The organism is Xenorhabdus anantnagensis (assembly GCF_028598555.1).
In the GTDB taxonomy this organism is placed as follows: domain Bacteria; phylum Pseudomonadota; class Gammaproteobacteria; order Enterobacterales; family Enterobacteriaceae; genus Xenorhabdus; species Xenorhabdus anantnagensis.
In genome coordinates, this window is record NZ_JAQRFN010000002.1 from 115,343 (window position 1) to 314,464 (window position 199,122).

Annotated in this window: 182 protein-coding genes, 1 tRNA gene, 1 other RNA gene, 8 pseudogenes and 1 riboswitch (1 of these 193 running past the window's edge); of the genes and pseudogenes, 94 read left to right on the plus strand and 98 right to left on the minus strand. The window is 42.8% G+C overall.

Annotated features, from left to right (window positions below; translation table 11 throughout):
• The 5 genes from PSI14_RS02140 to PSI14_RS02160 all read left to right on the plus strand — a co-directional run.
• Window positions 1-3,900: the 3' portion of an inverse autotransporter beta domain-containing protein gene (locus PSI14_RS02140; RefSeq protein ID WP_273574193.1), read on the plus strand. Its footprint begins 174 nt before the window's first position; the window shows 3,900 of its 4,074 coding nt (coding positions 175-4,074); the start codon falls outside the window, past its left edge; it ends in the stop codon at window positions 3,898-3,900.
• A gap of 593 nt (window positions 3,901-4,493) precedes the next feature.
• The gene (locus tag PSI14_RS02145; protein ID WP_273574194.1) at window positions 4,494-6,221 is read left to right on the plus strand and encodes a hypothetical protein; all 1,728 of its coding nucleotides are present in this window, start codon (window positions 4,494-4,496) and stop codon (window positions 6,219-6,221) included.
• Between the two features lie 323 nt (window positions 6,222-6,544).
• Window positions 6,545-8,227 (plus strand): hypothetical protein, encoded by a 1,683-nt coding sequence (locus PSI14_RS02150; RefSeq protein ID WP_273574195.1) that lies wholly within the window; start codon window positions 6,545-6,547, stop codon window positions 8,225-8,227.
• 128 nt (window positions 8,228-8,355) lie between these two features.
• The gene (locus PSI14_RS02155; protein WP_273574196.1) at window positions 8,356-9,618 is read left to right on the plus strand and encodes a hypothetical protein; all 1,263 of its coding nucleotides are present in this window, start codon (window positions 8,356-8,358) and stop codon (window positions 9,616-9,618) included.
• 96 nt (window positions 9,619-9,714) lie between these two features.
• Entirely contained in the window at window positions 9,715-11,334 is a 1,620-nt protein-coding gene (locus PSI14_RS02160; protein WP_273574197.1) for a hypothetical protein, read from the plus strand.
• 128 nt (window positions 11,335-11,462) lie between these two features.
• On the opposite strand, the gene ftsP is transcribed toward PSI14_RS02160, so the two are convergent.
• The 7 genes from ftsP to nudF form a co-directional block, all read right to left on the minus strand.
• The gene (ftsP, locus tag PSI14_RS02165) at window positions 11,463-12,884 is read right to left on the minus strand and encodes a cell division protein FtsP (protein WP_273574198.1); all 1,422 of its coding nucleotides are present in this window, start codon (window positions 12,882-12,884) and stop codon (window positions 11,463-11,465) included.
• 335 nt (window positions 12,885-13,219) lie between these two features.
• On the minus strand, window positions 13,220-13,951 hold the full coding sequence (locus PSI14_RS02170) for a 1-acylglycerol-3-phosphate O-acyltransferase (protein WP_273574199.1): 732 nt from the start codon (window positions 13,949-13,951) through the stop codon (window positions 13,220-13,222).
• 195 nt (window positions 13,952-14,146) lie between these two features.
• On the minus strand, window positions 14,147-16,399 hold the full coding sequence (parC, locus tag PSI14_RS02175; protein ID WP_273574200.1) for a DNA topoisomerase IV subunit A: 2,253 nt from the start codon (window positions 16,397-16,399) through the stop codon (window positions 14,147-14,149).
• Between the two features lie 105 nt (window positions 16,400-16,504).
• Window positions 16,505-18,400, minus strand: coding sequence for a DNA topoisomerase IV subunit B (gene parE / locus PSI14_RS02180; protein ID WP_273574201.1), 1,896 nt, complete (start codon window positions 18,398-18,400; stop codon window positions 16,505-16,507).
• A 73-nt stretch (window positions 18,401-18,473) separates the two neighbouring features.
• Entirely contained in the window at window positions 18,474-19,082 is a 609-nt protein-coding gene (gene yqiA, locus PSI14_RS02185; protein ID WP_273574202.1) for an esterase YqiA, read from the minus strand.
• Complete coding sequence (cpdA, locus tag PSI14_RS02190) at window positions 19,082-19,951, minus strand: 3',5'-cyclic-AMP phosphodiesterase (protein WP_273574203.1); 870 nt, start codon at window positions 19,949-19,951, stop codon at window positions 19,082-19,084. Before cpdA ends, yqiA begins: the two co-directional genes overlap by 1 nt.
• Before the next feature lie 97 nt (window positions 19,952-20,048).
• On the minus strand, window positions 20,049-20,690 hold the full coding sequence (nudF, locus tag PSI14_RS02195; RefSeq protein WP_273574204.1) for an ADP-ribose diphosphatase: 642 nt from the start codon (window positions 20,688-20,690) through the stop codon (window positions 20,049-20,051).
• Window positions 20,691-20,908: 218 nt separating this feature from the next.
• Here nudF and tolC point away from each other — a divergent pair, with 218 nt between their 5' ends.
• The 3 genes from tolC (at window position 20,909) to PSI14_RS02210 (ending at window position 24,353) form a co-directional block, all read left to right on the plus strand.
• Window positions 20,909-22,273 carry an outer membrane channel protein TolC gene (tolC, locus tag PSI14_RS02200; RefSeq protein ID WP_273574205.1) on the plus strand — a complete coding sequence of 455 codons (1,365 nt, stop codon included), beginning with the start codon at window positions 20,909-20,911 and terminating at the stop codon, window positions 22,271-22,273.
• Window positions 22,274-22,484: 211 nt separating this feature from the next.
• Window positions 22,485-23,186, plus strand: a complete 702-nt coding sequence (locus PSI14_RS02205) for a DUF1190 family protein (RefSeq protein ID WP_273574206.1) — start codon at window positions 22,485-22,487, stop codon at window positions 23,184-23,186.
• 6 nt (window positions 23,187-23,192) lie between these two features.
• Window positions 23,193-24,353 carry a glutathionylspermidine synthase family protein gene (locus PSI14_RS02210; RefSeq protein WP_273574207.1) on the plus strand — a complete coding sequence of 387 codons (1,161 nt, stop codon included), beginning with the start codon at window positions 23,193-23,195 and terminating at the stop codon, window positions 24,351-24,353.
• 5 nt (window positions 24,354-24,358) lie between these two features.
• On the opposite strand, the gene ygiD is transcribed toward PSI14_RS02210, so the two are convergent.
• Window positions 24,359-25,135 (minus strand): 4,5-DOPA-extradiol-dioxygenase, encoded by a 777-nt coding sequence (ygiD, locus tag PSI14_RS02215; RefSeq protein WP_273574208.1) that lies wholly within the window; start codon window positions 25,133-25,135, stop codon window positions 24,359-24,361.
• Window positions 25,136-25,573: 438 nt separating this feature from the next.
• Window positions 25,574-26,227 (minus strand): 3,4-dihydroxy-2-butanone-4-phosphate synthase, encoded by a 654-nt coding sequence (ribB, locus tag PSI14_RS02220; RefSeq protein ID WP_273574209.1) that lies wholly within the window; start codon window positions 26,225-26,227, stop codon window positions 25,574-25,576.
• A 118-nt stretch (window positions 26,228-26,345) separates the two neighbouring features.
• Window positions 26,346-26,559: riboswitch (FMN riboswitch) on the minus strand.
• Window positions 26,560-26,748: 189 nt separating this feature from the next.
• Here ribB and ubiK point away from each other — a divergent pair.
• Window positions 26,749-27,024, plus strand: coding sequence for a ubiquinone biosynthesis accessory factor UbiK (ubiK, locus tag PSI14_RS02225; RefSeq protein ID WP_273555334.1), 276 nt, complete (start codon window positions 26,749-26,751; stop codon window positions 27,022-27,024).
• A gap of 40 nt (window positions 27,025-27,064) precedes the next feature.
• Here ubiK and PSI14_RS02230 read toward each other — a convergent pair whose 3' ends face one another.
• From PSI14_RS02230 to PSI14_RS02245, 4 genes are all read right to left on the minus strand, one after another.
• Window positions 27,065-27,865 carry a M15 family metallopeptidase gene (locus tag PSI14_RS02230; protein WP_273574210.1) on the minus strand — a complete coding sequence of 267 codons (801 nt, stop codon included), beginning with the start codon at window positions 27,863-27,865 and terminating at the stop codon, window positions 27,065-27,067.
• A gap of 164 nt (window positions 27,866-28,029) precedes the next feature.
• Window positions 28,030-29,454 (minus strand): bifunctional D-glycero-beta-D-manno-heptose-7-phosphate kinase/D-glycero-beta-D-manno-heptose 1-phosphate adenylyltransferase HldE, encoded by a 1,425-nt coding sequence (hldE, locus tag PSI14_RS02235; protein ID WP_273574211.1) that lies wholly within the window; start codon window positions 29,452-29,454, stop codon window positions 28,030-28,032.
• A 138-nt stretch (window positions 29,455-29,592) separates the two neighbouring features.
• Window positions 29,593-32,457 carry a bifunctional [glutamate--ammonia ligase]-adenylyl-L-tyrosine phosphorylase/[glutamate--ammonia-ligase] adenylyltransferase gene (glnE, locus tag PSI14_RS02240; protein WP_273574212.1) on the minus strand — a complete coding sequence of 955 codons (2,865 nt, stop codon included), beginning with the start codon at window positions 32,455-32,457 and terminating at the stop codon, window positions 29,593-29,595.
• A 60-nt stretch (window positions 32,458-32,517) separates the two neighbouring features.
• Complete coding sequence (locus PSI14_RS02245) at window positions 32,518-33,525, minus strand: CYTH domain-containing protein (RefSeq protein WP_273574213.1); 1,008 nt, start codon at window positions 33,523-33,525, stop codon at window positions 32,518-32,520.
• Window positions 33,526-33,874: 349 nt separating this feature from the next.
• On the opposite strand from PSI14_RS02245, the gene PSI14_RS02250 reads away from it, so the two are divergent.
• Window positions 33,875-34,495: a TIGR04211 family SH3 domain-containing protein gene (locus tag PSI14_RS02250; RefSeq protein WP_273574214.1), complete on the plus strand. Its 621-nt coding sequence runs from the start codon at window positions 33,875-33,877 to the stop codon at window positions 34,493-34,495.
• Window positions 34,496-34,510: 15 nt separating this feature from the next.
• Window positions 34,511-35,728, plus strand: a complete 1,218-nt coding sequence (locus PSI14_RS02255; protein WP_273574215.1) for a multifunctional CCA addition/repair protein — start codon at window positions 34,511-34,513, stop codon at window positions 35,726-35,728.
• A 145-nt stretch (window positions 35,729-35,873) separates the two neighbouring features.
• Here the strand turns inward: PSI14_RS02255 and folB are convergent, their stop codons facing one another.
• Complete coding sequence (folB, locus tag PSI14_RS02260) at window positions 35,874-36,227, minus strand: bifunctional dihydroneopterin aldolase/7,8-dihydroneopterin epimerase (RefSeq protein ID WP_273574354.1); 354 nt, start codon at window positions 36,225-36,227, stop codon at window positions 35,874-35,876.
• 109 nt (window positions 36,228-36,336) lie between these two features.
• Here folB and plsY point away from each other — a divergent pair, with 109 nt between their 5' ends.
• Complete coding sequence (plsY, locus tag PSI14_RS02265; protein WP_273574216.1) at window positions 36,337-36,996, plus strand: glycerol-3-phosphate 1-O-acyltransferase PlsY; 660 nt, start codon at window positions 36,337-36,339, stop codon at window positions 36,994-36,996.
• 126 nt (window positions 36,997-37,122) lie between these two features.
• Window positions 37,123-38,163 carry a zinc-dependent alcohol dehydrogenase family protein gene (locus PSI14_RS02270; RefSeq protein ID WP_273574217.1) on the plus strand — a complete coding sequence of 347 codons (1,041 nt, stop codon included), beginning with the start codon at window positions 37,123-37,125 and terminating at the stop codon, window positions 38,161-38,163.
• Window positions 38,164-38,277: 114 nt separating this feature from the next.
• Here the strand turns inward: PSI14_RS02270 and tsaD are convergent, their stop codons facing one another.
• The gene (gene tsaD / locus PSI14_RS02275) at window positions 38,278-39,315 is read right to left on the minus strand and encodes a tRNA (adenosine(37)-N6)-threonylcarbamoyltransferase complex transferase subunit TsaD (protein ID WP_273574218.1); all 1,038 of its coding nucleotides are present in this window, start codon (window positions 39,313-39,315) and stop codon (window positions 38,278-38,280) included.
• A 500-nt stretch (window positions 39,316-39,815) separates the two neighbouring features.
• Here tsaD and rpsU point away from each other — a divergent pair, with 500 nt between their 5' ends.
• The 3 genes from rpsU (at window position 39,816) to rpoD (ending at window position 44,217) form a co-directional block, all read left to right on the plus strand.
• Window positions 39,816-40,031 (plus strand): 30S ribosomal protein S21, encoded by a 216-nt coding sequence (gene rpsU, locus PSI14_RS02280; RefSeq protein ID WP_001144069.1) that lies wholly within the window; start codon window positions 39,816-39,818, stop codon window positions 40,029-40,031.
• Between the two features lie 114 nt (window positions 40,032-40,145).
• Window positions 40,146-41,894 (plus strand): DNA primase, encoded by a 1,749-nt coding sequence (gene dnaG / locus PSI14_RS02285; protein WP_273574219.1) that lies wholly within the window; start codon window positions 40,146-40,148, stop codon window positions 41,892-41,894.
• A gap of 469 nt (window positions 41,895-42,363) precedes the next feature.
• Window positions 42,364-44,217 (plus strand): RNA polymerase sigma factor RpoD, encoded by a 1,854-nt coding sequence (gene rpoD / locus PSI14_RS02290; RefSeq protein ID WP_273574220.1) that lies wholly within the window; start codon window positions 42,364-42,366, stop codon window positions 44,215-44,217.
• Between the two features lie 55 nt (window positions 44,218-44,272).
• Here rpoD and PSI14_RS02295 read toward each other — a convergent pair whose 3' ends face one another.
• Window positions 44,273-45,055 (minus strand): GNAT family N-acetyltransferase, encoded by a 783-nt coding sequence (locus PSI14_RS02295; protein WP_273574221.1) that lies wholly within the window; start codon window positions 45,053-45,055, stop codon window positions 44,273-44,275.
• A gap of 289 nt (window positions 45,056-45,344) precedes the next feature.
• On the opposite strand from PSI14_RS02295, the gene PSI14_RS02300 reads away from it, so the two are divergent.
• Window positions 45,345-45,420: transfer RNA gene (locus PSI14_RS02300), tRNA-Ile, on the plus strand.
• A 513-nt stretch (window positions 45,421-45,933) separates the two neighbouring features.
• Here PSI14_RS02300 and PSI14_RS02305 read toward each other — a convergent pair.
• The 3 genes and pseudogenes from PSI14_RS02305 to PSI14_RS02315 form a co-directional block, all read right to left on the minus strand.
• Window positions 45,934-46,554, minus strand: coding sequence for a phage baseplate protein (locus PSI14_RS02305; protein WP_273574222.1), 621 nt, complete (start codon window positions 46,552-46,554; stop codon window positions 45,934-45,936).
• A gap of 386 nt (window positions 46,555-46,940) precedes the next feature.
• Window positions 46,941-47,825, minus strand: coding sequence for an IS982 family transposase (locus tag PSI14_RS02310; RefSeq protein ID WP_273574223.1), 885 nt, complete (start codon window positions 47,823-47,825; stop codon window positions 46,941-46,943).
• 94 nt (window positions 47,826-47,919) lie between these two features.
• A pseudogene (locus tag PSI14_RS02315) lies at window positions 47,920-48,157 on the minus strand (terminase TerL endonuclease subunit); the annotation flags it as partial.
• Between PSI14_RS02315 and PSI14_RS02320 the strand changes: the two are divergent.
• A pseudogene (locus PSI14_RS02320) lies at window positions 48,151-48,261 on the plus strand (IS1 family transposase); the annotation flags it as partial. The pseudogenes PSI14_RS02315 and PSI14_RS02320 overlap by 7 nt on opposite strands.
• Before the next feature lie 19 nt (window positions 48,262-48,280).
• On the opposite strand, the gene PSI14_RS02325 reads toward PSI14_RS02320, so the two are convergent.
• The 3 genes and pseudogenes from PSI14_RS02325 to PSI14_RS02335 form a co-directional block, all read right to left on the minus strand.
• Window positions 48,281-48,535, minus strand: a complete 255-nt coding sequence (locus PSI14_RS02325) for a hypothetical protein (RefSeq protein ID WP_273574224.1) — start codon at window positions 48,533-48,535, stop codon at window positions 48,281-48,283.
• 165 nt (window positions 48,536-48,700) lie between these two features.
• Window positions 48,701-49,670, minus strand: a pseudogene (locus tag PSI14_RS02330) (IS30 family transposase).
• Between the two features lie 28 nt (window positions 49,671-49,698).
• Complete coding sequence (locus PSI14_RS02335) at window positions 49,699-50,655, minus strand: IS110 family RNA-guided transposase (RefSeq protein ID WP_273574225.1); 957 nt, start codon at window positions 50,653-50,655, stop codon at window positions 49,699-49,701.
• A 248-nt stretch (window positions 50,656-50,903) separates the two neighbouring features.
• On the opposite strand from PSI14_RS02335, the pseudogene PSI14_RS02340 reads away from it, so the two are divergent.
• Window positions 50,904-51,908 (plus strand): annotated as a pseudogene (locus tag PSI14_RS02340) (IS110 family RNA-guided transposase).
• A gap of 300 nt (window positions 51,909-52,208) precedes the next feature.
• Window positions 52,209-53,162 carry an IS30 family transposase gene (locus tag PSI14_RS02345; RefSeq protein ID WP_273574355.1) on the plus strand — a complete coding sequence of 318 codons (954 nt, stop codon included), beginning with the start codon at window positions 52,209-52,211 and terminating at the stop codon, window positions 53,160-53,162.
• Between the two features lie 334 nt (window positions 53,163-53,496).
• Here the strand turns inward: PSI14_RS02345 and PSI14_RS02350 are convergent, their stop codons facing one another.
• The 8 genes from PSI14_RS02350 to PSI14_RS02385 form a co-directional block, all read right to left on the minus strand.
• Window positions 53,497-54,099 carry an FMN-dependent NADH-azoreductase gene (locus PSI14_RS02350; protein WP_273574226.1) on the minus strand — a complete coding sequence of 201 codons (603 nt, stop codon included), beginning with the start codon at window positions 54,097-54,099 and terminating at the stop codon, window positions 53,497-53,499.
• A 275-nt stretch (window positions 54,100-54,374) separates the two neighbouring features.
• The gene (locus PSI14_RS02355; RefSeq protein ID WP_273574227.1) at window positions 54,375-54,848 is read right to left on the minus strand and encodes a DMT family transporter; all 474 of its coding nucleotides are present in this window, start codon (window positions 54,846-54,848) and stop codon (window positions 54,375-54,377) included.
• A 433-nt stretch (window positions 54,849-55,281) separates the two neighbouring features.
• Window positions 55,282-56,370: a bifunctional diaminohydroxyphosphoribosylaminopyrimidine deaminase/5-amino-6-(5-phosphoribosylamino)uracil reductase RibD gene (ribD, locus tag PSI14_RS02360; RefSeq protein WP_273574228.1), complete on the minus strand. Its 1,089-nt coding sequence runs from the start codon at window positions 56,368-56,370 to the stop codon at window positions 55,282-55,284.
• Window positions 56,371-56,594: 224 nt separating this feature from the next.
• On the minus strand, window positions 56,595-58,280 hold the full coding sequence (locus tag PSI14_RS02365; RefSeq protein ID WP_273574229.1) for a WD40 repeat domain-containing protein: 1,686 nt from the start codon (window positions 58,278-58,280) through the stop codon (window positions 56,595-56,597).
• Window positions 58,281-58,297: 17 nt separating this feature from the next.
• The gene (gene ribA / locus PSI14_RS02370; protein WP_273574230.1) at window positions 58,298-58,903 is read right to left on the minus strand and encodes a GTP cyclohydrolase II; all 606 of its coding nucleotides are present in this window, start codon (window positions 58,901-58,903) and stop codon (window positions 58,298-58,300) included.
• Window positions 58,904-58,943: 40 nt separating this feature from the next.
• On the minus strand, window positions 58,944-59,882 hold the full coding sequence (locus tag PSI14_RS02375) for a formylglycine-generating enzyme family protein (protein ID WP_273574231.1): 939 nt from the start codon (window positions 59,880-59,882) through the stop codon (window positions 58,944-58,946).
• A gap of 125 nt (window positions 59,883-60,007) precedes the next feature.
• On the minus strand, window positions 60,008-60,745 hold the full coding sequence (locus tag PSI14_RS02380; protein WP_273574232.1) for a class I SAM-dependent DNA methyltransferase: 738 nt from the start codon (window positions 60,743-60,745) through the stop codon (window positions 60,008-60,010).
• Window positions 60,746-61,046: 301 nt separating this feature from the next.
• On the minus strand, window positions 61,047-61,967 hold the full coding sequence (locus tag PSI14_RS02385; RefSeq protein WP_273574233.1) for a LysR family transcriptional regulator: 921 nt from the start codon (window positions 61,965-61,967) through the stop codon (window positions 61,047-61,049).
• Between the two features lie 506 nt (window positions 61,968-62,473).
• Here PSI14_RS02385 and PSI14_RS02390 point away from each other — a divergent pair.
• From PSI14_RS02390 to PSI14_RS02485, 20 genes and pseudogenes are all read left to right on the plus strand, one after another.
• Window positions 62,474-63,186 (plus strand): IS1 family transposase gene (locus tag PSI14_RS02390; RefSeq protein WP_273574234.1). Its coding sequence is split into 2 segments (ribosomal slippage): window positions 62,474-62,726 and window positions 62,726-63,186, totalling 714 coding nucleotides; the frame shifts between segments, so codons are not numbered across the junction.
• Between the two features lie 210 nt (window positions 63,187-63,396).
• Window positions 63,397-63,690: pseudogene (locus PSI14_RS20110) on the plus strand (transposase); the annotation flags it as partial.
• Window positions 63,691-64,224: 534 nt separating this feature from the next.
• Window positions 64,225-64,614, plus strand: a complete 390-nt coding sequence (locus PSI14_RS02400; protein ID WP_273574235.1) for a hypothetical protein — start codon at window positions 64,225-64,227, stop codon at window positions 64,612-64,614.
• Between the two features lie 106 nt (window positions 64,615-64,720).
• Window positions 64,721-65,794 (plus strand): methyltransferase, encoded by a 1,074-nt coding sequence (locus PSI14_RS02405; protein ID WP_273574236.1) that lies wholly within the window; start codon window positions 64,721-64,723, stop codon window positions 65,792-65,794.
• Window positions 65,795-65,807: 13 nt separating this feature from the next.
• Window positions 65,808-66,536: a beta-ketoacyl synthase chain length factor gene (locus tag PSI14_RS02410; RefSeq protein WP_273574237.1), complete on the plus strand. Its 729-nt coding sequence runs from the start codon at window positions 65,808-65,810 to the stop codon at window positions 66,534-66,536.
• Window positions 66,529-67,320: a lysophospholipid acyltransferase family protein gene (locus PSI14_RS02415; protein ID WP_273574238.1), complete on the plus strand. Its 792-nt coding sequence runs from the start codon at window positions 66,529-66,531 to the stop codon at window positions 67,318-67,320. The genes PSI14_RS02410 and PSI14_RS02415 overlap by 8 nt, the downstream gene beginning before the upstream one ends.
• A gap of 18 nt (window positions 67,321-67,338) precedes the next feature.
• Window positions 67,339-67,596, plus strand: coding sequence for a phosphopantetheine-binding protein (locus tag PSI14_RS02420; RefSeq protein WP_273574239.1), 258 nt, complete (start codon window positions 67,339-67,341; stop codon window positions 67,594-67,596).
• 14 nt (window positions 67,597-67,610) lie between these two features.
• Entirely contained in the window at window positions 67,611-67,874 is a 264-nt protein-coding gene (locus PSI14_RS02425) for an acyl carrier protein (RefSeq protein ID WP_306309185.1), read from the plus strand.
• 48 nt (window positions 67,875-67,922) lie between these two features.
• Window positions 67,923-68,498 (plus strand): COG4648 family protein, encoded by a 576-nt coding sequence (locus PSI14_RS02430; RefSeq protein WP_273574240.1) that lies wholly within the window; start codon window positions 67,923-67,925, stop codon window positions 68,496-68,498.
• Entirely contained in the window at window positions 68,495-69,883 is a 1,389-nt protein-coding gene (locus PSI14_RS02435; protein WP_273574241.1) for a class I adenylate-forming enzyme family protein, read from the plus strand. Before PSI14_RS02430 ends, PSI14_RS02435 begins: the two co-directional genes overlap by 4 nt.
• Window positions 69,870-70,229, plus strand: a complete 360-nt coding sequence (locus PSI14_RS02440; protein ID WP_273574242.1) for an ApeI family dehydratase — start codon at window positions 69,870-69,872, stop codon at window positions 70,227-70,229. Before PSI14_RS02435 ends, PSI14_RS02440 begins: the two co-directional genes overlap by 14 nt.
• Window positions 70,220-72,028, plus strand: coding sequence for a glycosyltransferase family 2 protein (locus PSI14_RS02445; protein WP_273574243.1), 1,809 nt, complete (start codon window positions 70,220-70,222; stop codon window positions 72,026-72,028). Before PSI14_RS02440 ends, PSI14_RS02445 begins: the two co-directional genes overlap by 10 nt.
• 3 nt (window positions 72,029-72,031) lie before the next feature.
• Complete coding sequence (locus PSI14_RS02450) at window positions 72,032-72,454, plus strand: acyl-CoA thioesterase (RefSeq protein ID WP_273574244.1); 423 nt, start codon at window positions 72,032-72,034, stop codon at window positions 72,452-72,454.
• A complete protein-coding gene (locus tag PSI14_RS02455; RefSeq protein ID WP_273574245.1) occupies window positions 72,451-73,074 on the plus strand; it encodes a LolA family protein in 624 nt (207 codons plus the stop codon). Before PSI14_RS02450 ends, PSI14_RS02455 begins: the two co-directional genes overlap by 4 nt.
• Window positions 73,046-75,370 (plus strand): MMPL family transporter, encoded by a 2,325-nt coding sequence (locus tag PSI14_RS02460; RefSeq protein WP_273574246.1) that lies wholly within the window; start codon window positions 73,046-73,048, stop codon window positions 75,368-75,370. The genes PSI14_RS02455 and PSI14_RS02460 overlap by 29 nt, the downstream gene beginning before the upstream one ends.
• Window positions 75,367-75,930, plus strand: coding sequence for a DUF3261 domain-containing protein (locus PSI14_RS02465; protein WP_273574247.1), 564 nt, complete (start codon window positions 75,367-75,369; stop codon window positions 75,928-75,930). Before PSI14_RS02460 ends, PSI14_RS02465 begins: the two co-directional genes overlap by 4 nt.
• A 3-nt stretch (window positions 75,931-75,933) precedes the next feature.
• The gene (locus PSI14_RS02470) at window positions 75,934-77,160 is read left to right on the plus strand and encodes a beta-ketoacyl-[acyl-carrier-protein] synthase family protein (protein WP_273574248.1); all 1,227 of its coding nucleotides are present in this window, start codon (window positions 75,934-75,936) and stop codon (window positions 77,158-77,160) included.
• Window positions 77,160-77,657: a hotdog family protein gene (locus PSI14_RS02475; protein ID WP_273574249.1), complete on the plus strand. Its 498-nt coding sequence runs from the start codon at window positions 77,160-77,162 to the stop codon at window positions 77,655-77,657. Before PSI14_RS02470 ends, PSI14_RS02475 begins: the two co-directional genes overlap by 1 nt.
• Entirely contained in the window at window positions 77,654-78,385 is a 732-nt protein-coding gene (locus PSI14_RS02480) for a 3-ketoacyl-ACP reductase FabG2 (protein ID WP_273574357.1), read from the plus strand. Before PSI14_RS02475 ends, PSI14_RS02480 begins: the two co-directional genes overlap by 4 nt.
• A 38-nt stretch (window positions 78,386-78,423) precedes the next feature.
• Window positions 78,424-79,653: a beta-ketoacyl-ACP synthase gene (locus tag PSI14_RS02485; protein WP_273574358.1), complete on the plus strand. Its 1,230-nt coding sequence runs from the start codon at window positions 78,424-78,426 to the stop codon at window positions 79,651-79,653.
• A 313-nt stretch (window positions 79,654-79,966) separates the two neighbouring features.
• Here PSI14_RS02485 and PSI14_RS02490 read toward each other — a convergent pair whose 3' ends face one another.
• The 17 genes from PSI14_RS02490 to PSI14_RS02570 all read right to left on the minus strand — a co-directional run bounded on the left by PSI14_RS02490 (window position 79,967) and on the right by PSI14_RS02570 (window position 94,578).
• The gene (locus PSI14_RS02490; RefSeq protein ID WP_273574359.1) at window positions 79,967-81,604 is read right to left on the minus strand and encodes a hypothetical protein; all 1,638 of its coding nucleotides are present in this window, start codon (window positions 81,602-81,604) and stop codon (window positions 79,967-79,969) included.
• Window positions 81,604-82,140, minus strand: coding sequence for a baseplate complex protein (locus PSI14_RS02495; protein ID WP_273574250.1), 537 nt, complete (start codon window positions 82,138-82,140; stop codon window positions 81,604-81,606). The genes PSI14_RS02490 and PSI14_RS02495 overlap by 1 nt, the downstream gene beginning before the upstream one ends.
• Window positions 82,112-82,921 (minus strand): hypothetical protein, encoded by an 810-nt coding sequence (locus tag PSI14_RS02500; protein WP_370688805.1) that lies wholly within the window; start codon window positions 82,919-82,921, stop codon window positions 82,112-82,114. Before PSI14_RS02500 ends, PSI14_RS02495 begins: the two co-directional genes overlap by 29 nt.
• The gene (locus PSI14_RS02505; RefSeq protein WP_273574251.1) at window positions 82,840-83,292 is read right to left on the minus strand and encodes a tail fiber assembly protein; all 453 of its coding nucleotides are present in this window, start codon (window positions 83,290-83,292) and stop codon (window positions 82,840-82,842) included. Before PSI14_RS02505 ends, PSI14_RS02500 begins: the two co-directional genes overlap by 82 nt.
• 2 nt (window positions 83,293-83,294) lie before the next feature.
• The gene (locus PSI14_RS02510) at window positions 83,295-85,109 is read right to left on the minus strand and encodes a phage tail-collar fiber domain-containing protein (RefSeq protein WP_273574252.1); all 1,815 of its coding nucleotides are present in this window, start codon (window positions 85,107-85,109) and stop codon (window positions 83,295-83,297) included.
• Between the two features lie 11 nt (window positions 85,110-85,120).
• Entirely contained in the window at window positions 85,121-85,777 is a 657-nt protein-coding gene (locus PSI14_RS02515) for a phage tail protein (protein ID WP_273574253.1), read from the minus strand.
• Window positions 85,770-86,954 carry a baseplate J/gp47 family protein gene (locus PSI14_RS02520; RefSeq protein WP_273574254.1) on the minus strand — a complete coding sequence of 395 codons (1,185 nt, stop codon included), beginning with the start codon at window positions 86,952-86,954 and terminating at the stop codon, window positions 85,770-85,772. Before PSI14_RS02520 ends, PSI14_RS02515 begins: the two co-directional genes overlap by 8 nt.
• Entirely contained in the window at window positions 86,944-87,279 is a 336-nt protein-coding gene (locus PSI14_RS02525) for a DUF2590 family protein (protein ID WP_273574255.1), read from the minus strand. The genes PSI14_RS02520 and PSI14_RS02525 overlap by 11 nt, the downstream gene beginning before the upstream one ends.
• Window positions 87,272-89,371, minus strand: coding sequence for a phage tail tape measure protein (locus PSI14_RS02530; protein WP_273574256.1), 2,100 nt, complete (start codon window positions 89,369-89,371; stop codon window positions 87,272-87,274). Before PSI14_RS02530 ends, PSI14_RS02525 begins: the two co-directional genes overlap by 8 nt.
• Window positions 89,368-89,508: a DUF6890 family protein gene (locus tag PSI14_RS02535; RefSeq protein WP_273554506.1), complete on the minus strand. Its 141-nt coding sequence runs from the start codon at window positions 89,506-89,508 to the stop codon at window positions 89,368-89,370. The genes PSI14_RS02530 and PSI14_RS02535 overlap by 4 nt, the downstream gene beginning before the upstream one ends.
• A 50-nt stretch (window positions 89,509-89,558) precedes the next feature.
• Window positions 89,559-89,828 (minus strand): putative phage tail assembly chaperone, encoded by a 270-nt coding sequence (locus PSI14_RS02540; RefSeq protein WP_273574257.1) that lies wholly within the window; start codon window positions 89,826-89,828, stop codon window positions 89,559-89,561.
• Window positions 89,829-90,034: 206 nt separating this feature from the next.
• A complete protein-coding gene (locus tag PSI14_RS02545; RefSeq protein WP_273554508.1) occupies window positions 90,035-90,490 on the minus strand; it encodes a DUF2597 family protein in 456 nt (151 codons plus the stop codon).
• Window positions 90,491-91,606 carry a DUF2586 domain-containing protein gene (locus PSI14_RS02550; protein WP_273574361.1) on the minus strand — a complete coding sequence of 372 codons (1,116 nt, stop codon included), beginning with the start codon at window positions 91,604-91,606 and terminating at the stop codon, window positions 90,491-90,493.
• A 93-nt stretch (window positions 91,607-91,699) separates the two neighbouring features.
• Window positions 91,700-92,482: a phage tail protein gene (locus PSI14_RS02555; protein ID WP_273574258.1), complete on the minus strand. Its 783-nt coding sequence runs from the start codon at window positions 92,480-92,482 to the stop codon at window positions 91,700-91,702.
• A gap of 222 nt (window positions 92,483-92,704) precedes the next feature.
• Window positions 92,705-93,175 carry a VapA/VapB family virulence-associated protein gene (locus PSI14_RS02560; protein WP_273574259.1) on the minus strand — a complete coding sequence of 157 codons (471 nt, stop codon included), beginning with the start codon at window positions 93,173-93,175 and terminating at the stop codon, window positions 92,705-92,707.
• Window positions 93,176-93,448: 273 nt separating this feature from the next.
• Entirely contained in the window at window positions 93,449-93,922 is a 474-nt protein-coding gene (locus PSI14_RS02565; RefSeq protein WP_273574260.1) for a VapA/VapB family virulence-associated protein, read from the minus strand.
• A gap of 386 nt (window positions 93,923-94,308) precedes the next feature.
• Window positions 94,309-94,578, minus strand: a complete 270-nt coding sequence (locus PSI14_RS02570) for an Ogr/Delta-like zinc finger protein (RefSeq protein ID WP_273574261.1) — start codon at window positions 94,576-94,578, stop codon at window positions 94,309-94,311.
• Window positions 94,579-94,978: 400 nt separating this feature from the next.
• On the opposite strand from PSI14_RS02570, the gene PSI14_RS02575 reads away from it, so the two are divergent.
• The 3 genes from PSI14_RS02575 (at window position 94,979) to PSI14_RS02585 (ending at window position 98,222) form a co-directional block, all read left to right on the plus strand.
• Window positions 94,979-96,148 carry an MFS transporter gene (locus tag PSI14_RS02575; protein ID WP_273574262.1) on the plus strand — a complete coding sequence of 390 codons (1,170 nt, stop codon included), beginning with the start codon at window positions 94,979-94,981 and terminating at the stop codon, window positions 96,146-96,148.
• Window positions 96,149-96,377: 229 nt separating this feature from the next.
• Window positions 96,378-96,812 carry an acetyltransferase gene (locus tag PSI14_RS02580; protein WP_273574263.1) on the plus strand — a complete coding sequence of 145 codons (435 nt, stop codon included), beginning with the start codon at window positions 96,378-96,380 and terminating at the stop codon, window positions 96,810-96,812.
• Between the two features lie 471 nt (window positions 96,813-97,283).
• The gene (locus tag PSI14_RS02585; RefSeq protein ID WP_273574264.1) at window positions 97,284-98,222 is read left to right on the plus strand and encodes a VirK/YbjX family protein; all 939 of its coding nucleotides are present in this window, start codon (window positions 97,284-97,286) and stop codon (window positions 98,220-98,222) included.
• A gap of 32 nt (window positions 98,223-98,254) precedes the next feature.
• Here the strand turns inward: PSI14_RS02585 and PSI14_RS02590 are convergent, their stop codons facing one another.
• Window positions 98,255-98,851: a GNAT family N-acetyltransferase gene (locus tag PSI14_RS02590; RefSeq protein WP_273574265.1), complete on the minus strand. Its 597-nt coding sequence runs from the start codon at window positions 98,849-98,851 to the stop codon at window positions 98,255-98,257.
• 340 nt (window positions 98,852-99,191) lie between these two features.
• On the opposite strand from PSI14_RS02590, the gene PSI14_RS02595 reads away from it, so the two are divergent.
• Window positions 99,192-101,213 (plus strand): oxidoreductase, encoded by a 2,022-nt coding sequence (locus PSI14_RS02595; protein ID WP_273574266.1) that lies wholly within the window; start codon window positions 99,192-99,194, stop codon window positions 101,211-101,213.
• A gap of 81 nt (window positions 101,214-101,294) precedes the next feature.
• Here PSI14_RS02595 and sstT read toward each other — a convergent pair whose 3' ends face one another.
• Entirely contained in the window at window positions 101,295-102,539 is a 1,245-nt protein-coding gene (gene sstT / locus PSI14_RS02600; protein WP_273574267.1) for a serine/threonine transporter SstT, read from the minus strand.
• 681 nt (window positions 102,540-103,220) lie between these two features.
• Between sstT and PSI14_RS02605 the strand changes: the two genes are divergently transcribed.
• From PSI14_RS02605 to PSI14_RS02625, 5 genes are all read left to right on the plus strand, one after another.
• Window positions 103,221-103,889, plus strand: coding sequence for a DedA family protein (locus PSI14_RS02605; RefSeq protein ID WP_273574268.1), 669 nt, complete (start codon window positions 103,221-103,223; stop codon window positions 103,887-103,889).
• Between the two features lie 298 nt (window positions 103,890-104,187).
• Window positions 104,188-104,493 carry an ElaB/YgaM/YqjD family protein gene (locus PSI14_RS02610; RefSeq protein ID WP_273574269.1) on the plus strand — a complete coding sequence of 102 codons (306 nt, stop codon included), beginning with the start codon at window positions 104,188-104,190 and terminating at the stop codon, window positions 104,491-104,493.
• Window position 104,494: 1 nt separating this feature from the next.
• Window positions 104,495-104,896: a phage holin family protein gene (locus PSI14_RS02615; RefSeq protein WP_273574270.1), complete on the plus strand. Its 402-nt coding sequence runs from the start codon at window positions 104,495-104,497 to the stop codon at window positions 104,894-104,896.
• Window positions 104,889-105,200, plus strand: a complete 312-nt coding sequence (locus tag PSI14_RS02620; RefSeq protein ID WP_273574271.1) for a YqjK-like family protein — start codon at window positions 104,889-104,891, stop codon at window positions 105,198-105,200. The genes PSI14_RS02615 and PSI14_RS02620 overlap by 8 nt, the downstream gene beginning before the upstream one ends.
• 241 nt (window positions 105,201-105,441) lie before the next feature.
• Window positions 105,442-105,837 carry a DoxX family protein gene (locus tag PSI14_RS02625; protein WP_273554523.1) on the plus strand — a complete coding sequence of 132 codons (396 nt, stop codon included), beginning with the start codon at window positions 105,442-105,444 and terminating at the stop codon, window positions 105,835-105,837.
• An 80-nt stretch (window positions 105,838-105,917) separates the two neighbouring features.
• On the opposite strand, the gene PSI14_RS02630 is transcribed toward PSI14_RS02625, so the two are convergent.
• A complete protein-coding gene (locus PSI14_RS02630) occupies window positions 105,918-106,814 on the minus strand; it encodes a LysR family transcriptional regulator (RefSeq protein WP_273574272.1) in 897 nt (298 codons plus the stop codon).
• Between the two features lie 113 nt (window positions 106,815-106,927).
• Here PSI14_RS02630 and PSI14_RS02635 point away from each other — a divergent pair, with 113 nt between their 5' ends.
• Window positions 106,928-107,647 (plus strand): pirin family protein, encoded by a 720-nt coding sequence (locus PSI14_RS02635; protein ID WP_273574273.1) that lies wholly within the window; start codon window positions 106,928-106,930, stop codon window positions 107,645-107,647.
• A 118-nt stretch (window positions 107,648-107,765) separates the two neighbouring features.
• On the opposite strand, the gene rnpB is transcribed toward PSI14_RS02635, so the two are convergent.
• An RNA gene (rnpB, locus tag PSI14_RS02640) (RNase P RNA component class A) lies at window positions 107,766-108,146 on the minus strand.
• A gap of 43 nt (window positions 108,147-108,189) precedes the next feature.
• Window positions 108,190-109,080 (minus strand): 16S rRNA (cytidine(1402)-2'-O)-methyltransferase, encoded by an 891-nt coding sequence (gene rsmI, locus PSI14_RS02645; RefSeq protein WP_273574274.1) that lies wholly within the window; start codon window positions 109,078-109,080, stop codon window positions 108,190-108,192.
• Between the two features lie 64 nt (window positions 109,081-109,144).
• Between rsmI and PSI14_RS02650 the strand changes: the two genes are divergently transcribed.
• The 4 genes from PSI14_RS02650 to dolP all read left to right on the plus strand — a co-directional run bounded on the left by PSI14_RS02650 (window position 109,145) and on the right by dolP (window position 112,621).
• On the plus strand, window positions 109,145-110,932 hold the full coding sequence (locus PSI14_RS02650) for a penicillin-binding protein activator (protein ID WP_273574275.1): 1,788 nt from the start codon (window positions 109,145-109,147) through the stop codon (window positions 110,930-110,932).
• Between the two features lie 76 nt (window positions 110,933-111,008).
• Window positions 111,009-111,392: a YraN family protein gene (locus PSI14_RS02655; RefSeq protein ID WP_273574276.1), complete on the plus strand. Its 384-nt coding sequence runs from the start codon at window positions 111,009-111,011 to the stop codon at window positions 111,390-111,392.
• Window positions 111,393-111,443: 51 nt separating this feature from the next.
• The gene (gene diaA, locus PSI14_RS02660; RefSeq protein WP_273574277.1) at window positions 111,444-112,034 is read left to right on the plus strand and encodes a DnaA initiator-associating protein DiaA; all 591 of its coding nucleotides are present in this window, start codon (window positions 111,444-111,446) and stop codon (window positions 112,032-112,034) included.
• Window positions 112,035-112,045: 11 nt separating this feature from the next.
• Complete coding sequence (dolP, locus tag PSI14_RS02665) at window positions 112,046-112,621, plus strand: division/outer membrane stress-associated lipid-binding lipoprotein (RefSeq protein WP_273574278.1); 576 nt, start codon at window positions 112,046-112,048, stop codon at window positions 112,619-112,621.
• 131 nt (window positions 112,622-112,752) lie between these two features.
• Here the strand turns inward: dolP and mtgA are convergent, their stop codons facing one another.
• The 3 genes from mtgA to arcB all read right to left on the minus strand — a co-directional run bounded on the left by mtgA (window position 112,753) and on the right by arcB (window position 116,703).
• Entirely contained in the window at window positions 112,753-113,469 is a 717-nt protein-coding gene (gene mtgA, locus PSI14_RS02670) for a monofunctional biosynthetic peptidoglycan transglycosylase (RefSeq protein WP_273574279.1), read from the minus strand.
• Window positions 113,470-113,473: 4 nt separating this feature from the next.
• Entirely contained in the window at window positions 113,474-114,127 is a 654-nt protein-coding gene (gene elbB / locus PSI14_RS02675) for an isoprenoid biosynthesis glyoxalase ElbB (protein ID WP_273574280.1), read from the minus strand.
• A 236-nt stretch (window positions 114,128-114,363) separates the two neighbouring features.
• Window positions 114,364-116,703: an aerobic respiration two-component sensor histidine kinase ArcB gene (arcB, locus tag PSI14_RS02680; protein WP_273574281.1), complete on the minus strand. Its 2,340-nt coding sequence runs from the start codon at window positions 116,701-116,703 to the stop codon at window positions 114,364-114,366.
• 680 nt (window positions 116,704-117,383) lie between these two features.
• Between arcB and gltB the strand changes: the two genes are divergently transcribed.
• The 3 genes from gltB to PSI14_RS02695 all read left to right on the plus strand — a co-directional run bounded on the left by gltB (window position 117,384) and on the right by PSI14_RS02695 (window position 124,097).
• Window positions 117,384-121,841 carry a glutamate synthase large subunit gene (gene gltB, locus PSI14_RS02685; protein WP_273574282.1) on the plus strand — a complete coding sequence of 1,486 codons (4,458 nt, stop codon included), beginning with the start codon at window positions 117,384-117,386 and terminating at the stop codon, window positions 121,839-121,841.
• A 10-nt stretch (window positions 121,842-121,851) separates the two neighbouring features.
• Complete coding sequence (locus tag PSI14_RS02690; RefSeq protein ID WP_273574283.1) at window positions 121,852-123,270, plus strand: glutamate synthase small subunit; 1,419 nt, start codon at window positions 121,852-121,854, stop codon at window positions 123,268-123,270.
• A 317-nt stretch (window positions 123,271-123,587) separates the two neighbouring features.
• Window positions 123,588-124,097: a hypothetical protein gene (locus tag PSI14_RS02695; protein ID WP_273554536.1), complete on the plus strand. Its 510-nt coding sequence runs from the start codon at window positions 123,588-123,590 to the stop codon at window positions 124,095-124,097.
• A gap of 119 nt (window positions 124,098-124,216) precedes the next feature.
• On the opposite strand, the gene sspB is transcribed toward PSI14_RS02695, so the two are convergent.
• From sspB to zapE, 5 genes are all read right to left on the minus strand, one after another.
• Window positions 124,217-124,714 (minus strand): ClpXP protease specificity-enhancing factor, encoded by a 498-nt coding sequence (sspB, locus tag PSI14_RS02700; RefSeq protein WP_273574284.1) that lies wholly within the window; start codon window positions 124,712-124,714, stop codon window positions 124,217-124,219.
• 3 nt (window positions 124,715-124,717) lie between these two features.
• Window positions 124,718-125,368 (minus strand): stringent starvation protein SspA, encoded by a 651-nt coding sequence (gene sspA, locus PSI14_RS02705; RefSeq protein ID WP_273574285.1) that lies wholly within the window; start codon window positions 125,366-125,368, stop codon window positions 124,718-124,720.
• Window positions 125,369-125,799: 431 nt separating this feature from the next.
• Window positions 125,800-126,192 carry a 30S ribosomal protein S9 gene (gene rpsI / locus PSI14_RS02710; protein WP_092518258.1) on the minus strand — a complete coding sequence of 131 codons (393 nt, stop codon included), beginning with the start codon at window positions 126,190-126,192 and terminating at the stop codon, window positions 125,800-125,802.
• 15 nt (window positions 126,193-126,207) lie between these two features.
• Window positions 126,208-126,636 (minus strand): 50S ribosomal protein L13, encoded by a 429-nt coding sequence (gene rplM / locus PSI14_RS02715; RefSeq protein WP_092518260.1) that lies wholly within the window; start codon window positions 126,634-126,636, stop codon window positions 126,208-126,210.
• Window positions 126,637-126,905: 269 nt separating this feature from the next.
• Entirely contained in the window at window positions 126,906-128,033 is a 1,128-nt protein-coding gene (gene zapE, locus PSI14_RS02720; RefSeq protein ID WP_273574286.1) for a cell division protein ZapE, read from the minus strand.
• Between the two features lie 455 nt (window positions 128,034-128,488).
• Between zapE and zapG the strand changes: the two genes are divergently transcribed.
• The 3 genes from zapG to degS all read left to right on the plus strand — a co-directional run bounded on the left by zapG (window position 128,489) and on the right by degS (window position 131,804).
• Complete coding sequence (gene zapG, locus PSI14_RS02725; RefSeq protein WP_273574287.1) at window positions 128,489-128,890, plus strand: Z-ring associated protein ZapG; 402 nt, start codon at window positions 128,489-128,491, stop codon at window positions 128,888-128,890.
• A 295-nt stretch (window positions 128,891-129,185) separates the two neighbouring features.
• Window positions 129,186-130,565, plus strand: coding sequence for a Do family serine endopeptidase (locus tag PSI14_RS02730; protein WP_273574288.1), 1,380 nt, complete (start codon window positions 129,186-129,188; stop codon window positions 130,563-130,565).
• A 177-nt stretch (window positions 130,566-130,742) separates the two neighbouring features.
• Window positions 130,743-131,804 carry an outer membrane-stress sensor serine endopeptidase DegS gene (degS, locus tag PSI14_RS02735; RefSeq protein WP_273574289.1) on the plus strand — a complete coding sequence of 354 codons (1,062 nt, stop codon included), beginning with the start codon at window positions 130,743-130,745 and terminating at the stop codon, window positions 131,802-131,804.
• Between the two features lie 134 nt (window positions 131,805-131,938).
• Here degS and murA read toward each other — a convergent pair whose 3' ends face one another.
• The 7 genes from murA to mlaF form a co-directional block, all read right to left on the minus strand.
• Entirely contained in the window at window positions 131,939-133,201 is a 1,263-nt protein-coding gene (gene murA / locus PSI14_RS02740; protein ID WP_273574290.1) for a UDP-N-acetylglucosamine 1-carboxyvinyltransferase, read from the minus strand.
• Between the two features lie 57 nt (window positions 133,202-133,258).
• Window positions 133,259-133,513: a BolA family iron metabolism protein IbaG gene (gene ibaG, locus PSI14_RS02745; protein WP_092518284.1), complete on the minus strand. Its 255-nt coding sequence runs from the start codon at window positions 133,511-133,513 to the stop codon at window positions 133,259-133,261.
• 183 nt (window positions 133,514-133,696) lie between these two features.
• A complete protein-coding gene (gene mlaB / locus PSI14_RS02750) occupies window positions 133,697-134,023 on the minus strand; it encodes a lipid asymmetry maintenance protein MlaB (RefSeq protein WP_273574291.1) in 327 nt (108 codons plus the stop codon).
• 59 nt (window positions 134,024-134,082) lie between these two features.
• Entirely contained in the window at window positions 134,083-134,712 is a 630-nt protein-coding gene (mlaC, locus tag PSI14_RS02755; RefSeq protein WP_273574292.1) for a phospholipid-binding protein MlaC, read from the minus strand.
• A gap of 32 nt (window positions 134,713-134,744) precedes the next feature.
• Entirely contained in the window at window positions 134,745-135,257 is a 513-nt protein-coding gene (mlaD, locus tag PSI14_RS02760) for an outer membrane lipid asymmetry maintenance protein MlaD (RefSeq protein ID WP_273574293.1), read from the minus strand.
• Window positions 135,258-135,261: 4 nt separating this feature from the next.
• Window positions 135,262-136,044, minus strand: a complete 783-nt coding sequence (gene mlaE / locus PSI14_RS02765; protein ID WP_273574362.1) for a lipid asymmetry maintenance ABC transporter permease subunit MlaE — start codon at window positions 136,042-136,044, stop codon at window positions 135,262-135,264.
• Window positions 136,045-136,054: 10 nt separating this feature from the next.
• Window positions 136,055-136,858, minus strand: coding sequence for a phospholipid ABC transporter ATP-binding protein MlaF (gene mlaF, locus PSI14_RS02770; protein ID WP_273574294.1), 804 nt, complete (start codon window positions 136,856-136,858; stop codon window positions 136,055-136,057).
• 231 nt (window positions 136,859-137,089) lie between these two features.
• Between mlaF and PSI14_RS02775 the strand changes: the two genes are divergently transcribed.
• The 15 genes from PSI14_RS02775 (at window position 137,090) to rnk (ending at window position 148,771) form a co-directional block, all read left to right on the plus strand.
• Window positions 137,090-138,067: a calcium/sodium antiporter gene (locus PSI14_RS02775; RefSeq protein WP_273574295.1), complete on the plus strand. Its 978-nt coding sequence runs from the start codon at window positions 137,090-137,092 to the stop codon at window positions 138,065-138,067.
• A gap of 37 nt (window positions 138,068-138,104) precedes the next feature.
• Window positions 138,105-139,073, plus strand: a complete 969-nt coding sequence (gene kdsD / locus PSI14_RS02780) for an arabinose-5-phosphate isomerase KdsD (RefSeq protein ID WP_273574296.1) — start codon at window positions 138,105-138,107, stop codon at window positions 139,071-139,073.
• A gap of 38 nt (window positions 139,074-139,111) precedes the next feature.
• Window positions 139,112-139,675, plus strand: a complete 564-nt coding sequence (kdsC, locus tag PSI14_RS02785; RefSeq protein WP_273574297.1) for a 3-deoxy-manno-octulosonate-8-phosphatase KdsC — start codon at window positions 139,112-139,114, stop codon at window positions 139,673-139,675.
• Between the two features lie 18 nt (window positions 139,676-139,693).
• Window positions 139,694-140,287, plus strand: a complete 594-nt coding sequence (gene lptC / locus PSI14_RS02790; RefSeq protein ID WP_273574298.1) for an LPS export ABC transporter periplasmic protein LptC — start codon at window positions 139,694-139,696, stop codon at window positions 140,285-140,287.
• Window positions 140,268-140,816 (plus strand): lipopolysaccharide ABC transporter substrate-binding protein LptA, encoded by a 549-nt coding sequence (lptA, locus tag PSI14_RS02795; RefSeq protein ID WP_273574299.1) that lies wholly within the window; start codon window positions 140,268-140,270, stop codon window positions 140,814-140,816. The genes lptC and lptA overlap by 20 nt, the downstream gene beginning before the upstream one ends.
• Before the next feature lie 34 nt (window positions 140,817-140,850).
• Complete coding sequence (lptB, locus tag PSI14_RS02800; RefSeq protein WP_273574300.1) at window positions 140,851-141,576, plus strand: LPS export ABC transporter ATP-binding protein; 726 nt, start codon at window positions 140,851-140,853, stop codon at window positions 141,574-141,576.
• 69 nt (window positions 141,577-141,645) lie between these two features.
• Complete coding sequence (rpoN, locus tag PSI14_RS02805) at window positions 141,646-143,085, plus strand: RNA polymerase factor sigma-54 (protein WP_273574301.1); 1,440 nt, start codon at window positions 141,646-141,648, stop codon at window positions 143,083-143,085.
• Between the two features lie 23 nt (window positions 143,086-143,108).
• Window positions 143,109-143,396 carry a ribosome hibernation promoting factor gene (hpf, locus tag PSI14_RS02810; protein ID WP_273574302.1) on the plus strand — a complete coding sequence of 96 codons (288 nt, stop codon included), beginning with the start codon at window positions 143,109-143,111 and terminating at the stop codon, window positions 143,394-143,396.
• A gap of 192 nt (window positions 143,397-143,588) precedes the next feature.
• Window positions 143,589-144,056, plus strand: coding sequence for a PTS IIA-like nitrogen regulatory protein PtsN (gene ptsN / locus PSI14_RS02815; protein ID WP_273574303.1), 468 nt, complete (start codon window positions 143,589-143,591; stop codon window positions 144,054-144,056).
• A gap of 39 nt (window positions 144,057-144,095) precedes the next feature.
• Window positions 144,096-144,947 carry an RNase adapter RapZ gene (rapZ, locus tag PSI14_RS02820; RefSeq protein WP_273554557.1) on the plus strand — a complete coding sequence of 284 codons (852 nt, stop codon included), beginning with the start codon at window positions 144,096-144,098 and terminating at the stop codon, window positions 144,945-144,947.
• A gap of 71 nt (window positions 144,948-145,018) precedes the next feature.
• The gene (gene npr / locus PSI14_RS02825) at window positions 145,019-145,291 is read left to right on the plus strand and encodes a PTS phosphocarrier protein NPr (RefSeq protein ID WP_273574304.1); all 273 of its coding nucleotides are present in this window, start codon (window positions 145,019-145,021) and stop codon (window positions 145,289-145,291) included.
• 529 nt (window positions 145,292-145,820) lie between these two features.
• Window positions 145,821-146,099: an LLM class flavin-dependent oxidoreductase gene (locus PSI14_RS20115; protein ID WP_370688809.1), complete on the plus strand. Its 279-nt coding sequence runs from the start codon at window positions 145,821-145,823 to the stop codon at window positions 146,097-146,099.
• Window positions 146,100-146,167: 68 nt separating this feature from the next.
• Entirely contained in the window at window positions 146,168-146,746 is a 579-nt protein-coding gene (locus tag PSI14_RS02830; protein WP_273574305.1) for an LLM class oxidoreductase, read from the plus strand.
• Between the two features lie 176 nt (window positions 146,747-146,922).
• Window positions 146,923-148,155 (plus strand): alanine racemase, encoded by a 1,233-nt coding sequence (gene alr / locus PSI14_RS02835; RefSeq protein ID WP_273574306.1) that lies wholly within the window; start codon window positions 146,923-146,925, stop codon window positions 148,153-148,155.
• A 205-nt stretch (window positions 148,156-148,360) separates the two neighbouring features.
• Window positions 148,361-148,771 carry a nucleoside diphosphate kinase regulator gene (gene rnk / locus PSI14_RS02840; RefSeq protein ID WP_273574307.1) on the plus strand — a complete coding sequence of 137 codons (411 nt, stop codon included), beginning with the start codon at window positions 148,361-148,363 and terminating at the stop codon, window positions 148,769-148,771.
• Between the two features lie 48 nt (window positions 148,772-148,819).
• Here rnk and pmbA read toward each other — a convergent pair whose 3' ends face one another.
• Window positions 148,820-150,163 carry a metalloprotease PmbA gene (pmbA, locus tag PSI14_RS02845; protein WP_273574308.1) on the minus strand — a complete coding sequence of 448 codons (1,344 nt, stop codon included), beginning with the start codon at window positions 150,161-150,163 and terminating at the stop codon, window positions 148,820-148,822.
• Window positions 150,164-150,361: 198 nt separating this feature from the next.
• Between pmbA and yjgA the strand changes: the two genes are divergently transcribed.
• On the plus strand, window positions 150,362-150,898 hold the full coding sequence (yjgA, locus tag PSI14_RS02850; protein ID WP_273574309.1) for a ribosome biogenesis factor YjgA: 537 nt from the start codon (window positions 150,362-150,364) through the stop codon (window positions 150,896-150,898).
• A gap of 200 nt (window positions 150,899-151,098) precedes the next feature.
• A complete protein-coding gene (locus tag PSI14_RS02855) occupies window positions 151,099-152,052 on the plus strand; it encodes a D-2-hydroxyacid dehydrogenase family protein (RefSeq protein ID WP_273574310.1) in 954 nt (317 codons plus the stop codon).
• Window positions 152,053-152,268: 216 nt separating this feature from the next.
• Here the strand turns inward: PSI14_RS02855 and PSI14_RS02860 are convergent, their stop codons facing one another.
• The 10 genes from PSI14_RS02860 to mreB all read right to left on the minus strand — a co-directional run bounded on the left by PSI14_RS02860 (window position 152,269) and on the right by mreB (window position 164,535).
• Window positions 152,269-152,400 carry a hypothetical protein gene (locus tag PSI14_RS02860; protein ID WP_273574311.1) on the minus strand — a complete coding sequence of 44 codons (132 nt, stop codon included), beginning with the start codon at window positions 152,398-152,400 and terminating at the stop codon, window positions 152,269-152,271.
• A 26-nt stretch (window positions 152,401-152,426) separates the two neighbouring features.
• Entirely contained in the window at window positions 152,427-153,215 is a 789-nt protein-coding gene (locus PSI14_RS02865) for a ribonuclease domain-containing protein (protein ID WP_273574312.1), read from the minus strand.
• Between the two features lie 46 nt (window positions 153,216-153,261).
• Window positions 153,262-154,707 (minus strand): metalloprotease TldD, encoded by a 1,446-nt coding sequence (tldD, locus tag PSI14_RS02870; protein ID WP_273574313.1) that lies wholly within the window; start codon window positions 154,705-154,707, stop codon window positions 153,262-153,264.
• Between the two features lie 5 nt (window positions 154,708-154,712).
• Window positions 154,713-155,573 carry a deaminated glutathione amidase gene (gene nit1 / locus PSI14_RS02875; protein WP_273574314.1) on the minus strand — a complete coding sequence of 287 codons (861 nt, stop codon included), beginning with the start codon at window positions 155,571-155,573 and terminating at the stop codon, window positions 154,713-154,715.
• Entirely contained in the window at window positions 155,570-159,430 is a 3,861-nt protein-coding gene (gene yhdP / locus PSI14_RS02880; protein ID WP_273574315.1) for an AsmA2 domain-containing protein YhdP, read from the minus strand. Before yhdP ends, nit1 begins: the two co-directional genes overlap by 4 nt.
• 163 nt (window positions 159,431-159,593) lie before the next feature.
• Window positions 159,594-161,063 (minus strand): ribonuclease G, encoded by a 1,470-nt coding sequence (gene rng, locus PSI14_RS02885; protein WP_273574316.1) that lies wholly within the window; start codon window positions 161,061-161,063, stop codon window positions 159,594-159,596.
• The gene (locus PSI14_RS02890) at window positions 161,060-161,647 is read right to left on the minus strand and encodes a Maf family protein (RefSeq protein ID WP_273574317.1); all 588 of its coding nucleotides are present in this window, start codon (window positions 161,645-161,647) and stop codon (window positions 161,060-161,062) included. The genes rng and PSI14_RS02890 overlap by 4 nt, the downstream gene beginning before the upstream one ends.
• Before the next feature lie 166 nt (window positions 161,648-161,813).
• A complete protein-coding gene (gene mreD, locus PSI14_RS02895) occupies window positions 161,814-162,320 on the minus strand; it encodes a rod shape-determining protein MreD (RefSeq protein WP_273574318.1) in 507 nt (168 codons plus the stop codon).
• Window positions 162,317-163,384 (minus strand): rod shape-determining protein MreC, encoded by a 1,068-nt coding sequence (mreC, locus tag PSI14_RS02900; protein ID WP_273574363.1) that lies wholly within the window; start codon window positions 163,382-163,384, stop codon window positions 162,317-162,319. The genes mreD and mreC overlap by 4 nt, the downstream gene beginning before the upstream one ends.
• A gap of 107 nt (window positions 163,385-163,491) precedes the next feature.
• A complete protein-coding gene (mreB, locus tag PSI14_RS02905) occupies window positions 163,492-164,535 on the minus strand; it encodes a rod shape-determining protein MreB (protein WP_086113213.1) in 1,044 nt (347 codons plus the stop codon).
• A gap of 883 nt (window positions 164,536-165,418) precedes the next feature.
• Here mreB and acuI point away from each other — a divergent pair.
• From acuI to accC, 4 genes are all read left to right on the plus strand, one after another.
• Window positions 165,419-166,393, plus strand: coding sequence for an acrylyl-CoA reductase (NADPH) (acuI, locus tag PSI14_RS02910; protein WP_273574319.1), 975 nt, complete (start codon window positions 165,419-165,421; stop codon window positions 166,391-166,393).
• Window positions 166,394-166,548: 155 nt separating this feature from the next.
• Window positions 166,549-167,001, plus strand: coding sequence for a type II 3-dehydroquinate dehydratase (gene aroQ, locus PSI14_RS02915; RefSeq protein WP_273574320.1), 453 nt, complete (start codon window positions 166,549-166,551; stop codon window positions 166,999-167,001).
• Between the two features lie 27 nt (window positions 167,002-167,028).
• A complete protein-coding gene (accB, locus tag PSI14_RS02920) occupies window positions 167,029-167,484 on the plus strand; it encodes an acetyl-CoA carboxylase biotin carboxyl carrier protein (RefSeq protein ID WP_273574321.1) in 456 nt (151 codons plus the stop codon).
• A 12-nt stretch (window positions 167,485-167,496) separates the two neighbouring features.
• Window positions 167,497-168,846: an acetyl-CoA carboxylase biotin carboxylase subunit gene (gene accC, locus PSI14_RS02925; protein ID WP_273574322.1), complete on the plus strand. Its 1,350-nt coding sequence runs from the start codon at window positions 167,497-167,499 to the stop codon at window positions 168,844-168,846.
• A 112-nt stretch (window positions 168,847-168,958) separates the two neighbouring features.
• Here accC and PSI14_RS02930 read toward each other — a convergent pair whose 3' ends face one another.
• Window positions 168,959-169,126, minus strand: a complete 168-nt coding sequence (locus tag PSI14_RS02930; RefSeq protein WP_273574323.1) for a hypothetical protein — start codon at window positions 169,124-169,126, stop codon at window positions 168,959-168,961.
• 771 nt (window positions 169,127-169,897) lie between these two features.
• Between PSI14_RS02930 and PSI14_RS02935 the strand changes: the two genes are divergently transcribed.
• The 5 genes from PSI14_RS02935 to fis all read left to right on the plus strand — a co-directional run bounded on the left by PSI14_RS02935 (window position 169,898) and on the right by fis (window position 174,062).
• Window positions 169,898-170,140 carry a YhdT family protein gene (locus PSI14_RS02935; RefSeq protein WP_273574324.1) on the plus strand — a complete coding sequence of 81 codons (243 nt, stop codon included), beginning with the start codon at window positions 169,898-169,900 and terminating at the stop codon, window positions 170,138-170,140.
• Window positions 170,130-171,575 carry a sodium/pantothenate symporter gene (panF, locus tag PSI14_RS02940; protein ID WP_273574364.1) on the plus strand — a complete coding sequence of 482 codons (1,446 nt, stop codon included), beginning with the start codon at window positions 170,130-170,132 and terminating at the stop codon, window positions 171,573-171,575. Before PSI14_RS02935 ends, panF begins: the two co-directional genes overlap by 11 nt.
• Before the next feature lie 32 nt (window positions 171,576-171,607).
• A complete protein-coding gene (prmA, locus tag PSI14_RS02945; protein WP_273574325.1) occupies window positions 171,608-172,489 on the plus strand; it encodes a 50S ribosomal protein L11 methyltransferase in 882 nt (293 codons plus the stop codon).
• A 284-nt stretch (window positions 172,490-172,773) separates the two neighbouring features.
• Window positions 172,774-173,745, plus strand: coding sequence for a tRNA dihydrouridine synthase DusB (dusB, locus tag PSI14_RS02950; RefSeq protein ID WP_273574365.1), 972 nt, complete (start codon window positions 172,774-172,776; stop codon window positions 173,743-173,745).
• A 20-nt stretch (window positions 173,746-173,765) separates the two neighbouring features.
• Window positions 173,766-174,062, plus strand: a complete 297-nt coding sequence (fis, locus tag PSI14_RS02955; protein ID WP_010847912.1) for a DNA-binding transcriptional regulator Fis — start codon at window positions 173,766-173,768, stop codon at window positions 174,060-174,062.
• A gap of 314 nt (window positions 174,063-174,376) precedes the next feature.
• Here fis and PSI14_RS02960 read toward each other — a convergent pair whose 3' ends face one another.
• Window positions 174,377-174,634 (minus strand): helix-turn-helix domain-containing protein, encoded by a 258-nt coding sequence (locus tag PSI14_RS02960; protein ID WP_273559766.1) that lies wholly within the window; start codon window positions 174,632-174,634, stop codon window positions 174,377-174,379.
• 657 nt (window positions 174,635-175,291) lie between these two features.
• On the opposite strand from PSI14_RS02960, the gene PSI14_RS02965 reads away from it, so the two are divergent.
• Both PSI14_RS02965 and PSI14_RS02970 read left to right on the plus strand, forming a co-directional pair.
• Window positions 175,292-176,245: a retron St85 family effector protein gene (locus tag PSI14_RS02965; protein WP_273574326.1), complete on the plus strand. Its 954-nt coding sequence runs from the start codon at window positions 175,292-175,294 to the stop codon at window positions 176,243-176,245.
• On the plus strand, window positions 176,238-177,176 hold the full coding sequence (locus tag PSI14_RS02970; protein ID WP_273574327.1) for a retron St85 family RNA-directed DNA polymerase: 939 nt from the start codon (window positions 176,238-176,240) through the stop codon (window positions 177,174-177,176). The genes PSI14_RS02965 and PSI14_RS02970 overlap by 8 nt, the downstream gene beginning before the upstream one ends.
• A gap of 265 nt (window positions 177,177-177,441) precedes the next feature.
• Here the strand turns inward: PSI14_RS02970 and PSI14_RS02975 are convergent, their stop codons facing one another.
• From PSI14_RS02975 to PSI14_RS03010, 8 genes and pseudogenes are all read right to left on the minus strand, one after another.
• The gene (locus PSI14_RS02975) at window positions 177,442-179,103 is read right to left on the minus strand and encodes a terminase large subunit (protein ID WP_273574328.1); all 1,662 of its coding nucleotides are present in this window, start codon (window positions 179,101-179,103) and stop codon (window positions 177,442-177,444) included.
• On the minus strand, window positions 179,100-179,453 hold the full coding sequence (locus PSI14_RS02980) for a phage terminase small subunit P27 family (RefSeq protein WP_273574329.1): 354 nt from the start codon (window positions 179,451-179,453) through the stop codon (window positions 179,100-179,102). The genes PSI14_RS02975 and PSI14_RS02980 overlap by 4 nt, the downstream gene beginning before the upstream one ends.
• 118 nt (window positions 179,454-179,571) lie before the next feature.
• Window positions 179,572-179,997, minus strand: a complete 426-nt coding sequence (locus tag PSI14_RS02985) for an HNH endonuclease signature motif containing protein (protein ID WP_273574330.1) — start codon at window positions 179,995-179,997, stop codon at window positions 179,572-179,574.
• On the minus strand, window positions 179,997-180,299 hold the full coding sequence (locus PSI14_RS02990; protein ID WP_273574331.1) for a head-tail connector protein: 303 nt from the start codon (window positions 180,297-180,299) through the stop codon (window positions 179,997-179,999). Before PSI14_RS02990 ends, PSI14_RS02985 begins: the two co-directional genes overlap by 1 nt.
• Window positions 180,296-180,631 (minus strand): phage head closure protein, encoded by a 336-nt coding sequence (locus tag PSI14_RS02995; protein WP_099115757.1) that lies wholly within the window; start codon window positions 180,629-180,631, stop codon window positions 180,296-180,298. Before PSI14_RS02995 ends, PSI14_RS02990 begins: the two co-directional genes overlap by 4 nt.
• Window positions 180,628-181,849 (minus strand): annotated as a pseudogene (locus PSI14_RS03000) (phage portal protein). The gene PSI14_RS02995 and the pseudogene PSI14_RS03000 overlap by 4 nt, the downstream one beginning before the upstream one ends.
• Window positions 181,849-182,397 (minus strand): HK97 family phage prohead protease, encoded by a 549-nt coding sequence (locus PSI14_RS03005; protein WP_273574332.1) that lies wholly within the window; start codon window positions 182,395-182,397, stop codon window positions 181,849-181,851. Before PSI14_RS03005 ends, PSI14_RS03000 begins: the two are co-directional and overlap by 1 nt.
• A gap of 18 nt (window positions 182,398-182,415) precedes the next feature.
• Window positions 182,416-183,570 (minus strand): phage major capsid protein, encoded by a 1,155-nt coding sequence (locus tag PSI14_RS03010; RefSeq protein ID WP_273574333.1) that lies wholly within the window; start codon window positions 183,568-183,570, stop codon window positions 182,416-182,418.
• Window positions 183,571-184,102: 532 nt separating this feature from the next.
• On the opposite strand from PSI14_RS03010, the gene PSI14_RS03015 reads away from it, so the two are divergent.
• Together PSI14_RS03015 and PSI14_RS03020 are read left to right on the plus strand one after the other, a co-directional pair.
• On the plus strand, window positions 184,103-184,789 hold the full coding sequence (locus PSI14_RS03015) for a hypothetical protein (protein ID WP_273574334.1): 687 nt from the start codon (window positions 184,103-184,105) through the stop codon (window positions 184,787-184,789).
• The gene (locus tag PSI14_RS03020; protein WP_273574335.1) at window positions 184,782-185,198 is read left to right on the plus strand and encodes a hypothetical protein; all 417 of its coding nucleotides are present in this window, start codon (window positions 184,782-184,784) and stop codon (window positions 185,196-185,198) included. The genes PSI14_RS03015 and PSI14_RS03020 overlap by 8 nt, the downstream gene beginning before the upstream one ends.
• On the opposite strand, the gene PSI14_RS03025 is transcribed toward PSI14_RS03020, so the two are convergent.
• From PSI14_RS03025 to PSI14_RS03035, 3 genes are all read right to left on the minus strand, one after another.
• Window positions 185,195-185,674 (minus strand): Hcp family type VI secretion system effector, encoded by a 480-nt coding sequence (locus PSI14_RS03025; RefSeq protein ID WP_187653758.1) that lies wholly within the window; start codon window positions 185,672-185,674, stop codon window positions 185,195-185,197. The two genes, PSI14_RS03020 and PSI14_RS03025, sit on opposite strands and share 4 nt — an antisense overlap.
• Before the next feature lie 609 nt (window positions 185,675-186,283).
• Window positions 186,284-188,698 (minus strand): primase-like DNA-binding domain-containing protein, encoded by a 2,415-nt coding sequence (locus PSI14_RS03030; protein WP_273574336.1) that lies wholly within the window; start codon window positions 188,696-188,698, stop codon window positions 186,284-186,286.
• 2 nt (window positions 188,699-188,700) lie between these two features.
• Window positions 188,701-189,111: a hypothetical protein gene (locus tag PSI14_RS03035; protein ID WP_273574337.1), complete on the minus strand. Its 411-nt coding sequence runs from the start codon at window positions 189,109-189,111 to the stop codon at window positions 188,701-188,703.
• A gap of 242 nt (window positions 189,112-189,353) precedes the next feature.
• On the opposite strand from PSI14_RS03035, the gene PSI14_RS03040 reads away from it, so the two are divergent.
• On the plus strand, window positions 189,354-189,536 hold the full coding sequence (locus PSI14_RS03040) for a YlcI/YnfO family protein (protein ID WP_273574338.1): 183 nt from the start codon (window positions 189,354-189,356) through the stop codon (window positions 189,534-189,536).
• Window positions 189,537-189,731: 195 nt separating this feature from the next.
• Here the strand turns inward: PSI14_RS03040 and PSI14_RS03045 are convergent, their stop codons facing one another.
• The 7 genes and pseudogenes from PSI14_RS03045 to PSI14_RS03075 all read right to left on the minus strand — a co-directional run bounded on the left by PSI14_RS03045 (window position 189,732) and on the right by PSI14_RS03075 (window position 195,625).
• Window positions 189,732-190,010, minus strand: a complete 279-nt coding sequence (locus tag PSI14_RS03045; protein ID WP_273574339.1) for a helix-turn-helix transcriptional regulator — start codon at window positions 190,008-190,010, stop codon at window positions 189,732-189,734.
• A gap of 130 nt (window positions 190,011-190,140) precedes the next feature.
• Complete coding sequence (locus tag PSI14_RS03050; protein ID WP_273574340.1) at window positions 190,141-191,361, minus strand: tyrosine-type recombinase/integrase; 1,221 nt, start codon at window positions 191,359-191,361, stop codon at window positions 190,141-190,143.
• Window positions 191,362-191,757: 396 nt separating this feature from the next.
• Window positions 191,758-192,018 (minus strand): helix-turn-helix domain-containing protein, encoded by a 261-nt coding sequence (locus PSI14_RS03055; protein ID WP_273574341.1) that lies wholly within the window; start codon window positions 192,016-192,018, stop codon window positions 191,758-191,760.
• Between the two features lie 72 nt (window positions 192,019-192,090).
• Window positions 192,091-192,423, minus strand: a pseudogene (locus PSI14_RS03060) (phage integrase N-terminal domain-containing protein); the annotation flags it as partial.
• A gap of 524 nt (window positions 192,424-192,947) precedes the next feature.
• Window positions 192,948-193,832 (minus strand): IS982 family transposase, encoded by an 885-nt coding sequence (locus PSI14_RS03065; protein WP_273574342.1) that lies wholly within the window; start codon window positions 193,830-193,832, stop codon window positions 192,948-192,950.
• Between the two features lie 90 nt (window positions 193,833-193,922).
• On the minus strand, window positions 193,923-194,429 hold the full coding sequence (locus tag PSI14_RS03070) for an HK97 family phage prohead protease (RefSeq protein ID WP_273574343.1): 507 nt from the start codon (window positions 194,427-194,429) through the stop codon (window positions 193,923-193,925).
• A gap of 44 nt (window positions 194,430-194,473) precedes the next feature.
• A pseudogene (locus PSI14_RS03075) lies at window positions 194,474-195,625 on the minus strand (phage major capsid protein).
• Window positions 195,626-196,060: 435 nt separating this feature from the next.
• Between PSI14_RS03075 and PSI14_RS03080 the strand changes: the two are divergent.
• From PSI14_RS03080 to PSI14_RS03090, 3 genes are all read left to right on the plus strand, one after another.
• Window positions 196,061-196,522, plus strand: coding sequence for a YopJ family acetyltransferase (locus PSI14_RS03080; RefSeq protein ID WP_273574344.1), 462 nt, complete (start codon window positions 196,061-196,063; stop codon window positions 196,520-196,522).
• Window positions 196,519-196,935, plus strand: coding sequence for a YopJ family acetyltransferase (locus tag PSI14_RS03085; RefSeq protein WP_503016449.1), 417 nt, complete (start codon window positions 196,519-196,521; stop codon window positions 196,933-196,935). The genes PSI14_RS03080 and PSI14_RS03085 overlap by 4 nt, the downstream gene beginning before the upstream one ends.
• A gap of 445 nt (window positions 196,936-197,380) precedes the next feature.
• The gene (locus PSI14_RS03090; RefSeq protein ID WP_273574346.1) at window positions 197,381-198,265 is read left to right on the plus strand and encodes an IS982 family transposase; all 885 of its coding nucleotides are present in this window, start codon (window positions 197,381-197,383) and stop codon (window positions 198,263-198,265) included.
• Window positions 198,266-199,122: the final 857 nt, after the last annotated feature.

Genomic DNA, 199,122 nt, shown 5'->3' on the forward strand with positions numbered 1-199,122 from the left:
ATCGCCAAAAATATTCAAACCATAGGCAATATCTTATCATCTTCTCCTTCGGATCTAGCAGAACAAGCTAAATCCTATGCTTTAGGTAAATTCAACAGCACAGTCTCTTCTGAAACTCAAAAATGGTTATCACAGTTTGGTACTGCCAGAATTAACTTAGGTCTGGATAAAAAGGGAACGCTAGAAAATAACTCACTCGATCTATTACTGCCACTTTATGACAATAAAGCAGACTGGCTGCTCTTTTCCCAATTGGGTTATCGTAACAAAGACAGTCGCAATACCATTAACGTCGGTTTAGGTGGACGTTATTTTTATCAAAACTGGATGTATGGCCTGAATACTTTTTATGATCATGACCTGACAGGGAAAAACCAGCGCTTTGGACTGGGCGGAGAAATATGGGGAGACTACATTAAACTTTCTGCTAATACCTATTATCGTTTAAATAATTGGCAGAACTCCCGTAATTTTGCAGGTTATTATGAACGCCCTGCCAACGGTTATGACATTAATGGAGAGTTTTTCTTACCCGCTTACCCCAATCTGGGAGCTAAACTGACCTATGAGCAGTATTTTGGCGATAACGTTACCTTATTCAATCGTGACACGAAACAGAAAAACCCCAACTTGGCTAAATTGGGGCTGACTTACACCCCAGTCCCACTATTTACTCTGGGCGTGGATTATAAACAAGGGGGAAGCGGGCACAGCGAAACACAGTTTTTGGCGAATTTTAACTATAAACTGGGAGTTCCCTTGAGCGTGCAGTTATCGCCAGAAAATGTGGCGGCGGCGAGGACATTAACAGGTAGCCGTTATGATCTGGTAGAAAGAAATAATCATATTGTGCTTGAGCACCAGAAAAAACCGATTGCGCAATTGTCGTTACCGGAAACCATCATCGGGTACAGTCAGGAGCAGCACGATATTACAGTCAATTTATCTTCTAATAATTCAGTTAAACAGATTCATTGGGCAACGAACGAATACTTTGAAAAGCATTCTGGAAAACTCTCTTCTCATGTCGGTAATACAATAAAAATAACCCTGCCAAAATATTTATCTAGCGATAACCAAAATAACAATTACCCTATTTATGCTTTTGCTGAATTGGAAAATAACCAAAAATCAGCACCTGTTGAAATGCGCGTGATTGTCAGGCCGTTTATGTTGAAAAAACGGGAAGGGGCCAATTTTATTCCAATGGGGCCATTGCCTGCGACGGGGGATAAAGAGGATGGATACATTTTTAACCCTGTAATTACCTTTGATACGATTAATGGTACACCAATAAAAAACACTACCATTAATCACGTTCAGTGGATAACTGATCCCAAAACAGGTCCGGAGTCTGGATTGCAGTTTATTGATTGGGAAAAATCAGATTCTGTTGCAATTGATGAGAATGGGCATTTCAAACATAAACCCATCTTAATTAGTACTCAGTCACATAAAGATGTCAAAGTATACCTGAAACTGGACGGGCAACCTCCACATTTAGTGGGCGAAGTCAGTTTTGATGAAAAACCTGCCAGTTTTCATGTTGATAAAGTTAAGGTTTCACCGCAAGTACCGTCACTCGTAGCCGATGGTACTCAAACCTACACTTACACTGCGGTAGTTCTGGATAGTAATAATAAGCCAATGAAAAACCAGAAAATTACTAATGTGAATTGGAGTAAAGATAAGAGTGAAGACGGACTGATTTGGAACCCGAAAAATGGCGAAGTTACGACTGATGGCGAAGGAAAATTAACGGCAACATTGGCCAGTAAGGTGGAAATAAGAGATATCACAGTTTCACTCGCTATTGGCAATCAAAAAATTGTATCGGCAGAACAGCCAGTGTCCTTTACTGCGGATACCAAAGATTATCATATTAGTGGGGATATTCAGGTCAACCCACCAGAGACGTTAACTGCGGATGGTCAACAAAAATATACCTATACGGCCATTATTGTGGGAAGTGATGGAAAACCCGTTAAGAATAAAAATATGACTAATACGAAATGGAAGATAGATTATCCAAACAATACTGATGGACTTAATCTAAATCAATCAGATATGACAACAGATAGCGATGGTAAATTAAAAGCAACTTTAACCAGTACTAAGACACTCAATGGGATTATAGTTTCACTCACGGTTGGAAGCCACAAGTCCGTTCAAGCAAAGCGGGCAGTAGATTTCAACCCGGAACAGATGTCGGCAATAACAGTGACACCATCAAGCCCTATACTGGTGAATAAATCTTATACTCTGACAGTCAGCGTTAAGGATTCTACGGGTAAGAATCCAGAGCTTAATAAGGAAGTTAATTGGTCCATAAAAGATACAAGCCAAAAAGGTCTAACACTTAATCCAGCAAGCAGCAAAGTCAATGCTAGCGGAGAAGCGACCACAACATTGACCAGTACTCAGGCTCAAACGGTGACGGTGGAGGCTTCTGCAGAAGGAGTTGAAACACCGAAGTCTGTGGATGTGGAATTCAGATGGCCAAAAATCCAGAAACCAACAGTGGCCGAAAAAAATGGAACAGTTCCTGCGGATGGAGATAAAAATCCGCAACACGCTTATCACTATACTGCATATGTGTTTAGTGCTAATGGTACAACACCTTATAAAGAGCAAGATATTAAATTTAAGTGGCGATTAAAATCTCAGGCGGGTGGTGGTGATCCGAAAAATACCTGGCTATCAGAGTCAGGGGAAGTTACTACTAAACCTGATGGCACATTAACAGTTCAACTACTTAGCAGCCAGAAAAACCCTGTAGTGACAGGCGCAATCGTGTGTCTTGCTGCTGTTGATGAAAAGTCTGTTGAGATCCCTGAAACAGAACAATGTGCTGAACCTGTGGATTTTGAAGCGGAAACTTTAAAGATAGTAAGTCTTGATGTTGTGTTTGACCCTAACCATCCCATAAAGGGTGGCAGTAATGAACATTATACCTATACTGCAAAAATTGTTAAGGCTGACAGCCCTAATACAGCGCTACCTGACGGGTATAAGATAGATGCTAAATGGGTTCTAGATCCTGCCCCTGAAATCTATAAAGGTCAGGATGAATGGGAAATTAAAAGTGACAATATAGTAAGAAATGGTCAAATTACGGCTACACTAAGCAGTCAGGTTGGTATTGGTGATATTAATAATAGTCAAGTAACTGACGGTCTGACAGTAAAATTAGAAGTACCAGCTGGGAGGGGAAAAACGACTTCTAGTTCGGCAAATCAACAAGTTGCTTTTGTTCCCCCTACTTGGCAAGCCGGGCTTCATGTATTCAGTGATAAAAATAAAATAGGGAAAATATTCAAAGAGCAGAATAGGCCTTATAATGCATTTCAGAATCTGATGGGAGAGTTAGTGGATTTGTTTACAGAAAAACCGATTGTTCAGGGTAAAGATAAATTCTCTATAACAAAAGGTAATATTTCTATGATTGGTAAATTAGACCCTAAAGGCGTAATCGCTTTTTATAATACGGGAGAAGTAGATTTGGAAATGACGATTACAAAGTCTAATAAGGCCAAGTATAAATATAAATATAATTATAATATAAGAAAATTCTACTACATTGACTCTAATTTTCTTGATCCTATTAAAACGGATTCTAGTGCAGGCTGTACTATAGGTAATGTTAGCGAGAATTTGTTGAGGATTGTTAATACAGATGATTTAGAAAGCACACAAAATGGAAATATTCCATTAAAAGGGGAGTTTCCACATAGCTTCTTATGGGGAATATTAGATCCTAATAGTTATGGAATATCAGTAATTGTTCCAATTTATACTAATACTCAGACAAAATATTTGTATGATCTAAAGATTGATCAGCCTGTTAGTGATAATAATACATCAGGATATTTATTATGTGTTCAGGATAGCCCTCCCTAAAAAATGAAATTTTCATAAGTAGAACGTTCTCATAACCTTAACAGGGGCGAGATTCTACTTTGTAGAAAAATAATCATTACGCAGATATTGATAATTTTGCACATTTAATGCGATTTTATTGATAGGTTTGATAACCTTAATGAATCAGAGGAAGAATCAAATATTATTAAAAAATCAAATTTTACTGATCGTTGGAACTTCGCTATTTTGAAAAAATTTGAAGCAAAAATACTCTGTTCTTGAACTTTGTAGTGAGAATGGTATAAGTAGTGTTAATTTCTATAAATAGCGTGTCAAATATTGTTGTATAGATGATTTTTATGTCGAACAGCATTAAGTGGTTTGAATTATAGATTAAGCATCTTCAATAGGATATTTTTTTGAAATTAAATTATCTATGTCAATAACAATAATTTAATATATACAATAATTTTTCAATGTGATTACTTTTTTTCATTAGTTTTCATTCGAGAGTTATAAATATTATATTAACACTGATGCTGTGATAAATAGACATTAGTATAATGTATTAATAATACTTAAATTGCATATTTAGATGTGACATTTTTTAGATTATTTTATAAGGAAATGATATGAACATAAAAAAAGAAGTGCTGAAAAGCGGATCAACTATCCCTTCAACTAATTATCCTATTAAGATATCACTTGAGGATGGTTCTACTGTTCTCAATGGTCAGTCCATTTATTTAGAAATAACTATTAAAGCGGATCCATCAACCCTGCGTGATATATCTAAAATTAAAATAGAAGGTGCATCAAATTCTATTCATCACATTATATACACACCATTTTATAAGGTGATTACAGCTACAGAAAACTATGGTGTTTCTATACTGTTACTAACGGTGGAGAATAATAATTCTCTTACAGAAATTCCTTTTAAAGTCGTGGCTTATAAAGAAAATGGACAACAGGTAAATAATGTTGATCCTTTACCGGTTTCATATAAAGTGCATAAAAATCCTCCGCAAGAAATAATTACATTAAAAACTGAAAATGAATTCATAAAACTACCGGATACTAATAATCCAATAACTGGAAAAAAAAGTATCTACAATATATATGAAGGTGTGGTTAGTGATATCCATAATAATCCGATAAAGAAAGCTCAAGTTATTATCTCAACGCAACGAGATCAGTTATCTCCTGGATCTGAGATAATAAATATAACTCATGAGCCAGAAGTAAGTGGTGTTAACCCTATTACTCCTATCACTCCTATAGGAAAAGGTGATCACCGATATTTCATCACTTTAAATAGTGATGAAAATGGTAAGATAAAATTTCGTGCATATCCTCAAAAAGGTAAACCAGCAAGAATTGATTTTTTAGCATCAATACAAAATTTAACAAGAGATACATATACAACATCAATGTGTATTTTTCCTGATAACTCTCATGATCGCCAATTAGATAATCCTTTTATAAATGAAATGGAGGAAGGTGGAATACTCAAAAAACTATTTGGAAGAACTCATTTTAATGTAGAAATTAATCCATATGATGATGCTTACGGAACAGATGTTCTTGCATTTTTTACTGAATATGATGGAACAGACAAAAAAACATTACTGTCTCCTACATATAGAACTGGAGATATAGATAAAATAGAAGACATACCTTTTCCTTTCACATATGATCAATTAGAGCCTAATAAACTCGGTGGGTTATACTATATGGTGATATCCCAAGAAGGGGAGCCTAGATATTCCCAATCTTTGAATGTAAAGTATATTCAGGATGAAGATTCTCCAGATGGAAATAAAAACGAGGTTTATGATAAAGTTACTGTATATTCTACTTATGCGGACCTTCCAATCAAACCTAGTGATATAAATGGCACAGTTTCTAAATCATCTGCCGTAATTTTTGACCTAATAAGTCAAGGTCTTGTTTTCGGTGAGGATAAGAATAATAGCAATAGTGCAGGATTATATGTGTTGATAGAAGCTGCAGGTAATTCTACCATAGAAAACTTACCACAGCCTAATCAGAGTGGTAAAGTGAGGGTGAGTATAAAATCTTCCAAGGGTCTTGTATCTAAAGAGTATGATTTTGATTTAAAAAACCTAAAACAAGATGGGAAGGTTAAATACCAAGTGGTTACTATTCCATTCTGTTTCCTTAAAGGAATATTACCTATAGATGGTTATAATCCTTCAAGATTATATATTGATTACTATATAATAAAAGATGCAGAAACTGGAGAGAAAATATATAGTAAAATTTGGGAGGTTGATATTAACACTATGGATCCAAATGAATATGATGATGATGACTATTATGGATGCTCGTCTTAATTTATAGATAAATACGGATAGAAATTAATTATATATTAATATTTTCAGTGCCATATATTCCAAGTCAATATTATGGCTTGGAATATCATCAAGAATAAAAGTTAAACTAGTTTAAAGATGCAAGTTTTAATTCTTTAAAGTTGTTCTTAATACAATATCCACTTCGTACAGTATCATACATTAGTTAAATGGATTATTTTTTATTGATATCAGATGTATTTTCATATTGGTTAACATGTCTAATTTGAGTTATATATCAGGTGCCTTTAATGATGATGGGTATATATGTTTAACTAAACTATTATGGATTCAAAGGTGAAAAAATGAATATTAAAAATAATATAATAAAATTATCAGAATCCTGCTTGCCAGGAAAACTTTGTGTATCTATACCAGATAGTTCAGATATTATTATTGGACAATCTGTTTATCTGACAGTAACACTTGTAGCAAACCAAAATGTGATTGAAGATATTAAGGATATTTCAATAAAAAGTGATCCAACGGTAGTTGAAGTAATACGTCATGTGAAGTGGACGCCCACAAAAAATAAAACTGGAGGAAGTGCGATATTTTTGTTGAATGTTAATGGTAATATTTTACCAGGAAAATTAATAAACTATAATGTTCATGCGATTTCAAATTCAGGTTTAGATATTCAAGAGGTGACACCACTGAACATTACCTATACGGCAAAGCAATTTAGTTTTGATAAAACTATTTCGCTTGACTATGGTAAAAAAAACTATATGGTGACACCAATCAGTGATAATAATATTGATGATCCTAATAGTGAATATGCCTTGATTAGTTCAACAATTACTGGGGATGATGGTAACCCTTTGAAAAATGTTGCCGTGACTATTTCCTCTTCCCAACCCAAGAAATTAAATCTAGTTGTTTTTGCTACAGATGATAAATCACCTCAACCTATTGAGGTTCAATCCTATCACGAGATTGATGTTATTACTGTCTATTCTGATTCAGAAGGAAAAGTTAGATTTCGTATCTATCCAATAAAATATACACAAGTCAGACTTAATTTGACAACGGCAATACTTAATGTTACTGGATTTACTCAAGCTTATACTCTGTATGTCATTAATTCTCCTCATAATAGCCCATTTGAACTCGGTAGCCCAACGATACAAGAAATGGAAGAAAATAATATAATTAAACAAGATTCGACTTCTTCGAAATATTTTCATGTCCAAATACCTTCTTATCAACCTATTTATGCTACAGATGGAATTCTGTTTTTTATAAGAAGTAGCTTACATGATAAACCAAAGTTACTTGAACCTATATATAAGGTTAATAATGTTAATGAATTGCCAAGTAAAGCTTTTAGCTTGTCATACAGTGACTTACCTATTAACGAACGAGTTGAATTTTATTATCTTATTTCTTCAGTAGAAGGTGAAGTCAGGAAATCTTACCCAATTACAGTAAAATATGTTGGTAATGACTCATCTAACGACGAGGTTTACGATAAAGTTAAAATCTATACCAGCTATGCAACACTTCCCATTGATGTATATAGTGAAAAAAATGAAACTTTTGAGTGGCATGGCATCATCCTAAGCATGATAAATCGTAACAGAAAGCCTGGTCAAAGCGCTAAAGGAGTGACTGGGCTATATGTGGTGATTATGGGAACCAATGATCAAAATAATAAAAATTTACCACAACTCGGTAGCACGGGATATTTGAATATATATGTCAAAACACCGACATCCAGAAATACTCATAAAAATTATCAGTTCTCGTTACCATCCAGTGTCGATTCGGGAAAACAAACAGGTCATGTTGTCGTTAATATTCCATACTGTGACATTAACCGAGCCGGACCTTCATTCTCCAAAGGATTAGGAACACTTTCTTTCGATTATTATATTGAAAATAGTGATGGCTCTAAAACGTATAGTAAAAAATGGACTGCCAAAATTAATACTGTATTACCAAATCAGCCTCATGATGATAATGATGGGTGTGATCCTTTATAAAGGTACTGAAAATATTTTATATTCTTAAATGAAGTTCTCTTTCTATAGAAGTGGTCAGAAAAAATCACAAATCAATCGTTAATTATTATATTGTGAGATTATAATAATATAAAAAATAAGGCAACGATATGAAAAATAATTTTTCAATAGATGAAAATTCAATTTCAATATATTTTGAAAAAGACTTTTTCCAAATCTTAGAGCATGATGTCTTACCACCTGATGGTGACTGTATTAAGGCCATTGCTTTAGTCAGGGACAAAGAAGGAACACCCTTGCCAAATGTTTCAGTTGCTATTATTGAAAAAGAACACGCTTATTTTGACCATGTCAATATTTATCATTCTGATAAAGAAACCCCTGTCAGAATTCAAAAAATCGTTTCTAATCTGAATACTTTTATCATTACTTCAAATAATAATGGAGAATTAATATTCTACGTTTACCCTAAAAAATTAACACCACTAATATTTCAAGTTGACTCTATGGTGATAAATGTTACAGGACGTATATCATCAAAGAATAAGATATATATCATAGATAATAACAAAGAAGATTTAACTCTTCCTCCACCTGACATACTCGGAGATGACGGAAAATTATGGGTGAATCCCAGCTCAAATTTCTTTACGCTTTTGATTCAAGATTATCCTGATGCTAAAATAAATGACACTATACTATTTTTCATTGATAATAAATACGTGAATAAATTCTTTGTTGTTGAAGATATTAGTGCATTAGAAAATAGTTATATGACTTTTCCTTATAACCTTCTTACAAAAAATAAATCTGTTAATTTTTCTTATACTATTGTGAATAATATAGGCTTGACCCGTTCTTCAACTCCCAAAAGTATAACATATTCTGGCGGAGCATATAATCAACCAACCGCTAACTTAGAAAGAACATATGACAGTTGTATAGTTTATAGCAGTGATGGCGATAGTGATGATAAAAACATGGTCAATACTTCAATTGTTGAAAAAGATATAGCGCACAGATGTAAAAACTCTCACCACGAAGGATTATTTGTTAAAATAATAGGAACCAGTGATCATAAAGATAAAACAAAAGTTCCATTTGGTGCTGAAGTGATATTAAATTTATATGTTAATAATTATCCAAATACAGTTTATCAGTCTAAGCTTAAGTTAATGCCATCTCAACCTGATAGCCATGATAGTAATACAGCAACATTACTGTTTGGTATTCCTTTTAATTATGTTGGGCATATAGATAATGGCGAGATTTATTTTGACTTTCAGGTTAATTACTATGGGGATATTTCTTATGGTCAAATTTGGCAAGCCAGCCTTCATACAGTACGGCCAGGAGGAGAGCTTCCGGGGGATGCTTGCCCTGATGGTGTAACTTGGTCTGGTATATGGTGACCCAATTTTTCGATATTTAATCATAATATACTCATATGACACTAATTAGTTCTTTATAAAAACTATATAACTAATAAATTGTAAAAGAGGATGAATATGTTTAATAGCGATGAGGAAATTTATAGCTTGAATTTATCTGTTAATAATGACTCTGATGTTATCATTGGCCATAGGTTTTATCTTGATATAGAGATAATACCAAAAACAATAACAGAAAATCAATTTGATATAGAAATAAAGGATATCAGTGGGTTTAAACATATAGATGTCATTCACCCTATAAAATACCAACGGGATAAGAATTCATATAATATGAGTGTGCTATGTGTTGTCAATGATAATGATTCAATAAAAGCAGGTGAAAATATATATTTTACACTCACTGGCATTAATAAAGTAGTAAGGTTTTATGCAAAAGATTTAGTCAAAAGTACGATTCAGTTGAAGAAAAATAAAAGTGTCTGTATGACACCGAATGATGATGATATAGATAATAATAAAGAACACTATATCAGTTATTGTACTACATTATTTGATACAAACGGTCAATTACTGAAAAACATTCCTGTTCAAATTTTTTCTGAAAATAAAGAGGACATAGAAAGAAGTATCATCATCACGACTGATCCTGACAAGCCAGAACAAAAACCTGAAATCATTAAGCCCCATAATGATGGGGACAAAATTGAGGTGATCATTACTAGTGGTGAGGACGGAAAAGTGAAATTTCGTGTATATCCCATTATGAATACACCTGTTGTTATAGATTTGATCAGTAAAATAGAAGGGGTAGCTGAATATCATTCCGGTACTATACATATGGTTTCTATTTTTCCATCTGATAATAATACGTTACCTAATCCCCCATATATTCCCGAATTATCTGGAAATTTATTGAGTAGTGATGGCCGAAAATTTTTTGACATTCAGATTGATTCTTATCCAAATGTATCAATGACAGACTGTATTTTATTTTTCAATAAAAAAAATAATGACAGCTCTTTTGATCCAGAAGGGTTAATATTGCCCGTAAAAAAAATTTCCGATGTTGTGGAACCGAATGGTCAAGATAACTCATCTTATACATTTTTGATGCGAAGAGATATATTTCCACCTGAAGAAGATTCTATTTTTTATTATGTAATATCTCCAGAATTTGGTGACAGCATCTTTTCTGAATCTCAACAAATTAAATATACAGGAGGTCAACTAAACACACCTAATTACAATGTGAATAGAGTATTTAATATGCCTGATGTTTTCTCAAGCTTTGCCAACATAAAAAGTGATCCTAAACTTGAGAATTCTGATGATGATAAAAAAACATTTAACGAAATAATTACTCCAAGAGACATCTCCAATTATCCTATAAGTGGTTGTCAACTATATGTAAAACTTATTTCCACTAATGATGAAAGTGATCTGGCTCATCCACTTTGGGGGAAGGATATATATTTAAGGATGTATGTTAAATCAAAAAACAAGAACTTTAATAAGATATTTAAAATCACTTCACCTTATACTCCAGATGAATCAGGAGGAAAAATGGCAACAGCTATCATTAAAATTTATTCGCCAGAACTTAATGATATCAGGGAGAATATAAACGGTGGTCTAGGAATGATCTATTTTGAATATTATACAATTAATCCACTTAACCAAGAAAAAACATATAGCCATTATTGGAAAAGTGAAATTTTAACAAGTGATTTATGATAAGAATGATAATGATAAACGGCTGTCGGTCTGACAGCCAATCCCCCAAGATAAGCGAAGCTGGCTTCGCGTAACAACACAATATATTGGGGTTAATCTGCATTATTAAAACAGTAACAGCGCTTCACTTAGAAACCCGGAGGATTAACAATCAACTTCCCGGCAACTCCACTATCAGCCCTCTCCAATATCTGGCTGTAATACATAAAAGGAAAATTCTCATAAGATGGTTGCACCATATTAACCAACAATTCTGCCCGGCTATCAATCCAAACAGTATCTTTCCAGCCATAATCCTGTGGCTCTGGACGTTTGCCATTCAGATTGATGACTTTAAATCTTACCCCTTCAATATGCAAAGGCTGAGGTGTTGACGTTGTGACTATCCAACGCTCCCATGCTCCTTGCTGGCTTGTTATATCGATTCGATGCTTATTCGCTAGTGAACCATTGCTCCCTGGTGAATAATCTCCCAAATCAATCTGACGGCTTCGAATGGAGGCGTTAATATGTGGATTATCAGCTACAAGCTGAGTCGGTAATTGATCTGTCACCAAAGGAAGCAACCCACTGGCTTTCAGTGTTAATACTGTGGTTGACAAGAGCTTAGTTGAATATTCCAACAGGCCTTTCAAACGATCCATTATGCCTGCCGATTCCCCCGCAGTAATGGTAACACTCTCCCCTTTTGACATATCAATCAGGATCTCACGACGCTCTCCCGGAGCCAGTGACAATAACTGTACCGCTACGGGAGCAGGCAGCAATCCTTGATCAGTACCAATCATGTAGAACGGGCGTCCATCGCTGAGTTGCAATTCATATCGCCGAGCATTAGAAGCATTCAGCAAACGCAGTCTGACCCAACCTCTGGCAACTTCCACGAAAGGATTTTCGACACCATTAACAATCAAGCTATCACCAAGAAAGCCTTGATTATCCGTTGGGTTGTATTGTGGCACACCAAAATTATCAAACCGCTTATCTTGCAAAATAACAGGAAAATCATCGACACCATAATGTTTGGGCAACGGCAGGCTACGGCTGCTTTCGTCTTCCACCAGCCACATACCTGCAAGGCCGGCATAAACGTGCCGTGCCATTCGATTTGGGGTATTGGCATGATACCAACAGGTGGTTGCAGGCTGGTCTATCTGGATAATCGGCGACCAACTTTCCTTCGGTTTTATCAAACGGGTCGAGCCGCCTATTAAGGTTCCGGGGACCAATAACCCCCCTACGGTCATTGAAACCGGTTCAGATAGCCGATTGCTATATATTAATTTGACATAATCCCCTCGGCGCACCCGAATTGTTGGCCCTAAATAATGTCCGTTAATACCCCAAATGTTAGCATTCTTACGGCCATTAAACGCCCAGTTGGCTTTTTGTATAGTTAAAAACAGTGGTTGTCCTATTCGGGATTCCAGTAAGGGAGGGATCGGCAATTGTGTTTGTTGATTTTTCTTGGCTCTAATCACAAAAGGAAGCGCACCTAAACACATTGCCACACCTGAAGCCTGAATAAATTGGCGCCGACTCAGTGACATACTTTCTCCACAGAAGAAATGGTCTCTACAACAGAAATAATTTGCACAACGAGAATAGTAATCTCCAATGACTGCATATAGCCTTCTTCTTCCAAGCTGCGGCTTGAAACTCTTGGGCATACAATTCAAATAATTACTGGGATGAAGACTCCGATATTGTGGCTATCAAGAGTTATTATTCTATCGATTGCGTTTAATAAAAACGTTAATTTATTAAACGCAATCATATCGCGAATAGGAGAGAAATTCTAAAACTATCTTAAATTTGTGGCGATAATCCGGCCAAAATGCAGGAGATCATATTTGATAATTCCAGACAGTTTACTGTCATTCAATTATCCCCGCTTATTCAGCGCCTCGACTTCTTTATCCAGTTCTTCAATCTTAGTTTGCATCATTTGTCGACAGTGTTCTGCCAGTTCACGCACCTGTTCTTTGGTATATTTCTTGGTGTCAATCGGAGGCAACATTTCAACAATAACGGTGCCATTATTCCAACGATTGAGTTTTATTTTATTGTGTGTGGAAGAAACACAGACTGGCACGATAGATACTCCTGCTGCAATGGCTGCATGAAAAGCACCTGTTTTAAAGGGCAGTAAACCACGGCCACGACTGCGTGTTCCTTCTGGGAACATCCAGACCGATACCTGATTTTTTTTGATCTGATCGACAACCTGCGAAATTGTGCCATGCGCTTTTGTTCGGTTGTTCCTGTCGATCAGGATATTACCTGTCAACCAATAAATCTGGCCAAAAAAGGGAATAAAGACCAGGCTTTTTTTACCTACAGTGACTGTACGTGGCTGCACCGCATTCGACATAGTAATCATGTCGTAATTGTTTTGGTGATTGCCGATATAAATGCTAGGCCCATATTCCTGAGCTTCCGCTGGAATACGTTCCAGCAACTTAATGCCAAACACTTTATGCAACTTGCCAAACGCATGACCAAAAGTCATGACATGACGTGGATTACGCGGACTGAATAAACAGTAGATACAACCAAAAATAAAGACCAGTATCGTAAACAGAATAACAATTATTCCACGAATGATTGCCAGCATAGCTGCCCCTTGCTAAGCAGGCCAGTGTATTACACTGGCCTGAGATTATGATTGATACCTTTCATCCCGCAATTTGCAGCTCAATTGGTTGTGCCACAAATTGAAATCTGTTGGGTATAAATAGCTAATATAAAATAATAACGATAATTATATTAGAAAATAACCATATGAAATATATACCGTTATTACATAAGATTACTGTTTGGGCATCTCCACTTCAACGCGATCAACACGCTGCAAACCACGAGGTAAAGACGTTCCCTTGCGCCCTCTTTCAGCCCTGAATTTCTGTAAGTCCTCAGGACGAAGCAATAATTTGCGCTTGCCAAAGTAAAGCGTGATTGAAGATTGTGAAGGCAATACCAACAACCAACTCAACATATCTTCGCCTGATACGGCCTGTACGGCAGGAATAGAAACAATCTTATTGCCTTTTCCTTTCGAAAGCTGTGGCAGATCAGCCACCGGGAACATCAACATACGACCAGCTTTGGTAATCGCCAGTAACATATCATCCTGTTCGTTGTTAATCTCCAGTGGCTGCATTACTTTGGCATTTTCAGGCAAAGTAATCATTGCCTTGCCTGCGCGGTTTTTTGCAATCAAGTCATTGAAAGTACAGATAAAACCATATCCTGCATCTGATGCCATCAAGAATTTCTGCTCTTCTTTCGCCATCAGAAGGTGTTCAACCGCTGCCCCGGCAGGCAATGCCAGTTTACCCGTCAAAGGTTCTCCTTGCCCTCTGGCTGAGGGTAAATCCAACGAATCAACAGAGTAGCTGCGTCCAGTGGTATCAATAAAGACCACAGGCTGGTTGCTCTTGCCGCGGGCCGCACTGCGGAAGCTGTCACCAGATTTGTAATTCAAACCCGCCGGATCAATCTCGTGCCCTTTCGCACTACGTACCCAGCCCATTTCTGACATGATGACTGTAATCGGCTCAGATGGCAGGATGTCATGATCACTCATGGCTTTAGCTTCTGTGCGCTCTTTCAATGGAGAGCGGCGGTCATCGCCGTAGCTTGCGGCATCGGCAATAATCTCTTTTTTCAGTAACGTACTTAATTTACGCTCAGAACCCAAGATCGCCTGAAGTTTGTCGCGTTCTTTCGCCAGTTCACCCTGCTCGCCACGGATTTTGACTTCTTCCAGTTTCGCCAAGTGGCGCAATTTCAGTTCAAGAATGGCTTCTGCCTGCGTTTCGGTTAATCCAAAACGCTGTATCAATACTGGCTTCGGCTCATCTTCATTGCGAATAATGTGGATGACTTCATCAATGTTCAGATATGCCGCCAGCAAACCTTCCAGAATATGCAGCCGCTTCAGGACTTTTTCCAAACGATAATTCAAGCGATTACGCACCGTCTCGCGGCGGAAAATCAACCATTCACTGAGGATCTCAACCAAGCCTTTCACCGAAGGACGGTTATCCAAACCGATCATATTGAGGTTAACGCGATAACTCTTTTCCAGATCAGTGGTTGCAAACAGATGGTTCATGACTTGTTCGACATCCACGCGATTAGTACGTGGAACAATGACCAAGCGAGTCGGATTTTCGTGATCAGATTCGTCACGCAGATCATCCACCATCGGCAATTTCTTTGCCCGCATTTGGCTGGCGATTTGCTCCAGTATCTTCGCGCCTGATACTTGATGGGGCAGAGCCGTAATAACGACGTTACCTTCTTCTTTCGACCAAATTGCCCGCATCCGCACCGAACCACGACCATTTTTGTAGATCTTGCGGATATCTTCTTTTGGCGTGATGATCTCAGCTTCTGTTGGATAGTCCGGCCCTTTGACGTATTCCATTGCTTCATCAAGCGATAGATCAGGCTTATCCAACATGGCAATCAGGGCATTCGCTACCTCACGGGCATTGTGTGGCGGGATGTCAGTCGCCATACCAACGGCAATACCGGTAGTACCATTCAGCAAGATATTGGGAAGGCGGGCAGGCAGCATTTTAGGCTCCTGCAATGTGCCATCAAAGTTTGGCACCCAATTTACAGTTCCCTGTCCCAATTCACTCAACAACAATTCGGCATATTTGGACAAACGGGATTCGGTATAACGCATCGCCGCAAAGGATTTGGGATCATCCGGCGCTCCCCAGTTTCCTTGTCCATCCACCAACGGATAGCGGTATGAGAAAGGTTGCGCCATCAAAACCATGGCTTCATAACAGGCCCCATCTCCATGCGGATGGTATTTACCGAGAACATCACCGACAGTACGGGCAGATTTTTTAAATTTGGCGCTACTGCTCAGCCCCAATTCTGACATCGCATAGACAATACGACGCTGAACAGGCTTTAAGCCATCACCGATAAAAGGCAACGCCCTGTCCATGATGACGTACATGGAGTAATTCAAATAGGCGTTTTCAGTGAACGTGTGGAGCGGCTGACGCTCCACACCATCGTGAGTTATCTCACTCATGTATTAATTTCCTCAGAATCTGTATTGACTACCGTGCGCGACATTTTTATTTATTTAGCACCAATCATTTATGCGCTAATCAGTTATGCACTAATCAGTTATGCGCTAAACTTCAATATCGATGGAATCACCCTTCTCTTGCAGCCAATTACGGCGATCTTCTGAACGTTTCTTCGCCAGAAGCATATCCATGACTGAGAGGGTTTCTTGATAATTTTCATCATCGATAGTCAATTGCACCAGACGGCGAGTGTTGGGGTCTAATGTGGTTTCGCGCAACTGAATGGGGTTCATTTCACCCAACCCTTTAAAGCGCTGGACGTTCGGTTTACCCCGCTTGCGGCTCAAACGATCCAGTATGGCGCTTTTTTCCCCTTCATCCAGTGCATAATGCACTTCTTTGCCGAGGTCGATACGATACAGCGGTGGCATTGCCATATAGACATGCCCGCGTTTCACCAGTGTCGGGAAGTGACGGACAAACAAGGCACACAGCAATGTTGCAATATGCAATCCATCGGAGTCCGCATCCGCCAGTATGCAAATTTTACCATAGCGAAGCTGGCTCAGATCGTCGCTATCCGGATCGATGCCAATTGCCACAGAGATATCATGGACTTCCTGCGAAGCCAGTACTTCATCCGAAGAAACTTCCCATGTGTTCAGGATTTTTCCGCGCAGAGGCATGATTGCCTGAAATTCACGATCACGGGCTTGCTTCGCAGAACCGCCAGCGGAATCTCCTTCCACCAAAAACAGTTCAGTAATATTGAGATCTTGCGCAGTACAATCTGCCAATTTACCCGGCAAAGCGGGGCCATTAGTCAGCTTTTTGCGCACGACTTTCTTTGCCGCACGCATTCTGCGCTGCGCACTGGCAATCGCCATTTCTGCGAGCTGCTCCGCATCTTGAATGTGCTGGTTTAACCACAGACTGAATGCATCTTTCACCACGCCGGAAACAAAAGCCGCAGACTGGCGAGAAGAGAGGCGTTCTTTGGTTTGGCCGGCAAATTGCGGATCTTGCATTTTGAGGGACAACACATAAGCACAGCGATCCCAGATATCATCAGCGGAAAGTTTTACTCCACGCGGCAGTATGTTGCGGAATTCGCAGAATTCACGCATGGCATCCAGCAAGCCTTGGCGCAAGCCGTTAACATGAGTTCCCCCCTGTACTGTCGGGATCAGGTTAACATAACTTTCAGTCAATAACTCTCCACCTTCAGGCAGCCATAACAATGCCCAATCAACCGCTTCAGTATCCCCGCTGAATGTACCGACAAATGGTGCTTTTGGCAGAGTCACCAGCCCATTGACGGCTTCCAGCAGATAATCAGTCAGCCCGTCGGCATAACACCATTTCTGTTCGGTATTGTTCAGTTTGTCCTTGAAGACAATTTCAACTCCCGGGCACAGTACCGCTTTCGCTTTCAGCAAATGGGTCAAACGAGTGATAGAGAAACGAGGGGCATCGAAATAGCTTTCATCCGGCCAGAAATGGACACTTGTTCCGGTGTTGCGTTTACCGCAACTGCCGATAACTTCCAATTCTTGTACTTTTTCGCCATTCTCAAAGGCGATCTGGTGAACCTGACTGTTACGACGAACAGTCACTTCCACGCGCTTGGACAGGGCGTTGACTACCGAGATCCCAACCCCATGCAAGCCACCAGAAAATTGGTAATTTTTATTGGAGAATTTTCCTCCCGCATGTAGGCGGGTCAGAATCAATTCAACAGCAGAAACTTTTTCTTCAGGATGGATATCAACCGGCATACCACGGCCATCATCTATCACTTCCAGAGACTGATCGCTGTGAAGGATTACTTCAATATGCTTCGCGTGGCCAGCCAGAGCTTCGTCCACACTGTTATCGATCACTTCCTGTGCCAGATGGTTCGGACGGGCTGTATCAGTATACATTCCGGGACGACGACGAACTGGCTCCAGGCCACTGAGGACTTCAATGGCCTCTGCGTTGTAACTAGATTGAGTCATGTTGTAATTCTGTCGGTTGCTTCGTTAATAGAGGGCCAATCAGTATTGATATACTGTTGATAATACCAGTCGCTTATCTATTTTTGGCAATTTTTTTACTATTGCCACTGGTTAGCCCCAAGAAGTCGATGATTTGAGGGAAATAGTATTCGAAGCCAATAAAAGCATGATTCCCACCGGATTCAACCGTCTGCCGGCACTGCATCAGGTAAGCAACGGCTTGTCGGTAATCGAGCACTTCATCCCCTGTTTGCTGCAATAGCCAGATAAGATCAGGCGATTCCAGCGGTTCAATGTGCATCACTTTGAGATCATATATGTGGCTTTGTTCGAGAGTATACCGCTCTTCGGTATAGGGATTCACGTTTTCCCCAAGATAATTCTGAAGCAAGTCGAATGGACGTACCGCAGGATTGACGACCACGGCAGGCAAACCAAAGCACTGGGAAAGCCAGATAGCCAGATAGCCACCTAAAGAAGAACCCACCAGCCCGATATTTTCACCGGCGCGTTCCATTACCAGTTCTTCCAGTATGATAGCCGCATCTTCAGGATAAGGAGGTAATTGCGGCACCAGCATGTCAATTTCAGGATGCTGCTGGTGCAGCCAAGTTTTCAGCTCATTCGCTTTCGCTGATTGAGGTGAACTATTAAAACCATGTAAATAAAGTAACGTCGACATTAATACCCGTCCGAATCTAAATCCGGGCAAAACTCGTTACTCTTCAGCCTGTGAACCTGTGTTTGCAGTTTCGCTTCTTTATTACCAGTCACAGAATTGCCAGTCACAGAATTGCCAGTCACAGACAGTTCAAGATAACGCCATCCCGGAGCCACTGTATCAAGCATAAAATTAGTACAATGTGGCTTAAATTGCACACAGGTTGATGGTGTTGCCATAACACGAATGCCATTCCACATTTCATCAACTTCTTGATGAATGTGCCCACACAGTATGGCTTTCACCTGCGAGCTGCCTTTCAAACATTCTGATAATTCGGGGGAATTACGCAAACTGTGCTGATCCAGCCATGTGCATCCAGACGGTACAGGATGGTGATGAAGCATAACAATCGTATGGCGCTCGCTGTGTTCATCCAAACATTTTTTCATCCATTCAAGCTGATAATCCGTCAATTCACCATGAGGAACGCCCTGTACCTGACTGTCCAGCATAATTAACTGCCAATGCTGCCCAATGAATATCTGCTTGGAAGGTGAGATCCCAGCGGATGCCAACGTATCAACCATTGCTGGCTGATAATCGTGGTTGCCCGGCAACCAAACACAAGGTGCGGTCAAACGGGCAATTCCCTCCGCAAAATGCTGATAGGCATTGATGGTCTGATCCTGTACCAAATCACCTGTCGCAACGATCAAATCAATATCGAGATTTTGCTTCAGGATCATGTCCAATACAGCCTGATAACTGCAATAGGTATTGATTCCCAGCAGTGAATCGCCTTTATTGGCAAAAAGGTGTGTATCGGTGATTTGCAGTATTCTGGCTGTGGCGCCTTCTGCCACAGGTACTTCAAGCAGGCTTTCCAAAAGGTTTCCTTTTCCTGTCGATCATGAGAATTATTTTAGCGTATATTTATGCAAAAGATCTGCTGACTGGGGCACACTTCCCGTTTTCCAACGCAAATTAGAAATGATATCCCAACCACGCTTTCTTAATTTTTTCATGGTGCAATGCCAGCCATTGTATTGCAATAACCGAAGCCGCATTATCGATAATACCTTCTTCCACCCACTGATAGGCTTGTTCACGGCTGACAACCAGAACACGAATATCTTCATGTTCACCTTCCAGACCATGAACCCCTGACGCAGTAGAGGAATCGATTTCACCGACAAAAATATTCATGCGTTCTGTTGTGCCTCCGGGGCTGGAAAGATAACTCAATGCAAATTGGCAACGCTTAACCTCAATACCTGCCTCTTCCACTGCCTCGCGACGGACGACCTGTTCAGCATCTTCTCCCTCTTCGATCATGCCAGCAATCACTTCCAGCAACCACGGCGTATGACTGGTTTCAATCGCCGGAATGCGGATTTGTTCAATCAAAACAACTTCATCGCGTACTGGATCATAAGGCAGCAAAACACCGGCATGACCGCGTTCAAAAACCTCACGTTTAACTGTTTCACTCCAGCCTCCCCGAAATAGGCGATGCCTGAATTGATATTCAGTCATTTTGAAAAAACCGTGATAAAGCGTTTTTTGGGAAATAACTTCAACATCTTGTTTAGTAAAACTAAATGGCGAGGCAAGATCTTTACTCATAAAATCTCCGGATTATTTTTTAAAATTTCCTATTATTAAAATGTATTTTTCTACATTGATCTAAATAAATTCCTTTTGATGATACAAACAAGCCGAAAAATGAGGCAATATGGCACAAACAGCCACCCTACCCTGCTGGCATTCTCTGCTAGAATCTGTGGTATTGGTTTTTATGCAGAGGCAACTTAAGTAAAATAGCTGCACAACAAGGAACGCAAATGAAAAAATTGCTCTCTCTTTTTATCGCTATGAATCTGGTAGGTTTTAGTACTTCAAGCCATGCAGCGGATCTGCTACAGATTTATCAGCAGGCGAAAGAAACAAACCCCGAATTGCTTAAGGCACAAGCTGACCGCAATTCGGTTGTTGAAAACATTAATGTAACGCGTGGTAGTTTGCTGCCTCAATTGGGTCTGAGTGCTAACGCCAATTATGGCAAGGGCTTTCGTGACAGCAGAAATTCAGAATCTCATGGCACCGGTGCAAGCCTAAGCTTGACCCAGACTATCTTTGATATGGCGAAATGGAACCAACTGAACCAATCTGAGAAAAGTGCAGGTATTGCAGATATCAGTTTTCAGGCGGCTCAACAAAAATTAATTCTGGACACCGCTCAAGCTTATTTTGATGTTCTGAATACAATTGATACCCTAACATTTACCGAAGCCCAGAAAGCCTCACTGTATCGCCAATTAGATCAAACTACCCAACGCTTTAATGTCGGCTTGGTTGCCGTTACCGACGTGCAGAATGCCCGCGCCCAATACGATTCAATTCTGGCACAAGAAGTTTCCAATCGTAACAATCTGGACAATGCATTGGAAAAACTGCGCCTGATTACGGGTATTTACTATCCTCAATTGGCCTCATTGAATATTGACCAATTTAAAACGAAACAACCGGAGTCCGCTGATAGGGTATTGAAAGAGGCAGAAAACCGTAATCTGAGTCTGCTGTCAGCTCGCTTAAAGCAAGATTTAAGCCGTGAACAAATTAAAAATGCCCAAACTGGCTATATGCCGACTGTTAATTTAGAGGCAAGTACTGGTGTCACTAATTCCCATAGTCGCGGTGCTAAATATGGCAATGAATATCTAGGCAATAATTCCGTTAGGTTATCATTAAATCTTCCCCTGTTTAGTGGTGGTGCTACTTACTCTCAAGTAGAACAGGCAAAATATAATTTTGTCAGCACCAGTCAGGAGTTGGAAAACACCTACCGTAAAGTGATACAGGAAGTGCATTCTTCCTCCAATAATATTTCTGCTGCCATCAGTAGTGTTGAAGCCAACAAACAGGCCGTCATTTCTGCACAAAGTTCATTAGATTCAATGGAAGCGGGTTATCAAGTGGGAACTCGTACTATTGTGGATGTACTGGACTCGACAACCAAGCTGTATCAAGCCAAACAAAATCTGTCCAAGGCACGTTACGATTACCTGCTTTCCCAACTACAAATCCAACAAGCCCGTGGCATTTTAAATGAAAATGATTTGATAGCATTGAACAAGATGCTGGGCGTGCAAATCTCAACCGCTGCCAGCAGCATCATTAAAGAGATGAAAACGCCATCAATTCGTTGATTTAACGTACTATCGTTCTTGATCGAAAAACGTTATATTAAAAACGCTATACTAATAAAGAAAGCAGCCCACCGATTGTGTGGGCTGCTTTTTAAGCATAGCCCTTTATGCATAGCCTTTTATATATAGCCCGGAGAGCCAATCCCATTGGGCACCATAAATGGGATACGCTCTTAATCTTAATCAGATACCTTCAAGATGGATGCTCCCTATGACAATTATTTCTTTAACACGCAGGAAACGGACAAAAGAGATAAACCGCGATTCTTTCCGCAAAACATGGCGAAGCTATCGCCTGGCACCAGTAGCGCTCGCTGTCAGTGCTGTTTTCATGCTATCAGCTTGTGAACAGAACGATGAAACGGTGTCACTCTATACCAATGCTGATGAGTGCTCTCAGGCGAATCCTTCTAAAAGTGAACAATGCAAGACGGCCTATAACAACGCCCTGAAAGAAGCGGAAAAAACCGCGCCGAAATATGCTTCTCGTGAAGAATGTGTTGCTGAATTCGGTGAACAACAATGTACTCAAGCCCCTGCTCAGGCCGGAGTCGGTCAACCTCAGGCTCAGGCTCAAAACAGCAGCGGCAGTTTCTGGATGCCTTTGATGGCGGGTTATATGATGGGACGCTTAATGGGCGGCAGCGCTGCACCATCACAACCGCTGTTCACATCAAAATCGGCCTCCAGCCCAGCTAATGGCAAGTTTGTTGATGCGACAGGCAAAAGCTATGGCTCTGCCACCGCGGGTGGTCGCAGCATGACAGTGCCAAAAACGGCAATGGCACCAAAACCCGCAACCACAACCACGATTACCCGCGGCGGTTTCGGTGAGTCGGTGGCGAAGCAATCAACCATGCAGCGTTCGTCTGCCAGCTCAAGTTCCAATTCTTCCCGCTCGATGGGTGGTTAATTAACGATGAAACGCATTGGTATTACCGAGCGCCCGGATTGGCGCGAAAAGGCAGCAGAGTACGGTTTTAATTTTCATACCATGTACGACCAGCCTTACTGGAGCGAAGAGGCCTATTACCAGTTCACTCTGAACCAGATTGAAGAAATTGAAGATGCAACGACAGAACTGCACCAAATGTGTTTGCAGGTCGTGGAAAAAGTGGTCAACAGCGAAGAGCTGCTGACAAAATTCCAGATCCCAAAACATTGTTGGGAGTTTGTTCGCTCTTCATGGGTAACCAGTCAGCCTTCGCTCTACTCCCGCTTGGATTTGGCCTATGATGGCAAAAATCCGCCTAAGTTGCTGGAAAACAACGCCGATACCCCAACCTCATTATATGAATCAGCTTTCTTTCAGTGGATCTGGCTGGAAGATCAGATCAATGCAGGTAACCTGCCGTCAAATGCAGATCAGTTCAACAGCCTGCAAGAAAAGCTGATTGAGCGGTTTGTTCAGTTACGTGAAAAACATGGATTTGGCTTGCTGCACATGGCCTGCTGTCAGGATTCTGAAGAAGATCGTGGCACAATTCAATACTTGCAGGATTGTGCTGCGGAAGCAGATATTCCGACAGAATTCCTGTTTATGGAGGATATCGGGCTGGGTGAGAAAGGCCAGTTTACCGACTTGCAGGATCAAGTGATCAGCAATCTGTTTAAGCTGTATCCATGGGAATTTATGCTGCGTGAGATGTTCTCCACCAAGCTGGCCGATGCCGGCGTCCGTTGGCTGGAGCCATCATGGAAAAGCATTATCTCCAACAAGGCGCTGTTGCCGATGCTGTGGAAAATATTCCCAAATCATCCTAACCTGCTGCCAGCTTATTTTGCGGATGAACGTCCTTCAGACATGAATAGCTATGTCATTAAGCCACTATTTTCCCGTGAAGGGGCTAATATTCGCATTATTGAAAATGGTCGTGAAGTCGCCAATGCCGATGGCCCTTATGGGGAAGAAGGCATGATTGTTCAGCAGTTCCATGCGTTGCCGAAATTTAACGATAGCTATGCGCTGGTCGGTAGCTGGTTGGTAGATGATCAGTCTGCGGGTATCTGTATCCGTGAAGACCGTGAGTTAATTACTCAGGATTTGTCACGTTTTTACCCGCATATTATTTTGGATTGATTCAATTAGCCAATCTGAATAGATAACATACTCAAGGAGCCGTCTTCAATCCCCTCAACGGGCGTTGAAATCGGCTCTTCTTTATCCCATGTTCCCATCACATACAGCAACGGCAGGAAGTGTTCTGGCGTTGGATTAGACAATAGACCATCTTCCCTGTCCAAAGCATTAAGCAGAGGATGAGGTTCTTCCAGACTCGTTAAATTGTCACGCACAAATTGCTCAAAAGAGAGTGCCCAAGGAAAAGGTTTTGCATCCAGCTCTTGGGCGGGCAGGTTATGCACAACGTTTCCACTCCCCATGATTAAAACGCCTTCATCCCGCAGTAAAGCTAATTTTTTACCTATTTCATAATAAAAAGAAGCAGGTTGATTGCGATCCATGCTCAATTGAACAACGGGAATATCTGCGTCAGGATACATTTTTGCCAGTATTCCCCAAGATCCATGATCCAATCCCCATTTTTCAAAATCAGTCTCGACCTCAATCGGTTCAAGAATATCCTGTACTAATACAGCCAGTTCAGGAAAACCTTTAGCCGAATATTGTTTTTCATGCAACTCTCGGGGAAAGTTACCAAAATCGTGAATAGTTCTGGGCTGTGCCATCGCTGTCACAGCAGTGCCATTCGTATACCAATGCGCGGAAATCACAAGAATCGCCCTTGGTCTGGGTAATTTTTCCCCTAATTCAAACCAAGCACGTGAGTAATAGTTATCTTCAATAGCATTCATTGGACTACCATGACCAATAAATAGAGCAGGCATTCTCAGGAGACTCATTTTCGCCCCTTATACAGCAAAGTAAACATTTCGAATAATGTATTGTTGGACTATGATAAAAAAATTATGACAAGATTAAGACCCTTCTTCCTTGAATAGCATCAATCAAAAATTATGGAGTGTTTCAGAAATACTGAAAGGCCACAGGGTGTGGGCTGTAGCCTCTCAACGTACATGCATATGTCTCCCCATCTTTCAAGCTAGCGTACTGCTATATTACTATATGTTAATACTACTACATGTTAATACTACTACATGTTAATACTGCTACATGTTAATACTGCTACACGGCAGTACTGTGCGGCAGTACAGCAACTCGAAATCTGTTGAGTATAACCGATATATTCTATTCTGATCTGTTTTCTACCCTAGTTTTAAATACATACTATTTAGGGATTGCTTCAATGAAAACATAAGTAAAGCTAATCAAAATACCTATTAGCTAGCTTTCTTTGCTATTTTTAAGCGGTAATTCACTAAGTCTTCAATAGTGACTACTGGCATATCATGCTGTTTTGCGAATTCAATTACTTCAGGAGCTCGAGCCATTGAACCATCGTCATTCATCAATTCACACAGCACTCCTGCTGGCTTGAAACCCGCCATTTTAACTAAATCAATGGTCGCTTCGGTATGACCACGACGAGCTAAAACCCCTCCCGGTTGCGCACGCAAGGGAAAAACATGTCCTGGACGATTCAAATCGTTTGGTTGTGCATCATCTGTAATAGCGGCTTGGATCGTCGTGATGCGATCTGCCGCAGACACGCCCGTTGTTACTCCGTGTGCGGCTTCAATAGTAACAGTGAATGCGGTTTGGTACTGGCTGGAATTGCTTTCCACCATCATTGGCAATTCTAGCTGTTGGCGGCGCTCTTCGGTCAGGCAAAGGCAGACAATTCCGCTGCCATGACGAATAGTCAATGCCATTTGCTCTACAGTCATCGTTTCAGCGGCGAAAATCATATCGCCCTCATTCTCACGATTTTCGTCATCTAGCACCATCACGCCTTGACCCGCACGCAAAGCGGCAAGCGCACGTTCAACACGTTCAAATGGTGTTCCATATGAGGAAAGCAGCGTCTGATTCATGGTAAAAAAACCTCTTTAAATGTATGGGTTACCAGAATCAGGGCAATTTTGAGGAGTTCGTGCTGCACAAAAATACGGCAACAAAAACAACAGACGAGCGCAAGCACTCGATTGATGCTGTTATTCTCTCCCATCCGGACTATCACCGTCGGCTCCAGAATCACACTGGATCTGCTGACCTCTGTTTTAACCCTTATTGCTTAATTTTCTGATAAGCTAAAAAAACAATAAAGACATAATGATAAACAGAGCGCTCGCGGGCTTCATAAAATGATCAGTCGATATTTTATGTTACCGCCGGTAGGGATTTTCACCCTGCCCTGAGATAAACAATTGCACTATAGCGCTAATAATCGGCAGGAGCAAACACCAAAATCAAATATGAAACCTGACTCTCAATCATTTATGCTTTCGCCATGAAATATTAAAATACTGCCAACATCTCTATGCTATAACACTCTGTTACACTATAAGATACTGTTTGCTATAAAATACAGTTACGCTATAAAAGGATGATAATCATGCTCGATCCAAAGAAAATTGAACAAATTGCGCGCCAATTCCATAATGTGATGCCAAAAGGCGTCAAAGAATTTGGCGATGATGTAGAAAAAAAATTGCGTACCGTTCTCCAATCCCAATTGAGCAAGTTGGATCTTGTAAACCGCGAAGAATTTGATATTCAGACACAGGTATTGCTACGCACCCGTGAGAAATTGGCTGCAATGGAACAACGCTTGAATGAATTGGAAGCCCGTCTCGAAGGAGCAGACAAAAAAAATCAACAGGCTGAATAATGGTGCGAGGAGAATAGCTACCTCAGCTCAATTCTCCTCCCTATTTTATATTTTTTTCTACGCACATGGCCCTGGCAATATCCATATTATGTTGCGTTAATTTTTTCATGCACGCCTTATATTTATCACCATAACTTTTATATTCTTCTCTTGCTATGGATAATGGTTTTTTCAATAACCCCTCAATAAACTCGGCACTTCCCACCTCAAAATGCTGGTAATCTATTGGTGTATCCCAATATCCTCCCCATCTCATAAAGCCATTCGAAAAAAAGATATCAAGTACTTTTTCTGCCATTCCTTTTCTAACCATTTTTCCGGGTCTTTTTTCTATTCTATTTAAATATTTTTCTTCGCTGCCCTCAGGTAAAATATAAGGGATACCATGCTTAAAACCTAAAAATGGATTCTGTACCGGGTTAATATCTATTGCTGCTCCATACGCATGCTTTGACCATGATGAGGCTCCTGTTATTTTCCTTCCATTGAAGGCTGATGTGTTATTATCACGCATGGAGGCATTATCATCCCCATGATAATGCTCGATTGCTAAGGCCTTATGTATTGGGAATCGAGCTGATAATAATTCGTGAAAAATATTTTCAACTTGTGGTGAAAATATATCAAGAACAATGATTTCACCGAAATTTTCATTTCCTGAGAAATCAATGTATGTGAAATTAACTACGTTTAATCGATTACAAGATACTGGATTACTTTTTGTTATCACGCCAGACAATTCCATTTTCTGACAATCATCTTGTGTGAGTGGAGATATTTTCGCTGGCACATAATAAGGAAATAAAAAAACCAATAAACATGCAAATTTAAATAGTTTCATAAATCCATCATAAATAATAAATTAGATAATACATTATCATAATTACTATTTGGTTAGAGTAAATGATTCATTTATGTATTATCGAAAGAAAAAATGACAGATAACTTGAAAAAAGTATCTGCCGTCATGCTCCAAAAGAAGCATAACGGCACCTGATATCTATTTTATTGGCGCTTAATAGTTTTGATGATATTGGTTGTTGAAATACCATCTTCGAAGTTCAATACCTTAACTTCTCCACCCGCAGCCCAAACATCTTCGCTACCGGCAATCTCTTCTGGCTTATAATCACCGCCTTTGACCAAAATATCCGGCAAGATACCTGAGATTAAGCACTGCGGTGTATCTTCTTCAAATGCTACAACCCAATCTACAGATTCCAGAGCCGATAACACAGTCATGCGCTGTTCCAACGGGTTTACTGGACGTGTTTCCCCTTTAAGGCGCTTGGTTGACGCGTCACTATTCACAGCAACGATCAGGCGATCACCTAATTTGCGTGCGTTGGACAGGTAAGAAACGTGCCCCGCATGAAGGATGTCAAAACAGCCATTAGTCATGACGATACGTTCACCACGCTGGCGGGCCTGTGCAACAGCTTCTTTCAATTTGGCTTCACTCATTACGCCAAATCCGGTTTCTGCACGCCCCCGCACTGCATTTTCCAGTTCAACAGATGAAACCGTAGAAGTTCCCAGCTTGCCAACAACCACACCCGCGGCCGCATTGGCTAAGTAACAGGCTTCATTCAGCGGCTTGCCAGCAGCTAAAGCCGTTGCCAATACACCAATTACGGTATCTCCAGCACCAGTGACATCAAATACTTCCTGAGCTTGAGTCGGCAGATGCAATGGGGGTTGTCCTACCTGCAACAAACTCATGCCTCGCTCAGAACGTGTGATCAACAGCGCTTTCAGCTCCAAATCCTGCACCAGTTTCGTGCCTTTTTGTACGACATCATCATCACCCTTGCAATGCCCTACAACGGCTTCAAACTCTGACATATTCGGCGTCAGCAGCGTTGCACCACGATAGCGGCTAAAATCGCTGCCTTTTGGATCGATAAGCACAGGAACATTGGCTTCATTGGCCAGTTTAATCATGGCCTGAATCTGACTCAATGCTCCCTTGGCATAATCCGACAGTACTAACGCACCAATATGAGGCAAGGATTGTTGAATTTTTTCCAGCATCGGCTGGGCATCCACGTTCTGGAAACCTTCTTCAAAATCCAGACGTAATAATTGCTGATTGCGTGATAAGACACGCAGTTTTGTGATAGTTGGATGAGTTGGAACAGAAACAAAATCACATCGGACTTTCACACTGCTGAGTTTTTCACTCAATGCCCGCGCAGCGTCATCAATGCCCGTCAAGCCAACCAAACGTGAATTAGCACCCAATGAAGCAATATTCATGGCTACGTTAGCCGCTCCGCCAGGACGCTCTTCTATGGTTTCAACCTTAACCACAGGAACCGGTGCTTCCGGTGAAATGCGGCTGGTTGGGCCGTACCAGTAGCGATCTAACATGACATCGCCAACAACCAAAACACTTGCGCGGTGAAAATCAGGGAGTGTTACTTTCATCCCATGCTCCAAATATCAGAATAAACTGTTGCGGATATTACCATAATCACGTTCAGTGCCAGAAAACTTGATCAGGAAAAACGACTATTTTAGCTATTTCTATAACTGCTATTTCTATAACTGCTATTTCCATAACTGCTATTTCTGTAACTGTGCACTAAAATCATTTTCTAGCCATTTTTGCCAGCTATCACGTACCAATGCTTGCTGCTGGCTGAAATGTCCGGCCGAAACCCGGCTGGATAACGCTTGCAAAGCTAAATGATGCAGTTCATCACGCATGGTGATATAAGCCTGTGTCAGTGCCATCGCTTCTTGCTCATCCATAATGTTATAGTTCGCCATTAGCTCGAAAATTCGTACATTATCAGACCAGCGGGTCAACTTGGCATTTTCCGGGGCATAACGCAGTACCTGATACTGAGCGATAAACTCAATATCTGTGATCCCACCCGGATCAGCTTTGATATCAAATTGATCTTGTTGATGGCTGCCCAAGTGTCGGTACATTTTCTCTCGCATCTCACGCACTTGTTGACGCAGAAGATCGGGATCGCGGGGAAGACACAATGTTTCACGGCGAATACGTTCAAAATGATCGCGCATTTTCTCATCGCCAAAAACCATGCGCGCACGAATCAGCGCCTGATGCTCCCAAGTCCACGCTTCATTTTTTTGATAATCATCAAAGGCTTCAAGGGTACTGACCAGCATTCCTGACTCACCGGACGGCCGCAGACGGGCATCAACGTCATACAATATCCCCGACGCTGTTCGGGTACTGAACAAATGCATGATACGTTGGGCAAGACGCAAATAAAATTGCCGGGCATCAATGGAACGAGCACCATCCGTCATCACATCCATGGGGCAATCCAGCAAGAACACCAGATCCAAATCAGAACCATAACCGAGTTCCCAACCGCCCAATTTGCCATAGCCAAGAATGGCAAACCCTAATCCCTGCCGCTGGGATAAATGCGCCGGAACGCCGTAGCGTTTTATCATTTGATTCCACGCCAGCTTTACAACAGCTTCAATAATCGCTTCTGCCAGATAAGTCAGATGGTCACTCACTTTCATTACAGGCAAGACACCTGCAATGTCTTCTGCTGCGATCCGCAATAATTGTGCTTGCTTAAATTGACGCAAAGCCTCCAGCAATTGTTCTTCATCGTCTTCAGGAATACGTAGCAGATATTGATAAAGCTCATCACGATAATCTTCCATCGGCAACGGCTGATACAGCGATTTGGGATCAAGCAGTTCATCCAGTAATAACGGATGGTGAGCAAGCTGGCTTGCTATCATCGGAGAAGCAGCACAGAGCCGGATAACGTGGATCATGACCTGCTCTGATTCCAGCATCAGTTCCAGATAAGTCGTACGGCTAACAATACTGAGCAACAGGGAAATAATCCGCTCCAAAACGATATCGGCATCTTCCCTGGCTCCAATTTTCTCCAACAGACGCGGCATCAATTGGTCAAGCACATCCCTTCCCCTTGGGCCAATGGTGCGCTTACTGACGTCTTTACGGAAAAGCGCCATCACATCAAGCATCTTCCGGGCTTTTGCATCATCAAGGTGAGGAATTAATGCGATGAGTTCGTCTGGGTTCAGGGATTCTTGCCATAAACTCTTGAACGGTACATGGCTGGCCTCCTCACTATTCTCCTCTATTTCATCGCCAATCAATTGTCGGAAAATAGCCCGTACTGCATTCATTTTGTGTTCGGTTTCTGCCATCAATTCATTCCAATCGGCAAAATTCATTCCCCAAGAGAGACGAGCACGATCCAGCTCATTATCCGGTAAGGTTTGCGTTTGTTGGTCACGAATAGATTGCAGCAAGTTCTCAAGCCGACGTAAAAACAGATAGCTTTCTTCCAGTTGTTTCAACTGTTCCGCGGGCAATAAAGCCAAATCGTCGATGGCCTTCAATGCTGACAATAATGAACGGGATTGCAGGCTCGGCTCTCTTCCTCCACGAATAAGCTGAAACACCTGAGTGATAAACTCAATTTCACGGATCCCGCCCGCCCCCAATTTAATATTATCTTTTAATCCCCGACGACGAACTTCCCGTTCAATCATGCCTTTCATATTGCGCAAAGATTGAATTGCACTGAAATCGATATAACGACGGAAAATAAACGGTCGCAACATTTGGCGCAGTTCCTGACTATAATCCTGATCACCATGCCCCAAAATACGCGCTTTCACCAAGGCATAACGTTCCCAGTCACGCCCTTGTTCCTGATAATAATCTTCCAATGCCGGAAAACTGAAAACCAAAGGCCCACTATCTCCAAATGGGCGTAATCGCATATCTACACGATAAACAAATCCGTCTACGGTTTGTTGATCCAAGGCCTTAATTAACTTCTGTCCCAATCGAGTAAAGAACTGAGAATTATCCATGTCTCGACGGCCGCCTTGCGTTACGCCATTTTCTGGATAGGCAAAAATGAGGTCAATATCAGAGGAAAAATTGAGTTCTCCGCCCCCCAACTTTCCCATCCCCAAAATAAGCAGTGGCTGCGCCACACCATCACTATTCGTAGGCGTTCCCCAATCCTGACAGCAGCGTAGATAAAGCCAATCACGGGCGGCTATAATCAGGGTTTCAGCCAGCATACTTAATTGCTGTAATGTCTGTTCTGTCGTACTGCTTTGCAATGCCTGCGACCATGCAATCCTGACCAGCATCCGATGACGGAAAAGACGTAAACCCCGCATCAGACCATTTTCATCATTTGCCACCAGCAACGTTTGTTCTAACCAATGGGCATAATATTGCCATTCCTCTGGTTGAGGGGGATTCTGCCGAATATCCTCCAGCCATACCGGATGTGATAACACGTTTTCTGCCACAAAATCACTTAATGACAACACAGCCTGTTCATTAGGTGAAAAAGACATTATCGTTTCCCCCAATGGCGGAAGATTCGCAGCGATATGCTGAAATTGTCGAGCTAAGGGTAATGAAAGTGGCAGCATAACTGTTTTCCTTACTGGCTGTTTTTTAGTCTTTTTTAGCTATTTTACATAGCGAAGGGCTTATCGGTGCTGAGCCATCAACCATTGCATTAACGCCAGCTTACATTGCAACCAAGAAGCGCTATAACACACGGTTTCAGCGTCTGAGCAATTTTCAGACCAAGTTGCGGTGGACATATTTAAAGCAACCTTTAATTCCGGCAGTAAATTAGCTAATGAATCCAATATCGGCAAATGTTCAGTCTGTCTTTCAGTCAGTTTCGTCACCCACTGTAAAACCTGCACCAATCCCATTTTTCCTTCTGGCAAACCTGCTAGCCACCCTTCTTCTTGCTCTTGCCATTGCGCCAGAATTTCAGTCAGAAGCACGGACAATGGCTGCTGCCATTCCAACTCGTCCGGCACTCTTGGCAATGTTTTATGTGATGAACCATTTTTATGTGATGAACCATGAACAAGCGCATATCCCCGTGCAGCCTTGCTTTTATTTGCTAAACGCAGGCCACTCTGTGATGCCAGTTTGTTCGCTAATGACAGAATATCAGTGACATTTCCGTTTTTCAGTTCCAGTTCAAACTCACAAATAAGTGAAGTCTGACTTCCTGAATCTTTATTTGCAGAAAAAATGGTTCCCTGATCCAGCACCACTTCAATTTCACTTTCTCCGTAAGTTATAAGCCATTTTTCACGGTTAAAATCGGTGCTGAATAATTTGTTCAATTGTGCCTGTAGATAAGCAAGATCGGTATTTTCAGGCCAGATATGGCTGGGAAATCGAGCCAGATCCAATTCAGGATGAGGCAAAGGAACGTTGAACTCAGGACGCTGGTGCAATCCCCCAAGCACTTTACCCGCCGTTTTCATGGTCATCTCATAGCGCCCGTCAAAACCACGAATGCGCAGCCCCATGTCCCAACGCCGTAATTGATTATCTGCCGTCTCAAAATAAATATTAGTCAGATGTTGTGGTGAAGTGTAATCATGAGGAAACTGAAATAACTGCTGGCGAACTGCCGGTATCGCATCAGGCTTCACGGACAGTTTTAATTCTATTTCTACAGAACTCATATTTTCTATTCCTCAATGGATATTACAGAATTTTTTTCTTAATCCTGTTCACACTCTCTTTCACAAAAGAAAAACTTTCACAGAAGAAACATTTCACAAAAAAAATTCTCATAGAAGAGAAAAATAAACCACAATAGGGTGTTATCTCAACAAACATCACATTCACTTCGCCAAAAAAAACCTAACAAGGCCTGTATTCAGCCTGTTGATATAGCACTTATTCTGGTTTACTGATTGCACCCACAAACGTAACTCTTTACTATCCCTTAAGTAGTTTGAATCACGATAGTTTGAATCACGATTAGTCCATACTCGATTAGTCCATAAACAAAGAACAGTTGAACATAGAATGCAAAAACTACATCGATTATTTATCCTGTTATTGAGTTTCACTCTTCCATTATCCGCACACGCTGAAGAAAAACGCTATGTTTCCGATGAGCTATCAGCTTATATTCGTAGCGGCCCAAGCATTAAAAACCGAATTATTGGCTCACTGAATGCCGGTGAAGAGGTTATCTTAATCAGCCCCAAATCAGATAATGGCTTTTTACAAGTGAAAGACCAAAAAGGGCGTACAAGCTGGATACTCGCAAGTGAACTCAGCAATATTCCAAGCCTGCGTGAACGTATCCCCTCCATGGAACAAGAGATCAAAACACTAACCGAAAAACTGTCCACAATTGACGATAGATGGAATGAACGTACTGCCGAGCTGCAAAACAAAGTGGCAACCAGCGATAAGATCTTCAATGATCTGAAAAAAGAAAATGCCCAACTCCAGACTAAATTGATCGTCGCTGAGAAAAAGGTAGAAGCTGCCAATGTGCAACTGGATAAAAAGCAAAGGGAAATTATCTTGCAATGGTTTGCATATGGCGGTGGTGTTGCGGGGATTGGCCTGATTTTAGGGCTGATATTGCCACATATTATCCCTCGCCGTAAAAAGAAAGATCGTTGGATGAGCTGATTTAAGGAAGTAAGAGTGAAAGTTTATTTGGTTGGCGGCGCCGTTCGCGATCAATTATTGGGCCTCCCCGTCACCGAACGGGACTGGGTTGTCGTCGGGGGCAATCCAGAGGCTCTTCTGTCTCTGGGGTATCAACAAGTCGGGAAAGATTTCCCCGTTTTCCTGCACCCTAAGACCCATGAAGAGTACGCGCTGGCACGCACAGAAAGAAAATCAGGTCAGGGATATACTGGTTTTACCTGTTATGCCGCTCCCGATGTGACACTGGAAGAAGATCTACTGCGCCGTGATTTAACGATTAACGCCATTGCACAAACGCCCAAAGGTGAATTAATCGATCCTTATCATGGTGCCAATGATCTCAAAAACCGTATCTTACGCCATGTATCCACCGCGTTTTCAGAAGATCCATTACGTGTGCTGCGTTTGGCTCGTTTTGCTGCCCGCTTTGCCCATTTAGACTTTTCAATTGCACCAGAAACACAAGTACTCATTGCAGAAATGGTCGCGGGTGGTGAATTGTCATCATTGACTCCTGAGCGTGTTTGGCGGGAAACTGAAAAAGCGCTCACTTCACAATCACCACAAGTCTATTTTCAGATTCTACGTGATTGCGGGGCCTTAGCCGTACTCTTTCCTGAGATCGATAACTTATTTGGGGTTCCTTTGCTTGAACATAATCCCGGGCTGCATTCATTACAGGTTTTGCGAATATCCACCCAATTGAGCGAAGAAATAGATATTCGGTTCGCCTCCCTATGTTGCCATGTCGCAATGACACCGCTGAAACAAATGTGCGAACGACTGCGCATTCCCAACTCGGCACGCGACTTGGCCACGATTGTGACGCAATATCACCATTGCGTACATACCGCAGAACAATTGCCTCCAGAAGCCCTACAGACCTTGTTTAATGCCTTGGATGTCTGGCGCAAGCCTCAGCGCATTGAACAGCTAATTACCTGTAGTAATGCGATCTATAGTAAGGCAATCTATAGTAAGGCAATCTATAGTGAAGCAACCTGTAACGAAGCAAGTAACCGTGGATATACAGGGGCAGAAACTTCACCCTACCCACAAGGTGATTATTTGCGTGAAGTGTTTGCCATTGCCAGTCAAGTAAACGTCCAAGAAGTGATTGCCCGTGGATTTCAGGGCGCTGAAATTCGTACTGAATTGGAACGTCAACGACACATTGCCATCGCAGATTGGAAACAACGATCGATTTATTAAGACAACAGTCGATTTATTAAGACAACAGTCGATTTATTAAGACAACAATAGATTAATTAAGTTAACCAATTCATTAACTCAAGCGTCCCGGATAATTAATCTAATTGGGACGCTTTTTAATGCAGTCAGCCAAAGAGCACGCCAATCAGCTTGCACTCCGTTCAATCACTACACCGACACTTCTTGCTTGTGCAACCGCGCCCGGTTTACTGACTTTCACCCTTACCCAAGGTGAATCAAATTGGGTCAGCAAAATATTCGCTACTTCTTCTGCGACCCGCTCGACCAAGGCAAAATGTTGGTTAGCCACATGATTAATGATGGATTCACTAACCTTGGCATAATCCAGACAATGCTCAACATTATCGCTGGATGAGGCTCGTTTGTTATCCCATCCCATTTCGATATCGAACACTAATTTCTGTTTAATAGTTTGTTCCCAGTCATAAACGCCAATAGTGGTGATGACTGTTAATTCTTCAATAAATACGATATCCATCACGACCTTTTCCCCGTTTTTCCGTTCGCCAGATACCACTTCCGACGAAATATGCGTATTATCCATTGTTAGACTTAAGAAAACGACCCTTATTCATTGGAGATATCTTATGAGTGCTATCGCGCTTGGCATGATCGTCTTCGCGTACTTGTGTGGCTCTATATCCAGCGCGATATTGATCAGCCGTTTGGCAGGGCTTCCCGATCCCCGTCAACATGGTTCCGGCAATCCAGGGGCAACCAATGTACTGCGCATCGGTGGTAAGTGTGCTGCATTGGCAGTACTGGTTTGTGATGTTCTAAAAGGGCTGATACCTGTTTGGCTGGCATATAAACTCAACATTTCCCCATTGTATTTAGGCATTATCGCCATTGCCGCCTGTCTGGGGCATATTTATCCTCTCTTCTTCCATTTCAAAGGGGGAAAAGGTGTGGCAACGGCTTTCGGTGCCATTGCTGCCATCGGTTGGGATCTGACGGGATTGATCACGGGAACATGGTTGCTGACAGTGCTGTTAAGCGGCTACTCTTCATTGGGTGCCATCGTCAGCGCATTAATTGCACCTTTCTACGTCTGGTGGTTCAAACCTGAATTCACTTTTCCCGTCGCAATGCTGTCATGTCTGGTACTCATGCGTCATCACGATAATATTCAACGTCTGTGGCGGGGACAGGAAAGCCGTATCTGGCAGAAACTGAAAAAGAAACAGGAAATGACAGATAAAGAGAAAATTCAGGCAACTAAAGAACAAGAGCAACAAAACGACTGAGAACAATGGCTTTATTTCAATTTTATTGTGAAAGATACTACACTTTTTAATAATTGATTAATTTCCACTCATTAAAGGAATTGGATTAACGCGGCAAAAAACCAAATAACCTATGAGAGAGACCTTATGAAAGCACTTGTTTATCGTGGAGCAGGCGAAAAGCGTTGGGAAGAAAAAGCCCCCCCTCAACTTATTGAGTCAACCGATGCAATCGTCCGCATTATCAAAACCACCATTTGCGGAACAGATCTACATATCCTCAAAGGGGATGTTCCAACTGTAGATGCAGGACGAATATTGGGTCATGAAGGAATTGGGATAGTCGAGTCTGTTGGAGAATCTGTCCATAATATCAAAGTGGGCGATAAAGTGATTATCTCCTGCATCACAGTTTGTGGTCGTTGTCGTTATTGTAAACGTCAGCTTTATTCCCATTGTGAAGATGGCGGTTGGATACTTGGACATAAGATCGATGGCACGCAGGCTGAAAAAGTGCGTATTCCCCATGCAGATAACAGCCTGCACCGTCTGCCGGAAGGCGTCAATGAAGATGCGGCATTAATGCTCAGTGACATACTGCCTACGGGTCTTGAGATCGGTGTCATCAGTGGCAGGGTGCAACCGGGTAATACTATCGCCTTGGTCGGCGCAGGCCCTGTAGGGCTTTCTGCTTTACTGGCATCGCAGTTCTATTCACCAGCCCATATCATCATGATTGATACCGATGATAACCGCCTTCGTGTCGCACAACAGCTTGGCGCAAATACCATCATCAATCCAACACGTCAAAACGCGGTAGAAGAAATTCAAAAACTCACTGATGGCATCGGTGTGGATGTCGCGATTGAGTGTGTAGGTATCCCTGCAACATTCAAGATCTGCCAAGATATCATTACCGCTGGTGGATATATCGCTAACGTTGGTGTTCACGGAAAATCCGTTGAGTTGCACTTAGAAGATCTTTGGATCAAGAACATCACCATTACAACAGGATTGGTAAACACAAGCAGTACACCTATGCTGCTGAAAAGCGTCCAATCCGGCAAAATTTCACCTGAAAAGCTGGTAACTCATCGCTATTCGCTGAGTGAAATTGAAACCGCCTATGAAGTTTTTGGCAACGCTGCAAAGGAACAAGCCCTGAAGATTGTTCTGACGGCAGAATAAACAAAGGGATAATCAGGTATCACGCAATTTGAATATACATCTTCCCTTTAATCAGATAATTAAAAGGCTGAGTACCAAATAGCACTCAGCCCATATCAAACAGCATATTTTTTATTATTTTTGCAGAGCAGGAAGATCCGCCAACGGCCAACGTGCTTTCACCGTTACACCCAATTCACCGGCAGTTCCTCCTTGCAAACGGATCATACCAGCCAACGCGATCATTGCCCCATTATCAGTACAGAATTCAGGTCGGGCATAGAAAACTTCGCCTCCCAGCTTTTCCATCACTTCTTGCATCTTGGTACGCAATGTTTGGTTTGCACTAACTCCGCCCGCCATCACCAAACGTTTGAATCCCGTCTGTTCCAAGGCGCGTTTACACTTAATCGCCAACGTATCCACAACCGCATCTTCAAATGCACGGGCAATATCTGCTTTGGTTTGCTCATCCTCAGCCATATCATGACCATGAATGTTATTGCGGATCGTATTGGCTGCGAACGTTTTCAGGCCTGAGAAGCTGAAATCCAGCCCCGGACGATCTGTCATCGGACGCGGAAAGACAAAACGCCCCACCTTGCCCAGCTGTGCCATACGGGCAAGAACCGGCCCCCCCGGATAATCCAATCCGAGCAATTTTGCTGTTTTGTCAAAAGCCTCGCCCGCCGCATCATCAATGGATTCACCGAGCAATTTGTATTCACCGATACCCGTCACGCTAATAAGCTGGGTATGACCGCCTGAAACCAGTAAGGCAACAAAAGGAAACTCAGGCGTGTTTTCTTCCAGCATCGGTGCCAGCAAATGGCCTTCCATATGATGTACGGGAATAGCAGGCACACCCCATGCAAATGCCAGGGAACGTCCGATTGTTGCCCCAACCAGCAAGGCTCCAACCAATCCCGGCCCCGCTGTGTAAGCAACGGCATCTATATCTTTACTCGTCAGGCCCGCTTCCTTCAAAGCCGCCTGAATCAAAGGAACTGTCTTACGAATGTGGTCACGGGACGCCAGTTCAGGTACTACACCGCCATAATCAGCATGTAGCTTGACCTGACTGTATAATTGATTGGCTAGCAGACCGATTTTGTCGTCATAAATTGCGATTCCGGTTTCATCGCAGGACGTTTCTATACCTAAAACTCGCATTGCACTATTTGTCTCGTTGTTTTACGTCTCGTTGTTTGGTCACTATACACATTCGTATTTCTTCCAACGGGCGCCAGTGTAACATTATCTATTTATACAGCTCTAATCTATTTCTGCACCTCTAATCTATTTATGTACCTCTAATCTATTTATGTACCTCTAATCTATTTATGTACCTCTATGCTTAAATCCCTTGCCGATAGCCACTTTACTATCAACATTCTCATCACCGAGTCCATTACATGCTGGCTATTTTTTCTGATTAGTCTATAATCAATCTCCTACTTGAATATTCTGTGTGGTTAATGTTAATGACGCCGATACCAGATTGCTTGTTTTGCGTACAAAAAAGCATCCTGTAACCCATGGCGTTATCGGTTTCAATTTGCCTCGGCACTTTACAAAGCCGTGTTCATTGAAGTAAAATTCCGCACCATTTTAAAGACGGCTGGCACTATCACGCCAGCGACAAACCCGATTTCTATTGAGGTGAGAGGCACATGCCAGTAATTAAAGTACGTGAAAACGAGCCATTTGACGTAGCACTGCGTCGCTTTAAGCGTTCTTGCGAAAAAGCAGGCGTATTAGCAGAAGTTCGTCGTCGTGAGTTTTATGAAAAACCAACGACTGAGCGCAAGCGCGCTAAAGCTTCTGCTGTTAAGCGTCATGCTAAAAAGCTAGCTCGCGAAAACGCACGCCGCACTCGTTTGTACTAATCTTTGCGGTCAATCCGCTTAGTGGTTGTATTAACAAACTACTGCAATTAAAGGCCGTGCTTTCCCAAAGGAAGCGCGGCTTATTCTCGTTCATCAACAGGCGTAAAAGGGCTTATGGCTGGACGAATTCCACGCGCATTTATCAATGACTTATTAGCAAGAACCGATATCATTGATTTGATCGATGTTAGGGTGCCTCTGAAAAAGAAAGGTAAAAATCATCAAGCGTGCTGTCCTTTTCATAACGAAAAAACCCCTTCATTCACTGTTAATGGTGATAAGCAGTTTTATCATTGCTTCGGTTGCGGAGCGCATGGCAATGTCATTGATTTTTTGATGAATTATGACAGGTTGGATTTTGTCGAATCCATTGAAGAACTGGCTGCAATGCATGGGCTGGAAGTTCCCTACGAAGCAGGCTCCGGCGGCGGTCAAATCGAACGTCACCAAAGGCAAAATCTTTACCAACTGATGGATAAGCTCAATAGCTTCTATCAGAATTCACTGAATACCCCTGGCACTCAATCAGCCCGACAATATTTGGCTCAACGTGGGCTCAGTGAAGAAATCATCCATCGTTTCGCCATTGGTTTTGCGCCTGCGGGATGGGATAACGTCCTAAAGCGGTTTGCCCATAATGAGGAAGATCGCAAACAGTTAAACGATGCGGGAATGCTGGTCACGAACGACAATGGCCGCACTTATGATCGTTTCCGCGAACGTGTGATGTTCCCCATTCGCGATCGTCGCGGTCGTGTGGTTGCATTCGGCGGCAGAGTACTGGGAGATGCACTTCCCAAATATTTAAACTCGCCGGAAACAGAAATATTTCATAAAGGCCGCCAGTTATATGGTCTTTATGAGGCACAACAAAGCCACAGTACGCCTACAAGGCTATTAGTAGTTGAAGGTTATATGGATGTTGTTGCGCTGGCCCAATTTGGCATTGACTATGCTGTGGCTTCGCTAGGAACGTCCACGACAGCCGAACATGTTCAGTTGCTTTTCAGGACAACCGATAGCATCATTTGTTGTTACGATGGTGACCGTGCGGGTCGTGATGCTGCATGGCGTACATTGGAAACGGCGTTGCCTTACCTGAATGATGGTCGGCAATTACGTTTTATGTTCTTGCCTGATGGCGAAGATCCTGATTCACTGATTCGCAAAGAAGGACGGGAAGCATTCGAGCAAAGAACAGAAAAGGCGCTGACCTTATCTTCATTTTTATTCGAATCACTATTGCCACAGGTTGATTTAAGTAACCCTGAAGGAGCGACTAAGCTCAGTTCGCTAGCCATGCCACTGATCAGTCAGATTCCAGGAGAAGTACTGCGGCTTTACCTGCTTAAAGAGCTTGGAAACCTGTTGGGTACTCCTGATACAACACAATTGGAACGATTTCTGGCAAAACTTGTCAAAAAAGATACCAATGCTTATCAGGCGCTAAAACTGAAACCTACAACAATGCGTATTCTTATTGCATTGCTGGTGCAAAACCCACATTTAGCGACATTAGTTCCTCCACTACAGGGAATGTTTTCTACTCAAATAGCAGGATTGCCATTATTCATAGAGCTTGTTGACACGTGCCTTGCCCAACCCGGCTTAACCACTGGGCAACTGTTAGAGCAATATCGCGATAATAAATATGCTAAACAGCTTGAAAAACTCGCTGCATGGAACGATATACAGATAGAAGAGATTGCTGAAAAAACGTTTAGCGATGCACTGAATCATCTTTTCGCGTCAGCACTTGATGAACGTTTTAACTTTCTGATTGCTAAAGAGAGAACTGAAGGTCTAACACCAGAAGAGCGCGAAGAAGTCCAGTTAATTACGATTTCTGGCGCGAGGAAATAAGAATCTGTCTCAGCAAGGCTATTTACTTCAAGACTACATTATTTGAAGGCTATATTACTTGGCTTACTTACACTATGGGTTTGTATCCGTAATATGGCTTGATAAAAATATCGCTAATGAAAATATAACTTGGCGAAAATATAGCTTGGTAAAAATATAGCTTGGTGAAACAGGTTCTATACCCAATGGGTTTCAAGATGCGTCGCGATGGTAAGGGAGTGAATTCCCGAGAGCATAGATAACTATGTAGCCGGGGTGAGTGAGCGTAGCCAACAAAGAGGCAGCTTGACCTAAAATCGCAGACACAGAATTCACGGCTTAAATGCCGCATTAGGTAGGGTAAATAGCCCTACAATTGCCGCAATTGAGGGCAGCGGCAATACAATGAAAACATCCTCAAATGTTATTGTTGGCATATTTGTTTTGCCGACCGACACCAACCAATACTCTGAAGTGTGGATACCGTCTTATGGAGCAAAACCCGCAGTCACAGCTAAAGCTACTTGTCACCCGAGGTAAGGAGCAAGGCTATTTGACCTATGCTGAGGTCAATGACCATCTGCCGGAAGATATCGTCGATTCTGATCAGATAGAAGATATCATCCAAATGATCAATGACATGGGCATCCAGGTAATGGAAGAAGCACCTGATGCCGATGATCTCATGTTGGCAGAAAACACAAACGACACAGATGAAGACGCAGCGGAAGCAGCCGCACAAGTGTTATCTAGTGTCGAGTCAGAAATCGGTCGTACCACTGATCCGGTTCGCATGTACATGCGTGAAATGGGTACGGTTGAGCTCCTGACTCGCGAAGGTGAGATTGACATTGCAAAGCGCATTGAAGATGGCATCAACCAAGTACAGTGCTCCGTTGCTGAATACCCTGAAGCGATTACTTACCTGCTGGAGCAGTACGACCGTGTTGAATCCGGCGAGAGTCGTCTGTCCGATTTGATCACGGGTTTCGTTGATCCTAACGCAGAAGAAGATCTTGCACCAACAGCCACTCACGTTGGCTCAGAACTTCCTCAGGAAGAACTTGACAACAATGATGACGATGAAGATGACGAAGAGCGTGATGATGATGCTGACAGCGAAGATGATAACAGCATTGATCCAGAATTAGCTCGTCAGAAATTCCTGGAACTGCGTGAGCAATATGAACTGACTCGCCAGTCAATCAAAGCTCACGGTCGTAGTCATACTAATACCGCAGCAGAAATATTGACTTTATCTGAAGTATTCAAACAGTTCCGTCTGGTACCAAAACAGTTTGATTATCTGGTCAACAACATGCGTTCCATGATGGATCGTGTACGTCTTCAAGAACGTCAGATCATGAAGATGTGTGTTGAGCAGTGCAAAATGCCGAAGAAAAACTTCATTACTCTGTTCTCTGGCAATGAAACAAGTGAGACATGGTTTACCGCTGCAAAAGCAATGAACAAACCATGGTCTGACAAATTGCTGGAAGTTGAAGAAGAAGTTATGCGTAGCCTGCAAAAGTTATGTCAGATCGAAGAAGAGACTGGCATGACCATTGAACAGGTCAAAGACATCAACCGTCGCATGTCAATTGGTGAAGCGAAAGCCCGCCGAGCGAAGAAAGAAATGGTTGAGGCCAACCTGCGTCTGGTTATTTCGATTGCGAAGAAATATACCAACCGTGGTCTGCAATTCCTCGATTTGATTCAGGAAGGTAATATCGGTCTGATGAAAGCGGTTGATAAATTTGAATACCGTCGTGGTTACAAATTCTCAACTTACGCGACATGGTGGATCCGTCAGGCAATTACTCGTTCTATCGCAGATCAGGCACGCACCATCCGTATCCCAGTACATATGATTGAGACCATCAACAAACTCAATCGTATTTCCCGCCAGATGTTGCAGGAAATGGGTCGTGAACCTTCACCGGAAGAGCTGGCAGAACGCATGTTGATGCCTGAAGACAAGATCCGCAAGGTACTGAAAATTGCCAAAGAGCCAATCTCCATGGAAACCCCTGTGGGTGATGATGAAGATTCACATCTGGGCGATTTTATCGAGGATACCACTCTCGAACTGCCGCTGGATTCAGCAACTTCAGAAAGCCTGCGCTCAGCAACTCACGATGTGCTGGCAGGTCTGACTGCACGTGAAGCTAAAGTTCTGCGTATGCGTTTTGGCATCGATATGAACACTGACCATACTCTGGAAGAAGTGGGTAAACAATTTGATGTAACCCGCGAGCGTATTCGTCAGATTGAAGCAAAAGCACTACGTAAACTGCGCCATCCGAGCCGTTCCGAAGTACTGCGCAGCTTCCTTGATGACTAATCAACGAACTTGCTGATAAATCTAAAAAGCGTCTGTTTCGGCAGACGTTTTTTTATTATTCACGGATAAATCCCCGATATTCAAACAATGGCTTAAATCCGATACGCTGATACAACCCATTACCATCACGAGAGGCATCCAAATAGCACGCAGTTACACCATATTGTTTAGCATCATTCAACACATGATTGATCAACGCAGAGGCATATCCCCTTTTCTGTTTCTCCACCAACGTACTAATTTCATCAAAACGAACAATATTATCTAATCTTGATAAAGTTAAAGAACAGACTGGCTGACCATCGACATACAAAACATAATGTTGCAGATCTTTTCCTGCATCCAAAGCCGCCTGATGGCATTTTTGGTACTGCCCAGAAATGGAATCACCAGTCTCAAACGCACTTTCCATCGGGATTGCCCAATCATCCAAACAGTGGTTAACACACCGAATGTCATATTCCATAACTGATACATCGCTCATCTGCCAATTTACCAAATCAAGTTGCATGGCTGTCGTTATGCTATCAGCATCAAACACAAACCCTGCCTGCTGAATCACCGCTAAAATTTGACTATTTGGCTCTACGGCAGCAACAATCGCAAAAGGAACGTAAGTTTTCTCATCCAGCAATTGAATCCCTTTTTGTAGATCCTCTGCGGTCTGTTGATTAACATCAGTCACCAACAAAAAATTCAATGAATGTGTTTCAACACCAGTCACATAGGCTCGAACACTTTCACTGATATACTGAGACATTTGGCTAATAGATGAAAAAAAGTGATCTTCTATTTGGTGATGAGCCCAAATGGCTGCCGATAAATTATTTTTTTTCATATTGACTTACCAAAATATTTTGATGAAAAGTAATAATAATGGTTGAAAATCAATGAAAAACACAAAATTACACTGACAAAATTTTATTGGACAAATTATGAACGAAACACGGTAAACAATCAGAAATATTTGTCATAAAAGCAAACAACATCACTAAAAAAGATTTCAGATTACTTCCAATAAGCTGAGATACGTTAAAATATACTGATTATTGTATATAAAACACGCATATGAATTTTGGGGACTAGACCTAAGACCAAACTGTACCGTATAATCTCCCCACTTTAACGGCCCCTTAGCTCAGTGGTTAGAGCAGGCGACTCATAATCGCTTGGTCGCTGGTTCAAGTCCAGCAGGGGCCACCAGAATTATCAAGAGGTTGCATCAAAATGCGACCCCTTAGTTTTTTCTAGGATAACCATAGGATACCTTCTGGCAGTAGCATGAGGTATAACCAATTAACACCGCTACGGTAATGAACCGTTTTCGTATTCCTCTCCGTAATACTTATCACATTCCCTGAACATTATGACACCCAGCTTTCTGCTTCCCTAACCGCCACTTGAAATACAAAAAAGCCAAGAGTGCTGGATTTTGCCAATGGCGGGGTTACTTTAACCGATTGGTTTATCTGACTCGGTAAGCGAGCCAGTATAAATGCTTAATTTTTTCGCTATATCCCATTAAACGCCTTAAGTCGCTGCTGCTGGTCTTCACTTAATACCACAACTACAGGCAAAGTAAGGACAGAGCGGCTTGTTCCTAATACCGACAGAATGCGGGAGAGTTATTTTGGGTAGAAAATAACAGAAGGAGCGTGAAAAACCGCCCCAATGAAGTGCCTCGAAAGTTAGGTATCCAGCTAATGCAAATGTTATTTATTCTAATCTATACCATCCCATTAACATAATATAACCATTGGTAATATCGATTATTTCCCTGTAGCCAGTACTTGATGTTGTTCCAGAAACAGTATGGTGATGGGCACCAATATTTACAGAATGGGCATGATTGCCCAAAGTATCTGTATATGCAACTTTTTCATTATATTTATAGGTAGCTCCACGAATTACTACTCCTTTCGGAATATACCCTCCCCATATAGGTTCCTGACTTTGATCATATGATAACGCCGTAGCATGCTTATGATCACCTGCAACACTGGTTGATTTTATTCCATAATCAAATGAATCTGTTGTAGCTGAAAATGAGTGATTATGAGGAGGGAGTTGCGAAGCTTTCAATGTGATAGTGTCATTTCCTCCTATTGATAAAATGTCGGAACCATCTAAAGCTCCCAGTCTGATAGTTTTATTTTCGCCAATATATTTCCAGACTGTGTCAGGGAATAGGATATTTGGATCTTTACTTTGAGCAAAAAATGTAACAATCCCAACAGGATATAATATATCAATAGTTACAGCATGTTTTTCCCGTTCTAACGCCAATTCATCTTCAGATAACGTTTTTATTGTGCGCTTCTTATTTTGAATGCTCATATTGATTCCTCATGTATTAACAACGTACATTGCTAGTTAAGCCAAAGAGGTTTAATTGGAAATATCTTTGGCAATATGAGGCGGTGGGATACTTCTCCGCCTGTGAACATCAATAAAATCAGTTCATCAATACTGGAGAGTACGGTTGGGCTAAATTCAGCTGGTTAATATTTGGTAAGTTGTATACTTTGATAGCAGAATGGCACAAAATAACAGATGGTAAATAATAAAATTTATCAAATAACTGATAACACTTGATGCTATAAAGGTGAGATATTCTATAAAGATGGTTGAAATACCAACCATCATAGTTCATTGATTATTAATAATTTCTTCTCAGTAATAGAAGCAAGTAAAGTCCATGAATTAATTAACCCGAATTCCGCTTAAGCCATCACTGGAAAATCGTCTTCTGAGTAGAAATTTTTAAGTGATGGCTTTTTCAATTTAAGGCAGTAAGCAATCACACCCCCTAAAACAGTTAACAGAAATCCTTTTATACTTCGGTGGCGCGAGTGTTCTATTTGAGAAATGATTTTTAATTGTCCATTAATTGTCTCAATGATAAAACGCCTTGATAACATTATCTTATCCCACTCAGCCAGCACACGCGCTTTCATATTTCGGCGCTTTTGGGTGATGAAAGTGATCCCCGTTTTAGCTAAATCGTCAGCCAGCTCTTGGCTGAGATAACCTTTATCACCATAAAGAGAACCCGTTAATTCTTTTGTTAATTCGCGAACAGGTTCTCGATCATCCACATTACCCGCCGTCACTTTAAGTGCCAAAATTTCCCCCTGATGGTTTATAATCAGGTGCAATTTGAACCCGTAAAACCAACCCATTGAGGTTTTTCCTCGTTGCGCTATCCCTTCAAAGACTTTATGGTGGGGAATACGGATGTTATGACAAACGCGCAAACGCGTGGAATCAATAAAAGCAATGCCTGTGGGTTTTCCTTTTAATTGAGTCAGATAACTGCATAGTGGCATCAAAACCAAAGGGGCAACACTGATAAAACGGGGATAACTGAGCAAAGCGGGAAAATCGTTGTGATGATATTTCCAAATCTGCGCCAGATAAAAATGTTTAAAATCACGGTAATGTGACAGATGAAAGAGGATCAAAATGGTCATGATTTCACTGGGATACATGCGACCTTGTCGGCGACGTAGACGGTATCCGTTATCAAGGCAAAACTGCGTCCACTGAGGGATGAAAAAACGGCAAAAATCGTCGACATCGCAGAAAATTTCAACTAAGTTATTCATAGCCTGTTCCTCCCCGGAGCTGTTTTCGGCTTTCACCAAAACTTTGCTCCCGGAACAGGCTTCTCGTCAATTTCTTATCCAGAATTCGGGTTAATTAAATGCCGTCAAAGTTAGCCAATCGTTGTTGCTGTTCTACGCTTAAGGTAAATGCAAACTCTTCATGCTCAATCTGCCATGTGCCAAAGCTCATCAGAAACGCAATTGCAGCGTCTATTTTATTCGCGGATTTCTTCTTGTTTGGTTTGATATTGGCATTTGCATCCATTTTCATCACTACATTGGACATCGCCCGGATCGCCGATATGACGAATGACTTTGCGATTAACGAACACGTTTAAAAAGACTGAATCGAAAGACAATTGGCTATTCCAAATCAGAAGAGATACATGACAAGGTGATAGGGAGTTTCATCGAACATGAATACTATTCTTTATAGGGTGATCTAACTATTGGCGTCATGACCGTTTTTTCATGGTGTAGGTTTTATCAAATTCGCTTACTTTTGTAAACATTGTTCCACGAGTTACGCCATACAATGTTATTTTTATTTCTCCGGGTATCATAGGTGCTCTATTAATTATAATATTATTGTAATTTCCTCGAATTTCCTTTTCTTCTCCTCTTTGTACTATGGTTCTATATGAATTCCATTGTAGTTCAGAATTATCAGGAGTGATTTCTACATGTACCGATTCTTTCATAATATTCATATTACTCATAAGGATTGATGTTTGTATGATTTATTTACAAAGGCATTAGGCAAATGATTTGATTTAGGTAAAACATGGGATAATGGACTACTACACCCATACAGGAAGAAGAATAAACAAAGTAAATATTTTTTTACTTGGATTCATATAATAAGTGCAACATCGTTATGAACGAAGTAAACGAGTGGATATTCCTTTGAATAACTCATTTGGTGTTTTGTAATCTCGTGTTTTACGAGGGCGTTTATTTAATCTATTTGCTACGAGGTTTATCTCCAGCTCTGATACCTTATTAAAATCGGTCCCTTTTGGGAAGTAATCTCTGATTAATCCATTGGTATTCTCATTTATTGCTCTTTCCCAGGGTGAATAAGGGTGGGCAAAATAAATCTTTGTCTCTAAATTTTTACTGATAAATTCGTGTTCGGCAAATTCTAATCCGTTATCAAAAGTGATGGTTCTAATCTTTTTTTTTATATTTGATAAATTCCTTATCGCCGCTTTTGCAACACCTTCCGCTGTTTTATCTTCAAGTTTAATTATGATAGTGAATAGCGATTTTCGTTCAACTAATGTTAATAATGCACTTTTATGATCTTTTCCAACGATAGTATCGCCTTCCCAATCACCGATACGTTGCTTGCTATCAACAACTTTGGGGCGCTTATCAATACTGATTCTGTTTTTTTATTTTTCCTCTACGCTCATAACTTCCATACCGTTTGCGATAGGGCTTTTTCGCAATCCTAAGATGTTGCCATAAATCACCACCATTATTTTTATCGTTATAAATCAATCGATAAACCGTTTCATGGTGTAAAGATATTATCTCTTCCCTCTTGAGATAACCGACGGTTTGTTCAGGACTTAAATCTTGCCAAATTAACTGCTTAATCCACTTTGCTATCTCTGGCGTGACTTTAACTGCTTTTGCGGCACAATGGCGACGTTCTGATGGTTTGCGCTGAGCCTGTTTAGGACAATATTTCTGCGCTTCCCGATTTCTTCTTAATTCCCTGCTAATCGTTGATGGATCTAGATTGAGCGATTTTGCAATAAAACATTGTGTCAAACCCGCTTCTTTTAAACTGAAAATCTGATATCTTTCTGTTTCGGTCAGTTGCATATAGGCCATAGCGCATAATGAGCAACTGTCTTTCGCTTTAAACCATGTGGAATGATTCATCCCACGATTTATTTGTTTTTATCATTGCATTGAGAATGACCAGTAACTTACGCATACAAGCAATGATGGCGACTTTATTGGGTTTGCCTGCAACTATCAACCTGTTGTAGAAAGCACAAAGTACAGGATTAAATCTAATGGCCGTTAACGTAGCCATATACAGCATTCGGCGCACCATTGCTCTTCCTCCGAAGATCGTTCGTTTTCCCCGGAAAAATCCAGAATCCCGATTAAACGGTGCAACACCAATTAAGGCGCTAATTTCCCTGCGTGTTAACTTACCCAGCTCCGGCACATCTGCAATCAAAGTGGCTATTGTGGCAGGCCCAACGCCTTTCACTGTGGATAATAAATCGAGTTTGGGACGATGATAAGTTTTGATATGTTTAGACAATGCAGATTCAATGGCTTTAAGCTGTTCCTGCATGAAGTTGATCATCAAAGTGATACTTTCTCGAACTTCTGGATGGCAATTCCCCAACCTTTGACGTTCCGAGATGGAAAGTGCAACCAATTGGCGACGACGTGTGATCATGGCTTGCAGCACTCGTTGCTGAGCAGAGGGTAATATCCTGGCTATTTTATCCCGGTCTGCTCGTTGAGACAAAACCAGAGCTAACTGTGCCAGCACCAGAGCATCTATTTTATCCGTTTTGGCTAAGTGACCCATTGCTTTAGCAAAGTCACGGGCTTGCCGGGGATTGACGATAGCAATAGCCAGTCCGATGGCCTGTAAAGCACAGGCGGCAGGCATCTCGTAACCACCAGTGGCTTCTAATACAACTAAATCAATCGCATAGTTCGCTAGTGCAACCGTCAGTTCTTCATGGCCTTCAGGGGTATTTGGAAATGTCATCATGGTTCCCTGAACACCAAAGGCAACATCAAGTGAAGCTTTGGCAACATCAATACCAACATAAATTATTTCAGTCATGGTTCTTCGGCTCCCATTCTTGCCAATGCGAATTTTATTTCAAGCAACTGTTCGGGTTTCTCGAAGAAAAGTCACAATCATGCGTCGAAAGCTCATTAACGGGCTTAATCCCTTGATGGTTATCTGACTGCATGATTGTTGCCAATCTCACTTAACCATCATAAACCAGATTAAAGATACAAGATGGTCACCCTCACCCTGTAGGCGTAAGTTGACAGGGTGATTATCTTTGATAAAAGGCCATCATCATGAACACCATCACACTTATTGGTATCGATCTCGGCAAGCATTCCTTTCACATCCATTGCCAGGATAAATAAGGAAAAGCACTCTTACGTAAAAAGTTTACACGAAATAAATTGATGGAGTTTCTAGCCGGAAGCCCTTCTGCAACCGTTGTGATGGAAGCCTGTGCTGGTGCTCATTTCATGGCAAGGCGGATTGCTGATTTGGGGCATGAAGCCAAGCTGATTTCTCCGCAGTTTGTCCGCCCCTTTGTCAAAAGTAACAAAAATGACTTTATTGACGCCGAAGCCATCTGTGAAGCTGCCTCACGGCCTTCAATGCGTTTTGTTCAGCCCAGAACTGAAGCCCAACAAGCTATGCGAGCCCTACATCGTGTCCGGGAATCGCTGATCCGGGATAAAGTCAAAACCACCAATCAGATGCAGGCTTTCTTGCTTGAGTTTGGCATTAGCATGCCCAAGGGGATTACCGTTATAAAACGTCTCTCCACTGTTTTGGTCGAACAGACACTCCCACCCTATCTGGTACAGGTATTACTGCGGCTACAGGCACATTATCACTATCTGGTTGAGCAAATCTCCGAGATTGAAACCTCCCTGTCACAGGAGATCACTCAGGATGATACGGGACAACGGCTGATGACTATTCCCGGTATTGGTCCCATCACAGCGAGCGTGCTTTCCTCACAATTGGGAGATGGAAAACAATACGCATGCAGCCGGGATTTTGCGGCATCGACAGGTTTGGTTCCCCGCCAGTACAGTACCGGGGGAAAAACAACCTTATTGGGTATCAGTAAGCGGGGTAACAAGACACTCCGGCAACTTTTGGTACTCTGCGCCCGGTCATTTATGCAACATATCGAGCACAGGCAGGGAAAACTGGCTGATTGGGTTAAGCAGCAACTTGAACGAAAGCATTCTAATATTGTGGCCTGTGCATTGGCCAATAAACTCGCCCGGATAGCGTGGGCCATTACGACACAACACACAGTATTTGATGCCTGAATCTGACATGTTGTATGTTGTGAACAAATTTAAACGTTACCTCACTGGTTTTGCGAAGGACTAATAATTGATGACATGAACGGCCTATCGGCCTGATGATAAATCTAAAAAGGAAAGAGGCTCTTTGAAGCCGAGCGCATTTTAAGGTTCATCAGGTGCGAAACTCATCGAGGCGCGGGTATTCTTACCTATATGACGCCGGATAGATTTAAGCAAGCCAACCATTCATCAAAAATTAGTATTGCAAAAAGGAGGGTGACCATAGATTTCCTTTGGCGAGAAAGATGCCTACTATAGCAACTGACCGAAACAGAAAGATATCAGATTTTCAGTTTAAAAGAAGCGGGTTTGACACAATGTTTTATTGCAAAATCGCTCAATCGAGATCCATCAACGATTAGCAGGGAATTAAGAAGAAATCGGGAAGCGCAGAAATATTGTCCTAAACAGTCTCAGCGCAAAGCATCAGAACGTCGCCATTGTGCCGCAAAAGCAGTTAAAGTCACGCCAGAGATAGCAAAGTGTATTAAGCAGTTAATTTGGCAAGATTTAAGTCCTGAACAAACCGTCGGTTATCTCAAGAGGGAAGAGATAATATCTTTACATCATGAAACGGTTTATCGATTGATTTATAACGATAAAAATAATGGTGGTGATTTATGGCAACATCTTAGGATTGCGAAAAAGCCCTATCGCAAACGGTATGGAAGTTATGAGCGTAGAGGAAAAATAAAAAACAGAATCAGTATTGATAAGCGCCCCAAAATTGTTGATAGCAAGCAACGTATTGGTGATTGGGAAGGCGATACTATCGTTGGAAAAGATCATAAAAGTGCATTATTAACATTAGTTGAACGAAAATCGCTATTCACTATCATAATTAAACTTGAAGATAAAACAGCGGAAGGTGTTGCAAAAGCGGCGATAAGGAATTTATCAAATATAAAACAAAAGATTAGAACCATCACTTTTGATAACGGATTAGAATTTGCCGAACACGAATTTATCAGTAAAAATTTAGAGACAAAGATTTATTTTGCCCACCCTTATTCACCCTGGGAAAGAGCAATAAATGAGAATACCAATGGATTAATCAGAGATTACTTCCCAAAAGGGACCGATTTTAATAAGGTATCAGAGCTGGAGATAAACCTCGTAGCAAATAGATTAAATAAACGCCCTCGTAAAACACGGGATTACAAAACACCAAATGAGTTATTCAAAGGAATATCCACTCGTTTACTTCGTTCATAACGATGTTGCACTTATTATGTGAATCCAAGAAATATAATTTAATACTAAAAAAAGCGCCAAGGGGAAACAATGGCGCCAAATGTAACAAATATACTCAGGTGAAATTAGATATCATGTCATCGTATTATTAAATATTGGAATTAAAATCAATATTGATTATAGAGACATGATAATTTTATTTAAAAACATTCATAGAGCAATTAATATAAATAAAACCCCAAAATAGTCGAATGTTTCTTTCTCAGTATGAGGAGGAAGAAGGTTCATGAGTTTTAGTGTGTCATGATTATGAAATTTTATTTAGTTAATTTAAAGAATTGCAATGATAAATTAATTAAAATAGCATGTTATTTATACTCTCATATGCATTGTTTTGTGACTGAATAACAGATTCATTTCCTAGCGCTAATCCTTCAGAAAAAATATATTCAATATCGGTAATGCCAATAAAGTTAAGAATAAGATTCATATATGGCGTTAGTAAATCAGATGGAGTATCTTTGTATATTCCACCACGCGTAGTTAATATTATAGCCTTTTTGCCTTTTATTAATCCTTGAGAACCTAATTTAGTATAACAAAACGTAACACCAGCACGAATTACGAAGTCAAAATAGTTTTTTAACTGGGTTGGAATATGAAAGTTATACATGGGAGCAGCAATAACAATTAAATCATGCTCTTTTAACTCTAATATCAGTGAATTGGATAAATTTAATGCTTTTTTCTGTCGTTCTGTTAACTCAATATCATTTTTACATAATGCATCTAATAACTCATTATCAAGAACTGGAACTTGATTTTTAGCTAGGTTTCTAATGGTGATGGTATTTTCTGAATTTTCATTCAGCCATTTCTCGATAAAATAGTCTACCATTTTATTACTATTAGAGTGTTTATCTAGAATACTAGATTTAAGTATAAGAGCCTTTCCCATCTTTTATTACCTCATGTGGAATTTTTAATGTTATATTGTAAAATAAAAAACACTTAATTTAATAAAATGTTAAATAATTTCCCAATCAAATTTTTTATGTTTCTACGATTTTAATTAGTTTTTCACTATATCATGTACATTTTATGTAATTCATTAAATTCTGTCCATTTGGAAATGTCTTAATTAGTGATTTGCGTTCCTATCTTTATAATTTTGTAGAAGATGAAGATTCTAAAAAACTATTTATCTATCAACCCTTGCTTTTAAGGTTTATTCTAATCTATTGTGAAATATTGAACCATTAACATCCCGGAAAAAATAAATATCATCCCTAAAGTTTTTCCTAGATTTATTTCTTTAATAGGCAATCCCATTAATCCAAAATGATCAATCAATACAGATATAATAATCTGGCCCGCTATAACACAAATAATAAAATTAGTTGATCCTAATTTTGGTACTAAGATAAGAGCTGCTGTAATATATATTACCCCGGCAATACCACCAAACCAAGACCATATTGGCAAATTTACTGCCTGATCAATCTGTGGTGTTGGTACTCTCATGGCTAACAAAACTGGAATAACAGCCAGCAAACTAACTAAAAGTGACACTACTGTTCCCCATAGAGGATGTCCTAAACCACGACCTAACGCAGCGTTAGCACTAGCTTGCAATGGAACTACAGCCCCAGCAAGAATTGCACTACATGCAAAAATGGTGCTTGATATTGAAATAGGTGACATCATTGATATTACCTCAAATTAACATTTAATTATGTACTTTGTGTTTAGCTAACAATTAGTTAACTCTAAAACTCAATAAATCTGACGATGTGTATTTATTTACCTATCTCTATTTTATTTATTAATCGGGCGGCAGTTTACATCGTCATCGAATCCAGATTTCATGCGGATTTCAGCCACATAAACTCCGATCTAAATCCCCCACATTCCACGGATTAATATAATGATTTGCTATCATAACGAACCAGCCTTTTGAAGTAAAATTTGTATATATGCTTAACTTGAATAAAAAACTTAACTAATAGATAGATAAAATCATTAAGTGCATAGTAATTATCGACCATCTATGAAATTAATTGAAATTATTTTTTTTATACACAATTATTCAATTTATGAATACTGCTTACCTAATAATAATTTTTTCAGTCTTACTCTGTCAGGATATAGGGAGAAAACGCAAACGGATATCGGTGTCAATTTGAACGATTTCAACTAATTTGAAATATGGAGAAAGTTCCAGAGATTCTGGATATACATTAGCAATCATTGGCCGGGCTTGATCTCCAAGTAACCTTGGGGATATGTAAACGAGTAGTTCATCAATTAGCCCTTTTTTTAGTAGAGAACCTGTCAAAACAGAACCAGCTTCAACAAAAACATCATTTATCCCCCGATTGCCTAAGTCTTCTAATACCTTTTTAAGATTAATTTGATTATTACAAGTATCAATACTCATTCTGTTGATATGGGAAGGTAATTTTATCTCTTCAGCTTCTGAGCGATGGACAATGAGTGTAGGAGCTATTTTATCAAGTACATTAGCCTCAAGAGGTATGCGGAGTTGGCTATCTAGGATGACACGAAGAGGTGCTAAACCAGTATCATGAGATGTACGAGCTGTTAGCTGTGGATTATCGGCCAATACTGTTCCAATACCTGTTAGAATTGCACAACTGCTTAATCTCCATTGGTGGACATCTTCTCTTGATTTTGCAGATGTAATCCATTTTGAGCGGCCGTCAGCTAGTGCTGTTCGACCATCTAAGCTCATCCCTATTTTAGCTCTTACCCAAGGACGTCCTCTACGGACTCTTGATAGAAAACCGCAGTTAAGTTCTTCTGCCTCTTTTCGCATAAGGCCAACTTCAACATTAATACCAGCTTTGCGTAAACATTCAATTCCTTTTCCATTAACTTGTGGGTAGGGATCTTCGCTGGCGATAACGACACGATTAACACCTGCATTAATAAGGGCATCACAACAAGGAGGGGTTTTACCATGATGTGCGCATGGTTCCAATGTAACATAAGCGGTTGAGCCATGAGCTAGTGAGCCAGCCTGATAAAGTGCATTTATTTCAGCATGTGGTGTTCCTGCTCGTATATGCCAGCCTTCACCAATAATGGTATTTTCTCGAACTAAAACACAGCCAACTTTCGGATTAGGGCGAGCGGTGTAACGACCTTTTTCTGCCAGTTCCAATGCGCGACGCATATATAATTCATCAGAAAGAGTATTAGACATATTTGGTTCTCTTGTTATAAATAAGCACTGCGTGGCGTGCAGACATTTTTTATTCTTAACTAAAATCATGTCCTGTAGGCGTGGTCAGCAACAGTTTTGACGCAGGCCTTATTGTCTTTAGATTTGATGTACCAGCAGTGGTAGAGATTTATTTTTAGGATTTTTAATACACCCCTCAGGGGAGAAATTAATACCGCCTTCTATAAAAGGCGGGTTTTTACTGATTAGGCACTAATTTCAATTGAATACAGATTTCCGTCATAAGAACTAGCAACAAACTTTCTTTCTTTTGATGAATAAGTAATGCAAGAAATGCCACTTGTTGTCGGTTTACTTTCTGAAATCCATTTACGCTTCTGTAAATCAAATAAAGCTATAGTTCCGCCATAACTTCCAGTTGCGATAATTTGTTGATCGTCAGAAGTCGATATGCATTTTACTGAATGATGGTGAGGCGTTTCGTATACTTCGGCTTTATCAGATTGCCATATCCGAAGTTTTAGATCTCGACCTACACTAGCAAACCCTCCATCAATAGACGAACAGTCATTAGAAATTCGTTCATGGGCTTTTTCGATGTAAGAATGCAATTCAAAATTATCAATGCTATGGAATGCCGCGGCAGCTGTCGCACACACACTGAATAGGTATGTATCGTTAGCAGACAGTCCTTTGATTGCATTGTCATGTAGGTGTATTTCTTTCAAGAAATGTATTGCGCCATATTCATCAATGTTAAAGATTAAAGCTTCACCGGTGTAAGTGCCTATAGCTACATGCTGATACCCACTACGAGTAAAAGTAGTACCACAGTTGAGTGGGGAACGATGTTGATAAATCAATTCACCGCTAACAGTATCAAAGAGCTGTCCCATTTGGCCACCTGTAAGTATTTTTTGTCCACATGGCAGAAGAAAATTACAGAGGCTACCAATGGCAGTACTAGGTTTACCATTAACGAATAAAGTACCAGCATCACCAATTGAATAAGTATTCTTGCCGTATATTGTCACCGAATTAAGGCTAACCGCTTGTTCAATACCGTCAATATCCCAAGTATTTAGGTGATGATTCCAAATCGCATATGCTGACCCAAAAGTGACAAAAGCAACGCGTTCTTCGCCAAGAAAAGCACAGCTTCTAGGCCATATGAGGCTAGGTAAAGAACTTTCAGCAATCTTCTTAAGTTTCCCATCAATAAATTTCCATAGAATGACGGAGCGATCATAACTGAGACTAATTAGACATTGTGTCTGCTCATCCCATACGACCCGCTTAATACCTGCTAAGTGGGCTTGCATAGTACGTTTGTTGGTATTATCAATAACAATCAGTTTGCCTTCATCATCGCCCGCAAAGATTATTCCGCTATGAGTTAAAGCAATAGTATCGGTTTCCACACCATTAAGATCGATGCATTCAATCTCAATGCCTTTGATAGTATCCCAACGACGAATGGTGCCGTCATCACTACTCGAGACTAAAGTAGTTCCATCTACACTCCAGCTAACAGAAATAACATCAGCATTGTGTCCTTGTAAAATATGTTGACATTGACCATTATCTACCCTAAATAATCGGATGCTTTTATCTCGTGAACAGGTAGCAACAAGATCACTGCTCGGATTAAAAACAGCCATTTCTACGTCATCTTCATGACCTAATAATGCTGCCTTTAACCGCATGGTTGGGACTTCCCAAATTCGAGCGCTATAATCGCTACTTGCACTTACTAACCAACGACCATCAGGGCTGAATGAACACTGATTAGCTAAATGGTCATGATAAACACGATGTAATGCTTGTTTATTTTTGGCATCCCAAAGGATAACTTGATTATCGTAACCTGCAGTCGCTAAGTAACGTTCTTGAAAAGATGCAATACCACTTATTGGGGAAAAGTGTTTCATTGTTGTTATAACCTTATTTAGGCAGATAGCATTAGTTTGATAGCGTGATTTTTTTTGTTGGCTTTAGCCATAAGGTAGTGTTGATTATGTTTGGTAATGTAGACACCAGTAGGTATGACTTTATCTACCTGTATGCCACATTTCTGTAATGTCACGACTTTTTCTGGATTATTCGTCATTAATTGACAATGTGTTATACCAAGGGCATGTAGCATACTTGCTGCAATAGAGAAATCTCGTCCATCTTCAGGGAAATTAAGTTGTGTATTGGCTTCGAAAGTGTCTAATCCTTTATCTTGTAAGCGATAAGCATCCAATTTAGAGTACAACCCAATACCGCGACCTTCTTGGCGTAAGTACAACAATACCCCGCCTTCGTCACATATTTGCTGTAGAGCTTCTTGTAATTGAGCACCGCAATCACAACGATGTGAGCCAAAAATATCTCCGGTTAGACATTCTGAGTGAATTCGGACTAGTGGAGATTTGTTTTTATATTCTCCCATTACTATTGCAATATGTTCATTTGGTGATGTAAAACCGTCAAATGAGACAAACGAACCAATATGACCTTCTTCAAGAATAGGAATATCAACAGAATTTTTTACACGGCACCTAATCATAATTTATATTTCTTTATTGTTGTTTAATTTAATTGTTTTTTTATTTGCAAAGGTTTTCAGCTAAACGAAAACCCATAACATAAATATTTCTGGGAAATTTTCCATGGCGGCGAGTATTTCTGGCAAGATCTCGAAAACGAGAATAACTTCCTCCCCGAGCTACTCGATGTTTACCTTGAACATTAACTAAATCATCTTGTACAGCAACACCCTCCGGATAAGCTTCATAGTCTTCAGCAACATATTCTTCGACATTACCTGCCATATCTAAACAACCAAAAGGTGAAGCACCACAAGAGAACATCCCAACTGGTGTTGTGGTAAATATTCCACTTTCTGCTGTATTGGCGTGATCTGGCAGAAACTGATTTCCCCACGGAAATTGCAGATTATTAGGACCCGCTGCCGCATATTCCCACTCGGCTTCATGAGGTAACCGGAAAATTCGTCCCGTTTTTTCTGTTAGCCACTGACAATAGCAATCAGCATCTTCAGCCGTAATACCATTAACGGGGTGATTAGCAAATTCAAAAGGGTAGCGTCCTAAAAACCAGGTATCTGGTAAACGGCTCTCACCACTATCTTGTAAAAAGGTCATATATTCAAAATGAGTAACAGGATATTTACCAATTCTATAAGGATTTAAATTAACATGATGACGAGGGATTTCTTTTATTATCCATTCACGATCTAAATTTAAATCAGCCAGTGCAACCATAGTAGAATCTAAGTCATCAAGAGATAACCCAATATTAATATCTCCTCCGGGAATATCTATCATTTCTGGTGCAATTGGATCCAATCGTGGGTCCCCTGCATATGAAAGTAATTGCCCAGATGTGTAACGATATTCTAATGGAAAATCTGTGCTTTCAATAATGCTTAACCAGTGGTCTATATTTTCCTTTGATAGTTTTTTAAATTCTGCTAAGGTTAATTTTAAATTCCTAGTTGGAAGGTAATTTTCTTGCAATCCCAATAGCTTTCTATCACTTAAGCATGGAGATGCTTTTTCTAAGTAGCATGGTGAATGAAAATGCTTCATACTTATTAATTAATTTAAATTTCCAGTTGTCATTTTATATAATAAGGTAAATGTTAAATTCAGTACTCACAAGTAAGACCTGTTTGCAGGCAATTACCCTGAAAAGTATTCCAGAATCCTTCTGGATAAGATTTTATATCACTATCTAAAAGTAGTGGTTTTCTCCATTCAGAATTTTTGAACCCGGCTTTTTCTAGTGCGCGTTGGTAATCTTCACGGCTCCATCGATAAAATGTGAAAGAACTCGGTGGGTTAGTAACAAACTCAGCAGAGTGGCGAAAACCACCGTTCCAGCATTCTTCACTAAGAACATTGACGCCATAGATATCAAAGTTCCCCATTTTCAATTGGAAATCAGGGTCAACAGTGTAAGCAATTAATTTTCCAGATGGTTTTATATTATCTGCAATAACACGGAACATAGCTTCAAGATCATCTAATGATTCGGCATTGTTGAATAACCAAGCAGCAACAACAATATCGAATTTTCCGAATGATTCCATGGTGCAAACGTTTCGAACATGAAACTCAAGATTGTCGCCATATTGGTCTGATTTTTCCCTAGCGAGTTTTATCATTTTTTCTGAAATATCTACACCAATCACTTTGGAAGCACCGCGGTGCCATAGTTCTCGACCAAAATAACCATATCCACAAGCTAAATCTAGAACAGATTTTCCATTGATATCACCGATCATATCGAATATCGTTCTGACTTCTATTTTACGTTGGGCAACTGTATCCGTAAATTCTTCGAAAAATTCTCCTATAGAATCATATATAATTTTCTTTTTCATTATTTAATCCTGATAATAAATTAAATGTTTTTGTCAATGTTAGTATAAAAGAACGGTTAGATGATTATTTTCAGGGAGAATGATAGTTTCAATAAGATAAATTTCAAATTATTTTATTAGATATTGATAGTTAATAAATATAATTCATATCTATGGTAATTGATTTCATCATAAAAAACATTATTTATATAAAAAATAGTTATTTCGCAGGGTTTTGTTTTTTGTTTTACAAATCAAAAGGATACTTGTTGCCGGATAATATATTGCCATCTCAGAGCTGAAATGGCAAAAAAGTATAGTATTAAAAATCATACTGACTATTATTCAAGAAACGCATGACGACTTGCCTTAACCAGCAATGAGCCGCGTCTATTTCCAACCGTTTATGCCAAACCATTTTAAAATCGAAAGGAGAAATATTAAATGGCGGAGAAAATATTCGCAGATTGTGGTTGTTTTCTATGCTAATTAAACTGCGTCGAGCAACTGTAAGGATTAAATCAGTGCCAGAAATGATATCGTTAGCTATTCCCCAGTGAGGAAGCTGTACACTAATTTTCCTATGTAAGCCTTTTTTCAATAAAACACGATCAATATCGTCTTCTGCGCCTGCTCGCATAGCAACAGAAACATGAGGGCGTGCTAGCCAAGAGTTCTGGTCTAAGTATCCATTTTCTGGAATAGTTGAAGCGTCAGCCAAACAAGAAAATTTTTCGACGAATAAAGCATGTGCGCGCAAGTCTTCAGGTATCTTTTGGGGAAATACACCGAGTGCAAGATCGATTTCACTATCAAGGACATCAATAAGCATTGATTCCCGGCTTGCTTGGCTTATGGTTAATTTAGCATTTGGGGCAATAGTGCGAAATGTTCGAATTAAAGTGGGTAATAGAACACGAGCACCATAGTCTGACATGGATAAACGGAATGTTCTGTTGGTTTGAGTGGGATCGAATACTTGGGGTTCTATGAGAGTATTGATTTGTCCCAAAACCTCACGAAGAGGTATGAGTAATTCTTGAGCTCGGGGAGTGAGTTCAAGTCTTCCAAAGCGACGAACAAGTAAAGGATCGTCGAACAAATTACGCAAATTTGCAAGCGCATGGCTTATTGCTGGTTGGCTTTTATGTAACCTATTTGCTGTACGGGTAATGTGCTTTTCGAGTAATAATACTTGCAAAGTCACTAAGAGATTAAGATCAATATTTCGCAAATTATTCATAAATCTTATAATGAGATGTTATTTTTTTAATAAACTACATTAAATTTCATTTCATTTATAGTTTGTTTTTAAAAACAGTAGGCATTCAGATCACAAAACCTAATGTCGATGTAGTAAAATGATAATTATGAATACATATTAGGAAAAATAGTTCTATTAGTAATTATTAGTTTAAGATATTATATTAATTAAGATTATCGATAGTTATTCTAAAATAAAAGTTTGGCAAGATATGTCCATTTCATTATAACCTTGTCTTATGCACTACCGTCTGCCGGGACTCAATCTGCGATAAAAAATCCTACCAAATCGTATCTTACTTAACATCCGATGTTCGGCAATTAATGCGGGAACCAGTTATTGGTTGCTGCCAGAGAAACGGATTTAGTCGAATACCCTAATGTAGGGTTTTTTCTATTATCGAGAGAAATGCTTATTTAAAAATTTAGGTCATGACTCCAAAGCGTTAATTTGATATTATTATGCTTTTTCATAGGGGGAGTATTATGACTGTCACGATAGCAGTTGTTTGCCGATACTGCAGCCAAACAGAACCGGTACGTAAACACGGAACAGGTAAAGCGGGTTTTCCGCGCTATTACTGCAAAGACTGCCAGAAAACCTTTCAACTTAACTATCGTTACAATGGTCATAAGCCCGGCATGAAAGAAAAAGTGATTGATATGGCGATGAATGGTTCTGGTGTCAGGGATACCGGTCGTGTTTTAGGCATCGGCATCAACACGGTGATACGAACTTTAAAAAACTCTCACCAAAGCCGGTAACATCAAGGCAGGAAGCTTACAATGATGTCACGCTCATTTGCGAGTTGGATGAACAATGGTCTTTCGTCGGTAACAAAAAACAACGTCATTGGTTTTGGTATGCTTTTGATACCAAAAGAAAACAAGTCATCGCCCATGTATTTGGTCCCCGAAACGATGAAGCCTGTCGAAAACGCCTTGATTTATTGGCACCTGTTAATATTCGTTTTATGACGACCGATAACTGGGGGAGTTATGTTCGGGAAATTGAACCAGAAAAACATTTGGTGGGCAAAATTTTTACCCAGCGTATAGAGCGACATAATCTTACTCTACGCATTCATATCAAACGATTAGCAAGAAGAACTCTTTGTTATTCACGCTTGGTAGAAATTCATGAAAAACTTATTGGTGCCTATATTGAAAAATATCATTATAACGCTTTGGAGTCATGACCAAAATGGCTAATTCTGAATACAATTCCAATCTCAAGGCTTCATATCAAAAACCCTGTTCAACCACCAGATTAACGACTTCTCTTTTAAAGTTATCGGTAAATTTTTGAGGCGATTTTCGTTTCATAAAGACACCTTAATACTACAGCCGTAGCTCATCATGTATCATGATAACGCTTCTTTTCTTCTCCGCATAAGGGGAGGTGTCAAATGCTGCACACACCGGCTCACTCCTGGGAATGGGCGCTACTGGCATTACCTGCTCGGTTGACTCCCTTGTTTCACCCTGGCGGTTCACGCCAACACTGCCTTGATTATCTTCGGGGCTTACTCTGTGACGTTGAACGTAAAAATAGCTGGCAACTGGCTGAATGGTTAGGCGAAACGTCACCCGATAACCTGCAGTATTTATTGGAGCGTGCCCGCTGGGATGTCGATGTTGCCCGCGATATTCTGCGTGACTATGTGACGGAACATTTAGGCGATGAACACGGTGTACTCATTAAATTGATGTCACGACCGTAAAAACTTGACCTTTCATTCAATTAATCAATTGTTAGTCACATTATTTAATTTAAATCAAATTCTAACTATAGAAGGTGCAATATGAATAAAGCTATTTCACTTATGACTCATGGCAAAAAAGCCATCAATATTCAGATTAAAATATTAATTTTATAAATAACCATGGTTATTATTAGTAAACTTATTATCACTTACATTGATAATAAGTATATTCACAAAATCCATCACTCTTGAAATAATCATCTGCAAAACCAATATAAAAATCGAACTCAATATTCATTCAACTAATTTTAAATTAACAGACTAAATAAATATCCACATACATAACCGCAGTTAATGAATTCTAAAGGCAAATAAAAAGCAGAGATAAAATCGAATAGGATTTAGAAAATTCCTCAATGGAATCCATAATGAAATGATAGATGTAGCAGTATCGTAAGAATTTATTTAAACTAATCTATACAACGTCACTATGACATAAGCTATATCATCTCATCTAACAAGAGAAAAATAATGAAAACTTCATATAAGCTATTAATTAGCCTAGCTTGCGTCATCACGCTCGCTGGCTGTGCCAATAACGCACCAATATTAACTCCCCAATCCACTATCATGACTCATAATTCTCTGCCTTCCGTGAAAAAAGCTATTTTGGAAGCAGGTAAAAAACGTAAGTGGACAATGACTGAAGTTTCTCCCGGTGTTATTGATGGATTCCTGAAAAAACGCGATCATGGTGTTCAAATACGCATCAATTATACCGCCAAAAACTACTCTATCAATTATGTCAATAGCCATAAATTAAGAGAGAGCAACGGAAAAATTCATCGTAATTATAACCGTTGGGTCAATAACCTGGATAAAGACATTCAGTTAAATTTAGCCCTGTTGGCTAATCAATAAATTTCAGCTTTAAGGCCTATCCCCATATCGGTGAAAACATACTGATAAGATAGGCTTTAGTTTTCAATATACTTTCTAGCTACAGACATATCGGATATCTGGATATATGACCGCACCCTATAATTATGACAAAGATGAGTTCAGTGCACTTGAGGCAATTACAGAAGCTCAGCGTATTGCTTTTGCTCCTATGCTATTTCAAACAGCAATTGGACTACGCGATTGCGGAATTTTATCTTTCTTGGATAAAAACCACAAAAATGGTGCAACTAAAGATGAAATTTGCAGGAACTCCGAATTAGATAGCTACGGTGTGGGTATTTTGTTGGATATGGGGTTGAGCGGCAGAATTATTATTAAGCAAGATGATCGTTATTTCCTCAGTAAAATCGGACATTATTTGCTACATGACAAGATGACTCGCGTCAATATGGATTTCACTCAGGACGTTTGTTATCAAGGGCTATTTCACTTAAAAGAATCTCTTCTGAAAAATAAGCCTGCCGGATTAAAAGTGTTCGGTGAATGGCCAACAATTTATCCTGCTCTGAGCCAATTACCTGAGCCTGCTAAAACAAGCTGGTTTTCATTCGACCATTTTTATTCTGATTCCGCTTTTAGTGCGGCATTGAAAACTATTTTCTCCATAAATCCGAAAGTGATTTATGATGTTGGTGGCAATACAGGAAAATGGGCATTGCGCTGTTGCCAATATGACAGTAAAGTCAGCGTCACTATTCTGGATTTACCCCAGCAAATAAAATTGGCTGAAGAAAATATACGCAGCCAAGGTATGGCTGATCGTATTTTCGGCTATCCTATTGACATGTTATCGGATAATGACTTACCCACAGAAGCAGATATCTGGTGGATGAGCCAATTCTTGGATTGTTTTTCCGAAACACAAATTATAGGCATTTTACGCAAGATCTCCGCAGCCATGAAACCTGATGCGCGAATTTGCATCATGGAGCTGTTTTGGGACTGCCAGCCTTTTGAAGCAGCGGCTTATAGCCTTAATGCTACCTCGCTTTATTTTACTTGTATGGCAAATGGTAATAGTCGTTTTTATAGCGTTGATGATTTTTCCCAATTCCTTAATAAAGCTGGGTTGGTAATAGAAAACCAAATTGATCAGCTAGGGCTAGGACACACATTACTGATCTGCAAGAAGCAGTAACGAACGGTATTTCATGAAATTGACATTGGATATTACAGACTGGCAAGCAATCGCCCCAGGACTTTCTCTTGCTGAAGAGTGGGAAGAGTGGTCTGCGACATTACCAGCTACTATTGATAAATCACAGCCATTAGAGAAATGTGCCCAATTGCCCATGATGACAGCTCGCCGTTTAAGCTCCGGCAGCCGTCTTGCCGTGGATTGTGGTTTAAGCATCCTGCGCCGTAATCAAGTCGATGCCATTGTCTATACCAGCCGTCACGGCGAATTGGAACGCAATTATCAAATATTGCAGAATCTGGCGCAAAAAGAGAGTGTTTCGCCAACCAATTTTGCCATGTCAGTTCATAACTCTTCTGTCGGTAATCTAACCATTGTGGCGAAGGCTCCTCTGGTTTCCTCTTCCGTTTCGGCAGGCATTGACAGTTTCCAGCAAGGGCTGTTTGAAGCCTCAACACTGCTTCATGCGGGTCACCGCAAAGTCCTGCTGGTCGATTTTGATGGTGAGATCCCCAGCTTTTATCACAATGTCATAGATGCCAATACCCCAACCTATCCATTTGCAGTCGCTCTATTGCTGGAGTCAGGTACTTGTTTGCGCTGTACAAAGCAATCTTCATCAGAAGCAGAGCCTGACCTTCCTCAAAGCCTCCAGTTTCTTCATGGCTGGTTACGGAGCAAGCAGAATTTCACTGTTTCAGGAGATCATTGCCAATGGAATTGGAGCCTGTCAGATGATTAAAAGGGTTTCAATCAATATCACTGAACGCATTAACTGGCTCTGGCGTCTGCTCATGACCGGATTTTGTTTTACCCTGTTTGGCGTTGGTGGGTTACTGCTTTCTCTTATTTGGTTCAATTTATTGCTGGTTTTCCTACGCAATGAAAGTAAACGTTGCCATCTCGCACGCCACAGCATTTCATTCAGTTTTCGCCTGTTCCTTTTTTTGACCAGAAAACTGGGAGTACTGGATTACCATTTCAATGGGCTGGATAAAATTCGTGCGGATAAAGGCTGCTTGATTGTTGCTAATCACCCGACTTTACTGGATTACGTCATTCTGGCCTCAACGCTGCCAAACGTGGATTGCATCGTAAAATCTGCGTTACTGCGCAATCCTTTTGTCAGCGGTGTAATCCGCTCTGCACGTTACCTGATTAACAGTGATGCAGAAACTCTGCTTCCTGCTTGCCGCGAACGGCTGACTTCCGGTCACAATATCCTGATTTTCCCGGAAGGAACGCGTACGACGCCCGGTCAACCTATTTCGCTTCAACGTGGAGCCGCTAATATCGCCGTGCGATGTGAATGTGATTTGCGGATCATACATATTGCTTGCAGCCAGACTATGCTGGATAAAAAAAGCAAGTGGTATCAAATCCCACCGAAAAAACCCATTTATACGATCACTATTGGTGAACAACTCACCAATGAAAATTTTGCTGTTGATATAGAAAATGGGTATGCCATTGCTGCCCGCCAACTCAATCGTCAGCTAACTCAATTACTCACACCATCAAACTAACAGATGTCGGATACGATGATGCAAGCATTACATATTGAAATAAAACAATTAATTATAGACACCCTGAATTTGGAAGAACTTACACCAGAAGATATTGAAACTGATGCCCCCCTGTTTGGCGACGGATTGGGCTTAGATTCAATTGATGCTCTGGAGCTGGGGTTGGCAGTAAAAAATCGCTTTGGCATCGTCCTATCCTCTGAAAGTGAAGAAATGCGCCAACACTTTACTTCTGTAGCCACATTGGCCGCTTATATCCAATCACAGCAAGCATAAGAGCAGGTGTAATCATGGAAAAACAAGCTATTTTTCAGGAAATATCCCAGCTATTGGTTCAGTTGTTCGAATTGTCCCCCGAAGACATTACGCCTGAATCACGACTCTATGAAGATTTGGAACTCGATAGCATTGATGCGGTTGATATGGTTGTTCACTTACAGAAGAAAACCGGACGCAAGATCAAACCTGAAGCATTCAAATCCGTTCGTACTGTGCAGGATGTCGTGGATGCCGTGGAACAGTTATTGAAAGAGCAATCGTTAAAAAACCAGTAATCAGCAATAAATAATCAGTAAAGCAGAAACAAATATTTGGGTAGTTAATTGAAGCCGTTGATTTTATTGCTCCGTATTACCAATACCGTGATGTTAATCGCCTGGCCGTTCTTGGTCTGGGCGATGGTTAACTACGGGCAATTTCATGCCATGTTGATCGTCATTATTTTATTTTTTGTTTTGCGATTATTGTTAAGCAGGCATCAACCCCACAATCAGCAGAAAGCTGGCTGGCATACCGGATGGATATTGTCCATAGCAGGGATAGCCTTGGGGCTGGCCAGTTTATTCCTTCGCAGTCACCAGCTTCTTATGTACTACCCGGTAGTCGTTAATGCTGTTCTGCTGATTCTGTTTAGCAGCTCATTGCGTTACGGCCCACCCATTATTGAAAAAATAGCCCGTATCAAAGAGCCGGATTTACCCCCTGAGGGCATTGCCTATACACGTAAAGTCACCTACATCTGGTGCCTGTTCTTTATGTTCAATGGCGCAGTAGCACTTGGAACTTGCCTGTATAACGACATGAACTTATGGACATTGTGGAACGGAATGGTGAGCTACCTATTAATTGGGTTACTCATTTCCATTGAATGGCTGGTACGCCAGCGGGTAAAAAAATGATGAAAGCACAACCCATATCTCAATGGCTATCAGAAGATAATCATCCCGACAGGCTAATCAGTTGGGGGAATCACGCCATCAGCCTGAATATACTTCGGCAGGATGTGACCACGTTATATTTACGCTTGAAAGTACACGCAAAAGACCAAAAACGCTCAGCGTTCCGCTGGGCCTTGTGTTTTGACGATAGTTACAGTTTCTGTGTCGCGCTGCTGGCAACACTTCATGCTGGTAAAACTCCCGTTATTCCGGGTCATTGCCGCGAAGCTCAATTACAAGAGCAACAATCTCTGTTTGATGGTGTATTGACCGATTTACCCCTGACCTTATCCTGTCCTTGTTTACGGATTACACCATCAAATCCAGAAATTGATGTTACAGAAAAAACCTCGTTGAACATTACATTGCCAGCCATCTTACCGGATGCCACTTTGGTGATGTTTACTTCTGGTTCAACCGGTATTCCGCAACAAGTGCTCAAAACTGTGGCAGTCATGGATCTTGAATCCCAATGGCTGGCTTCCCTGTGGGGAAATAAGCTGCAATCCTGCGTTGTCAGATCTTCAGTCAGCCACCAACATTTGTATGGTTTAACCTTCCGCATCTGGCTGCCAATGGCTCTGGGGTTACCGTTCGATCGCAAAATGGTGGAATTTCCCGAACAGCTTACCAATAGCCCACGTTGTGCGCTGATCAGTAGCCCTGCCTTCCTGCAACGGCTGGATGAAAAACTTCCTGCCCCTGATTGTACTTTTGTAGTTTCAGCGGGTGGCCCATTGCATTTTGCCTGTGCAGAACGATCAATGCAGTGGCTCAACATTCCGCCTAATGAAATTTATGGCTGTACTGAAACAGGCATAATGGCCTGGCGAAGCCGTAAAACAAATAACGAAGTCTGGACGACATTTGAGGGCGTTTCATTCCAGGAGGATGGAGAAAGAAATGTACGCGTCTATTCTCCTCTACTTTCTGATCCCTCTGGTCTGATTCTGGACGATCAGTTTGACTTTGATGAGCAAGGTAATTTTGCTTTATTGGGGCGGCGGGATCGTCTGGTGAAAATTGAAGAAAAACGCATTTCCCTGTCAGAAATTGAACGTCGACTGCGTGAAATTTCTGGTATCACTGACGCTGTTGCATTGCTTATTAATCGAGGTAAGCGCAATAACATTGGCGCGGTAGTCGTTTTAGATCACGCAACCTACAAACGTTATCAGCAGCAGGGAATTCGCAAGCTGTCACAAGATTGGCGTCACCAATTAAAGCCTTGGCTGGAATCTGTCGCATTGCCACGTTATTGGCGAGTCGTTGAAGCCATTCCCCTGAATGCCCAAAGCAAGCGTTCATGGCCTGCTTTACAGGAGCTATTTAATGAAACCCATTGAAATTCACCGCGAGCAACCTGCTCAAAATGAGGTCATTGTACAATTGTACTTAGACCCCGATTTGGATTGGTTCCAAGGGCATTTTCCCATTCAACCACTTCTGCCGGGTGTGGCTCAAATCGATTGGGTCATGCATTATGCCGAAACGCTGTTGGCATCGGGCTGGTCTTTCGCTTCGATTGAAATGGTGAAATTCCAGCTCCCTCTGCAACCGGGCGATAAACTACTATTGAAAATCAAATGGGATGACGAAAAATATCTCCTGACTTTCCATTATGATGTAGAAGCTCAGAACGGAAGCGAAAGCCAGACAGCAAGCCAAGGAAAGATAAAGTTATGTCGCTGAGCGCAAATACGAGCGTCAGTACGATTACGCCCTGCGTGGTTATTCCTTGTTATAACCACGGCGCAACCATGCCTGCGGTACTGGAAAGATTATCCCCTTATCATCTCCACTGCTTTATCGTGGATGATGGCAGCGCTCCCGACACTCAACACCGTCTTGAAGATTTAGCAAAGTCCGTTCCTAATGTAACGCTTATCCGCCTTGAACATAATCAGGGCAAAGGTGGAGCAGTCATGGCAGGAATGCGGGCAGCCGCAAATTCAGGCTATAGCCATGCCTTACAGATTGATGCCGATGGGCAACATTGCCTTGCCGATATCCCCCTGTTTTTGGCGAAGGCGCAGCAGTATCCCAATCACTTGATTTCCGGCAATCCAAAGTATGATGTTTCCGTGCCAAAATCCCGCCTTTATGGGCGCTATATCACCCATTTCTGGGTTTGGGTGGAAACGCTTTCTTTATCCATTAAAGACAGTATGTGTGGCTTTCGTGTTTATCCGCTGGCTCCTACGCTACAACTGTTGGCTAAAAAAGATGTTGGTCGTCGCATGGATTTTGATATTGAAATCATGGTGCGGCTCTATTGGCAGGGAACAGAAAGTCAATTTGTGCCAACCAAAGTCACCTACCCTGAAAATGGTCTATCCCATTTCGATGCGTTGAGGGATAACCTCAGCATTTCATGGATGCATACCCGCCTGTTTTTCGGCATGTTACCGCGCATTCCTTCTTTATTATGGCGCAAACAACAGTTATGCCGTAAACAACAGTTATGCCGTAAGCGACCGGGAATAAATAGCCAGCATTGGTCAGATATTCAAGAACGCAAAGGGCTGCTTGGCATGAAGTTCATGCTGGCGGTTTATCGATGGTTCGGACGCAAACCTTTTGAGTTGCTGCTTTACCCTATTGTTGGCTATTTCTGGGCAACGGGTAATTCACAGCGGCAGGCATCCCGCCAATACCTTGAGCGACTGAAACAAACCATGCAACACAAAGGCATCACTATTCCACAGAGCCTTAATAGTTATCGCCATTACCTGCGTTTTGGCACAGCCATGCTGGACAAAATCGCAAGCTGGCGTGGTGACTTAAAATGGGGAAAAGATATCGAGTTTGCGGCGGGAGCAGAACAAACTCTTTTGGGTGAAAAACCTTTGGGTGAAAAACCTTTGGATGGAAACTCAGGCGGAAAACTGCTGTTGGTTTCGCATTTGGGCGATATTGAAGTCTGCCGGGCGCTGGCGCAACAAACGGGTAAACAGACCATCAATGCACTGGTATTTACTGAACACGCCGAACGTTTCAAGCAGATTATTGAAGAAGTTTCACCGCAAGCCGGAATCAATTTATTACCAGTAACGGATGTCGGAGCAGATACCGCCATCATGCTGAAAGAAAAAATTGAGGCCGGTGAATGGGTGGCAATTGTCGGTGACCGGATTGCCGTTAATCCTTCTCGCACCAATACCCAACGCGTTGTATGGAGCCAGTTTCTCGGTCATTCTGCACCATTTCCACAGGGGCCATTTATCCTTGCTTCGGTATTGCGCTGCCCCGTACTGCTGATGTTCGCTCTCCGGCAAAATAACCAATTCAAAATTTATTGTGAACATTTTGCCAATCCTCTGGAATTGCCACGTAAACAACGAGAACAAACGTTGCAGCAGGCGGTAGATCTCTACGCTTCCCGATTGGAACACCATGCCCTGCAATCCCCGCTCGATTGGTTTAATTTTTTCGATTTTTGGCAATTACCGTCTGATCGAACAAATTCTGCCCGGAAAAATAAGGAATAAAAAATGCTGACTGATCCCCGCTTTACGGCTGAGGTTGAATTATCTGTGCCATTTCATGATGCTGATCCAATGGGCGTTGTTTGGCATGGAAACTACTTTCGTTATTTTGAAATTGCCCGTGAGGCATTGATGAGCCAACTCAATTATGGCTATCGGGAAATGAGTGAATCCGGCTATGTTTGGCCTGTCGTCGATGCCAAAATCAAGTACCGGGCCTCAGTGCTCTTTGAGCAAAAAATACGCGTCAGAGCCACCATTGAAGAATTTGAAAATCGCCTGAAAATTGCTTATCAGATTTTTGATGCAGCAAGCGGTAAAAAAACAACCGTAGGCTACACCATTCAGGTCGCCGTTTCTAAAGAAACACAGGAAATGAGTTTTATCAGCCCAGATATTTTATTCGAACGCATGGGGGTCAAGCCATGAAAAAATGGCGCTGGATACTGCTGCTCCTGACAGCAAGTTTCATGACAATCAATAACGTGGCACATGCCATCACGCTTGAAGAATTACAACAGCGGTTCGCCCACCAGCCAATTGTGCGAGCACATTTCACACAAGTACGTCAAATTCAGGGCATGCCACAACCCCTCTCTTCCAACGGTGAAATGCTGGTTTCACAACATAAAGGGCTGTGGTGGCATCAACAAAAACCTTTTCCACTGACACTGGTGCTGGATGACAGCCATATGGTGCAAGTCATGCCGGGGCAAACTCCCCAAGTGATCACCGCCGATTCCAATCCACAACTGTTTCAGTTCAACCATCTGATGCGGGCGCTGTTTCAGGCCGATCGTGCCGTGCTGGAAGAAAATTTCAAAATCGAATTCAACGATCTTGGGCAGGAAAAATGGCGCTTGGTACTAACGCCCAAAACGTCTCCTTTGGATAAGCTTTTCACAGCGATTACCCTGAGCGGCCAAGCTAACCTTGATACGATTTTACTGACCGATCGCCAAGGTGATCGTACAGAACTCTCTTTTACCCAACACCAATTAACACCAGAGACGCTGAGTAATGAAGAAGAGCAACACTTCAAATTCTGAGCCACGTCTGCTGGCCCTATTCTGGTTACTGACGTGCGCTATCCTGCTGATATCGCTGGCAACCTTGTTACCTCAATCCCGTCTGTCCACCAGCGTACTGGCATTATTGCCTGCACAAAGTGCTGGAAACATGCCACCTGCTTTGCAAGAAGAGTTTATGCAACGTCTTGATCGGCAATTGGTGTGGATGGTCAGTCCGGGGAAAAAAGAGGATGTCGCTCCTGCCCAATACTGGTTGGAGCATTTGCAAAAAACACCGTTTCTGTCCCATGTCAAAGGGCCAATGACGGCAGAACAGCAACAAGCATGGGGTCGTTTTTACTACGAACACCGTAATGCCATGCTCGATCCTGCTACCCGTGACAGACTAAAAGATGAAGGCAATCAGCAAGCAAACTGGATCTTGTCCCAAGTTTATTCCGCATTTTCCGGTGTCAGCGGACAAGAACTTAATAATGATCCCCTGATGCTGGTCAGAGGTTCACAACTGGCGCTTCAGCAGACATCCAGCCAATTGCGGCTCCAGAATGGCTGGTTGGTCGCCAAAGATGATTCAGGGAAAAAATGGTATCTGCTTCACGGAGAGCTAAAAAGTGCCTCCTTTGATATGCAGCAAGGGCATCATGCTGTCACTGAGTTGAATAAGTTACAGCAGACTCTGCAAGCCCAATTTCCTGATGCCGAAGTCATTTCACGGGGCACTCTGTTCTACAGTGATTACGCCACCCAACAGGCAAAACATGATATTTCAACACTGGGTAGCGCCACGGTACTCGGCGTATTGCTACTTATTTACAGTGTATTCCGCTCCCTAAAACCTTTGTTGCTGTGTGTTCTGTCCATCAGTATTGGTGCCTTGGCAGGCACTGTGGCGACGTTGGGGATCTTTGGTGAACTTCATTTCATGACGCTGGTCATGAGCGTCAGTATCATCGGTATTTCCGCCGATTACGCCATTTACTATCTGACAGAACGCATGGTACATGGTCAGGAAGTCACACCGTGGCAAAGTATGCGGAAAGTTTTGCCAGCCTTATTGATGGCATTGGCAACAACCGTTATTGCCTATCTAATCATGATGTTCGCCCCTTTCCCCGGCCTACGCCAATTGGCTGTATTTGCGGCTGCGGGTTTGACAGCTTCCTGCCTGACCGTCATCTGCTGGTATCCCCGGCTTGCGAAAAACCTGCCAGTACGCCCTGTTCCGGCCATGATCATGTTAATGCGCTGGCTGGCGTTATGGAGACGCAATCGGCTGTTTTATAGGGGATTACCAGCAATGCTGGTGGTTTTTGCGGTGCTGGGAATTTCCCGCTTGCAGATCAATGATGACATTGCCCAATTACAGGCTCTGCCACAGGATATCCATCAACAGGAAAAACGCATTGCAGCACTGACCGGACAGCGAAGCGATCAGAAATGGTTCGTTATTTACGGCAATAATGCAGAACAAACCTTGCAGCGGCTGGAATCTTTTATTCCAAAATTGGATACAGAAAAACAGCAAGGTAATATCAGCCATTACCAACGATTCCCGCTCTCCTCTCTTGCTCAGCAACACAGGGATCTTGAACTGATCAAGGCAGCCACTTCCAATATCATGTCTCGCCTGTCAGAAGCAGGTTTGACAATGAAACAGCCTGATGCTCATCCTATGACTGTCACACCGAATGACTGGCTCAACAGTGTAGTCAGTGAAGGTTGGCGTTTGATGTGGATAACCCTGCCACATGGCTACAGCGGCGTCCTGCTACCTGTAAACGGCGTTAAAGACAGCGTATTGATGCGTCAATTGGCAGAAAAACAGGAAGGTGTCAGTTGGGTTGATCGCAAACTGGCTTTCGATGAAATGTTCCAATTCTACCGCACCATGCTTGGCTGGTTGCTGGCAGGTTCAGTCACACTGATTGCCATCAGTTACATAGCACGGCTCGGTTGGCGTCGTGGCATCATCAACATAGTGCCATCCTTGCTATCCCTTGGCTGTGGTCTGGCTGCTCTCGGCTTTAGTGGTCATAGCCTTAACTTATTCTCAATATTGGCTCTGGTTCTGGTGCTTGGCATTGGCATCAACTACACCCTGTTTTTCAGTAACCCCCGTGGTACTCCGCTGACCTCGCTATTAGCGATCAGTGTCGCTATGTGTACTGCATTACTCACGCTGGGGATGTTGGTATTCAGCAGCACTCAGGCAATCAGCAGTTTTGGCATCGTGTTATGCAGCGGGATCTTTACCGCTTTCCTGCTATCGCCATTGGCAATGCCTGAGCGCCAAAAAAGGAAAAAGAAATCATGATTCGGTTATTCATCTTATCTCTGACTTGCCTGCTTGCAGCGTGTACGAACTCACCGCAAAACGGCGCGCCCAGTGCATGGCTGAAACCGGGGGTCAGCGTTTTATTACCAGAACCAACCATAACACCTGCCATTAATGAACAACAACTGCTGACGGCTACAGTAAAAGGCAAGCAACAGTCATTGATTGTGCTACTCAGCGCCAATGAACAACACTTGTCATTAGCAGGATTGTCTTCACTGGGCATCCGGCTGTTCAAATTGAATTACGATCAAAATGGCATTCATACCGAACAATCCATCGTCTTGCCGGAACTTCCGCCTGCCAATCAAGTCTTGGCCGATATCATGCTCAGTTACTGGCCTGTTTCCGCTTGGCAGAGCCGACTGCCTGATGGCTGGGTGCTTAAGGATAGTGGTAATTTCCGCCAACTGTATGACAAAAATGGAAAATTAATCACAAAAATTCAATATGATAGCCTAAATGGCAAACGGCGCCCGATTCACGTCCAGCAATTCATTTTCGGTTATGACATCGCCATTCAGCATCTGGAAGAGTAAAACATGATTTATATTTCTGCCGTGGGTATGCTCAATGCCTTGGGCAATAACGTGGATGAGATTGCGCAGAATCTCGTGCTCGGTCAGGCACCCGGCATGCATGAGCGCTCCGGCTGGCTACAACCCGACAAAACCTGCTGTCTGGGAGGCGTTGACGGTGAATTGCCCGCCATTCCTGCCGCCCTGTTTAAACACAACAGCCGTAATAATCGTTTGTTACTGGCTGCCTTGATGCAAATAAAGCCACAAGTGGATGATGCCATCGCCCGTTATGGTCGGGAACGTATCGCTGTGATCATGGGAACCAGCACATCTGGCCTTGACGAGGGTGATCAACATGTCAGCCGTACGATCCACCAGCAATACAACTATCAACGATACAACTATCAACAATACAACTATCAGCCATCCGATCAGCATTACCATTATTACCAACAGGAATTAGGTGATCCTTCCCGCTTCCTCGCCAATTATCTTGGTATTGATGGGCCTGCATTTACTATCTCGACAGCCTGCTCATCCAGTTCACGGGCGATTATCACCGGCCAACGTCTGATTGAAATGGATATGGTAGATGTGGCGATTGTTGGTGGTGCGGACACACTGAGCCGTATGCCAATCAATGGATTCAATAGCCTGGAGTCTCTCTCCCCCACCTTGTGTGAACCATTTGGTGAAAACCGCCAAGGCATCACCATCGGAGAAGCCTCAACACTGCTGCTGCTCACACGGGAACCTCAGCCGAGCGCATCCCAGCCAATAGCATTACTTGGTGTAGGGGAATCAAGTGACGCATGGCATATGTCGGCCCCGCATCCTGAAGGGAAAGGAGCCATTGAAGCTATCAATATGGCATTGGGAAATGCAAAACTCTCTCCAGCAGAAATTGGTTATATCAACTTGCATGGAACAGGCACAAAATTAAATGACCAGATGGAATCTATTGTCATCAACCAGATTTTTGGTGAAAACACACCATGCAGTTCAACCAAGTATTTAACCGGTCATACTCTGGGAGCCGCAGGTGCCTGTGAAGCCGGAATTTGCTGGCTATTGCTGACGCGTAACCTGCCGCTGCCAGCACAAGATTTTTCACGCTCAAACATAGATACCTCACTGTCTGATTGTGGCCTGCTAACCCAATCGCAACCACTGGAAAAACCGATTGTCATGTCAAATTCTTTTGCCTTTGGTGGCAACAATACCAGCCTGATATTGGGAGTTGCATAATGTCTGACTATTTGCCAGTAGATCGCTATTTGCCAGTAGATCGTTATCTCCCACATGAAGCACCGATGGTGTTACTGGAAAAAGTGATCAACGTATCCAGCGACCATGTGCATTGTCAGGTGACAGTCAGTCAGGACGGCGTTTTATCCCCTTTTCTTAATGAAAAAGGCCACCTGCCGGGTTGGTTTGCCATTGAGATCATGGCCCAAACCATTGGTGTCTGGTCTGGCTGGCATCGCAAAGAAAGAGAGGAAGAAGACTCTGCATTGGGCATGTTACTGGGCGGACGAGCAGTGCGGTGCCAAGTACCCGCTTTTACCCAAGGCAGCGTACTGGATATTCAGATGAATTTATTACTGCAAGATGAAAAATTTGGCAGTTTTGAAGGTGAAATCAGTTGTAATGGCACTGTACTGGTGACAGGCCGCCTGAACACCTACCAACCTAACAAAACAGAACTCACACAACTAATAAATAAACAGGATGGAGTAGCATAATGCGTTCAGTTCTAGTGACCGGTGCCAGCAAAGGGATAGGCCGGGCTATTGCCTGTCGGCTGGCGGTTGATGGTTTTACGGTCATCGTGCATTATCACCGCGATGCCAAAGGTGCGGAAGAGACACTGGAACAAATTCAGGCGAACGGAGGCAATGGCCGTATACTGAATTTTGATGTTTCGGATCGAACTATCTGCCGTGAAATATTGGAAAAAGACATCGAAACCCACGGTGCTTACTATGGCATCGTCTGCAATGCCGGGATCGCCAAAGATAGTGCTTTCCCTGCTCTGGAAGGCGATGACTGGGACAGTGTCATTCACACCAATTTGGATGGCTTCTACAATGTTATCCACCCTTGCGTCATGCCGATGATCGGCTTACGTCAGGGAGGACGCATTATCACATTATCATCCGTGTCCGGTTTGATGGGCAATCGCGGACAAGTCAATTACAGCGCGGCTAAAGCAGGTATTATCGGGGCAACAAAAGCACTGGCAATCGAATTGGCGAAAAGAAAAATCACCGTAAACTGCATTGCTCCCGGATTGATTGGTACAGACATGATCCAAATGGAAGAAGCGGCTCTGAAAGAAGCCATGAATATGATCCCAATGAAACGGATGGGACAAGTGGATGAAGTGGCTGGCCTTGCCAGCTATCTGATGTCTGATATTGCGGGATATTTGACCCGTCAGGTCATTTCAATCAACGGGGGAATGCTATGAGCCATAATGTGAGATTCCAGAATGAATTCCATAAGGCAATGCCTCGCAGGGTAGTTATCACCGGAATGGGTGGCATTACTGCATTGGGGCACGATTGGCAATCTGTTTCCGCTGGGTTGAAAGCGGGCATCAATACTGTCCAACAGATGCCAGCATGGGCAGAATATGACGGGCTTAATACCCACCTCGGGGCACCTGTTACAGATTTCATTTTACCCGAGCATTACACTCGCAAACGCATTCGCTCAATGGGACGTGTTTCCCTGATGTCAACGCGCGCTACAGAGCAGGCCTTAGAGATGGCGGGTTTGCTTGGCGACCCGATACTGACCAATGGTGAAACAGGCATTGCCTATGGTTCCTCTACGGGCAGTACCAAGCCAGTCAGTGAATTTGCCACTATGCTGACTGAAAAGCATACCAATAACATCACTGGCACAACTTATGTGCAAATGATGCCCCATACCACCGCCGTTAATACGGGCTTGTTCTTTGGTCTGCGTGGCAGGGTTATTCCGACCTCAAGTGCCTGTACATCTGGCAGTCAGGCAATTGGATACGCGTGGGAAGCTATCCGCCACGGCTATCAAACCGTGATGGTTGCTGGGGGAGCCGAAGAATTGTGTCCATCCGAAGCAGCAGTATTTGATACGCTGTTCGCCACCAGCCAGAAAAATGAAGCACCGAAAACCACGCCTTCCCCATTTGATGTTAACCGTGATGGGTTGGTCATTGGTGAAGGTGCGGGTACATTGATCCTTGAAGAACTGGAACATGCCAAAGCACGTGGTGCCAAGATTTATGGCGAAATCATCGGGTTTGCCACTAACTGTGATGCTTCCCATATTACCCAGCCAAAATCTGAAACCATGCAGATCTGCATTGAAATGGCACTGAAATCAGCGGGATTACAGCCAGCTGATATCGGTTATCTCAGTGCTCACGGTACTGCAACCGATCGTGGAGATGTCGCAGAGAGCCAAGCTACGGCCAATATTTTCGGCAACCAAACGCCTATATCTTCACTGAAAAGCTATTTCGGTCATACACTGGGGGCTTGTGGTGCGCTTGAAGCATGGTTAAGTCTGGAAATGATGAATGAAGGCTGGTTTGCTCCAACCATCAATCTGCAAGAGGTCGATCCCGCTTGTGGAGAGTTGGATTACATTATGCACCAGCCTCGTGAAATCCAGACCGAGTTTATTCAAAGCAATAACTTTGCCTTTGGTGGCATTAATACCTCGATTGTAATCCGACGTTGGGCTTAATTGGGGGATTAAGGGGCAGACAAAGCGCTGGGTAAAACCAGCATCTTGCCTATAAACTGAGACCATAAATAAATATTAAAGGCCACCGGATGGTTAACCCGATGGCCTTAGCTACGTTTCCATTATCTATTTCAGAAATGAACGGATCGTCAGAGATACAAAGGCAGAACGCTAACCCAAACTAACAGCCATTGATTATAGGTTTATTTTCAGACGGTTCAATCAATTAAAATTGATGAATAGGTAAAAAATCATACAAATGGACGATATTATCAGGATATAACCCGAACAATAATAAAATAATCCCGCCACTTCAACCAATAACAGATGAATATTTCTGTTTCAGTCCATCCGATTTATCAGCCGTGTTCCTTATCGCGCTGGCGTTCTCCGGTGTGCCTGTGTTGTAGTGGGTATGCGCGGCGGTCAGTTCCGCCAGTTCCTTCACCACATCCAGCGTCTCTAACATCAGGGTCATCACGTTAAGTTGCTGGCTACCTACCCAAACCACAGGCGCAACAATTTCTTGCCTGACTCCGGCAATGCTCTGCTTAAGCAGACCAATTTTCTCTATCAGCGTTTGGCCGACGTCGATATTGGCCTCTTTGCCCACACTGGCAACGAAATTCGATGAGGTTGCCACACTGTAGTCACCCTCTGCGATTTGCTGAACAGCCCCCGCCAATAGCGTGGACGTTCCCAAAACGGTAGTTTTATCCGTGGCCTGAACCGTGGTTTCCCGGGCGACCACCGTGCGCGTTTCCGTGTCGGCCTTAACTTCACGGTGCAGGGACGATTCATTAATGGTCTGGTCGGTCTGGCGTATCCAGCTCCCTTCCTGCGTCACGCGCTGCGACACTTCCGCCCGCTGCTGCTGCAATTGTTCGCCGGGCTTGATATCCGGCAGGGTATTGCCGTGACTCAAGGTTTGGCGAATAAAGGGCTTATCCGGTCGTCCGCCCTCGAAAGCAATCTCAACAATCGTCCCGATGGGCGGATACTGGAACATCCCCGATTCACCGCCCGCCATCGGCAGGGGTAAAGGGACGGCACGATAAACCGGAGCGGCGGCGTCTTTACCGTCCGCATCCAGCAATTGCACATCCACCGCATAGCGCGGCCTGAATGGGTCGGAGATATCGCCGCTGACTGTGTTTTCGGTGTGTGCCTCTATGCGGGCAAATTGGGGTAAATGCAACCCGGCGGATAATTCGGGGTAAACCGCATCAATCTGGCGCTGCGTAGGCGTCTTGGTTTCCAACTGACCTGCTGATATCCATGTAATTGTCATGTTCTCATTGTTCAGATTGACCTTGCTCAGCCGTTGCTGATTAACCACAAAGCCGGGACGCAATGATTGAATCATGGGGATTGTCATGGCATTGCCAGCGGACTGGCTTTGGCTGAATTCATTGGGAATTTCGACAGGTTTTTCGGCAAACATCGAATGCGCCCAACTGCCGACATACACCGAACCATCCGGCAACTGATGCCAGATATAATCCTCAATAGCAAAGACCTGTCCCAGATTCGCCAGCAACTGATAGCCCGTGCCGTTATGGGTATAGTGCGGAATGGGCTTATCGGTATAAGGCACCTCCGGCAAGATGAACGTCAGTCCGCTGTGTTCCTGCAACCAGTCAACAATCTGGCGCAGGGTGGGATGCTGAAATGAGCACGGCCACGGGCGGTCAAACACGCCGACCAGCTCACGCACAAACAGGCGCTGATAGCCGTTCTGGGCGGGCTGTGAGCGCTCCACATAGCCCGTAAACCAGCGCAGCACCAAATCAGTGTAACCCACATCCAGCCGCACCAATTTTCCGGTGTAATCAGTAGTCGTTTCCGCCGTGATAAAGCCACGGCCGCAAGATGAAAGTTCCAGCATGATATTGGCGTCAACCAAATGGATCTCATCACCGGAGAGATGAAGTCGGTTAATCGGTGTCATTATTTGGCAGGCCCTATCCAATCATTAATCGGCTTCAATACATTGCGCTCAAACCAGCTTAATTCTTCTGATTCTTCCTTTACTACACCCCCGCCCTGTCTTGTTTGTTTTTTGGTCTTAACATTGCGGGCAGTACGGGCATCGCGCTTTTCAGCCACAGATAAATGCTCCCGCAAAGTAAAGGTCACCTGCCATGCCTGCTTGCCGTCTACCTTGCTGGCATCAATCGTGCCCGTAAAGGTCCCAATGCGAAAATTGATGGCCTGCGCGGTCAGGTTGGCGACCCGGTAGCGTTTCAGGTTGCCGCCGTCTTTGGCTTCCGCCAATGCAAACAGGCGAGACAGGGTTTTCTGTTCGGTAAAGGGAATAATCCCCGTAATACGCAATTCTTTCGGCTTAATGCCCTGTTCGGCCACGGCGGTGCTGGATGACTGGCCGCTTTGGTCGCTGTCCTGAAACATCACAGAGGGCGTGACGGTCAGGCTTTTTAACGGAATGGCCTCGCCATCAAGGGCGAGGGTGATAATTTGGCTCATGCGATAGCATCCTTTCTAATGGGCTGAGATCGTCTCCGGCAAACAGGATCGCCAGCGTGTAAACCGCGTCCGGCTCGGGGATGTTCTTACGTAACTTCTCCGCCACGTGTGCGCCGTTCCCTTTCCCTGAGAACGCCCAAACAGTGGCAGATTTCCCTGCCAATCCGCTTATGGCATCGGTGACTTGCTGCAACGCGGATTGCCGGGCGGCGGTCAACGCGGTTAACTGAGATTTTAACCCCGCGATACTGCTGCCTGCGCCGGCCTGTGCTTTGGCTTTGGCGATCAGTTGCGCATTGACCGCCAGACGGCTGGTTGTGGTTGATAAAAGTTGTGGCAGTGGTAAACCACCGCTCAGCTTGCCCGGCAATTGCATTTTGGTCGTTGTTAAACTTTCTGCCGTTTTTGCCATGCGCGTGACCTGAGAAAAGACCGGCAGCGGCAACACCGATGAAAATTGCATTAAATTCTGCATAAATTCATCGTGGGTCTTAGCGCAGATCATCAGAACAACGGCGTTCAGGTTCCCTGCGCCCATCAGCTTATTTGACAGGTAATGAATGGCGTTGGTCGGGCTTAAATAACTGCCGCTGTCGGCCTGTTGCCCTACGCCATAGAGAAACGGGTGGACGGGCACAATAGCGGCAGATAGCCCCGATAAAGCCGGGGACAGTTGCAGAGTTTTACGCTGCCAGTGCATTATTGGGGTTGCTCCGGCCAGTAGATATCCGGGACAGTAGAACAATCCACCCGATTGAGCAGCACCCTGTAAAATCGCCACTGAGTCAGTGCGGCCTGTTCTTTCTCTGTAGCAATCCCCAAATCAAATGCGTCTTGACAGATACCGATACTCTCAGCCGCTTTCTTTAACAATCGCCGCTTTTCAAGCTCTGCTTGTTTTTGTAATTCTTCCGAGGTTGGAGACGGAATATCGTTCAATGTGGGTAATCCATCAACACCAGCCACAATTAATTTTCCGCTTTTCTGCCCTGTAAACATTTGCTGATACAACACATCACTGATGGGTTTCAAATCATCAGGATAATTATCGGATTCATCGTAAGATCTGTAGACAAATCCATTTTTAGATGCACTATAAAACCAGCCATTATCTAATTTTTTATTTTTTTTCATAATGTTATCATCAATCATGATTATCTCCCAATAGCCAGCCATGTGATCGGAAAGCCGTTAATCAAGCCATCCTCCCGTTTTGTGGCCGCAAAGAACTGCGAATTATTGATTGGATGACCAAACGCATTATCTATACGTGATCCCTGTGAAGTAGAATTAGTGACTAATACAACAAAGCAGGCTTCAGAAAACATGTGGGGGAAATTGAAGTTTCTGTTACTTTCCGATTCAGCCCCCCACTGTATCATCAGTCCCGTAGACTCATCTTTAAACCAACCGTTACCACTGAATACCCCAGAATTTTTTCGGGCAAACGTGGCATTCAACCAATGACTGAGCCAGCCATCACCCCACGTGGAACCATAAATATCTCCCCACGGGGCCAGGGATGTAGTCCCGGCAGCAAATCCATCATCAGCACGTATCATGCCCTTTGCTGAAATGTTTTTCTGAACTGAAAGATTTCCCTGAGATGAGATATCGCCCTGACTCGTAATGCGCCCTTGAGTGGCAATATCCCCAGTTCGTGTATTAAAAAAGATTTCTGTGCGTTGACTCTGTGTACATTTTAAACCGATACCGAACCATGAGAGCAGTTCCAGATTATTTCCCTCAAAACTGGCCGTATCGAAATTTGTTAATCGCATTCCGTAACGGTCACCACCTTGCAGGCCAAACAGCGACTGAGAAAACATCCGTTCGGCGTTTATATCTCCGTGAACAACACCACCTGTTTTAGGGTAGGCATTAGCGGCCAGATTTACGGTATTCCGCAATCCAAGATTGTTCACAAATTCAGATTTATTTTGGATATCTGCGCCATTCTGGTTCATAGCCAGACGATTATTGGCATTGTCGTTGACAGTATTTAATGCTGAATTTGTAGCATAATCGCCTGCGGCTTGTTTTTCACTCAAACCATTTTCCAACATCCCGCGGGTTGCATAATCCTGCTTAACTCTGCTTAGCTCGACATTTAGGGACGCAATATCACGATCATTCAATGACCCTTTACTCCGCAAGTCGGTGACATTCCCATCACCATCAACCCACGCAACAGCAAACACATAGTGCAGATATCCCGCCCCATCCACATAATTTTTCAGCTCATTCTCAGCGATAATTTTCACCACGGTTTTCCACTGGCTGACCAGATTACCCTGATAGCTAAAATCCGCATACACACGGGTATTACGTAAGCTGTTCAGTGTCTGGTCAAACTCCAGTATTCCACGCAGCCCACCGACATAGGCCAGCCCTTTTTTCACCCGATACTGTTCGCCCTGACGCACCACGGCAAAGCCCTCATCAAAAAATGCTGCTTCGCCGTAGCTGTCGGTATTTATCAGGCGTTGCATTTCGTCAATGCCCGTCAAACGGGCGGTAAAATCAATCTGCCACGTTTCGGCGGTGGTGGTGATCGCGGTTTCTGTCGCCGCACCGTCAAATTCCAGCAGGAAAGAGCGGGTCAGGACATTGCCCTGCAAGCCGTTGGCCGTTCTGATTTTCTTCTGGGTGGGGGCATGGGTGATCATACCGATAACACCAGATGCCTTATTGATAAGACCAATCCAGTTAAAATCAAAATTCCCCACTTCCGTACCCAATGTGACGCTGTAAGCCACGGCGTTCTCACTGGCGAGCCCGGTTTTGTTGACGGCCTGACGGTGAACAATGTGGCTTTGGGCTGGTAATTTCTCACTGCGGTTAATATCCTTAGACGGATCAAGATTCGGCACATTCGCAAAGACAAATTCATCCAGCACCACAGGCTGACCTGCGGCCACTTGCTGTGCCTTCCATTTTTCAAAGTCCAATGTAATGACGGAGGACATTTTCTATTTCCTTATAATGACGCACCGTAGGTCACGTTCGGTGCGGTATTTTCCTTGAGGCTGGCACTGTCACAGACGGCAACGCCTGCGATATGCCCCACTTTTAACAATAATGGCCGGGTCGGGATGGCGGCGGCATAAGTGCAATAGTCCGCACCGACACTGCCTACCCGCATCAACAACTGATTTTTCGCTATCACTTCAAAACGGTAACGGCGGCAGGTGCGGCCATACTGACGGATGATGTTCATCAGCAAATCGGGATTTGCCGCTATCTGGCCGTCACTGAGGCGCAGGATAATCACATCCCAGTCAATGTCCGGCTGGCGCTCCAGTAATTCCACATAGCCCACGTCCAGCCGTTCAAAGATGGCAATAAATCCGGCGATGCTGCCCGCGTCTCTGGCGTTGATAAAGGCGTACTTCACCCGCTTGCGAAACAATGGCAGTGGTTCGCCGTTAAAGCGCCGGATATCCCGCTGGTACGCCAGCACCGACAAAAGCGCCTCGGTGCAGGTTTCCGCGTCCAGTTGGGCCAGCGGCCATGTCAGCCAGCCGTAAACCTGTGTCCAGAATGCCCGCGCCGCACTCAGTAATTTGGCGGGTTCCCCCTTATCCATCCATGAGGGCAGGGCCAGCCGATGAAGACGTTCTTTGAACTCAGACATTTTTCACCTCCACCGATACCGTTTTTAGCCTTGGTACACTCAGTTCACTGAGAATGTCATTCAATGAAAAAGTCAGTGATACAATCCCGCTGAATTCACGGTGGATTTCCCGCCCTAAATTGGAAAAAGAAAAGCGCGAATAGGGCCACGTTTTCTTCACGGAATACTGGCTGTTTTCCCGAAAGGCGCAGCGGATAAGGTTGCCAACATCGGTTTTCAATGCCGCTATCTGCTCCTGACGGTAGTTCGCCAGATTTTCCACAAACAGCGTGACCGCTAAGTCATGCCGGGTTTCCGGCATCGGCAGGCACTGCATATCATCACCATGTCCGTGGTGGCCCTGATTGGTGATGTAATCGTTGACCGCCTCAATAAACGGCTGGCTGGTTACGCCTGAATCCAGCAACAGGTACGCGTTGGCGGTTCCCGCGCCACGGGGCGCATCATGCAGAAAGAAGATGCGGTCAATGCTTAAGCCTGCCACCGCCGCAATCATGCCCCGGTAAACCGCATCGGTATGGTAGTTACCGACGAGGTTATATTGGTTGCGGCAACGGTCGCGCAAATCATCGTCGGATTCCGCATCCGCACCGGGGGTTAACAGCCAGCCTTCTTCATTCTGCACCCGTGCAATGCCGGACACCGCCACAGGCAGGAGTCGAAAATAGCCGGGCGCAAGGTTAAATGCACCGCCTGCGGCTTCTGCCCTCACAGGCAGTAAGGCACTGGACACCCCGTCAGCTATCACCCCACTTTCCGTGGTGCTGACCCGGTAGATTTCACCATTGATGCGCTCAGTCTGGATAACCGTTCCGGCAGGCACGGTCACCGATGAGGCACCCGCCGATTTATAAAAACGGATCACGCCCTGTGCGGCGGAGGCGGGTTTGCGTTTCAGGTTCACGCCCCACGCGAACATATCGAGCCATGAACCTGATGCCGTCGCCAAGTACATATTTTTCAGCGTGACGTGGATTAATGCCTCTTTGAGCCACAACACCGGACGCGTGACAATCGTGTTAATCAGTCGCCAGAACGGGGACATGCGCGAGGTGTTGGTCACCAGCCCGGCTTCATCCACAACGTTGGCAAAAGCGGCGCTGATTTCGGTTTCCGTGGTCGGCATCCCGCTATCACGCAACACTTTCTCGTAATCAATCGTCGGTTTAGTTTCCATTGCCTACGCTCACATTAATACGACCAAAATCGTAGGTTTCAGCCGTGATCCATAATTTAGTCCGCGATTCTTCATTGATGCTGACCGTACCCGGAATAATCCGTTCATCATTTTCAACCAATATCACTATCTGGGTATGAATGTCGGCCCGTAATGTCGGACTGCGTTCGGCAATTAAATTCGTTGCCAATCCACTTTCAATAATTGCGTGAATACAATCTTGTCCAATAGAAATACGGTTATGACAGAAAAGCGGTTCATTCCCTGAATTGAGCGTGAAATCACGCTCATTAATTAATAAATCAATGTATTTAGGCTCATCCATAAGCCACATGCTCCCATTCCGTTAATTGTTCCGGCGTTATGCCATTGGAAATATTCAGCGTTACGCTTTCAATACGGCGGCTGTTATCATTGACGGTCTGTGAATTTGTTGTGACGTCTTTCATCAGCCCTTGCCTGCCGATCCCCTGCACTTTACCGCCCGTTAATACGCCTTCACTTTCAAGCGGGGTGATGGCTTTTACAGGCTGTATCATCATCGGCGGCTGTCCCTGCAAAGTGCCGTTTGGCAGCGGAGTCAGTTGCTGGTTATTTCCGGCCATGCCGACATTGACGGGGGCATTTGTTGCGGGGTCGGCCACCGTTTTCTGGATCGCCATCGTTTCGATGTTGACACCCGGAATATGGTTTAACGTCTCGACAATGCCGTTATAAACGCCAGCGAAGGATTCTTTCAGCCAATCCCATAAGCTACTGAAAAGATTGCTGACACTGTCCACCATATTGGAAAAGGTATCCGCCAGTGAAAAATTGCTGAACCAGTTACACAGGTTGTCCCACGCTTCACCAATCCACGCAAAGACTGCACCGAAGATCTCGCCAACCCATTTCACACAGGCCGCGATAACCTTAAAGGCCGTGGTATCCATAATGGCGGCTTTGATGGTATCCCAATGCTTAATCAGCAGGTAAATGCCCACGGCCAGCAACGCGATAGCAGCAATAATCAGTAAAATCGGCCACGTCATAAAGCTGAACGAAATCCCCGCCAAAATCGCTACCATGCGAATAGCCAGCAATGTACCGCGTAATATTCCCAGCGTAGCATTAAATGCAATGATAGCCGTTCGATACAACCATATTGCTGCTGTTCCCAGTTTCATGATCAAGGTAAAACCTATCCAAATCACCCTCAGAGCAATCAGGATAAATTTGGATATTCCCATCACGATATTGGCCACTTTCCCCACGACAGAAAAGTTCATAATCCCAAGCGTGATATAGCCAATCCAGCGCGCAATATTGGGAAACAGTTCCATCCAACGTACTAATATTTGGCCGGTATCGGCAAGCCAATTGACCAAGGGTTTGATAACAGGCAATAATGCTGAACCCACCAGAATATGAAGGTTCTCCCAAATAGCCTGTAATCGTTCCCACGGATCGGCCATTTGTGCGGCCATTTCACGGGTACGCGCCATCCCATCATTCGCGCCCAGCGCCGTGATGTTCTCTCTTAACGAATCAACATTGTTGAAGAGTGCCTTAACCACCACAGCAGAACCACCAAATGCAGCTTCGATCTCAGCTTGCGCCTTAAGGTTACCGTCAATGCTCTTGCCATATTTAGCCTGTAATTTTTCCAGCATTTCCGGCATGGAAAGCATTTGACCGGATGCATTAACGAAACTTAATCCCAGGCTTTCCGCACCATTGGGCGCGACCGATAGGAAGTTTTCATAAGCACGGCTAGAATCCGTTCCCAATGAATTCTGCAATTCCCCCAATACCGCCAGTTGTTCATCAATCCCCACACCGAAGTTTGTTCCTGCCTTACGAGCATCTACCAACAGTTTTGTCATTTCCGGCATACTGGTGCCGAATGTTTGTGCCATAAAAACAGCTTTACCTGACAGCTCTTCCGCAAACTGGAGATTCCCTACAGATTCAGCGTGGTCGGAAAACAGATCAAACATTTTCCCCATATAGGTCGCCACATCCGTTGAACTGGCTTTCAGGGCAACGGCGGTCGTGTTGGCAATCTTGGTCATCTGGGGCAATTCCGTTTGCTCCAGTCCTTGGACTGCCTTGTTAATTTCCGCCGCTGATTGCACAAATTCAATGGCGGATTTGCCATATTGTGAGCTGAAGGTCATTGAGTCTTTGGCAATTTTTGCCATGACTCCGCTATCAATTCCCTGTAATGAGGCTGATTTCAGAGCTTCATCCATTTGAATGGCTGGCTCAAGGAAGCCATGAGTTGACCAGAACGAATCAGCGATTGCTTGCCCACCCGCTGAAACCATTCCAAATGCCTTCTGTGATTCCGTACCAAGCCCACGAAGTTCCGTTTTTATACCGGCAATAGGTCGTGTAATACTACTAATCAAACTGTGTATATAACCCAGAATCATGGCTCACCCTTTAATGCCAATGCAATTCCATTTGCAGTTGCAATACGTGTATATTCCCAATATCGATTATCCAACCAAATTGCACGGGCTAAATTTTCCGTTTCATCATTTTCATTTGGTAAATAATGACGACGCAAAGTTAAGGCCTGTTCAAATAAGCTATTATCAATAGCCTTAACCCGCGCATTTAGTTTTTTATTTCAATTTCCAGTTTTGGTGCATATTCAGAGTTAATTTTCTCAACCAATTGCATTGCTGCACCCGGAATCTGCAATAATTCATCAAGAGCAGATTTAGATGCTGGTTGAACGATACGACGTAAATAAGTGACAATTGGCACAATTTTATTGTCCATTGTCATATCATTAATCATATTGTTATAAGCAACAATATTTGGCTCGAATTTAATTTCATTACCAGCAACAATTAAACTGACAATTTTATTTTCTTTGTTCATGATTTAATTCCTTTATTTCACTTAATCCATTTATTAGATTGTTTTAGATTAATATTGTCTTAGATTAATATTGTCTTAGATTAATATTGATTTAGATAAACATCATCCCTGATGTCATAAGTCGCCCCAGTGCATGTATATAATAATATTCATGCAACTAATGATTTCTTATGTTCTTCCGTGCCCACAATCTTTATCTAAGCAGTTTAGCCAATCAAATTGCGGGTTAACTCTGCTTCCAGATATGGAATACCATTGATACGTACAAAATCCGGGGAAGTGACCACAAATTTAACCTTGTGTGTCATCACGCTTCCACCTTTCGGATCAACATCCAGAATATCGCTGAGGATCAGTTTGCAGCCATAAGCCTCAACTTTCATTTCTTCATTGCCTGCTTTGGCGTACCACATCAAATCAACAGGCTGAATGCCTCGCCATGAACCCGATGCACGTGCTTTGGCAGTGACGATATCCAGATACTTGGTGCTGAGTTCAATTTCCCCCTCTGCTGCAACATCACCGGAAATATAACCGTCCGGTACGCCCTGTGTTTGGGCCGCTGCGGTATTGTCAGTAATGGACAGATTGACCTTTTCAGCATGAACCAGATCTCCATCCATATTAAAATCGACCGATTGGCCGGAAATACGCTGGCTCATTTAGTTCCCTCCCAAATCCAGCAGCAAACTCGCCGTGATCCCTTTCGGGCATTCATAGGTGCGAATGGTGATATAAATTTCTACCGTGTTTTTATTGCGCCATGTAATAGCAATGTCACTATCTTCAGGCGATTTCACTTCACCGGGGAATGTCACACCGTTAATTTCGGTACTGCGGGACATTTCACGCAAAGTACGGGCAAAATAAGCCTGATGCGTTGCAATGCTGCCCGGCGTACTGTTCAAACTGCGATTGGCGATTTTAGCAATGGCCTGCAAGCGCACACGGCGTGCAACTTTATCCACAATACGCAAATTTTCGATGCTCTGGTAATCCCCGCCTTCCACATCCAATGTGCGGCCATCTGACCAATACATGCCGTCATAATCGGGATACCACATCGGCACACTGAAACGCAGTTTTTCCAATGCCTGTAGTGTTGCCAAATCAATTGGCTTTCCTTCACCATCAAGCGGAAAACCCGTCGAACCCAAGTCCATTAACGGCCCTGTCTGGACTCGTGCCGGGCTGTCGGCCACGGTTACGGCACGGTTACACAGACGACCAGCCAATACCCCCGCTTCGTTGCCCCACAGAGACGGCACCAGTTGCACCGAAGCAACCGCTTCGCCCTTTTGCAGTTCAGCCAGACGGGAGACATAATCCGCCCAAGTTTCTTTCGGCTGTGTTCCATCAACAGCCAGAATAGCCCACTGCCAACGACCAAATTTGGCAATGATATTTGCCCGCAAGGTTTGTGCCGCTTTAATAACGGATTTCGTTGCACCGTTCGTCAGCACATAACCTTCAACACTGGCAATATGCTGTGCTGCTGTCACCGCCTCAACAAAGGCCAGTTCATCTGCCGATTCTGGCAAAACGTGGACATAACCAGACCAGTTTTGCCCTGCGTTTGCCATTGCCGCCAGTACGTTGCGCTTCAGAGCGGTATCCGCTGTACCCAATACGGAATCAAAATCCGTCTGAGTATTCACGGAGAGGGTTTTACCTGCGTTGGTTTTTCCCGTACCAACGAAGAGCAATACCCGCTCAATTTCCTTTGTTTCGCCCTGTAATTGGTTAACTTGGTTAACCTGAACATGTGGCCACATAATTTATTCCTTTATTTATGTTTTCAGTCGCTCAAGGTTGCAAGATGCATTTTGCCATTCCTTAAGCCATTCTGCTTTGACTGCCCATTGATCACATTATTGGATCTGTTCAACGGCTGTGCCTGATTCATCCATGTAATGCACAATACCATTTTCAGCAAACCAGATTTCAGGGGGAGCCAACAGCCAGCGCTTACCATCAAAAGGGACGATACCGTTTTTATCCTCACGCATAATCACAGGCTCTGACAGTGACAACGACACCACAACGACAGCAGTTTCTTCATTCGCTTTGACCGTCATGGTTGGACGTTCCTGTCCTTGATTAGCACTCCCTAATTCATCGTTTTGCTCTGTCAGCCACGCATCTACTAGCAGCGGGATATATCGGGGATCTTGCTCCCTGTAAGGAAAGTTCCCCCACTTAATCACCGCTTCATACTTTTGGATAAACATCTGGTATTGCCCCAGCCCTAAATCCCGTTGAGCCTGAATAAAGCGGATTTTCCCCATATCACTGGTAAATTCCGTTTTACCAATAGACTCAGGCAAATTTTCCCGTAAAAATGTCGTTAATTGCTGTAATTTGCTCATATCATGCATACCGCTGTCAGTTTCAATCCTTTCATTATTACGGGTAAAAATCCGCTTTAACTCATAACGGGCAGCAATCCCTTGCCGAAGCGTTTTCACGCCTAATCGTGGATTATACCTATACTCTTCGTCTTTCAAGTTGCCTCTTTGTTGGCTGCGCTCATTCACCCCGATCACATAGTTATCTATGCTCCCGGGATTCACTCCCTTACCGCCGCGACACACCTTGAAATTCATTGGGTATAGATTGAGATAATTAATCTCTTCCGTTCGAATCAAGTACATTATTGCGGATCTAATAAAACTCTGCGAATGGTTTAATTCTGATGAATTCGGTTATCGAGCAATAACCGAATTCATCAGAATTAAAATATTTCGCCTCGTCTTATTTTGTTTAAATATAAATAAAAACCACCTCTTCGAGAGGTGGTTTAAGGATAGTAATAAAATATGTTTGATAAACTTATCAGAAAAATAAAATGAGATTTTTTCATTACAAGACCATTTTCATCTCCAATAACCAGAACCGCCACTTGTGCCAAGTGTCGTTCCTGCTCCTATCCCCTCAAAATGCCCCAACAATTTTCTATCTTTTATACTCCAAATTTGCATAGTTCCAGCAAAAGCAGTGGTAATTGTAGTAAAGTCAAGCCCTTCCGCATATACTTTATCAATATCATCTGTATGAAAATTACCGAAATATGCTCCAATGCCCAGTGTTGTCACTCCACCAGATGTCCCGAAAAATTCCTTAAGATCGTCAATTTCTAAAAAATGCTTATGGTAAAAGATAAAACTGGTTATAGTTAATTTAGCTTTAAGGCTTATGGCTCTTTTTTCCAATATTTTTTTTCGTGCATCATCAATGATTTCTTGATCTAATTTTCCTGTTAATAATTCAGATAAAGATTCTACAACTTCTAATCTTTGCTCAACAGATAAAGAACGTTTTGATTCATCATTTGAGATATTATTCATAATATTCTCCTGATCTAAACACTATAAGCACATAATATTAATTTAACACTTGAACATTATTTACAATTATCTATTACCAGAGAATAATTACGCATCTTTATTCCAGATGGTAATAAATAGTTTTAATTTTCATTATTACGGGTAAAAGCTACAGGTAATAAAGCCACCTCTATTCGTAAACGAGTGGCAATCCTTTGCCAAAGCGTTTTCATACCTAATTGTGGATTACACAAAGACATTTAATCCCTTCCGTTCAATACCCATGTATTAAATCTATTCCCAATAACCACCACCTGTGATTGTGGAGGATATCGTTCCTAATCCGGTTCCATTAAATTGTGCCACTTTCCCTAAAGATGAATTTATAAAAGCTATAGACACAGTTATAGGTGTTGTAATTGCAACAAAGGCTTTTGCTTCCTGATAAACTAAATTAATATCATCCAAACCAAAATAAAAATTACCGGAAAATTCTCCTAGTCCCGGAGATCCTAATCCTCCTGCATGCCCGTAAAAAGTTTTAGCACCATCAACATGTAGAGTACATGTAAAGTAAAGAAAATAACCTCTTAAGACCAAATTAGCCTTATATATTTTTATATTGGATTCCGATAAATTTATGATCGAGTCATCTGTCATTTTGTGCTTTAACTTATCTGTTGTTGCTTCAGATAAAGACTCGATAATTTTCAGCCCTTTCTCAACAAGCAAAGAAGACTCAGATTCAGTAGATAATGATTTTTTCATAATATCCCCCGATTTTATAAAACGAGAAGATTAATTTAAAACTTAAAAATTTTTCTGGTTATATGTCAAAAAGAATAATAATTAAGTTACATTTAACATAACAATAAAATCAATCTGTATACCCAATGGATTTAAAGAGCTAAATATAATTATATTTAGTCCATAATAAAAATATAGTACAGATCTAGATATTTTCAACAAGAAATTAATACTCGTGAAATGAATTTATTTCAGAACATTAAGCGCAGGTGGATGGAATGCTTTCATATTCAACAGAATTTCAAGAAAACCAGTAATTATCCACCCGCAAATCCACTCACAAAAATCCGACAGATAGCGGTGAAAGAGCTGTTGTCTGTAAATTATCGTTCAGAAATGGTTTGGCGTTAAGCAGCAGAGCCTGCTTTCAATAAGGCCAACGCCTCCTGACGTTGTTGCGGATTGAGGTTATTCACCATAGTCCGCAGCAAGTTATCGCCAGTTTTGGCACTGGGGCTTAATGTGTGTGAAAAAGTCAAATTCATGACAAATCGGTAACCACATTCAATATCAGCGCACGCACAGTAAAGATCGGCAATTTCATGGTGCTTCCGATTGGTTTTACTAATGACCGCTTTAGCACCACATTCAGGGCAAAAAATTTTTAATACGCGCATGTTATTTATTTCCAATAGATTTATATTTTGGAGATTTTGAATTTTTGCGCATTTTACCCCTGAATTTACATAATCTTTCTTAATATGGAATGTAATGTCACTGATACATCAGGCTTCTTTCTATTCCAACCATAAACAACTCCTAATCTAATGGGGATCGTTTCGTTATATGCTCTTTTTCCATAAATCTTTTCATTCATGAGTATCAGTTTTTCTCGTTGTATCTCTTTGTGAGAAAAGACTATAGTCCGCACCACTCAAGGTTATTGAGTGAACTACTTACTGCTTAAATCACCAAGATATATCCCAGTCCTTGGCATATATCGTGGCCGCCATTCGGCAAAATCTTGATGAGAAGCAGCGCATTTCTGGTTGATTTTTTTATGTGGAGACGACAGTAGTGAAACTGCTGCGCAAGAATGATAGTGCATTTGTACCTGTCGCTGGTTTGACTGTTTTTGCAATTGCTTCTGGTTACCTAATGAGCTTAATTCCTCTATCAATGGCAAGTTTCAGCATTGATACGGTTTATGCCAGTTGGTTAGCCAGTGCTTATTATATCGGTCTATTAATAGGTTCAATGATGATTGAGCCTGTTATTGCCAAGATAGGTCACCGTCTTTCATTTATTGTTTTTTTGTTGCTCTTATCAGCAACAGTAATTGTATTACCTTTTTTTCCAAATAAAGAAATCTGGTTAATTGTTCGGTGTATTGCCGGTGTGGCCGTTGCCGGTGTTTTTGTCGTGGTCGAATCTTGGTTGTTGATTGGCGATAATCCCAAAGAACGCGCCAAACGCCTGAGCTTCTATATGACTTCCCTTTACGGTGGAACAACTTTAGGCCAGTTATTGATTGGGTCTATCGGCACTCAGGGGATGATCCCCTTTATGGTTATTTCGGCGCTACTGTTTGTTGCTATTTTGCCTCCATTATTCGTGCGTCACGGACAACCTCCCGCGCTCCAGCACCAGAGTATATCGCTAAGAAAAATAACCGAATTCAGTAAACCAGCGATCGTTGGCTGTATAACATCCGGCATTGTTATGGGTTCTATCTATGGCTTGATGCCTCTATCACTAAGCCAAAGTCATTTCAATGCTGATCAAGTCGGTGTATTGATGGCATCCATTATTCTGGGTGGAATGGTTATACAGCCTATTATCAGTAAGCTGTCCGTCATCATGAGCAAAACTTTTCTATTGGCAATGGTGTCATTACTGGGTGTATTCGCCGTAGGAATAATGTATCTCTTTGAACATTATATTGTAATGATAGTGGCACTGGCACTGTTAGGCATGTCATCTTTTGCGCTGTATCCCATTGCGATTACTCTTGCTTGTGACAAGCTGGATTCGTCTTATATTGTAGCGGCAAGTCAGGTCATGCTGTTAAGTTACAGCATTGGTTCCTCAGTTGGGCCACTGGGAGCGGGGCATTTTATGCTACAGCACTACTTTCAAGTTCAGCACAATGGACTGATGAGTTTCTTTTTCATTGTCTTATTAGTTACTGCAATTTATATGCTGCTGGCAAGCTTGAGCCGCAAAGAGCGTGTATTGGCAAGCTAGTTGCGAAATAATCTTAATTTGCATGAAAGCACCGCAATCTGTGGTGCTTTTTGCTAAAACCAAACAATGCAACCACACCAATATCATTGACAATATTGAACATCTGCTCACTAAGAAACAGGAGTAATAAATGATGTTACCCAATTGCATTGCATCATTTTTACTTTAAGATAGCCACAAAAATGTCCAATCTGAAATTGAAAACGATAGAAAAATAGGGAGGTATTAAATGCAGATACAACAAGCCACCAAAACTGATTTTTCGACACTGATTCAGATTTGGGAAGCCTCGGTACTTGCAACTCATGATTTTTTGCCCAAAGCCATGATTGAAGTTTTACGCCCGCAGATCCTTAATGATTATTTGCCCAATCTCACTGTTTATAAGGCGGTAGAGGGACAAGATAATATCGTGGGATTTATCAGTACCGATCAACATCGAGTAGAAATGTTATTTATTGCCCCACAAGCACGGGGAGCTGGGATCGGTAAGATGTTACTGGAATTTGCTATTCACGAATTACAGATCAACGAATTGGATGTAAACGAGCAAAATACACAAGGCGTTGGCTTCTATCAACACATGGGATTTCAGGTTTTTTCCCGCTCAGAGGTTGATGGACAAGGGAATCCGTTTCCTCTACTGCATATGAAACTGGTTTGAAACTCAGTCGCCAATATACCCTATTCCAGTAACATCTTAATCATGTCTGGAATTCCCTGAATATTAAAAATCATTTTGTGGTTTTTCAGGACACGTATAACAAAACTATTCCACAAAGAACTTCCACCAAAATGACAATCTATTTCTTTCATCTTTTAAGTTAATTTTTTGTTAACTGTATTTTCTCTCTCAGTCATATAAAAACCTATTGAGTATTCCATCGCATTCAGTTTACAAAAAGAACAATCCATAAATTTTAAAAACAATTAAACCAATGCATTATTCACAAAGTGAATTAAAAAATAAGCATTATTCCAATAATATAAAAATGGTAATAAAATAATATTTTCTAATATAAAAAATAAATCTAAAGTAATGGAATATTTTGTAAACAACTGAGTGGAACTTGATAATTAAATGATATAATGGCGGTTTTATAAGTATTTTTATTTCTATTGAGTTTAAGCATTAATGAATTATTTACAACAACCTACAGCTTCAGGTATGAAGCTGTTTACTGATCTTATTGGAAAACGTGTTACTCCGGGGGAACACTGGCATTCTTCCAGTAATCGCACTAAATTTGCACTGCGCAGTATCCTGACACCCGTTTCTACATTGAAACTGTTGAATGGCCTTGCCAGCACACCTCGTTATTTGGAAATTTTGCAAAAACAGCCCAGTTTGCCTTGCAAATTACATCGCCCATACTTAAGCATTAATTTTAAGCGCAAACAAATTGTGAATGCTCTGAATGAACATTATCAACTATTATTCAAGCAATTAGAACCTGCTATTATTAGCAGAATTTTTGATATTCATGCTTATTTACTGGCAACTATTCAAGGTAAAAATGAAACATTTTTGATATATATTGATTCACTGGATAATCTGAATAAAGAAGGTGAACTCTCTTTATATATTACTACTGCAGAAAATGTCATTCTGGCTAAATGTGCATTTACTTTATTAACAATAGATGGCAAACAAACACTATTTATTGGCGTACTGCAAGGCCCGGCTAAAGGGGATAATTCTCTTGATATTATCCGTCACGCAACCAAAGAGTGTTATGGGCTATTTCCCAAGCGCCTGTTAATTGAGGCTATTTGTCGTTTTTCCGAACATGTTAATTGTGAGCAGATCTTAGCAGTCAGTAACGAGACTCATATCTATCGCAGTATCCGTTATTGGCATAAAAAGAAGACGCAAATGGTGGCGGATTATAATTCCTTCTGGGAATCCCTAAGTGGTATCAGAAAGGAAAATAATGACTTCCATTTGCCATCATTCATAGAAAGAAAGTCTTTGGATGATATTCCCAGCAAAAAACGTGCTGAATATCGCCGTCGCTATCAATTACTGGATGATATGGAAAACAGCATCAAGGAATCCCTTACCACAGCCTGATTTCCTGTCAGAAAGGAATGCCAATTGGGAACTCAACGTGGCTTCGCCATTAACCATGTAAGATGGCTTTTAATGGCGGGCCATTCATTGAGAAGAATGCTATAAACGCAAGTGTCTCGTAACGAACCATCTTTGGCCCGCAAGTGTTGACGCAAAACACCATCCAATTTTGCCCCCACTCGCTCGATCGCCTTACGGCTCTGGTGATTTAAAAAATGAGTGCGCAGTTCCACCGCAACACATTCCAGTTCCTCAAATGCGTACTGCAACAATAAAAATTTTGTTTCCGTATTGATAGCAGTGCGCTGGACAGAACGCGCATACCATGTAGAACCTATTTCCAATCTGGGAATATTCTCAGCAATATTCATATACCCTGTCATGCCAACTGCTACTCCCGTTGCATTATCAATGACAGTAAAAGGCAACATGCTGCCACTAGCATGCAGGTCTAAACGGCGCTCAACTTCCTCATGGACATTTGCAGGATCAGGTACATTGGTATACCACAGTTTATGTAACTGCCCTTCCTCAATGGCGTGAACAAATTCATCATGTCTATCATGCGACAAAGGTACTAAAGTTACACTTTTTCCTGTCAACGTAACCCTATCTGTTATTTTTCTCATAATGATTTACCCCATATTTATTTCTACTATATTGTATAATTACAATGTCTAATTCTAATTTTTTTGTTTATATCACTATTAAATGGAATATTTACAACATGCACGGCTAAAAGCATACAGTAATCATAAATAAGAGACATTTCTATTCTCAACAAATTTTCATTAAGGTGCCATTGAGGCACTATTTCATGACATTTGTCACAATCAATTAACAAAGTGATTCCAATAATGCTGGAACGGTCTAAATTTAAACATCATCTCATCCGACCACTTAGCTATATAGCTCCATACAGAGAAAAATAATATTTCTTGAGCTACCAAATATTTGATGGAGAATGCAATGAGCAACTACCCTCACCTGCTTGCACCGCTGGATTTGGGCTTTACCACACTAAAAAACCGTGTATTGATGGGTTCAATGCATACGGGGCTTGAAGAGCATCCCGACGGTGCCCAACGTTTAGCTCAATTTTATGCAGAACGAGCGGCGGGTGGCGTCGCATTGATTGTGACCGGCGGTATTGCACCAAATCAACAAGGTGCCCCCGCCGCAGGGGCAAGTGTCTTGAATAGTGAAGATTCCCTACCCCACCACAAGCTCATTACAGATGCTGTACATCAGGCCGGGGGAAAAATTGCTTTGCAAATCCTGCATACCGGACGTTACAGCTATCAGAAAAATTCTGTTGCGCCCTCAGCTATTCAAGCTCCTATTAATCCCTTTGTGCCTCAAGAAATGTCTGAGGAGGACATCCAGCAGACAATCAAAGATTTTGCCCGCTGTGCCCAGCTTGCACAACAAGCGGGCTATGATGGTGTGGAAATCATGGGCTCAGAAGGTTATCTGATCAATCAGTTTCTGGTCACACGCACTAATCATCGGCAAGATCAGTGGGGTGGAACCTTAGAAAACCGCATGCGTTTTGCTGTAGAAATTGTCAAAGCCGCCCGTGCTATCACGGGAGAGCGTTTTATCATCATCTACCGTCTTTCCATGCTGGATTTAGTCGAAGATGGTTCTAATTGGCAAGAGATCGAACTACTGGCGCTGGAGATTGAAAAAGCAGGAGCCTCCATCATCAATACCGGCATCGGCTGGCATGAAGCCCGCATCCCAACGATTGCAACTATGGTGCCCAGAGCCGGGTTCATCTGGGTCACTCAGAAATTAATGGGGAAAGTCAGCATCCCTTTAATTACAACCAACCGCATCAATGATCCCCAAGTGGCCGAACAAATTCTCAGTGAAGGCTGCGCCGATATGGTTTCCATGGCGCGTCCTTTCCTTGCTGATGCCGAATTTGTGTTGAAAGCCGAACAGAACCGCGCTGACGAAATCAATACCTGTATAGGCTGCAACCAAGCCTGTCTGGACAGAGTTTTTGTCGGCAAGTTGACGTCTTGTCTGGTCAACCCACGTGCCTGCCACGAAACCGAATTCATTACCGCCCCCGCCCAAGCCCCAAAAACCATTGCTGTCATCGGTGCTGGGCCAGCGGGACTCTCCTTTGCCGTCACAGCCGCCAGCCGAGGACACCATGTCACGCTGTTTGAACGGGAAAATCAAATTGGCGGGCAATTTAATATTGCTAAACAAATTCCCGGCAAGGAGGAATTCCATGAAACCTTACGCTATTTTAAACGCCAATTAGCATTGAATGGCGTCGAATTGCGGCTCAACCATACTGCAACTGCCGACCAGCTTTCATCGTTTGATGAAGTTATCATCGCGACAGGGATAACGCCACGTACCCCCAATATCGACGGCATTGATCATAAAAAAGTGCTGACTTACCTTGATGTATTGAAACACAAGCGGCAAGTCGGAAAACGCGTCGCCATTATCGGTGCCGGAGGCATTGGCTTTGATACCGCTGAATATCTGAGCCAAAGCGGGCAAAGCACCAGCCTGAGCAGTCATGCGTTTAGCCATGAATGGGGAATTGACCAGACGATTACATATCGGGGCGGGTTACGGCCAGAGGGAGCACAAGTAGAACCTTCTCCACGCAGAATTTATCTGCTGCAACGCAAGGATTCCAAGGTCGGTGAAAGCTTGGGGAAAACCACGGGCTGGATACATAAAGCCAGCCTGTCTATGCGGGGCGTAATGATGCTCAACAGCGTTCAATATCTGAAAATTGATGATCAAGGGCTACATATTCGTCGTCATGATGGGCAACAATGCCTTGAAGTAGATAATGTAATTATCTGTGCAGGACAGGAACCGATGAAAGAACTCTACCAGCCGTTGCAGGCGATGGGAAAAAGTGTGCATGTGATTGGTGGTGCAGATGTCGCAGCCGAATTGGATGCCCGCAGAGCTATCGATCAGGGGGCCAGACTGGCGTTGAAAGTGTAACAAGCCAGCTCCGGATAAAAGTCCAAAGAAAACGGTGATAATTGTTCAACGAATTATCACCGTTTTAATTACAGCAAACAATTAACGCTGAGTTAATTGGTCAGTCGCTATGCGGGCATCTTCTGCCTGACAAGCCGCAGCGGTAAACAGTACATCAGTGGAAGAATTCAGGCCTGTTTCAGCAGAGTCCTGTAAAACACCAATGATGAATCCCACAGCAATAACCTGCATGGCGATTTCGTTGGAAATGCCAAACATGCTACATGCCAGTGGGATCAACAATAATGAACCACCCGCGACCCCGGACGCTCCACACGCAGCGATGGCAGAAACCACGCTCAGCAATATCGCTGTAGGAATATCTACAGTTATGCCCAGCGTATTCACTGCCGCCAATGTCAGTACAGTAATGGTTACTGCTGCACCAGCCATATTGATAGTTGCGCCCAACGGAATGGAAACAGAATAGGTATCCTCATCCAGATTCATGCGGCGGCACATTGACATATTCACGGGAATATTGGCGGCAGAGCTACGGGTAAAGAACGCCGTTACGCCACTTTCGCGCAAGCATTCAAAAACCAACGGATAAGGATTGCGACGGATTTTCCAGAAAACAACCAGTGGATTGACGATCAGAGCAACGATGATCATACAGCCAATCAGGACGGTTAACAGATGAACATAGTCGAGCAAAGCTATAAAACCGGTTGTCGCAATCGTTGAAGAAACCAACCCGAAAATGCCAATAGGGGCCAGACGGATAACGACACGTACAATCTGTGTCACTGATTCTGACAAATCTTGAAGCAGTGCTTTTGTTGATTCTTTAGCATGGCGCAAAGCAATGCCTAAACCAATTGCCCACACCAAAATTCCAATGTAATTCCCTTTCAATATCGCATCGATCGGATTGGCAACAATATTGAGCAATACCCCTTTCAGTACCTCTACAATATTTTCCGGTGGTGATACTTGAATATCATTCGTCACCAACGCCAACGTTGATGGGAACAGTATACTGCCAATTACGGCCACTACTGCTGCAAGGAATGTTCCGATAATGTACAAGAATATGATCGGGCGAATATTGCTTTTCTGGCCTATCTTGTGGTTTGCAATCGAAGACATGACCAATATCCACACCAAAACAGGAGCCACCGCTTTCAAGGCCCCTACAAAAAGTACTCCAAGCAGTTCAACCGATTCAGCCGCAGAAGGCGCTAACCATGCCAGTAATATCCCCAGTATTAATCCGAGCAGAATTTGTTTTACTAGGCTTCCTTGCGTAATGTACCGCACAAAGCCTTTTTGTTGTTTTTCCATAGTCTATCCATTTGATATTTTGGCTCATTGAGCTTGATGTTTTTGTGTTTGCTTTCCCAGTATAGGGAAATTAAGGGAACGCCAAAGCGTGATTCATTGCAATATACAGACAACACAACAATTGATAACAATTCAGTTACATTTGTGTGATCGAAACTGCAATTTTCTCATCGCAATACATTCTTGATGTAATAAACGCGATAATAAAAAATAGAAAATTAATCCGTTAATTCAATTAATTAACAAAATTTCACTTTCAGTAATCAACACGATTATTTATCCAATACGAATAGCATGGAGAGATTACTTTTTGTCAAATTTAGTCAATGAACAGGTGTGGAATTAGCTGAAAAGATAGATAAATTTAATCCATTCGGATGATAAATTGCCATTGATGCTATTTTTGGGAAATTCATCAAATGATTAATTAATTGATATATCCGAATGAATTAACTTTTACATTGAGGTAATGTTCAATTCATCAACAAAATTTTCTGTCTCGCTACTGCTGATTTTGTTAAAGTGTCCCTGTCAATCTTTATACCATCTTGAAGGGATTTCGAGAGCATTTTATGACAACGGAATTTAATGCTTTGTATTTCAAAGCACCTAATAGAAATTCACCATAAATGCACCATAAAAGTAAGATGCAATCCTTAACCCGCGTTTTAGGAACATTTGATGGAAATTGTAACAGACCTTATTTATGCACTTTGGCACCAAGATTACGAAACACTAGCTAATCCATCACTAGTATGGGCGATCTACATCCTGCTATTTACTATCCTATTTCTGGAAAATGGAATATTACCTGCTGCATTTTTACCCGGCGATAGTCTATTGATATTAGTTGGTGTCTTGATTGCAAAAGAAGCCATGAGCTTTCCTGAAACTTTAGTTATTCTTACCGCCGGAGCAAGCCTTGGTTGTTGGGTTGGATATCTTCAGGGGAAATGGCTTGGCAATTCGAAATTAGTTCAGGGCTGGCTGTCACACCTTCCCGCACATTACCACCAGCGCGCACATAACCTATTCCATCGTCATGGCTTATCTGCCTTGCTGATAGGCCGTTTCATTGCTTTTGTCAGAACATTGCTACCAACACTGGCAGGCCTTGCCGGGCTAAAAAACGGACGTTTCCAAATATTCAATTGGCTTAGCGGGTTCCTGTGGGTGATTATTCTAACAACACTGGGCTATGCTCTTGGTAAAAGCCCTTTGTTCCGCCAGTATGAAGAATATCTGATGAATTTTTTGGTTCTGTTACCACTGTGCTTGCTGCTCAGCGGCTTAATTGGCAGCCTGGTCGTCGTTTGGCGTAAAAAACGCGCCAATAATTCTTCCCTATAGCAATCAGTTGTAAAGTAATCAGTCATAAAGTAATCGGTCGTAAAGTAATCTACTTTAAATAATTGACTTTATAACAATCCACTTTTTCCCTGTGATATTACCAAAAACATATCACAGGGCATTATTCTCCCAACCCCATTTCACTTACCCATTAAGCGCTTCGGCTCATCCACTTCAAACACTTTTTTAGATTAATTCGTAGCATATTATGACAATTTTTCATCTATTCATGCTTTAAACTCCTTATAAAAGCGTCTATGGTAGAGATTCATCCACCGTATATTTCAGGAGATAAGTAATGCCACAGAAAAGAAGCTCTGAAGATTTACGCGCTGAGTTACAATCCCTCGCGGATACTCTGGAAGAAGTCCTTAATGACTCTGGTGAGAAATCGAAGGCTGAGCTGGAGAAATTACGCAGTAAAGCAGAAAAAATGCTGAAAGATGCACGTAATGCCCTCAATGATGCCAACGATAAACTAGTCGATCAAACGAAAGAAATTGCCGGTCGTGCAGATAATTATGTTCGTGACAACCCTTGGACGGGTATCGGTATCGGTGCAGCAGTTGGCGTTGTATTGGGTGTTCTGCTTTCAAGGCGCTGAAATGACTCAATCCCCTCACTCGAAAGGCCCTGGAAAAGGGCTATTTGATACTGTACGACGAGTAGCAGCAATTGTCGTTCATATGGTTGAAACCCGTATCCAACTCATTGCTGTTGAGCTGGAGGAGGGAGCAGCAACACTGATACATCTGCTTCTGCTGGTAGGGTTTACCTTATTGTTCGCGGGCTTTGGCCTGATGTGCCTATTAGTGCTGATATTCTGGGCCATCGATCCAGCCTACCGAATAACGGCAATGGTCATCACTGCCGGAACGCTACTGCTCCTCGCCGTATTTAGTGCAATATGGACGATAAAAAAAGCCCGAAGACTGACCTTTCTTAACGCAACCCGAGAGCAATTGAATATTGACCGAAAAATGCTGGAGGATGACCATCATGAATAAAATGGGGCATCATCAGCGAAAATTGCGAAAGCAGCAGCTATTAAAAGAGATCCAACAACAACGACAGTTACTCTCTATCTATAGCCGGAACTGGCTTGAAGCCACGCAATCTTATGATAAAGGCTGGCAAACTTTGGCTGCTTTCAAGCCTTATTTCGCCATTGGCTCTGGTATTGCCCTGATTTATGGTCTTCTACGCCATCCCAAAAAATTTTATCGCTGGTCACGCTGTATGGTCAGCATCTTGGGGTTCATGAAAGCCATGCGAAATACACTATATAAGCACTATATAAGTAATAAGTAATAAGTAATAAGTAGCCGCAATTCTGTTTCTTATTCAAATCTCCTTTTGTATCTCGACCAATTTCTTCAAAAAAACTGCATGAAACTGTTAATATTCCTTACTATCAACAAATAACACCTCTCTTTAGAATACCGCCCATCAGCCAATGATTAACAAATTGTGCCATTTAGTTCATTTATTGGACAAAAAATCAAAGTAGACAGCTTATTTATCGCTACCTGCGGTATTTTTGGAGACATTCATGAAAAAATTTGAAGATAGTAGCCTATTAGTTGCCCGTATTTTAATATCCGTTCTTTTCATTATCGCAGGGTATGGAAAATTAGGTGATGCCTATGCGGGAACGCAGGAATTTATGGAAGCCATGAAGGTGCCGGGGATTTTACTGCCACTGACTATCTTACTTGAACTTGGTGGTGGACTCGCTGTGCTGTTCGGTCTGTTAACCCGTACCACGGCTGTGTTTACATTTATTTTCTGTATTCTGACGGCTATTCTGTTCCACAATGATTTTTCAAATGACATGAACCTGACTATGTTCCTGAAAAATTTCTCCATCGGCGCAGGTTACCTGCTGCTGGCTATGATGGGACCAGGAAAATTCAGTATTGATCATGCATTAAAGAAAAACTGGTAGAAGAAAAATAATTAAAAGAAAAATAAGTAGAAGCTGAAAGCCCCTTGCTGTGTCATCGCAGCAAGGGGCTTTCATACACATTATTTCTTCGCAAACAATTTAGGGATTTCACGTAAGCACCAAGACTTCGCTTCTCCCATACTATCGCGCCGCCATGCCATGATAATGTTGGTTTCATGGCTGTATTCTGAACCAACAACACACAAGCGACCTTCAGCAATATCTTGTTCCACCATAGGATACGGCATAGTAGCCACACCCAAGCCAGCCAAAAGTGCCCGATGTTTATCTTCCAGTGTACTCACCGTCAAGCGTGGCTGTTTATCCAATAGTTTAACCGTCAATACAGGACGCTCTCTTGCCGTATCAGCTACGGCTATTCCACGATACTTGACTCGTGTAGCGTCAGACAGTGGTTCTGGTTCATGATGGATAGGATGATTCACACTGGCAACATAGACGTTGTTAATAGAATAAAGTGCCCGCGAATTTACTTCCGCCGACGCCCTAAAATGAAGGTCAGGTGCAATCACAATATCAGCATGTCCGGTTTCCAAGCGTTCCCAAGCACCTGCCAGTACTTCCGTCATTAACGAAAGTTGTGTATTCGATTTAGTAGCCAATTTATCCACAATAGGAAAAAGTGATGTAATTGGGAACAGGGCTTCACACACAATAGTCAGGTGTGTTTCCCAACCGCGGGCAAGCGCTTCAGCATCTGCTGTCAATTTCTCTGCCGCCTCAAGCAATAATCGCCCTCGTTCCAACAGCATCCGGCCAACATTGGTAAATTTCGTGCGATGACCAGAACGATCAAACAGCACAACATCCAGCTCTTCTTCCAATTTCTGCATGGTGTAACTCAATGCGGAAGGAACTCGGCCCAACTCATCCGCCGCCGCAGCGAAACTTCCCCGTCGGTCTATTGCATCCATGACCCGCAGGGATTCCAATGTAAGCGCTCGTTCTTTACCCATATTTTTCTCAATCAGGAATTTTGAATATAGCCACCAGATTAACTGGCTAACATTTCAACGTCCAGATAATTAAGATCGAGGATAATAGATCTATAGTTGAAGAGATTACAGTCATGATTATAACGAGAACAGCAAATCAATGCGGAAAAGCTGATTATGGTTGGTTACAGGCTCGCTATACTTTTTCATTTGGTCACTATTTTGACCCAAAATTTTTGAACTATCGGGCATTGCGTGTTCTTAATCAGGAAGTTTTGGCACCAAGAGCTGAGTTTCAACCTAGAGCTTACCCTCATGTTGATATTCTGAATATTATCCTGCAAGGGGAAGTTCAATATCGGGACAGTGAAGGCAACAACTTTCAGGCTCGTCAGGGGGATTGCCTGCTATTTTCTGCCCGTCAGGGAATTCGTTACAGTGAGCACAATACCAGTGACAACATACCACTGACACGGCTGCAACTCTGGCTCAATGCCTGTCCTCAGCAAGAGGCACAGCCATTACAGCGTAAAGTGCTGACAAACAGGCCACTCACATTGCTGGCCTCTCCTATGTCAGAAAACAATAGTATGCGTCTGCGACAACAAGTCCGGATAAGCTATCTCGTACTTAAGCCCCATAACAACCAGATTCTGGCTTTGCGAGGCAAACATGCTTACCTGCAATCCATCAGTGGTAACGCAATAATTCGCGGTAACGTAAGAATCAATGATAACAACAGCAGAGATGTAATGATCAAATGTGGGGATGGCGTATTCATTCAGGAAGAGCAGGAAGTGATATTACAGGCGGATACTCCATTTCGAGGCCTATTTATTGATTTGGATGACTAATTCCTTTTGCTCCTTGCCCCCATATCATGTTGAGCCAATTTACCCAGTTTGCCCATAAATGAAATAAGCCCTGTAAATGAAATAAGCCCTATAAAGCTTTCGCTCTATAGGGCTAAATTTGTGAAGTTGACCGATAAGCCGGGTTCTGTCTTGGACAGCCATTCATCTAGGCCAGCACTTGCGCACTGGCTCAAGCAACCTACCCGGGTTCGATACGGGCCGTACCATCTGAACCTCTATTTGGTCTTGCTCCGGGTGGAGTTTACCGTGCCACGAACTGTTACCAGTCGCGCGGTGCGCTCTTACCGCACCCTTTCACCCTTACCTGATCTCATTTTCTTGCAAAAATAAGCCATCGGCGGTTTGCTCTCTGTTGCACTGGTCGTAGGCTTTCACCTCCCAGACGTTATCTGGCACCCTGCCCTATGGAGCCCGGACTTTCCTCCCCTTTACTTCTCCCAAAGGAGAGCGGTAAAGCAGCGACTGTCTGGTCAACTCCGGCGCGGATTATAAGAGGTTTGCTATTCAATGTATAGGAATTTTCACGCGTCTTCTTCAATTTGATCCTGTGCCGCGTTTTGATCGAGCGAATAGCGATACAAGGCATTTTTCTTCACACCATGGATTTCTGCCGCCAATGCCGCCGCCTTTTTCAATGGAAGTTCTTTTTGTAGCAACGCCAGCGTCCGCAAGGCTTCCGGTGGCAAGCTATCATCCGCAGGTTTACGATACCCTTCCACAATCAGAACCATTTCTCCCCGACGACGGGTTTCATCTTCCCTGATCCATGCCAGAAGTTCACCAGCAGGCATTCCCTGAATAGACTCCCACGTTTTGGTCAATTCCCGTGCCAACACAACATAACGATCTGCACCCCACACGTTCACAATATCTTCTAAACTGTCCAACAGACGATGTGTCGATTCGTAGAAGATCAGTGTTCGCGGCTCTTGTGCTAACTCGCGCAAGGTATCTTGGCGTCCTTTACTTTTGGCGGGTAAGAAACCTTCATAACAAAAGCGATCTGAAGGTAAGCCAGCAGCAGACAGGGCTGTAATTGCCGCGCAAGGACCGGGAAGTGGCACCACATTAATGCCCGCTTCACGGCAGCGACGAACAAGGTGATAGCCCGGATCATTGATCAACGGTGTACCGGCATCAGAGACCAATGCGATGCTTATTCCTTGTTCAAGTTTCGTAAGTAATTGATCTGCTTTCTGCTGTTCATTATGATCATGAAGTGCGAACATGCGCGCATTAATGGCAAAATGTTGAAGCAACAAGCCAGTGTGTCGCGTATCTTCGGCTGCAATCAGATCGACATGTTTAAGAACTTCAAGAGCACGCTGAGTAATATCCCCCAGATTTCCAATAGGGGTTGGTACAACATATAGCGTGGATGTCGTAACCACTGCTCGATTGGTTTGATTCATTGTTTCATCCGAATGACCGATTTAAAATTGAGCATCTTTGAAAAAAAACATCACTGGATACAGTATGCTTCCCTCAATTTTTGTGCGTTTTAAAACTGGTTTAGTCTATACAGCGCTGCTGTCGACTATGATTATTGCAGGGTGTACCACGCCCGCACAGCAAGGGCAACCAACTTCTAAGCCTCAGGACAACATCAGCGCAGAGATTAACCGCTATCAAGCCATTATTGATGCAGCACACAATCAACCATCGCTGGATGTTATCCGTGCTTACATCGCGTTGGAGTCCTATTTAACAAAAAACCAAGCTACAGATGACGCTGCCCACCAGAAAAATCTTGATGAGACATGGCAATTACTGACGCATCTTTCACCCCAGCAAATGAGTGAATTGGTGATTAATGCCAATGAATATACATTGCAAGGTTGGCTTGATTTACTCAATACTTATCAGACCAATAAACAGGATCTGGAGAAACTGCGTTCAGCTATCCACGATTGGCAAATCCGTTATTCAAACAATCCTGCTGCACATAGTTTACCCTCGCCCCTGCAACAAAGTCTGCAAGAGGCCAAAACCAGCCATACCACAATTGGATTATTTCTGCCTTTGAGCGGTCCGACAAAAGTGTTTGGTGAAGCTATTCGCCAAGGTTTCCTTGATGCACAAAAAGGATTGCCAAAGTTATCTTCATCAAAACCTACATTACCAAAACCAGAATTGCCAACGGATGCCGTTGATTCACATGGAGCAACCAACACCACGCCATCTAACGCTGAATCAGCCAATCCTGAAAATGCCAGCGTTGCTGCGATTGAACCCGTATCGGAAATGGGTGCGGCCACAGATATCGTCTCAACGGCGGATTCTCTACCAACAGTGGCTTCTACGATTAATGATGCTCCTATCAACAATCAGGCTGTAAAAGTCTATGACACCAACAGCCAGCCACTCACTGCTCTGCTGGCACAGGCTGAGCAAGATGGTGTGACTCTGGTTGTTGGACCATTGCTGAAAATTAATGTGGAGCAATTGGCGCAGATTGAGACTCCATTGAATATTCTGGCACTCAACGAACTCGATGTACCCCAAACGCAGCCAAATATCTGTTATTTCTCACTCTCTCCTGAAGATGAGGCGAAAAATGCCGCGATGCATATTTGGCAACAACAAAAGCGCAGTCCTCTGGTGTTGATACCTCGCACTGAGTTGGGTACACGAATTGTAAAAGCCTTTGCGGAAGAGTGGCAAAAATTGGGTGGTCAGATGGTATTGCAACAAGCTTTTGGAACACCGAGCGAAATGAGGCAGTCCATGAACCGTGGTATTGGCATTCGCTTGTCTGGTACGCCAGTTATCCCCACAAGCTCAGCGACTCCCCCTGTGGATGCTGTTTACATTGTCGCGACAGCGAATGAATTGACCACCATCAAGCCAATGATCGATATGGCAATCAGTTCCCGTAAAAAACCGGCTCTCTATGCCAGCTCACGCAGCAATACATCAGGCTCAGGCCCAGATTTCCGCCTGGAGATGGATGGTATGCAATTTAGTGATATTCCATTGCTGACAGGTGCAAACGTGCCATTAATGCAGCAAGCTGCCAAAAAATTCGCCAATGATTATTCTCTGATGCGCATCTATGCAATGGGAATCGATGCATGGTCACTGGCTAATCAATTTGCGCAAATGCGGCAAGAGATGGGATTCCGCCTGAATGGTGCATCGGGCGAACTTTCCGTAACGGATAACTGCACCATTTTGCGTCAGTTACCATGGATGCGATTCAATAGTGGTCGCATCGTTATTGAAGATCGCTCAGACAGTGTCAATAACACTGAAAAACTTTAAAGAGCTACTGTTTTAAAAAGCTACTGTTTTAAAAAGCTACCGTTTGAACTATGAAAGGAATCGTGGTCATTTCAGGATGAAAAAACCAACAAGCAATCACTATGCGCTAGGGCGCCATTATGAACAGCAAGCTAAACTGTTCTTGCAAAAACAAGGGCTTGTCTTCGTTGCTGAGAATGTGAAAATTCGTGGTGGGGAAATCGATCTGATTATGCGTGATAAATATACATGGATATTCGTTGAAGTCCGTTTTCGTCAGAATGCACAATATGGTGGTGCCATTGCTACAATTACCCAAAGTAAGCGCAGAAAGCTTTTGTATACAGCGGCAGTCTGGCTGTCCCGACGGAATGAATGTCTGGAAACTGCACCATGCCGTTTCGATGTTTGTGCAATAACAGGACAAAAATTTGAATGGCTGAAAAATGCCTTCACCCTGAATGAGAGCCTATTTCAGTAGGTTCTCAATTTTCTCGCTAAATAAATATATTCTAAATACATAGGTCATAACGTGCTGGATAGAATTAAAGTCTGCTTTACAGAAAGTATTCAAACTCAGATCGCAGCAGCAGAAGCATTACCCGACGCAATCTCACGCGCCGCAATAATGATGGTTCAATCACTGCTGAGCGGCAATAAAATCCTTTGCTGTGGTAATGGTGGATCTGCCGCAACCGCACAGCGTTTTGCCGCCAGCATGATTAATCGCTTCGAAACGGATCGGCCAAGTTTGCCTGCCCTGTCACTGAATACAGATAATGTGGTGATCACCGCCATCGCCAACAGTAAACAGCCTGACGAAATCTACGCCAAACAAGTCAGAGCACTGGGGCATACAGGGGACGTTCTGCTTGCTATTTCCACACATGGAAACAGTCGGGATATCATCAAAGCGGTAGAAGCTGCTGTTACACGTGATATGACGATTGTCGCGCTGACAGGCTACGATGGTGGTGAATTAGCGGGCTTATTAGGCCCTCAGGATGTTGAAATACGCATTCCCTCACACCATAGCGTCCGGATCCAAGAAGTCCATATGTTGACAATTAACTGTCTGTGCGACTTAATCGACAATACATTATTCCCTCATCAGGATGAATAAGGAGCCAGCCCATGCGGTTATTTTCTCTATTATTGATATGTTTCAGTGCAATGCTATTACAAGGATGTATTGGCGCTGCCGTCGTAGGTTCTGCCGCGTTTGCCACAAAAGCCGGTTCAGATCCGCGAACAATTGGTCAACAAGTTGACGATACTACGTTAGAAGCCCGTGTCAGCACAGCTATCAGCAAAGATCCACAAATTAAGGCACAAGCCCGCGTGGTAGCCACTGTGTATCAAAATAAGGTTCTTTTAACAGGCCAAAGCCCAAATATGGCTCTGGCTGAGCAGGCAAAACAGATTGCGTCGAAAGTTGAAGGCACCAAGGCGGTATATAACGAAATCCGTCAGGGTAATCCCATTTCATTGGGCACAGTTTCCTCCGATGCTTGGTTGACAACCAAAGTGCGCTCAAAAATTTTAGCCAGTGATGCAGTGAGGTCATCCAGCATCAAAGTGGTGACAGAAGATAGCGAAGTCTTTTTGTTTGGCATCGTCACTCGACAAGAAGGAAGTGACGCTGCGAAAATCGCCAGCGAAACCAATGGCGTAAGACGTGTGACAACCGCATTTACTTATCTCAACTGAAAAAATCTCAGCCAAAAGCGATAGCTCAGCTAACAAACATTAAAGCGGCACCAATTGGTGCCGCTTTGTTATTTGCTGCCATCAGCTTTTGCTACCATCAGCTCCGATGGCCTAACTCCCGTATTCATCTCCTATCTCAGGTCATTTTGCTTTAGGTAATTCTCTCCCCCCATTAATTGCATTTGCCGCAAAATCCATTGCTGACGCTGCAATACATATTTGGAGGGAGCATCCACCTTATAGCGATGGGGGTTTGGCAGTACAGCAGCGAGCAATGCAGACTCAGAAATTGTCAATCGACGGGCAGGTTTGCCAAAGTAACGCTGGGCCGCTTCTTCAACACCAAAAATGCCACTGCCAAATTCAGCGATATTAAGATAGACCGTCAAAATACGTTTCTTTGACCACAACAATTCCAGTACAGCCGTCATTCCCGTTTCCAATCCCTTTCTGACCCAACTCCGCCCTTCCCATAAAAATAAATTTTTGGTTGTTTGCTGAGAAATTGTCGATGCTCCCCGAATTCGCTTCTGATATTTTTTGTTATGCGCTATAGCAGATTCGATAGCATCAAAATCAAATCCCCAATGTTTTGGAAATTTTTGATCTTCGGCTGCAATGACGGCTAATGCTATATAAGGTGAAATTTGATTCTGATCTACCCATGAGGAATGAGAAACATAAGATAAATTAATCAACATTAAGGCGCCTATTTGTCTCTCTATCATCACCATAGAAAACGGCACCGGCAGAAATGAAAAAGCGATTACAGCAACAAACCACAGAACTGTGATCGACACGACAATTCTTTTCAGCCAGCGCCATAATATTGAAAAAGGATTTCTCATCCGGTTACTCAATCATTCCCAATATTTCTCTAACCAATTTATCAATTCCTTTTTCTGCCTGAGACAAAGATTCTGCAAGCATATAAGCGGGTGTTGTTACAATTTTGTTTTCAAAATCAATGACAACGCCATCAACGGGGCACTCAACATGTATGCCTCCCATCTTCTCTATTTCAGCCGCAGTTTCTGGATCATTGCCGATGGTTACTTTTATCGGTTTGCCTAATATTTTAGGCACCATAACAGGAGAAATGCACATAAACCCCATCGGCTTACCCTTTTTGTGCATATTTTGCACCACACTTAATAACTCTTTATTTATTTCGCAATCTGACCCTTTGGATGCGAAATTACATAAATTCTTGGCTACCCCAAAACCCCCAGGAATAATCAGTGCATCCAACTCATCAATATTAACTTTGGATAAAGGCTGTATATTTCCACGTGTTATACGGGCGGATTCTTCCATTATGTGGCGGCTTTCTTTTTTCTCTTCTCCACTAAGATGATTAATAACATCATGTTGTGCCTCATCAGGCGAAAAAAAAGACACTTCAGCGCCAAGACGGCTTAAAGAGAGCATAGTCAGGACTGATTCGTGAATCTCACTTCCATCGTACACTCCACATCCACTTAATATAACGGCAACAGATTTCATATTTCTCTCCATTTGTAGTAGATTAATGCTTAACCCCTTAGAGGGTTAAACACCAATCTTCATCACAGATTTTAATGAATCTTGTAACAAAAAATCTTATCTTTGCTATGTTGGTACTTGTGTTCTGTGCGGAAGAATTCTTTAATTACTCGCATCGAAAATAAATCTTAGATAAGCGGGTAAACAAGTTTCCCTGGTGTTGGCGCAGTATTAGCGCACCCCAACTTCGGTTGGGGTTATTTTTTTGTAGCGCTTGATAACCAGTTTCTCAATGTTTCTATATCCTGCTTCCATTCCAACTTTAACTCATCCACCCACTCTTGAACATTATCCCACCACGCAGGCAAATCTGGTGACTGAATCTGCTGAGCCAATTGCTGCAAGTGGCGTAACCCTACTGAACCAGCCGCCCCCTTAATCTTATGCGCCTCTTCCGTGATGCCTTTTTGATCTCTGGCAGTCATGTTGGAGTCCAGCAAAGAGATGTAACTTGGCATCATGGTTTCAAAAATAGACAGGTTATCTATAATCATTTTGGGTCCAACCAATTCGATGTATTGGTTGAGCATCTCTATATCTAGCCGCTCTTCATCCTGATTCACAATAACAACTTCCGGTAAGATACTTTCAGTTTCAGATGTCTTACCCCAATATCTTTCTATTACAGCAGTCAATTCCTTGACGGATAGTGGTTTATTGAGCACATCATCCATGCCTGCATCAAGGTATTCTTTTTTATCCTTCAATACATTAGCCGTCAGAGCGATCAAAGGAGGCAAGGATTGAGAGGAGTAACGCTGGTGCAATTGACGGGCGATATCGAGTCCGGTCATATCCGGCAATTGGATATCCAGTAGCACTAAGTCATATTCATCAGGATCAAACATTGCCAATGCATCATGGCCATTCATGGCAACATCCACACTGTTACCCAGTTTCTCCAGTACAGAACGGGCCACAATGACATTCAATTCAATATCTTCCACCAACAAAATGTTAAGTGCTGGCAGTGGAACAGTATCTTGTTCAGCCTTTCCTTCTGGATATTCACCAATGGCTGGAGCAACAACAGACAAAGTAAAGCAAGATCCTTTGCCTAACGTACTTTTCACAACGATGTCTCCCCCCATGCCTTGAGCAAGTCGCTTCGAAACCGCAAGGCCAATGCCCGTACCTGTCGCAGGGCGCCCACCGGCACTGTCTTTGACCTGATAATACATTGCGAAGATTTTTTCCAGCTCATCAGAAGGAATGCCAATACCGGAGTCCGTTACTTCAAAAAATAAGCGCTTTCCTTCTTCACGCCAGATACGAACCCTGATTTCGCCTTGAAGCGTAAATTTGACGGCATTGCTGATCAGGTTCCACAAGATTTGTCGCAAGCGGGTTCCATCGGTCAGTACTTTTGCTGGTAGTGGCTGCTCTGGTTCCAGTACAAATTTAATTCCTTTCGGCTGCGCCAATAAACCTGAAATGTTCTCCAAATCTGTCATGAAACCCGTGAAATCAACCGGTTGGTTATCAAGCTGAACCTTGCGGCGCTCAATTTTATCTAATTCGATGATATCATTGAAAATATTCCCCAAAGTAACGGCGCTGACATGAATCGTTTCCAGATATTTGCATTGCTCTGGCGTTAAGTCGGTATCCATCAAGATTCGGCTCAAGCCCACAATGCCATTTAAAGGCGTACGAAGCTCATGGCTAATCGTAGAGATAAAAGTCGTTTTATCCCTACTGGCATTCTCCAATGCGTCCTGATAGCGCTTACGCTCCGTTATATCGCGTCCAAACCCCATTAGCCCATGTCGCTTGCCAACGCGATCATAAAAAGGGACTTTCCTTAGCTCAAAGCAGGCCTTGCGTCCATCGGGATAAACTAACCATTGCTCATAAGTCAGGGAGACATTGTGGCGAAATACTTTTTCATCAGTTTCCATCACTTTGCTGGCAATTTCTTTATCGTAAACTTCCGTCGGCGTCAGACCTATAAGATTTTTTTCGCTTTTGCCAGTCAGTAATTCCATCGCCCTATTACAGCCGGAAAACTCATTTTCTTCATTACGGTAATAAACTAAATCTGGGGAGGCATCCAGAAATGAACGCAATAGTATTGATTGTTGCTCAAGTTCAATCTGGGTTTTTTCTCGGTGCTCCATTTCCAGTTTAAGTTTATCCAATAAAACCAAATGCGTTTTTTCCGCCTTTTCCCTATCGCCGATCTCTTGATTCAATTGGGTAATATTTTCTTTGAGTTGCAGATTTAATGCCGCATCGCGCTGACGCATTTCTTCAAGTTTTTCGACCAAGCCAGATAAACGCTGGCGGGATTCTTCAAGTTGCTCAACTACGATGGAGAGGAAATAAACCGCCCAAGGCGTGATCAACAAACCAAAAAAGATGGAGCGGATTAAGTCAATACTCTCCACTTTTCCAGTCAGTACGGCTGTGACTGCCATCTGCATAGCTATAGCAAGGATAACCAAAGCTGATGCAAGCAACATAGAAAAACGCACCAGCCCCAGCTTCATCATCAAATCTACATAATATTGGGCAAGCCCTCGAATCAGCTTCATAACCGCTCCAAGTAAAATTATTCCCGGTAAAATCACCAAATTGAATCATAACGTAAAAAAGCCCCAACTTCGTTGAGTGATATCATCCTTAAACCCCATGAAGAATAAAATATTCAAAAAACAGAATAACTATGCAAATGGGTTTCAACCATCTTTTTTGTGATTAAAAAACAATCAATCACATTCTCTTGAAAAGAGAGAAATACACAAAATAAATCCAACTTAAAATAAATTATTGGTATAAAATGTTAAATATTTTGCATTTCAAAGCATATATAAAATAGATAATGTGGTAATTTTAGTGATATAAATCACACCACTTAAGAGGGTGATCTTGGTCACAAAAGACAAAAACTCGACATTTATTTATTAAAATCAACGAAATAAATAAAATCCTTCTACAAAAAACGCAATTTAACACTATTTGACCTACTCTATTTTTACCGTTAAGTTGGGAATTCACTGAAAATCACCTGTCGGATAATCATCCAACTCATATTTATGCAGTGACATATGACATAACATCATTTTGATTTACCGCTTGTGGATATCAATAAAACAAGTGGCGTTTAGCTGAGGGCGCGAATTAGACGCCTGTAGAAATAAATATATCTATACCATCTCGCGAGTGATGTGAGAGTCAGACAGAAAGAGTCGGACGGAACTTGGGGAGTTTTACAATGTTGTATAATAAATTGCAGGAAAAAGATAACTGTGGTTTTGGATTAATCGCACATATTGAAGGAGAGCCGAGTCACAAAGTAGTGCGCACAGCCATACATGCACTGGCTCGTATGCAGCACAGGGGCGCTATTCTGGCGGATGGAAAAACGGGTGACGGCTGTGGTTTGTTAATGCAAAAACCAGACCGTTTCTTTCAAATGATCGCCAGCGAGCAATCATGGCGGCTCGCTAAAAACTATGCTGTCGGCATGTTGTTCCTGAGTCAGGATGCAAAAATAGCCCAATCATGCCGTGACATTATCGAACAGGAATTGCAACACGAAACCCTATCCATTGTGGGTTGGCGGGAAGTTCCTATCAATCGCGATATTTTAGGTGATATTGCCCTATCAAGCCTCCCCCGCATTGAGCAAGTTTTCATCAACGCACCTGCCGGATGGCGTGCGCAAGATCTGGAACGCCGCCTGTTCGTTTCCCGTCGCCGCATAGAGAAACGCATTACCGACAACGATTTTTATATTTGCAGCCTGTCTAATCTGGTCACGATTTATAAAGGACTGTGCATGGCTGCGGATCTACCCCGTTTCTACCCCGATTTGGCCGACTTGCGTATGGAATCTTCTATCTGTTTATTCCATCAGCGCTTTTCAACCAATACGGTTCCCCGCTGGCCGCTGGCACAACCATTTCGCTATCTGGCTCACAATGGGGAAATCAACACCATTACGGGAAACCGTGAATGGGCTAAGGCACGGGCCTATAAGTTTCACACACCACTTATCCCTGATTTACATACTGCCGCGCCTTTTGTTAATGAAACCGGTTCCGATTCCAGTTCATTGGACAATATGCTGGAACTGTTTCTCAATGGCGGTATGGATTTAATTCGCGCCATGCGTTTGCTCGTTCCACCAGCATGGCAGAATAACCCTGATATGGATGATGACCTGCGTGCATTCTTCGATTTCAATTCCATGCATATGGAACCTTGGGATGGACCAGCCGGCATCGTTATTTCCGATGGGCGTTATGCCGCCTGTAATCTGGATCGCAACGGCTTGCGCCCTGCCCGCTATGTGATCACCAAAGATAAGCTGATTACTTGTGCTTCTGAAATCGGTATTTGGGATTACCAACCAGATGAAGTCGTCGAAAAGGGCCGTGTTGGGCCTGGTGAATTAATGGTCATTGATACCTATGAGGGCCGTATTCTTCACTCTGCTGAAACTGATAATGATTTGAAAAGCCGACACCCTTATAAAGAGTGGTTGGAGAAAAACGTCAAGAGATTGACTCCATTCGAAGAGTTACCGGAAGAGCGGGTCGGGCAGAGAGATTTGGATGATCGCCTGTTGGCGACTTACCACAAACAGTTTGCCTACAGTTATGAGGAATTGGATCAAATTATCCGTATCCTCGGTGAAAATGCTCAAGAAGCGACTGGCTCAATGGGAGATGATACGCCGTTTGCCGTACTTTCCAGCCGTCCGCGCATTATTTATGACTATTTTCGTCAGCAATTTGCTCAAGTTACCAATCCTCCTATTGATCCATTGCGTGAAGCCCATGTTATGTCTCTGGCTACCCGCATTGGACGAGAAATGAATGTCTTTTGCGAAGCGGAGGGACAGGCTCATCGGCTGTGCTTTGAATCTCCGGTTCTGCTTTACTCTGATTTTGTGCAATTGACGACACATCAGGAATCCTATTATCGCGCTGATACGTTGGATTTGACCTTCAATCCACAGGAGATCACGCTGAAGAGCGCGATTTCAACTTTATGTGGAAGAGCGGAAGAACTCGCCCGCAATGGGGCAGTAATGCTGGTACTATCCGACCGCAATATTTCACCAGAAAGAGTGCCAATTCCTGCACCAATGGCAGTCGGTGCAATTCAGCACTGCTTGGTTGAGAAAAACCTGCGCTGCGATACCAATTTGATCGTAGAAACCGCCAGTGCGCGTGATCCACACCATTTTGCGGTATTGATCGGTTTTGGTGCTACTGCGGTTTACCCTTATCTGGCCTATGAGTCACTGGGAAAAATGGTGGATGACGGCACAATCAATACGCCATACGCCCGTGTTATGCTTAATTATCGCAATGGCATTAATAAAGGGCTGTATAAAATTATATCCAAAATGGGTATCTCCACCATTTCCTCTTATCGCTGCTCGAAATTGTTCGAAGCTGTCGGCCTTCACTCTGATGTGACAAATATCTGTTTCAATGGTGTCGCCAGTCGTATTGAAGGCGCAGATTTCAGTGATTTTGAACAAGATCTGCGTAATCTTTCCAAACGGGCATGGTTACATCGCCACGCTATCGATCAAGGGGGGCTGCTGAAATATGTCCATAATGGGGAATATCACACTTATAACCCTGATGTTGTCAGCACATTGCAGGCAGCAGTCCATAGTGGCAATTACAGCGATTACCTGAAATATTCTGAACTGGTTAATGGGCGTCCCATCGCAACATTGCGGGATCTGCTAGCCATCTCCCCTAAAGGCGATCCCATTAACATTGAAGATGTTGAATCCGCAGAAGCCTTATTCAAACGTTTTGATACAGCAGCCATGTCAATTGGCGCACTCAGCCCTGAAGCCCATGAAGCGCTGGCAGAAGCGATGAATGCATTAGGTGGGTTTTCCAACTCAGGAGAAGGTGGAGAAGATCCTGCGCGTTATCACACCAACAAAGTTTCCCGCATTAAGCAGGTTGCCTCTGGCAGATTCGGTGTGACACCAGCATATTTAGCCAGTGCCGATGTGATCCAGATAAAAGTCGCCCAAGGCGCAAAACCGGGGGAAGGCGGTCAATTGCCGGGAGATAAGGTCACGCCTTATATCGCCAAATTACGCTACTCCGTGCCGGGAGTTACTCTGATTTCCCCACCGCCGCATCACGATATTTATTCAATTGAAGATCTGGCTCAATTGATTTTCGATCTTAAACAGGTGAATCCGAAAGCGCTGATCTCCGTCAAACTGGTCTCAGAACCCGGCGTAGGAACCATTGCCACAGGTGTCGCTAAAGCTTATGCCGACCTGATAACCATTGCTGGTTATGACGGTGGAACGGGGGCAAGTCCGCTCTCTTCTGTCAAATATGCGGGTTGCCCATGGGAATTGGGACTGGTGGAAACCCAACAAGCGCTGGTTGCCAATGGGCTGCGCCATAAAATCCGCCTTCAGGTTGATGGGGGATTGAAAACGGGTATGGATATCATCAAGGCGGCTATTTTAGGTGCAGAAAGTTTCGGTTTCGGGACTGGCCCAATGGTTGCCCTCGGCTGTAAATATTTGCGGATCTGTCACTTAAATAACTGCGCCACCGGTGTCGCTACGCAAGATGAAAAACTGCGTCAATCTCATTACCACGGCCTGCCAGAAAGAGTCATGAATTATTTCCGCTTTATTGCGCAGGAAACACGAGAACTGATGGCGCAATTAGGTGTGAAACAACTTACGGATTTGATTGGTCGAACAGACTTGTTGGAAATACTTGAGGGAATTTCGGCTAAGCAGAGCAAACTCAATCTTGAACCATTGCTGGAAACGGCAGAGCCTCACGTCGGCAAAGCACTGCATTGCACAGAAGATAATTCTCCTTTTGATCAGGGGACACTGAATAAATCAATCGTCGCTCAAGCGATGCCTTATGTGGAAAATTCACAAAGTAAGACGTTCTATTTTGATATCCAAAATACAGATCGCTCTGTTGGCGCCTCTCTCTCCGGTGAAATTGCAGCCCGGTATGGCGATCAGGGACGGGCGGCCGATCCGATCAAACTACATTTCAGTGGAACAGCCGGACAAAGTTTTGGGGTCTGGAATGCGGGTGGTGTTGAACTGACTTTAATCGGCGATGCCAATGATTATGTCGGTAAGGGTATGGCAGGTGGCTGTATTACCATCCTTCCTCCTATTGGTTCAGCATTTAAAAGTAACGAAGCCACTATCATCGGTAATACCTGCCTGTATGGTGCAACAGGCGGGAAACTCTTTGCTGCCGGACATGCCGGTGAACGCTTTGCAGTACGTAATTCAGGTGCCATCACCGTTATTGAGGGGATCGGCGACAATGGCTGTGAATATATGACCGGTGGGATAGTCTGTGTTCTAGGCAGCACTGGTGTCAATTTTGGGGCGGGCATGACAGGTGGATTCGCTTACGTGCTTGATGAATTTGATGATTTCCGTAAACGCGTCAATCCAGAGCTGGTGGAAGTTCTCTCAATGGATAGTTTGGCTATTCACAAAGAACATCTGCGGGGATTAATCACCGAACACGTTCGTCTGACAAACTCTCAACACGGCGAAAGCATATTGGAAAATTGGTCTCAATGGGTCAATAAATTTGCTTTGGTTAAGCCTAAATCCAGTGATGTCAGTGCGTTGTTGGGGCACCGCAGTCGTTCTGCTGCCGAATTGCGGGTTCAGGCACAGTAAGGAGTCAATTATGAGCCAGAATGTTTATCAATTTATCGACTTGCAGCGTGTCGATCCACCTAAAAAACCATTGAAAATCAGAAAAATAGAGTTTATTGAAATTTATGAACCCTTTTCTGAAATTCAGGCACAGGCACAAGCAGATCGCTGCCTCTCTTGCGGTAATCCGTACTGCGAATGGAAGTGCCCTGTACACAACTATATTCCGAATTGGCTGAAACTCGTCAATGAAGGGCGCATTATTGAAGCAGCAGAATTATCTCACCAGACCAACAGCTTACCAGAAGTCTGTGGGCGGGTTTGTCCGCAAGATCGCCTGTGTGAAGGTGCTTGTACACTAAATGATGACTTCGGTGCTGTCACCATCGGTAATATTGAACGTTACATTAATGACACGGCCATCGCGATGGGCTGGAAACCGGATATGTCGCATGTCATCCCGACAGGCAAACGTGTAGCCGTGATCGGAGCAGGCCCTGCGGGATTGGCTTGTGCAGATGTCCTGAGCCGTAACGGTGTACAAGTGGTGGTTTATGATCGCCATCCTGAAATTGGTGGCTTGCTCACATTCGGTATCCCCGCTTTTAAACTAGAAAAAGAGGTGATGATTCGCCGCCGTGAAATGTTCTCCGGGATGGGTATTGAATTCCGGCTGAACACAGAGATAGGCCAAGACATCACACTGGCTGAACTTACGACAGAATTTGATGCCGTATTTCTTGGGGTTGGAACATATCAATCCATCCGTGGAGGATTAGTGAACGAAAGCGCTGACGGAGTATATGACGCTTTGCCTTTTTTAATCGCCAATACCCGTCAGTTGATGGGCTACCCTTCTCTCCCTGAACAGCCTTATGTTGATATGAAAGGTAAACGTGTTCTGGTTCTGGGCGGTGGTGATACTGCTATGGACTGTGTCCGTACTTCGATTCGCCAAGGTGCAACCAGTGTTATCTGTGCTTATCGGCGGGATGAAGAAAATATGCCCGGCTCCCGTCGTGAAGTAAAAAATGCTAAAGAAGAAGGTGTAGAGTTTCGCTTTAACCTCCAACCAATGAGCATTGAGATTAACAACGCAGGACATGTTTGTGGTGTCAAAGTTGTGAAAACACAACTGGGTGCCATTGATGAAAAAGGCCGTCGTCAGGCTGAGATTATTCAAGGTTCCGAATTCTTGATAGAAGCTGATGCCGTGCTCATGGCGTTTGGCTTCAAACCCCATACCATGAGCTGGCTAGATGAACATCAAGTCAACCTCGATCAAAAAGGCCGCATTATAGCTCCTGAGTCCAGTAATCTGCCTTTCCAGACCAGTAATCCGAAAATATTCGCAGGTGGAGACGCCGTGCGTGGCTCTGATTTGGTAGTAACAGCCATTGATGAAGGCCGAAAAGCCGCTTTCGGCATTCTCGATTATCTTGAAGTGTAATATCCAATTCTTTTCCTTCTAATGACTTCTCCGATCCCTGAGTCGGAGAAGATCTCAAAAACATAAAAATCCCATCGGTTTTTTATTTTCTTTTTACTACCACACTAGTTGTATTTTTTCGATTTATACGACTATTCTTATATTCTAAAGTCAAATATACCGATTTAATCTCCCACTCATTATAACAATACAACAATAGTGCAACACCGTAATACAGCCATAAGGCTTATTTTTTTCGAAAAGAAAGTTGCTCAAAGTAACTGGTTAAATAGACGTGAAATAAAAGATATTAAAACGATAATAACAGGAAGAAATACATGCGATTACTCACACAGATACTCTTCTTCTCTTGCATGTCCTTGACAAGCTTGCCATCAATTGCAAAATTCTCTACGCCTGCCAAAATTATGCAGCAATTACAAGAAAGAGGTGTAAATTCTGTTGTGGCGGAGATAAATGAAAAATACGAACAGGACAACATGCTCCATAGTATTTCGACTGGTGATACACAATGGCTGCAAATTGCCTTTAAGCTCAACCCTAATGCCCATCCAAAATTTCCTCAGAAAATCATTAACGCTTTATCTGTTGCTTTGACTGAAAATCCTGTAGAGGTATTAGCACTGGCAAAAGCACACCGTACGCTTTCATTCACTGATATCTGCACTATTCCTAATACGCTCAATAAACTGGATAAAAAGAAAGAGTTTGCCAAAAAAATGATGAATAGCTTAAACGCAGCAGAAAAATCGAATACTGGGGAAAATCGAGATAATATCGAAATCTGTATGTGGGAATTTGAAAAAGCTCGTAACGCTTATTTCTAAACTAAAAATAAAGGAGATCAATGTCTCCTCTATTTGTATTTCCAATACGCCTCTTCACCTTTCAAGTTACAGCCTTGCTGACTGCAACTTAAAATCTATAAGGTATGAGCGTTAAGCAATTATTTTACAACGCGCAAAGTTGGACGACCTTTTGGCGGTTGAGGTGGCGGTTCGTCATCTGGCGAATCATCATCGTGAGAAGCTTTGTTACCATGCCTGCTATCGTGGATAAGTACCAAATTATCGGCTATTGGTGCAACTGTTTCTTCTGATCCAGTATCCTCATCATAGGCAAGTTCTGGCTCAAACATCATTCCCGCACCATTTTCACGGGCATAAACCGCAATAACAGCTGCCATCGGCACATTAACTTGACGAGCAACACCACCAAAACGGGCATTGAATCTCACTTCATCGTTAGTCAATTCTAAATTGCCAACCGCTCTCGGCGAGACATTCAAAATAATTTGCCCATTTTGCACATATTCCATCGGGACGCTAACTCCATAAACGTTAACATCCACAACAATATGTGGGGTCATGTCATTATCCAATAGCCACTCATAATGTGCCCTCAATAAATAGGGGCGGCGTGGAGACATTTGAGTCATCTCCATAAATTAACTCCGTGATTGTAAACGCATTTCACGTTCGGCTTCTGTCAGTGAGGCCAAGAATGCATCACGTTCAAACACACGCTGCATATAGATTTGAAGCTCTTTTGTGCCCGGACCTGACAACTCAACGCCTAAGGCAGGCAAACGCCACAGCAGCGGAGCCAAGTAGCAATCCACCAAACTGAACTCTTCATGCGCAAAGAAAGGCTTGAAAAGTGATATACAATCCTTACTCAGTAATTTCTCAGCAAGCTGTTTACGTGCAACATTAGCTTCCTGAGCATTTCCTTCCTGAATTTTGTACATCAGGGAATACCAATCTTTTTCAATTCTATACATCGCCATGCGGCACGTGCCACGTAAGACTGGATACACAGGCATGAGTGGTGGATGTGGGAAACGTTCATCCAGATATTCCATAATGGCGCGAGAATCATACAAGGTCAGATCACGATCAATCAGTGTTGGAACAGATTTATAAGGACTAAAATCAATCAACTCCTGAGGCAAATTATCTTCTTCAAGGGGATCAACATGTACAATATCTACAGTGACTCCCTTTTCCGCCAGTACAATTCGCACTTGATGGCTAAAAATGTCGGTCGGGCCGGAAAACAGAGTCATTACCGAACGTTTGTTGGCAGCGACAGCCATGAAAACCTCCAAGTTTATCTAAAAAAAGGAACGAACAGCCCTTCAATAAACAGCGGCTATTCTCGCTCATATTCTCATCCTGTTTCGCACTTATTATCCGAGGCTATTCCCTTCACTTTTCTAGTAACTGCTTTACTGGCTGTAACGAGAAATTTCTTGGAAAGACATTTAACCTCTGCCAAATCGGGCAAATTCATGGATAAGGCAAAAAATTATTACTACTCTATCAGATTTTGCACATTTTGTGGGGAAGTACATTGAGAATTAATGATGAAATATTGGAATTCAGGAATTTATCATTAAAAAGCGCTATTTATTTGCAAAAAATAGAGAGTTATTAAGGAATGAAAAAATCTGTAGGAATAAAAAAACCCACCATAAAAATGGTGGGTTTTTTAACTTTAACCCATTGCCACAACTGTGGCAATAAATTAACGTTTGGAGAACTGTGGACGGCGACGTGCTTTGCGCAGACCCACTTTTTTACGTTCAACTTCACGAGCATCGCGAGTAACGAAGCCAGCTTTGCGAAGTTCAGAGCGCAGAGTCTCGTCATAAGCCATCAGTGCACGAGTGATACCGTGACGGATTGCGCCTGCCTGACCAGAAGTACCACCACCTTTAACAGTGATGTACAGATCCAGTTTGCTCAGCATATCAACCAGCTCGAGTGGTTGACGAACAACCATACGTGCAGTTTCGCGACCGAAGTAAACTTCAAGGCTGCGTTGGTTGATTACGATGTTACCGCTACCTGGCTTAATGAAGACACGAGCGGAGGAGCTTTTGCGGCGACCAGTGCCGTAGTATTGATTTTCAGCCATTGCCTATAATCCCGATTAAATGTCCAGAACTTGTGGTTGCTGTGCCGCGTGGTTGTGCTCGTTGCCCGCGTAAACTTTCAGTTTACGGTACATTGCACGACCCAGTGGCCCTTTTGGCAGCATGCCTTTAACCGCGATTTCAATGACACGCTCAGGACGGCGGGCAATCATCTCTTCAAAGGTCGCTTGCTTGATACCACCGATGTGGCCAGTGTGGTGATAATAAATTTTGTCAGCACGTTTGTTGCCAGTTACAGCAACTTTTTCTGCGTTAACAATAATGATGTAGTCACCAGTATCAACGTGCGGAGTGTATTCCGCTTTGTGCTTGCCGCGCAGGCGACGAGCTATTTCAGTTGCAAGACGGCCCAAAGTTTTGCCGTCTGCGTCAACAACATACCAGTCGCGTTTTACGGTTTCTGGCTTAGCTGTAAAAGTTTTCATTAAAGCTTACCCAATTATAAGTTACATGTTGGTGAACACTCGATGTTCAGAAACTTTTTGGAGGTTCACACGACTCATGTCCAGCAAACCTACCCCTTCGAATAGCCTATGCCGGCACTAATGCAAGTTTTTTGGGAAAAAAAACCTGCTGTAACGTGGGGTCGCAAGATTATAGAGAACTCATCATAAAAAATCGACCCCAAATTCAATAATTATCCTATTGGTTGGTATTACTTTCATGCATTGGTATCCACAGGGGTATAAATAAATCAGGGTAAATGCGGAAGTTTCAGGTATTCCTCACTCTGCATTTCCTGTAATCGAGACAAGCAACGTCGATATTCAAACGTCAACAATTCACCTTGATAAATCTGTTCCATCGGCGCATCAGCATTGATGATGAGTTTTACCTGACGCTCATAGAATTCATCCACCAGTGCGATGAAACGCCGTGCCGCACTTTCATTCAATTCCATCATGACTGGCATATCATGCAGCAAAACAGAATGATAAAGCTTCGACAAAGCAATGTAGTCCAACTGACTGCGGGGATCTTCGCACAATGTTTTGAAATGAATGGCCAATACACCATCAACACTACTGATTGCAGGCATATTGCGATGATTGATCTCCAATACAGGATTCGGCTCTCCTGTTCGTCCAGCCAAACGCTGGAACATATGACGCATCTCCTGCCGATTTTGTTCCGTCAATGGCGTCAAATAAAGGTGAGCCTGTGTAAGTGTCCGTAAACGATAATCGATACCTGCATCGACATTCATGACATCACAATATTTTTTGATCTGCTCAATGGCAGGCAGGAACCGCGCACGCTGCAATCCATTTCGATATAGTTCATCGGGTGGAATGTTGGATGTTGCCACCAAGGCAATACCCCGTGCAAACAGCGCCTCCAGCAATGTACCGAGGATCATGGCATCCGTGATGTCAGACACAAAAAACTCATCAAAACAAAGTATATCCGTCTGTGCCTTGAAGCCATCAGCGACTATCTCCAAAGGATTTTCATGTCCTTGTAAAATTGTTAATTCTTCATGTACCCGCAACATAAAACGGTGAAAATGGAGACGCAGTTTCCGCTCAGTAGGCAAGCTCTGGAAAAACATATCCATCAACCACGTTTTTCCACGTCCTACACCTCCCCACATATAGAGTCCCTGAACAGGACGGCGCTGCTCAGGGGATTGCCGACCAAACAACTTGCCCAACATACCTTTCAACCCATTGGCTTGCGGAGTATGACAAGATCGGGCATTGATGAGTTCACGATGTATGATATCGAGGCGTTCAACAGTATTGCGCTGTACTTCGTCAGGTTGATACTGACCATCAGACAGCGCTGTTTGATAGAGAGATGAAGGTGTAATCGGTGACATGAAAGTAACAATCCTTAAAATTTTTATTCTCAATGCGTATCGTATGTTACAGCTCTGTTGACTACGCTCACAGCCCTTGCTGTCGCCCAGTAGTTAGAAATATATTAGTTAGAAACGCATCAGCTAGAAACGCATTAGTTAGAAATCCATTGAGTATAGATGCTTTTGGCTACGAATTTTTGACTACATATTTTGGTAAATCCGTATAAAATTAATATATTAGGCAATAGATAAATTAATTAAATAATAATCAATATTCCACTCTGACTAAATTAACGGTTATAGTGGTAGTCATGATACCAAGAGCCTATCCCAGTAGGCGTATATCCTTGCAAATAGAACTGCCTAATGGGATAAAGCTCTAATAGATTGCGAACAATTTTGATTGCAAAACATTATTGATTGCAAAACATTGCATAACATTACAGAACAATGATGTTACTAAAGGAGTTGCCATGACCTGGGAATATGCACTGATCGGATTAATCATTGGTTTTATCATCGGCGCGCTGGCTGTCCGCTTTGGCAGCTCCAAGCTACGCCAACAAAATGCGCAACAAGCTGAATTAGAGAAGAATCGGGCTGAATTGGAAGAATACCGCAAAGAGCTGGTCAGCCATTTCGCCCGCAGCGCTGAATTACTTGACAATATGGCGCGCGATTATCGTCAGTTGTATCAGCACATGGCTAAAAGTTCCAATGACCTGATGCCCAACATGCCAGTACAAGATAATCCTTTCAATTACCGTTTGAGCGAATCCGAAGCTGAGACAAATAAAGCGACTGCTAATATGCCTCCACGGGATTATTCTGAGGGTGCTTCTGGTCTATTCCGCCCAATTCAAGATAAGAAATAATAATGAACTTTGCCGTGGTAACCATGAATGCCACGGCTTTTTGTTGTGACTCTTCATCCAGCAGCCAAGATTTTGTTTTTTATTTCTAATTCACGTAAATACCTGTAAAGAAGTTCATTTAAACTACTTTATTAGTGAACTTTGCTGAATAGTTGGTAGTCATAACTGCATTGAAACAATTATGCTTAGAACCTATCCAAATACGCGTAATTTCTGAGGCAGCTAAATGCCCGGACGGGATGGGTATCTTAAGTAAAATTTCCATTTCTAGCTTAGGTATTAAGAGAACGTATTCATGAAAAGAAAAAATACTTTGCTCAGCGCACTCGCTATTAGTATTGGACTGTCTTTAGCTTCAGTTCCGGTGGTAAGTAATGCAGCCTTACCTGCTGCAATGGCCTCTCAAGAATTACCCAGTCTCTCCCCCATGCTGGAAAAAGTACTTCCTTCTGTTGTTACAGTTCATACCTCAGGTACAGAAGTACAAAACCAACGACTTCAATTACCCGACGATTTCCAATTCTTCTTCGGGCCAGCTTTTCCCCCACAAGAGCAAAGAAGCCGCCCATTTAAGGGACTAGGCTCAGGCGTTATTATTGATGCCAATAAAGGCTATATGCTGACCAATAACCATGTTATTGATAATGCAAATAAAATACGCGTTCAATTAAACGATGGGCGTGAATATTCAGCAAAACTCATTGGGCGTGATCCGCAAACTGACATTGCACTTTTACAATTGCAAAACGCCAAAAACCTGACCGCCATTAAATTCGCTGATTCTGACAAACTGCACGTTGGAGATTACGCTGTCGCAATCGGTAACCCATTTGGATTGGGGCAAACAGTTACATCAGGCATCATTTCCGCGCTGGGTCGCAGCGGCCTGAATTTGGAAGGTCTGGAAAACTTTATCCAGACCGATGCCTCCATTAACCGAGGTAACTCCGGTGGCGCATTGATTAATCTGAAAGGGGAGTTGATCGGCATTAACACCGCTATCATTGCCCCCGGTGGCGGTAACGTCGGCATTGGTTTTGCTATCCCCGGCAATATGGCCAAGACCCTTGCAGCGCAGCTTATTGATCATGGAGAAGTGAAACGCGGCATACTCGGTATCAAAGGAACCGAGATGACATCTGACATTGCCCAAGCACTCAACGTTGAAGCACAGCAAGGGGCATTTGTCAGTGAAGTCATTCCTAAATCGGCCGCCGCTAAAGCAGGCATTAAACCAGGAGATGTGCTGGTTTCCTTTGATGGCAAGAAAATAAACAGCTTTGCTGAATTGCGGGCGAAGATTGGTACAACCGTCGTAGGCAAAGAAGTCAGAATTGGTTTGCTGCGTAAAGGGAAGCCGCTTGAAGTCACCGTAGCACTTGATAACAGTGATGGCGAGTCAACCAAAGCGGAAAAACTGAGTATCGCCCTGCAAGGCGCGTCTCTGAGCAATGGCACCATAAAAAATACTCAAGGCATCAAAGTGGATTCCATTGCCCCGAACTCACCTGCCGCTATGTTTGGTTTGCAGAAGAATGACTTAATTGTTGGTGCCAACAATGTGCGTGTACGGAACATCAGTGAATTACGTAAAATCACTGAAGAGAAGCCTTCCGTTATCGCCTTGAACGTTTTACGTGGTGACGATAATGTTTATCTGTTACTGCGTAATTAATCTATTGAGTCTAAAGAACACAATCTATGCCCAATAGATTTCAAGTTGCGGCACAGCCAATAAAGCAGCAACTTGCAAGGTGACAAAAAGTATAAAATCCATACAGACACAGTATGATGCTGTGTCTGTTCACTTCTATGCTATCCTTCTTTTAATCATTTATTACTGAATAATGCCATGCTGATCAAGTTATTGCGCTCTATACTCATAGGCTTATTTATTGCAGCTATTTTGCTGATCGCTATACCGTCCCTACGCCCCAATGGCTTAAAAAATTTCCTGAGCGGCAACAACAGCAGCGATAGAATATCAAGTTTCAGCAAAGCAGTCCGCCGGGCTGCTCCTGCTGTAGTTAATATTTACAGCAGTAATATGGGAAGTTTTTCCCATGAAAGCCGGGAACTTCGCCCCTTGGGTTCTGGTGTCATTATGAGTGAGCAGGGTTATATTCTCACTAATAGGCATGTCATCAATAAAGCAGGTCCCATCATTATCGCATTACAGGATGGGAGCTTTTATGAAGCACTGCTCGTTGGCTCAGATGGCCCAACGGATCTGGCAGTCTTAAAAATCAGAGCCAAAAACCTTCCCGTGATCCCAATTAACCCTGAGCGAGTCTCCCATGTGGGAGATGTCGTATTAGCCATCGGCAATCCGTACAATTTGGGACAAACCATTACACAAGGCATTATCAGCGCAACTGGGCGTGTCAGTCTTAGTCAAACACGTCGCCAGAACTTCCTGCAAACAGACGCATCAATTAATAAAGGCAACTCTGGTGGTGCTTTGGTCAATACGCAAGGAGAATTAGTTGGCATCAATACGTTGACGTTCGATAAGTCAGAGTTTGGTATAACACCGGAAGGATTGGGATTTGCCATTCCGACGAAGCTGGCTACGACAATCATGCATAAATTGATCCGTGATGGGCGAGTCATCAGGGGATATATAGGCATCACCTCGCAAGAGTTACTCAATATTCGCTCATCAGGTAATAACATCAATCAAATTAAAGGGGTACGTGTTTTCCAGATCAAACCAAACAGTCCAGCTGAAAAAGCAGGCATCAAAGCGGGAGATATCATTACCAGCGTCAATCATCAGCCAGCAATTTCACCAGCCGAAATGATGGATCAAGTCGCGGAAATAGCCCCAGGTAGCGTTGTACCTGTTACCGTATTGCGAGATGGCACTTCCCTCACATTTAACGTCACAATTGATGAGTTTGATGATTACTAAATTTGATGATGGCTAAAACGGACACGGCAGAGCGCAGATCAAATGAAAAAAACCAATTGTCTGACCTTGCCTCACTCCTCGCCCACACATTGGGCTACTAACTCATGTTGGGCGAGGAAGAATATTAATTCCGTTTAATCAGAAGCCTTAATACGTTCAATATTTGCCCCAAGACCACGCAGCTTATCTTCAATGTGCTCGTAACCACGATCAATATGATAAATACGTTCTACGATTGTCGTTCCTTCGGCAATGCAACCAGCTAATACTAAACTGGCAGAAGCCCGCAAATCAGTCGCCATTACCTGAGCACCAGACAATTTTTCAACGCCATGACACAGTACTGTATTACTCTCAATTTCAGCCCGTGCGCCCATACGAATCAATTCAGGGATATGCATGAAGCGATTTTCAAAAATGGTTTCGGTGATCATACCTACACCATCTGCAACCATGTTCAATAAGCTGAATTGTGCCTGCATATCAGTTGGAAAACCCGGATGTGGTGCAGTGCGGAACGTTACTGACTTCGGCCGCTGACCATGCATATCAAGGCTAATCCAGTCCTCTCCCACTTTGATGTCTGCCCCTGCTTCACGCAGTTTGGCTAAAACAGTATCCAAAGTATCTGGTTGCGCGTGACGACAAATCACCTTGCCACGGGAAATTGCAGCAGCGACCAAGAAAGTGCCCGTTTCGATACGATCAGGCAGAACTCGATGCACACCACCACCCAAACGCTCGACACCCTCAATCACAACGCGATTAGTACCCGCTCCGCTGATTTTTGCTCCCAGCATATTGAGGAAATTAGCCGTATCTTCAATTTCAGGCTCACATGCGGCGTTTTCAATAATGGTTGTGCCTTCTGCCAATGTAGCGGCAGTCATGATAGTCACCGTTGCCCCAACGCTGACTTTATCCATAACAATGCTGGCGCCTTTCAAGCGGCCATCCACAGTGGCTTTGACATAACCTTCATCCAGCACGATTTTCGCACCAAGCTGTTCCAATCCAGTAATATGAAGATCAACAGGACGAGCCCCAATAGCACAACCACCTGGTAAAGAAACTTGCCCCTGGCCGAAACGCGCTACCAATGGCCCCAATGCCCAGATGGAAGCTCGCATTGTCCTGACCAGCTCATAAGGGGCACAATATTCGTTAACCCCACTGGCATCAATAAAAACAGAACCATTACGTTCTACTTTAGTTCCCAAACGATTGAGCAGTTTGATCGTGGTATCAATGTCTTTCAATTCAGGAACATTCTGTAATTCAACTGGCTCTTCTGCCAATAGCGCTGCGAACATAATTGGTAATGCGGCATTTTTTGCCCCGGAAATAGTAACCTCTCCCGATAGGCAGGCAGGCCCTTTCACACAAAATTTATCCATCTGTCATAATTCTCTTATTTAATTCAAAGTGTGCTGTTCGCGGCGAAGCAAACAGCCTCAAAATCCCTGAAGCTTGCGGTCTCGCTGCCACTGCGTCGGAGTATAGGCTTTGATTGACAACGCATGAATACGGTTATCAGCAATGTATTCCATCAGAGGAGCGTAAACAGTCTGCTGTTGTTTAACTCGGCTCAGACCATCAAAAAGTGCACCAACGACAATAACCTGAAAATGACTGCCATCACCGCTAACGATAACTTCATCAAGTGCCAAATTTTCCATCAGCACTTTTTTAATTTCATTAGTATCCATAAATTGCTCACATTCGTTGTTAGAAAATATTCTCGTTAGAAAATATTTGTCGTTAGAAAATATTTGTCGTTAGAAAATAATAGTAGATGCCTATCCTAATGGAATCTAGGAGACTCTTAAACCAAGAAAAACGCCCCTGTAAGTTTATGGCTTACAAGGGCGCTGATTATCAAAAAAAAGGAATTACACTTTAGGCTGATTATCGCCAAGAAGAGTTTGCAGTCCATACAACGTTATCAACGTATTTAAACGTTCACTGACGCCTGAAAATGTCAGTGTCCTGTCACGTTGTTGATATTCTCCCTTTAATCGGACAAACAGAGCCAGCCCCGTAGAATCCACATGATTAAGCGAGGAAACATCAATATTGTCGATTCCCTCCAGAACACGGTCTTTTTGTTGCCAAAGGGGAAGCAAACTATCACGATCCAATGTGCCTTTCAGAAACAATGTATTGCCCGTCTTTTCCCAGTCAATAGTTTCCTGATTGGCTCTTTCTTTACTTATCATGTTCTTTACTCGTCATGTTCTTTACTCATCATGCCGCTATCAGAAGTGCCTTTTCCATATCACTTTTTCTTTTCTAAAGTGATCGGTGCTTTCGCGCTGATGGTCAATTGTTCAGTCAGACCATTTATTCCTTTCTGACGCAGGATATCCACCCATTCATTCTGCTTGGTCGTGATCATACTCACGCCTTCCGCAATCATGTCATAAGCCTGCCAATTACCTGTCTTGCTGTTTTTACGCCATTGAAAGTCTAAGCGAACTGGCGGTTGCCCATTAGGATCAATAATCGTGACACGAATTGCCACTATAGACTTATCACCCAATGGCTGTTCTGGTGCAATCTGGTAATTTTGTCCATGATACATAGCCAAAGCCTGACCATATGCCTGCTCCAGATAGGATTCAAACGCCTTGAAATAAGCATCACGCTGCTCAGGTGTCGCTTGTTTGTAGTAAGGCCCCAAAACCAGTGCCCCTGCATATTTGACCTGCACATAAGGCATCAACTCCTGATGCACTATTTGGCGCAAGACTTGTGGATTTGCCTGAATCTGAGGTTGCTCTTTCTTCAAACGGGTAAACGTTTTTTCAGCGGCATCCTTCATCAATAAGTAAGGATTGGTTTGATCTGCTGCGCTGGCCAATGGCGCAACCACCAGCAACGCAACCATAAGTAATCGCTTAAACATAAGTATATTTCTCCTAAGCAGTGGATTGCTGGTTAGTGTGCTTGTGCAGGTGCCGAAGCGGATTTTTCCTGATTTCCGCCACCACTTTTGTACAAGAACTGACCAATCAAGTCTTCAAGTACCATCGCAGGCTTAGTATCCTCAAGACGATCCCCATCTTTCAGCATGGAAGTATCTAAATCAGGGTCATCAAACCCAATATTGAGGGCAATATATTGCTCCCCCAACAACCCTGAGGTTCGGATAGAAAGCGAACTGGTATTTGGAATATTGTCATATTGCGTGAAAATATCCAATTCAACTTGTGGCGTGTAGGTTTTATGATCCAGCCAGATTCTCTGCACTCGACCAACCACAACTCCGCCAACTTTCACCGGTGAACGTACTTTCAAACCACCGATATTGCCAAATGCAGCATATACACGATAAGTTGGCTGGCTGCCGAAAGCCCGGATATCTGCAACTTTCAGACATAAAAAAATGATTGCAGCCAACGCAATCAAGATAAAAGCCCCAATCCAAATTTCATTTTTCTTGCTTTGCATCGACTTAGTTCCCAAACATCAGTGCTGTCAGCACAAAATCCAAACCCAATACCGCCAACGACGCATGTACTACCGTGCGCGTCGTCGCCCTGCTGATCCCTTCCGATGTTGGGATAGCGTCATAACCATTGAACAGTGCAATCCACATGACTGTAATTGCAAAAGCGACACTCTTGAGAAAACAGTTGAGCAAATCTTTTTGCCATTCCACCACAGATTGCATGGACGACCAGAAAAAGCCGCCATCAATGCCTTTCCAATCAACACCGACCATTGCTCCTCCCAAAATCCCCACAGCAACAAAAATTAAGGAGAGCAAAGGCATGCTAATAAAACCAGCCCAAAAACGCGGGGCAACAACTCGGCGCAGCGGGTCAACAGCCATCATTTCCAGACTGGAAATCTGTTCAGTGGCTTTCATCAAACCAATTTCTGCGGTCAGAGCTGAACCCGCCCGCCCCGCAAACAATAGTGCAGTCACCACAGGCCCCAGTTCACGCAGCAGTGATAACGCTACCATCATGCCAAGGCTGCCTTCCGCACTAAATGTGCTCAAAACCAAATAACCCTGCAAGGCCAAAACCATGCCAATAAACAATCCTGAAACCACAATAATCAGAAGCGATTGAACACCCACGCTGTAAAGTTGCTGACGCAATAGTGCCCATTGTTTGGCCGGCTCTGGCTTACCAATGATTGCTCTAAACAACATGAAACCCGCACGGCCGAATGAAGCCGCAACCTCAATCGTACGTCGGCCTATTGCCGCCAATGCCCGTGTTAATATCAACATTCCATTATCCTAATAACTCAGTTTTGTAATCCCCGGCAGGGAAACGGAAAGGTACAGGCCCGTCAGCAATACCATCAAGAAATTGCCGTACCCGTTGATCCTGATTCATTCTCAATTGATCTGGAGTACCTTCTGCGATCACTTTCTTTTCAGCCACAATATAAGCATAATCGGCAATGCTCAGTACTTCAGGTACATCGTGGGAAACGACAACACACGTGACACCAAGCGCATGGTTAAGCTCATCGATCAGCTTCACCAAAACGCCCATCGTGATGGGATCTTGACCGACAAAGGGTTCATCAAACATGATTAAGTCAGGATCGAGTGCAATTGCCCTTGCTAATGCCGCTCGCCTTGCCATGCCCCCAGAGAGTTCCGATGGCATCAAGTGCGCAGCACCACGCAATCCCACAGCTTCCAGCTTCATCATCACCGTTGTGTGAATCAACTCTTCAGGCAGCTGGGTATGCTCACGCAGGGGAAAAGCCACATTGTCAAAAACATTCAGATCAGTGAATAAAGCACCTGACTGAAATAACATGCTCATTTTCTTGCGGGCAGCGTAAAGGCGTGGACGGGACAATGCCGGAATATTATCACCATCAAACCAGATTTCACCGCGTTCGGGGCGAATTTGCCCTCCAATCAGACGCAGCAATGTGGTCTTTCCTATACCAGAAGGCCCCATAATGGCGGTAATTTTTCCTTTCGGAACGGTCAGATTAATATCAGCAAAAATCAGGCGTTGGCCCCGGGTGAAATGCATACCGCAGATCTCAATAAGATTTGCTGTTTGTTGACTCATTATTGGTAGCCCCTAACCGTTAATAGAACTGTCTTCATTTACTGTATTTAAATCAGTAATAATGCATACTACAAAAAATTGCCTAATTTGCGTTAGCAAAGTTGTGACAAATTTTACTTTTTATCTCTTGATCGTCAGAATGTATAAGTCTAGCTGAATAAACGTTCCATGTTTAAAAATCAACCATTATTAGCATTATGCTCGGAATAAATCTTATTTAAGGAACACTCCATGTTTCTGACTATTGTACTGCTCATTACTGGGTTGATTTTACTAGTATATAGTTCGGATAGATTAGTTTATGGTGCGGCCGTTTTTGCCCGTGCCATGAAGATTCCCCCTTTTATTGTCGGCTTGGTCATTATGGGGATCGGAACCTCACTGCCAGAGCTGATGGTGTCTGTTACAGCAATTTTAGACGGATTGCCGAATATGGCTGTGGGCAATGCAATTGGTTCCAATATTACTAACTTGCTGTTAATTACGGGAGCGGCAGCGATCATTAGGCCAATCAGGGTAAAATCAGAAATTCTGCGGCAAGAAGTTCCCCTGATGTTGGCAATCACCGCATTTGCAGGGTATCAGCTATCGAATGGATACCTGAGCCGTCTGGATGGTATTCTTTTAGTGCTTTCAGCCGTCTTCTTTATCTCGCTGATGTTAAAAAAGACCGCGTTATCTCAATATAATGATGTTGATAGCTATACCCAAGAACGAAATTCAGAATTACCTGTTGAAGGCAATAAAGGAATTGCGCTTCTTTGGGTTGTCTTGGGTTTAATTATTCTTCCCATTTCCACCCGCATGGTCATTGATAATGCAACCGCCATTGCTCGTATTTATGGTATCAGTGAGCTGATTATTGGCCTGACAATTCTTGCCGTGGGAACCAGCCTGCCTGAACTTGCCACCACCATTGCTGCGGCCATAAAAGGCGAAAATGACATGGCAGTGGGCAATATTATTGGCTCGAACATCTTCAATATGACACTTGTTCTGGGTGTCCCCACCATACTTTCCCCCAGCACCATTGCAGATGAAGCATTTTATCGGGATTTTTGGGTCATGATGGCTGCTAGTATACTATTCACCGTATTTTGTCTGGGAAGAAAGCATAAATTAAACCGATTAAATGGCATCTTGTTACTGGGCTGTTTTATCGCTTATTTTGTCGTACTTTTTGTTTCTAATTATCACGGTACTGAGTAATTACCAATTGAATGGGAAAAGAGTGGGAAGTAAAAACATGCCTAAGATCGATTTTCAGCAAGCAGGTAAGCAAGTATTACATATTGAACTCGAGGGGCTGGCTGGCCTGGAGCAATATATTAATGACGATTTCAGCCAAGCCTGTGAATTAATGTTTGACTGTGAAGGGAAAGTTATTGTGATGGGGATGGGCAAATCCGGTCATATTGGGCGAAAAATCGCTGCAACATTTGCCAGTACCGGTACTCCTTCTTTCTTTGTTCATCCTGGTGAAGCCAGCCATGGCGATCTCGGCATGGTAACATCAAAAGACATCGTTCTGGCTATTTCCAATTCGGGTGAAGCAAATGAGATTCTGGCATTAATTCCTGTTCTCAAGCGACAAAAAGTCGCGCTCATCTGCATGACAAACAATCGCGACAGCAGCATGGGCAAAGCCTCAGACATCCACTTATGCATTAAAACCCCACAAGAAGCCTGTCCATTGGGGTTAGCCCCCACTACCAGCACCACCGCCACACTCGTCATGGGAGATGCATTGGCCCTTGCGCTTTTACAAGCCCGCGGCTTTACTGCCGAAGACTTCGCCCTCTCTCATCCAGGCGGTGCACTCGGACGTAAACTGCTGCTGATGACCAGCGATCTAATGACCACAGGTGATGACATTCCTCATGTTTCCCGTACAGCGACTCTGCGTGAGGCCTTGGTGGAAATCACCCGCAAAAAATTGGGCATGACGGTTATCTGTGATGACGACATGCAAATTAGCGGTATTTTTACTGATGGTGATTTGCGCCGGGTTTTCGATATGGGCATTGATTTAAATAATGCAAAAATCTCTGATGTCATGACTGCGGGTGGCATCCGCATCAAACCGAATGCACTGGCGGTTGATGCCTTAAACCTAATGCAGTCACGCCACATCACCTCAGTATTGGTCACAGAAGACGACAAATTACTTGGCGTACTGCATATGCACGATCTTTTGCAGGCCGGAGTCGTATAAAGTAAGTAAACTGATATAAATCTCAAGAGAATTTCTTAATGAGTCAAAAAGAGTATCTGGACACCTGTTATGGTCCAGTAAACAAAGTAATTATTGAAAAAGCCTGTCAAATTCGTCTTCTGATTTGTGATGTTGATGGTGTAATGTCTGATGGGCTTATCTACATGGGCAATGAAGGCGAGGAACTGAAAGCCTTTAACGTTCGTGATGGTTATGGCATCCGTTGTTTAATCACTTCTGGTATTGAAGTTGCCATCATTACTGGCCGTAAAGCAAAACTGCTGGAAAATCGGGCAGATACGCTAGGTATTACACATCTTTACCAAGGCCAAAACGATAAGGTTTTGGCGTATAAAGAACTGTTGGATAAACTAGCATTACAGCCAGAGCAAGTCGCCTATATTGGTGATGACCTTATTGACTGGCCTGTCATGGCACAAGTTGGATTATCGGTTGCAGTTGCTGATGCCCATCCATTACTGTTGCCGAAAGCAGATTATGTAACTCAGATTGCCGGCGGTCGTGGTGCAGTCAGGGAACTTTGTGATTTGGTGCTCTTCGCTCAGAATAAGCTAGAAGATGCCAAAGGGTTATCCATATAAACTAAAACTGAAAAAAGAATGAGTAAAATTCAATCCTGGCTGATCGCAATACTGGCACTGATCGCGCTTGCGCTGATTGGCTGGAATTTATCGAATGTCAATGATGATACCTCATCACCGATCGTGGATGATGGTTATCCCACTTATCAAACAAAGGAAGCTGTTACTTTTGTCTATGATCCGACGGGTAAGCTGGCTTACAAACTGGTCGCTGACGATGTTAAAAACTATACGGAAACGAAACTGACCTGGTTTACCAACCCTGTATTGACAACATTTGACCCGAATAGTGCTCCCGGAACCCTGATAGCCACATGGACAGTACGCGCTAATAAGGCCAAACTGACCAAAGATAACATGCTCTATCTGTATGGGGATGTCCAAGTGGATAGCCTGACCGATGCATCACAATTGCAGCGGATCACAACAGACAACGCGATCGTCAATCTCATAACACAAGATGTCGCATCCGATGACCAAGCTACTATCATTGGCGTCGGTCTAAAATCTGTTGGCATGAAAATGCGTGGCAATCTGCGAAACAAAACTGCTGAACTGATTGAAAAAGTGTCCACTCGATATGAGATTCCACATGAACAACCTAATCCGTAATACCGTTATTGCCAGTACACTGTTTGCAGTCAGCCTGCCCGTACTGGCCTTGAAAGATGATACAAAAAAACCCATTACCATCGACTCAGCAAGACAGTCTCTGGATTTAACGGGAAACATTGCCACATTTACGGATAGTGTTATCGTAAAACAAGGCACAATCGATATCCATGCAGATAAAGTCGTTGTTACCCGCCCGGAAGGTGATTCTAACAAGACAGTCGTTGAAGCTTATGGTAATCCTGCCACTTTTTACCAAATGCAGGATGATGGCAAACCTATCAAAGGTCATGCATCAAAGATGCGTTATGAGATGGATAAAGAGCTGTTCATCCTGACGGGTAATGCCTACCTTGAACAACTAGACAGCAATATCAAAGGCGATAAAATCACTTATCTGGTTCCGACACAACAGATGGAAGCCTTTAGTGATAAAGGTAAACGTGTCACCACCGTCCTGTTACCTGCTCAGCTACAGGAAAAAGGCTCCGGTGCTCACGGCGCTGATACTCATAAAAAGGGCAAATAACGACTGATGACAACACAATTGTGGCAATACTAATATGGCAATACTAAACGCAGAAAATCTGGCGAAAGCATATAAAGGCCGTAAGGTCGTTGAGAATGTCAGCCTGAACGTGAAATCAGGGGAAATTGTTGGCTTACTTGGCCCCAATGGTGCAGGTAAAACGACCACGTTCTACATGGTTGTCGGCATTGTTCCACGTGATGCTGGCTCTATCACCATTGATGAAGAAGATATCAGTCTGCTGCCCCTGCATGAACGTGCACGCCGCGGGATAGGTTATTTGCCTCAGGAAGCCTCTATCTTCCGTCGTTTGAGTGTATTCGACAATTTGATGGCTGTACTGGAGATCCGTAAAGATCTGACTCAAGAGCAGAGAAAAGAACGAGCAGAAGAGTTGATGGAAGAATTTCACATCTCTCACCTGCGTGACAGCCTTGGGCAATCACTTTCCGGTGGTGAACGCCGTCGAGTGGAAATTGCCCGTGCTCTGGCCGCCAATCCTAAATTCATCCTGTTGGATGAACCCTTTGCTGGCGTTGATCCAATTTCCGTACTGGATATTAAGAAGATCATTCAGCACCTGCGGGATTACGGATTGGGTGTACTGATTACTGACCACAATGTCCGTGAAACACTGGATGTCTGCGAACGTGCCTATATCGTCAGTCAAGGCCACTTGATTGCCCACGGTGCCCCAAATGACATCCTGAATAACGAGCAGGTCAAACGCGTCTATTTGGGTGAAGGCTTCCGCCTTTAACTTTCATCCTTCTGTCAGGTGCGATTCAAGGAACCATTCAGGCTAGATTAAGGAGAAAGTGGTAACGCTATGAAGCAAAGTTTGCAACTCAGGCTCAGTCAGCAATTGACGATGACGCCGCAACTCCAGCAAGCCATCCGTTTGTTGCAACTGTCTACGCTTGAGCTTCAGCAGGAGATTCAGCAAGCTTTGGAAACCAACCCTCTGCTTGAGCAGGATGACCCACATCAGGAAGTGGAAAATAAGCCACTTCCTGATGTGGAAACTGATGTCATGGATACCCGCGAAGCCCTTGAACAGAAGGATATGCCTGAAGAGTTGCCACTGGATACCAGTTGGGATGAAATTTACACCGCTGGCACACCTTCAGGAACCAACAGTGATTATAGCGCTGATGATTTCCCTGTATATCAGGGGGAAACCACCCAAACCCTGCAAGATTATCTCGTGTGGCAGGCAGAATTGACGCCATTCACCGAAACGGATGCTGCCATCGCCACTTCAATCATTGACGCAATTGATGACAACGGATACCTGACTATTTCCATTGAAGATATCCTTGCCAGTATTGGTGATGATGAACTGACTTTGGAAGAAGTCGAAATCGTCCTTAAGCGCATACAGCATTTTGACCCGATTGGGGTTGCCGCCCGTGACTTACGCGAATGCTTGCTTATCCAGCTTTCAATGCTGCCGCCAGAGACACCTCATCTGAATGAAACCAGACTTATTGTCAGCAAATACCTTCAACTACTGGGTAACCGGGACTTCCGTAATTTATTACGTCAGAGCAAATTAAAAGAGAGTGCTCTGAAAGGAGCAATTGATATCATTCAATCACTGGAGCCAAAACCGGGCTTGGTAGTCAATGCTGGTGAATCAGAATATGTTATTCCAGATGTGTTGGTGCAGAAAGAAAATGAAAACTGGCAAGTCAGGCTAAATACCGATAGCATTCCCCGTCTGCGAATTAACCAACATTATGCAGCACTGGGGCAACGGGCCAATAATGAAAGTGACAGCCTGTTCATACGCAATAACTTGCAAGAGGCCAAATGGCTGATCAAAAGCCTCGAAAGCCGTAATGAAACGTTATTGAAAGTCGCCAGCTGTATTGTTGAGCGACAACAAGATTTTTTTGAACATGGTGATGAACACATGAAACCGCTGGTACTGGCTGATATCGCCTATCAAGTTGATATGCATGAGTCCACCATTTCTCGTGTGACAACACAGAAGTACCTGTATAGTCCACGAGGGATCTTTGAACTTAAATATTTTTTCTCCAGCCACGTTAATACCGATAGTGGAGGTGAAGCCTCTTCTACCGCGATACGTGCTCTGGTGAAAAAACTGGTCGCGGCAGAAAACTCGGCCAAGCCACTTAGCGACAGTAAATTGGCCAGCATACTTGCTGAACAAGGTATTCAAGTGGCTCGTCGGACTGTCGCAAAATATAGAGAGTCGCTATCCATCCCGCCTTCAAACCAACGTAAAAAACTGGTTTGAACAACACAGAGAAGGAAAACACTATGCAACTCAATGTTACAGGCCACAATATTGAAATCACAGATGCACTTCGCAATATTGTGAACACCAAATGCGGTAAATTGGATCAATATTTCGATAAAATTAACCTCATCCAGATCATACTCCGGGTGGAAAAGGTGGAAAGAATCGCCGAAGCTACGGTGCATGTTAATGGAGGTGAGTTGCATGCAACCGCAGAACATGAAGACATGTATGCGGCAATTGATGCACTGGTAGATAAGCTGGCGCGTCAATTGACCAAACACAAAAGTAAATTGAGACAACATTAATAGCTTTCAGGCAACGGGGCTATCATAAAATCATCACTGTTCTATTTATTACACCTTCTATAGCGCCATAGTTCGATCTATGTAATCTTTCGCTCTATATAGAACGCGCTATAGTCCGGTTCTAGTGCAGTGCATCAATACCAGATGACTCACCAGTCATCTGGTATCATAAGGCCCTAAGTGAATAAAGAAATGAACAACGAAACAGATTTAACACTAAGATCAGTGCTTTTACCCCCATGTACACGCAACAACGTACCCTGCTCGAGTAAAAAGCGCGCCTTAGAGATTATCAGCGAACTAGCATCAAAACAGCTTAGAGTATCTGAAAACACCGTATTTGAAGCTATTCTTTCCCGCGAAAAAGTAGGCACAACAGGGATTGGCAACGGAATTGCGATTCCTCACGGCAAATTGGATAAAGAGAGTTCGGATGGTGCCGTTGGGGTATTTTTGCGTCTGGAGCAACCCATTAGCTTTGATGCCATTGATAATCAACCTGTTGACTTACTGTTCGCTTTATTGGTGCCCTCAGATCAGTGCCAGACCCATTTACACACACTATCATTGATTGCAAAACGCTTTGCAGATAAAAATCTTTGCCGCCGCCTGCGTTCAGCGCTGAGTGATGAAGAATTATATAAAATCATTACTGAATAATTAGCGATTACAATTGTAAACATTTAGGAGAGTCACCTCATGGTGCTAATGATAGTCAGTGGTCGTTCAGGTTCAGGGAAATCCGTCGCTCTGCGTGCACTGGAAGACATGGGCTTCTATTGCGTAGATAACCTACCGGTTGTGTTGTTGCCAGAACTGGCAACAACACTGGCTGAACGTGATATTTCGGCTGCAGTTAGCATTGATGTCAGGAACATGCCAGAGTCGCCAGAAATTTTTGAAGAAGCGCTGACGCAATTACCTGACAGTTTTTCACCACAATTACTGTTTCTTGATGCAGATCGCAATACCCTTATCCGTCGCTACAGTGACACTCGCCGTTTGCATCCACTTTCCAGCAAAAACCTGTCACTGGAAAGTGCAATTGATCAAGAAAGCGATCTGCTTGAACCCCTGCGTTCACGCGCTGACCTGATCATCGACACATCTGAAATGTCCGTTCATGAGCTAGCAGAAATGCTCAGAACGCGTTTACTGGGCAAACGTGAGCGGGAATTGACTATGGTGTTTGAATCCTTTGGCTTCAAACATGGCATTCCAATTGACGCAGATTATGTTTTCGACGTGCGTTTCCTGCCAAATCCTCATTGGGACCCGAAGCTACGCCCAATGACAGGCTTGGATCGCCCCGTAGCCGCATTTTTAGATCGTCATACAGAAGTTCATAACTTTATTTACCAGACTCGTAGCTATCTTGAACTTTGGCTACCCATGCTGGAAACCAATAATCGCAGCTACCTAACCGTCGCCATTGGTTGCACAGGCGGCAAACACCGTTCAGTCTATGTTGCAGAACAGTTGGCAGATTATTTTCGTTCCCGTGGCAAAAACGTGCAGTCACGTCATCGCACACTGGAAAAACGTAAATAATACAATTATAAATCGTATAAATTATGACACTCGACAACAGCAATCGACAATAGCAACCGGCAAAGCGAAGCATGACAATCAAACAACAGCTTGAAATTAAAAATCGGCTTGGAATGCATGCCCGACCTGCGATGAAACTGCATGACCTTGTATTGCAGTTTCAATCGCAGGTTATTCTACGCAACAGCAATAATATCCAAGCAGAAGCCCATAGCGTCATTGCCATGCTGATGCTGGACTCAGAACAAGGCAGCTACATTGATGTTGAAGTCAGCGGGCCGGATGAACAGCAGGCACTGGTAGCTATTGTTGAGTTATTCAATTCTGGCTTTGACGAAGAATAAAATCTTTTCTTTTTCTCCTCCATTGAGCAAAAAACATTCATTAAAAATGATGCTGGTGATCTAATTAATCGTATGTTTTGTTAAAAAATACAAACAAAGTAGATTATTTCTTTATTTACATAATGTACTATCTGACTTATATTGGTTTTGATTTACTTGGAAAATATAAAAAAAATGCCATGATCAAAAAGTCAAAAAAATATAATATCGATAGTCAGTTAATAGAATACATCAACTTAAATCTCGACCACGCAGAAAAATAATGGCAGCAAGTCCAGCACGAATTAAATAAATATAAAAATAAAATTAACACTTTAAAAACCACGTATGATGATAATATTCATCAACACACTGATATTAATAACAATCTTAATAACACAGAATTATTGCACTCCCATTACAATAATAACCCCCCTTTACTCCGACGTTTGAATTAGACAAAAAACTGATCGAAACTTTGATACTAAGCTATCCAATTTTAGAAAATAACAAACCTGAGGTTGGTGAATTTGTTGTATTTATGGCAGACATGAGGAATTCCAGTTCTCATTTTCAACACTCTCCTGAATCCCCTATAATTCTATCAGTAACAAAACATCTGGGTTTTATTTGTACTGCCTCTACCACCTTTAGCGATCCATTTATTTTAGCTCGACAATTTTTAACGCTGGATCATTTGAGCCACGGTCGGATAGGCTGGAATGCCGTTACTACCTATAATCCGGCCACCGCAAAAAACTTTGGGCAAATGCCATTATCCAGTTCAAAGCAAAAGTTGTTGCAAAAAATCGCAGTGAAAATTCACTAAAAATATTGCCGGGTTTATACCCCATTATCGGTTCAACGCTTGCTGAGACACAAGAACGAAAAGCAAAGATGGACGAGTTAAGAGATGTGAACGAAGATATTATCATGTTATCTCGGCAACTGGGATTAGAGTCTGACGATCTTAAATTACATGAACCGTTGCCTTATAGACTCATCGAAAAATCATCTAACGATATTATTTCCAAAGGTTTTTCATCAGAAATCATCAAATTAGCCCGTCCTAAAAACTTAACAGTTTATCAGCTTATTTTACAAAATCTGGGAACGCATCGAATGTTGTTAGGAACCCCGGAAATGATTGCTGATGATATGGAAAAATGGTTTTTGGAACATGCCGCAGATGGGTTTAATTTAAATTTTGATGTGTTTCCTGAGGCGCTTCAAATAATGATCGAACACGTTATCCCTTTATTACAACAAAAAAATCTCTTTCGCCTTGACTATACAGAACAAACAATTAGAGAACGTTTCGGTGTTATGTCATTGACCTTTTTATACTTTCTCCCCTGTTCCCATACTGGGCATGGGGGATCATCTCCCTTCCAAGTCCTATTTTTGTCCAAATATCACTCTGTATTTCTTTTATTATTCCCTCAGTCAACAATCAACCATAAAAGATCATATTAACACCTTAACCAATAAATTAATTTTATCATAATGTCTATTACAAATAGTCTTCCTATTACAATTAAAATTAACCCAACAATATTTAACCATATGAAATTATTTGAAAATATTTATTATTAAGAGGTATTTATATACGAATTTTTACATAAACAAATCCGAAGCTGGAGACTTACTTCATGAATTTTAATAAGACTGCACTCGCTGTCGTTCTTGGCCTGACTTTATGCCAAGGAGCAGCTCAAGCAGCACCTGAACTCTCTTTAGATAACACTCACGCAGAAAGCGTTGCAGCAACCAATAACGCTTGGGTTGAAGTCAATACCACGACTTTCGAAAATAATATTTATACACTGCAAAAAAAATTGAATAAAGACACCAAAATATGTGCGATTCTGAAAGGTGATGCTTATGGTCATGGTATCAACCTGCTGATGCCATCTATCATTAAAACTGGTGTGTCTTGTGTCGGCATCACCAGTAATGAAGAGGCTCGCATCGTACGTGAAAGCGGTTTTAAAGAGCAACTGATGCGCGTCCGCGCAGCCGATGTGAGCGAAATCGAAAGCACGCTGGGCTATGACATGGAAGAGATGATCGGTGATCTGAATCACGCTAAAGCCATTGATGCCCTGGCCAAAAAACACGGTAAAGAAATTCGCGTCCATCTGATGCTGAACACAGGTTTCATGAGCCGCAATGGATTGGAAATGAAAACTGAGCAGGGCAAACAAGAAGCTCTGAAAATCAATCAGTTGCCTAACCTGAAACTGGTTGGCATGATGAGCCACCATGCATTCACCGATTTGAATAAAATCCGTGACAGTATTAAAAATTTCGAAGAACAAACTTCTTGGTTGATCAAAACGGCCAACCTGAAAAGAGATGAAATCACTCTGCACGCATCAAGCTCTTTTGCATCAATGAGCATCCCAGAAGCACAATTCGACATGGCACGCGTGGGTAGCGCGCTGTACGGCATTCTGCCCAACAGCCATCCAGAATTCAAGCCACTGATTGAAGTAAAAACCCGTGTTGCTTCCGTTAAACCATATCCTGAAGGCAATGGTATCGGCTATGACAACACTTACATCCTGAAACGTGATTCCAAACTCGCTAACCTGCCTGTTGGTTTCTCTGATGGTTTAACTTCCAGAATGTCAAACAAAGCCTATGTTTTGATCAACGGTCACCGCGCGCCAATTGTTGGCAGCATTTCCATGAACACTGCTATGGTCGATGTTACTGACCTGCCTGACGTGAAGGCTGGTGACGAAGTGGTGATCTTCGGTAAACAAGGCAACGATGAAATTACTCAGTCTGATGTCCAGAAATGGAGTGATATGCACATTGCAGAGTTATCTTCCATTTGGGGAGAAACCAACCCCAAAATTGCGGTTACAGGACTCTAGTCAGCAGCCCCAAATGATATCTGGTTATTTCTTCTAACCTATGTTAAAGAGTCTTATTTCATTAGCGACACAAAACAGTTCGTGATCATGATCTCTTTATTTTCACGACAGAACAGCCTAATATCATTTTAATCACTTTGAAAATAACACCCCCTCCTTGCGATGCGGGGTGTTATTTTGTATTGAGCCTAATTTGGAGTGTGGTATGAAAAAACCTAAAATCATTATCAATGAACTGGATGCTGAACGTTTAGATTCTCTGTTAGAACTACCTGCATTTGCGAATACCAGTATTGCGGATGCTTTGAACAACGAGTTGGATCGAGCTGAAATAGTGGCTCCGGTAGATATTCCTGCCGATGTTGTCACAATGAACAGTGAAATTCGTTTTATTGATCTGAGCAGCAATGAAGAACGTGTTCGTACACTAGTCTATCCTGCTTCCCTGCAAGACAGCACCAAACAACTGTCAGTCATGGCTCCTTTGGGTGCCGCTCTTCTGGGTCTGCGGGTGGATGATGAAATAACGTGGGAATTGCCAAACGGTGAAAAAACCCGCATAAAAGTATTAGCAATCATTTACCAACCAGAAGCCGCGGGTGAATACCACCGCTGATTTCCAGCCAGCTCAGTTACCGAACTGGCTGCTGTTGATTGAGTATCCCTATTGACCGGCGATACTCATTTCCGGCAGCAACACCGAACCACACTGAATATTGCTGCGTGTTTCGATATCATTACCCATTGTCACCATATTTGCCCACATATCTTTCAAATTGCCTGCAATGGTGATCTCACTGACCGGATATTGGATCTCGCCATTCTCGACCCAAAAACCGGATGCTCCACGGGAATAATCACCAGTAACCGCGCTAACGCCTTGTCCCATCAACTCAGTGACGATCAGGCCGGTTCCCATCTCACGCAGCAAACCAGCAAAATCCAGACCTTGACCTGCAATGTGCCAATTATGAATTCCGCCTGCATGGCCCGTGTTTATCATTCCCAACTTACGAGCAGAATAGGACGTCAGCAACCAAGTCTGCAAAATACCCTCTTTAATAATATCACGTGGTGTTGTGCGCACACCTTCACTGTCAAATGGCGTTGAAGCCAATCCACGCAGTAAATGAGGATGCTCTTCAATCGTCAGCCATGAAGGTAAGATCTGTTTGCCCAGACTATCCAACAAAAAAGAAGATTTACGATAAATGCTGCCACCACTGATCGCGCCAACCAAATGCCCGAACAACCCTGTAGCCACTTCCGCAGAAAAGATAACAGGCGCTTTCATCGTTGATAGCTTACGCGCTCCCAGACGGGAAAGCGTACGGCGGGCACATTCTTGTCCGACCCATTCAGGTGATTGCAATTCGTCAAAATGGCGACCCACGGTATAGGCATAATCGCGTTCCATATTGCCATCTTGCTCAGCAATCACACAACTTGACATAGAATGACGGCTTGAGCTGTAGCTTTGCAGCATGCCATGACTATTACCAAATACCCGAATACCATAATGGCTGTTGAAACTTCCGCCTTCAGTATTGGTGATGCGTTCATCTGCCTGTAATGACGCTTGTTCAGCACGGGCAGCCAAAGCAATGGCTTTATCCGCATCCAGATCAGCGGGATGGAAAAGATCCAAATCAGGTGCTTCAAATGCCAATAACTCTTTATCCGCCGGCCCCGCATAAGGATCAGGAGAGGTATAACGAGCAATATCAATAGCGGCCTGCACAGTACGAGCAATCGCTTCAGGGCTGAGATCCGTTGAGGAAGCGCTTCCTTTGCGCTGCTGGTGATAAACCGTGATCCCCAGTGCACCATCGCTGTTAAACTCAACATTTTCGACTTCACTGAAACGGGTGCTGACGCTAATTCCCGTGGTTTTATTAACCGCAACTTCCGCAGCATCACAACCTGCTTTCGCTAATTCCAGAGCATGGGCAACCGCATCTTCCAGCGTTTTACGCTGCTCCGCGATTTGTTGATTAGTAACTATCATTAATTAACCGTAATCCAATGAATTAAAAAGAGAATTAGTCAGAAAAAATGCCTGCATTCGATTCATGACACGAATGCCGAGTGGTAATCAGGCAATTTTCCCAGTTACAATACACAATATTAGGATGTTAACACCCACCGGACGATAGGTCATGCTCCAAAACGCACCTTATCCGGCCTTTTTAGAAGGAAAACGATTATGGCAAAGCAGCCTGAAGATTGGCTCGACAATTATCCTGCTGAAGAGGAAGAAGAAGAGATAATCTGGGTCAGTAAAAGTGAAATTAAGCGGGATGCTGAAATATTGAAAAAGTTGGGGGCTGAACTGGTTGAACTCAGTAAAAACCAACTGGAGCGAATTCCTCTGGATGAAGATCTGTTGGCAGCCATTGAGCTGGCACAGAAAATCAAGCGTGAAGGACGCCGCCGTCAATTGCAGTTAATTGGTAAATTATTGCGTGCCCGCGATCCTGAACCAATCACCACTGCGTTGGATAAACTGAAAAATCGTCATAACCAGCAAGTCGTTATTTTACATAAGCTGGAAGAACTGCGTGACAAACTGGTTGAAAGCGATGATGCCCTTGAAGAAGTTGTCGCTCTGTATCCACATACTGATCGCCAGCAACTTCGTTCACTGATTCGTAATGCTAAAAAAGAGAAGGCAGCTAACAAGCCACCTAAATCCTACCGTCAGATTTTCCAATATTTGAAAGAACTATCGGAATCAGCGTAGTATTTCCCTACCGCCATTTCGTTAAGAATTGGCGGTAATGTCTTTCTATCCCTTCTTTTTCATTATCTTAACCAGACTAAGTTAACACTTTGAATCAAATGTTACAGCTTAGTAAAAAAATATAAGATAACCTTATTTTCTTTAATTATTTCCGTCCTGTTTCCCTACATCACTAAAAATTTATCTAAAGGATATCTCAAATGCCGTTAATTGTTATTCCTGATGATTATCAACATGCTACAAAACAAATTCAGGCCCTATATCAGAACAGTGACTTTGAGGTAGTTTGTCTTGGTGCCCTCGACCGTGATCCCAAAGCAGAAGAACTATTGTCCAAGGCTGATGCCCTAATACTGATTCGGGAAAGAACCTTTATTGATGCGAAATTCTTGTCTAAAACCCCTAACTTAAAACTCATTAGCCAGACAGGAAAGGTTGCTTACAATATCGATCTGGAATTGTGCAAACAACGGGGTATTGCCGTTGTTGAAGGTATTGGCTCACCTATTGCCGCAGCAGAATTAACCTGGCTATTAATTCAAAATTCTGTTCGTCGGTTTGTATCTTCGGTAGAAATGATGAAAAAGGGCCACTGGCAAACTGAATTTGGCGATACCGTAGCGGGAAAAATACTTGGAATAGTCGGTTATGGCAAGATAGGCCATCTCGTTGCCAAGTACGCACAGGCATTTGATATGAAAGTACAAGTTTGGGGATCAACCCGTGCTCAAGAGCAAGCTCGCCAAGAAGGATTGATCGTTCCAGGCTCCCGTGAAGAATTTTTTCAGACTTCAGATGTTATCACCCTGCATCAACGATTAGTCAAAGTAACCACAGGTAGCATCACGTTTTCTGATTTAAGCGGAATGAAACCTACCGCAGTCTTGGTGAACACAGCTCGCTCCGGGTTGATAGAAACAGGTGCACTGGAAAAAGCCCTTGATTTAGGAACACCTGGCTTTGCCGCTCTGGACGTTTTTGACATTGAACCTATCTGGAATACTGAACACTCTTTATTAAAACGAAATAACGTATTGTGTAGCCCACATATCGGTTATGTTACTAAAAGCTGTTATGACATCTATTTCAAAAGTGCATTTAAAAATATTGAGAAATATTTTTCTGGCGATGAAAGTCATGTCGTTAATAAATAAAAATTTCCGCTATACCAAATAGATTTTAATGTCTAAAAAATCAATATCTTTATTATCCAAAGAAATATAGGAAGGCCGAAATAGACTAGAGTGCGCATCAATGGAAAGAAATTATCTTGAAAGTAATAAGAACAAACTCATGTAGGGTATTTAATGACTTTCCACAAAAGAGACTCCCCGTTTTTTAAACGGGGAGTCTTCAACATAAAGGAAAGTTCAACCGAGTACATTAAATTGTAACTCCCCTTCCATCTCTTCTTTATCCTCAAGTTCGAAATACACGTTGAATTTACCATAGAAAGTATCCAGATCAGGGGATTGGTCAAAGTCGAATTCCACCTTTTTCATGTCATTACTCCAGTTAGGTAAAACTTTTAGTAGATTCTGTTAAATCTTTTGTATTGATTGTCCGTTAGATAAACAAGGCCATCACTAGAATAGATCAATTTGGCTTTGCTTCCTTGACCACACTGATAATCCACATTTGCTTCAAACCATGTACGATTAGGCTTTTGCGGCAATTTATGATCATGTCTGTTGTACCGATCACCGCCAATTGCCTTGCCCGGTGCTACGTCACATAAATTTCTTTTCTTAGGATCCCAACCAAGTTGAAAAGCCTTTCCTCTCTGAATGTAAAAGGGCGGCAGTCTGTGACGTTTATTAATGTAGGACGCAATAGCAGAGTGTTTCGTCAAACGCTCAATGTCCTTCTTAGAAGCTTGATCTGAAGATTTAGTTAAAGAAACTCCACCTTGTGGCGATTTATCTGAAGGCTTGGCTAAAGAAACTACGCTTGGCGGAGATTTTTCTGGAGACTTAGCTAAAGAAACCCCGCTTGGCGGAGTTTTTTCTGGAGACTTAGCTAAAGAAACCCCGCTTGGCGGAGATTTTTCTGGAGACTTAGCTAAAGAAACCCCGCTTGACGGAGATTTTTCTGGAGACTTAGCTAAAGAAACTACGCCTTGTGGTGTTTTATCTGGAGAAACAACGCCTTGCTTCGTAGCATTTGTGCCTTTGCTAGCTGTATTCAATGTACTTATGTTACCTGTATTTACAGTACTAGGAACAAATCCTCTTTTACTAAAGGCAAAATACACTATAGCCAAAACCAATAATAAAACCAAAATTGATACTACAGAAACTAATGTGCCTTTTTTCATGATGACCTCAAACTATACGATTATATCTATTGAGTTTAATAAATCATCAGGCTGTCCCACCTACGGTCAGGTTGTCTAACTTCAAGGTTGGTTGCCCAACCCCAACTGGTACACTTTGTCCCTCTTTACCACAGACACCTACACCTTTGTCGAGAGCCAGATCATTACCTATCATTGAAATTTGCTGCATGGCTTCAATACCAGAACCAATCAAAGTCGCACCTTTTACTGGTTTGGTAATTTTACCGTTTTCAATTAAATAGGCCTCACTTGTTGAAAAAACAAATTTACCGGATGTGATATCCACCTGCCCACCACCAAAATTTGATGCATATAGGCCACTATCAACACTAGCGATTATTTCTTCCGGTGTAAAGTTCCCTTTCAGCATGTATGTATTAGTCATACGTGGCATTGGCAAATGCGCGTAAGATTCACGGCGGCCGTTACCTGTCGGAGCCACACCCATCAAGCGGGCATTGAGTTTATCCTGTATGTAACCTTTCAAAATGCCATTTTCAATCAGCACATTGTACTGCCCCGGAACGCCTTCATCATCAATCGCCAATGAACCACGGCGCCCTTCAATTGTGCCGTCATCAACCACAGTACATAACTCTGAAGCCACTTTTTGTCCAATCTGACCAGAGAAAACAGAAGTACCACGACGGTTGAAATCGCCTTCCAGACCGTGCCCTACCGCTTCATGCAGCAGAACACCCGGCCATCCTGCCCCCAAGACGACTGGCATTGTACCAGCAGGCGCAGCAACAGCAGACAAGTTGATCAGTGCCATACGAACCGCTTCACGAGCAAACTGCTCGGCCAAAATTTGACCATCTTCGGTGCGCAGGAAGTACTCATAACCATAACGAGCACCACCGCCACTGGCACCGCGCTCACGCTTACCATCCTCTTCCACTAATACACTTACAGAAAGACGAACTAATGGGCGGATATCTGCTGCCAATGTACCATCTGTTGCGGCAACCAGCATCTGTTCATACACACCTGTTAAGCTGGCGTTTACTTCCTGAACCCTGGGATCTTCCGCTCGTGCGATTTGATCAACTCGATGCAACAAAGCAATTTTTTCTTCCCGGCTCATGCTCTGCAAGGGATTAATTGCTGGATAAAGTGCCTTATGTGTCACTGCACCTAACGTATGTGAAATCCCATTACCCGCTTCGCGTACAATGCTGCGCGCAGCCTGGGCGCTTTGCTGTAACGCATTTAGTGTGATTTGATCTGCATAAGCAAAACCCGTTTTCTCACCACTGATTGCGCGGACTCCCACACCTTGATCAATGTTATAAGAACCATCTTTGATGATGCGATCTTCCAATACCCATGTTTCATGATAACTGGATTGGAAATAGAGATCGGCATAGTCCAGACGGCGTTCCGACAATTGACCCAGAACAGAAAATAAGTCTTGATGATTCAAATTATTAGCCGTCAGTAAATATTCACTGACATAAGTTAAACTCATATTGATTACTCTTTATCTTGATTTGTATTCTTTTTTATCAAAGAAGTTAATTGTGGACGGAAGCGATTGTGTTTCACCACTTTGATCTGCTCACGCATGTGAGTCAAACTATCCTGACGGATATTAAGCTGCAATGCGCTGACTGTCAGAGGGTTTTTCTTAATAATCTCCCCCCAGCCATTCACCGCCATTGTGTGCCCCCATGTTCTGCGCGTACCGTGTACACCAACCTGTGCAGGCGCCAGAATAATACACTGATTTTCAATGGCACGGGCTTTCAACAGAGGCTCCCAATGCGCTTTACCAGTCAGGCGGGTGAAAGCCGCAGGAACGGAAATAAGTTCTGCACCCTGTTCACGCAATGCCTGAAAAAGACCGGGGAAACGCAGATCATAACAGATAGTCATACCCAAACGACCAACGGGTGTATCAACAACGGTAATATGTTCCCCACGCTGGTAAATAGTGGATTCATTATAGGCACCGTGTTCATCGTTGATATTGACATCAAACATATGGATTTTGTCGTAACGTGCTCTGATTTCTCCTTGATCATCAAACAACAGGCTACTACTTGTGATACGAGTAGGATCTTCCCGACTGACCATCGGCATAGAACCAATCAGCAGCCAAACACCGTAACGCTGTGCCATTTCGCTGATTGCCTGTTGCAATGGCCCGCTTCCCTGTGTTTCTGCATATTCACGGTAAGTATCTGCACCAGCGAACAACAGGGCATTTTCTGGTGTCAGAACCAGTTTTACTGTTTCTGGTAATTGCCTAATCTGCTGTTCAATTTGCGCTAAATTATGTTTAACATTTGTACCACTACATAATTGCAAAAGTGCAACATTGACGTTTCTCATGGCCCTTTATCCTCCTTAAGATGACGTAAAACTTCATCAATTTTAGGTTGTTCTAGGCTGCCGGTTAACCGATAGCGAATTACCGATATTTTACTCCACAGAGGCCTCAGTACTTTTGTCGCGGCAAAAACTGCCGCACCAGCAACAGGGTTGACCGCGAACGCCGTTGCGACGCCTACCGTTGTCGATATTTCTGGTGTAATCACCAATTCCATATTGATCCGGCGATGAACTAAATCTGTCTGCCCTGTAGCATTGATATCCGCAGCCAATCCATCAATAAGAAAATTATCGGTATACATAACACCATTTTTTATGGTTGCATCACCACTAATGGAATCAAAGTTGAAATCATTGCTGAATGTGTCACTGAAATCCAATTGTAATTTACGTAACAACGCATCAAAACTGATAAGCCTTAATAATTGCCCGGCTCTGCCACCACCCAATTTAGCAATAGCGCCCGCCTCTATTTCTCCAGTCAGATTCCCATTCAATGTCTTGAGATCTGGCTGCCATGGCACATCTTGCCACTTCAAATCAAAATCAAATTCGAAAGGCGCATCAACAATCGGAACGATAAACCCCAGATAGGCTGCCATATCATCGAATTTATTCCCCGATAAGTTCCCTTTGATATAGCTATGATTTCCGATATTGCTTTCATCCCAACGACCCGATAACGTCAAGTTTACAGCGCTGTTTTCCATTCGCCCATTGGTCAAAATCAGAGAATTAGCTTTTGGTATGATCGATCCAGATATTTTGCCGAGTTTTAGTCCAGCAACCCAGCATTCTGCGCATTTGACATCCAGTGCCGGCCAACTCCCCAAAGAATAATGAGGCGCAGATGCCTTGTCTGAGGTTAAGCTTTTGTCATCAATCGAAGAATCTGCCACAAACAGGGGATCGTAATAAATATAATTAATTGATGCCTGTATCGGTTTATTCTTTTGAATCAGAAGATTGCCATTAATCTCCTGCCCCTGCGCACTCACTTTCATTCCGCCGTTTTGTTGCACGACATTGAATGTCAATTGATTCCAACGCTGTCCAACCAGATCCAGTGAAGGTAATGAAATTTCAAATCTGTTTGGCCACAATAAACCATTATCTTTCGATGAATTCCAATGCACAGCTCCAAGCAACGCCAATAATTTGTCGCCGTCTGCTACGGGCAAATTTAATGCAGGCAAATTTAATGCCAATAACGATTTTTTCGGCAACTCAGGCATCCCATTACCATCCGTGTGAAAAATTCCTCGCTGTAATCTGGTATGCGTTTTTTCCAACATCCACTGAGTATTGAACGCATATCGTTTGCCGATTAATCCTTTTATCTGGAGCTGGTTCATATTGCCTTCGGCATGGATATTGAGCTTATTCCATTCTCTCAGGGATTTTGTGCCCAAGGAGGGTAATTTACTGTTCAAATGTGACAAATCTGCATTAACTGCGACACGATATTTCACATCATTCTTTTCATTCTTTGCAGGTGAATCACCAGCAGGTATCGTAATATTCACATCCCCCAGCCAATTCAGCGTTCCGGATAGCTTGTTCCGAATTTCCGCAGGAAGCTGTGTTAATGTCTTCGCCTCCCAGTGTGAATCCAATTTCACATTAACCTGATAATGCTTTGGCAAATCTTGGGTGGTAAATCTCAGAGACAAGGGATTTCCCAGCCAGTTTGCCGATAATGCCTCACTTTTTAAGTTACCATTGTCAAAGCGAAATTTTCCATTGAGATGCTCCACCTGACTATTCAGTGGCTTGATGAACAGATCCGCATCTTTCAGTACCACTTCTCCACTTGCAGCAATTTCACCATGATCCAAGGGAATGTCCAGATGGAGATTTCCATCCACCCTGCCATCAAGCTGCAAACTCTCCAGCGCAGCGCCAATCGAGTCCGCCATCGGGCTTTGATTGAAATAATCATGGATACTTTTTCCATTTCCAGACAATTCAGCATCAATAAACAACTTATGCTTGCCATAATCTGGAATTACTGCCGAAACTTGAGTGGCTTCAACTTTTCCCAAGCGCGCTTTCTGTGCCTGCATCCACAAACCGTTATTCTGGAAATTCAGATCGATATTCAAATCAAACAGAGCCGGCCAATCGGGTTGGTATTGAAAGGTCGCATGACGCAAGGGGACAAACACCTGAAATTGGCCATTATTCTGTTTAAATGGAAAATCATGAGGATCACCACGAAAAACCAAAGTGGCATTATCGACCTTTCCCTTAATCAAGGAGGAGGTCAAATAGTTTGTCAGGGATTCCCCCATCAGTGATTTGGGAAAATAGCGCCATGCTTCACCAAGGTCATTAGCTCTAATCCCTGCTAACATGGCTAAAACAGGCTGTTTATTGCGGGGTTTCAGGTAATGAAAATTTCCGTTGAGCCACAGTGATTTTGCCTGCAAATCCAGCCTCTGGCTCCATATCTCCATGCCATTTTGATCATTTCTCCAGAAGAGCTGACCTTCGCTGCTGACAATATCAAGTGGAGCCTGAAACATAGAGCCATAATCAATCATGCTGTTTTTCAATGCAAAATTGAGATTTCCCCACTGTTTATTACCATCTAACATGCCACTGAAATGGTTGATGGCAGGTAGTTCTTTCCAGCGTAACCAGCTTACATCCCGCCATTTCATGCGGATTCCCATATCATCAGGCAGCTCTGGCGTGATATCGAGGGCAAAATTGTCAATCATCCCTGTCGGCTGGCGGTGCTGCCAATCCTTGACGGTATCCGGTGTCACAAAGGAGAGTATCGGCAATATCCCATTCAAGTATTCAAGCCGGATATTTTCAGCACGGATACGCCAATGATCTTTAACCTGATAATGATCTTTACCCTGATCTTTGTATGCCTGCTTAACATACAGCGTCGAAATCTTCCCCTCAGGCCATTGCTGCTCATTCGTTTTCAGGCTTGCCAGATTCGGGATATCAAACAACCATCCTTCCCCTTGACGGCGCATTTGCAAGAGGAAATCATTAACTGCAAGCTGATGTTTTTCATTTCCGACGTGCCAGTTTGCCCCACCTTTCCTGAGCTGCAAACGTCCACTATCAATTCGCCCGTCCTTCAAAGTAATCCAACTGGCTAAGCTGAAATGGGCATTATCCAATCCTGTGCTATCCCTCAACCAACGACTTAACCACATCCGCATATCGATATCATCGGCCTGCAAATAAACAGTGCCACTATCCAAAGCCCCATTGATATCTTTCAGGTCAAACTTAACCTGAACAACACCTTCTTGCCCATTAATCGAAGAGAGGTTTACGCTGCCCTGTGCCCGATGGCGATTATCTTTATTCAGCCATGTCAGTTGCGGCAATAGCAGCTCAACTTTTTCACCAGATGGTGCTAAAAAGGTTAAGCGACTGTCATACAGGTCAAAATGATTGAATTGCTCAAGAAACAGGGTAGATAGTCTATCTGACTTAGAAAGCCTATTTTCACCACCTTGTCCAAACAGCGTCTTATCGTAATTGACCTGAAGCTGGTAAAAAGACAGATCACGAAAATACCAGCGCCGTTGTAAAAGTGAACGCCAGACATCCAAAGAAAGTATGATTTTTTTGGCATGAATATCGACATTTTCCGCTTTTGCGCTGATATCACGGATTTCCAGACTGGGGCCGAAGGGTTCCCAACGACCTTTGATATAACCAATATTGACAGGAACGTTCATCACGTCAGTAATTTTTTCTACTAATTGCTGACGATATTCATTGATATGTGGCAGGAAGAAACGCAACCCGCTGACAAGCAAAGCCACAATGATAATGACTATTGCGGCTGTCGCTAATAATATCCCCGGCAGTCGCCTCACGCATTTCTCCTTGGTTGTCAGCGCTATTTCTCTGCAAACCAGTCTGCTATAAACTAGACCTAACAAAAACCAGATCTTACAAGCCAGCCTTTACATATTCGACCTTATAAAAACTGATATTATAAAAACTGACCTTATAAACTGACTTTATAAACAAATTGCCTTACATCATAACAACGTCAAATTTCTCCTGACTGTAAAGCTGTTCTGTCTGCACTTTGACCTGTTTACCTACAAAAATTTCCACCTCAGCCAAGGCGTGGGATTCATCCCCTGTCAGGGCTTCACTGACGGCTGGAGAGGCATAAACCAGAAAACGATCAGCATCTATTGCTCGATTGACTCGTACAATTTCGCGCAGGATTTCATAACATACGGTTTCGACGGATTTTACCGTGCCACGTCCCTGACAAGTTGGACAATTATCACACAAAACATGTTCAATGCTTTCTCGTGTACGCTTGCGCGTCATCTCAACCAAACCTAATTGTGAAAAACCATTGATCGTTGTTTTCACTCTATCTTTACTTAATGCCTGCTCTAAGGAAGCCAATACACGGCGGCGGTGTTCTTCATTACCCATGTCAATAAAATCAATGATAATGATACCGCCCAAATTACGAAGCCTTAATTGTCTGGCGATTGCCTGTGTTGCTTCGATATTGGTATTAAAGATAGTTTCATCCAAATTGCGATGCCCAACAAAAGCACCGGTATTAATATCAATTGTCGTCATGGCTTCCGTCTGATCAATAATCAGATAGCCACCCGACTTTAATTCCACTTTGCGTTCCAGCGAGCGCTGAATTTCATTTTCCACGCCATACAGATCGAATATCGGCTGATTGCCCTGATAATATTCCAGTTTGGCGTTCATCTCAGGAATATATTCATCAATAAATTCCTGTAATTGGGTAAATGTTTGGCGAGAATCGACTCGAATGCGATCAAGGGCAGCACCAACAAAATCACGCAAAACACGCTGAGCCAATGCCAATTCGCCATATACCTTATTTTTGGTGATATTACGTTTCTTACGTTCAATCACCTTACTCCACAGACGCTTCAAAAATGCTGCATCTTGTACAAGTTCTTCTGTTCCCACACCTTCAGCAGCCGTGCGGATAATAAAACCCCCATTCTCATCACAATAATCCATGACGATACTTTTCAGGCGCTCACGTTCTTCTTCACTCTCTATACGCTGTGAAACACCGACATGCGATGCTCCCGGCATAAACACCAAATAACGTGAAGGTAAGGTGATATCTGTCGTTAAGCGGGCACCTTTTGTCCCCAAGGGATCTTTCACTACCTGAACAATTAAATCCTGTCCCTGATGGACTAATTTGGCAATGTCCCTGACATGGAAATTCTTCCGTTCTTCACCTGCAATACATTCAGTATGGGGCATAATATCTGAAGCATGCAAAAAAGCGGCTTTCTCCAGCCCAATATCCACAAAAGCCGCCTGCATTCCGGGCAGAACCCGGCTCACGCGCCCTTTGTAAATGTTCCCGACAATGCCTCTTCTGGCTTCCCGCTCAATATGAATTTCTTGTAAGATACCGCCATCAATATAAGCAACCCGCGTTTCGGATGGTGTTACATTGACTAATAACTCTGCTGTCATGAATAGCCCTTCCCATCAGCTAACGCTAAAAATCGTGTGATTAATTCATACGTTTCCACCAGTGGCAAGCCGACAACAGCATGGTAACTGCCATTCATTTTTCTGACAAAACAACCGCCTTTACCTTGAATGCCATAAGCACCGGCTTTATCCATTGGTTCCCCAGTTGCGATATATTCCTGTATTTCCTGTTGGGATAACTGGCGGAATATCACATCTGTAATGACTATCTCACTCAAGATATGTTGATTGTTCGATAAAGCAACAGCCGTCATCACTTGATGGCACTGGCCTGACAAAGCATTGAGCACTTCCGCAGCGTGTTGTTGATTTCGCGGTTTTTCCAGAATCTGGTTATTCAATACAACAATGGTATCAGCCCCCAGAACGGGGTAATCATGTGGCGCAATTGCTACGCCAGCCTGTGATTTTTCTCTGGCCAATCGAGTAACATATTGCTGTGGGGACTCCCCTTCACGCCATTTTTCTTCGACCTGAGGTGCCAGAATTTCAAAGTTAAAATCCAATAATCCCACCAGCTCACGTCGTCTCGGTGAGCCAGAAGCTAAGTAAATGGTTTTCATCGTGAATTATCCTTAGGAATCTATCTCATCAGCTTTTTTATTTATTATGTACCGTCACCTTTCAAGTTGCTGCTTTTTATTAGCCGTTTATTAACTGCGCTGTAACTCGAAATCTATCAAATATAGGTTCTGGTAATTTGGATTGATTAAATACAACAATTCATCTTTAACGAACTGAAAATTGACGACGGATTTTCCGCATTAATAAGAATAGCCAAGGCCAGAGAATACCATTGACCACCCCATTCCAGAACACTTCTGGGTGAAAGACAATCTCTGGGTAAAGGACACTCTTTGGAAACGAGGCATGAGCCAGAAAAACACAGAGATTCATCAAGGTTGAAAGCCCGGCCACAACCAGAGCTTGCTGCCAAAGCGCCATATTGCGGATAAGCTGAAATTTGAAAGCCACCAGAAAACTGATAATGCTAAATGCCAGAGTGTTCGCTCCCAGAATACTGCCGTGCAACAAGTCAGTAATAATGCCCAATACAAAACCAGTCCCCACGCTGACGCGATGAGGAAGTGCAAGCAACCAGTAAACTAAGCACAACAGCAATAAGGTAGGCCGAAACATAAAAAACTGCTCCGGCCACGGCATAATCTGTAGCACCATTGCAATCAGGAAAGATAACCAAATGACCCATCCTCCTCGGCGATGATATTGACTCATTGACGATTTCCTGTAGCTGATGATGATGGTTTAGGTGTTGGTTTCGCTACTGATTTTGTTGTAGACGATGTTTGCGTCTGACTGGTTGGCGCCTGACTGCCATCTTTTGCTTCATCAGATTTTGTTGCCAGTAACTGCTGAGTCTCATTTGATGGATTTGACGATACCTTTGGTAACAGAGGAATCAAACGTTCATTGGCAGCTTCAGATACTTTTTCAGGTGGCAAGGGTTTAGATGGGTTGTTATCAACACCCCACAATAACAATAAATAGCGCAAACGCCGCAATTCAGCGGATGGACGGGCACGAACTACCGTATGGGCTCGCTGATTATCAATTTTGACAGAAGAAACTACAGCGACAGGATAACCTTCCGGAAAACGCCCTCCCAACCCCGACGTCACGAGTACATCACCAACGCGAATGTCAACATCACTTGGCAAAGGCTCTAGCAGGAGATCGTCCGTACACCCTGTGCCACCAGCGATAACACGAACATCATTACGTAACACCTGTACAGGAAGTGCATGCGATGGATCACAAATCAACAATACCCGGCTGCTCAAGTGGTTCACGGCCGTGACTTGCCCCACCACACCCCGATCGCTGATAACAGGCTGCCCTTCATACACACCATCTTTAGTCCCTTTATCAAGGACAATTTGGGCGCGATAAGGATCCATACTCCCCGAAATTACCTGCGATACCATCATGTGCTCCTTATGAAGCAGAGGTGAAACCAGTAATTCCCGTAAACGAGAGTTTTCTTGTTGCAGATGCCCCAACAGCAGCAATTTACTGTCTTGTATAAGCAATTTATTACGCAGGTCTTTATTTTCCTGCTCAAGCTGACTGCGCTTAGACAAAGATTCTGACAAGCTGTCCAGTAACTGGCGCGGGCCGCTGGCAAGAAAATAGAAAGGACTCACAGCCGTATCCATGTAGCTACGGACTTTATTAAAGACACCAAGGCGACTGTCTACCACAATCAAAATAATGGCAATAACGATAGCAAAAAAGAGTCGTAATTGCAGAGAAGGTCCCCTGCTGAAAATTGGCTTCATAAATGGCGTATTGTCGAGCTGTATTGTCTCATTAATGATAATCCCCTGAACAATCAGCAAGGAGGCTCCAATAAAACATGTTCACCTCCCAGCTCGCAGAGTTACTTTCAATCTTCGCTAAACAGATCGCCACCATGCATGTCGATCATTTCCAGCGCCTTGCCACCACCACGGGCAACACAAGTCAATGGATCTTCAGCAACAATGACAGGAATGCCAGTTTCTTCCATCAGCAAACGATCAAGATTACGCAGCAATGCACCACCGCCAGTCAGCACCATGCCTCGTTCAGAAATATCGGAGGCCAATTCTGGTGGGCACTGCTCCAGCGCGACCATAACAGCACTCACAATACCCGTTAATGGTTCTTGCAGAGCTTCAAGAATTTCATTGGAATTCAGAGTAAAGCTGCGAGGTACACCTTCCGCAAGGTTACGGCCACGCACTTCAATTTCACGCACTTCATCCGTTGGATAAGCAGAACCAATTTCATGCTTGATGCGCTCTGCCGTCGCTTCCCCAATCAGGGAGCCATAGTTGCGACGAACATAATTGATGACGGCTTCATCAAAACGGTCACCACCAATACGTACAGAAGAAGAATAAACAACGCCGTTGAGGGAGATAACGGCAACTTCGGTGGTTCCCCCACCAATATCTACCACCATTGAGCCAGTGGCTTCGGAAACAGGTAAACCAGCACCGATGGCAGCCGCCATGGGTTCTTCAATCAAAAATACTTCCCTGGCTCCTGCACTTTGGGCAGATTCACGAATGGCACGACGCTCAACCTGAGTCGCGCCCACAGGGACACAGACCAACACGCGCGGGCTTGGACGCATGAAACTGTTATTGTGAACCTGTTTGATAAAATGTTGCAGCATCTTTTCAGTGACATAAAAATCAGCAATAACCCCATCCTTCATAGGGCGGATAGCTGCAATATTACCCGGAGTACGTCCCAGCATTTGTTTTGCTTCCAGCCCTACTGCTGCAACGCTTTTTGGTGAACCAGCCCTGTCTTGGCGAATAGCTACGACAGAGGGCTGATCCAATACTATTCCTTGACCTTTGACATAAATAAGGGTATTGGCAGTACCCAAATCAATGGACAAATCGTTGGAAAACATGCCACGAAATTTCTTTAACATAACGAAAGGATAATCCTGCAAGCTGGGGACGGAGATTGTCCGTCTACTCTACCAACCACATGAAGCAGCGACAAGGCGCATAATTAACTACTTTTACTACTTCAATAAAAGTGGCTACGTTATTCACATTAGAAACACGATATTCTACGTTACTTTTCTCTAACGGAGCAGAAAAAAACTGCATAAAAATGGGCTAATTTCACCCATAACCTCATCGCAGCACCCCAAAAACACCTAATACATCAAAAAACCAACATTATAGTGCATATTGAGATACGGCTACCCCGCTTTTCAAGATTCTATATTGCTTTATCGCCATTTCAGTAAGTTCGACTAATATTCATATTTTCTCAAAAACTTTCCTCTCCCATGAACCCGATGGCAAATGGCACCATGCCGATAACTTCAAGATATCCGCAATTTTTATGGTTATGCAATATCCGCGAATACGTTCTAAAAAGGAATAACTTAAAAAAGAAGATTCCAAAGTGAAATAATTTATTAATTATAAAAGCAATAGATGAATTTGGTGAGTTTTGGGCGAATATTTGAAAAAATATTGCCAGCTTCAAAGGCAATCAACAAAAATAAGGATTATTCTGCGCCTATTAGCGAAATCACTCCCCGTATTGTTATCCTATATATTATTATCTTTTTACAGTGCCATCCTGAACAAAAATAAGTAACCACAGTTTTCCCACTCTCTATCACAATATTGTTGCTTGCCCGTTTCAGTACATCGGATTTTATCTATATTGTGGTAACGCTAATCATTGTAGTAATACTCGTCATTGTGGTAATACCCTTCGCGGTAATAGCCAAAATTACAGTGATATGAAACAGGTAACGGTGCCAGACATACCCAATCCAAGAGAGAATGATCATGAAAGCCTTATTGCTGGAACAACACGAAACATTATCAGCATCGATTCAAGATATTGATGCATCTCAATTACCATCAGGTAATGTGGTCGTTGATATCCATTGGTCAACACTCAATTACAAAGATGCCCTTGCCATTACCGGCAAGGGGAAGATTATCCGCCAATTTCCGATGGTTCCGGGAATCGATTTTTCTGGTGTTGTCCATCATTCCGAAGATCCCCGCTTTCATGTAGGGCAACATGTTTTGCTGACTGGCTGGGGCGTGGGGGAAACTCACTGGGGTGGGCTGGCAGAACAAGCCAGAATATCTGGTGAATGGTTGACCCCATTGCCGTACGAATTAAGTCCCCGGCAAGCAATGATCATCGGTACGGCTGGTTTTACTGCCATGTTATGTGTCATGGCGTTAGAACAAGGAGGCGTGACACCTGAAAGTGGAGAGATTGCCGTCACAGGTGCCAGTGGTGGTGTTGGCAGTACAGCAATAACCTTGCTGTCACAACTGGGCTATTCTGTCACCGCGATTAGCAGCAAATCCGACAGCCGAGATTATCTGCTCTCACTGGGTGCGAAAGAGGTTTTACCCGCCAGTGACTTCAACCAACTATCACGTCCATTGGAAAAACAACGTTGGGCTGGTGTGATAGATACCATTGGTGGCACGGTATTGGCGACCTTGCTGGCACAAGTGAGTTACAACGGTACAGTAGCCGCCTGTGGTATGGCGGGTGACATCCAACTGCCCACAAGCGTGATGCCGTTTATCCTGCGTAATATCCGCTTGCAGGGAGTGGAGTCCGTGACTGTTCCGGCCTCTAAACGTCCTGCTATTTGGCAGCGGTTGCAAAAGCTGTTGCCAGATTCCTTTTATCAGCAAGCAGCCAATGAGATTACATTAGAGCAAGTGATCGAACATGCCAGTAAATTGATAAACAATCGAATTACTGGCAGAACAATCGTCAAGATACGCTGATAAGACCAGTATTTAGCTGCTAAATGCCACGATATGTTTATAATGTCGGGCTTTATCGTCAAATTTACAATTCTAGCTATCAGAAAGAGATGACAAACCGTTGACATCGAGTTATCTTGATCGATTGTTGACAGATTGCCGGAGATACCCGCACAATGGCAGACAAGTTTCGCATTTTACTCTTGAATGGCCCCAACCTTAACCTGTTGGGAACACGAGAGCCAGAGACCTACGGCAAGTTAACGCTTGATGACATCGTTAACCAACTGTCACAAGAAGCTCACCAATCGGGAACTGAGTTATCCCATTTGCAATCCAACGCAGAATCTGAATTGATTGAGAGAATTCATTCAGCACGGGGTAATACGGATTTTATTTTGATTAACCCTGCGGCATACACGCATACCAGCGTGGCATTGCGCGATGCACTTCTGGCGGTAGATATCCCATTCATTGAGATTCACCTTTCCAACGTGCATGCCCGTGAGCCATTCCGTCATCACTCATATCTTTCCGATATTGCAGTAGGCGTCATCTGCGGATTGGGGGCGGATGGTTATAGCTTCGCATTACAGGCAGCGGTCAACCGCTTGTCAACATCCAACTAATAGACTAAAAAGTACGGAACCACACTCATGGATATTCGTAAGATTAAAAAACTGATCGAGCTGGTTGAAGAATCTGGCATTTCTGAACTGGAAATTTCTGAAGGCGAAGAATCAGTACGCATCAGCCGCACTACAGTAGCTCCGGCAATGCCTGTAACCCAGCAATATATTTCTGCACCTGCCCAGCAACCTGCATTTATACAGCAGTCAGCGGCACCTGCTGCCGCTGACAAACCAGCGGAAATCAGCGGTCACACCGTTCGCTCCCCAATGGTTGGTACGTTCTACCGCTCACCAAGCCCAGATGCGAAAGCTTTCATCGAAGTCGGCCAGCATGTAAATCAGGGCGAAACCCTGTGCATCGTCGAAGCCATGAAAATGATGAACCAGATTGAAGCTGACAAAACTGGCGTCGTGAAAGCAATTCTGGTTCAGGATGGTCAACCTGTTGAATTCGACGAGCCACTGGTCATCATCGAATAACGAGGCGTCCCCATGCTTGAAAAAATTGTCATTGCTAACCGCGGTGAAATTGCACTGCGTATCCTGAGAGCCTGTAAGGAGCTTGGGATCAAAACGGTTGCTGTGCACTCTGCGGCAGACCGCGATCTGAAGCACGTCCTGCTGGCGGATGAAACCGTCTGCATCGGCCCTGCGGCCTCAGCAAAAAGCTACCTGAATATTCCAGCCATTATCTCTGCGGCCGAAATCACCTGTGCACAGGCGATCCATCCGGGTTATGGCTTTTTGTCTGAAAACGCTGACTTTGCCGAGCAAGTTGAGCGTTCCGGCTTTATTTTCATTGGCCCAAAAGCGGACACCATCCGTTTGATGGGGGATAAAGTTTCTGCTATCAGCGCGATGAAAAAAGCGGGCGTACCTTGTGTTCCCGGCTCTGATGGCCCATTGGGTGACGATGCTGAGAAAAACAAAACGGTTGCAAACCGCATCGGTTATCCGGTGATTATCAAGGCATCAGGCGGCGGCGGCGGTCGTGGTATGCGCGTTGTACGCAGTGATAAAGATCTGGAACAATCCATCGCCATGACCCGTGCAGAAGCCAAAGCAGCCTTCAACAACGACATGGTGTACATGGAAAAATTCCTTGAAAATCCACGTCACGTTGAAATTCAGGTTTTGGCTGATGGTCAGGGCAACGCACTCTATCTGGCTGAACGCGACTGCTCCATGCAGCGCCGTCACCAGAAAGTGGTGGAAGAAGCACCAGCACCGGGCATTTCACCAGAACTGCGCCGCAGCATCGGTGAACGTTGTTCCACTGCCTGTATCGAAATCGGCTATCGCGGAGCGGGTACGTTTGAATTCCTGTACGAAAACGGTGAATTCTACTTTATCGAGATGAATACCCGTATTCAGGTTGAGCATCCAGTGACAGAAATGATCACTGGCGTTGACCTGATCAAAGAGCAGCTGCGAATTGCAGCGGGTATGCCGCTGTCCATCAAACAGGAAGATGTCGAAATTAAAGGTCATGCGATCGAATGCCGTATCAATGCGGAAGATCCGAAAACCTTCCTGCCAAGTCCGGGCAAGATCACCCATTTCCACTCACCGGGTGGGTTTGGTGTGCGTTGGGAATCCCATATCTATGCGGGATATACCGTGCCACCTTACTATGATTCCATGATTGGTAAGTTAATCACTTACGGCGAAACCCGTGAAGTGGCAATTGCGCGTATGAAGAATGCGCTGGCCGAATTGATTATTGATGGCATCAAGACCAATATCGATCTGCAACTGGCGATCATGAATGACGAGAACTTCCAGAAAGGCGGAACCAATATCCACTATCTGGAGAAGAAACTGGGCTTGCAGGAGAAGTAAGATTTCTTTGACTCTTGCCCTGAGTTTGCTGATTTGAGTGAATCAAATCCCATCTTTTTAAGGTGGGATTTTTTTATATGACCTCATATGCAAGTGAATACTTTACGTTATTCTATTCCTTACAGAAGGAAGAGTATTTATCTGTCGATGTTTGGTGACGATCTTTCCTTCCATTATGCAAATCAACACCAAACCACCTATCTGCAATATTACTTACTGGCTCATTCGACCATACGGTGAAACGCTCATTGGTCGGCCAGCCATATAAAATGCCATTCATAACGACCGCTACCTAATGGCATGTTTACCAACCTTTGTGATTAACACTATCGACCTCAAGCAATATCTTGGGTTGATAACATTCATGTCTACCTTCTATATCTAATAGACTTTAAATAAAGGCAGATGACCCAGATAATTTTTTCATCCATGAGACCAATTCATTTATTACGCCAGAAAAAAATTCTTATCAAACTCTAATAATAAAAATCATGTAATTAGACAACAAAAAGACACACAAATATAAAAAACCATTTTATTTAAAAAATAACATTAAATTAAAAATAGAATAAAAACCAAATAGCAACTCAAAAAAAAACAATAAAAGACATTGTTATAATATGAAATAAAATAAATAATTCATTTAAAATCATGTTGTTATAAATAAAAACAAAAAAACAATAATCTTCTTTGTTCATATTAATACAGGAGTTTTAGGTTAACATTTAATATCTAAATGTCATCTTAATCTCATTTAAACCATCAGAACAAGATGGGAGAATGGTACTTATAAAAACATCATAAACCAATAAAAAAACGTCCAATTACATTTAAACTTCAAGCTTGTTTTTATCAAAAAACAAAACTTAACCTGACATTATTAACAAAAAGACAAAATACATTCAGACTCCTATTAAATATTAATTTCTGAAAATTCAGACAATATTTTGATTTTATTCTGATTTCCAAGGCACATTTTTCCCCTGAATAAATCAGCACATTACCGTACAATTCCCCTCATATTGTTTCATGTAAGTTACCCGGAGAACGGATGGACGGACGATTTGTTCAATCCCACAAAGAAGCACGCTGGGCAGTATTCCTGACGTTGGCTTATCTTATTGGTTGGCTGCTGTGTGCCTATTTACCCAGTGATACCAACGGCTTAACTGGATTGCCGCGCTGGTTTGAACTGGCTTGCCTGCTGCTACCCGCCTTATTTATCATCCTCTGCTGGTTGATGGTGAAGTTTATATTCAAGGATATTCCGCTGGAGGATAATGATGCAAAGTGAAGTGATTCTGCCTCTCGTGGGATATCTGGCATTGGTTTTTCTGCTGTCAATCTATGCCTATCGCCGTCGGCAGACAGGCGAATTCTTGAACGAATATTTTCTCGGTAACCGCTCAATGGGTGGTTTTGTGCTGGCAATGACCATTACAGCAACCTATATCAGCGCCAGCTCATTTATTGGTGGCCCTGGCGCAGCTTATAAGTACGGCATCGGTTGGGTGTTGTTATCATTGATCCAACTGCCCGCGATATGGCTTTCCCTTAGCGTATTGGGTAAAAAATTTGCTATCCTTGCCCGCCGTTACAACGCGGTCACACTCAATGATATGCTTTATGCTCGCTATCAGAGCCGCTTTTTGGTCTGGTTTGCCAGTATAAGCCTGTTGGTCGCCTTTGTCGGTGCAATGACAGTACAATTCATTGGCGGGGCACGTTTGTTGGAGACAGCCGCAGGTATTCCTTACGATACCGGATTGCTGATTTTTGGCGTCTCTATCGCCCTTTACACCGCATTTGGCGGATTCAGGGCCAGTGTCCTCAATGATGCCTTGCAAGGGCTGGTAATGCTACTGGGAACAGTGTTATTGCTGGCTGGAATTATCTACAAAGCCGGCGGGTTATCAGCAGCAATTACGACACTGCGCACTATTGACCCGAATCTGGTATCACCTCACGGTGCCGATAATATTCTCACAGGGCCATTTATGGCATCTTTCTGGGTACTGGTCTGCTTTGGTGTCATTGGGCTGCCACACACCGCTGTGCGCTGCATTTCTTATAAAGACAGCAAGGCAGTTCATCGCGGTATTATTCTTGGTACGATCGTGATGGCAATCCTGATGTTCGGTATGCACCTTGCTGGCGCTCTTGGCCGGGCCATCATTCCTGATCTGACCATTCCCGATCAAGTAATCCCAACCTTGATGATCACCGTACTGCCTCCTGTTGCCGCCGGAATTTTTCTGGCTGCACCAATGGCGGCGATTATGTCCACCATTAATGCCCAACTGCTGCAATCTTCGGCTACTATCGTCAAAGATCTCTACCTAAATTTGTTCCCACAACAGATTAAGCATGAGAAAAAGCTATCGCGCATTTCCAGCTATTCCACCCTGTTTTTAGGCGCACTATTGCTGCTGGCCGCATGGCATCCACCTGAGATGATTATCTGGCTGAATCTGCTGGCATTTGGTGGACTTCAAGCCGTTTTCCTCTGGCCGCTGGTTCTGGGGTTATACTGGGAAAAAGCCAATGCCTACGGGGCAATCAGCTCAATGCTAACAGGTGCTGCAAGCTACACTTTGCTGGCAACTTTCAATATCCAGCTTCTTGATTTCCATCCCATCGTGCCATCTCTATTGTTGAGTTTACTGGCATTTTGGATAGGGAATATGATGGGTAATAAACACACACAACAAACCGCTGCTCCTCAATAATTACAGCGTGATTCACAGAAAGAGAATTTTTTATGCCTTGGATACAATTAAGATTAAACACCACGGGACAACAAGCTGAAGCCTTGGGCGATGAGCTTATGGAAAGTGGCGCAGTATCGGTAACCTTTCAGGATAGCCACGATACTCCTATTTTTGAGCCTCTGCCGGGAGAAACCCGGTTATGGGGCGATACCGATGTGATCGGCCTGTACGACGCTGAAATGGATATGAAAGCGGTTGTCAGCCAACTGGAACAGATTCCACAGCTAGGCCAAGGTTTTATCCACAAAATTGAGCAACTGGAAGATAAGGATTGGGAGCGTGAGTGGATGGACAACTTCCACCCAATGCGCTTTGGCAAACGTCTGTGGATTTGCCCTAGCTGGCGTGAAGTGCCAGAACCAGAGGCAGTTAACGTTATGCTTGATCCCGGTCTGGCCTTCGGCACCGGAACTCACCCAACCACATCCCTTTGCCTGCAATGGTTAGATGGCCTTGATATAACGGGTAAAACTGTGATCGACTTCGGGTGCGGCTCAGGCATATTGGCTATCGCAGCCCTGAAACTGGGAGCGAAACACGCTATTGGCATTGATATTGATCCACAAGCGATTCAAGCCAGTCGGGATAATGCCGAACGCAATGGTGTATCTGATCAATTAACTCTCTACCTGTCTAAAGATCAACCTAAAGACCTTGAGTGCGATATCGTGATTGCCAATATCTTAGCTGGCCCACTACGTGAACTGGCACCTATCATCGGCTCACTGCCTAAATCTGGCGGGTTATTAGGTTTATCCGGTGTTCTGGCAAGTCAGGCTGAAGGAGTTGCCCAAGCCTATAACAATGAATTCATTATCGATCCTATAGCGGAACAAGAAGAATGGTGCCGCATCACAGGGATTAAAAAATAATCACTTAATGTCTATTGAAAAGCGAGATTATCCACTAAAATGATCACCTAGGAGGTCAATTGGTGATAATCCGCTCTCTTTGTTATTAGAAATATAGGTAATAATAAATTTCGTCAATAACACGTAACCATATGTTATTTAAGAGTAATTAACCGCATTTGAAAAAATCAACTGGAAAAAATCCGTTATAAATATCGATTCGCTCAAAGTTTGGCCTTTCATATCTTGTGAAAAATGCGTAATATACGCGCCCTTAGTCACAGTTGACCACTCTTTCTTCGTCTATGCGTATCGGACAATACCAGTTGAAAAACTGTCTTATTGCAGCCCCTATGGCAGGCATAACAGATCGCCCGTTTCGATCTCTTTGCTACCAGATGGGCGCAGGAATGACAGTCTCAGAAATGCTTTCTTCCAATCCTCAGGTTTGGAAGACGGATAAATCCCGGCTGCGTATGGTTCATAGCGACGAACCCGGAGTGCGTTCTGTACAAATTGCCGGTAGTGATCCCGATGAAATGGCAGCAGCAGCGAAAATTAACGTCGCTAATGGTGCTCAGATCATCGATATCAATATGGGGTGCCCAGCTAAAAAGGTGAATCGTAAGCTGGCTGGCTCTGCATTACTGCGTTATCCAGAATTGGTTGAAAAAATCCTTTCTGCGGTAGTCAATGCGGTTGATGTGCCTGTCACTTTGAAGATCCGAACAGGGTGGTCACCGGAAGAACGTAACTGTGTAGAAATTGCCCAATTGGCCGAGCGTTGTGGTATTCAGGCTCTTACGATACATGGTAGGACACGAACCTGCCTGTTTAATGGTGAGGCCGAGTACGACAATATTCGGACAGTTAAGCAGACTGTTGCCATTCCAATTATTGCCAATGGCGACATTACTGACCCGCTAAAAGCCAGAGCAGTGCTTGAATACACCGGGGCTGATGCCCTGATGATAGGGCGCGCTGCTCAGGGAAGACCCTGGATCTTTCGGGAAATCCAGCATTATCTGGAAACAGGAGAGTTGCTGTCACCGATGCCTCTTGGCGACGTGCAGCACTTAATGAGCGAGCATATACGAGAGCTGCATGACTTTTACGGTCAAGGCAAAGGAGTTCGTATTGCACGCAAGCATGTATCTTGGTATCTCAAGGAACATGCCCCTGATGACCAGTTTCGGCGCACATTCAACGCCATTGAGGATGCCAGCGAACAGCTGGAGGCGTTGGAGGCATACTTCGAAAATTTTTGCGTAAATTAAAGAAAAGAGCTGACAGAACTATGTTCGAACAACGCGTAAATTCTGATGTACTAACCGTTGCTACTGTAAATTCACAAGATCAGGTAACTCAAAAACCTCTGCGTGATTCGGTTAAACAAGCACTGAAGAACTATTTTGCTCAACTGAACGGTCAAGATGTTAATGACCTGTATGAGCTGGTACTGGCTGAAGTAGAACAGCCACTGTTGGACATGGTGATGCAATATACCCGTGGTAACCAGACCCGCGCAGCACTGATGATGGGAATCAACCGTGGTACTCTGCGTAAGAAACTGAAAAAATACGGCATGAACTGATCCTAATCTAGTAACATGTTGTTAAATTGGCACTTTTTACCATGTAGAAAGTGCCTTTTTACTTAGAATTACCCCACCGATTACCCCACCGAAAAATTCTCAGCACAAAAACTCACAGAACAACATGAGTACCAAAGAAAAATAATAATTAGATGTGTTATAGAAGTCGGTACACCAAACGTTCCAACCTTGTGAAAAGTTACGATGTATTTCGTCTGGAATCATTGAGATGAAAGTTACAGATGTTTCTACCAGTGAGAAGATACCCTGTTACGGCTATCTTCCCGATGATTTGCAAATGGAACTAATTATTTTTATGATTTATCCCGAACCTTGCGCTCAATCAATTCACCATACGAATCAAAATAGCGGCTCGGCCAGATTTCAGATGGGTGTATTTCGAGATAGTTAGCAATAATCCATTCGCCTTTCGGCCACGGTCTGCTAAGAGTATTTGCCAGTGTAGATGAACTGAGTCCAGATTCACGAGAAACAGCCGCTAAGGTTGTACCGCGCTTACGTAATGCAGCGATGATATCGGCTTGATGCCAGTCGTTTTTGGTATTGAACATTCCTGCTACCCCTTCCATTAATTGAAAAAATTGATGGTGGCGATTCAGACAGGGTTATCACAACCGGGAACGATCGTCCGGCGAGGCATAGGCCTCCCCTGCCTGAACCGCCATTGAAAGGGCGATAGCAGACACACTGGTAGAAATTTCCTACCAGTGGATCGTTCTTACAAGGGTGATAATCCTTGACCACTAGATTTTGCTAATGGCGGAGCTACTTTAACTGATTGGTTTATCTGGTTCAATAAGCGAATCAGTATAAACACTTAACTTTTTGCGTTATATGCTATTAAACAGCTCAGTGCCAGAAGCAGACATTACAGACATCCGTGTGTTAATTAACAGAGAGCAGGTCAGGTCATAGACTCATTAGAGTACCTTAAGGGTAAAACTGCCAATAGGAATCATAAGCCAGGTAAAAAAAAAATTTGATAGCCACTACTCATCATTGTATAGTGAACATACTCTTTAGCGTATGGGCTTCAATTTAGCCTTGTCGGGCGATTCGCCAGACACAAACTTATTGTTTAGATTTAGGGTTGCGCCAGATGCAAATCGGCCGATCCTGCTCACACGATCGGCCGATTTGCATCCGCCGCATCCTTTAGTAAAGAGTTAAAAAGAGACTTTGTGTCTCTTTTTTATTTGGAAATTTAGATGTACGAAGAAACTATAAAAGATACATTTAAAAATCTTGATGTTGAAAATTTTTCTGTTAACAACAGTATCCTAAATTTAATATTTGTTTGCGGAGGGCTCGTAGATGTAAAAGAAGCTATTCCTTCTAGTATGCGCGGACAGCTTTACGCTTATACCTCCTCTGAACATGAAGAGTTTCATAATTGCCTCCGGATGGCTGAGTCTTTCAAAGACTATATAGAGTCTGGTCAATATGATGATTTACTCCATTTTGAGCATGACATCGCTAAGATATCATCGCAAGTACTGTTATTTCTTGAAAGTCCTGGTTCATTAGTTGAATTAGGAATATTTTCTTCTTTCGAAAACCTTTATGATAAAATTTGTGTTATTGCACCTGAAAATCATGTAGAGAGCGAGGACTCTTTTATTTTTCTAGGACCTCTCAAAAGAATATCCTCTTACGTCAGCAACGCAGTACTCATTTATCCATATGATTCAGAAAATGGAGAGTTTGATAAGGATGTGTGGAAAGAAATCTGCGAAGATATATTTGATAGGCTAAAATCTAAAGTCAAAGTTGAAAAGTTCAGAAAAGATGATGATGGTCATTTATGCATGCTAATACTTGAAATAATAAACATCTGTTTTCCTGTTCAACTTTCTGAGATAGAATCAGTTCTTTCATTATTTCTAATAAAGATATCGCAAAAACGCCTTTCTCAACTGATATATTTATTATTAACCCTAGAACTAATACAAAAGAAAAAAAGAAGCACAAACACTTATTTTTTTCCACTCAAAAAACTCGAAAGTGATACTTATATAAAATTTGGATCTTATATAGATAAAAAACCATTCGATAAGTCAAAAAATAAAATTAAATTAAAACAAGAGCTTGTTATTAATTTAAAAGATAAAGAGCAACGACGTATTCGTGTTTTAGCTAAGTATGGTGAAGAAAATGTCTAATAATCCAAAATCATTCCGCAAGCTTTTACAAAGCACTCTATTTTTGAGTGATGAACTCATCAATACATTTATCGCCACTGCTCCTTATCGATATAAGATTTATGATATAGCAAAAAGGAACTCCAATGAAATGCGCAGGATTGCTCATCCTTCAAAGGAATTGAAATTTATTCAACGTATTATAGTTAAAGAACTGTCTAGTCTGTTACCTGTACATGAATGTGCTTATGCTTACAGGACTGGACGGGGAATAAAAGAAAATGCACTTATTCACTCAAAGAACAGTTATTTATTAAAGTTTGATTTATCAAATTTTTTCAATTCTTTGACGCCTGATATATTCTTTGCTGAGTGCAAAAGAAATAACATTTATTTCGATAAAGACAATGCTTCTATCATATCTAACTGTTTGTTCTACCGTGAGCATAGGAAAGCGAGCTTAAAATTGAGCGTTGGCGCACCCAGTTCTCCTTTTATTTCTAATGCAATTATGTACTCTTTTGATAAGAGTATTGAAAAAGCATGTAATAACAAAGGAATAAATTTCACTCGCTATGCTGATGATATGACATTCTCCACAAATACGAAGCATGTACTTGTCGGCTTTGATAGTATCGTAAAGGATGTTTTATTTGATCTTTTCAGAGATGCTATTTCTTTAAACCATGATAAAACCATTTTTTCCTCTAAAGCTCATAATCGTCATATTACTGGTGTTACCATTTCTAATGATGATAACATCTCACTTGGGCGAGATAGAAAAAGATATATTTCATCAGCTATTCATCACTTCTCTTTAGATAGGCTGAATGAAAGTGAAATTAATAAATTAAAGGGTTTATTAGCTTTTTCAGAATATATTGAACCTGCATTTGTGGCTAGAATGGTAAAAAAATATGGTGCGGAAGTGATCAAAAAACTAAAAAAATAGGTGAATGATATCATCTACTCCGAAGGCGTTTGCACCACTCAGTTACCCATCACTATATGTTCTAAGCCATCATCTGATGATGGCCGGATCTGCTCCCCTCCCCATTGATTAACATACTACAATGTTAGGTCTGCTCTTCGCCCATAGCTGATTGTTAGATAAGAGTAGCGACTAATACAAATAAAAGTGTGATATCTAACCTTCTGAGCATTTGATTTCATTAATTCCTAACCAGCATAGGTATTAAAAAAAATCAATTAGTTATCTAAATTCCATCAAAGCCATCCAGTCGCTGTTGTTGCTCATCACTAAGACTAAACGCAAACTCTTCATGCTCAATCTGCCATGTGCCAAAACTCATCAAAAACGCAATTGCAGGATCGATTTTATTCGCAGATTTATTTTTATTCGGCTTGATATTTGCGTTAGAATCGGTTTCCATCACGACATTGGCTATCGCCCAAGCAAGCACCGGATCGCCGTTATTACGAATGATTTTGCGGTTAACAAACACCTCAGCGGATTTGGCTACCGGACTAAAACGCATATAGGTTTGCGGGAACGGCTCAACGTCTAAGCCTGCGCCCTGTAATTGAGTGCGTAGGTGTGTGGCGTTCCATGTATCAAAACCCACCAGTTTGATATCAAAGTGCTGGCTGTCTTTGAGAATATCATCACGGATACGATCATAATCAATGCAATCGCCTTGCGTGGTGCGTATCCAGCCCATTTGTACCCATTGACGGTAGATTGCCCGATTCTTATTGGCGGGGTTTTGTAACTGGGCTTCGGGTAGGTAATGGCGGGTCAGCAATAACAGTTCATTACCCACGGGGAACGTATAGCAAATACTGGTGATATCGCCTGTTGAGGATAAATCTAATCCGGCGTAACACTCCAAGCCTTTCAGGTTGTTTTCGTCATAGTCGAGTTGGCAGGCTTTCCATGCACCTTCACCCATCCACGGTGTTTCGCCCTGACACCAGATATTAAAGCGTTTGGTTAACATCTCTGTCCATTGTGAGGGAATGCCCCGTGCTTTCTGGATAGTGTCATGTAAAGCAGCGCTATCCACGGAAATATTCAGATTGGGATTGGCCTTTATCCAAAGGCTTTCATCATCAATCTCATTTTCGTTGTCCAACTCATAAATCAAGGCAAACAATGATGCGTTTTGCTCCTCGCCATCCAGTATCTGGCAACAATAATTATAATGCTGTTTACAGGCAGAGATTACGTTACTGCCTGCCGTGGTGATGGCAAACAAAATACCTTCGGGACGTGCGCCCATTCCCAGCTCAAGGGCAGAGTACACAGCGTTATCAGGGTGTAAATGATATTCATCGACAATAGCAAGAGAAGGGTTTGTACCCTCAATCGTGGCAGCTTTGGCTGCCAGTGGTTTTAACAGGCTGTTACTCTTCGGGTAATTCACTTTGTGTTGCTGGATAGTCACCCGTTTTTTCAGCGGCTTTGATAACAGGCACATCTGGCGGGCATCATCGAATACAATACGCGCCTGATCACGGCTCACAGCGGCGGTGTAAATATCCTGCTGGCCTGGCTCCATCACGAGAAACCAGTTAGCCAGTATCGCGGCAACCGTAGACTTGGCATTTTTGCGCGGCACTTGAATGTAAGCACTGCGGTATTTTCGACGTCCGGTCGCTTTGACTTTGAAACCGAACAGATTAGCAAACGCGAACTGCTGCCACGGCTCCAGAATAATCGGTTTGCCCCGCAAATGGCCTTTGACGTGCGGACAGTAACGGGAAAAGGCAATAAACTGCGTTACCACCTCCGAATCAAATAGATAAAATGGGTTATTAAGGTCGTTAAAATAACGTTTCACCGCCTGTTTTACCCGCTTACAGGCCGGAATTGTGCCGTTTTCGATATCAAAAGCGTATTGTTCCCATGCGTTCATAGTCGGTCTAGCTCGTCCTCTTCTTCCGTTTCCACCGGATTTTTCCGCCGTGATACCGGATCAAAACCCAGTAATGAAGACATTTTTATCATGATTTTTTCCGCATCAGCTTTGGCGCTCAATGATGGATTACGGCTTTCACTGCCCTGACTGTTCACAATGCTAAAGCCTCTGATATCAAGGTCTGCCACCGCTTTTCGGTAAATGGCGTAGTTGACACAGTACAGTTCTAAGTTGTTCCAGTCGGCGGCGTTCAAATCTTCCCGCTCGCTTAAGATTTTACCTTTGGCTCTCCATTGACTGGTGGCAATCTCATTTAAATAAGTGGGCGGTTTGGGTGCTCTTGCCATAATGTTCTCTGTTCCTTGTGATTTATTTTCAAAAAAATTGCCGTGCGTAAAAATTGAAGGAGGGGGCGGTTCCGTTCAGAGGGGTGTTTGTCATTTTTGATACCCCCACTCCGTTATTTCAGTTTGTTATTATTCCGAAGTTAACCAACCGTGCCGCTTCTGCTTCCTGCTCCCGATAAGAACCTTGTTTGCGCTTGGCTTTGGTGATGGGGTCTGTCTGGACGGTCTTACGATTATGGCAGGCATGGCATAGTGCTTGATGATTAGATGCAGGCCAGAACAACACATCACTATCACTATTAATTGGGATAATGTGATCCACAATGGTGGAGGGTGTGTAACTGTTTTGTTTGAGACAATGGGCACATAAGGGATAGGCTTTCAGGTATTGCAGTCGATAACGTCCCCACCGGTTACTGTAGCCACGTTCGGTACGTGTACCGCGCTGCCCGTTCTGTTCCCGCCGATGTTCCTCACAGCGACCAGACTTTACCCGTTGCTTACAACTGGGATAGCTACAACGTCTTAACGGTTGCCACGGCATCAGTAGATCCCCATATCACGATAGACAGACCATAACGATTTAATAGTAAAGGGCACTTCTTTCAGTTCAACATCCGTTGCCATTTCCCGATTCTCATACAGCAAGCCGATATAGAGCAGGCAACCGACTTTAATCGCTGGGGTAAAATCCAGACCATCACCGAACCGCTTACCAATATGTTGCTGGCAGACTTCCAGCGCTGCGGCGGCATAACCCGTTAATAGGGCATCATCAAGGGTGTGATCTTCTTCCAGTCGGCAATGCTGTTTAATTTCACTCAGGGGAATTTCAATCCGGCTCATCGGAATATCCCTCCCTTGCAAAGCAACTCTAGGCGGGTGTATTTCGCATCGGGGATGACCGCCATAATGCTAAAAGCTGTGCCCGTCGTGTTCGCTCCGTGAAAGGTAATGCTGTTCGCTGTGGTCACATCAGCACGATAACGCAGCCAGATACGCACGGTGGCTTCTGAAAACACGGCGCCGGAGGCCACCAGCTCCCGCCCGCTAATCGCTTTGACTTCTGCCCAGACCGTGGCTAAATCTACCCAGTTGTTGAGTACTTCACCAAATTTACCCCGACTGGCTTCATTTTTTCGAATTGTCACCCGATGCCGTAATCTGCCTGCTCTCATTCGTTACTCTCCTTGTCTTGTTTGATTTCCACGGTTTGCTTCCATGCCTGACTGAATTCATCGCCACCGGCACGGGGCGATAATCCTTCCCGTTCGCGGGCTTCATTCGGGCACATCACACCGGATTTAATCGCCGTCTCATAACTCTGGAAGCGTTCTTTCGGATTGGCGCGCAGTAAATCGGCGGTGTCGAATTCAACTTGGTAGCGAATGCCTTGTTTTGGTGAGTTCATCAGCAAAGCGGATTTGATTTGCTGCTCGAAATTGGCAAGCCACGGGCGCATGGTGATCGTCAGAAACGCACGTGAGGCTTCGCTAAAGTTACTGTAGGTACTGTTCGAATACTCTTGCAGAAAGATCGGGCTGACATTGAACATGCGGGCGATATCTTCAATAGTGAAACGGCGGGAGGCCAACCACTCCGCATCCTGGTTGCTCATTCCCAATTGCTGGTATTCCATCCCACCTTCAAGAATGGGCGTTTTGCCTGCATTGCGAGCACCTTTATAACGTTCGAGGGCTTCCAGTGCCTTACTGCCCTTGATGCCATCTAGCCAGTCAGTGGCTTTAATCACGCCCGCTGCCATCATGCCCTCTTTCATAATGCTTGCCCCGTGGCGCTGCTGTGCCAGCCCTAAACCCAGTGTTTCACGGCAAATCGTGACAGGGGAACGCCCAAAAAAACCATCTTCGGTGGCATAACGCAAATGCAACACTTCTTCCTGTAAATAGATTCTGATCTTGCCGCTATAGGGTTCGGTGATGGTGTAAGCAAACCGATGATCGGATAATCGTTGCGCTACCACGGCTGACGGCTGGTAAGGGTGTAATGATTGTGGCTGACCATCTTTGCCCCAGACTATGACTGCATACGCATTGCCATTCAACAGACAATGGCGCATCAGCGTTCGCTTAAACTGAAACGGTGTTTGGCAATCGTTCGGGCATTCATTGAGCAGGTAATCAACTGGATGATCACTTAACCACTCTCGGGACTCTTGTGCCGTGACTATTTTTCACTCGATAGAGATAACAGGGCATTGTTGCTACTGCTTCACTAATGACGGTAACAGCATTCATCACAGCAGGCAGGCTTTCGGCGGTTGAGGGTGAAACATACTCACCGGATTTCGTATTGGGAATACCTGCCAGAGAAAGTAGCTCATCAATGCTCATGTTCCGGGTTTCCGGGGCTTTGCGCGTAAAAGGCCACATCATCACACCTCAGACAGTCGCAGCCAGTAATGATACAAATCCGCATTGCAGGGCTTCACCGCATTTAGCGAACGTTTGGCGATCTCTACGCCGCTTTCAGGATAAGCAGGTAAGCTAGTGATCGTAATTTCTCGTAATTCAGCTTCTAAGACAGTTCTGATATACGGCTCTTGACTTGTATCCCATTGATCTTTTATTGCTCTGAATCCAAAACTCATTCCGGCAATATCACCCCGCTCAACCAGTGTCAGCACATCGCGTCCTAGCTGCGTATCAGGCGGGGTGAGTTCGAAACGTAATCCGGTGGTATCTTCACTAAGTTGCAATGTACCGGACGTAGTGCGGCCTAACAGGTTCATATGATCATGTTCATAAAGTGCCCTGATATCAGCACTTGCCGCTAAACTGGCGCTAAAGACGTTAGGGGCGAATTGTTCTACAAACTCATCCCACAAGATATGTGATCGGCTGTTCCACTTAATCACATAGCCTGTCAGTTTCTTATCATTGGCAGATAATGAAGCGGTACGGATTTCAAAATCATTCTTCATCGATAAACTCCAAGATTATCAATAGGATTTGATTTCCAGCACCTTGATTGCGTTGGAGTCCACCAGCCCACCGCCCAGATATTTATCGGTATGTACCTTATAAAATCCCGGCTCGGTGATATTGTCAGGATGAGTACGAATGCCCGTTTGATGGTCAACGATGAAGTAACCGCGTTTGAAGTCACCCAGAGCAATGATGTTATCCGGCATGAATTCGAGATAATGGACAGGTAAGCCCAATAACATATCGGGATCACCTGCCTGTAAACGCTCCCGCCAGATATAATCGCCATTACCATTTTTCAGCTTTTGAACTTGCGCGGCAGTTGTGGAATTCATCACCCACACCGCATTTTTACGATATTTGTTCTTTAGCAGGAATTTCAGGTCAATCAGGCTATCAGCTTCAAGACTGGTAACTTCCAGCTTTTGCAGCGTACCAAATGCGCGTACCTTGTCAGCTTGGGTGTCACGGAGATAAGACAAAAAGCCTTTCGCTTTTTTGCTACCGTCACCGCTAACCAGATCTGTTTCTTCGGTATCAACGAAAGTATCTGCGATCTCAGCAGTCAGCCAGCCTAAAATATCCACATCACTAAAGTCGATAATTTCCTGTGTGGTTTTGGGGTAGGCATAGATAGGAAATAGTTTGATGCTGACTTCTTCCATCTTTGGTGTCGCAGTCTCACTACGCTCCTTGCCTTCTTCCCCGTGGGCAACGGCTGCGCTGCCGACCGAAACAAGCTGTTTATATTCATTGCTGCGCGTGGTCTTAATCGTACAAATCCGGCGCATGACCGACTCATCAGCCAGTTGCTGCATGATTTGCTTGTTCAGTTCTGGGATAACGGTATAGCCGCCATCAGACGGAACGCCCGTGGATAAGGTGCGGGTTTCGCCAGTCAGAATATAGTGACGCAGCTCGTCATTGCTGAGTGTTTTATTGATCGGCTGCTTCTTGGTCTGATTGGTCTGATTGCGTTCTTCATCCGATAACGCCTCATAACGGGCGATTTCTGTATTGAGTGCATCGGACTGAGTGCGCAGCTCGTCAAACTGTTTCGCTTCATCCGCATTAAGTGAGCGTTTTTCATCTTCGGCTTTGGTAAGCAGCGAACGCATTTGTTGGGTTAAATCGGCTTTTTGTTGGCGTAGTTCGAGTAATTTTTTCATGTGCTTTTGATTTATTTATTTTTCCAATAAATAATTTTTTAACACTATGATAAGTAATGAAAGGATTCTGACTCTGTTGAGTAAGCACACAACTATCATTTCACACCTAATTTAGAAATTAATTTTGTGTAAGATATTTTTACTTAGGCAATAATAATGTAATTAAATTTTACCAATATTAATGAATATTTTATTACTGGAAAGTAAATATTAGGTAATAATGCAAAGCTAGTAGTTTTTGAAACTTATAATCACCATTTAAAACTAGTCTTATTTAATATTTTTGATAAAGACTGATGCTTAGAGTGAATTTATATTTAAAATACGTCACTTACTAAAAAGTGAGATTGGGATTTACTAATCTACTATGTAATTATATTATCTATACTCTATAGAAATTTATTGTTTGGTGTCAGGTAATAAAATAGTAACTTCTTGTTAAAACGTTTCTATAGACAGTAACTTAATAATTTTGCGTATTATCATATACCTAAAATTTTATGGCGTACTTAACTAAATTACAGGAGTTTTCATGAGTAGTAGAAGTGATGTCATAGAAGGACGGTTAGTTTATACCGAAAAATTAGGGTGGGTAGATACTGGGCATTCAAAAGGTAATGATGCCAGAATGTTAATGATTGCTATAAACTCAGGTGATGATACTAAGGAATCATACTTTACCATTAAATACACACAATACATGGGTCTTGGATTAAAATATGGCACATCTAAAATAACAAGATGGAGGGTTAGAAGAGGATTATCTTTAAATGATAAAAAGAGAGTTGCACTTACTATTATGATGTATACCACTCATCTATTTGAAGCGCATCAAGATTCATTTCCCTTTAATTGGTATACAGATAGTGGGTACAGTGGTGAGGATTTAGTTTCAAATCTACTTGGTTTTTATCAGGCTATAAACGGAATTGATTATTTACCTCAGCTTCAACCTATAAGTAAAGAAGATGCACTAAAAAGATGGGATTATTATGGCGCTATAGGAAAGTATAAAAATAAAATGTTTAAGCCTTTATTGTTCCCTGATCCCAAAAAATACCCTAATAATGCTAGACCATATTATTCTTCCTTACCTACATTTCTTAATACTATATCCCCGATCACTGATATAGATAGGAGTCATTTGCTAATACATATTGAAGATAGAACAGGATATAACATACATGCAGTAAGAGATGTGGGGATTGAACTTGAATAAGATTATTAAAATTACATTTATAGCTCTGTTTTTTTTAGGGCTGATTTTTACTATCCCTATTTTATTTGTAGATAATCATTTTTCATATACAAAAAATGACTTTATTAAGTATAATTTATTTACCTTTAATGAAGTTAAAAACATTCCTATTATTTCAAATGATTACATTATATCCTATGATTCACCAGATGGTGTAAAACCAATGGCTAATTCAATTCTATTTTCAAATGTAAATCCAAATAGTAAAGTAGAATTAATAAATTATATTGAAAAATTAGGTTATATAAAAGATATAAACGCATATTGGAATACAAATGGAAGCGAATCTTGGAGTAAAGGGAATTTGTTTATACAGATAAAACAAAATGATACTGACCGTACCATTTTGTTTTTAGTTGAGAAGAATTAAAATACATTCTCTTCTCTTATACTGTAGCCTGATGTGCCAGCGATGTGATGTGTCCATGTTATGCTATCATATGAAATTGTTATACTTTCATATGGTTGCATATCATTATGGCTTAGTGAATTAGGATAATGGCTAGAGATGTTTTTTATAGTGGCATTCGTTAATTTGATAGAGTAAAATTTTTCTAATCCCCCGGCTGAACTATTCCTATATATATCAAGCAGACAATCTAAATGCTCATTATTTGATATTGAAACTCCTAATAATGGCGATGATTTATCTATTGGCTTTGTTATTATTATAGGTTGGTGATTTACATTCTGTTCTCTACTGATATCGTGATCTATAGAGTAAACCAATATTTTATCTTTATTTTCTTCTTGATATTTATTACCTATTGAATCATAGGTTGAACAACCTGCTGATATCAACCCTTGCTTTTTGCCGTTTAAGGTCATGTAAATAATGTTAGCCATTTCCTTTCCTTGTGTTTGTTATTTATTCAATCCGAAATATATAACTATTCTCTTATTTGTCAATAGCCGAATTCATAATTTACTATAAAACAAAATGACAATGATAAAAAATATAACTTAGAAATCAAAAACACTATAACTTAACAAGAGTTATATATTACTTTGAGTGATTTTGATAATTATTATATGAAATAATATTTTTTCAGATAGTTCTTAGTGAGTTATTTAAACTGATAATTTTAATTATGTGTTGATGTATATCAAGACATAAAAATATTTTTATGCGCTAATTACTCTCTTAAACAAGAACAATGATCACTTAAAATTAGGAAATTTAGTCTTCCTACCAGAGATAGCCCCCTATAAATCTTTTTCATCCTCTTAGTTATGCACCCTCTGCACATTCTTCTCAAAGCCTTGCTACATCTGGGTTTGCAGTAATTAATATGATATTCACTGACTGTATCCCCTGTTCACCCTTTTTTATCCTAATGAAGAGAATGTATATTTGATGTATAGCTAAGAAATAACTATACATCTATTATTTTCTTTTAAATACAGATAGATATTTAAAATGATGTATGGAATGCAGACTTAAGCCCAAAAAGTTTATAGTGGGGATTTAAAGCCTCGGCATTCAGGCAATGACGGCAACCACTCTTCGGCTTCTTCCGATAACTCAACGTTATAAGAGTAACCTTTCTTGGTTCGTACTTTCCGATACTCCTTTTTGTATTCCAGCATAATTTTGGGGAGCGATTCGCCGAACTTGGTCAGTGTTAACGGGCGTTCAAAGCCATGTGCTTCCATAAAGGAAAGATAAGCATGATACAGATACAACCTCGGCGCTCGTGGGCTAATGTTCTTAGTGCCCATCTTCATCCCAGTTGCATCATTGACGGTTACCAGATAACCACAAAATCGATACAACGGATCGGAATTGCTTTTCACCGTTAATGCTTCGTTAGAATCGCGTTGTGCCTGTAGCAGCTTTTTAGCTTTGTTCTGGTCGGCAAATTCGTTTAATAAATGGCGGATTATGACGGGCAGTTCCCGACTGATTTTCTCCGGTAAGTGTGGATCTTTCTCTGACTCTTTGACCGGAATGTTAAACGGGAATATCACCCGCCGCCGTGCAATACCGCCATTACGCTCTGTAAAACTCATTGGTTCGTTATTGGTGGCTAATACCACGGCCTTAATGACCGTAGAAAATTGCTTCTCATATTTTCCGTCCACTTCAATCAAATCACCGCCAGTAATCGCCTTAATGCCAGCACCCTCACCGACATATTTAACCTGATCGGGCAGCGTAATCAGGCTCTTCCCGACAAACTGATAACGGCCTCTCGCCTCATCCAGTGCCCGCATATTGCCACTGGCAGTATTGTGCTCTCCTGCCAATAAAGTGGCGATATAGGTAAAGATACTTTTGCCGCTGCCACCTTCACCCGTCACTTCAATAAATAACTGCCAGTCGTAACGGTTTGCCAAGATCATAAACAGAGCTGCTTTAATGCGATTCATCTTGTTTTCATTACTTCCCGCCGCATGGGATAACCAGCGATAAAAATCTGGGGCATGGTCTGGTAAATTTTCACCGACAACAGGCGGGGTGAATGCAATACCGTTATGATTCATTAACCAATGTTCCGGCTGGTGCAGGGTAAACTGTTGAGCCGATAAATCATACACACCATTACGGAACCCGATTAAATCCTGGCGTTGTTCCCCGATAACCGGCACTTGTAATTTCATGGCATAGATAGCGTTATTGATCCCGTTCGGGCTGTAAGGGGTTTCGTGCTGGTCAAAAATTGCCACCATTGCGCGGCGCAGCTCATTATCCGACACGGTTTCCCATGTTGTACCGTTATAGTGGTAAACCATTTCGCTATCAGGATTAACTGCCACTTTGCCGTACCGCTCAACCAATAGTGCCCCGCGCTGACTGGCTGCCATTTGTGCCAGATTGTTATTGGCTTTTTTGGGCTTCGTTTCGTGGATAATCACCGCTTCTGCTTCCATGAGTTTTTTCTCTCCCACCTGATATAACCCGTTGCTGAATGCCTGTTTTGCTGCCTCAATGCCGTGACGCTGGCGATAATCGTCCCAGTCAGATTTCAATGCCGTAGGCGGTAGCGTGACCCATCCATTAATCGCTATAGCGGCCTTTTCTGCCGCTATCTTACCGACGTTCTTTTTTAACCTACCATTTTTGTCCCGCTCTTCCGGTTCGTGCCAATCGTTATCAGCAGCAAGAATAATTTTCGCATCTGGCCACTGGGTTCTGACCTGTTCGGCAACCGTGAGTAAATTACTTTCATCAATCGCCGCCAGTACCACACCCTCATGTAGCTGGCTGACCGTTAACGCCGTGGCGTAACCCTCAGCAATAATGAAAGTATCGGGCGTTCCGGTAATCTCTGAAACGGGAATAAAACTACCTTTTTTCTGCGTGCCTGTAACAAGGCGTTTTTCACCGTTCGGCTTGATGGCTTGTGCGCCTGTGATCGTGCCGTCCAGCGTTTGAACCACCAGTAATAAAGAGCCATCTTTCAATAACCGCTGATTGGGGCATTGCAGCCCCTTTTTCATCAGATATTGAGATTCGCCCGTAATAGCTGTAGCGAGCATTGTTACGATACGTTCAGCAATAGGTTTCGCTGTTCGGGGCTGTTCTTTGGTGGACTTGGGTTCAGGTAAAGGAAGTGCCAGCGCGTCAGCTACCAACTTAGCGGCGGCAACGACTGTGATCCCGTTGGTTCTTGCCACTAAATCCAGCCCATCACCATGATTCGGCGCATCACATTGGCGACAATGCCAGTCACCATGATGGTTATCATCGATAAAGTGAAAGCGGTCAGTACCGCCGCATATCGGGCAAGCACCATGTTTACCTTTTGCCGGAACATCAACACCACAGGCTGGCAACAAGTTTTGCCAATGACTGACTGCGGATTGTTTTACTGCACGGATAAAGTCAATCGGACGGTTTTTTGGGTTATTGTTTTCCTGACTCATAATCACTCGTCCTCACCATTAACCGCCGCATAAAGCGCATGGTAAACTTCCTGATTGATATCACAGGCCAACGAAAGCAAATCATGTAACTCTTCCGAGCAATGCTGGCTGGCCTGCTCAAGAATAACCTCATACAAAGAGGTGCATAAACCTGCACGAAACGAGGATTGCCCTAATGGATCTCTTTCCCGGCGTATAAGGCAATTAACTAATTTATTCACTGGATTCTGTGGGACATGTATCGACAAGTCGCGATAAACCTCCTGATGAATGCCGTGTGCCAATACAGTCAAGTTATTTAAGTTGGTTTCGCAGCGTTCATCTTTGGCTTTTTGGGTAATGAACGTGAAAAGTGAAATACCCAGACTTGCACGATGCAGCGCCTGTTTTAGTGAGATAGGTTTATTGCTCATGATTTACCCCCTGAACGGAGGTAAGGCGCATAGGAAAGATTTTAGGTAAACGGGCTTTGCCCTTTCCGATTAGAAAGGTATATTGATACATAGCTACCTCGATACTATTACTATCGTTGGTTGTTAGATGCCTCGTCGGTGTTCCAGCACTACGAGGCATTGTTATATTTTCAATCAAAGATTGCTTTAACAAGATATGGTAGTTACCATATTCACGTTTATTATAAAGATGGTAGTTACCAATGCAAGAGAAAAAAGAAAAAAAATCATTTGATCGTTCAAGCAGCACAATGAAACATATTCGATTCGAAGATGACCTACTGTCACAAATAGATTTTGTTGCAGGAAAAGGTAACTTTAGCGCATGGGTTAAAGATGCTTGCCGCGAAAAACTCCTAACTTTAGGAATAAAGCCTAAAATCTGAACCAACCAGTAATAACTGTGATTGTTAACTAACCCTCTTAGAGAGGGTTGTTTATCAAATTGATGATTGCTGAATTTCAAAGAATCTCTATAGCCAATATCTACCATCACACTACCTATTTTCCCAATTAAGCTGTTTTTAGGATGAGTTTGACCGCTGCCAACCAAGACAGTTAATTTTTCATGATGCTATTCTTTAATTAGCAGGCTTGCGGCTATACGGATTATTTATATTGTCTACTGTAGGCGGATTACGTACCCAATGAAGCAGATCACTAAGCAACCAAGCACACGAATTACGGCCTAATGGCTTACGGGCAGGGAAACGGCCTTCATTTTCCAGCTTCCATGCTGACGTTCTGGAAATAGAAGTGATGTGCTGGCGTTCTTTTTCACGTATAAGACGATCATAAGGTTCACCATATTCAGAAAGGATAGAGCGGCGTTCTTCTGGTGTCGGAGTACTGTATTGCATGGTTGTGTTACCCTCACTGTTTAATTGTTTTTGTGAGGGTATTTTACTTAATAGAAATTATTACGAAAGAAAGCCACATTTGTTACGTATATATCACAATTATCATGCTCATCACCCAACTCATTAATTCCTATGATTGAACTGCTTTTAATATAACCACATTTTCATAATTTCCCGCTAATACATCCAGTCGCTCACACCACTTGTTTAAAGCGTCTAGCTTCTCTGGTAGGTATTGGCTTCTGTTATAAATTGCCATTACTCCCGGCAAAGAGTGTCCTAATAGCTGCTCAACAATATGCGGAGCTATTCCCATATCATTTAACTTCGTCGCAAATGTTCGTCTTAAATCGTGTAACGTCCATGCTTCGGAATGTTCAAATCTTTTCCATAAGTTACGACCAAATTGAGAAATAGCTTCTGGCTTTTTCAATTTGCCCAATAAATAACCGCTGTTTTTATTCAGATTGTACAGTTCAGTTATAAATACCCTGATATAAATAGGGATTGGACGAATTATTTTTTCATCTGTTTTCGTGTGCTCTCTTGGTACTGTCCAAAGCCAATTATCAAAATCCCATTCTTTCCACTCTGATAATCTGGCTTCATGGGAACGACAGCCGAAAATAACCAGTACTCTCAGTAAATAGTTATAATAGGGAATATGCTTATCTTCGTTTATCGATTCCCATAATTTCCCTAATTCTTTATCAGTTAATACCCTATCTCTCTTATTTTGCTTTTTACCAACATCAGGAATAGTTAAATCATCAAGAGCATTACTTATTGCATATCTTCTAACCCTGCAAAATTTCAATGCTTGCTTGCACATTTGAAATATATAGCCAGTAGCTACAGGGGATTCATTTCTTGCACGGTCAAAACACTTTAGCCAATAACGAGTTTCACAGTCACTTAAAGCCATCTCACCTATGTAGGGGTAAATGTGTTTTTCAAGCTGCGCTATATGACGAATAACATTAGCTCTGTTATCCTTGGCATAATTTTCAATCCAATACTCCAAAGCATCTCGAACCGTGACAGGTTTAAGAGATTCTTGAATTTCTAGATTTAATTGTAGTTTTGGATCTTTGCCTGATGCTAACCAATTACGACATTTATCCCGTAGCTCTCTGGCTTCCTTTAGACTCATATCAGGATAGCGCCCTAGTGTTAAACGGTTTAATTTCTTACCATCTAGCCTGTATGTAAAAACCCAGCTAACGCCACCGATTACAGATACTTTAGCACTAAGCCCCGCGCCATCTGCTACAAACTCAATTTTAGGCACTGGTTTTCCATAAAGTGCCTTAACCTTTTTATCACTTAGCTTATTCAGTTCATTAGCCATGATCACCCAAAATATTTATACAAATGTTTATACACAGTTTGTTGTAAAAGTGGGTAAACGTCAATAAACACTGAAACAATATACAGTATATTATTTAACTATCACTTTGATTTTATTTGAATTTAAAACAACACTTGATAGCATGAGAACTTAAAAACTGAAAATACGGCATGAACTGATCCTAGTCTTAGATCATGTTGATATTAAAGCACTTTCTCTTTTTGAGGGGGTGCTTTTTTTTGTTATGAGTACCCCACCGAATACCCCACATAAAAATCCTCAGCATAAAAATTCATTGGAAAACATAGAGACAGAAAAGATGTGAAAAAAAGAAAGGCGTTAGTGGGGTCACTAATTTACCCCACAGAAATAAGTCTTTTTAAAATCGAATTTGCGCTAGCTGGAAACGTTTCTGACTTTGCGTTCAATGAGCTGGCCGTTAGCATCAAAGTAACGACTAGGCCAGATTTCTGAAGGGTGTATTCCGAGGTAATCTGCAATAATCCATTCGCCTTTCGGCCACGGACGATTTAATACATTTGCTAGTGTAGAAGAACTCAATCCCGCTTCACGAGAAACAGCCGCCAAGGTTGTACCACGCTTACGCAATGCAGCAATAATATCGGCTTGATGCCAGTCATTTCTAACGTTATTCATTCCTGCTACCCCTTCCATTAATTAATCATTGATGGTGGCGATTCAGACAGGGTTTGCAGTACCGGGGACGATCGTTCCGGCTCGGCTGGTTCCACTTAATCCCAATGCCTGATTGCTCAAACAAGGTGAGGTTTCCAGTTTCTCCCTGCCTGCCATGCGGAAAATATTACGCAATGTAGACATTTCATTTTGTACCGTTCGTTTAGCAATCCCCTGAGATAAACGGGCATCAACGTAATGTTCCACATGCTTGGCTTTTAAATGGCTGAGACTTTTAACCTGAATATTCAGGCTCAATAACAACGCGCCCAAACGCCCTGCAATCCGAGTGCGATCATGACAGGTTTTATGGCTACCTCCCCCTTGTCGGGCGAAGAATTTCATTTCTTTAATCAATCGGCTCATCTGCTTATTTCTCCCTAACCTTATACCTGACAACATGCAATCTCTGGCGCGCGACAATGCTGACAAAACAGGAAACACCTGCTTTGTCCTTGACGGATATCTGTGCGCCAGAGTGAACGCGGGTTGAGGTATTGCGGGGTATCGGTTGAGTACGCTGTACTGCCGCCTGAATAAACAGGTCATCCCCACCGGCAAGAAGCCAGCCTCGATATCGTCAAGTTCTCCTTTTGATGCTTTTTTAATCTTAAATTGCAGTGTCAGATGCACCGCGCTGTTAAGCAGGCGTGAGCCTGTAATAGCCATGTTGTCCTTTTGCTGCGGCGTCACTTTCAGCGGTAAATCTGCAAAAAGTGACGCCTTAAGCCCCGTAAACGGTCAGCAAAAGTCGTGCGAGCATTGAAATGCCAATAAGCACAGAAAAACGCCGCAAGGTAAAGTGTCAAACGATAGCAATAAGCTAATTGTTTAGTGTAGGAAACCGTCCACTGAATATCTCAAGCAGACATAGCTAACCCGAATTCCGCTTAAGCCATCACTGGAAAATCGTCTTCTGAGTAGAAATTTTTAAGTGATGGCTTTTTCAATTTAAGGCAGTAAGCAATCACACCCCCTAAAACAGTTAACAGAAATCCTTTTATACTTCGGTGGCGCGAGTGTTCTATTTGAGAAATGATTTTTAATTGTCCATTAATTGTCTCAATGATAAAGCGCCTTGATAACATTATCTTATCCCATTCAGCTTGCATGTGAGCTTTCATATTTCGGCGCTTTTGGGTGATGAAAGTGATCCCCGTTTTAGCTAAATCGTCAGCCAGCTCTTGGCTGAGATAACCTTTATCACCATAAAGAGAACCCGTTAATTCTTTTGTTAATTCGCGAACAGGTTCTCGATCATCCACATTACCCGCCGTCACTTTAAGTGCCAGAATTTCCCCCTGATGGTTTATAACCAGGTGCAATTTGAACCCGTAAAACCAACCCATTGAGGTTTTTCCTCGTTGCGCTATCCCTTCAAAGACTTTATGGCGGGGAATCCGGATGTTATGACAAACGCGCAAACGCGTGGAATCAATAAAAGCAATGCCTGTGGGTTTTCCTTTTAATTGAGTCAGATAACTGCATAGTGGCATCAAAACCAAAGGGACAACACTGATAAAACGGGGATAACTGAGCAAAGCGGGAAAATCGTTGTGATGATATTTCCAAATCTGTGCCAGATAAAAATGTTTAAAATCACGGTAATGTGACAGATGAAAGAGGATCAAAATGGTCATGATTTCACTGGGATACATGCGACCTTGTCGGCGACGTAGACGGTATCCGTTATCAAGGCAAAACTGCGTCCACTGAGGGATGAAAAAACGGCAAAAATCGGCGACATCGCAGAAAATTTCAACTAAGTTATTCATAGCCTGTTCCTCCCCGGAGCTGTTTTCGGCGTTCACCAAAACTTTGCTCCCGGAACAGGCTTCTCGTCAATTTCTTATCCAGAATTCGGGTTAATTAGGCTTGACGGCATTCAGCGAGCGCTTGGCAATCTCTACCCCGCTTTCAGGGTAGGCGGGCAAGCTGGTGATGGTGATTTCCCTCAGTTCCGCTTCTAAAACGGTTCTGATATACGGTTCTTGCCCAATATCCCACTGATCTTTCAGTGCCCTGAACCCAAAGGACATACCGGAAATATCACCACGTTCAACCAGTATCAGCACATCGCGCCCCAATTGGGTATCAGGCGGGGTTAACTCGAAGCGTAGTCCGGTGGTATCTTCGCTAAGCTGCAACGTACCCGATGTGGTATGGCCTAACAGGTTTATGTGATCATGTTCATACAATGCCCTGACATCAATCCCCAAAGTTAAGCTGGCGCTAAAAGCATTTGGGGCAAACTGTTCAACAAATTCATCCCATAAAACGTGGGATCGGCTGTTCCATTTCACCACGTAGCCGGTGAGTTTTTTTTCACTGGCAGAAAGTAAAGCGGTGCGGATTTCAAAATCATTCTTCATATTATGGACTCCAAGACTGAAAAGGGGCGTTTTGCCCCTCTTGCTTATTTACTGGCTGTTTTCACTTCCAGTACCTTAATCGCGTTGGAATCCACCAGCCCGCCACCCAGATATTTATCCGTATGTACCTTATAAAATCCCGGCTCGGTGATATTGTCGGGACGGGTACGAATACTAGTTTCGTGGTCAACGATGAAATAACCGCGTTTGAAGTCGCCCAGACCAATCACCTCATCCGGCATAAATTCAAGGTAGTAGACAGGCAAGCCCTATAACATATCGGGATCACCCGCCTGTAAACGTTCCCGCCAGATATAATCCCCATTGCCATTTTTCAGCTTCTGCACTTGGGCGGCAGTCGTGGAATTCATCACCCACACGGCGTTCTTGCGGTATTTATTCTTAAGCAGGAACTTAAGATCAATCAGGCTATCGGCCTCAAGCGTAGTGGCTTCCAGCTTTTGCAATGTGCCAAAATCACGCACCTTGTCGGCTTGGGTGTCACGAGGGTAAGACAGGAAGCCTTTCGCTTTTTTGCTACCGTCACCGCTAACAAGATCGGTTTCTTCGGTATCAACAAACGTATCTGCGATCTCAGACGTCAGCCAGCCCATGATATCCACATCGCTAAAATCGATAATCTCTTGGGTAGTTTTAGGATAAGCATAAATCGGAAACAGCTTGATGCTGACCTCTTCCATTTTGGGTGTAGCAGTCTCACTACGTGCCTTGCCTTCTTCTCCGTGGGCTACGGCTGCGCCACCAACTGAAACAAGCTGTTTATACTCATTGCTGCGCGTGGTTTTGATAGCACAGATTCGGCGCATAACGGATTCATCAGCCAGTTGCTGCATGATCTGCTTGTTCAGTTCTGGAATAACGGTATAACCGCCGTCTGCTGGGACACTTGTAGATAAAGAACGAGTTTCACCCGTCAGAATATAATTGCGCAGTTCATCATTGCTGAGTTTGCTATTGGTCGGCTGGTTTTTGGCTTGATTGCGTTCTTCATCAGACAATGCCTCATAACGAGCAATTTCCGTATTCAGAGAATCAGACTGATTGCGTATTTCGTCGAATTGTTTGGCTTCATCGGCAGATAAAGAACGTTTTTCGTCTTCTGCTTTAGTAAGCAATGAGCGCATTTGATGGGTTAAATCGGATTTTTGTTGGCGTAATTCGAGTAGTTTTTTCATGGTGTTTTATGGTTAATTTATTCTTTTCAAAAAAGAATTTTTAACACCATGAAAAATAATATGAAGCTATCTATTCATGATGGGAAGTCACACAATAATATGGATAGAAAAGGAAATCATATAATTATCTCAGATAATATCTTTTATCTTCTACCAGATCACACTCTAAAAAACACTTTAAGATGTTCTGTAATATCTCCTATATAAAATCACATTAACTCATTGTTATAGTTTTAATTTTAACGATTAATACTCTTTTTACTAACTGCATACCCTGTTATTATCTTATTTAGATTAATGTATAGATAACTATAAAATATTTCCTTTGACCGAAAAAATGAGTAGTATAGAAAGAAAAATTATTTCTTGAGAAAATTTTCAGCAATTAAATTAGATAATTATTAAATATTTCACATGGCTACTGGAGTATGAAAAATGCATGACCAAGACTCGTTAAACCAATATATAGATAAAATTCAATCAAAAAAGCAAGATAACATACAATTCAATGACATAAGAATGGATATATCAAATTGCAAAATAATACTCAACCATTTTAATGCAAGATATCCAGATATGAATGCTCATAACTCCATTATAAATGTACATGATTTTGCTAATTACATAAAAGAATTATGTTTAGATAATAATAAACACAAAAGATTTATTATTAACGCTGGTGGTGGTAAAACGCACTTCGCTGCCGCCAATGTTTTTAAAGATATGAAAAATAATATTTCCATCATTTTTATTGATTCAAGTTTAGGGAAAAATCAATTTATTTTTTCTATATTACACTTCGCCCTTAACAATATATCAAATATAAAAAAATTTATATTTACAACCAAATACAAAATAGTGAGGAAGATTGTTTACTTTTTTCACTTCATTTTTTGAAAAAGATGTATAAATATAGTGATCACTTTGTAAGTCTTCATGAAGATCTTTTTAGTGAGAGAATAGAATTTATTAGAGAAAATAATGCAACTTTTAATCCACCAGCAGTACTTGAGGATGATGCATTAAAGACAGCTCATGTTGTATTTTTTGATCAAGCAATAAAACTATTACCTATTGATTTTTTTAAACATGCACAGTCAATGAAGCCAATTAATGCTTACTTAGAAAGACATTCTGATGAAATCAGTAAAAAAGTAAATAAGTGGGAAGGAGGGGAGACATTGATAGACAGATATAATCGACATAAAGTGACCCGTATGATTGACAAAAAACAACGAACCTATAGTAGCTCTATTGAAGAAAAAAGACTTAGTCTTGCACAGGCTGCGCTACGTTGGCTTGGTGAATAATTAAAAACAGTAAGTGATATCGATAAGTTTATAATATCCCATATCTTGAGTTACCTCTTTGACTGGGAAATTTCGAGAGAGGAATCATTTTTTACTGTTACAAGTCCATATCTAAAGTGAAATTCATATTCAATAAGGTTAGTTTGATCAAGGATGAAAATAAATTTGACCTTGCTTCTTGCCTTTTAACGATAAATAAATGATGGGTGACACCTTGTCTCCCGTGATCTGACTTCCGATAAATATCAGATGAATGAAACAAGATACAACAGGATTATTTATGTATTCCAACATGAGTAAAAATCCATCAATAAAATTGTGATTAACGTCTGTTCTTAAATGAAATCAGATAATTAACCTGAGGTTTGCTTAAGAAGGGAACTAAGTGCCTGAGGCACGATCAACGTTTTTGTCAAAGAAAACAAAATCGTGGAGATCCTCAGGCATGTCTAATTTAGAAGAACTTTACTGCTGCGTCGATGACTTTTGCCAAAAATTTATTCCTCTCTGGCATCAACAGTTAATTGAAAATGGCTTGCTCAAACGTCGCCGCGAAGCGTCCCTTTCTCTCAGTGAAGTGATGACGCTCCTCATTTTATTCCACATGAGCCATTATCGTGATTTTAAAACGTTTTATATTCAGCATGTCAAACACTATCTTAAAGCCGATTTTCCCAGGTTGGTCAGCTACACCCGTATGTTAACCTTAAAGCAAAGGGCGCTCATTCCTCTATGTGCTTTTTTTTCGTCACGCAAGGCTGAAACCCAGGGGATCGCCTTTATTGATTCAACCAAAATTGCTGTTTGTCACAACCTCCGTATTCCCCGTCATCGCGTATTTGAGGGCGTCGCACAGCGAGGGAAAACGCGTACAGGCTGGTTTTATGGCTTTAAACTTCATTTGGTTATCAATGATTGTGGTGAACTTTTAGCGGTTAAGCTGACCTCAGGAAATAAAGATGATCGTCATCCCGTCAAAGCACTGGTACAAGGGTTAACAGGATGTTTGTATGGCGATAAAGGGGATTTGTCACAGGCCTTGTGCGATGAACTGGAAGCAGAAGGAATAACGTTAATCACTCATGTCCGGAGTAACATGAAGGCAAAAGCGTTATCTCTCTGGGATAATCTGATGTTGAGAAAGCGATTTTTGATAGAAACGGTCGTGGATCAGCTCAAAAACATTTCTCAGATAGAGCATTCAAGACACCGTAGTCAGCTCGGTTTTTTATTGGAAATCGTCGCTGGCTTAATTGCTTATACATTCCAACCTAAAAAACCGAGCTTGAATTTACGGGATTGTGATATCGCTATTTTTAAACGAAGCTGAGGTTAGATTAATCTTTCAATCAATGACCTGATGCTTTGGATGATATAGAAGCAGACAAGGGCAATGATATAGGTTTTAAATTTTCATAAAGCTATAAATATGAATATAACCTATTGATATTAAAAAATTCCCGCTCGGTGATAGAGAATAAGAAAAATCCGTTACACAACACGTTGACGTTAATAACGTATCAACAATTACTGAGCTACGAACATAGACCTGTTGTATTTATCTGGTATGGCTGGCCGTTTTGAGAAAGGAGAAGTTGTTACAAAATCGTCCGTGAGTACCCGGGCAAATTGCACTGGACGCTATTTTGCCATTACTTGCATCATTGCAAGTGCATAGTCTCCCCCAGCATGAATTTATTAAAATTTTTAGCTTAATCAGATCTCGTTTGGCATCCACAAAAAGAACAAATCAAATAACGTGTTGTAAAAATACATATACATATGTACTTTGCGATTTGAAATATCTCAGAGAGAAATCACCTCATTATTGGCTTATACAGCAAAAAACTCCCTCAATTTGATGATTATTCATAGATAAATCGCAAAATAAAAAAATATATCGCTTTTCAAAAAGTATCCAAGCCGATCCATAAAAAACTTATCTATTTGTTTTTACTTGAAAAATATAACAAATCACCTTTTATTAAACGAGATATCTCCTTCATTTTAAATAATCTCGAAAGTACGAATGAACTCCAATTTTAGATAAATTAAAAGCCCATTTAGTAGAAAAGGTAACAATAAGTAATATTTTTAATGAAAACTTGGCAAATCAACCACAATAATCAATTAAAATGTTTAAATGTTTTTATATAATCCAAATCAATAAAATTTGATTAAAAAACA

What these genes read in the sequence shown, in the direction of transcription:
- elbB (WP_273574280.1), bottom strand. Translation starts at nt 114,127, where the DNA reads ATGAAATCTGTTGCCGTTATATTAAGTGGATGTGGAGTGTACGATGGA.
- rng (WP_273574316.1), bottom strand. Translation starts at nt 161,063, where the DNA reads ATGACAGCAGAGTTATTAGTCAATGTAACACCATCCGAAACGCGGGTT.
- PSI14_RS02635 (WP_273574273.1), top strand. Translation starts at nt 106,928, where the DNA reads ATGATTATAACGAGAACAGCAAATCAATGCGGAAAAGCTGATTATGGT.
- PSI14_RS02985 (WP_273574330.1), bottom strand. Translation starts at nt 179,997, where the DNA reads ATGCCGTGGCAACCGTTAAGACGTTGTAGCTATCCCAGTTGTAAGCAA.
- PSI14_RS02830 (WP_273574305.1), top strand. Translation starts at nt 146,168, where the DNA reads ATGGACGAGTTAAGAGATGTGAACGAAGATATTATCATGTTATCTCGG.
- PSI14_RS03065 (WP_273574342.1), bottom strand. Translation starts at nt 193,832, where the DNA reads ATGAATAACTTAGTTGAAATTTTCTGCGATGTCGCCGATTTTTGCCGT.
- PSI14_RS02860 (WP_273574311.1), bottom strand. Translation starts at nt 152,400, where the DNA reads ATGAAAAAGGTGGAATTCGACTTTGACCAATCCCCTGATCTGGATACT.
- alr (WP_273574306.1), top strand. Translation starts at nt 146,923, where the DNA reads ATGAATTTTAATAAGACTGCACTCGCTGTCGTTCTTGGCCTGACTTTA.
- ubiK (WP_273555334.1), top strand. Translation starts at nt 26,749, where the DNA reads ATGCTCGATCCAAAGAAAATTGAACAAATTGCGCGCCAATTCCATAAT.
- nudF (WP_273574204.1), bottom strand. Translation starts at nt 20,690, where the DNA reads ATGAGTAAAGATCTTGCCTCGCCATTTAGTTTTACTAAACAAGATGTT.
- PSI14_RS02995 (WP_099115757.1), bottom strand. Translation starts at nt 180,631, where the DNA reads ATGAGAGCAGGCAGATTACGGCATCGGGTGACAATTCGAAAAAATGAA.
- PSI14_RS02865 (WP_273574312.1), bottom strand. Translation starts at nt 153,215, where the DNA reads ATGAAAAAAGGCACATTAGTTTCTGTAGTATCAATTTTGGTTTTATTA.
- mreD (WP_273574318.1), bottom strand. Translation starts at nt 162,320, where the DNA reads ATGAGTCAATATCATCGCCGAGGAGGATGGGTCATTTGGTTATCTTTC.
- PSI14_RS02605 (WP_273574268.1), top strand. Translation starts at nt 103,221, where the DNA reads ATGGAAATTGTAACAGACCTTATTTATGCACTTTGGCACCAAGATTAC.
- PSI14_RS02625 (WP_273554523.1), top strand. Translation starts at nt 105,442, where the DNA reads ATGAAAAAATTTGAAGATAGTAGCCTATTAGTTGCCCGTATTTTAATA.
- folB (WP_273574354.1), bottom strand. Translation starts at nt 36,227, where the DNA reads ATGGATATCGTATTTATTGAAGAATTAACAGTCATCACCACTATTGGC.
- PSI14_RS02460 (WP_273574246.1), top strand. Translation starts at nt 73,046, where the DNA reads ATGAAGAAGAGCAACACTTCAAATTCTGAGCCACGTCTGCTGGCCCTA.
- dnaG (WP_273574219.1), top strand. Translation starts at nt 40,146, where the DNA reads ATGGCTGGACGAATTCCACGCGCATTTATCAATGACTTATTAGCAAGA.
- PSI14_RS02455 (WP_273574245.1), top strand. Translation starts at nt 72,451, where the DNA reads ATGAAAAAATGGCGCTGGATACTGCTGCTCCTGACAGCAAGTTTCATG.
- accB (WP_273574321.1), top strand. Translation starts at nt 167,029, where the DNA reads ATGGATATTCGTAAGATTAAAAAACTGATCGAGCTGGTTGAAGAATCT.
- mreC (WP_273574363.1), bottom strand. Translation starts at nt 163,384, where the DNA reads ATGAAGCCAATTTTCAGCAGGGGACCTTCTCTGCAATTACGACTCTTT.
- parC (WP_273574200.1), bottom strand. Translation starts at nt 16,399, where the DNA reads ATGAGTGAGATAACTCACGATGGTGTGGAGCGTCAGCCGCTCCACACG.
- PSI14_RS02305 (WP_273574222.1), bottom strand. Translation starts at nt 46,554, where the DNA reads ATGAGCATTCAAAATAAGAAGCGCACAATAAAAACGTTATCTGAAGAT.
- rpoD (WP_273574220.1), top strand. Translation starts at nt 42,364, where the DNA reads ATGGAGCAAAACCCGCAGTCACAGCTAAAGCTACTTGTCACCCGAGGT.
- PSI14_RS02585 (WP_273574264.1), top strand. Translation starts at nt 97,284, where the DNA reads ATGAATTATTTACAACAACCTACAGCTTCAGGTATGAAGCTGTTTACT.
- PSI14_RS02495 (WP_273574250.1), bottom strand. Translation starts at nt 82,140, where the DNA reads ATGAGCCAAATTATCACCCTCGCCCTTGATGGCGAGGCCATTCCGTTA.
- PSI14_RS02410 (WP_273574237.1), top strand. Translation starts at nt 65,808, where the DNA reads ATGAAATTGACATTGGATATTACAGACTGGCAAGCAATCGCCCCAGGA.
- ftsP (WP_273574198.1), bottom strand. Translation starts at nt 12,884, where the DNA reads ATGTCACTGAGTCGGCGCCAATTTATTCAGGCTTCAGGTGTGGCAATG.
- PSI14_RS02475 (WP_273574249.1), top strand. Translation starts at nt 77,160, where the DNA reads ATGTCTGACTATTTGCCAGTAGATCGCTATTTGCCAGTAGATCGTTAT.
- PSI14_RS03090 (WP_273574346.1), top strand. Translation starts at nt 197,381, where the DNA reads ATGTCTAATTTAGAAGAACTTTACTGCTGCGTCGATGACTTTTGCCAA.
- pmbA (WP_273574308.1), bottom strand. Translation starts at nt 150,163, where the DNA reads ATGATAGTTACTAATCAACAAATCGCGGAGCAGCGTAAAACGCTGGAA.
- sspB (WP_273574284.1), bottom strand. Translation starts at nt 124,714, where the DNA reads ATGGAGATGACTCAAATGTCTCCACGCCGCCCCTATTTATTGAGGGCA.
- PSI14_RS02335 (WP_273574225.1), bottom strand. Translation starts at nt 50,655, where the DNA reads ATGACTGAAATAATTTATGTTGGTATTGATGTTGCCAAAGCTTCACTT.
- PSI14_RS02555 (WP_273574258.1), bottom strand. Translation starts at nt 92,482, where the DNA reads ATGTACTTGATTCGAACGGAAGAGATTAATTATCTCAATCTATACCCA.
- arcB (WP_273574281.1), bottom strand. Translation starts at nt 116,703, where the DNA reads ATGAAGCTGATTCGAGGGCTTGCCCAATATTATGTAGATTTGATGATG.
- rpsU (WP_001144069.1), top strand. Translation starts at nt 39,816, where the DNA reads ATGCCAGTAATTAAAGTACGTGAAAACGAGCCATTTGACGTAGCACTG.
- PSI14_RS03070 (WP_273574343.1), bottom strand. Translation starts at nt 194,429, where the DNA reads ATGAAGAATGATTTTGAAATCCGCACCGCTTTACTTTCTGCCAGTGAA.
- lptB (WP_273574300.1), top strand. Translation starts at nt 140,851, where the DNA reads ATGGCAATACTAAACGCAGAAAATCTGGCGAAAGCATATAAAGGCCGT.
- mlaB (WP_273574291.1), bottom strand. Translation starts at nt 134,023, where the DNA reads ATGATAAGTAAAGAAAGAGCCAATCAGGAAACTATTGACTGGGAAAAG.
- hldE (WP_273574211.1), bottom strand. Translation starts at nt 29,454, where the DNA reads ATGAAAGTAACACTCCCTGATTTTCACCGCGCAAGTGTTTTGGTTGTT.
- PSI14_RS02595 (WP_273574266.1), top strand. Translation starts at nt 99,192, where the DNA reads ATGAGCAACTACCCTCACCTGCTTGCACCGCTGGATTTGGGCTTTACC.
- PSI14_RS02935 (WP_273574324.1), top strand. Translation starts at nt 169,898, where the DNA reads ATGGACGGACGATTTGTTCAATCCCACAAAGAAGCACGCTGGGCAGTA.
- PSI14_RS02565 (WP_273574260.1), bottom strand. Translation starts at nt 93,922, where the DNA reads ATGAAAAAATCATTATCTACTGAATCTGAGTCTTCTTTGCTTGTTGAG.
- PSI14_RS02580 (WP_273574263.1), top strand. Translation starts at nt 96,378, where the DNA reads ATGCAGATACAACAAGCCACCAAAACTGATTTTTCGACACTGATTCAG.
- sspA (WP_273574285.1), bottom strand. Translation starts at nt 125,368, where the DNA reads ATGGCTGTCGCTGCCAACAAACGTTCGGTAATGACTCTGTTTTCCGGC.
- PSI14_RS20115 (WP_370688809.1), top strand. Translation starts at nt 145,821, where the DNA reads ATGAGGAATTCCAGTTCTCATTTTCAACACTCTCCTGAATCCCCTATA.
- PSI14_RS02590 (WP_273574265.1), bottom strand. Translation starts at nt 98,851, where the DNA reads ATGAGAAAAATAACAGATAGGGTTACGTTGACAGGAAAAAGTGTAACT.
- yqiA (WP_273574202.1), bottom strand. Translation starts at nt 19,082, where the DNA reads ATGTCGACGTTACTTTATTTACATGGTTTTAATAGTTCACCTCAATCA.
- ygiD (WP_273574208.1), bottom strand. Translation starts at nt 25,135, where the DNA reads ATGAGTCTCCTGAGAATGCCTGCTCTATTTATTGGTCATGGTAGTCCA.
- fis (WP_010847912.1), top strand. Translation starts at nt 173,766, where the DNA reads ATGTTCGAACAACGCGTAAATTCTGATGTACTAACCGTTGCTACTGTA.
- PSI14_RS02855 (WP_273574310.1), top strand. Translation starts at nt 151,099, where the DNA reads ATGCCGTTAATTGTTATTCCTGATGATTATCAACATGCTACAAAACAA.
- PSI14_RS02160 (WP_273574197.1), top strand. Translation starts at nt 9,715, where the DNA reads ATGTTTAATAGCGATGAGGAAATTTATAGCTTGAATTTATCTGTTAAT.
- PSI14_RS02510 (WP_273574252.1), bottom strand. Translation starts at nt 85,109, where the DNA reads ATGTCCTCCGTCATTACATTGGACTTTGAAAAATGGAAGGCACAGCAA.
- rplM (WP_092518260.1), bottom strand. Translation starts at nt 126,636, where the DNA reads ATGAAAACTTTTACAGCTAAGCCAGAAACCGTAAAACGCGACTGGTAT.
- PSI14_RS02695 (WP_273554536.1), top strand. Translation starts at nt 123,588, where the DNA reads ATGCGATTACTCACACAGATACTCTTCTTCTCTTGCATGTCCTTGACA.
- PSI14_RS02620 (WP_273574271.1), top strand. Translation starts at nt 104,889, where the DNA reads ATGAATAAAATGGGGCATCATCAGCGAAAATTGCGAAAGCAGCAGCTA.
- PSI14_RS02505 (WP_273574251.1), bottom strand. Translation starts at nt 83,292, where the DNA reads ATGATTGATGATAACATTATGAAAAAAAATAAAAAATTAGATAATGGC.
- PSI14_RS02420 (WP_273574239.1), top strand. Translation starts at nt 67,339, where the DNA reads ATGCAAGCATTACATATTGAAATAAAACAATTAATTATAGACACCCTG.
- PSI14_RS02560 (WP_273574259.1), bottom strand. Translation starts at nt 93,175, where the DNA reads ATGAATAATATCTCAAATGATGAATCAAAACGTTCTTTATCTGTTGAG.
- lptC (WP_273574298.1), top strand. Translation starts at nt 139,694, where the DNA reads ATGAGTAAAATTCAATCCTGGCTGATCGCAATACTGGCACTGATCGCG.
- PSI14_RS02380 (WP_273574232.1), bottom strand. Translation starts at nt 60,745, where the DNA reads ATGAAAAAGAAAATTATATATGATTCTATAGGAGAATTTTTCGAAGAA.
- PSI14_RS03040 (WP_273574338.1), top strand. Translation starts at nt 189,354, where the DNA reads ATGCAAGAGAAAAAAGAAAAAAAATCATTTGATCGTTCAAGCAGCACA.
- PSI14_RS02490 (WP_273574359.1), bottom strand. Translation starts at nt 81,604, where the DNA reads ATGACACCGATTAACCGACTTCATCTCTCCGGTGATGAGATCCATTTG.
- PSI14_RS03030 (WP_273574336.1), bottom strand. Translation starts at nt 188,698, where the DNA reads ATGAGTCAGGAAAACAATAACCCAAAAAACCGTCCGATTGACTTTATC.
- PSI14_RS02930 (WP_273574323.1), bottom strand. Translation starts at nt 169,126, where the DNA reads ATGAATGGCATTTTATATGGCTGGCCGACCAATGAGCGTTTCACCGTA.
- degS (WP_273574289.1), top strand. Translation starts at nt 130,743, where the DNA reads ATGCTGATCAAGTTATTGCGCTCTATACTCATAGGCTTATTTATTGCA.
- PSI14_RS02205 (WP_273574206.1), top strand. Translation starts at nt 22,485, where the DNA reads ATGACAATTATTTCTTTAACACGCAGGAAACGGACAAAAGAGATAAAC.
- PSI14_RS02650 (WP_273574275.1), top strand. Translation starts at nt 109,145, where the DNA reads ATGCTTCCCTCAATTTTTGTGCGTTTTAAAACTGGTTTAGTCTATACA.
- PSI14_RS02425 (WP_306309185.1), top strand. Translation starts at nt 67,611, where the DNA reads ATGGAAAAACAAGCTATTTTTCAGGAAATATCCCAGCTATTGGTTCAG.
- rpoN (WP_273574301.1), top strand. Translation starts at nt 141,646, where the DNA reads ATGAAGCAAAGTTTGCAACTCAGGCTCAGTCAGCAATTGACGATGACG.
- PSI14_RS03035 (WP_273574337.1), bottom strand. Translation starts at nt 189,111, where the DNA reads ATGAGCAATAAACCTATCTCACTAAAACAGGCGCTGCATCGTGCAAGT.
- PSI14_RS03025 (WP_187653758.1), bottom strand. Translation starts at nt 185,674, where the DNA reads ATGGCTAACATTATTTACATGACCTTAAACGGCAAAAAGCAAGGGTTG.
- murA (WP_273574290.1), bottom strand. Translation starts at nt 133,201, where the DNA reads ATGGATAAATTTTGTGTGAAAGGGCCTGCCTGCCTATCGGGAGAGGTT.
- PSI14_RS02365 (WP_273574229.1), bottom strand. Translation starts at nt 58,280, where the DNA reads ATGAAACACTTTTCCCCAATAAGTGGTATTGCATCTTTTCAAGAACGT.
- PSI14_RS02515 (WP_273574253.1), bottom strand. Translation starts at nt 85,777, where the DNA reads ATGTCTGAGTTCAAAGAACGTCTTCATCGGCTGGCCCTGCCCTCATGG.
- PSI14_RS02415 (WP_273574238.1), top strand. Translation starts at nt 66,529, where the DNA reads ATGATTAAAAGGGTTTCAATCAATATCACTGAACGCATTAACTGGCTC.
- kdsD (WP_273574296.1), top strand. Translation starts at nt 138,105, where the DNA reads ATGCCTAAGATCGATTTTCAGCAAGCAGGTAAGCAAGTATTACATATT.
- PSI14_RS02350 (WP_273574226.1), bottom strand. Translation starts at nt 54,099, where the DNA reads ATGGGAAAGGCTCTTATACTTAAATCTAGTATTCTAGATAAACACTCT.
- mlaC (WP_273574292.1), bottom strand. Translation starts at nt 134,712, where the DNA reads ATGTTTAAGCGATTACTTATGGTTGCGTTGCTGGTGGTTGCGCCATTG.
- kdsC (WP_273574297.1), top strand. Translation starts at nt 139,112, where the DNA reads ATGAGTCAAAAAGAGTATCTGGACACCTGTTATGGTCCAGTAAACAAA.
- rsmI (WP_273574274.1), bottom strand. Translation starts at nt 109,080, where the DNA reads ATGAATCAAACCAATCGAGCAGTGGTTACGACATCCACGCTATATGTT.
- ptsN (WP_273574303.1), top strand. Translation starts at nt 143,589, where the DNA reads ATGAACAACGAAACAGATTTAACACTAAGATCAGTGCTTTTACCCCCA.
- prmA (WP_273574325.1), top strand. Translation starts at nt 171,608, where the DNA reads ATGCCTTGGATACAATTAAGATTAAACACCACGGGACAACAAGCTGAA.
- PSI14_RS02520 (WP_273574254.1), bottom strand. Translation starts at nt 86,954, where the DNA reads ATGGAAACTAAACCGACGATTGATTACGAGAAAGTGTTGCGTGATAGC.
- PSI14_RS02295 (WP_273574221.1), bottom strand. Translation starts at nt 45,055, where the DNA reads ATGAAAAAAAATAATTTATCGGCAGCCATTTGGGCTCATCACCAAATA.
- PSI14_RS02150 (WP_273574195.1), top strand. Translation starts at nt 6,545, where the DNA reads ATGAATATTAAAAATAATATAATAAAATTATCAGAATCCTGCTTGCCA.
- rnk (WP_273574307.1), top strand. Translation starts at nt 148,361, where the DNA reads ATGAAAAAACCTAAAATCATTATCAATGAACTGGATGCTGAACGTTTA.
- PSI14_RS02655 (WP_273574276.1), top strand. Translation starts at nt 111,009, where the DNA reads ATGAAAAAACCAACAAGCAATCACTATGCGCTAGGGCGCCATTATGAA.
- PSI14_RS02990 (WP_273574331.1), bottom strand. Translation starts at nt 180,299, where the DNA reads ATGAGCCGGATTGAAATTCCCCTGAGTGAAATTAAACAGCATTGCCGA.
- PSI14_RS02145 (WP_273574194.1), top strand. Translation starts at nt 4,494, where the DNA reads ATGAACATAAAAAAAGAAGTGCTGAAAAGCGGATCAACTATCCCTTCA.
- PSI14_RS02435 (WP_273574241.1), top strand. Translation starts at nt 68,495, where the DNA reads ATGATGAAAGCACAACCCATATCTCAATGGCTATCAGAAGATAATCAT.
- mtgA (WP_273574279.1), bottom strand. Translation starts at nt 113,469, where the DNA reads ATGAGAAATCCTTTTTCAATATTATGGCGCTGGCTGAAAAGAATTGTC.
- dusB (WP_273574365.1), top strand. Translation starts at nt 172,774, where the DNA reads ATGCGTATCGGACAATACCAGTTGAAAAACTGTCTTATTGCAGCCCCT.
- zapE (WP_273574286.1), bottom strand. Translation starts at nt 128,033, where the DNA reads ATGTCACCGATTACACCTTCATCTCTCTATCAAACAGCGCTGTCTGAT.
- PSI14_RS02385 (WP_273574233.1), bottom strand. Translation starts at nt 61,967, where the DNA reads ATGAATAATTTGCGAAATATTGATCTTAATCTCTTAGTGACTTTGCAA.
- PSI14_RS02775 (WP_273574295.1), top strand. Translation starts at nt 137,090, where the DNA reads ATGTTTCTGACTATTGTACTGCTCATTACTGGGTTGATTTTACTAGTA.
- rapZ (WP_273554557.1), top strand. Translation starts at nt 144,096, where the DNA reads ATGGTGCTAATGATAGTCAGTGGTCGTTCAGGTTCAGGGAAATCCGTC.
- yjgA (WP_273574309.1), top strand. Translation starts at nt 150,362, where the DNA reads ATGGCAAAGCAGCCTGAAGATTGGCTCGACAATTATCCTGCTGAAGAG.
- PSI14_RS02570 (WP_273574261.1), bottom strand. Translation starts at nt 94,578, where the DNA reads ATGCGCGTATTAAAAATTTTTTGCCCTGAATGTGGTGCTAAAGCGGTC.
- nit1 (WP_273574314.1), bottom strand. Translation starts at nt 155,573, where the DNA reads ATGAGAAACGTCAATGTTGCACTTTTGCAATTATGTAGTGGTACAAAT.
- PSI14_RS02730 (WP_273574288.1), top strand. Translation starts at nt 129,186, where the DNA reads ATGAAAAGAAAAAATACTTTGCTCAGCGCACTCGCTATTAGTATTGGA.
- PSI14_RS03005 (WP_273574332.1), bottom strand. Translation starts at nt 182,397, where the DNA reads ATGAAGAATGATTTTGAAATCCGTACCGCTTCATTATCTGCCAATGAT.
- PSI14_RS02610 (WP_273574269.1), top strand. Translation starts at nt 104,188, where the DNA reads ATGCCACAGAAAAGAAGCTCTGAAGATTTACGCGCTGAGTTACAATCC.
- PSI14_RS02230 (WP_273574210.1), bottom strand. Translation starts at nt 27,865, where the DNA reads ATGAAACTATTTAAATTTGCATGTTTATTGGTTTTTTTATTTCCTTAT.
- panF (WP_273574364.1), top strand. Translation starts at nt 170,130, where the DNA reads ATGCAAAGTGAAGTGATTCTGCCTCTCGTGGGATATCTGGCATTGGTT.
- tsaD (WP_273574218.1), bottom strand. Translation starts at nt 39,315, where the DNA reads ATGCGAGTTTTAGGTATAGAAACGTCCTGCGATGAAACCGGAATCGCA.
- PSI14_RS02250 (WP_273574214.1), top strand. Translation starts at nt 33,875, where the DNA reads ATGCAAAAACTACATCGATTATTTATCCTGTTATTGAGTTTCACTCTT.
- PSI14_RS03045 (WP_273574339.1), bottom strand. Translation starts at nt 190,010, where the DNA reads ATGCAATACAGTACTCCGACACCAGAAGAACGCCGCTCTATCCTTTCT.
- PSI14_RS02245 (WP_273574213.1), bottom strand. Translation starts at nt 33,525, where the DNA reads ATGAGTTCTGTAGAAATAGAATTAAAACTGTCCGTGAAGCCTGATGCG.
- PSI14_RS02310 (WP_273574223.1), bottom strand. Translation starts at nt 47,825, where the DNA reads ATGAATAACTTAGTTGAAATTTTCTGCGATGTCGACGATTTTTGCCGT.
- ribA (WP_273574230.1), bottom strand. Translation starts at nt 58,903, where the DNA reads ATGATTAGGTGCCGTGTAAAAAATTCTGTTGATATTCCTATTCTTGAA.
- ibaG (WP_092518284.1), bottom strand. Translation starts at nt 133,513, where the DNA reads ATGGATACTAATGAAATTAAAAAAGTGCTGATGGAAAATTTGGCACTT.
- aroQ (WP_273574320.1), top strand. Translation starts at nt 166,549, where the DNA reads ATGGCAGACAAGTTTCGCATTTTACTCTTGAATGGCCCCAACCTTAAC.
- accC (WP_273574322.1), top strand. Translation starts at nt 167,497, where the DNA reads ATGCTTGAAAAAATTGTCATTGCTAACCGCGGTGAAATTGCACTGCGT.
- lptA (WP_273574299.1), top strand. Translation starts at nt 140,268, where the DNA reads ATGAACAACCTAATCCGTAATACCGTTATTGCCAGTACACTGTTTGCA.
- PSI14_RS02210 (WP_273574207.1), top strand. Translation starts at nt 23,193, where the DNA reads ATGAAACGCATTGGTATTACCGAGCGCCCGGATTGGCGCGAAAAGGCA.
- rpsI (WP_092518258.1), bottom strand. Translation starts at nt 126,192, where the DNA reads ATGGCTGAAAATCAATACTACGGCACTGGTCGCCGCAAAAGCTCCTCC.
- PSI14_RS02965 (WP_273574326.1), top strand. Translation starts at nt 175,292, where the DNA reads ATGTACGAAGAAACTATAAAAGATACATTTAAAAATCTTGATGTTGAA.
- PSI14_RS02325 (WP_273574224.1), bottom strand. Translation starts at nt 48,535, where the DNA reads ATGAATATTATGAAAGAATCGGTACATGTAGAAATCACTCCTGATAAT.
- mlaF (WP_273574294.1), bottom strand. Translation starts at nt 136,858, where the DNA reads ATGAGTCAACAAACAGCAAATCTTATTGAGATCTGCGGTATGCATTTC.
- npr (WP_273574304.1), top strand. Translation starts at nt 145,019, where the DNA reads ATGACAATCAAACAACAGCTTGAAATTAAAAATCGGCTTGGAATGCAT.
- PSI14_RS02970 (WP_273574327.1), top strand. Translation starts at nt 176,238, where the DNA reads ATGTCTAATAATCCAAAATCATTCCGCAAGCTTTTACAAAGCACTCTA.
- PSI14_RS02155 (WP_273574196.1), top strand. Translation starts at nt 8,356, where the DNA reads ATGAAAAATAATTTTTCAATAGATGAAAATTCAATTTCAATATATTTT.
- glnE (WP_273574212.1), bottom strand. Translation starts at nt 32,457, where the DNA reads ATGCTGCCACTTTCATTACCCTTAGCTCGACAATTTCAGCATATCGCT.
- hpf (WP_273574302.1), top strand. Translation starts at nt 143,109, where the DNA reads ATGCAACTCAATGTTACAGGCCACAATATTGAAATCACAGATGCACTT.
- PSI14_RS02270 (WP_273574217.1), top strand. Translation starts at nt 37,123, where the DNA reads ATGAAAGCACTTGTTTATCGTGGAGCAGGCGAAAAGCGTTGGGAAGAA.
- PSI14_RS02440 (WP_273574242.1), top strand. Translation starts at nt 69,870, where the DNA reads ATGAAACCCATTGAAATTCACCGCGAGCAACCTGCTCAAAATGAGGTC.
- ribB (WP_273574209.1), bottom strand. Translation starts at nt 26,227, where the DNA reads ATGAATCAGACGCTGCTTTCCTCATATGGAACACCATTTGAACGTGTT.
- parE (WP_273574201.1), bottom strand. Translation starts at nt 18,400, where the DNA reads ATGACTCAATCTAGTTACAACGCAGAGGCCATTGAAGTCCTCAGTGGC.
- tolC (WP_273574205.1), top strand. Translation starts at nt 20,909, where the DNA reads ATGAAAAAATTGCTCTCTCTTTTTATCGCTATGAATCTGGTAGGTTTT.
- PSI14_RS02540 (WP_273574257.1), bottom strand. Translation starts at nt 89,828, where the DNA reads ATGAACAAAGAAAATAAAATTGTCAGTTTAATTGTTGCTGGTAATGAA.
- PSI14_RS02525 (WP_273574255.1), bottom strand. Translation starts at nt 87,279, where the DNA reads ATGGATGAGCCTAAATACATTGATTTATTAATTAATGAGCGTGATTTC.
- PSI14_RS02450 (WP_273574244.1), top strand. Translation starts at nt 72,032, where the DNA reads ATGCTGACTGATCCCCGCTTTACGGCTGAGGTTGAATTATCTGTGCCA.
- PSI14_RS02405 (WP_273574236.1), top strand. Translation starts at nt 64,721, where the DNA reads ATGACCGCACCCTATAATTATGACAAAGATGAGTTCAGTGCACTTGAG.
- PSI14_RS02630 (WP_273574272.1), bottom strand. Translation starts at nt 106,814, where the DNA reads ATGGGTAAAGAACGAGCGCTTACATTGGAATCCCTGCGGGTCATGGAT.
- PSI14_RS02355 (WP_273574227.1), bottom strand. Translation starts at nt 54,848, where the DNA reads ATGATGTCACCTATTTCAATATCAAGCACCATTTTTGCATGTAGTGCA.
- dolP (WP_273574278.1), top strand. Translation starts at nt 112,046, where the DNA reads ATGCGGTTATTTTCTCTATTATTGATATGTTTCAGTGCAATGCTATTA.
- PSI14_RS02545 (WP_273554508.1), bottom strand. Translation starts at nt 90,490, where the DNA reads ATGAGCCAGCGTATTTCCGGCCAATCGGTCGATTTTAATATGGATGGA.
- PSI14_RS03055 (WP_273574341.1), bottom strand. Translation starts at nt 192,018, where the DNA reads ATGAATAACGTTAGAAATGACTGGCATCAAGCCGATATTATTGCTGCA.
- gltB (WP_273574282.1), top strand. Translation starts at nt 117,384, where the DNA reads ATGTTGTATAATAAATTGCAGGAAAAAGATAACTGTGGTTTTGGATTA.
- zapG (WP_273574287.1), top strand. Translation starts at nt 128,489, where the DNA reads ATGACCTGGGAATATGCACTGATCGGATTAATCATTGGTTTTATCATC.
- PSI14_RS02890 (WP_273574317.1), bottom strand. Translation starts at nt 161,647, where the DNA reads ATGAAAACCATTTACTTAGCTTCTGGCTCACCGAGACGACGTGAGCTG.
- PSI14_RS03010 (WP_273574333.1), bottom strand. Translation starts at nt 183,570, where the DNA reads ATGAAAAAATTACTCGAACTACGCCAACAAAAAGCCGATTTAACCCAA.
- PSI14_RS02400 (WP_273574235.1), top strand. Translation starts at nt 64,225, where the DNA reads ATGAAAACTTCATATAAGCTATTAATTAGCCTAGCTTGCGTCATCACG.
- PSI14_RS02615 (WP_273574270.1), top strand. Translation starts at nt 104,495, where the DNA reads ATGACTCAATCCCCTCACTCGAAAGGCCCTGGAAAAGGGCTATTTGAT.
- PSI14_RS02530 (WP_273574256.1), bottom strand. Translation starts at nt 89,371, where the DNA reads ATGATTCTGGGTTATATACACAGTTTGATTAGTAGTATTACACGACCT.
- PSI14_RS02975 (WP_273574328.1), bottom strand. Translation starts at nt 179,103, where the DNA reads ATGAACGCATGGGAACAATACGCTTTTGATATCGAAAACGGCACAATT.
- PSI14_RS02170 (WP_273574199.1), bottom strand. Translation starts at nt 13,951, where the DNA reads ATGCTGGCAATCATTCGTGGAATAATTGTTATTCTGTTTACGATACTG.
- acuI (WP_273574319.1), top strand. Translation starts at nt 165,419, where the DNA reads ATGAAAGCCTTATTGCTGGAACAACACGAAACATTATCAGCATCGATT.
- PSI14_RS02690 (WP_273574283.1), top strand. Translation starts at nt 121,852, where the DNA reads ATGAGCCAGAATGTTTATCAATTTATCGACTTGCAGCGTGTCGATCCA.
- PSI14_RS02465 (WP_273574247.1), top strand. Translation starts at nt 75,367, where the DNA reads ATGATTCGGTTATTCATCTTATCTCTGACTTGCCTGCTTGCAGCGTGT.
- tldD (WP_273574313.1), bottom strand. Translation starts at nt 154,707, where the DNA reads ATGAGTTTAACTTATGTCAGTGAATATTTACTGACGGCTAATAATTTG.
- sstT (WP_273574267.1), bottom strand. Translation starts at nt 102,539, where the DNA reads ATGGAAAAACAACAAAAAGGCTTTGTGCGGTACATTACGCAAGGAAGC.
- PSI14_RS02980 (WP_273574329.1), bottom strand. Translation starts at nt 179,453, where the DNA reads ATGGCAAGAGCACCCAAACCGCCCACTTATTTAAATGAGATTGCCACC.
- PSI14_RS02470 (WP_273574248.1), top strand. Translation starts at nt 75,934, where the DNA reads ATGATTTATATTTCTGCCGTGGGTATGCTCAATGCCTTGGGCAATAAC.
- plsY (WP_273574216.1), top strand. Translation starts at nt 36,337, where the DNA reads ATGAGTGCTATCGCGCTTGGCATGATCGTCTTCGCGTACTTGTGTGGC.
- ribD (WP_273574228.1), bottom strand. Translation starts at nt 56,370, where the DNA reads ATGTCTAATACTCTTTCTGATGAATTATATATGCGTCGCGCATTGGAA.
- PSI14_RS03050 (WP_273574340.1), bottom strand. Translation starts at nt 191,361, where the DNA reads ATGGCTAATGAACTGAATAAGCTAAGTGATAAAAAGGTTAAGGCACTT.
- PSI14_RS03080 (WP_273574344.1), top strand. Translation starts at nt 196,061, where the DNA reads ATGCATGACCAAGACTCGTTAAACCAATATATAGATAAAATTCAATCA.
- mreB (WP_086113213.1), bottom strand. Translation starts at nt 164,535, where the DNA reads ATGTTAAAGAAATTTCGTGGCATGTTTTCCAACGATTTGTCCATTGAT.
- mlaD (WP_273574293.1), bottom strand. Translation starts at nt 135,257, where the DNA reads ATGCAAAGCAAGAAAAATGAAATTTGGATTGGGGCTTTTATCTTGATT.
- PSI14_RS03015 (WP_273574334.1), top strand. Translation starts at nt 184,103, where the DNA reads ATGAGTAGTAGAAGTGATGTCATAGAAGGACGGTTAGTTTATACCGAA.
- PSI14_RS02960 (WP_273559766.1), bottom strand. Translation starts at nt 174,634, where the DNA reads ATGTTCAATACCAAAAACGACTGGCATCAAGCCGATATCATCGCTGCA.
- PSI14_RS02485 (WP_273574358.1), top strand. Translation starts at nt 78,424, where the DNA reads ATGCCTCGCAGGGTAGTTATCACCGGAATGGGTGGCATTACTGCATTG.
- PSI14_RS02445 (WP_273574243.1), top strand. Translation starts at nt 70,220, where the DNA reads ATGTCGCTGAGCGCAAATACGAGCGTCAGTACGATTACGCCCTGCGTG.